The organism is Peribacillus sp. NJ11, assembly GCF_030348405.1.
Taxonomy (GTDB): domain Bacteria; phylum Bacillota; class Bacilli; order Bacillales; family DSM-1321; genus Peribacillus.
Genome location: NZ_JAUCFO010000001.1, coordinates 115,344 through 346,029 on the forward strand (window position 1 = coordinate 115,344; position 230,686 = coordinate 346,029).

Below are 230,686 nucleotides of genomic sequence, written 5' to 3' on the forward strand. Positions count from 1 at the left end.
TTTTAGGTTTCGGCGGCGGGCCATCAGTCATCCCGCTCATCCGCCACGAAGCCGTTTCCCGTTATCACTGGCTCGACGATGATGAATTCGGGGACACTTTAGCGATCGCCAATACACTCCCAGGACCGATTGCCACTAAGATGGCAGCATATCTTGGTTATAAATTAAAAGGCTGGCCGGGAGCCCTCGTAAGTGTGGCCGCTCACGTTTTACCTTCATGCTTTGCGATGGTTTTCTTAATTGCGTTCATTAATGTTTTAAGTAATTCAGCAATAATCAGCAATATGATCGCTGCTGTCATGCCAGTTGTTGCCGTCATGCTTGGCCAAATGGCTTACGAGTTTGGCGAAAAGGCTGTAAAAGGTTTAGGAAAGGTGCTCGGAATCACCTTTTTTGCGATTTCCTTTTTGCTTCTGCAGGTCATTTCCCTGCATCCGGGTATCGTCATAATGATTTTCCTTTTATATGGGGCGTTCCATTTTAAATTAAAAGATAGATTGAAAAATAAAAAGGTTGATAGGAAGGAGGAATCCGCTTAATGGGTCTTATAATCCCAATTGGAGTCGCTGTTTTTCTAGCGTTTTTCATAGCCAATATCCTTGGTTACGGCGGAGGCCCAGCCTCGATTCCGCTTATGTATGATCAAATCGTCACCCAGTACGGCTGGCTTGATAATACCGAGTTTTCACAAATGCTTGCGTTAGGGAATTCACTCCCAGGGCCGATTGCCACCAAAATAGCCGCATATGTCGGATATGATGTATATGGGTGGCCAGGATTTTTAGCTGCATTAGCAGGCACCGTCATCCCTTCAGCAGTGGCTTTGATATATTTATTAAAAATCCTGCGAAAATACAAGCAATCGCCTATCGTAAAAGGCATGTCCCTGCTTGTGCAGCCCGTGATTGCGATCATGATGTTATTGCTCACCTGGAATATGGCCGCTGATGCCGTCGGTTCCATCGGCTACATCCATTCAATCGTCATCGCTGGTTTGGCATTCTTGGCTTTAGGTAAATTCAAGATTCACCCCGCATTCGTAATCATTCTTGCTTTTGCGTATGGCGGCTTTATCATCCCGCTCACATAATAAAAAAAAAATCCACCTATAAAGGGGGATTTTTTCATTTAAAGCTTCATGCCCATCCGGCTTTTATAACGTTTAATGAGAATTTGGCAATCAACGCTGACAACACCTATTACCGCATACAGCTTCTCATTGAGAAAGCGTTCCATCTCCTGATTATCAGTAAAGATTCCGTGCATATGGAGTTTACTCGGACCAGTCATATGATATAAGCTCGTTACAGCCGGTTCACTTTCTAATTGCTGGGCGACCGATTCCAAATATTTAGGCTCAACCTCAACGTTAAAAAAAGCCGAGACATGGATGCCGACCTTAGCTGGATTTATGACCGCAGTGAATCTCTCAATCACGCCGTTTTCAACAAGATGATTAATTCTCATTTGAACCGCAACTCTGGAGAGTTCCACTATCTTCGCTAAGTCGGTATACGAAATTCGCGCATCTTCATGTAAAACCGATATGATTTTCTTATCGATCTCATCAACTTTCAAGCTGGGAATCTTAAAGTCCTCTGCCATCCTATGTAACTCCTTTTCGATTTCTTTATTCCATTATCGCAGAGAACACCACCGGATCACAACATTCTTCCTTTTTACTTTCAAATTTAACCTCCATTAAAGAAACGGCAGAATTTAAGCAATACCCAAACAAAATAAACCGATTGAGCAATGAATGAAGGCCTTCAAGTTTTGACAGCCCCTTTTCAATAAGCCCCCTCCAACTCTTCCTCTTGCACAGTAACCAGGAAATGAACATCCACGAAATTATATCCAGTCGTATAGCTATTTCCGTTAAAGGAGTGCTCAGGGATTATCTCCTCCCCTTCTTTATCATGAAAATTAGTGACCAACCGTATCGGGTCGTTAAAATCCGGGAAGTCATTCTGTCCATCTTCTGCCTGTAGTTTTACATACTGTTTCATAAGTTCCCGCCAATTGTCAGGAAACCTCGCGACTCCGTACGTTTTCCCCTTAAGCGCAATGCTGTGCATCATTTCTATACCTGGTTGATATGTGGCTATTCCATCCTCTACCAAAAAATCCCTATCAACCTTCATAAAAACCCCGATTTCGGATACGTCATCTTTTGTATTCATATTCCACATGATCAATGATTTTTCTTCTCCATTCCAAACCTGTGGCTGACCGCCCATGTTCACGGAAGCAGCTTTCCATTTGTTACCTTTCCAGACCCAAAAGCTCATCCCATATCCATTTTCTTCGCTGATAAAGGGGACAAACACATGTGTATCATCTAAAAAGATTTTATTCTGAATGGACTTTGGTTGTGCTTCAGGGAAGATTGAGTTTATTCGTTTAATGATTTGCTTTTCCGATAGAAAGGGTTCCGGCTCTTTTGGGAATAGAACAAATAAAAGAATCCCTCCTATCAAGATGGCAGCTGTAATTAAAACACTCATTTTTGCTTTTTTAGTCATTCTTCCAACACACCTCCGGTTAAAATGGACTCTTCTAACCTGAAGTAGACCTGGTGCCCCTTATTTGGTGTAATCAGCAGACCCTTGCCATCTTCTTCTATGAAAATGAGTGTTTCAAGACCACTTCCTTTTTTAGGAACTGACCCTGTCAGAATATAAGGGAACGTTTCTTTATACCCGCTCTCTTCATTGATCCCATAATACCAAGATTCGCTCTCGATCTTTTTTTGTTTCATCTTGTTCATTTGTCTTTGCAGTTCTTCTTTATTCAAAGTGACTTCTTTGGAATTCGAATGGGTCGCTATCAGCGAAGCCTTGTTAACGTCCATCATATATGTAGTTGTTTCAGACTTAGGATATATAATTCCATCCAGAGGCATGGCTAAAAGTGAAGCTGTCAAAAAGATGAAATTCGATAGGAATCCGAGCCAGGCAAATCGACGGAATCGCTGCCACCGCCCTTCATTTCCTTTCCTTCTCAATAACCATGATAAAAGAGCCACCCCTAAAGGGACAATGGGTACACTTACAACCTCATCTGATAGATTAAAAGTAAAATTAAAAGCGATCATTCCAAGTACCAAGACAACTGAAGCCTTCCATACCTTAGGTGAATCCTCTTGTCTTCTATAAATAATGGCAAAAGCTATCGCAATCAGCATGTAACTTAATGCTATAAGGATTAAAGAGGGTGCATGCATATATTTTTCTGCATCAAACAATCCAGTCATTCTATCTAATACTCTCCTTTTAACCGACTTTAACCTATATATATATGAATCCTCCTAGAATACCATATATCCCCTTCTTTGTAATTAAAGGGCACAAAAGAGTATTTATCAGACTTCAGTCCCCCCTCCTCATTCGGAAATTGAAGGTGGGGGTTTTACAGCCTGTTTAATGTAGGATAAAAGTTTATGAGTATCCAATGGACCCTTCCTCAATCCCTTGTTTGTAAAGTTTTCGCGATATTTTTATATTCCTCGTCATTGAGAATGCCCATTTTTTTGAATAATGCAGAATAAGCCATTATTTTTTTTTGGGTACGGTTTGTACAATTCATATGGATCAGCTCCTTTTTACATAGTATTCATTTGCAACAAAATGTTTCCTGCGAGCAAAACATTTTGTATAGACTAAAATAAAAAAACTGCCCATTTTCTCGGCAGTTTCATCTTGCTATACATGCTTAAAATAAGACCAGTCTATATAAATCAATGGGAAAATCATCTATTTTTTTAATAATAACGGGATGCAATCCGAAACATCTTGAAGTGGCTGGCAATTTTTATACGTTAATGAACGTGTAACAGCTCCCTCCAGCATTAAACTGATGACCTTCGCGAACTTATTTGCTTGTTCAGTTTGAAAACCGTTGTAATTTAACACTGAAAATAGCGACCCAGCCTTCGTATATTTGATTCAAGCCTGTTGCGTGCTAACCTTGCACCTGAAAAAGCCGTGTTGCCACGAAAAATGACAGTTCAGGTCCTTAAAAAAAATGTAGTCCTTCTTGCAACCAGTCATCATTCGGATTATCGTTGTTTAAGAAGATGCGAAGGAATTGAAAAAAAACTGCATACTTTCTTCATATTTTTTCGCTATACTGACTCCATTGAATAAGAAGGTGAATATTTTGAAAATCTCCTTTAAGCTGGGACTGTGTATATTTGTTTGCATTTTTTTGATGGAAACCGTTTCCATGGTTTACTTACATAATAAAGTGATCCACTCCCGTATCAATCAAGAATTGGAATCACTGAAGGCCCGGGGTAATAGTCATCGTGATGTGTTGGAAATCACTTATTCCGACTCAACACTTCAGCATATCGGCCTGATGGAATCACATACCGATACAGATGTCGTGATAACGAATACAAGAGGAGATATCCTGATATCTTCCGAAAAGGTTAATGGGGGAATGAAAAAAATCTTAGGAAAAAATCTTCCACAGGTATCCCGAAAAGGTCTGATCATCCAATCAAGTTGGAAGGATGAAAGGTATATAGCCACCGTTACACCATTTATCAGTGATAAAGAAAATGAAGGCTATGTCTACATGTTCAAAGATACCAGGGATGTTGAAGATTTAATCGCTCAATTGAATAGGCATTTCCTCTTTGCAACTGTATTGCTCCTTTTCTTCATGCTTATCACCATTTATTTCCTATCAAAAGCTTTGACTAGACCGCTTATTGCGATGAAAGAAGCGACCACCAAACTTAGCAAAGGGAATTTTTCAGTGGCTGTACCAGTACGATCACATGATGAACTTGGGGAACTTGCCCAATCCATTCAAAGCTTGGCTAATGAATTGAACTATTTAAAGAAGGAACGCAATGAATTTTTGGCAAGTATCTCTCATGAACTGCGCACGCCGCTAACTTATATCAAGGGATACGCTGATATAGCCCGCCGGAAAGATTTGAATGCATACGAAAGATCACGATACTTGGAGATCATCCATGATGAATCCCAACGATTAAACAGATTATTGGACGAACTATTCAATATGGCTAGAATGGATGTACATACATTCACCATATCAAAAGAAACCATTCAGCTCTCTTCATTCCTGCAAACCATTCATGAAAAAGTGCTACCAGCTTTTACAAATGAAAAAATTCAATTGAATCTGGAATGTAAGGATCATTTATTTATAGATTTAGATCCCACACGGTTTGAGCAGGTTATTCTTAACCTGCTGGATAATTCACTGAAGTACTCGAACGAACATACAGTCACCGCCATCAAAGCCACTGAATCACCTGACGGAATCTCAATCTCCATAATCGATCAAGGGGTGGGCATTCCAAGTGAAGATATCCCGCATATCTTTGATCGTTTATATCGTGTCGAGAAATCACGGGCTAGGGATACCGGTGGATTCGGATTGGGGCTGTCCATCGTCAGGCAATTAGTGGAGGTTCAAGGAGGAACCATTTCAGTTAAAAGCAAGTTGGAGCAAGGAACGTGCTTCACTATCACATTTAAGGAGATAAAAAATGAAGACAGTAGTTCTGGTTGATGATGAACAGAGAATGCTTGATCTTATAGAGCTATACCTTATACCTCACGGGTTTACATGCATGAAGATGAATTCTGGACATGAAGCCATACAGTTCTTAGAGCATAAACAAGCTGACATGGTCCTTCTTGATGTAATGATGCCTGAGATGGATGGGTGGGAAACGTGCGAAAGGATCCGGGCGTTTTCCAATATTCCCATAATCATGCTCACCGCACGGGATGCTGCAGAAGAAATGGTCAAAGGGCTGAAAAAGGGCGCCGACGATTATGTAACGAAACCCTTTAATGAAGATGTTTTACTAGCCAGAATCGAAGCGGTGACGCGGCGAATACATAATCATCAAGGTGTGATCTTTAGGGGAATAAAATTAAATGAATCCGCTTATGAAGCGCATTATGATTCCAATACCATCCCATTAACCCCAAAAGAGTTTTCCATGTTGTGCCTGTTTTTAAAATCACCAGATCAAGTGTATTCCAGAGATCACCTGCTTTCGACCATATGGGGATTAAAAACGGATACGGAAGATCGGACAATCGATTCCCATATTCGAAATATTAGAGAGAAATTACGTCATGCCGGTTTTCCAGTTGATCAACATTTGAAAACGGTATGGGGCATCGGATATAAATGGAGTTCTGTGGGTTGATATGAATTTCATTTCTGAGGCATTAGCATCCAGCGGACCTTTTTCCATTGCTATAAGTTTAGTATTGAACATATTGATTAGCGTGCTTGGTTTTATTCCAAGCGTATTCATCACGGCTGCCAATATCACCGTATTTGGATTTGAAAAGGGATTGATCCTTTCTTACTTGGGGGAAATTGCAGGAGCAGTAGTCAGCTTTTGGTTATATCGAAAGGGCATTCAAACATTCAAACCCAAATTCATGAGGAACCGATGGGTCATGCAGCTGCAAAAGTCACAAGGGTTTCATGCATTTTGGATGATCCTGATGCTTAGGCTCCTTCCTTTTATACCATCCGGCGTGATTAACCTTACAGCAGCATTAAGCAAGACGGGCGTGATGATATTCTTCTTCGCCACATCCATCGGAAAACTGCCTGCCCTCCTTGTCGAGGCATATTCGGTGACACAAGTATTGAAGGCATCAGACGATGTGAGGATTGTTTTGGTGCTGTTGATTCTGGTAATTGCAGTCATTTATTACTTTAAAAGAAACAAGAAAAAAGGAATGTAGAAAAAAAAGGCTTCTTTATTAAACTCGGCAGATACGACCTAAAAGAAAGTTAATTTGATATTACCTTGAAGGCATCCCCCGAGTCAGCAATACGGTTCAACACGTCCTGGTCGCTATCGGAAATTCCTCTCTTCGCTAATTAATCTATAACGATTAGAACTTTAACACGATTAACGAAGGGTAAATTGGTTCATTTCCACGAATGCTTCACCTATATAATGAGATAATGCCTATACTATCTTCCTGTTTTCTGGAAAAAAAGAATGAATATATTGTGTTTCTATGGGACATTCCTTTATAATGCGCATTAGATGATTTTTTTAGCACCGAATAAGAGAGGAGACTGAATATGAAGAAACTATTGTACCCAATCGTTATTGGATTATTGGCAGTTGTTCTAACAGCTTGTGGTTCGAACGATGAAGCTGATAAAAAAAATGACGAAAAAGAAACTAAAACAACTGAGGAAAAAGAAACGGCTAAAGCAACTGAGGAACAGCAAAAAAAGATGGAAGAAATGCAGAAGGAACTGGATAAACAAAAGGTAGATGAAAAGAAAACGGTGGCCATCGTCAATGACGAAAAAATTTCAGGTGCGGAATATAATACAGTGTTGTCCACGACACAAATGCAAATGCAGCAATTCGGACAAGATCCAACATCCAAAGAGGGAGCCAAACAAATTAAAGAGCAAACGCTTAACTCTTTAGTGGGACAAACATTGCTGCTTCAAGCTGCTGATAAAAAGGGCTACACAGCCACCAAGGCTGAAATCGAAAAGCAACTTGCCGAAATCAAAGACCAATATGAAAGTGAAGAGAAATTCAAGGAAGCGATGAAACAAGCAGGTCTGAATTCGGAAATGTTGAATACTCAGATTGCAGAGAATATTCCATATACTAAGTACGTTGAAAAAGAGATTAAAGTGGAAGAAGCAACTGATGAAGAAATTCAAAAGTACTACGACCAGGTTGCGGAGCAAGCTAAAACAAGCGGGCAACCGGTACAGAAACTCGAAGAAATGAAGCCGCAAATCAAGGAACAACTAGAGCAGCAAAAGAAACAAGAAAAGCTTGTGAAACATGTGGAAGAACTTCAGAAAAATGCTAAGGTCGATATTAAGATTTAAAGCATTTAAGAGCTGCCAAAATTGGCAGCTCTTTCTTTATGGTCTTTGGTTCGCCTACTAACTAAAACACATTACAACGTATTACACCCAGCATGTTCAAGGTCGCTCTGGAAATGCTAATTGGGAAACAGCCATGCAATTACTCAACAACAACTGTTGCCGCCTACTAATACCAATCCTGCACCATCTTGATTTTCCTCCTTGTCCAATGTTAATTCCTCGGTCGACGTTATTTGAGAATCCAATGCCACTTTAATCCCGTTAATGTTTTGGATAATATCCGATTCTTGCGGGGCATCCAAAGATAATGCCATTTGTGGTCCGCAACAACCTGCAACAGAATAAAGACGAATTCCTTCTGCACCATTTTCAATTAAAAAATTTTCCAATAGTTGTTTTGCTCCATCTGTAATCTTCATATTCATTCATCTCCGATTCTACCCTATTAGTTTGGAAATCTATTTTTTAATGCTTCCATCTTTACTGGTTTTACTTCAGCCGATGTAATCTCTCAGTTTTTCATATCCCAGCTTTTCCTCATGGATCCACGGGATGATTGCACATTTCTCAGATGTCTTTTCCTTAACTTCATGAATCCATTCTTTTTCTGCATTAGCTTTACCGCTTAATATAGGGTCTGCCGTTTTTGCAGAATAGAAGCTCTGATTAATTACCCACCACTGGGGGTTTATATTTGCCCGCCTTAAATCATTTTGTAGTCGGGATGCTTCTAATACGGGTGTAGCTTCGGCAAGGGTGACGATCACGACGGCAGTTTCTGATGCATTCCTTAGTTGAGGAAGCAATTTTGTAACACTGTCAGGAACTTCACCCGTTGACTTGGCAATCTCTTTACTATAAGACTGTGCAGCATCCAATAATAACAGCGTATGACCCGTTGGTGCCGTATCAATGACGACAATTTCATCTTTTGATTTAGCGACCACTTCAGCAAAAGCCTGGAATACGGCTATTTCTTCCGTACATGGTGAATTGAGATCTTCCGCTAAATAAGCGAGACCATCTTCATCTAAATCTTTGCCTGCCTTCTTCATGACATCTGCTTTATACTTCTCGACTTCTTCTTTTGGATTAATGCTGCTAATTGTTAAGTGTCCATTGACTGGATCACTTTCGAATTGGTAATTCAAGTGCCCCGCAGGATCCGTTGTTGTTAAGTGCACATGATGCCCCTTCTCAACTAAACCGACTGCAATGGCGGAAGCGACCGTTGTTTTCCCCACTCCGCCTTTGCCCATTGTGAAAATAAGCCTTTTATCGTTATTCGAGAAATCAGTGATCATTTCATTCAGGCTTGGAAGATTAATCGTTTCATCTTCCAATTTCACCATTTTCGATGGCATCGTGTAATGTTTAAATAAATATCTTAAATTCTCCACCCCAGTCAAGGAAAAAGATACAAGCGGAAAAGAATAAACGGCGGATTGTTTTAAACCTTCTGGAATGTGCTGCAATGCACCCTTTTGGCGAAGATAAAAGGCTGATGACACTGCGTCTTCTTCAAGGTGTGACTGAAGAAGACCATTAACGATAAGTACCTGGTTTTTCAAACCAATTTCCTTGAGTTCTTTTGATGCACGGTTCGCTTCCAAAAGGGATGGGACATCAGGTCTTGTTACAAGTATTAAAGTGGTTTTACTTGGATTGGAAAGGATATCCACTGTTTTAGAATAAAGATCTTTTTTGTCCGCTAACCCTGATAAAGGACCTAAGCATGACGCACCATGTGAGCTTTCTTCCAGGAATCCACTCCATGCCGTCGGAAGCTGTAAAAGTCTTAATGTATGCCCGGTTGGAGCGGTATCAAAGATAATATGGTCATACTGATCTACTATGTCAACATTCGTCAGTAAATTTGAAAATTCATCAAATGCGGCAATCTCCACTGTACATGCTCCTGATAATTGTTCTTCCATTGTGGCAAGAACGGAATCAGGAAGTTTTCCTTTATATGGACCAACCACTTTGTCACGATACGCTTTCGCTGAAGCTTCAGGGTCTAAATTACTGGCAAATAAATTTTCAACACCTGGGACTGCCCTGGGTGAATTGGTTAAACTTATTCCAAATACATCTTGCAAGTTGGAGGCTGGGTCCGTGCTGATGAGCAACACCTTTTTACCGTTATCAGCCAATGCAACTGCAGTGGCGCTGGCTGTCGATGTTTTCCCTACCCCGCCTTTTCCCGTTAAAAATAAAAAGGGTGTTTGAATTACACTCTTCGGATTGAAAGATTGAAACATGCCTTTTCCCTTCTTTCTTATTTCAGTTGATTTAAATCAATGGAAAGACGGACTTTCGGCTTTTCATTTAACTCTTCCGGTTTCACTTCGAACCATTCACCAAACTCTTCATTCGTTGGATAACTTCCTACTTTGGCTATCTGGTCATTGACCAAAATTACCGGCAAGGCATCCGGACCTTTTTCATGTAAAACTTGATTAATTTCATCATTGTTTGCAAACTTATCAGGATCATTGGTTAATTGATATCGTTGAATATCAAACCCTTTTTTCTCCAAAGTATAAACAGCAGAAGCCACCCTTGTTAATTCAGGATTAATACTTGGTCCACATACACCCGTCGAACAACACATCGCAGGATCAAAGATTTCAACTTTCATCATTTACTCTCTCCCTTAATATATAATCATTTACTTATACCACGGATAAAATGAAAGCCGGGAGATCGCTCACGGCTTTACATTTTTTATACGCCCGTTTTAGAGTAACGTTCGATTCTTTCTCCTATTTCATCACGAACACGTTGGAAGGTAGCCCATTTTTCTTCATCTGTTCCCTCAGCTTTTGCCGGGTCATCAAAGCCCCAGTGTTCGCGTTTAACATGTGGTGGTGTCATTGGACATTTGTCTGCCGCATCGCCACATAACGTAACGACAAAATCGGCATTATTCAATATGTCAGGGTCGATGATATCCGATGTTTGATTGGAGATGTCCAATCCAACCTCATTCATTGCTTGTACAGCTTTTGGATTTAACCCATGTGCTTCGATTCCTGCACTAAGCACTTGCCATTCGTCACCTAAATATTTCTTCCCCCAAGCCTCTGCCATTTGGCTTCTGCAAGAGTTACCAGTACATAAGAAGTATAATGTTTTTTTAGCCATGCTGTTTCTCCTTCATGAATAATGTAAGTGTTTAATGAATAATTTGTAACCATATATATAAGCCAACTAATGTGATGAACAATGTTGGGATGGTTAAGATGATTCCAGTTTTAAAATAGGTTCCCCATGAGATTTTCACGCCTTTTAATGATAGGACATGCAGCCACAATAACGTTGCCAAAGAACCAATCGGAGTGATTTTCGGTCCCAAGTCCGAACCAATGACATTTGCATATATAAGGGCCTCCCTGATTACGCCTGTAGTATTGGTATCGGAAATTGCAAGGGCATCAATCATCACGGTTGGCATGTTATTCATAAACGATGAAAGAATGGCGGCTATGAAGCCCATCCCCATCGTTGCTGTAAATAATCCTTGATCGGCTGTAACTTGGATTAAATCCGTCAATACATTCGTCAATCCAACATTCCGCAGGCTGTACACAACAACATACATGCCAATAGAGAAAAAGACGATTGCCCATGGTGCTCCTTTAATAACTGTTTTCGTATTGACTGCTGGACTCCTTCTAGCCATCATGAGGAAGAAAATAGCCACAATGCCTGCAATGATGGATACAGGCACTCCAATAAATTCACTTGCAAAATAACCTACCAGCAATATTCCTAATACTATCCAGGACAATCGGAACATTCTTTGGTCCCGAATGGCTTCCACTGGTTTTTTTAGTTGGGATACATCATAATTTTCCGGTATGCTTTTACGGAAAAACAGATATAAAACCAAGATGCTTGCTACCAATGCAAAAAGATCTGGTACGATCATTCTTGATGCAAACTCGGCAAAACTGATATTGAAAAAGTCTGCGGAAACAATGTTTACAAGATTACTCACCACTAAAGGCAATGAGGTTGTGTCCGCAATAAACCCACTGGCGATGATGAATGGGAAAATCATTTTATCATTAAACTTTAGGGCACGAACCATTGCTAATACAATCGGGGTAAGGATTAGAGCAGCTCCGTCATTTGCAAAAAAAGCAGCTACAAGAGCACCGAGGATACTTACATAAACAAACATCCTTACTCCATTTCCCTTGGCTGCCCTAGCCATATGCAGTGCTGCCCATTCAAAAAATCCTATCTCATCCAAAATAAGCGAGATGATGATGATGGCGATGAAGGCCAGTGTAGCGTTCCAGACTATGGATGTCACGTCTATGACATCAGTAAAATCCACCACACCAACAAGTAAGGCCAAAACCGCACCGCCACAAGCTGACCATCCGATCGACAATCCCTTTGGCTGCCAGATGACGAGAATGAGTGTTAATAAAAAGATGATAACTGCCAAAATAACTGATCCCACTGAAGTAGTACCTCCTAGTTAGTCACAACAAATCCGTTTTCCTTGTGCTGATAATTCTTCTAATTTAAAGTTTTGACTTGGCAAATCCTTGATGACCGTCTGAATAAATGAGTAATAGGAAGAAGACGGGTTTAACGAATAAAAAACCCATTGCCCCCTTCTCGATTCTTTCACGATTCCACTATCTTTCATCTTCCGTAAATGTTGGCTGATGGCAGGTTGGCTCATTTCGAACAGGTCCACAAATTCACAGACACAACATTCATGATCAGACATGATTTTAACCATGGTCAAACGAGTTTTATCACCTAGAAGTTTAAGAACGTTTGCAGTTCCTTCTATATCCAAAGCTTCATTCGTTTGCACTTAATCCCTCCTAGTCTAATCAAATAAATAATCATATGCTTATGTGGTTATTTATTATAATTGTATAAGTATATTCTTATTTAATCAATAATTAAATATTCAACTATATACTTTTTTAATTTTAGCCTGCTAATAGATGTTTCGAAATAACTCCGACTAAGGCAAACTCTGCCTACGCCCGCATTTCACTAGCATTGGGAAATCTTATCCAAAGGCTCGGTTAAAGGGGTTGTTGATTTTCTTATTGAACTACCATGAAAATAAGTTTCTTTAAAAATGAAAAATGACAATACTTAAGAAGACCCTGCTCAATCGTTTTAAAAAAAAGAGGAGAGCGTTAATTAATTAGTCTATAGATTAGGGTTGACTGGATTAAGGTCAGTATCAGTATTGACACTTCCTAACCATTTTCATTCTTTGTGGTGAATCGCCGATTTTTGCGATTCATGGATGGCTAACGGGACAGGATAGTTACATAAAGTTATAAAAAAGAATGCCATATTTTACTTCTTACTGTAAGCTTTAAAAACTAAGCATTCTTATTTTATAAACAATTACATTAATGTAGGGTTTTTTCATACTATATTATTGGGGTGAAAAAATGCCAAGAGTAAATTACCGAAGTTCAGACGTTGACTTAATGGCAAGGATGATGAGAGCAGAAGCTGAAGGTGAAGGATTACAAGGAATGTTATATGTTGGCAATGTAATTGTTAATCGTCTTAAAGCAAATTGTTTAGACTTTAAAGATTTAAGAACAATTCCACAAGTCGTTTATCAAGTACAAGGAGGAAATTTTTCTTTTGAAGCTGTTCAAAAAGGTAATGTATTTTATCAAAGAGCGAGAACTGCTGAAAAAAGATTAGCGAAACAGAATTTGGATTATTGGAGGCAACACCCAGGGAAATATGCTCTTTGGTATTTTAATCCATATGCTCCATGCCCACCAACATGGTACGATCAACCTTTTGCTGGACAATTTAAAAATCATTGTTATTATGAACCAAAACCTGGAACATGTGAAAGTGTTTACTCCGGTTAGGTTGTCTAGGAGCTCTTATTAATACTGGAGTTTTATTGTAATTTTTCTCTATTGGTTCAGCGAATACAAAATCTTTTAGTCGTAGGTGCTGATAGCCAATCACATTCATTCCATGCAACTCCTGTTGGTAATGTAACGGTTATCTGTTAAAGAAGCTTGAAACCCCAGCCTATTTTTTCAATCGTTGTTTTGGTGTATTTATAACTCACGAAATGAAAAGGGAACTTCCTGGTTAGCAGGTGTTCCCTTTTTTATATCAAACATTTAGTAATCGTTATCAAGAAAGCAAGATTGTGAAATATTGTACTTAAACTTAAAGGTGAGTTAGTTCCTTAGTGCCCGAGAGATTATGTTTACCAATGCCTATAAAAAGACCAGACTCGTCTTCTGTTTTATTTACAACAAGAATTATTTTTAATTTCCAACCTCGCTAGAACGGGGACGCCGCAGCAAGAACCATCCTTTGTTTCAGTTTCAGGAATATCAGAATCGCAGGAACTAGAAGCTATATTAACACTGCAGACTCCTGTTTCAGGTAGTTCCAAGTGTACTTCTTTTGCTCCCTCTACATCGCCAGTAAGATAAGCCACCACTGAACGTACTTGTTCGTAGCCTGTTGCCAATAAGAATGTAGGTGCTCTTCCATAACTCTTCATGCCAACAATGTAGAAGTTCTTTTCAGGGTGCCGTAATTCTTGTTCACCGTGCGGCCTCACCGTTCCACAGCTATGAATATTGGGATCAATTAATGGAGCAAGCTCGTCTATGCTTTCCACAGCTGAATCAAGGTTTATCCTTATTTCATTTAAAAAGGATGTATCTGGTCTGAAACCTGTACTCACAACGATTTCATCGATCTCACCGATTGTGGTTTCTTCTCCGTTTAGTTCTCCCACAACAGTTATTTTAGCGTTTGTTGGATACACTCCGTTAATATGAAAGGGAGTAAGAATATCGATTCTTCCAGACTCCACTATTTGCTGAATTCTTATGCCCAACTCTCCACGAGCGGCCAAGCTATCGTTTTCTTGCCCGCCGTACACTTCATTTATCTGTTTTTTACGAAGAACCCAGTAGATCTTTGTATCCGTAAATTTCTGCTGTAAGGTGGCCAGATCCAATAGAGCATTTATGGCAGAATGACCACTTCCAATCACCACGGTGGTTTTATTTTGATATCTGTTTTCTAATTGTTCGACGTTAGGAATGCCATAGTGGATTTGATTGTGTAATTGTCTCTCCGCATTCGTCCAAATTCCATTTGAAAGGATCGGGTTTGGATTGGTCCAAGTACCTGATGAATCAATGACAGCTTTTGCTTCAATGACTTTTGTGTCACCATTCACTTCTACATAGAGTTGAAAGGGAACAGTATCCCGTTTTCCTGTTTTTAATTTATCGTGAGCCTTTTTGGCAACACCGACTACTTTTGCCTGTAAGATGATCTGTTCTTTTATTTCTGGAAGGTTACTTAGCGGAAGAAGATACTCTTCTACCAGTTCGCGACCTGTTGGCAAAGCTTCTTCGTTTGGTGACGTCCATCCAGCGTTCTCCAGTAATTCCTTTGCTGCTTTATCGATGTTATATTGCCACGGAGAAAACATTCGAACGTGTCCCCACTCCAACATACTCGAACCAACGGAATCCCCCGCTTCCAATACGATAAACTTCTCCCCTTTTTTTAGTAAATGAGCGGCAGCGGCCAGCCCCACAGGACCTCCGCCTATAATTGCTACTGGTAATGTACTTTTCTCAAATTGAACCATCATTGTTCCCTCCTATAATTTTTACAGTTTATCTTCATAAATCTTCCACCCCGAAAAAGTTGTATTTTGCAAGTATTGTCGAAAAATTATACTACCCCCAAGGAGTAGTACAACATACAGAAGACTTCAACATTCGATCATTAAGCAATGTCAGAGAACGCACGACGGATTCCTTTTCAAACTCATTCATCGTCTTGAAGATCTCATTTAAGTAATCATTCATTTGTTGATCGATGGTTTGATTGACTTTCACGCCTTCATCGGTCAGAGAAAGAATAGAAATTCTCCGATCTTCCGCATCAGGGGTTTTTGTGACTAAATTCAATTTTATTAGGGATTGGATTTGTCGACTGAACGTCGTAATATCCGTTCCCAATGTTTCTGCAATTTGCTGGATGGAAGCCTTATTTTGTCGGTCTATTTCATACAGGATATGGCTTTGAACGAGGGATATCTCAATTCCATCAGCGCTGCAACAATTTTTATTTAATAATCCAAAACGTCTTGTTAAGAGTTGGAAGAGACCTCTAAGGTTTTCATTTTCCATTACTTTCACCTCACTTTATTTATACGCTAATTATTTGCATTTTGCAACTATCTGATTCAACTATTTTTTTATTGATCCTTCAGCTTGTTAAAAGCCGTCATGAAATTCAGGTGAGTTTGCTCGCCATAATAACACGCTTCGCCTTTAAAAAAGTTGGTTTCAATGAATTCTTTTGCCTTTTCCACCACAGGTTCACGAGAAGCTAAAACCAGCCTGAAATAGGCATCAAAATAACCAACAGACAATACGCTTGAATGGTTCACTGTCATAATCCTCCTACCCCCTAAATATTTAAAGTAATTTTTCCATGGCCATCACATCGACAAATTCCCCGTCTAAAATTCCCTGGTTCTTAAACACTCCTACTTCGCGATACCCCCGTTTTTTGTACAATCCTTGACCAATCTGGTTAAAGGGAAATGTGAATAACACAATTTTATTGAAGTCATTTTCTTTTGCGAGCTTTTCGATGGATTGCAGCAATAAACCGCCAATCCCTTTTCCTCGATGATCTCTTGAGATATAAACGGATAAATCAGCAACCCCTTTATAAGCATCGCGGCTGTTATATGGATTCAAGGAAGCCCATCCAACGATTTCCCCTTCCTGCTCGGCGACGATTACCTTATATCGTCCCATGTGCTTGGCAAACCAATCCTTCATGTAGGCTTGATCCTTCAGTTCCGTTTCTAACGTGGCAACTCTATCCTCAATTCCTTGATTGTAAATTTCTTTGACGGAATCTATGTCCGTTTCCATCGCTTCACGAATGATCATATCTTTCCCCTGCTCCTTTCGCTACCAAATGAGTTCATTCAAAATATTCTATATTAATTATATATAACAGCAATACTTGCAAATCGCAAGTATTGGATGAAACAAGAAAACTGCCGGGTGACCGGCAGTTTTCTTCCTCTTTATAAATATTTCCGGTGAATACCTTTTCCATCATAGGAAAACAGGACTTCTTTTCCTTCCATGACTGATTCCATATGCACGGAGCGTCCCCAAAGCTGATGGATATATGGCATGACTTTCTCGAGATATTTCAGATCCAGTTCAATATCTTCATACCAATGTTTCAGATAAAGTTCGCCATTACGCATGTAGTCTCCATCATTTACTGTGATATAGGGGAATCCACCGTTAACCCTCATACTGACGAGCTGGTCACGAACCTGTTCCCATGCTTTATCGACGATTTTATAATCCTTGCCCTGCTTTTGGAATAAATACATATCTTCACGCATGACCAGATCTTTCGTCAAATAATTGCGGAGAAAGGAAATGTCAGATTCGATTTCCCTGACTTCGAACATCTTTTCCCGTCCAGATCCGGGTATGACGCCAAGCCTGATCATTTCTTCGGTTGGATTATCATAGCGTTCTTCAATATCTTCAAACACTTTTAATCCAAGATAATAAGGGTTGATGCTGGTCTTTGATGGCTGAACGACACCTGCGTTCAGTTTAGCGAATTCAATCGCTTCCCCTGAGGATAAATCCAATTCACGGATTATGCGTTGATGCCAGTAGGATGCCCAGCCTTCATTCATGATTTTCGTTTCCAGCTGCGGCCAGAAATACAGCATCTCTTCCCTGATCATCGTCATGATATCCCGTTGCCAATCTGTTAGATCCCTGCTGTACTGTTCTATGAAAAGCATAATATCCTTTTCAGGCCTTGGCGGGAATTTTTTTCTTTTTTTCACGGTGGATTTCTTCGGTTTATCCTTATTTTCAAGATTCCATAAATCATCGTATTGTGTGGCTGTCGGTTTTATTTCCTCTTCTTCTTCCTCATCTTCCATCGTCCAGGCAAGCTTCGGTCTCATCAACGACGGATCGATATGTTCCTCAATGGCTAATAGTGCATCGAGGAAAGTTTCCACTTCCTTTTTGCCATGCAGGATTTCATATTCACGGATTCTTTCTGCCGTGGCCGACATACTTTCCACCATATCTCTCTTAGTATTATTAAAACGTATATTATTCTTAAAGAAATCACAATGCGCCAAAACGTGGGCAACAATCAATTTATTTTGTACAAGTGAATTGGAGTCCAACAGAAAAGCGTAACAAGGATTAGAGTTAATGACCAGTTCGTAGATCTTACTTAATCCAAAGTCATACTGCAGCTTCATTTTATGAAACTGCTTTCCAAAACTCCAATGAGAAAAACGGGTCGGCATCCCATAGGCACCAAATGTATAAATGATTTCTGAAGGGCAAATTTCATAACGCATCGGGTAAAAATCCAACCCGAACCCAGTTGCTATTTCTGTAATTTCACTAATGGCATATTCCAGAGCCTTTTGCTCCGCTCCATTCATCCGATATCCCCCTTGTCTTCCGCCTTTAAACTAATGTATGAAAAAAAGGAGGAAAAATGCCGTGATCATGAGTAAAGGTCATCGATAACAGAAAAAAAACACCTCCATGAAGAAGATGTCAGGTCAAAGATCCATGCAGTTCTAAACTCTAATCCTTAAATTTCCCTTCCCTATTATAATTTCGCGAGTTCCGTAGGCACGGCCCCTTTTTTCGCTTTTGAACGGATCCAGGATATGATAAGCGCTGCAATGATTACAAATCCTAAATATCCTGTGACTGGATATACTGTTCCAACCAATTTAATGAAGCCAACGAAACTTGCAAGGAATGCGAGGATTCCCACCATAATCACGGATAACTTAAAGCGTTTCGTGTCGGCAGGCACCATCCTGGCTGTAAATGCATACAGCATTCCGACCGAGGTATTATAAATCATCCCTAAAAGGATGATTGATAGGATATATCCCAACCATGGAGAAATCTGATTCGCTAAATGAAGGGTAGGCATCCCTGAGCCTTCTATGCCCTTCAAGTCGGACATCATCCCCATATTGATCAAGAATAGCAAGATCCCCAATCCAATACCTCCTAGAAGGCCTCCCATACCAGCCTCCTTCTTATTCTTAATGGTCCCTCCCATTACGGCTAGCATGGCAATTCCGGCCGTCATATTATATGAAACATAAAGTAAGGAACCCATCATCCAATTTCCGGTTGCAGCATTCCCCCTACTTGAAGAAGATATGATTTCATTGAAATTTAGATCGGAGGTGAAAAATGAATAACCTGAAATAATAATCATGATAACAAATAAAAATGGTGTGACGGCACTAATGATGGACATTATTTTATTAACATTAAGTAAAAGCGTACCTATTGTCAGCACTGTCATGAGGATTGCACCAACTATACTGGGTACCCCGAATTGTTCTTCAAAAATCGTTCCGGAACCAGCAATCATGATGACTGTAACTCCAAACAAAAAAAATGTGATAATAATATCGACCACCCTGCCTAAATAGCGGCCACAAATATGATCGATGATGTTTTTATGGGAGCGTGTTTGGAGGGTGCTCCCCAATTGTGTAACTTGCATGCCTAAAAACGAGAATAAAGCTGTCGCCACCACAATTCCCAATACACTGTAGATTCCAAAGCTCGTGAAGAATTGTAATACTTCTTGTCCTGAGGCGAAGCCTGCTCCAATGATGATTCCAATATATGCACCTGCAAGATTTACACTGTTTTTCATATCCGATTCCACCTTAAATTAAATGATTATTCTGACAATTTTAATTAAAAAAATATCTTCCTCTCATCACTGTTCCGTAATAGCTTCCCAGCTTCATTAATTTTAACGAGCCATCGCCCATGAAGCTGGGTAGAGTTACTATTCCAACCTTGTTATTTTATCAATTTGTATATCTTTTACTATAGGAAGTGAATTCATCGACCGCAGCGTAATCGACTTCATAGCCGATGCCTGCCGCCTTTGGAACAGTTATGACTCCATCTTTCACTGTAACCTCTGGTTTAATGATGTCCTTATGCCAATAATTCGCAGATGCCGCCGTATCACCAGGCATCGTGAAGTTATCAAGTGTTGTCAATGCGATATTATGAGCACGTCCCACACCTGATTCCAACATCCCCCCGCACCAAACCGGAACATTTCTTTCTTTACATAAATCATGTATTTTCTTCGCTTCCGTTAAACCGCCTACCCTGCCGATCTTGATATTAATGATTTTACAGCTTCCCAATTCAAGGGCTTTTCTTGCATCTTCCACGGAATGTATACTTTCATCCAAACAAATCGGTGTTTTGATTTCCGCTTGTAATGTGGCATGATCGACAATATCATCTGATGACAAAGGCTGCTCGATCATCATTAAATCAAATTGATCAAGTTGTTTCAGTAATTCGATGTCTTTCATCCGATAAGCGGAGTTTGCATCTGCCATGATCGGTACATCGGGATATCGATTGCGTACTTCCCTGATTACATCAACATCCCAACCTGGTTGAATCTTTATTTTGATTCTTTTATACCCATCCTTTAATCCATCTTCTATCTTCTTCAATAATTCGGGTACCGTTTTTTGGATGCCGATACTGATTCCAACATCAATTTTTTCCAGTTCCCCGCCTAAAGCCATACTTAATGGAACATTCTTTTCTTTTGCATATAAATCCCAGATGGCCCCCTCGATTGCCGATTTTGCCATATTATTTTTCCGAATGTGCGAGAACATATCCGATACATCACGAGGATGTTCTATATCTTTATCCAATACAAGCGGAATCAAGAAATCCTCCAGCATGGTCCAATTGGTTTTTATGGTTTCTTCGTTATACCAAGGTGCTGAAAACGCCACTGATTCAGCCCAACCTGAAAGCCCCTCTCCATTTTTCACTTCCACAAGTATGAATTCCTTATCTACAAATGTTCCAAAGCTTGTTGTAAATGGAGCTATCAAATCCATATTTAGATGGCGTAAACGCACTTCTTTTATTTTCATCTGGATTCCCCTTTTATTCTTGTTTTTTTAATAAGTAGTTTTGAATGTCTTCACCTTGTTCCCGAGCTATTCCGACTGCAACATACCCTTTGGCAAAAAGCGTTTTGAATAATTCACCCGTTATCGACCGCCAATCTATCGCAAGGCTGAGATCACCTTTTTTGATTTTTTGAATATCCGTCGGAATGGGAATGGCGACCACATCGGCATTGGTTTTCAAATGATAATCCTTGATGTAAGGAAAGCCTTGGTCATTCATTCCAGTGGTTACGATATGTGTGGCTTTATCAGGAAGTGGGGGCTCTTCATTTGCTTCCTGCCGTATATTCCATTCCACCATGAACCGATCAGTCGACAATCCTTCATTGAGGGCATCCTTCATTTCTCCATAACAATCTTCCATATATGTTGAACAAACCGCTTTTAGTTTACCGATATTCAAGTTTGCGTTCACACTTTCCAATGGATCATACGTCCATGTGATTAAGTCGTAGCCTTTTTTGAGTGCTTCTTCTTTTTGTGCCAGTTTAAGCAATCTGCCGTAGCCCTTCTTTTGATGATCCGGATGGATGGCTAACATATGTGAACAAAGAAACACCCTTCCATCCTTAAATCCTGGGAAACTGTATTGAAATCCCACTAACTGGCCATTGATGTAACCACCTAAAACGAGCCCTCCGTTTTTGACTGCGGTAATCGTCTGATGGGTAGGAACGCAATCCATGCCCCATACAAGGATTTCAAGTCGCTGCACTTCTTGTAAATCCTCTAGTGTCGATAGGGATTTAATGATTAATTCATCAGTCATGTAAGTGGACCCCCTCTCCATATTTCTCGAAAGTAAGAATGATGGCCTTGGTCAGGATTTCAATTCCCGATAACAAAGCATCTTTGTTGAACGTCATGTTCGGATGATGGAGCCCTGGTGTCAAATCACAGCCCAATCCAAGCATCGTCGCTTTGATTTCAGGTCTTTTCAACGTATAAAAATGAAAATCTTCTCCTCCTGTTGTAATGACAGGCGCTACCAGATTTTCTTCCCCAAGTGTATCGGCTATCGCTTCAGCCATTATTTCCTGGGCTTGATCGTTCACGGTTGCTGCAGCAACTTTAGTCCCCGGTTCGAGTTTCACATCAACTCCATGGACAATGGCCAAAGATTCTGCAACCTTTTCCACTTTTCGGGTGAGCTCTTCCATCACTGCATTATCCTGAGCCCGTAAATCCAATGAAAAAGTGGCTCGCCCCGGGATGATATTGGAACTTTCACCACCAGCAAAAAACTGCGTCATTTTTACTGAATAAGGGATGGATGGATTGAGATGGATCCCATTTAACAAAGTGATGAATGCCGCCCCTATCTCGATGGCATTTTGTCCTTGATGCGGTCTGGCTCCATGTGCATCCGTTCCCACTATTTCTCCTTTAATGAACCGGGCGGCTCCATGTACAATGGCTGGTGCAGCCTGCCCATCCTTCACTTCCTCGACTGGCCTTAAGTGCACCCCATAAAGGAAATCCACATCATCCAAAACTTTTTCTTCAATCATCTTCAAGGCACCTGTACCTTTTTCTTCAGCAGGTTGAAAAATGAATTTCAGCTTACCTTTTGGTCGAAAGTCCATTTCCTTCAATACCAGGAATACTCCAAGGGCCAAGGTCATATGCCCATCGTGTCCACAGGAATGATTGGCCTGAAACGTCCCATGTACCTCCTGCCAAAGGGCATCGATATCCGATCGTAACCCGACTGTGAAATTCCCATCCCCGATTTCCCCAATCACTCCTGTACAGTCTTCGAATGTTTTTACCGTAGACTGATTTTCCCTTAAAATATTTGAAATGAAAGCTGTCGTATTCACCTCATTCCAACTCGTTTCAGGATGTGCGTGTAAATGGTCGAAGATATCGATGATACGCGGCCTTAATTTTTCGATTGATTGTGTGATATCCATTTATGTCTCCCCCTTATATCCCGGTTAATCGGTTTGCATCTCGAACTGATGTTTATCTCAAAAGAAATAATCGTCTTGATTGAACGCGTCATATATAGCTTTTCTCTCTTTAAAACCCTGTTCATCTTTAATCGATACACCTGCTACTAAACTATTCAATAGTGAGAATAAAACCGGTGCCGTATCGATAGTGGAAGTCCTAGGTGTTGAAATGGGCAATAAAATGTCAGTGAAGTCAGCAATTGGAGCCAGTTCAGAATCCGTAACGCCAATAACAAATGCCCCGGCTTGTTTGGCCATTTCCGTGATTTTCACAGTCTCTTTCACATAACGGTGAAATGAAATGGCCACAAAAACGGAATTTTCAGTCATTTTATTCAACAATAAAAAAATATCATCTGTATCCGGCCTATATAAATGGACCTCTTCCCTTACTAGCCTAAGCGTAAAGGTTAACCAATGTGCTGCCGAAAATGATAACCGATGTCCTGATACCAATACATTGTCTGCTGCCGCCAATTTATCAATTGTTTTGGAGAAATCTTCATTTGATAAATTTTTGATTGTCTTTTCGATGCTGACGATATCCTGCCCCATCACTTGAGCCATGAAGTTTGGCTGATTCGCAGCTTCAAGTTTTGAAGAATGATATTCATTCAAACCGCTACTCTCGAATATCAACTGATTGCGAATAAGTTTTTGAAGTTCCGCAAATCCGCTTAACCCCAATGAATAACAAAAGCGGATGATGGTCGTTTCACTCACGCCTATATCTTTTCCGAGCTTTTGAGCTGAAGTGACTGCAAATGTATGTGAATGTACTAACAAGTATTTTGCTACCTTTTTTTGGCCAGTTGATAAATCTGGGAAAACCTCTTTAACTTTTTGCTGTAAATCCATAAAACATCCCCTCTGTTGCAAGAAATGAATCCAAAACTTTAAATATTCCAATATGAAGTTTTCGCTTCGTCAATAATAAAGAGTATTTTATCATGGGATTTTCAATAAAACAATAATATTCAGAATTTTTAATAAGAAGGTGGTTACTGTCCTTCAATCGCAAAAAAAAACACGAAGATGAACTCCGTGATTTCAGTTTGGCGACAAAATGGTGTTCGGAGTCCGAATAGTGAGGTGAAGGTCAAAAAAAATTCGTGAACGGTCGAATCTAGTGCTTCAACGACCGAATACAGTGCGTGAACGGCTGAATAAAGTGTGGTTTTGGTCGATAAACTGCGTCAACGGCCCAAGACAGTAAAGCGGGTCGAATACAGTGCTCCGGTCTTTATGGTTTTTTACTGTAATCCTCATTGGATTGAAGAAATTTGCGACACTCCTGCCGAATTACTGGCTAGCCGAGACACCAAAGGCGCTTGTGCCGAGGGGGCTTGGCAGACAGTCGGCGGAAAGGGAGCGGATTTCTGAAATCAACTGAACTTGTTAAATAAAAAACTGCAGGCAAACTGAGTTTTCATCAAGTTTGTCTACAGTCTGAAACCACGAAGATGGACTCCTTGGTTTTCCTTCATTTATTTTTTATGACGCTTTGCATAGCCACATCGTTTACATAATTCTTCAACTGCACATCTTCTTGAAAAGCCGTCATACATATTTTTAGCCCGTTCACCATTTAAAATGTCTTCAAGTGACGTTTCAAATATATTACCTAGTGGAATTTTCCCTTCACTATCCAAACAACAAGGTACGACTGTACCATCCACCAAGATGCCTAACTGATCTCTAAGAGCATAGCAGAAAATATTCTCATCGATAATGTCACGGTCCAATTCCGGCCACTCGAATTTTTCAGCCATGTTTATATATACACGGTCCTTCAACTTAATATTATTCTTTTGCTGAAGGGCTTCACTTAAGCGAACGTCCAATGAAAGCTTTTCTTCCAACATGCTGAGAATATCGTCGTTCAGGCCATTACTCGCTTTTAGTTCATCCGTATCCATATTCCATAAACGAATGGCACAAATCATTTCACTTTTTTCATTTGCTTCATTTATGAAATCGGCAATATTACTGACATATGAGTCAAGACTGTTGCTCGTATCGTTTGCCTCGAAGCTATGAAGTGAAATATTCACCTGACGAAGGGCTTTTTTGGAGAGCAGCTTATCTTTGACCTTTTGAATCAAAGTGCCGTTCGTTGTTATATTCACCTTCAGGTCATTTTCAGCACTGATATCCAGGAATGTACCCAAATTTTTATTTAAAAATGGTTCACCCATCAAATGAAAGTAAATATGATCGGTGTGTGGTTTGATTTTCTCGATTACACGCGTAAACCCTTCAGGATCCATGAATTTCAGCGTCCTTTGCAAGCTGGAGCTTGGACAGAAATTACACTTCAGGTTACATATATTAGTAATTTCCACATAAACTTTCTTAAACTTTCTCATTTTCTAATACCCCTACTATCAAGCTTATTGTTTCAATCTGATACTAACTATACTGGTTAGCTGCTCATAAATGCAATGAAAACTTCATGGCAGCATATATCAGGGAATGGATGGCTATCATTTCCCACTGGCAACTTATCCGATATCCACCATTTCCTGGACAATCTTCTAATCAAATCAGAAAAAAACATCTTCTCGATGTGAAGATGTTGGACAGGATACAAACCTTTGATTTTCCGTTTGTTCTTAAATCACTTTCCTTTTTGCTCGGTGACCTTTAAACTAAGTAATTTTTCATTTTTCAAATCATGTTGTACGGTCACGATTACAGTGAACTGATTTCCTTTATCCTCGACTAAAAATCTGAAATCGTCTTCGACAAGATTTTTCGCTACAGTTTTTCTCCCCTTATAGGCATAATCGGTAATCTCAACTTCAGGATAATCAGCCTGCACTACGGTGATCGCAATCTTTCCGTATTTTTCGTAATCGGGTTTTTGGGCTTGTGCTGAAATGGCCCCTGCTTGTATAATCAAAAAAATCCCCATTAACATCACGATGACTTTTTTCAAAATCTTTTCCTCCTCATACTTTCCTCTTGATATTATTATGTAAAATTGTTTATTTGTTATGCACATGCATCGCTTCTTTTACAAGCATGATCCCAACTAATCGATTCCTCTTCCATTCCTCAGGAAATACAGTCAATGGAGGATTGGTTTCATCCACTAAATAACTAAGTTCGATTGTCATTCCCGGGCGGCTGAATTCCGTTATGAACCAATCCGTAAATCCGCTTCCTACCGCTTCCTTTTCCGGAAAGGTCAGTTCATACCCAGTCAATTCCGAAGTTTTTTTGGCAATCCCATAATCCCTCGCCATATTTTCCCGTTTATTTTTGTAATGCCAAAAGATTTCCCTTCCTGAAGTATGATAGGAAACGGCAATAAGGGGATCGATTTCCCTTGTGAACTCCGCAAGCGCCTTCACTTCAGCTGCTTCAAGTGGTTGTTCGCCCTTATAAAATTGATAAGTTGGTTTTGTTTCATGACTCATGACTTCTTTCCATCCAGCCGGATACTGCCTATTTAAATCAATGCCTTTGGCATTAGCTTTCCATCGCGACCAATTCTTGCTATATCGATTCATTTTCCATACTGCTGCCTTTTCAAGTATATTTAAGTTTGATAAATCGCCTTGCTGGATGCTGACTCCATCTGGATTCAGCATCGGGATAAACCAGATGCTAACTTCATCCAATGATCTTGACGGATATCCTTCAACAGGTTTGCCCGCTCGATAGGCGGCTGCATAGTCTTCAAGCATGCTCATTAAAATTTTGGAGCTGAGCCATTCCCGACCATGATGTGATCCAACAAGCATAATCGTTTTTTTTCCTTTTCCTAACTTGACTGCCTTTATATTTTTCCCCTTTTCAGTTTGTCCGATAATTTGAACATCCAATTCATACTTGTTTTGAATTCCTTGCAGATCCATTTCCATCTGTTCAGGGGAATACACTTCTTGTGCCAGTGTGGTTTCAGGAAAAAAAAGCAGGACCAATATTCCAATTACCATTAGTTTTCGCATGTACTCACCTTTTATTTTTATTCAGGTAAAAAGCAACAACCGCGGTCCAAATACATCGCCACTTATTGTAAGGAAATATTCTGTCCGATCTGAACAAAATACAAATAGCTCCTTATTAAGGGGGAGAACTACATGAGGATTGCGGATTATGATCAGGCATTGTTTCACACACACCGTTCCGATTGGGACAGCTTGTTAGTATTGATGGTTCGAACGAAAGATCACTTTCTTTCGAAAAAAATAGAACATTTTTTGCACGCTTACCGGTTTGAGCATGATTATCAAATCGTTCAATCCCAGCTGTATGCTCTGCTTCGTTATCTGGATCATGCGGCAGAAAAAACAAGTGATTATTTAAGTGAACTTCCAAGCTAAAATCAACTATAGTTTTTGCTAAACGGGAAAATTTATACAAGAAGATTGATTTTCGGGGATTTAACTTTGGCTGGTGAAACCCTATAAAAACAAGGAAGGGTCAGGTATTAAATACCTGACCCTCATTTCATTATTTTTTCATTGTTGCATATGCAGTTGCATACATTTTAAGATCTTCAATTAAACCTTCAACAAGTACGGCAGATTCTTCAATTAAACCATCATTTTCATAATCGAAGCAATGTGGATCCAAAACCAGTTGTTTGGCAATCACATTTGCATACAGACTGCGGCCCACTGTCCTCATGGAATTCAAGGCGTTGATCCCGCCTTTTCCTCCGCCGGAGACGGCTAATAAAGCGACTGGTTTATGCGTGAATTGTTCATTGCTAAGAAAATCCAAGGCATTTTTCAAAGCTCCACTCATTAAACCGTGATATTCCGGAGTGGCCAGGATCACGCCATCCGCTTCCCCGATGCTTTTGCGAAGACCTTGAATCACGTCCAATTGATATTGCTCACCTTCACCTGAATATAAAGGGATCTCACTATTGCTTAAATCAATAAGTTCCGCTCCGTATTTCTTGGAAATGTAGCGTGAGGCTATACCTGTACGCCCTTGTTTACGTGGTGAACCATTAATGATTACTAATTTCATGAATATATACCTCCATTATTCCTATATGCTGTTCACTCTAAATACAATAATTAATCGATGTTTTCCGAGATCACTCGCCAATACAGTATACCAAAACTGAAACGGAAATTCCTAGAATTTTGATTATTCATGCTACTGGAAATTCCCAGAGTCAACTTTCATACACTTTACCCGAAAAAAAAAACGAAAGACCTAAGTCTTTCGTTTATCTTTTCATCCATTTAAACTAATGCTTCAATCTTGCTCATGAAATCTGTCATGACTCCCGATAACTTGGACTCAGCTTCCTGCATTGATTCACCTTGGACACCGAAATAGAATTTAATTTTTGGTTCAGTGCCTGAAGGACGGAGGCAAACCCATGTACCATCTTCAAGGAAATACTTCAATACGTTTGATTTCGGTAGCTCGATCTGTTCTTCACCATTTGAAAGTAATGTACGCTTTTTGCTACTTTGATAATCTTCTTCAACGACTACCGGGATGCCTGCTATTCGAGCAGGAGGATTTTGACGGAATTGATTCAATATTCCTTGAATCTGTTTCGCTCCCTCAATGCCCTTTAAAGTTAATGAACGCAATCCTTCCAAGTAGAAGCCGTACTTTTCAAACACATTCAGTAACCCCTCATATAGTGTCAATCCCTGTTTTTTATAATGGGCACAGACCTCGACAGCCAGCACTGCCGCTTGAATGGCATCCTTATCACGTGCAAAGTCTTTTATCAGATAACCGTAGCTTTCTTCATATCCGAACAGAAAGCTATTTTCCCCGCTTTCATCATATTGATTTATTTTCTCGGCGATGAACTTAAACCCGGTAAGTACATCAACCGTCTGCAAGCCATACGACTTCGCAATCGTCCGACCGATTTCTGATGTGACGATTGTTTTTAAGACGACTCCATTTTCAGGAATCTTCCCTTTTTCTTTTTTCTGGGACAGTAAATAATCCAGGAAAAGGGCACCTGTTTGATTTCCAGTCAGGACAACATATTGGCCCATCTCGTTTTTCACGGCAATCCCAAGTCGATCGGCATCCGGATCCGTTGCTATCAATAAGTCCGCTTCCACTTTGTTTCCAAGCTCTATCGCCATTTCAAATGCAGCCGGTTCCTCTGGATTTGGAGACTTGACAGTCGAAAAATCCGGATCTGGAAGTTCCTGTTCCCTAACGATATGCACATTTTGATACCCTAAGCTTTGCAGTGCCCTTCTGACGGATTTATTTGCCGTTCCATGAAGAGGAGTAAAGACGATTGACACATCAATTTCCTCGGCAAGCTGTGGGTTCTCGGGAACTGTAAGCAACTCCCGGTTATACGCTGCATCCAATTCCTCCCCAATCATTTCAATGAGGCCCCGGCCTTTAAGGACTTCTGCTTCTTCAATCTGAATTTCAAGCTCACTTTCAATAGCATTCACGTAGCCGATCACTTGATCCGCTCCTTCAGGTGGCAATTGGGCCCCATCTGGTCCATAAACCTTGTAACCATTATATTCAGGCGGATTGTGGCTTGCCGTGATGACGATTCCAGCAAAAGCATTAAGTTCGCGAACCGCAAATGATAATTCTGGTGTCGGTCGCAATTCATCGAATAAATAAGCCTTTACCCCGAATGTTGCCAAGGTTTTAGCTGCTTCGAGTGCAAACTCCGGGGACTTATGTCGTGAATCATAAGCAATCACGGCCCCTCTTCCTTTTGCCTCTTCCCCAAACGATGAGATAAATTGAGCCAACCCAACCGTTGCCTTCCTTACAGTATAAAGATTCATCCGGTTAGTTCCGACTCCAATTTCCCCACGCATTCCGCCTGTTCCAAATTCTAAATTCTTATAAAAGGCATCTTCGAGTTTTGCTTCATCCCGCTGCATTTCCTCAAGGAGGACACGTAATTCCCCATTTAAATTCTGGTACTCTGCCCAAGTGGTGTATAAAGATTTCCAGTTCATCTCCAACATCTCCTCCCAAACGCCTGATTTGTAATTATTATGTATCAGCTTACATATACAAAATTATCACATTTATTCCAATAAATGAAGCAAAGGCTCGTAATGAACAGAACCGCATCCAGCGTTCTTCACATCACGAGCCCTTTTTTCACTTTATTTTTCGCCTTTTTGATAATGCAGTTTGTATATATCATGGCGGCGATCTTTCAATTGCGTTACAGTACCGGACTGCCGCTCCCGGCGTAAGATTTCCAAATCAACATCGCCAATCAGGACCATCTCTAGGTTCGGACTGGTTTCCCCGACTATGCCGTCACGTGCAAATTCGAAATCCGATGGAGCGAAGATTCCGGATTGAGCATATTGGATATCCATATTTTCCGTTTGCGGAAGATTCCCGACCGTTCCGGAAATGACTGTATAGATTTGATTTTCCACAGCACGGGCCTGGGCACAATAACGAACGCGCAGATAGCCTTGCCTGTCTTCTGTACAAAATGGAGTGAATATGATTTTGGCTCCCATGTCGGTAGCAATCCGGGCAAGTTCCGGAAACTCAATATCATAACAAATTTGTATGGCAATCTTTCCACAGTCCGTATCAAAGACACGAACTCGGTCACCTGCGTTGATGCCCCACCATTTTCTTTCATTCGGTGTGATGTGAATTTTATATTGCTTTTCAATCGTCCCGTCACGACGGAATAAATAAGCGATATTATAGATGTTGTCATCATCTTCTTTTACGAAATGGGAGCCGCCGATGATATTTATGTTATACCTCACAGCTAAAGTGGTAAATAATTCAATGTACTGCTCCGTGAATTCGGACAGTTTCCTTACAGCCAAGCTTGGTGATCTTTCATTTAGGAAAGACATCAGCTGGGTGGTGAACAATTCAGGGAATACGGCAAAATCCGCATTAGCATCCGAAGCGACGTCGGTGAAATACTCGACTTGGTTAGCGAAGTCTTCGAATGAATCGATTTTACGCAGCATGTATTGCACGACGCAAATCCGTACCGGTTCAGATGTTTTATAATAACGTTTTGTTTTCGGCTGATAATCGACGTTATTCCACTCCATGAGCGTAGCATACTTATTGGATTGCAGATCATCCGGCAAATAATTCGGGTTGATCCTCATGAGCGTGAACCCATTTAAAAGCTGGAACGAAAGTACCGGATCATATATTTTATGCAATTGCACTTCTTTCACATATTCCCTTGGTAACAGTTCCTCCGCATGTTTATGGTAATTGGGGATCCTGCCTCCGATAATGATGCTTTTTAAATTCAATTGGGCAACAAGTTCTTTCCTAGAATCATATAGTCTTTGACCAATTTTCATCCTGCGGAATTTAGGATGGACCATGACCTCGATTCCATATAAATTATAACCGTCCGGATTATGGTTAGTGATGTACCCACCATCTGTTACATCGTCCCATGTATGGCGATCATCATATTCGTCAAAATTAATAATGAGGCTGGAACATGAGCCAATCACTTTTCCATCATATTCAGCTACAAACTGTCCTTCCGGAAAAATTTCCAGATGGCTCTCAAGCTGATCTCGCTTCCAAGGAACCATTCCAGGAAAGCAACTCGACTGCAAAGCAATTATTTCATCTATGTCTCCTAGCCTCATATTACGTATTTCCATTATTTTTTCATATTTATGCAGGTCCAAATTAGGCATTTTCCTCAGACTCCTTTGATCTCTTCCATAAGAATTATACCCCTTATTCAAAAATTAAAACACCTGAACCTGCCCAAGGCATTGATAAAATCCATTCTGATTGTCCCTTAAAAAGAATATATATTTTACAGACGCCGTCCATACATACTATACTTTTCATGAGAGCAAAAAGAGATGGGGAAGAGGAACCATGAACAATACAAAACGCAGTGTGGAAAACTTATTATTTGTAGCCTGGGCTGCTTCCATCATTGCTATGTTTGGAAGCTTATATTTTTCTGAAATCAAGCAATATGAACCATGTGCGCTCTGTTGGTATCAACGGATCATCATGTATCCTTTTACAATCATTTTAGGAATTGCAATCATTCGAAAAGATTATTGGATCAGCTTTTATACCATGATATTATCCGCTATCGGTGCATTCATTTCCACGTACCATTATTTGATACAAAAGGTTTCATTCTTTTCTGACCACACCCTTGCATGCGGAAGGGTTCCATGTACAGGACAATATATAAACATATTTGGTTTCATTACCATCCCGTTCCTAGCCTTGACTGCATTCATCATTATTTTCATATGCAGTTACATCATATGGACAAGATCCAAGGAGGTTGCAGCTTAATGAAGAAAATGGCTATATTTTTAGTGATAATCGTCGCGATATTTGTCCTGCTGGGCGTTTTTACAAACATGAAAAAGGAAGAAAAATCAAAAGGAAATCCATACGGCAAGGATAAGCTTCATCCCGCTACTGTCGATCAGCTGGATGATCCCAATTATCAAAACTTGATACTGCCGGAAGAATTGGAGCAGGACCTCCAGGATAATAAAGATATGACCGTTTATTTCTATAGTCCTACTTGCACGCACTGTCAAAAAACCACACCAATCGTTGCGCCTTTGGCAGAAAAGTTGGGAATCGACCTAGTTCAATACAACCTTAAGGAGTTTGAACAAGGATGGAGCGATTATGGCATCAAAAAGACTCCGACCATCGTTCACTATAAAAATGGACAAGAACAAGAACGGATCGTTGGCTTTAATGAAGAGGAAACCTTCGAGAAATGGTTCAAGGACCACGATCTTAATTAAGGATGGAAAAAATGAGCCGGCCCTAACGGAAATGCTTCTCCCGTTATAGCCGGCTCATTTTTTATCCCTTATACTAAATATTGATTCGCCACCTGCATATCCATCATCTGCATATCATTACTTAGTTCATGGTTTATACAGGAAAAATGGTCATAATAAAAAGGGAAGAATATTCCGTATTCATTCAATAGAGTGATGTTATGTTGGAACAATTCTTCAGATTCAGATTCCAACACAATAGAATCTGCTTTCTTCTGTTTGTCTAATATCGACATGAGGACTTGAAGACATGTCATTACTTGAAATGCATCTCTTAATGTTGCAAAGTAGGTAAAAGAACCTTGATTTGGCTCCAAAACGCCAATCTTGCGAAAATGAAGGATTTCACTTTCCGTAAAGTATTTCGGAAATACAGATTCGTAGAAACGAGAAACGAGGCTCGCTATTTCTTGTTCTTGCTCTTCCGTTGAAGAAAAGACTGTCTTCACTAAAAAAACCACCTTTTTTCAGATCCGTTAGACCTATCTAATATATGTATATTCTAGGACAAGCGATTTCTTTCCCCATAGAATAACATAAAAATTGTAAAAAATATGTGGTAATTTCCACCACATAAATCTTGACAATAGGTCCAAGATCACTTTTTTATGACTTATCTGTAATTATTATATATTTTTTTCATTTGACCACAACCAAATAAGTCGAAAGTAGGAATGAAATTGGAAGATTTCAAAATTACTAACCAACATTTAATAATAGAAGTTCTTCAAAGTTGGAATGGATTAACATTGGAAAAGCTTTTCAGGGAGCGGTGGAAAGCCCCAAAGAAGTTGGTCCATGAATGGAGGATGAGTAAAGAAGTGACAGTGAATGGCCATTCCGTCACATGGTCAACTGTCCTTACTGAAGGAGATACGATATGCATTCCCTTGCTTGATCACGTTGAAAATGAACCGGTTAAAGCGGCTGACTTAGGAATATCCATCTTATATGAAGATGACGTGTTGTTGATAGCCAATAAACCGGCTGGAATGGATACTCACCCTTCTCAACCCGGTGAAGCACACTCCCTCATCAATGGAGTGGCGCACCACCTTCGACAAACTGGCCAGAACTGTATGATCAAGCATATTCATAGGCTTGATAAAGATACCACCGGTGCGGTCCTTTTTGCCAAAAACCGTCTCATTGGGTCCATGCTGGACAGAATGTTGGAAGAAAGGGAAATCAAACGGACTTATCTTGCATTAGTTGAAGGAAACATTAAAAGGGATGAAGGCGAAATCAAAGAAAAAATTGGCAGGGACCGCCACCATGCCACGAGACGAAGGGTATCCCCTACAGGCCAGACGGCAGTTACCCATTATCAGGTGCTCAATCGTAATCCAAAGAAAAACTTGACGCTCGTTAGCTGCACCTTGGAAAGCGGCCGAACCCACCAGATCAGGGTGCATTTCAGCCATTTGAATCACCCCTTGGCTGGAGATACCCTGTATGGCGGAAGAAGGACATTTCCACGTCAAGCCCTGCATGCAAGGAAAATCGAATTCATCCACCCCATTTCCGAAGAAAAATTGATTATTGAAGCTCCTTTCCTGGATAAACCTGAAATATTCGATCTTCACATATAATTGAAAAACACCGTTCCATTTCGGAACGGTGTTTTTTAATGCACTAATGGACGGATTATTTGGTTCTGGGACGAATTATACTGCTCAGCGGACAGATTTTCCGCATCGCAGACAAATTCCATTCCGGTTCAGTATAAAAAAAAATAGCTGGCCACTTGGGCCAGCTTTATTTTTGTATTTATGAAGCTTTTCTCATGCCTTTTAAGATAAGGCTTAAGATGAAGACAAACACGATAGCACCAATCAATGCTGGAATAATAGCGAAATCTGCTACTGATGGTCCCCAGTTCCCAAGAATTAATGAACCTAACCATGCACCAACAAAACCAGCGATGATGTTACCGATAATTCCAAATGGTACGTCACGTCCAACGATCATACCTGCTAACCAACCGATGATACCTCCGATAATTAATGACCATAAAAATCCCATAATATATTTCCTCCTTCTAATTAGTTGATTTTTTACTATCTACAGCAGACTCCAAGAAATCTCATCACACTTCCATATTGTCATGCCTTCAGTTCTTTTAACTTTTACATCCAAATGGTATGATGCCGATTACGCACAATATCTAATGAATGTGAATGTTTTAGTTATTGGGTAGAGTTAGCTAGCTAGGGCCCCTGAGGAACTGATTTGACAATCCTCAATGTGTTAGTATGTTTTTCTTTTTGTTTGCCGCTGTACTCATTATTTTCCCCGTTTAACTAATCTAAAACCTAATTTTATTTAAAAATATTTGGCAACAGAAACAGGAGTATTAGACATAATAAACGGGTATAGCATATGTTTAACTCTGTCACATAGTTAGTATAAGCAATAACTGTGTCAAATATGTTCATAAAGAAAAAAGAAAAAGGATGCCCCTTTATCGGGACATCCTCTTATCATTTTCAACATTCTTATTTAGAACAAAAGTTCATCTGGATTGCTTCCGAACCGTTCATTTTTGTTCAAGGCATCTATTTGGTTCATTTCGTTAAGGCTTAATGAAAAATCAAATACCTGTGCATTTTCCTCGATACGGGACGGCGTAATCGATTTGGGTATTACTACGAGATCATGTTGAAGATGCCATCTAATTAACACTTGCGCTGAACTTTTCCCGTGCTTCTTAGCTATATGATTAATTGTTGGTTCTTCCAATAAGTTCCCCCTGCCTAGCGGGCTCCATGATGTCACCTTTATTTCATGTTTTGCACAGTAATCACGAATTTCGAGTTGAGTCAAAAGTGGATGCAATTCGATTTGATTTACGACCGGTTTCACTTCACTATTTGCAAGTAAATTTTCCAAATGATGAACATGGAAATTACTTACACCGATTGATTTCACTTTTCCATCCTTATAAAGCTTTTCCAGCGCCCTCCATGTTTCCAGATATTTATCTTTTCCAGGCCAGTGAATCAAGTATAAATCCAAATATTCCAAACCAAGGCGATTTAAACTATCATCAAATGCCTGAAGCGTGGTTTCGTATCCTTGCTCCGTATTCCATACTTTAGATGTTATGAACAATTCTTCACGAGGTACTCCGCACTCCCGAATCGCCTGTCCAACACCTTCTTCATTTTCATAAATGGCTGCCGTATCAATTGCACGATATCCTACTTGGATTGCTTTCTTAACGGATTCAACCGTTTCTTTGCCATTTTTCACTTTGAAAACACCGAAACCCAACTGTGGCATTTGAACTCCATTATGTAGAGTGATCGTTTCCGCAATATTTGAAATCATCCTTCATCCCCCTTACTTTTATTTACCAATTATACATCGCCCTAACTTCTATTTCTAACCATAAGCCTCGGGATTTAAAAAGCCCCATTATCCTTTTAATATAATAAAATGAATAATTTGTCATTAAATCCTTCACTAAGTTAAATATTTTGTAAAAAAATGACGAAACGTCTATCCTTATAGATATGAAATTCGTTACAATGAAATAGTTCGTTTTAAAACCAAGTAATAAAGAAGGTGCCATCTTTAAAAAATAATCAACCTTAAAAACTCCCATTTTATATAATGAGGGGTTGCAAACTGTCCTGTACTGCGCCCATTCATGGGCCACAATCCAAATTCACATTACATACTTGAAATCAAGGGAGTCTTCCATGTATGAATAGCATATTCATCTTAACGGCGCTAATTATTATATTTGCTTTGGTCTTTGATTTTATCAATGGTTTCCATGATACGGCTAACGCCATCGCTACAGCAGTATCAACCAAGGCGCTTAAACCACGTCATGCAATCATCATGGCTGCGGTCATGAATTTATTGGGAGCACTGACTTTTACCGGTGTAGCGCATACCATTACGAAGGATATCGTTGATCCTTTCACATTAAACAACGGCTCTTATGTAATCCTTGCTGCTCTGCTCTCTGCAATAACGTGGAATTTAATCACCTGGTATTTCGGCATTCCAAGCAGTTCTTCACATGCAATCATTGGGTCAATAGCAGGAGCGGCCATCGTGGCTAGTGGATTCGATGCAATAAAATGGAGTGGATTCACTAAAATTGTCCAGGCATTGATTCTATCTCCCATCCTTGCCTTTACGCTTGGATTCATTGTATACAGTATCTTCAAGGTAGTATTCAAAAATAATAATTTAGGAAAGACCAATAAGCGATTCAGGAGAATACAAATTCTTACGGCAGCCATCCAGTCTTATACACACGGAACGAATGACGCTCAAAAATCGATGGGTATCATCACGATGGCTTTAATCGCTAACGGATATGCCTCTACCTCGGAAGTTCCTTTCTGGGTACAATTATCCTGCGCAATAGCCATGGCGCTTGGTACATCAATCGGAGGGTGGAAAATCATCAAAACCGTTGGCGGTAAAATCATGAAAATACGGCCGGTTAATGGGGTGGCTGCAGATATGACTGGTGCAGCAATCATTTTCGGTGCCACATTCCTGCATATGCCGGTCAGTACTACACATGTCATTTCTTCTTCCATACTTGGTGTCGGTTCTGCACACCGCATCAAAGGCGTAAAATGGGGAACTGCTAAAAGCATGTTGATTACTTGGTTCATTACCTTGCCGATTTCCGCTTCATTAGCTGGAATTATTTATTATTTAATAGCTTTATTTTTATAGAACCTTCAGCCTTTCCACTTCGGGAAGGCTTTTTTCTACAAATATCGCCTTTGTAAGTGTAACTGTTTCCCATTTTTTACTTATCCTTGTTTTTGTTTGTAAAGTTTTATTAAGATTTTGTAAATTTTCGTCGAAAAACCTTCCCTGAAACTACATGAATTCGTTACAATCAATTTGTTAATACTAAACGTACGATAAAAGTGTGTAAAATTGCATGACTAATTGGGAGGCTTTAACATGGCTTTTAAATCAAAAAAAGACAAATTCGCAGTAATGCTTTTCAACATTGCTCAAAACCTTAAAGAAGGTGCTGACTATTTCGCGGATTATAAACTCAAAAACATCTCCGATCTAAAAGTATTTTCAGATACTATGAAAGATTATGAGCATAAAGGCGATTCAATGGTTCATAACGTGATTAAAGAGCTGAACAATGCCTTTATCACTCCTATCGAACGCGAGGATATCCTTGAACTAACCATGAGAATGGATGATGTCATAGACGGTTTGGAACACTGTGCCGCATTATTCGAAATGTACTCAATAGTCAATGCAGATGAGTATATGCTTAAGTTTGTGGATGCAATCAAGCAGTGTACGTATGAGATTGAAACAGCTGTCGATACACTATCCACGAAAAAATTACCAATGATTCGTGAAAATGCAATCAAAATTAAAGATCTTGAATCCGTTTGTGACGGGATCCAACGTCAATCAATCAAAAACTTGTTTACAGTTGAAAAAGATCCAATCAGGATCATTCAATATAAAGAAATTTACGAAAGCCTTGAAGAGATTGCCGATCACTGTCAAGCAGTGGCCAATACACTTGAAACAATCATAATGAAAAACGCCTAAGGAGTACCCCAATAAATGGATACTTTATTAATTTTAACAATATTAATCGTTTTCTTTGCTTTAGCATTTGACTTCATCAATGGTTTCCATGATACAGCCAATGCAATAGCCACTGCTGTTTCAACAAAGGCCATGAAGCCTCGGCATGCCATCATCATGGCAGCCATCATGAATTTCGTCGGAGCTATGACATTTACTGGAGTAGCGAAGACCATAACCAAAGATATCGTGGATCCGTTCACGCTTCCGAATGGTTCATATGTAATCTTGGCTGCTCTGCTTGCCGCGATCATATGGAACCTTCTTACCTGGTATTACGGAATACCAAGCAGTTCCTCCCACGCATTGATTGGTTCGATTGCAGGTGCCGCCATTGCTGCAGCTGGATTCGCCGGAATTAAATGGGAAGGATTCATGAAAATTCTTCAAGCTTTGATCTTCTCCCCGTTAATTGCTTTTGCAATCGGGTTTATCGTATACAGCATCTTTAAAGTGGTCTTTAAGAACAATAACCTGACAAAAACAAACCAAAAATTTCGTACTATACAGATTGCTACTGCAGCACTTCAATCGTATACCCACGGAACGAATGACGCTCAAAAAGCGATGGGTATCATCACGATGGCCCTTATTGCAAATGGTTATGCATCAAATGCCGATATCCCCTTCTGGGTTCAATTTTCCTGTGCGTTAGCAATGGGACTTGGAACTTCCGTAGGTGGATGGAAAATCATTAAAACCGTTGGCGGCAAAATTATGAAGATCCGTCCGGTCAATGGTGTTGCAGCGGATTTAACCGGAGCCTTTATCATCTTCGGCGCGACCGTAATACACATGCCAGTCAGTACTACCCATGTTATTTCCTCTTCAATCCTTGGAGTTGGAACCGCCCATCGTGTCAAAGGCGTAAAATGGGGAACGGCAAAAAGAATGATCATCACTTGGTTCATTACCATTCCCATCTCGGCAACATTAGCAGGTTTGATTTATCTTTTGATTAATTTCCTATTCTAAAATAAAAATCCCTTCCGATTTTCGTCGGCAGGGATTTTCTGTTTTATGAAGGATTTATCTATGCTTATTAATAGGAAATCGTTTAAAATTCAAGGAGAAGGAATTTTTTTAAGCGAGGGGCACAAAAAAATGAAGGAATTAGAAAAAAATAGAGATATTTTTAAAGGCCTTTATGGAGATATGATGGAGTTTGCCGATAGAATCAGTTCTGTTTTAGGTTGCCCCATTACAATCGAGGACGGTAATCACCGCTTACTTGCTTATAGCACACACGATGATACTACGGATCAGGCTCGTATCATGACCATAATCGGAAGACGCGTCCCTGAAAAGGTCATCAACAGTTTATGGAAAGATGGCTTCATCCCAGCTTTATTGAAAGAAGATGCCCCCATTAAGATCGGGGCCATCAATGATGTCGGTCTCGGTAACAGGGCTGCGGTGTCCATTCGGAAAAATAATGAAGTCCTTGGATTCATTTGGGCTTTGGAAGTAAATGAACCTTTCTCCGAAGAAGATATGGAATTTCTGCAATTCGCTGCCAAAGAGGCGAAAAACCAGTTACAGCAATTGCAATTGAAAAAGAAAAGGAAAGAAGCGGGTAATCAAGAGTTCCTTTGGCGCATGCTGACTGGACACTACCAAGAAGAATCGGAAATAATTGAAAATTTCACGAAATTCTCCTTACTTGTTCCGGTGGTTTTTTCCATATTGGTATTCGAATTTCCTGAAGAGATCAATCGCGAAGTGGAGCGATACATTTCATACATGTTAACGACTACGCAAAAGATAAACAGTTCCTTATTTGCGATTGACCATAACAGGCTCATTCTTTTTGCAGGAGTCAACCAGGAAAACAGCCCTTCTTTCACATCATCGATTTATGATTTCATCCCTTTTTTCATTTTGGAAATGAAACGGCGTTTCGGTGTTGAGCATATCCTTGGAACGGCTGGCCATATGTATAAAAACTTATTGGATGTTAAAACAAGTTACGATGAAGCTCAATACACTCTAAAAATGAAGACTATTTTCCCTGATGACATGAAGCTCATCTTACATTATGAGGAACTTGGCATGTTTCAAATGATTGAATCGCTCGCAAGCAACAAACAACGTCATGTTCATCCTTCCATCCTGAAGCTAAAAGCATATGACATGAAAAACCAGACGGAAATGCTGCAGACACTCACTGTCTATCTAGAAAAAGACTGCAACCCAAATGAAGCTTCAAGAAATCTTCATATCCATGTGAATACATTGAATTACCGATTAAAAAGGATTTCAGAAGTGGGAAATATCCGGTTAAAAGACCCGATTCAAAAAATGTCCCTCTTTCTTAACATTAAACTTGATCAATATGATAAATTTTTCAAGAAAAATTAATGATAAATTCCCTGATATGGAATACTAGAAATGTGGAAAGGCTGATCATATGAAATTTGAAACAAAAGAAGAACTTGAGAAGGAATTAATAATCATTGAAAAATGGGAGAAGAATCAGAAAGGGCTATGGTTTTGGGAACGGATTGGGCGAATCCCCTTCAAACTATTGGATAAGCTGACACCGGATTTCATTCAGAAAAAATTGGGTGTCATGCTTGATGAAATCGGCAGCTATGTTCAGAATGGCGGAAAATATTTAACGAAAGAAGCTCAAATTCTAAGTCAGCTACAGGCCAAGAATCCCGAATTGAAAATTACTTCCCTGGAAGATGTATCAAGCATTCCCCTCCATATCATGGATAGCGTGAGTCAAGATATTAAAAATTCAGGCAGCAAATTGGCAACGGTTCAAGGTGCCACTACCGGTATTGGCGGAATCTTCACCTTAGCCATCGACATCCCCCTTCTACTCGGCATGTCGATCAAAACACTTCAAGATATCGCCATCACATATGGGTTCGATCCCAGTGACCGTCAAGAGCGTATTTTCATCGTCAAATGTCTGCAATTCACAACATCGGATGTTGTAGGCAAAAAGGCACTATTAAATGAATTGTCGAAAATGCACCTGCCTGATTCCGAATCAAAAAGGGAAATAGCATCCGAGCTGCAAGGATGGCGAGAAGTCGTTTATACATACCGTGATCAGTTTGGCTGGAAAAAGCTTTTGCAAATGGTTCCTGTTGCTGGAATTATCTTTGGAGCCCTTACCAATCGATCGATGATTGCCGATATAGCCGATACCGGAATCATGCTTTATAAAAAAAGACGGATTTTAGAGCGCATTCAAGAACCTATTTCGAAAAATTAACTTCAGCGTTATATTTTCTAACGTTTATGATATGAATCAGGGTTCTTAATCCTGACAAGTCCATGTTTATTGATATTGCGTTTGTGGAATTCCACAAATACACCTTTTTCATTTTTCTGATTTCCACATACTAACTGTTTCTATTTCCAACTATACTTGTGATACAAATAGTAAAACATATTATTGGAGGGATTAAGATGAGAATAGGAATTCCAAAAGAGATTAAAAACAATGAAAACCGTGTAGCTATCACTCCAGCTGGGGTTGTAGCATTAGTCAATGCAGGGCATGAAGTATTAATCGAAATGAACGCAGGTCTAGGAAGCAGTTTTACAAATGAATCATATCAAGAAGCTGGTGCTGTAATAGTCGAGGACGCTGCTAGCGTTTGGGCAAGCACAGAAATGATCATGAAAGTAAAAGAACCTATCTCATCTGAATATAAATATTTCCGAAAAGATTTAATCCTTTTCACATATTTGCATCTTGCGGCTGAACCGGCACTAGCTCAGGCCCTAAAAGAAAGCGGTGTCTTGGCCATTGCTTATGAAACGGTTGCAGTGAACCGCACACTTCCTTTATTGACACCAATGAGTGAAGTTGCAGGACGCATGGCTGCACAAATCGGTGCTCAGTTCCTGGAAAAAAATAACGGTGGTAAAGGAATCCTCTTAAGCGGAGTTCCTGGAGTGAAACGTGGTAAAGTCGCTGTTGTCGGTGGAGGCATGGTTGGAACGAATGCAGCTAAAATCGCTATAGGATTAGGCGCAGATGTTACAATTCTTGACTTAAGCCCTGACCGCCTACGTCAACTTGATGATATTTTCGGAAATGAACTGACTACACTCATCTCCAATCCTTATAATATTGCAGAAGCAGTCAAAGATGCTGATTTAGTGATTGGTGCTGTGTTGATTCCAGGTGCTAAAGCTCCTAAGCTCGTTTCTGAAGAAATGGTTAAATCGATGTCTCCAGGTTCAGTCATTGTCGATGTTGCAATCGACCAAGGCGGTATCTTCGAAACAGTTGACCATATAACAACACATGATAACCCTACTTATGTTAAACATGGAGTAGTGCATTACGCAGTGGCAAATATGCCAGGTGCAGTGCCTCAAACCTCTACAGTTGCTTTAACTAACGTAACAGTGCCATTTGCACTGCAAATCGCAAACAAAGGCGCCATCAAAGCGATCCTTGAAAATGATGCACTTGCAAAAGGCGTCAATGTGGCGAACGGTGAAATCACGTTTGAAGCAGTTGCAACAGACCTAGGCTACAACTACGTAAGTGTTGAAAACGCCTTAAACCCAAATAACATTAACGCTTAATATAAAAATAAGACTCCAGACATCTGGAGTCTTATTTTTTTTGAAAGGGAATTGGGTAGATTTATTTGGATGAAAGATCGATTTATCACGCTCATCGGTCGATTTATTCCGATGAAGGTTGAATTATCTCGATATGGGTCGGTTTATCACCACGAACAGGCGATTTTTCTTTCCGATTATAGGTCAGTTTAAAGACGAAAATAAATTTTATCCGTTTATTTTTTAAAAATTACGTGATATGAAATTAGTGTTTGAATTGGTCCATATCTAGGCTATGATATGCCACTAACATTTTATATGGGATCAAGTCTGCCTTTTCACCAATTGATTATTGTACATTTTTTGGTTGTTAATACTCTACCATAATTAAACATTCCTCTTAATCTATGAAAATTTTCCCCGGATTCATTATTCCTTTCGGGTCCAATGCTTGTTTGATCGTTTTCATCACTTCGTAAGCTGCTCCATGTTCCCTTCGCTGATACTTCGATTTTCCAAGTCCTACCCCATGTTCACCTGTACATGTACCGCCTTTGGTTAAGGCAAATTCAACGATGTCTTCATTTAACCTCTTCGCTTCTTTCACTTCTTCAGGATTTTTCAGATCGATCATGAACAATACATGATAATTCCCGTCACCTACATGTCCTACAATCGCCCCCTCCACTTTTGATTGTTCGACTTTCTTTCTTGCATCCAATATGGCATTCGATAATTCATGAAGGGGCACACTTACGTCGGTCACCATCAGCTTCTTTCCCGGGGCACTGTGAATTAATGCGTACGCGAGATTATGGCGGGCTTCCCATAAAGCATTCCGTCCTTTTGAATCAGTTTCAAACTGGATATCCCCACAGCCAAAATCACTTACGATTTCCTTGGCAAATTTGACGTCCTGTTCAAGTCCGGCAAAGTTACCATGAAACTCCAGGAATAAAGTTGGTTTGACATCATAGGATTTGTCCATGAATTGATTAACTTTTTTTATGGACTCTGCATCAACCAATTCAATTCGTGCAATTGGGATTCCAGCAAGCATGATCCCATTAACCGCAGATACTGCCTGTTCGACGGTTGGAAATGAGGCTCTTCCTGCCATGGTGACCTCAGGAATGCCGTATACCTTTAATGTCAGTTCAGTAAATACACCTAGTGTACCTTCCGACCCGACAAACAAGCCATTCAAATGAATGCCTGAAGATGATTTTGTCGCTAAACTTCCGGAATGGATCACCTCACCGTTTGCTAAAACCACTTCCAAATCCCTGACTTGATCGCGCATTATCCCATATTTGACCGAGGTCGTCCCACTTGCATTCGTAGCTGCCATCCCTCCCAATGTAGCATCGGCACCCGGATCGACGGAAAAGAACAAACCATACCTTTTTAATTCTTTATTGAGTTGCGTCCTTGTCACACCTGGTTGGACCTTCACAAGGAAATCATTTTCCCTGATTTCCAATACTTGATTCATCAAGGACAAATCCAGTGAAATTCCCCCTTTGACTGGAACGACATGACCCTCCAAACTTGATCCCAATCCAAAAGGAATGACCGGTATTTCATGCTCATTCGCATAACGCATGACTGCGCTGACTTCCGCAGTATCCCTTGGATATATGACCATATCCGGTAAATGAGGAGTGTGATAGGATTCATCATGGCTGTGCTGTTCCAATAATGTTTCATTCACCGTTACTTGTTCTTCCGTCAGAATCTTCCTTAATTCTTCTATATAACCATTCATTATGCAGCCTCCTCTTTTTTTCACCAAACATTCTGAAAATGGTAAGCGGATGAGATCGCCCGCTAATAGGCAATCCATCTTTTTTCATTTACTGAAACCTTTCGTTTTATCCGTGCAGGCCTTCATTGCCTGTAGAATACTTGATCTAAGCTGGTTCTCTTCTAATGACGCTACCGCAGTTATCGTTGAACCACCCGGCGTGCAGACATCATCCTTTAAAGCAGCAGGATGTCTTTCCGTTTCTAGTACCATTTTAGCAGCGCCCATTACAGCTTGTGCTGCCATTCGGTATGCTTGTTTTCGTGGAATGCCATCACGGACCCCTCCATCAGCCAGCGCCTCGATGAACATGTATACATAAGCAGGCGACGAACCGCTGATGGCCGGTACTGCGTCCATCAGATCTTCATGCAGGATTTCCGTTTTACCGAAACTATTCAGCAGTGCAGTCACATCCTCTATATCAGCATCGGTAATTTCATCATTAATGCTCATTGCCGTCATGCCTTCACCTACAAGTGAAGGAGTGTTGGGCATCGTCCGGACAACTTTCACTCTTTTTCCGAAGCAGTTTTCAACTAGAGATACAGTGATCCCAGCAGCCATGGTAATGATCACAACGTCATCTTTCACATGATTCTTCACTTCTTCAAGCACTTGCTCATGCATGGCAGGTTGAATCCCTAGAAAAAGAAAATCGGCAAAACCGGCAACCTCTTTATTATCCAAAGTGCCTTTAACCTTATATTTCGTGGTGATTTTAGTTTTCGTTTCCACACTCGCTGAACTGACCATGATTCCATCAGGTGAAATGACCTCTGCATGCAACATGCCCTCAAGCATTGCCTCACCCATTTTACCGCATCCAATAAACCCAATTTTTTTATTCATTCCGTACACTTCCAATCATAAGTTCGTCTATATTCCTTCTTATTATAACTAATATGGTAAATGGAAACACGCTGGGGATATTAATCAGGAAGGATTTAGTGGTTTCTGGTCGAATTAATAAGTTTATATGAGATCTACCTTTCGAAAACATTCCTTCATGCAATTGAATTTTTTACAGAAAAAACGTTGACTAAATGGTCATTCCGGATTTATAATTTTGACCTATTAGTCACAAATCGAGTAAAGGAATAAAGTTCGAAGAATGGAGAAATGGTATGCAAATGGATAAAAAAGCGGTCAATACCAAGCTTGTCTTAACAGGATTGATCATTGGAATGTTTTTCAGTTCGTTGGAACAGACGATAGTCGGGACGGCAATGCCGACGATTATCGGGGAATTGAATGGCTTTACCATCTTTGCATGGGTAACGACTGCCTATTTAATAGCCTCAACTACTGTTGTACCGATTGTTGGAAAGCTATCTGATTTATATGGCAGACGCTCCCTATATCTGCTTGGTACGATCATTTTTACAATCGGCTCGTTTTTATGTGCTACTGCCACTTCGATGGAGCAATTGATCATCTACAGGGGGCTGCAGGGAATCGGCGGCGGAATGATCATGCCCTTATCCCAAACGATAATTGGCGATATATTCTCTGCAGAACAAAGGGCTAAATGGCAGGGTGTATTTGGAGCCCTTTTTGGTTTAAGTTCTGTCATTGGTCCTTTTCTGGGCGGCCTGATCGTTGACCATATCAGCTGGCATTGGATCTTCCTGATCAATGTACCGACGGGTTTACTATCCGCCATTTTGATTTATGTAGGGTTGAAACATGAAGCCATAAGAAAAACGGAGAAAGTGAATATTGATTATTTAGGGATTTTCACCTTGACTCCTGGTATTGTCCTGTTACTGCTGGGCTTGACCTTTGGTGGTGATAAGTTCGAATGGTTATCACTGGAATCTCTCTTGATTTTTGGCAGCACCCTTGTCTTCATTGCCCTTTTCATCATTTTTGAAAGAAAAGCAGTTGAACCGATCCTTGATTTATCCCTTTTTAAAAATAGGGTTTTTGCCACCACGAATATTTTGGGATTCTTGCTGGGCCTCGGAATGTTCGGGGCAATCATGTTCGTTCCGCTGTTCATGCAAGGCGTACTGGGAGTTTCACCAACAAAAGCGGGGTCGACCATGACTCCGATGATGATCGGTATGATTCTTTCCAGCGTCGTTGGCGGGCGGTTACTGTTGAAATTCCGTTTTCGTACCGTGCTTACCTTTGGCATGGCCTTTGCGACGCTCGGCTTTTTCCTAATGAGTACGATGGACGGCAGTACGACTATATTCACTGCGTACTCATTCATGGCCATCCTTGGAATAGGTATGGGTCTTGTCATGCCGACATTGATGATTGCCGTTCAAAACGAATTTCCAAAATCCCAGCTAGGGTCGGTTACAGCTGCTTCGACATTCTTCCGATCAATAGGGGGAACGATGGGCATCACGATTTTGAATGCCGTCATGAACCATAATCTCCAGCAAAATATGGATGACGCGGTTGTAAGCCAAAAGGACCCTATATTGCATGAGGCACTGAAAGCATTAGCCGATAAAACGGATGCGTTATTCAACATCATGCTTTATCCGGAAAACCTTAAAATGCCGGCAGAAGTCAGCAATGTCCTTGTAAAAACGATTGAAAATGCTTGGATCGATGCATTCTCCAGTGTTTTCATCACCGGTATCTTTTTTGTTTCCGCAGGGATACTAGTGGCACTTTCCGTGGGTTCGGGCCGAATCAAAAGAGATCAAGAAACGGAAAAAGAATTAGGCTAAAAATATGCTCGGGACCGGCTGATATAATCAGCCGGCCTTTTTAATCCCTTCATGTTTCTTTTTCATTGATAAGGGAATTTTACCTGTATGAGACTAAATGGAGTGATACTATGAACAAGATAAACCATTCAATTTTACCTGCGGATTTTTATCGGCAGCCCACGCTTGACCTGGCAAAATCCCTTCTTGGCTGCCTGATTGTAAAAGAAACAGCGGATGGAACCGCTTCTGGATTCATTGTTGAAACAGAGGCCTATATGGGACCTGGGGACAGGGCCGCACATAGTTTTGGAAATAGAAGGACAAAACGGACGGAAGTGATGTTCGGAAATTCCGGTTTGATATATACATACGTCATGCACACACATACACTGGTCAATGTCGTAAGCGGCGGACCTGAAAATCCGGAGGCCATTTTAATCCGGGCGATTGAACCCTATTCAGGGCTCGAGTTAATGCATGAAAGACGCGGAAATGCCGATATACGAAAATGGACCGATGGACCAGGGAAGCTAACCAAGGCACTAGGCATCACCATGGATGATTATGGTCGATCTTTTACGGTTCCTCCGCTTTACCTTGCTGCCGGAAAGCAGCCTGAACACATATCCAGCGGCCCCCGCGTCGGAATTGACAACTCCGGTGAAGCAAAAGATTATCCGTGGCGTTTTTGGGTTACCGGCAACCCGTTCATATCTCGCAAGAACCTAATTAATAAAGGGGGACCGAAAAAAACCGAGTGACCTTATCCCCTCTAAGTAAGCAGTATAAAAGGCTACAGGTAACAGGCCTCTTATTGCCTGTTGCCACAATGGACTCCAATAGCGTAGAAAAAAAAGGATTTCATTTCCCGGTGGTATGATGACTCGGATGAATATAGCCAGCATCAATTTCTGCAGCCGGATACAAGTCTTTATTATGGCAAGGATGACTATTTAACTCTAATGGATCACTCTCTCCAAAGCTTGGTTGAACGTGATAGTCTTCATTTAACCGATAAAAACTATCTTAATGATTTAGAAGCCATCTATTACTCTTCTGGAAAGTTCTCCGGCAAACAAATTACGTTAACCGGGTTTTCGTACAATATTAAAAAATTAATCATGAAAAGGTAAGGATATGTTATTCTTACCTTTCTTTTTTATTACCTCAAAACTTCCATTTTATGAAATGCTCTTTTAGACTAGTTATCTCTTTATGCGAAATTAAAGATATGGGCCTCTTACTCCCCACTTGAATCCACTAGATGTGACAGTTCTACAAAATAACCTGAAAAATGAAGAAAAAGTTGAATTTTATTTATATGGGTCATGTTTTTTATATGCCTTACCTTTATAATATAAATGCTACATATTTTTTTACCACATCAGGAGGAACTTTCCTAAATGAACAATTCGAAAAACTCTTTCATTCTTGCAGGAACTATTATAGGTACCCTTATCGCCGGCACCTCTGCTTATGCTGGTTCTTATCAAGTTAAATCAGGGGACACCCTTGATAAAATCTCTAAAGCTAATCATACAACTGTGCAACAATTAAAATCTCAAAACCATTTGACTAGTAACCTTATTTTTCCCGGCCAAGTCTTGAAGGTTAATACCCAGACTAAAAATATAGATAAAACCGAAAAATATGTGGTTAAACTGGGGGATTCTTTATCCAAAATTGCAAAAAAATATAACCTTTCCCTTAGTGCCCTGCTAAAGTTAAACACTAATATTTCTAATTCGGATCGCATTTATATTGGCCAATCCATCCGGGTTTCCGGACAAGCACCTGCATCCAGCTCTACGGCTAAAAACAGTCAATCTAATGCTACATATACAGTCAAATCCGGGGACACCCTGGACAAAATTGCCAGAGTCAATAATATGACTATCAAACAATTAAAGTCTAAAAACCATTTGACTGGCACTCTTATTTTTCCCGGTCAAGTCTTGAAGGTCAATACCCTTAACAATTATACGAGTACGAATAATAGTAAAAATAAAACAGATGTATATGTGGTTAAACTAGGGGATTCCTTATCGACTATCGCTAAACGATATAATCTTTCCCTTAGTGCCTTACTTAAAATTAACCCTAATATTTCCAATTCAGATCGTATTCGTATAGGCCAATCCATCCGTGTTTCTGGGAAAGCCTCGGCATCTGCAACTAAAAAACCGTCCAATTCGACTTATTCTTCCAAAGCGGATCAAGTTTTGGCAGCTGGCGCTAAATACATGGGAGCCAAGTATGTTTACGGTGCAAGCACTTCACGCACTGACGTATTTGATTGCTCTTCATTCACATTAAGGGCATTCCAAAGTGCAGGTGTTTCCTTACCTCGAAATTCAGTGGCACAATCACACGTTGGTACAGCTGTATCTTCGAAATCCCTCCAAAAAGGGGATTTAGTATTTTTTGATACCAATAATGATGGTGTAATCAATCATGTGGGAATTTATGCCGGTAATGGTCAAATGCTGAATGCTTCCACATCTAAAGGTGTGTCCTACGCTAACATTAACAATTCTTACTGGGGACCTAGCTTTGTAAAGGCAGTCCGAGTTCTTAACTAAATAACGATATGACAACAAACAATTTTTGGCTATAAAATTAACTAAAGAGCAAAAAAGCGTGTATTGATAAAATATCATACATGCTTTTTTGCGTATTATCATGTCAAATAGCCGCCAACTGGTGTTATGGCTTATACCCCTTCTCATTATCTTTTTTGAATCCATCATCACTCTCGCATTAACCTTTGCATCTCCATAATCGCATAATTAAGTTGTTTACTGATACGGACTCCTTCCAAGCTTGATAATTCCTTTACTTCAGCTATTTCATCCTTTTTTTTTCTATGATAGGCCATCGTTTGTTGTAATAACCAGGCTTTTCTTAATAACATTCTCATCACCTGCCTGTCTTGTTAGATGTTTTTCCTGCATTTCCACTTGCTTTTTTTGAACTTTTTCTTCAATAAGATCTATGAACAACTGATTATTGCTGAGATTTTCTTTATTTGACTCTATAAACCGCGCTAATGATACATTTTTACGCATTTTTGTGCCCCCTTATCTACAGAAATAGCCAGCTTTAAAAAGAATGGTTTTCTCTACTTAGGAAAAATATATTCCCTATTACTTCGTGACATTTTCATAATACTCTTAATTTAAAAATTCTTGGTTTCAATTTTGAAATGTCAGTGACCAATACTGGTATTATCATGACTGATATATTCTGTTTACTTTTTGAACTCGCCATTCTTGTCCTTGATAGGGCTAAACACGGGTAAATATAGTAAGCCCCAATACCTCCGGAGGAAATTCACTGACAATTCTCATTTATACTCGAAAAATTCAATTCTAAACACTTTCCAGTATCGACTTTCCCAACAAAAAAAGGCCTCCATCACAGAAGACCTTTCGGACTGTAGACTAATAAGAAGAGCAGGTTTGCCTACAGTTTTTTTCTTTTAAAAAAGTTCCAGCTGATTTCAGAAATCCGCTCCCTTTCCGCCGGCTGTCTTCCAAGCCCCCTCGCTGAAAGCGCCTGTGGGGTCTCGGCTAGCCAGTTTCCCCGCAGGAGTGTCGCAAATTTCTTCAATCTAGTGAGGTTTCATAAAACAGTAAAAACCCATAAAGTATAACCTAGTCTTAATCAGGTGTGGTGATACACTTACGAACCCATTTTGTCGGCAAACTGAAAAGCCTTCAATACAAAAGGCCTTTTGGCATTACTTTTGTTTCTCTTGCTTTTCAAGATACTGCCTTATTTTTTGCAAATAATCCGGTGCATCCATTTGATTTTTCACTACCAATTCTATAAGGCAAAGTTTCTCGGCGTTCATATCCTGAGCATTTGTGATGGCATCATCCAGTTCACCATTCGTCTCGACTCGTGCTGTGAATGCCTCCTGACCAAACGCTTCAGCCAGTTTTGTATAATCCCACTCTGGTATCTCGTTGTATTTCTGTTTTTCTATATCGACCTTTACGTTTAAGAATTTTTCTATCGTATAGCCGTTATTGTTGAGGATGAACACGATGGGCTTGCAGCCGTTCTCCAGCATCGAGCTTATTTCCTGTACTGTCAGCTGTATCGAGCCGTCACCGGTAAACAAAAGAACACGTCTGTTTTTATCCGCTATACAAGCCCCGAAAGCGGCGGGAGTCGCATATCCGATGCTCTGCCAGCCTCCCTGTGCAATATAGGTCGCCCCTTTCGGCAATCTGACCTGTGACATGCCATAAGAGAATGTTCCTGTTTCCGTGACCACAATGTCATTTTCCTTCAACATTTGCTGAATCCGTGGATAATAGGAAGCCGCTTCCAGTTGTGCTGATGGGTCTTCAACCATTGTGTCATACGGAAACGAGATGGTTCCAACAGATTCGTTCTGCCGGTAACCGATGTCCTGGAGGGCATTTAGAATTTCCTCAGCCCTGACATTCATATAACTGGCTTCTCCCACTTTTAATGTGTCAGGTTGAATTTCCACCATTTTCAGCGGGTTAAGCTTTGCTGTCCCTTTGGAAGTATTTACGTCTGACCAAACAGCACCAACGGCTATGATGAAATCCGCTTCTTCAACAGTCTGAGTTACAGCCTTACTTCCGAAAGCTCCGCCGTATACACCAATATACTGGGGATGACTCTCATCAAATCCGCCTTTCCCCTGCATTAACGAAGCAACTGGAACATTTAACCGCTCAGCGAGCTTCAGTACGGGTTTCTGCAGGTTATAACGAAGTGTTTTTACGTCGACAAGCAGAACCGCTTTGTTTACATGTTCTAACATTCCTTTTATATGCTCCATTGCTGACTGCAACGCACCGACATTCGTTTTGGCCATATTTTCTGAAGTCTCGCTGTGAGAAAGCAACGGTTTTGTTACGAGATCTATAGCCACTACCAAATAAACGGGCTTTTTCTTTTCTTTCGCGATTCTGATTGCAGCCGGTATCTCCCTAGCTGCGTTTTCTGGTGTAAGAATTGCCGTATAACTGGTGATATGCTCATAAACCTTACGGAAAACATCAAAATCTCCATCCATTAACGTATGATGGGCAAGCTCCTTCTCCTGTTGCATCATGGACTTTGGCGAGCCGACAATATGTATGAGCGGCACATTTTCACTGTACGCACCAGCGATTGCATTACATGCGCTCATTTCACCGACACCAAAAGTGGTGATCAGTGCCGACATGCCCTTCACCCGGGCATAGGCATCCGCTGCATAACCAGCATTGAGTTCATTTCGTCCATTAATGAACTCAATCCCATCGTAATCTTCCAAAGTATCTAGCAATGAGAAATTATAGTCTCCGGGCACACCAAAAATCTCTGTAATGCCCTCTGCTTTTAAGCAATTGTATAAAAATCGTCCCAAGGTTCTGTTCCCAGCCAAGTCAATCACTCCTCCAATCGATTCATCTCTACTACTTTATTTATACCCAAACATAAGTAGGTTAACCGTATAAAAAAAGAGCGGGCTTCGCTTATCTATTACTCTATTCAACACTTTGATTGAAGTTAGTGAAATCAACAAGGAATGGCGGTGACCACCCAAAGGGAAGAGGATGTTTTTAAAAGTGTTAAAGAAAATTTATGATTATCAACCATTCCAAAACAATCTACTACATCGGAGCGATTGTATACATTAAAATTGCCAATTTCTAAAAAATGATTCAATTCCAAATCAAAATGTCTGAAAATTCTTGATTTCACCACTATTTTTGATTTATATTTGAATCAATCGAAAAAACAAACAAGGGGGAAAATGATGAGTGATAACAATGTGAAAAGAGTTTTGGAAACGATCATCAGCACATCGAATAATAATATTACCGTGACCGATGAAAAAGGATTCATTTTATTTACGAATCCTAACCATTGGTGGATTTATGGAATTGAACCCGACCATTATCTTGGAAAATCCGTTTACCAGCTAGAAACGGAAGGAATTCTTTCACCTTCGATTTCCGCCATGGTATTGAAAGAGAAAACACCTGTCCAGATCATGCAGCATACGAAGACGGGAAAAATCGTCATGTCGACTGCCTATCCCATCTTTGATGATGATGGTGAATTGATTCGTGTCGTCAGTTATGCTCAAGATCAAACTGAAATCAGGAACCTCCAGGATCAGTACGGTCAATTGGAGAAAAAGATTCAAGAATATCAATCGGAGGTCGAGGAACTTAGGGAACAGGAAGAGCTGATCTATCGCAGCAAGGAAATGCGGCAAATCGCCAAAACGATACTCCGTGTTTCCAAAACGGATGCCACCGTCATGCTTCTTGGGGAATCGGGTGTGGGTAAGAGCGTCTTCGCCCGCCGGCTACATAATCAGAGTTACCGCAGCAAAGAGCCATTCATCGAAGTTAACTGCAGTACCATTCCAGAAAGTCTCTTTGAATCTGAAATGTTTGGATACGAGGCGGGATCCTTCACCGGTGCGCAAAAACATGGGAAGCAAGGGCTGATTGAACAGGCAGATAACGGAACCTTATTTCTGGATGAAATCGGGGAGCTACCCCTGGATATGCAAGTGAAATTATTAAATGTCCTGCAAGAGAAGACTTTTAAAAGAGTGGGAGGAAAAAAAGAGCATAAGATAGATTTCCGGCTTGTGACAGCAACCAATCAAAACCTTGAGGAAATGGTCGAAAAGGGAACTTTCAGGCTCGATTTGTATTACCGCTTAAATGTAATTCCCGTCCAAATACCGCCTTTACGAGAAAGAAAAGAAGATATTGCCATCTTGATCAATCATAATCTCGAAATCATCAACAAGAAATACAAGACAGATAAGAAATTGCACCCTTCCACTTACGAAATCCTTATTCAGCATAAATGGTCAGGGAACGTTCGTGAATTGGAAAATCTGATTGAACGGCTCATTTTGACCTCGGAAGACTCCATCATTTTCCCAGGCTTCCTCCCCTCCCATTTCCATGGACAAGAATCTTTGGAGAAAAAAGATGATACCCTAATGATCGAACATATGATGGTTGATGATCGTGATCTCAATACCGCTCTCGAACAAGTGGAGAAATGGATGATGATGAAAGCGAGTAAACAATGTAAATCCACATATGAAATGGCTAAATTCTTAGGTATCAGCCAGCCTTCCGTCGTTAGGAAAATGAAGAAATATAAAGGTCAACTACCCATTAAGTAAAAGAATATTTCACTGCAATCTCCCCTTTTGAGCATATAAGAAATAGGAGACCTTCACATGAAGGTCTCCTATTTCTTATTTATTTGACACGCCTGCGGATTCAAATGTTGCCATTTCTTTTACCACCAATGTCGCTGCCTTAAGGATGGGGTATGCCACTGCGGCCCCTGTTCCTTCTCCGATTCTCATTCCTAAATCAAGGATAGGCTCCTTACCAAGCAATTCTATGGCCGTTCTATGACCTGGTTCTGCAGATCGATGTCCAATGAACATATAATCGGCTGCACGTCCGGAAAAAAGGTTGGCCAATACAGCAGCTGTGGTTGTAATGAAACCATCAACAAGAATGGGGATACGGTCATTCGCTGCAGCAAGCATGGCCCCTGTCATACCTGCAATTTCGAATCCACCGATTTTCATCAAAATATTGATTGGGTCATCAGGATTAGGTTTTCTTAATGAAATGGCTTCTTCAATTATTCTTTGCTTATGTAAAATGCCTTCAGACTTCAATCCTGTTCCCTGTCCCACTAGCGACTCGACACTTTTTCCGCTTACGACGGAGATGATGGCAGAACTGGATGTCGTATTTCCGATTCCCATTTCACCAAGAATCAGGCAATTAACTCCACGGGCAATCATTTTCTGTGCACGGTCATATCCAATTTCAAGCGCTTGAATTACTTCTTCCTTTGTCATCGCATCTTCTTTATAAAAGTTTCTAGTTCCATTGCGGACTTTTCTCGAAGTTAACCCCGGTGCTTTGATATCTGAATCGATCCCAATATCGACAATGTCCAAGCAAGCATCTATCGCGCGGCTGAATACATTGATGGCTGCTCCGTCATTCAGGAAATTGAGCGCCATTTGTTCCGTCACTTCTTTTGGATAAGCCGAAACCCCTTCTTCAGTAATTCCATGATCGGCTGCAAACACGATCACCCCCGGTTTCGAAATGTCCGGAAAGGCCTCTCCTGTCATCTTGGCCAATTCGATTATCCATTCCTCAAGCCGTCCTAAGCTCCCCTGAGGAACAGTCAGCGAATCGACATGACCTTTTACCTGCCGTCCCATTTCTACATCCAGCATCGGGATGGAAATCGCGGCCAAACCCTTCGTCATATTAAAAACCTCCATTAATCAAAAATGAAAAACCTTAACCATCGGAAAAGGTTCTTATCAATCATCTGCTATAAATACAACTTAGTCCATATAATTATCCCCTAAGCTTTCTCTCACTCGGATTCATTTATCTCGGCACCCCTATTTCATTTAATGGGTAGATACGAAACTTCACTTTCCCCACAAGTGATTCCTCCGAAATAAAACCAAATCTCCTTCCATCCCAGCTGTTCCTTCGATTATCCCCCATGACAAATAAATGACCAACAGGTACTTTGGATTTCCCAAGTAAATCATTCAGGGTGAAATTCTCCGTCAGATTTTCTTCAGGTGGAATTTCCTCCTTTTTTGTTTTCAAATATGGTTCTGTATACTTTTTCCCATTGATAAATAGGACATCATCTTTCATTTCAACACTGTCACCCGGTAAACCGATCACCCTTTTTATATACTTCTCATCCGCGTCCGGAGCATAAAATACGACCATATCGAAGCGTTCCGGCATTCCGACTTTAGTTACCACGATCCGGTCATCATTTTCATAAGTCGGCTCCATTGATTCACCTTTGACTGTGACTGGCGTAAATAAAAACTGTTGGCAAATGAACACGATCAGTAAAGCGAATAAGATAGATTTCAACCACGAGAACACTTCACTTTTCACTTCATTCTTCATAAGGGCTCCCTCCCATCCATTGTGAACGGCTAATATTGGCACGCAGCGTCAAGACCAATTCTTTAGCTCTTTTAATCCCTTAATGCTGAGCGGTCGGTGATTTTAGAGGAGATATCCAAAAAGAAATATATGGAAAAATTGTAACATATCCATTAATCGCTTGCGAGAATTAATCATTTTTATTAACAGGAGCGCAGAGCAACTCTAATACAGAAAAAAGGATAGCGAATTTCAGCTATCCTGGCTCCAAAAACCTTATATTATGAACCTTAGTATTTATTCCAAGTCAATATAGAATCGAGTGTCAAACGGACTTTTTCAAATCCTGCTTTAGTCCCTTTCCCAATGGAGATTAACATGACGGGTTTGAAGTTTTCCGGTACATTGAATGCATCAACAAATTGGGCTTCATCGAACCCTCCCATTGGTACTGTATCGTAACCTTTTGCTTTTGCAGCTAACATGATCTGCATGGAAACCAAGCCACCGTCAATCATAGCTACACTTAAAGCCTTTTCAGCAGAAAAGTTACCGTAATTATGCATGATTGAGGCTACATATGGCTCTTTTATTTCATTCTTCATGATCCCCTTATTTACTAATTCACCATAAATGCGCTCTGCATTTTTGTAACCTTCTATATCAGCTAAAACGGCAATGACAGCAGAGGCATCAACAATTTGTTGTTGGTTATTTGCGATGGGCAGCAATTCTTGTTGGGTTTGCTTATCTTGAATCACAAGGAATCTCCATGGCTGCAAGTTGGAAGAAGACGGTGCTTGAATCGCAATATCCAGGATTTCACGAATTTCTTCTTCAGTCATCACGTATTCAGCATCGTATTGGCGAACAGATCTCCGTTCTTTTGCTACCGTAGTGAAGTCTGTATCAGTAAGGACCTTCGGCTTTTCAAGCGGTATATTCAATTCTTTCGATTTATTTAGGTACTCTTCTTTACTCATTGTATTTTTTGTCATTTGTAATGACCTCCATTTAACTGTGTTTACTACAGAAACAGTATATAACGCATACTGTTCTTTTGTCAAATACAGTTAAAAAAAAACGAAACCCTGTTAGTTTCGTTTTTCACATTAAGATTTTGTTAGTAAATCAGCAATCGTCTTCTTCTCCAAGCCCTGTATTATCCAGCTCTCCATCTCGTTTTTCAAACCGCATAAAGCTTCACGAGAAGATGGTTGAAAGCACTTTTTATCATTTACATCTAGGAAGCCTTTTGAAAAAGGTTCGGATTTAATTGCAGAGTATATATCCGCAAGTATGATTTGATCGGGATTTTTGGCAAGCGAATATCCTCCATCCCTGCCTTCCTTCGCTTGAATCAGCCCTGCCTTCACTAAATTACTTAATATTTTTCTAAGAAAACCCGACTCCGAATCAAGCTTATCGGCCAATTTAGTACTATTGCATAATCCATCATGATCAGCAAGTACAAGCAGAGATTGTACTGCAAGACTAAACCACATTATACTGGAAACCTTTTCTGACATTACTTTCACCTCACCTCTACTTTAAACTATTTTTCAATGAATATACAACGCTGCATCGAACAATCCTGCCTAATCTCCTTTTAATGAAGATTCATCTGAGAAAGCCTGCAGCTCTTTTTGGATCGATGGGAGTTCCAGCGCAGTGATAGTATATTAATAGGAACGAAGAATCTCCCACTAGACCTACCCTTCCAATAATGGTTTTCGCCATTCCAGGCAAAAATAAATAAACAAATTGTTTGTCTTACAATATATCTTTTTTGGAATATGGTAAACTTACTTAATAGAATTTTGCTTAGGAAGTGGATGAATGATGCTGAAGTTAATAAATGAACAAATGGATAAAATTATGCCTCTCATCACGCCGATAAGCGTGGTTATTGGCATCTTGTTGGCCGAACATCTAATGGATTACACCTTTCTTGTTCCATGGATATTTGCCTTCATTACATTTTCCGGAAGTTTAGGCTCCAACTTTAAATCTCTGCAACGGGCAGTCACCCACCCTTTTCCTGTATTCATCGTATTGATCATCCTCCACATACTTATGCCTATTTGGGCCTTTTGTCTCGGCCATTTAGTGTTTCATGGTGATGCTTTCACGATTACCGGCTTAGTGCTGGCTGTAGTGATTCCAACCGGTGTCACCAGTATGATTTGGGTATCGATGTATAAAGGGAATGCCGCACTTGCCCTAACCATCATCTTAATCGACACCCTTCTCTCACCATTCATCGTTCCTTACAGTGTTTCCCTCTTTGGAGGCGGTTCAATCGAAATGGATTCGGGGCCGATGGTGAAAGGATTGATCGGGATGGTCGTTCTTCCGTCCATTCTTGCCATGTTCTTGAATCAGATTACAAAAGGGAAGATACCATATATACTATCCCCCCGCTTAGCTCCATTTTCCAAGATAAGCGTTGGAATCGTAGTCATATTGAACAGTTCAAAAATTGCGCCCTATTTAACACATTTCGACAAGAAATTAATGATCATGTCCTTCTTGGTTTTGTTCATCGCTGCTTCAGGCTATGCCCTTTCTTGGATGGTCGGTGCATGTTTAAAATGGGAAAAGGGGGACATCATCACCTTGACATTTACAGGCGGTATGCGAAATATCAGTGCAGGAGCCGTTCTTGCAACCACCTATTTTCCTGCTGCCGTCGCGGTACCAGTTGTACTTGGCATGCTGTTTCAACAAATGCTTGCTTCCTTTTTTGGCTATGTAATGGAGAAGCATTACCATCACGGTGTGAATGAGGGGCGATCCGCCGAATGATTATTTCCTAAGCATCCTTTTTCCCTTTCATTTACATTCCAATTATAATAGGTAAGTGGAACATTTTTACATGATTATCCATTATCCATTACAAATTATAATTGGAGGTATTGAAGATGAAAGTTGTTGCAATAGTGGGAAGTATCCGTAAAGAATCTTACAACCTTAAGCTTGCCAAATATATTCAAACTAGATATCAAGATCGGTTTGAACTCGAAATCTTAAACATTCGGGATTTACCTTTTTATGATCAAGATATTGAAAATGATCCTCCATTAGTTGTAAAAGAATTTAAGAACAAAGTGGCCGAAGCAGATGCAGTCTTGTGGGTAACACCAGAATACAATGGTACGATTCCAGGTGTATTGGGCAATGCAATCGATTGGTTATCACGTGTCGATAAAGTCTTGATTGGCAAACCTTCATGGATCATGGGTGCATCAATGGGGCAATTAGGTACGGTTAAAGCTCAATTGCATTTGCGTGAAATATTATTCGCATTAGGCATCTCCTCTCCACTCCTTCCCGGGAATGAAGTATATGTTGGAGCCGTTCATGACAAAATCGATAACGAAGGCAGTCTTACACATGAGTCGACTGTCCAGTTTATAGATACTGTCGTCGATAACTTCATTAGCTGGTATAATCATCATACTCGTTAATGCTTTTTAACAAGAATCCCAGCAGGATTGACCCTGCTGGGATTCTTGCTGCATCATTTCATAAATGAGGGAATCAACTAGCAGTGTTCCTGCTAGATGTAATCCTGCTTTTTCCAAGCAGATACTTTCATCCTCTTCCCGCTTGGAATGAAGGGTATTTTGTCATACCACCGTCAGCGAATAGAGTGATGCCCGTTACATAACTGGATTCTGAAGATGCAAGCCATACAGCAACCGCGGCAATTTCCTCAGGCTTTCCGATATAACCCATCGGAATCATACTTTCCAGATCCTTTTTCTTTTCGGGATCTTCAAGCTTGTCGGCATTTATTGGCGTGGCGATAGCTCCAGGACCAATGCTGTTCACACGGATCCCTTTTGGTGCATATTCAAGAGCCAAGGTTTCCGTAAGCAACTTCACACCACCCTTGCTTGCCGCGTAGTGAACGAATAAAGGCCAGGGAATCATCTCATGTACACTGGACATGTTTATCACGTTCCCTTTAATATCGTTCTCTACAAAATACTTGATGGCTTCACGGCAGCCTAAGAAATTACCGGTTAAGTTTGTATCGATTACCCTATTCCAGTCGCTTAAAGGCATCTCGTGAGATGGAACAGGGTTTTCTATACCTGCATTATTGATGAATATATCGAGTTTCCCGAATTTCTTTATCGCTGATTGAACCAGGTTAATCACATCTTCTTCAACGGTGACATCGCCTTTCACTGCGATAACTTCCCCGCCATTGGTTTTGATCTCTTCCAATACACTATCCGCTTCCTCTGATTTTGTGCGATAGTTAACGACTACCTTTGCCTTTTCCTGAGCAAAGCGAATGGCCATCGCTTTTCCTAAACCAGTGGATGAACCGGTTATAACAACGACCTTCCCCTCTAAATCTGTATACATTTAATCACCCTCCAATTAACTTTTTGCCAATCCGAGCATAATCCCAGCTATGATAATCAAGATAATTCCAATGCCGATTCCAATTAGTTGGCGCTTCGTTTTCTTTTCACGTAAAATGACGATCCCGCCGATAGTTGATATGACAATGCCCATTTGAGAAAGGGAAAAACTCGTAGCCACTCCAACACGGGGCTGGGATATGAATAAAAACATGTTCCCTGCAGCCCATATCAGTCCCGGAATGATATTGCGAATCGTATACTTGTTAAACGGCTTATGTTTAAAGGTCAATAATAGACCGCCTATCACCATCCCGATCGCTTGAGGGAACAACGCTGACCAGCCATCAACATCAAAAAGACGGGCCACGACCACATAGACCAAATAACCGAATGTCGAGATGAGGAGAATGACAATTCCTTTCTTCAAGTTTCCCGATTTGCCTTCTTTTGATTCTTTATCTTCCAAGGAGGTCAAAACAATTCCTATAATAATGAAAACCAATGCCAAAACGCCTAAAATGACCGCTTTCATTGTAGACCATTCGTGAAAAACAATGACCCCGAATAAAGTGGTTGAAATGAGCTGCAATCCAGTTGATATCGGCATCGTTTTGGAAACACCCATTAAATCGATGCTCTTAAGCTGATTAGCTTGTCCCACGGCCCAAAACAATCCAGAAACGACCCCGACACCAAACACCAATAGGGATAACTTAATATCGGCAAAAATATAAACACCAATTGAGAAAATCAAGGCGCCAATCGTTGTACCTAATGTTTGACTGTAGGGTCCTCCCCCCAGTTTCACATTAAATAGAACGATGCTTCCCCAGAATAATGCCGGCAAGAGAGCTAATAATATATCCATCTTCAACCCCCATATATGTAAGTTCCAATCTATAGCGGAAATTTCATTTAGTCTTCTTTTAATATGTTCGCATTATTTGAATTGAACCTTGGTAATTTTATGAAGTGTTCAAAAACCACCCTTCCGTTCCAATGTCCAACTTACAGAACACTTGATTCTCTGTAAGTTTCTAGGGTGAAAAATAAAAAGAAGCAAACCCTATCAAGGTTTGCCCAGCTTGTCGACAAAAGGGAGTTCGGAATGGTCTCATCCCGAACCATGATTTAATAAAATGGTCTTTACTGTTTTATGAAACCCCCAATAGATTGAAGAAATTTGCGACACTCCTGCCGAATAACTGGCTAGACGGGACACCAGAGTCGCTTGCGTAGAGGTGGCTTGGCAGACAGTCGGCGGAAAGGGAGCGGATTTCTGAAAACAACTGGAACGTTTTTTAAAGAAAAAAACTGTAGGCAAATTCGCTTTCTTCGAATTTACCTACAGTCTGAGCAAACCTGATCAAGGTCTGCTTCTATTCTTAAATTACTTCTTCAAATGATATGGCACTGTCGTAATAACTACATTTCTTCTATAAAGTAAGTAGGCCCGGATCAGTAAACTTGATTGGTTATGAAGAATATTGTGCCAACCCTTCTTCGGAATGAATTGCGGGATGATCACTGTAACTTTATAGTTAGATTCACTCGCCTTATGTTCAACTGTATCCACAAACTTAGTTAATGGCTGAATGATGCTTCTGTAATAAGAGTTCAGTGTGACGAGTCTAACATCAGGCTGCCACTTTTTCCATTTTTCTTCGAATTTCTTTTCATCTTCTCTTTCAAAAGCAACATAAACGGCAATGATCTGATGTGCTGAAAGAGATTTAGCATAATTTAAGGAATTCTCAACCACATGAGTTATACCCGCCACAGGTACAAGAATGATATTCCCTTCTATTGGTAAGATGGGCTCACAAGTTGTAATCCTCAGTTGGTCACCAACTGCTTCATAATGCTTTCTAATTCGATGAAAAATTAAAATGATGATTGGTAAAAAAATCAAAACAGACCATACCTGAGTAAATTTGGTTAAAAAGAATATCATCGTGACGATCAGGCTAATAATGGCACCAATTGAATTAATTGTTAATTTAACCACCCAGCCTTTTGGCTTTTCGCGGAGCCATTTAACGATCATCCCGGTCTGGGACAGCGTAAATGGTATAAATACCCCTACAGCATAAAGTGGAATTAGATTTTCTGTATGTCCTTCAAATGCTACTATTAAGATGATGGACGCAAGCCCCAGTATGATAATTCCATTGGAATATCCTAATCGGTCCCCTCTAATCGTAAACGCCCTTGGTATGAATTTATCCTTTGCAAGATTTACCGCAAGCAGCGGGAATGCCGAATAGCCAGTATTTGCGGCCAGTATCAAGATCAAGGCAGTCGTACCTTGAATGAAGAAGTACATGAAATTCCGTCCAAAGATCTCTTCAGCAATCTGCGAGACGACCGTGACCTCTGCGCTGGGAACAATGCTTAAATAATAGGCTAAGAATACGATTCCCGAAAATAATACAGCTAGTAAGGACCCCATCGCTATTAAAGTTTTTGCAGCATTATTCGGGGCTGGATCTTTAAAGTTCGGGATCGCATTGGAAATCGCTTCGACTCCTGTCAATGCGGAGCTGCCTGATGCAAATGCTCTTAGCAGTATAAATAAACTGATACCCGCTACCGGGGTCCCGATTGGCGCGTGCAATTCCGGTGAAACTCCTCCTGTCAAGATCTTGTAAATTCCTACACCAATCAAGATGAACAATGCTAAAACGAATAGGTACACCGGATAGGCCAAAACAGAGGCCGACTCCGTAACCCCCCTAAGATTTAGGATGGTAAGTAGAATGACGAAAATGATGGCTATGCCGACATTATATGAATGCAGGCCTGGAAAAGCGGACGTGATGGCATCCGTTCCTGCAGAAACACTTACAGCGACAGTTAATATATAATCGACCAATAAGGATCCTCCAGCTATCAACCCTGGATTGATGCCTAAATTGTTTTTTGAAACCACATAGGCTCCCCCGCCATGGGGATAGGCAAAAATGATTTGTCTATAGGACAAGATCAAGGCCATTAACAGGATCAATACCCCGATTGCTATCGGGATTGAATACCAGAATGCCGCGGCACCGACCGTGATGAGAACGATCAATATTTGTTCCGGTCCATAAGCAACCGAAGACAATGCATCAGAAGATAGGATGGCTAAAGCCTTAGTTTTGTTTAGCTTTTGTTCGCCAAGTGCATTTGATTTTAAAGGTCTCCCTATCAAGAACCTCTTTATAGAAGATAACATCAAGTATTCACCACCATATTTTAGTTATAAATTTATGTTCCCCCAGTTATTGCAAAAAACAAGACGAAATAAAAAATGCCTACAAGTCATGGCTAAATAGACCTGTAGACATCATTTTTTTTGTCTGACAAGCTCCACCTTCCTTCTCATATAACGCTTACGAGGTTAGCTGTCGGATTCGGACCTAAGAGTAGCCCTACCTTTACCTTGAAAGGATTCACCCCTTGGATTGAAAAACAATCCCTATAACGGGTCCCCCGTACCATAAGGTTTAAGCGATTTAGAAATATGAAACTGTTGATTATCATACTCCCGTGAAATGGAAAAGTAAATGAAAATTTTACACGGAAAAAGAATAATTTATTGTTAGTGAGGTTTTGTTCATGACGTATATTACATAAGGCATCAAAACAAATGATTGAAGGAAGGAAAGAGGTGAATGACATGTCTAAAAAAGAAGGTTTCAGGTCAAAGCATTAACCAATCAATGAACAATATGGCGGTCCACAAAAGGAAAAATCATCAGCCACCATGGAGACAGCGAAGAACGAAACTGAATACCTATCTAATCAATCAACTAATTCGCCTTTCCCATTAAACAGTTCTGCCCCCGCTTGGATAGTCAACTTTAATTTCCATCCAATCAGAGGGCATTATTCATTATTCCCAATGATCCACTCTAATTAGTTCCTTCCTTCTTGAATTGGTCTCAAATTACTTTTCTTAAAGACAAAGTATTTCTGGCCAATATAGTTAAGTACTGTATAAAAGATTGTTCCAATCAGTACAGCCACATTTTGCTGCATGGATAAATGAACGGATCCTTCCATCGATTCTGCAATGGCTTGTCCTAAAGAATAAGCGGCGGCATAACAAATCAGGATGACGCAAAAGAAACGGGCAACTCCTCTCCGCAAGTCTATATCGCTTTTAAAGGTAAATGTCCTGTTCAACAGAAAACTCGTTACAGCTCCCGAACCATTGCCGAAAAAGGTGGAGATCCAGTAAGATAAATCAAGAACATTCATGAGAAAAAGCATGATGGAAAGTCCAACCGCTGTATTGACTATTCCAACCAATAAAAAGCGGATAAAGGAATTAGTGTGTTTTAGATAGTTTTTCAATACTGTTCCGTTCATTGTCTAGTTGCTCCCGTTTTGTTAAATCGAGCGGATTAAATAGATCCAGATCAACAATATATTTAGGCCGGCGTTTGGATTCATTATATATTTTACCGATATATTCCCCAATCAAGCCGACAGCAATCAACTGCAGTCCACCGATCAACCATATGGAGGTAATTAATGAGGTCCAGCCCGTTTCGGTCTGTCCATAAAACTTTAACCATAAAAAGTATGACCCAAAGAGTAAGCTAATGAAAAAGGAAAGACACCCTAGCCATAATACAAGCCGGATCGGCGTAACTGAAAAAGAAGTAATGCCATCAAGCGCAAAGGCAACCATCTTCTTTAATGGATACTTCGTTTCCCCAGCCAATCTTTCTTTTCTGTCATAATAAACAGTGTCCGTCTTGAACCCAATGAGCGGGACGATTCCCCGTAAAAAAAGATTCGTTTCTTCAAATTGTTCCAGCTCCACGATCGCCCTTTTGCTCATTAGCCGGAAATCGGCATGATTATAGATAAGGTTAACCCCCATCTTGTTCATCAATTTATAAAAACCAGTTGCAGATGTTCGTTTAAAAAATGAATCAAGGTCCCTTTTCTGGCGGACACCATATACAATTTCACAACCTTCATTGAATTTCCGAATGAATTCAGGGATGACTTGAATATCATCCTGCAAATCTGCATCAATGGAAATCACACAATCCGAGGCTTCCTTGGCTGTAAACATTCCTGCCAGAAGTGCATTTTGATGACCTGCATTCCGGGAAAGCTTTAGCCCACGAACAAATTCATTGTTTATCGTTTCTTTATAAATGATCTTCCATGTTTGATCTTTGCTTCCATCATCAACCAATAGAATTTTACTTTTATCGGATACAACGTTTTCTTCGACTAAACCCCTCACCAATCCACAAAGCTGGGAAATGGTATCCTGCAAAACGCTTTCTTCGTTATAACAAGGTACAACAATCGTTACTATCGGTGAATTCACAATATTCCCCCCTTTTCACATGACTCTGTATAAATGAATTTTCCAAACACTTCCTTTCTTTGTGAAAATCCTTTCCAGGACCAACCCGTTTTCCTTCGCATTGTTGATTGGTATAGCAGAAAATATATACTTGCCACCTAACCCTTTATACGCATCCACATTAAGTTCCAAATTTTCCAGCTCTTTCTTCGAGCCTTTCTTGAACATATAATGCTTCCCAAGCTCATCGGTAAATAGGTAACAACGCCCTCCCCATTCATCAAAGTAGATTCTGATGTTTTTATTCTTAGCCAATTCGTTTTCAATTATTTGACGAAATTGATGTTTGTAAGTAAGCGGATAGAAATTGTTATAGCTATCAAGCGTGTAAAACCCATTAAATTGGGCAATCGCAGGATGTAGGCCAATGCTCGCGACCCGATATTCTTCCTGTGGAAGGCCAATATGATCTCTTATTTCCTGAAAAAGGCTTTCTGCATAGAACTCTTTAAAAGATGGTTTTTTATTGTAAGTGATTTCTTCATTGAAACCCATTAAGATCATAATTTGAACGGCTATGAAGATTGAAAGGGTTTTCTTGGCATAATCGCTGTGCTCCCAGATGATTTTTATCGCGAGGGCAAACCCCAAGTAAATCACCATCGGCCTTAAAAAGTGAAATCTGGCAAAATTAAAGGTATCCAGAGTGTGAAACCTTTCCGTTAAAGGAAGCCAGCCTTTATAAAACCAAAATGCGTACCACGCGGAAAGCATAAAATTCAAGCCGAACAAAAAAACAAATATCTTTTCCTGTCTCCATAGCTTTTTGGTCAAAATGATATAAAGGGCAAAGACTGTAATCGGCAGGATGATAAGCGCATGTACAGTCATGACATGCGTATGTCCAAGGACGAAATTTTTGAAAGTAAGCTTGATGACCCACTCGAGCGGCAACCTTGCATGAAAATATTCATCTCTGCTGTTCGGCTCCGAATCAAAAATGAAGGAAGCGACCAGCCGATACTCGACCAGACCAAAAATGACCGTCATATACACGATTGAAAGTAGAAACCTTAAATTCCACCCTTTTCTCCTGATCACATCCGATATCCAAAGGAAGCCCATTGCAACAAGAAAAAAGAAAAAGCCAAGCACGATGCTTGAATAAAGCGGTAAAAGTGTAAGGACCAAATAATTCTTCCACGAATGGTCCTTGCTGCGGATATTCAAAAAAGCCCAAAGGGCTAGCGGCATCCCAAGGGTACTGAGCATTCCCGATGGCCAAAATGGGGTAAGGGCAAAGGCCAAGGATGTTCCAATCCTAATCCATCCTGATTGGCGCCCTGTAACCAAATGTTTTTTTAATAGGATATACATACCAAAGAAAGCAATGAATCTTGTTAATGCCTGGCTTATTGCATATGCAACCATTGTCGGGAAAAGTGCATACAGCCACACGATAATACTGAATTCACTGCCAAACGCATTTCTTGGCAGCCCATTCATAATCTGTGGAATTTTGGCGTCTATTGCACCGAATAATTCACCGCTCTCCGAAAGTACTTTATACCAGGCAAGGTTGGAATCCAAATTATCATGTACACGAATATGCGCATTTTCTCCAAGGATGAATAAAGGGGAAAGATATAAAACGATGACAAGTAAGGCAAAAAGGATTTGTTTTCTCTCTTGATTTTCAATTGGCAAAATATACACCTCTTGACCAAATTTCATATATCCATAATATTTGCTTCAATAGTAAATCTATTCTTTTTCAGGGATTTATTTTAACCTTTTTTGATATAGGTCAACCAATGAACACATAAAATGAACGGTAGAACGAAAAGCGAGATAAAAGAACCTTAAAAAGGGGCTGGGCTATGATAAAGAAAGCCGTGATTCCAGCAGCCGGTTTAGGAACACGATTTTTACCCGCTACGAAAGCTCAACCAAAGGAAATGCTGCCGATTGTCGATAAGCCGACCATTCAATATATTATCGAGGAAGCGGTACAATCAGGGATTACAGATATTATCATCGTTACAGGGAAAAACAAACGTGCCATCGAAGATCATTTCGATAAATCCATTGAGCTTGAAATGCTTTTACAAAAGAAAGGACAAAATGATCTGCTAAAAACCGTGGAGAACATTTCCAATATGGTGGATATTCACTATGTAAGACAAAAGGAACCATTGGGTCTGGGGCATGCAGTTTTATGTGCCAAAACGTTTATTGGAGACGAACCTTTTGCAGTCCTGTTAGGTGATGATATCGTGGATAGCCGGGTCCCAGCCTTGAAGCAGTTAATGGAACGGTATAACAAGGTTCAAGCGAGCATTATCGGGTGTAAGGAAGTGTTACCTGCCGATGTATCCAAGTACGGGATTGTAAATTTCCAAGAACAATATGAGGATTTATTTTTGGTAAAAAACTTAGTGGAAAAGCCAAAAGTCGAGGAGGCACCCTCAACACAGGCGATTATTGGCCGATATATTTTAACGCCTGCCATTTTTGAAATCCTCGAAACCGTAAAGCCAGATCCTAAGGGGGAAATCCAGCTTACCGAAGCTTTGGATCTTTTGCTAGAAAAGGAACCATTATATTCGTATATCATTGAGGGACATCGATATGACGTCGGGGATAAATTCGGCTTTCTTCAAGCGTCAATTGATTTCGCCATGAAACGACCTGAACTTCGTGATCAGCTAATAACATATTTAAGACAGTTGGTTCCTTAATGAAGTTAATATTGCTCATGCCCAGTTACCAAGAAGTGATTGGGCTATTTTCACATCTTCTTGAATTCCTGTGATATCACCGGTAAAAAAGACTTCTTCCACAAGCAGTCCTCTTAGATACCTTTGTCTAATTAGCTCCACCTCCCTCCTCATATACCGTTACGAGAGTAGCTGTCGGATCACCCCATTGATTGTAAAATGAACCCAAAAACATATCCCCCGTACCATAAGGTTTAAGCGATTTATGAATATGAATGGAAAAGCCCGTGAAAATTTGCACAGAAAAAGAATAATTCATTGTAACTGAGGTTATGTTGATAAGTATATTTCATAAGTGATCCAAACACATGATATCCAGAAAGGATTGTAGAGAATCACATGCACACAAAAACAAAAAATCCGATAATATCCGATGAATTTTTAGATCAAGTGGTTAAGGAAATCAATGAACAATTTGGTGGACCCATTAATGAAAAAAATGATCATTTCCAACATGGAAACGATGAAGAAAGAAGTTAAGCTCCCTATCAATACAAAAAGTTTACTCTGCCGAGAACCGTTTCCCACATCTTCTTAATCTAAAGCTCTCATAAAAAACTCTGGCGCTATTTTTCCAGAGTTTTTCTATGGTTTCTGCAAGTTTACTTCTTTTCATTTCTATATATAGCCATATTTATATTATCCGCCCTTTCTTTAACGACTTGTCCAAACCGATTTAGTTTATCCTCATAGAATGATTACATGGAATTATTTTAAAGAAAGGGGGAAAACAACTTGAGCCAAACTGATGGTGCCTTCCGTGATTCTCCAAAAGTTCCAAAAGGAAGGCTGATTTCCGGACATACAAAGGAATTTCAAACAGATCCCCTCGGCTTTCTTACCCGATTGGCCAAGGAATATGGGGAGGTTGCTAAATTCCGTTTAGGACCATTCCAAAATGTTTACCTTGTTTTAAATCCTGATCTAATAAAACAAATACTCGTAACAAAACAAAAATCCTTCGTCAAATCAAAGGACTTCAATGTATTGAAACCACTTATCGGTGAAGGTCTACTTACAAGCGAAAAGGACTTTCATATGCGTCAGAGAAGGCTTATTCAACCTTCCTTCAAAAAGACTCATATTAGCCATTACGCCACGGATATGATTGATACCACATTGGATTATATATCAACTTTTTGGAAACATAATGATGAACGGATTATCACGAAGGATATGTTGGACATCACTCTCGGGATAATCAGCAAGACCATGTTCAGCATGGAATTCAAAGATGGCTATGAAATTGTTGGGAAACCGCTGGAAACAGCTTTAAGAATCGCAGTCAAAAGGATGAGAAAGCTTTTCCGTATGCCATTATGGGTGCCAACTAAAATCAACCGTCAATATAAAAAGGCGATACAAAGACTTGATAAAGTGATTTATGGAATTATTGAAAAACGGAAGAACGATACAGGAAAACACGAAGACATGCTTAGAATCTTGATGGATGCCCGAGTTGCCGAAGACGGATTAGGAATGACAAACCATCAGGTACGTGATGAGTTAATGACTATTTTTCTTGCCGGTCATGAAACTACAGCAAATGCTCTTTCTTGGGCACTGTACGCACTTTCACAGCATCCTGAAGTTCAAACTAAACTCTTCTATGAAGTGGATAGCATAATTGGTGCCCGGAAACCCGAGCCTGACGATTTCATGAAATTACAATATACTCAAAAGATCATTCATGAAACACTTCGCATGTACCCGCCACTTTATATCTTATCCCGGGATGTGTCGGAGGATGTTGTAATAGGAGGATTTCACTTTAAAAAAGGCGATATGATCCTAATAAGTTCTTATTTGATGCAGCATAATCAAGAGTATTTTGATCAACCTGAATCTTTTATTCCTGAACGATTTGATAACAACTATTTGAAAAGCCTGCCTGCGTTCGCTTACTTTCCCTTTGGCGGAGGGCCGCGGGTTTGTATTGGCAATCATTTTGCCATGATGGAAGCGGTGCTTGTCCTGGCCTGCATTGCTCAACGATATAGGATTAAGATTGCACCTGACCATCATGAAGTAACCCCCCTTCCGTCCCTTACGCTCAGACCTAAGAGTGGGTTGCGCATGGTAGTAGAAGAAAGAAATGCAGAATCCTTCGAACCCGGAGCATCCTTCATCAAATGAATATGAATTATCCCCCATGGACAAGACATTCATATCAGTAAAGCCTAGGAATAACTCCTTTATGAGACTGGCCTTATTTGAAAGGAGGGATGAAAAAATGTATATGCTCCATTCACCAAGGATGGGTATCATCCACACTGAATTGCAATATTTAGGGATGGCCTCGCAGGTATATACCGGTTATTTGGAATTTCTAAGGGAAATTGGACCGGTACAAGAAACCGAAAACCTACAGCCGCTTCCTCTCCCCTTTTTATATGAGAACGGGTAGTCTCATTAGCTAGCCTGCTCCAACACCTTATATGTCATAGAAAAACCGACCTATCAAGGACGGTTTTTTGTATTCAGCAGTATGTTTCCATAACCCGTGCACCGCCGCCGCAAATGCTAACTCCAACAATCACTAAAAGGATAAACAAAACGACTATAAAGGCGAAATCTCCGCCAAATTGAAAACCGCAATCACAACCTTACATATATGAACATTTCCTAATTCGTTTTTATAGAAGGACTTGAACTGGTTAAAACATCTTATTCACCATCAAACAAAATGACAGTAATCATGCAATATAACGGAATTTTGTTTGCTCGTGGCACTTGTTTAATTCAATCATTTAACTTCCGATCATTTTTTATTAAATGCCTACATCTCTAAAAAAATCAACTATCAGGTTAATTTTTCATAAAATCCAAGTACTTTTAAGATAATAAAGGAAATTCTTTCTTTACTGTTACAAAATAATTTTCCGTTCCCCTGCTTAAATTGACATTTTCCCGAATCGTGATATATTAATATAGTACTTTAGTACGTAAAAGCGTTCATTGACAGAAGAACTTTTAATTTTACTGAAATTAACATTTTATTAAAATAGCGAAAGAAAGGCATGAATAAAATGGAAAAGACTCATCAAGATTTAAAAAAGGGTTTATTGCCTAGGCATGTCCAGTTTATTGCTTTAGCCGGAATGATAGGGACAGGGATTTTTAAGGGGAGTTCAGATACATTAAATATGGCAGGTCCAAGTGTCGTGATAGCCTATTTAATAGGGGGACTTTTGTTATTTATTGTAATGGCGGCACTAGGAGAGATGGCTACCGCTTTTCCTAATTTGAATGTACAGCATCTCATAAATAAAGCTTTTGGGTTTCAACTATCCTTCATTGCCGGATGGCTCTATTGGTTTAACTGGATTATCGTGATCATTGTAGAAATAGTCGCAGCCGGGAGCTTTCTACAATATTGGTTTCCTTCAATACCATTATGGCTGTTAAGTATACTTTGCGCTTCAGTAATAATAGGAATAAATTTGTTTCAAGTAAAATACTATGGTGAACTCGAGTTTTGGTTTGCAGGTATAAAAATAATAACTTTAATTGCTTTTATTATTTTAGGAGCTTTGATCATGTTAGGACTTTTTCCTAGTTCGGCTTCTTTTTCTAATTACACGGAACATGGGGGCTTTTTCCCCAATGGAATTGACGGAATGTTAAGTGCACTTTTGGTTGTAATGTTTTCATATGGGGGTGCAGAATTAATAGGTGTAGCCGTCACGGAAACAAAAGATAGTCAGCGAGTCATACCAAAAATCATTAAAGGAACTGTATGGCGGGTGATTCTTTTTTATGTCTTCCCAATATTTATTATTTGCGGGGTTATACCTTGGAACCAAGTAAGCACTGAAGTAAGTCCTTTCGTACAGGTTTTCAGCTTATCAGGTCTTCCCGGAGCAGCTGATATTATGAATTTCGTCCTTTTAACAGCTGTCTTATCAGCTGCAAATTCAGGGATATACGCTACCTCAAGGACACTGTTTACTCTTTCCCAGAACGGCGAAGCCCCTAAGGCATTTTTAAGGACAACTAAAAAGGGAATCCCGCTTAATGGTATATTTTTAACTACATTATGTATATTGGCTGGTGTGTTTTTATCATATTTGACACCTGATCTGATATTAAGCTACCTTATGGCCATCCCTGGCTTCACAGTTTTATTATTATGGATCAGTATTTGTTCCGCACAATTGAAGCTGCGTAAACAATACAAAGGCAAACCAGGTTTCCGGGTAAAATGGTACCCATATACGACCATATTAGCTATCACAGCCTTGAGCATCATCTTTTTAGCATTCATCTTTAATAAGCAAAACATAATCGGGACCACTGTATGTCTTGTAACTTTGGGAATATTTATCCTTCTCTCTTTTATTGTCAAACAAAAAAAATAGAAATATTATTAAAATCCCCGAATCTTATTATCTGGGATTTCAGACTGTAGGCAAACTCGAAAAAATCGAGTTTGCCTACAGTTTTTTTAAAGTTTGTACAATTTGGACGTTGATTGGAACTACAGGCACTCGCTTTCCGCGGGCTAGACGAGACCCTGCAAGCGCTTGCGTCGAGGAGGCTTGGCAGACAGACGGCGGATTTCTGAAATCAACTGGAACATTTTAGAAAAAACTGCAGGCTGGTCTCATCTCGAACCTTGATTAAGACTAGGTTATCCTTCATGGTTTTTAACTGTAATCCTTATTGGATTGAAGAAATTTGCGACACTCCTGCCGAATAACGGGCTAGACGAGACCCCGCAGGCGCTTGCGCTGAGGAGGCTTGGCAGACAGTCGGCGGAAAGGGAGCGGATTTCTGAAATCAACTGGAATTTTTTCTATTGTCCTAATAAGACCTTTTGCCCTTTAAGCAGCTAAAGTTAAGGATGGAAATAAAATTGGTTAAAAATACTCCCTATGCTCCATTTTCAACATACATATGTTAAAATAACCAATGAACCAATCATCCTACAAATTTGAGGTGTAAATATTGACCATATCTAAAACAAATCGCTTATCACTTGTAGAGCAAGTGGTTTCCCAAATTGAATCCTTAATCCAATCAGGCGAATGGCAAATTGGAAAGCAGATTCCACCTGAAATGGATTTGATCCAACAGTTCGATGTAAGCAGAAATACATTAAGAGAAGCTGTACGATCACTTGTTTATGCTGGTCTTTTAGTAACGAAACAAGGAAAGGGGACATTTGTAAGGTCATCAAGTACCTTGGGGGCTGCATTGCAAAGAAGGATTCAGCAGTCAAGTTTATTGGAAACATTAGAGGTCCGTCATGCCCTTGAAAGAGAGGGAGCCCAGTTAGCGGCATTAAGACGGAACCAAGAAGATATAGAACGATTGCGGTTTTATATAAAAGCATGCTGTGAAGCTGCTGAAGCAAAGGATATCAAGGCTTACGAAGAAGCGGATATACAGTTACATAAATCGATTATGGGTTCATCACATAATGATTTATTGATTGATTTATACGAACATATGGAAGACTCCCTGCATGATTCCATCCATCAGATAGTCGAGATGAGTTCTGATGCGAACCTTCATTTGAACATTCATTGTAACCTAGTAGATGCCATCATCGAACAAGATGTGAACCGGGCAATCGAAACAGTGAATGAATACATTGCACAATTCAAGAAATCTTTAGAGTAAGTAAGGAGGAGATTATGGGCATTCATCAAGCGGCAAATCAACTAGAACAAACCAAAATGGATATTAAACCCAGATTTGGACTACTCATCATCGGGATCATTCTCCTTGGGGCCAATCTAAGGGCTCCCTTAACATCGGTTGGCCCCCTTGTCACTTCGATCCGTGATAATTTGGGGATATCCAATACACTATCAGGTTCATTAACGACATTACCTTTGCTTTCTTTCGCATTACTATCTCCATTTGCACCTAGGATAGCACGGCGTTTTGGAATGGAGCTCACCCTTTTCCTATCTTTGATATTATTAACTATCGGGATTGGGATACGCTCCGTTGGCGGAGTGCAGACATTGTTCATAGGGACCATTTTAATCGGGTTAGCCATCGCAATCGGCAATGTATTGTTGCCCAGTCTGATTAAACATAACTTTGCCAGGAATATCGGTTTGATGACAGGGACTTATGCAGTGTCCATGAATTTATGTGGCGCAATAGGTTCCGGGATCAGCATTCCCATTGCTTCTTCATCAGGATTGGGATGGGCTGGTGCCCTTGGATGTTGGGGGATTTTATCTCTTATTACAATTTTCTTTTGGATGCCGCAATTAAGACGGCCATTCAAGTCAGGTAAGGATGTACAAACGGCTCAAAAGTTTAAAAAGATTAACTTATGGCGTTCTGGTTTAGCCTGGCAGATCACTTTTTTCATGGGATTGCAATCGTTTATCTTCTATACAGTCATTACCTGGATGCCGGAAATCCTGGAGCAAAAAGGCCTTAACGCTGATGAAGCTGGTTGGATGCTATCCATCATGCAACTTGCCGTCATTCCTATAACATTCATTGTGCCCATTTTAGCTGGCCGCTTACAAAGTCAGCGTCTGTTAGTGGTCCCACCTGTCATCTTCCTTATTACAGGGATATTCGGCATATTGTACGGCAGTACTCTATTCATCCCGGTATGCATGATATTGATCGGGATTGGAGTCGGTACCATATTCAGTTTATCCATGATGTTCTTTAGTCTTCGAACACAAAATACCCATGAAGCTACAGAATTATCAGGAATGGCTCAATCATTCGGGTACCTCTTATCTGCCATTGGACCAATATTATTCGGATTGCTTCATGACGTTACACACAGCTGGACAATTCCCTTATTAATGTTGGTAGTAATATCTGCACTTATATTTATTGTTGGAATGCGTGCAGGGAAAAATGAATATGTTACAACTCAATAAATTTCGTTAAAACAACCTTAAAAAAAGAGAACTGTCACACATTATTTGAACAGTATAAAAAGTTCCTAAAGGAAATGGCCCAGGTATTGTACCTGGGCCATTTCCTTTAGAAAGCCCCTGATAGCGACGGTGGTTCAAACTCTTTCCTCCGTTACAGCATTGCACTACAGGTTCATGATTTGCTGCCAAATCGTTAAAGTGACCACATCAATAAAGAGACCCAACCTTTCAACGGACACCCAGCATTTTGATCTAAAATTACACTTGTGGATGACCTTAGCAAATATGTTGGAAATATCACTAACCCATTTAGGTCCGAATATTTAATTAAAGAAGGAATGCAGCCTATAGTTGAGCTTATTTTACCATTTAACATCATTTCCAAAATTCAAGCTGGGAAGTAGGGAAATGTTTTCGATTCGTTCACTTTCTGATCTCAGATATCGCTTCCGTGATAAAGGTATCAAAGGGTATCCATTCGTGTTTTAAAATTTTGAAAATAAGAGAATGATCTGTGGTTTAAATTGGGAAGTGAATGTTTGGCGTTTTCGCTTTGGTCATTTGGTGCTCCCTTATCTATTGTAAATGATATCAACCCTTAAACTTCTGTCAGATAAGTAATGCTTTTAACCTTCCCCCTTTGGAGAAAAAAGAATGACCAAGGCTTAATGACGAGGTAGTTTATTAGCTGCATATTACTGTTCAGGGGTAAAAGGACATAGTGATGAAATTAAATGTTGAAGACTAACCTCAATCAATATCTTCTTCAAATGGATATAAGATATTAGGGTTTAAACCATACCTATCAATAAAATTCTTTCGAGTGAACATCTTAATTTCTTTTAATTCGGAAGGAGTTGGAAATGAAGAAACTTTATAAACAGGAATGTGCTCAATATTAATTAACTGCCCTAAATCCGTGGTTATTAAAATATCAAAACCATTTTTTCTGAAAAGTGAATCTATATCGGAAAAATCCATTACATAAATATTAAGCTGGTTCCCAAAATGATGTTTTAATACCTCACGAATATAATCTTTCTCTACATATGAACGACAAATTAATGCTGTCTCTATAACCATCTGGTTTTTTTTTCTTAAGATTGAGGCTTGGACCAACATGAATATTTCTAATATTTCTATATTTTCAAAAGAAATAGTAAATTCTTCCGAGATATATTTTGCTATTTCTTCAATAATTCCGAATAACGGGTTTTTTTCAAAATAAGGAACGAATTGTAAAATATTATTTATTCTAGTATCTGTTTTTAATTGAAAATCAAAGGAGATCCCACGAAGAGTTTGCGCAAATTCATACATGAAAATATCGTCCTGAGAAACATCCAACCCAATTTTTTTAGATAAATTACTTAGAAATTGACTTAAAGGCTTACCGCTATCCGAATTAAGTTTGGAACGAATGTACCGAAGCTCTTGGGTACGGTTTAAAGACATTTCTTCGCTCATTAGATATAAAGAAAGAAATAAAATTTCTCGAATCTGTTTCTCCCTATTTGGACACTTTTCCATGAACTTGAAAAGTTTCTTTGATATTTCAAATGCTTTGGATGTTTCATTTTCATCGATTACCACTTTTGGGAATGTCACAAAACTATTATGTGTTATGCGAATGTTAGAGATATGAAGGATTATCGCTAGCCTTTGTATTGCACCCATATGCAAAGAAGTTGAATGTTCCTTCAATAGCTCCAATAGAGTGTCTTGAAACTCCTTAAGATCAAAAGATGTAATAAAGTTATTCAAATTGCCCGACATATACTCTACATACTGCATGATGAATCGCCTAACCTTTTTTTCATCCCCAACAATTTTAAACGGACTATTCGATAATTGAACTTCGGCACTTTTTAATACTTCTTCTATTTTCTCTAACTGGCGGTACACTGTGGAGCGACTAATATGTACTTTTTGAGTAATGTATTTTATCGTTACTCCATTGTTAAAAAGAATTAATTCCAAGGTTTGAAAATAGGTATTTTCGCTTTTAAGATGAAACCAAAGTTCTTCCAAGGTGCCGTTTTTAGGTTTCAATAATCTTACGCCCTGAACTTCATTCTTTTCAATTTTCCATTCAGGTGGAAGATTGGAACTCATATGTAATATATCCCGCCATAAAGTGCTTTTCGAATAACCTGTTTTTTTTGATAGTTCGTTTAAACTACACCAGTTATCCTCATAAAATAAATGATACAGCAGTTTTGAATAACGGTCATTAAATCGATTCATACAATCACCTTTAACTTTATTGATTTTCATATATTCTTATTATAACTATCGATACATACAATGAGTATTAATACCTAATTTTTATAAACCCCACACATATTTTCAAAATAACAGAAAACACACACTACTTACTACCCAAATTTACCATAACTTTATTCCAGCGTCGTTTCATATACGGTACAGGAAAATCAATTTTTGAAACTTATCCGGGCTTGGAATCCCATATAGGTATCAGTAAAACACTCTTTCCAGTTGATAACCTGCTCGAAATTGACTCACTTTTAGATATTTTTGAGCAACAGCATGACCATCGAATACTATCCCAAGCTCTGTACAGTTAAGGAATTAGAAAGGTAATGAAAATATCCTATTACGAATAGTGGTTATATATAATTGGGATTAGTAATAAAATTCCAAACTAGCAATGAAGCATTTCATTTTAGAAACCATCTATTTTGCAAAATTTACATACAATGAATCTTTTTTAAAATATCTGTATGTTCTTGACAAAAAAACATCCTTCTTTTATCGAGGATTTGTAGAGAGAAACTATTAAAAGAAATGCAGTTCCTCCTGGTGGAAATTATTTTGAGGGAGAAGAATATGATTATGCACAGGTTAAATTCCCCATCAAGATTCAATAAAATATCGATAGAAACATAGTCTTTTTATGACCCTATAGTTGATGCGGTAAGTCATAACATTGGAATAAGCCTAATTAAAGCGGTGAATAGATAAAAAACAAAGGAAAGAAAAAGACTGTGGAGAGCTTCCCGACAGCCTGACCAACATCCGGAGTGGTGTGTCAATTTCTATTCTATTTTAGAAACAAGAAAATAAAATACAACCCTTACTCATCGATAGTCATAATGGGGCACTTTTTGTGAATTCTCTGCATAATCAGGATTTGTCTTCTTCAGATGAGATATATGTGCCAATTCGAATTTCCCATGCTTACAATCAAGTGAAAGAAGCTCGACTTTTAAATCATTTCTATAGATGTAAATAATTTTATATTCACTTGATTTATAATTCACTTTATCACCGATCTTCATAGGCACGCTCATTTCTATCATAGATTTAAACAGGCTTCCAAAAATGAAACCTTTTTTCCGAAGGAAAAGATAATATCAGGGACTATTTATCCAGAATCTTCATTATTGAAAACGATGGTATGAAGCTCTATGGCTTTTATATTTTCAACTAGTCTTTTTCTTGTTTTTTCAATCTCTCTGCAATTCAAACCATTTCGTTTATGTTTATTGGATAAACAAACTAACTTGTCGATATCTTGATAAATCTGTTTAAAGGTAATTCTCATATTTTGTTTGGCCTCCTTTTCATTGTAAGGAAGTTTAAATACTGTTAAAGCGGGCTTAGTTTATCTCAATGTAAAATGTATGTCACGGTCCTCTAATGATTTGACTCGTATGACACGACGAAAAATTCATCGAGCTATTTTGGACGGTTCAATTACTTCCTTTACGATTTTCACAACCCGCTCTTGATCTTCTAATGTCATGCTGGAACCGGATGGTAAACATAGACCTTGTTCAAATAACATAGTTGAAATGCTTTTATCGCCGCTTTCTGTAAAAAATGCTGCATCTTTAAAGATGGGCTGTAAATGTAATGGTTTCCAGACAGGCCTTGATTCAATATTTCTTGCTTCTAACGCATTAATCACATCACTGTAACGTACTCCAGTGATTTTGTCGTCTATTGTTAAGGCCGTCAGCCAGCGATTCCCCATCGTATCTTTTAGCTCTGGCATAAAGGTGATGCCAGCTATGTTTGCCAACGACTTTTTATACCGATCAAAGATTTTTCTCCGTGCTTTTACACGCTCATCCAATACATCCAATTGGGCACGACCAATTCCAGCTAGAATGTTACTTAAACGATAGTTATATCCAATTGCGCTATGCTGATAGTGAATGGCTGGGTCACGTGCTTGAGTAGATAGATAGAGAGCTTTATGCAAAAATTCTTCGTTATTTGAAACAAGCATACCCCCACCAGAAGTTGTAATGATTTTATTTCCATTCAACGAATAAATCCCTATATCACCAAACGCTCCTGTTTGCTTCCCCTTATACGTACTACCAAGGGATTCTGCGGCATCCTCAATCAAAGCAACTTTATATTTCCTGCAAATGTTCTTGATTTCATCCACCTTTGCACTCTGACCAAATAGATGCACTAAAATGACAGCCTTTGGAGTTTCCCGTTTTTTCCTAGCGTCTTCAAAAGCCATTTCCAATGCTTTAGGAGACATATTCCAAGTATCTGATTCAGAATCGATAAAGACAGGCTTCGCCCCTTGATATACGATAGGATTTGCACTGGCTATAAAAGTTAATGAAGAACAGAATACGGTATCACCACTGGTGACTCCCAATACTTGCAATGCCAAATGAATGGCTGCTGTCCCTGAACTTACTGCCAATGCCCCTTTAGTGCCTGCATATTTGGCAAATCCTTCTTCCAAAGCATTTACGTTCGGTCCTAGAGGCGCAATCCAATTTGTCTCGAACGCTTGGCTAACGTACATTTGTTCATTCCCACTCATATGAGGAGGCGAAAGATACAATCTTTTATACTCCATCCCACACACTCCTTATTTTATTATCCTTGCTGGGGACCCCACAGCGATAGATGCATGAGGAATGTCTTTAATAACGGTCGATCCGGCCCCAATCGTACACCATACACCTATCGTGATGTTTGGTATGACGGTGGATCCAGCTCCTATCATGGTTCCAGTTCCGATCCTGACAGCTCCAGTCAGGGTTGCACTAGGAGCTATATGGATAAAGTCATTAAGCTGAGTATCATGCTCAATGACAGAAGACGTATTAACGATGACGTGATTCCCCACTCTCGCGCCCGCGTTCAAGACGACATTCGGCATAATGACTGTTCCTTTTCCTATCGATACATTTTTACCCACTACAGCAGTGGGGTGAATGACTGTCTCATAATCCATTACATCCAAATTCAGCTCGTTTACGATTTTTAACCTTAAATCATTCCTGCCTATCGCAATAATTCCCTTACATTCAAAATGGATACACAAGCTTTTAAAGCATAAGATGGGGCCAAGATATATATTTCCCTTTTTTTTCAGCACTTCGTATTGGTCATCCAAAATAGCCATGAGCCGATACTCACCCGTTGCTTCAATCATATCTTGCACAACTTTTGAGTGCCCGCCTGCACCGATTATTACGATTTTCTTCAATTTAAATCACTTCTCACTTATCTAGTTTAGTGTTTCTTTAAGAAAAGTATCTATAGGAGTTAGAGGTTTACTGGTGTTCCCTCAAAGTTCAATACATTTGAATTATTTTGGTATATGGTCAATCAACTTCATTCATCCTATTATCCAACAAATTTTCGGGTTGTCACATGCCCTTCTTGGGTAATGGCTTCTTGTTTACATACCTTAATCAAGGTAAGATATATGATTTTCATATCCAATAAAAAGGATTTATTTTCTACGTACCAGACATCAAGCTCGAACTTTTTCTCCCACGAGATTGCATTGCGGCCATTCACTTGTGCCCAACCCGTCATTCCTGGACGGACATCATGCCTCCTTGCTTGTTCGGGAGTATATAATGGGAGATATTCCATTAATAATGGCCGAGGCCCTACAAAACTCACATCGCCTTTGATAACATTAATCAACTGAGGCAATTCATCTAAACTTAATTTTCTAAGTAATTTCCCAAAATCGGTTAATCTCTTCTCATCAGGAACCAAATCCCCTTTTTCATCTTTTTCATCTGTCATCGTTCTAAACTTATACAGATAAAATGATTTCCCATTAAGGCCTGGGCGCTCCTGCTTAAAAATGACAGGTGAACCTAATTTCAAACGGATGAGGATGACGATAAGCAGCATAAGAATTGAACTGGATATGAGCACCAGACAAGATATCAATAATTCAAAAGCCCGTTTCATTTTTTCCTCCTAAATCACCATTGTGGATCCTTAAAAGTAAACGAAGGAAATCCTCAGATAGTTTTACAGTATTTAATTGCTATTCTTATCGTATTTCCAATCGTTTTTTTCTATTATTCTTCATTTCTCTTCACTTCTATTGCATTCATTGGAATACAAGGTTGCTAGAATGTAAACACTCGCTTTACCTTCTCTAGGTTCGGGATATGAGTCATTGTCACGGAACGGGAATTTTGTTATTCGTCCTATAATTTGCTAAATTCAACACTCTTTCTTTTAACGTTTCTTCGCTCAAGACATCGTATGTTGTGATAATATCCTTTATTGCATTCCAATTTACCTCTCTTGGTTTCCCAATATGAATTTTTGGATAGATCTGATTTAAATAAACCTCATCTTCCCCAAGTAGTTCTTCGTATAATTTTTCACCTGGCCGAATTCCAGTATAGGTTATCCCAATGTCTTCAACGTTGTAACCTGACAGTTGGATGAGCTTTCTAGCAAAATCCACAATTTTTACAGGTTCACCCATATCAAGTACAAATACCTCTCCGCCTTTGGCCAGAACTCCTGCCTGAATGACTAATCTTGAAGCTTCCGGAATGGTCATGAAATAGCGAATCATGTCCGGATGAGTAATTGTCAAAGGTCCCCCTTTTTTTATTTGTTTTTTGAAGAGCGGGATGACGCTACCATTACTGCCAAGTACATTTCCAAATCGGACCGTTACAAATTTTGTATGACTCGACAAACTCTTATGCTGGATCATCATCTCTGCTAAACATTTAGAGGCACCCATTATACTTGTCGGATTTACGGCTTTATCCGAGGACACCATGACAAAAATATTCACCATGCCAGCCTCCGATGCCTCCGCAACATTCATCGTGCCTATGATGTTATTTTTCACCGCTTCTTTAGGGTTGGACTCCATAAGTGGGACATGTTTATGGGCGGCTGCATGATAGACGATGTTAGGACGATGTTGATCGATGACCTGAAACATCCTCCTGCGGTCCTGAATATCTGCAATTTCGGTCACAATCTCAATTGTACTTGCATAGGCCTCCAGCAACTCCAACTCAATCGCGTAAATGCTGTTTTCACCATGTCCAAGCAATATAATTTTAGCTGGACTATATTTCATGACTTGACGGCAGATTTCTGAGCCAATTGAACCGCCCGCACCTGTTACTAAAATAGTACTCTCAACAATCTTTTCCGAAATACCTTTATCATCAAGTTGAACGGGTGAGCGCCCCAATAAGTCCTCCATCTGGATATCTTGCAATTCATTAATAGGAACCTTTCCTTGAACAATCGCTTCAAGGCTAGGGACAATTTGAGTCTTTACACAAGTTTTGGTGCATTCTGTAAAAATTGAATCTAGTTCCTCCCTTTTCAAAGAAGGAATCGCAATGACGATATGCTCGATCTTATATTCCTCAACCACTTGAGAAATATGTTTTGTTACTGCTACTACTGGTATGTTGAAGATTTCTAAACTTAGCTTCGTTTTATCATCATCAACGAATGCAACAGGGACTAATTCTATATTGCTGGATTTTAACAACTGACTAGTCATCATCATCCCAGCAGATCCGGCTCCAACGATCAACGTTCTTTTTTTATTCGGCGATTGCTTAATGTATCTATCAAAATAGACTCTCCATGCCAAACGTGAGCACCCAATCATGGCCATATAAAGGATACATGTAATGAAAAGTTCTCTTATATATAGAAAGGTGGTAAAGTACAGCTGAAAGAAGGTAGTAATGGTAATAGCAAATGCAGTCACTTTGAATATATTGAACATTTCCCTGATACTGGCGTATTCCCAAGCCTTTTTATACTGTTTCAAATAAGCAGTAAAGAAATAATGACACACAAGCAAAATAAGCGTACTATTCAGTGCAAAAGCCGGTATTTCATCATATGGATGTAATAACCAATAACTTGAAAATACAGCTATCACAACAATCATGGCGTCCAGTATGACTAATGTGAAAAGCCGGTTATAATATGTCAAATCTACTTCTCCTCATATAAATATTTTTAATCAAACAAGAGTTCCTTGACTTTCATCCCGTACAAAACATTCTCGGCATTTTCATTAAAGGCATTCACTACTTCTTGTCCAAAATTCTTTTCAATCATCTTTTGTGCTTCCCTGATTTGAAAACCTCTGTTTCCAACATTATGAGCATCTGAAGCAATAAAATGAGTAAGACCCGAGTGAACTAAAAATTTGGAAAATCTTTTTGTTCTCCATCCGAATTTACCTGTGATGCTCCCTGCTGTTATTTGTGTATACGCCCCCTTCCAAATTAGTTCTTTTAGAAGTTGCGGATTTTTTATTATTTCCAAATTCCGCTCTGGATGAGCAATGATCGGTGTCATTCTTTTCATTTGAAGATCATAGATTAATCGTTCCGTATATCTTGGCACATGGTTTGAAGGAAGTTCGAGAAGGATGTACTGCGAACCATTCAAGCCCATGATTTTATTATTATCATAATCATCCATAAGTTCATCGGATATCCTGATTTCCTGCCCAGGCCATACTTTTAGCGGGATTTCCAGATCATCAAGTACTCGGTTTATTTTTCTAGTTTCCTCCAACACTTTTTCTTTATCATTTTCATATATCCCCCTATTATAATGAGGGGTTGCAATGATATTGGTGATTCCTTGTTCTACGGCTTTTCTCGCCATTTCTATACTTTCCTGGATATTTCCAGCCCCATCATCGATATCGGGTAAAATGTGACTATGAATATCAATCATTGGTATCCCCTCTTTGGCCTAACTACGAATGCTAAATCAAATTCCAAACTGCTTATTTTATTTACCATAGTAGTAGTATTCGTCAGGATGTTTTTGTTTTTTCTTATTTAGGATTGCGCCTAAAAGCTTTGCATTGGCATTTTCAAGTAATTCCTTCGCTTTTTTTGCTTGCTGTATTTCAGTACTTCCGCTGCTAACCACTAAAACGACTCCATCTGTCATATTCGCTAGTATTTGAGCATCTGTAACAGCATTAACAGGCGGCGTATCCAGAATAACCAAATCATAATTCATCTTTACTTCATCCAACAATGTCACCATTCCGTTTGACCCAAGCAACTCCGATGGGTTAGGAGGAATGGGTCCACTTGTCAACACATCTAAATTTGGGTATATGGAAGGTTGTACAGCATCATGTAATTTGTTTTGCTTTGATATGACATTCGTTAACCCCAGGTAGTTCTCCATGTTAAAGTTAGTATGAACACTGGGCTTTCTCAAATCCGCATCTATGATGAGGATACGTTTCCCTTGCTGTGCAAAAACTGCTGCGACATTAATTGAAGTGGTTGATTTTCCTTCACCTGCGTTTGCTGAGGTGAAAATCATGGATCTTATGTCTTTTTCCACAGCGGAAAATTGAAGATTCGTTCGGATCGTCCTATACTGCTCTACAACCGGAGATTTCGATTTCAACATAGAAATACTGCTCCTTTTCTTAATCTCCGTCTTTTTATGCCGTTCATTGCGTGTCAAGCTTTTCACCTCTTGAGGTTGTGATTATCAATCTATTTTTTTCGTTTTTTTTTATTTTCCATTAAATTAACGATGCCTAGCATCGGCATCTTTAAATGATCTTCAATATCAGATTCAACCTTGATTGTATTGTCTAAAAATTCGATCAAGAATGTAAGAACTAAACTTATAACCAACCCTGCAAAACATGCGAAGATCATATTCGTGATCGGATTCGGTTTTATGGGTGAGGAATTATCTCCTATAGTTGCATTGGATAAGACATTGACATTATCCACATTCATTAGCGCTTTTATTTCATCTTGGAAGATGTCCGTAATTGTACTGGCGACATTTACAGCAAGTTTAGGGTCCGTGCTTTCAACTTTAATGGTAAATATTTGTGAATTACCCTTACTTACGATTTCGATTTGTTCCGATAACGCTGAATTTGAAATGTCAAGATTCAGTCGATTTTTTACTTTTTCCAACATCATTGGACTTTTGATGATCTCTCCGTAAGTCTCAATCAATTGAATATTGGTTTGAATCTCACCTATATTGTAAAGTTCTGTACTTTCCTTGGATTGATTGACCAAGATTTGTGTAGAAGCTTGGTAAACAGGTGAAAGAATAAAAAAGCTAACGATACCCGTTATTGCCGTAATAAGGGTTGTGATGATAAAAATGAGTGCCATGCGCTTTTTTACCATTTGAAAAATATCGTTTATATTGAGTGTCCCACTCATTCAATCAACTCCAATCCATCCTTAAACCTTTTTCGTTTGTTCACATATTTTTTTGATGCCTATAATTTTGCAACCTTATCGGACAGCAGACCATTTTCCTCCATCACATTTTTGGAATCGAATATTAACGACGCATTATCATGGACACTTTTCCAGTCAAAACAATTGTGTGGTGTTCCAATGACAACAATATCGGCTCTTTGAATAATGGCAGCATCGTATTTTGCCACCGGTTGAATTTGATCATTGATCCGGATTTCCTTTGCATAGGGTTCGATGACAGTTAGATTCTGGACTTTATTTTGTAACCTTTCAAGTAAGCGAACGACCGGGCTTTCCCTTAAATCACCAATATCACTTTTATATGAAGCACCTAAAACCACAACATGTGAGTGTTTCATAAGCTTGTCTTTGGCTGCAAGCAGCTCAAGTATGCGGTTATATGAATAGTGAACCATCCCGTCATTAATATCCCCTGCCAATTCAATCATTTTTGTTCGATGACCATGTTCTTTTGCTTTATAGAGCAAGTAGTAGGGATCGACCGGTATACAGTGTCCCCCTACACCAATACCTGGGGTGAATTTCATAAACCCGTATGGTTTCGAGGAAGCTGCATTGATCGTGTCCCATATATCAATTTCCAATTCTTTGCACAGAACTGTCAATTCATTGACCAAAGCCATGTTAATCCACCGGAATGTGTTTTCAAAGATTTTGCTTAATTCTGCAACGCGGATCCCTTTAACACGATGGGCGTTCTTTCCGATAAACATGCATGCCAATTCTGTACAGTTTTCCGTTATCCCCCCGACAACCTTTGGGGTGTTGCTTAAGTTGAATTTCTTATTTCCTGGATCAATTCTTTCAGGCGAATAAGCTACAAAAAGGTTATCCCCAATCACATATCCTCTATCTGTTAATGGTGTACAGATATATTCTTCTGTCGTTCCTGGATATGTTGTACTTTCTAAAATAACCATTGTTCCTTCCTTCACATGTTCAGCTACAACTTGTCCTACACCTTTCACATACGAGATATCAGGTTCTTTCAAATTATTGACAGGGGTCGGGACACAAATCAAAAGAACATCCATCTCTCCAACCTGCTTCATATCCGTTGTCGCAGTAAATCGCTTTTGGTGTATCAATTCGTTAAGCTCGTCATTATCTACATCATTGATATAATTAATTCCGCTATTTAAACTTTCCACTTTTGACTCGGAGACATCGAATCCAGTCACCTTATATCCTTCAGCTGCATAATGACAAGCTGTTGGAAGACCAACATACCCCAATCCAATCACTCCGACTTTAGCCGTCTTGTTCTTTAATTCTCTCTGCAGATTAGATTTGTGCGAGTATTGAGCATTATATATTTGTTGTTTTCTTTCATGAGTTATCGCAGTTATCATGATTCAACTCCTCCATTTCATTTATAACTTAACGATTTATTAAAACTAACACGCCATAATGTCCATTCACGAACCAAACCATTACACCGAATAAACTGGCAAACTTCTAATATTAAAGATATAAGTCAGCAAAACCGACCAGATACAACCAATTTATTTTATGGTCGATACACATACTAGAAATTCTTGAACATTCGTTTTGTAAGTTTCGTTTCCCATTATATTTTTCGTTAGCATTAATAAATTATCATATTTACTTTTAATCCTAGTTCCAGATTTCGAATGAATCGTTCTGTTTTTGATTCATCTACCCTTTATAACCTGAATAACCATGTTTTTGGCATGATATATAAACTCATACCAACAGCAGGGTTATGCGAAAAGATTAAGAGTAGCCTGCCTTTGCCAACACGCATTTTAGCCGAGTACACTTCTACATTTAGAATAGGCATGCCCTTCCAAAAAAATGAAAATATATTAACAAGCAAGCAGATAGGAAACAATCAAAAACTTTCACTACTCCATTCTCTTGATCGTTTAAGGAAATACAAAAATTCCCCGATTAATTGGCCTTTATCACGGTGCCATTACTCGGGGGAATTCAAATATTTTAGCCAGGCTTATAATAACACTTCCTACTTTTCAGGAGCATCAGCTGTCATGTCAGTCACTTGGTTAATGATCCATTCCTGCTTATCTTTAGTGTCAGTATTTTCATACTGCACCTTAAACGGTCCCTTACCTTCTATCACATAGTACCCATTTCCTTTAACACTTTTGCCAGGTGACAGTTGTGTCCCCAAATTATCGCCCGGATAGATACTTAGTTTTTTATTTTCTTTATTCCATACCGACATTTCAAAAACGTCTACAAATCGTTCTTCTGCCGTTTTATTAGTTGCCTTCAGCTGTATCTGTAAAACTTCTTTTCCTTTTTGATCTGGATGTTCAAGCTTCAAAGCCTTTTCAATCCGAATGTTGACGCCAGATACGGCTTTCTCTTGTCCTGTTTCGTCCTTAGTGGAAGAGTTCGTTTGCTTTTGCATTACTTTCGGTTCATCCTTAGATTCCTTTTCTCCTGACATGCAGCCTGTCAAAAATATACTTAGTGTTAATATACAGATCCCAAAACTTCTGAATCTTCTCTTTAATAGCATAATGTCACCCCTTGAAAAATATCAAAATCCTTTTATAACAGAGAGATTCTTCTATATTTTATCCATATATTTCTCACTCTCTTCTTTACAAATAGGATCCTTTTTAGTTTGAAACGAAAACACATCATACACGAGGGGCTTTTCAAACATGTAAGAAAGACCCTCTTCCATATGGAGGCTTATTGACATGGATTATTTGACTATCGTTTTTGCTACCTCTCCTCCTACTACTAGTGCCCCATAGTCAACCTCAATGATATCTCCTGTATGCAGCCTCCGGCTATTTCCGATTTCATCGACGATAAACCGGCTGTAAAATTGGTAACTTCCATCTGGATTAATAAATCCGGCCCCAGTCTGAGTATGGGACACTGTTCTCTGCGCTATTCCATTCACTATCAAACGAATATTTTGAGTTCCTTCAGGTGCCTTACCCGTAACATAATCGGCATTAGGAGCAACTGGATTCACCTGCAGTTTCTCAACTTCCTTGACTACCGTAGTATTAGCTTGTAGGTTTTGGGGAGTCCGTATACCGTAGTCAACCGTTACGATATCACCTACTTGTAGGGTTTTATTATTTCCATTCTCGTCCACTCCTACGTACTTACTGTATATACTGAAAGTTCCATCTTCATTGACAGGCGCGGTACGTAGAGGTTCGCCATTTACAAGTAAGCGTACGATTGTTGCCCCTTCAGGTGCAGTTCCTGTTATAACCTCTGCATTTGGGTACACAGTATTGAGCTTAACAGGTTCACTCGGCATAAACTGTACTACCTTAACAGATGAACTTCCGCTGACATTTCCTGCCGCGTCGGTAAGGGTAACAGTGATAACCGCATTGACTGGTTGATTTGGAATCGCAATCTTGAATTTCCCATCTGGACCCACAACCCCGGTATATGTTTTCCCATTAATGGTGACGGTCACTTTAGTATCCGGCTCACCAGTTCCTGTTAGCTCTTTGCTTGCTGTATTAACAGAGTTCATTTTAGGTGCTGCAGGAGGCGTTATATCTTTATTCAATAATTCTTCTGCTTTGGTTACTAAATCTTGAAGTCGATCTTTTTCCGGGCCAGCTGGTAATTTGTCAACCGCTTTTTGTGCTTCGTCAATCGCTGCTTGATCCGTTGTGTCTTTCAATGTGTCGAATTTATCATCCGTGAACAAACCTTCCACTTTATTCTTCGCATCGTTCAAGTCTTTTTCTGCTTGTCCTTTCTTATTCAATAGATCTTGGGCTTTGTTCAGTAAATCTTCCAGGCGCTCTTTTTCAGGACCGGCTGGTAATTTGCTGACCGCATCTTTTGCTTCATCAATCGCTCCTTGATCTGTACTTCCTTTCAATGTGTCTAACTTGTCATCCGTGAATAGGTCTTCCACTTTGTTCTTCGCATCGGATAGGTCATTTTCTGCTTGTTCTTTCTTATTCAATAGATCTTGGGCTTTGTTCAGTAAATCTTCCAGGCGCTCTTTTTCAGGGCCGGCTGGTAATTTGCTGACCGCATCTTTTGCTTCATCAATCGCCCCTTGATCAGTCGTTCCTTTCAATGTATCGAACTTATCGTCCGTGAAAAGATCTTCCACTTTGTTCTTCGCATTGGCTAGGTCCTTTTCTGCTTGTTCTTTTTTGTTCAATAAATCTTTCGCATTGTTCAGTAAATCTTGCAGACGGCCTTTTTCTGCACCTTCAGGAAGCTTATTTACCGCTTCTTGGGCTTTGTCAATCGCCCCTTGATCAGTCGTTCCTTTCAATGTATCGAACTTATCGTCCGTGAAAAGATCTTCCACTTTGTTCTTCGCATTTGCTAGGTCTTTTTCTGCTTGTTCTTTTTTGTTCAATAAATCTTTTGCATTGTTCAGTAAATCTTGCAAACGGTCTTTTTCTGCACCTTCCGGAAGCTTATTTACCGCTTCTTGGGCTTTGTCAATCGCCCCTTGATCAGTTGTTCCTTTTAATGTGTCGAACTTATCGTCCGTGAACAGATCTTCTACTTTATTCTTCGCATCTGCTAGGTCCTTTTCTGCTTGCCCGCCATCATTTTTTCCTAATTCAATTTTTTTTGTTTTAGTAAATTCAATAATGAAATTCTCTGGATTACTACTACTAATTGATTGAGCTACGTTATAACGATACATAGCTTTCCAAGTAAGATTGCCACCGGATTTGCCCACATAGCTATTTGTAGGATCGCCTGTCGCACTTGTCCAAAACTTCGCCATACTAGTATCCATACTCATCGTTAGGGAGGTACTTAAATTATTTATCGCTTGTTTCTTAATTGAGGACAATACAACATTGTTTGGGTTATTAAAATCAATTGTGGATGGTTTATTTTCCACTTCCAAAGCGTGACCGTCTTCTGTAGTTACATGGAGTTTCGCTTGATTATTGATCTGTGCTGGCCCATAAAGGGAGATCATTGGGTATGAATCCGTACCCGATCTATTCATCTGTACATCTGCACCGGCATCCACGTTAAATGACTTCAACATTCCAGAGCCGGTAACCCCTTTTTTCCCATCAAATTCTACCTTTGCATTAGTTCCAATGGAAAAATCTCCATCACCGCCTGTTGCATAAAATATTCCATATCCGCTATTACGTGTATTAATTTTCACATTCGCATTTTGTGCGATCTTAAATTGAGGTTCTTTTGCAATCGACCAAATAAGAGCATGGCCACTATTATGGCTAATTTGAGTTTCACCATCAATTTCTACACTTCCGGTTTCTGCCATCTCGTGGGTTATTGATGAGCCTGGTACTGCATTATCCTGAATATAAATGTCGTTTATTCCTTTGAGAATTGCGTTCCCGTAACGGTTCCAGATTAATTGAGGTCCATTGTAATTTACATTTTCGAATATTTGCTCTACATTTTTTGTTACATCATGTATTGTAATGAAACCATAATAGTTCTTTCCAGAAATGTACAGGTTCTTAACATGGACACTGCTTAATATATTTCCGTTGGCATAGATACCACCTGATGCTCCTGTCGCTCCTGTCTCCGTAACTGTATGGTGATTTCCATCAATCACGATTTTTGATTTTGCCGGGTGAATTTTAATCGCTCCGCTTATGTCTATATCTCTACCTAGATGAATCGTCGTTATTCCGTTATCTGCCTCTAAAGCAACCTTTAACTCCTGAAAGTTGTTGACGACTGTTTCGTTTGCTGTCATTTTTGTAACGGCTTTACTCGGTGTTTGTGTTTCAGTTGTTTGTGTACGCGCTTCTTGAGTTTTCACCTCGGATGTTTGTGCATTCGAAATATCCTTATTCTTTGGTGTGGATAGTTCTTCCGCAAATCCTGCACTTGGCATTAATAGAGAACTTGCTAATAGAAATGATGTTGTCATAACGTTAATAGGTCTTAACATTTTACTTTTCTTCACTTGAAATGTTCCTCCTAGGAATATTAATTTTTGTCACAAGATTTATATTACTTTTTTTTGAGAAGCACTTCGTTCCAATAATGACCCATTAAAAATCATTTTAGGAACCATATTAGGGCATTAAACGTCAATTTTAATGTGATTATTTTCATTTAAGGTGATGGTGTGATCCTGCATTTTATAAAAGAATATCTTCTTATCAAATCCAGCGTTTAAATAACATAAAATCCAAAGCTACTTTTATGGGATACAATTCTTATGGTTACATAACTAAAAATGTGATAAGAGAAACCATTGGTTCCCTCTTATCACATTTTCCCTTGAAAGGATTTATCCTATTTGGTTATTATTTTCATTCCCTGAAGAGTTTCTTCTATTTATCTTGTATCTCATTTTCATAACGTTCCGTCTGCATACATGAACATATATATCATCCAGCGCACTTGGTACACGCCCATAGGCCTTTCCCCCGTATTCCTCTTACATACCACTTTTACTTTTATTCACCCCTTTTTTGTATGGGCACTTTTAAGAAAGAATAGTGACGTAATTAAAATGAGGGTGATTTTCAGCGTATTTATTTCTTGTTCATTTAATAAAAGATACATCAAAAATAGGACTAAAACGGCTTGAATAAAATAGATCCTGTATTTCAATAGGGTGGACCAAGTTTGTGATACCCATAGTAAAAAAAAGTTAAATTGCTTCGACATCATCTTTCTCCTTTATCATGATGTTGATATTATCTAGATTTATATTCTGGCATCATTATATACAAATAGGTGAGTGGCGGTATTTCATAAAGTAAAAATATTCGTTCAGAAAAGAGATGCAGTTCATTTTTCATTTATGGAACCTTGCTGTGTTGATTATAGATTTTGAAAATGTGGGTGCAGATTGGAGCTTCTGATTTTTCTTTTCTCACAGAAGCACTAAGTTTTGAATGAATTGGCATGGCATGGGGATATAAAAAGGAAGAGAGGGAATCGCAAATAAGGTCTAATAGCTTCTGGGGAACGGACCACCTAATATTCAATCTGCATGTATTAAAAGGATCAAAAAAAATATTATAAATTCAGGAGAAATTAAAAACAGCCTGCCCCTTGCAACAAAGGGAACAGGCAGCCTGAGTGTTTATCCAGGCACAATATTATGGATACGCTCAGAGAATTGGGCCTTCTTTTTACAATGGGGGTTTGGGGAAGTGGCCCTCACTGCTATTTCATTTTATAATATTTACAAAATCATATCGTTTCAAAAATGAAATGAGATAAATCATTTTTTATATTATTCCTCCCGTAAGAAATCATCATGGCAGGTGAAGAAGGATTGGAACGAAGTGGCATGAACGAAATTTTCACCAGACCCCGCCATCCACCTCCACTAAAGGGAAAGCGCAGCACCCCTCACGAACAAAAAAATCAGCAATCCAAAATGGAATGGATTGCTAATTCCTATCAATCACCTGACACTCTTACTGCTTGAAACCTTGTGTTTTCCCACACATTTTCTCAATAAGTCGATTCAAGATTAATAGAGCGATCGGGTTATGCTCGATATGACTGACAAGTTTCCAGGTAACCGTTATGATCGACCCTTCGCCCATGTCTTGTTTGATAACGGAGCCGCCATTTTGCCCGAGCCATCCTTGGAAGTAACCAGAAATGATATCTACACTCTCCGAAAGCAAGGGATTGCCAAACATGTTCACGGTCTGCACCTTTTTGTAATCCTTGAAAGGAATCACATAATCCGGAATTAATCGTTCGAATTCCCATCCGATTTCAGGTTGGATCGGTAACCCTCCTAACCAAGCAGTGTCCACATAATTCATTGAAGAAGCACGGGCCCAGCTTTCCCCAATATCCAGCTGACGAAAGGAATAATGGGCTTTATTCTTTACACCATCCCCCTCTTCCGCGAAGAAGATGACTTGACTGCCCTTCTTGGACTGAGCAAGGATCTCCTTATCAAGACTATTAGTAAGAATCAGATTCGCTTGAGTTATTTCTTCCACCAAAAGGACCGCAGACCTTTTACCACTCTGCTACACTTCCGTCTTTGTGTCTCCAAACCGGATTTCTCCAGTTATGACCAATCTCAGCCATTTTTCTTACGTGATCTTCGTTAATCTCAATACCCAGACCGACTCCGTCCGGAATTTTTACAAACCCATCCTCATATTTGAATACTTGGTTATCCACGATGTAATCTAGCAAATCACTACCTTGGTTATAATGAATACCTAGACTTTGTTCCTGGATAAATGCGTTATGACAAGTAGCATCGACTTGCAAGCAGGCAGCTAATGCTATCGGTCCCAATGGACAGTGAGGAGCAGCTGCCACATCGAAAGCCTCCGCCATGGATATGATTTTCTTACATTCGGTAATTCCACCAGCATGTGATAAGTCGGGTTGGATGATATCGGCATATCCGTCAGTCAATAACTTTTTGAAATCCCACTTGGAGAACATTCTTTCACCTGTCGCAATCGGGATCGCGGTATGATTGGCGATTTCACGCAATGATTCATTATTTTCCGGTAATACAGGCTCTTCAATGAACATCGGTCTGAAAACTTCCAATTCTTTTGCAAGAATTTTTGCCATTGGCTTATGCACTCTTCCATGAAAATCAATACCAATTCCTACATATGGTCCCACTGCCTCACGTACAGCTGAAACCCGAGCTAACACTTGATCAATTTTTTCATAGGAATCCACATATTGCAGTTCCTCGGTACCATTCATTTTCACTGCTGTAAATCCTTTAGAAACAACTTCCCTGGCAGCTTCGCCGACATCTGTCGGACGATCCCCGCCGATCCATGAATAAACTTTAATCGATTCCCTTGCTTTTCCTCCAAGAAGTTGATGGACCGGTGCATTATGATATTTCCCTTTAATATCCCAAAGTGCTTGATCAATTCCTGAGATTGCGCTCATTAAGATAGGACCGCCACGATAGAAGCCTGCTCTGTACATCACATTCCAATGATCTTCAATATTACGCGGGTCTTTTCCAATAAGGTTTTCCATTAATTCATCAACAGCGGATTTTACCGTTGCGGCTCTACCTTCAATTACCGGTTCTCCCCAACCAACGATTCCTTCATCTGTTTCGATTTTTAAAAATAACCAGCGTGGTGGTACTTGGAATAATTCATAGCTTGTGATTTTCATAGTGAATCTCTCCTTAAAAGTTTTATAGTTTTTTTAAGAACGAATGGCTGAGACAAATGCTTCTGCTTTACGGGTTAAGTCCTCTAAGTATTTCTCGTTGACTTCATGCTTTGTGTCGGCCAGCGCGCTTCCAATTCCGAAGCCGACCGCTCCAACTTTTTGGAATTCAGCGATATTTTCTAACGTAACGCCTCCTGTTGGCAACAGTGGGATATGTGATAAAGGACCAAGAATATCTTTTATATAACCCGGGCCGATGCTTGCTGGGAATACTTTGATGATATCGCCACCGTTTTCATAAGCCGTTAAGATCTCTGTTGGTGTAAAGGCACCGGGAATACTCACTGCCCCATATCGTTTGGTCATTTTGATCGTTTCCAAATTAACCGTTGGGGATAAGATAAACTTCGCACCAGCAAGGATCGCTGCCCGTGCCGTTTCCTGGTCCAGTACTGTACCGGCACCAACCACCATTTCTTCGCCAAACGCTTCCGAAACGAGTTCGATCGAATGTAAGGCGTTGGGAGAATTCAGCGTGATTTCTATTAATTTAACGCCACCGTTTCTTAAAGCTCCTGCAATTTTCACCGTATCCCCAGGCTTTGAGCCACGGACAATGGAAATAACCTTGTGTTCAAAAATAGTCGAAAGCGCATTCATCTTTTAACCCTCCTTCTTGCTGTTTAGCGGATGACGTCATCTTTGTCAATACGGTTCATATATTCTTCCAGTGCTTCTTTATCTGGAAGACCCTCGATATCCCCGCTGACCGTTGTGACGATTGCTCCGATGGCACAGCCTCTTTTCACCGCCTCTTGAATGGACCGTTCATCCAGTAAGCCCGACAGTACACCGGCAGCAAAACCATCTCCCGCCCCAATCGGGTCGAGCACAGTTTTGACCGGGTAGGCCTCCACATAACCAGAATCTTTGGGGGTTGAATAGTAAGCTCCTTTTTCACCAAGCTTCACGACCACCATTTCCGCTCCTAAGTGCTTACATTCTGCCGCGATTTGCTTACAATCCTTTGTTTGAAATAAATAGTCACCTTCCGAAATACCGGGTAAGATGATATCAGCCTTCGCGACTATTTCCAATAACATGTCTTTTCCTATTTTTTCATCTAGTAACGTTTTTCGTATGTTTGGATCAAAAACGATTTTCACTCCATTTTTTCTAGCAATCTCGATCGCATGAAAGACGGTTTCTTTGCATGAATCACTAAGCGCCGGGGTAATGCCTGTAATATATAAGATCTTCGCTTTCGCAATGTAGCTTTCTTCCATATCAGCAGGAGTCATTTTACTGGCAGCTGAAAATTTTCGGTAATAGAAAACATTTGAGCTATCGACAGTTGTTCGTTCTTTTAAAAACAGCCCGGTGGTAGCGCTTTCATCTTCTTTTACAAAAGAAGTATCCACTCCTTCACCACGCACACTTGCAATGATTCTTTTTCCAAGTTCGTCCTTACCAACTCTGCTCATCCAGCCTGTTTGATAACCAAGCTTCGCCAGGCCGATCAGTGTATTGGTTTCTGCCCCGGCTACCCTGGAAGAATAGTTTCGGTTATATCTTAATTGACCCGTTTCTTCAGGAGAAAATAAGATCATCGTTTCTCCTAAACTTACAACATCCATACCTGTCCCTCCTTCCATTAAGGTTGACCTTGACCTACCTTGTAGCCAATACTGGTGGACACTTCTTTTGAAGTGAGCAACAATTTTTCTACAATCGTTTCCCTTTGTTTGATCATTCTTTCTTTAGGTCCTGCCACACTGATCGCTGCTTGAATGGAATTATCCGCTCCATATATCGGAGCCGCCATACAAAATAACCCTTCTTCATTTTCCTCATCATCGATGGAATGACCCAACTGCTTAAAGATATCAAGCTGCTGTTCCAACTCTTGTCTATCGGTAATCGTGTGACCCGTAATAGGAAGTAATTCCGTGCTGTCCAGAATTTGATTTTTTTGTTGTTCGTTCATAAATGCCAAAAAGGCCTTTCCAAGTCCTGTACAATATAATGGTTTATGATTTCCCGGCTGTGCAGTGGTTCGAATGGAACGATTGTTATCAATCTTCGCCACATACACCAAGTCCTTCTCCGACAATAACGCCATAAATACAGTCTCTTGTACATCCTCCATCAACCTTTTTAAATAAGGTAACGCCTGTTTGGAGATATCTAACGACTCCAATGCAGCGCTTCCAATTTGGATCAACTTTGGTCCTAACTTATATTGGTTAAAAGAATCCAGAGAAAGATAACCTTCCTTAAATAACGTACCAATCAGACCAGATGTACTGCTCTGTGGAAATGATAACTTCTCGCTTATTTCCTTAATCGTTAAACCATCTCGATACTGGCTTAATAATTCAAAAACTCTCAAAACGCGTTCTGCCGATTTAACTGACATCTGTTGTTCACCTCTTTCACTAAATCACATATATGATTTTAAATCTTATATGTGATATGTATTTTCATACTATCATATTGAAAAACAAATGCCAACCAATTCAGTAATTATTTGGTTTTTTTGCATTTTCCAATTAAGGTTATATCGCCCTTGAGGGTTGGTATCATTGTTGGTTTACCAGGGAGTTTCCTGAAAATGGGCTTCGTATTATTTGTAAGGATCCTACCCAGTTGAACGTTCTACTTATTACCAACATGATGAAGAACTTTGGAAAGCGTTTGGACAGCGTGCTGTTGAAATGAAGAAACGAATGATCTATGTATAGTGGATTTGAAAAAGCCATTGCTCCTGTTGAGCAATGGCCTTTTTATATGTAATTCTAATTTATGAATCTTAATCAGTATATCTCTGATACTGAAGGAAACCGAATATTTTGAAAAAAAGACGCACAATGTAAATCGCACGCCTTTTTACCTTCAACTATATTGATTTAAAAAAACTCTCCACGTTTCCTTTTTCATGCATACTTCTTACTTTCCTCGTCTTTAAAAAAGCTCTTCATTGCGTGGAAAACGTCAGCCTTTTGCTTAAGGATAAAGTACCTGAATTTTTCATTATCGATATTCTTATACGCTGTCATCAATGTCGAATGACGATTATATTGATTGACTTCACCATACCCGAACATATTGGAAACCTTCATGAGTTCTTCAACAAGCTTAACGCATCGGACGTTGTCAGATGTGAGGTTATCACCGTCCGAAAAGTGAAACGGATAGATATTAAACTTCGCAGGGTCATATTTATGATCAATAAGTTCTAATGCTTTTCGGTATACGGACGAACAAATCGTACCGCCGCTTTCCCCTTTTGAAAAGAAATCCTCTTCCGGAACCACTTTCGCTTCGGTATGATGGGCAATGAACTCGATTTCTACCGTTTCATATTTTGTCCGCAAGAAACGGTTCATCCAAAAGAAAAAGCTTCGAGCCATATATTTTTCCCATAATCCCATACTACCGGATGTATCCATCATTGCCAGCACAACTGCTTTGGAATCAGGTTTCTGGATCTCATTCCAGGTTTTGAATTTAAAATCTTCCTTATAAATAGGGTGGAAACCCGGGTCCCCGCTTAAAGCGTTCCGTTTAAAAGCAGATATCATCGTTTTCTTTTTATCGATATTTCCCATTAAGCCTGTCTTGCGGATATCGTTGAATTCGATATGTTCAAGCGTATGCTCAGCCTGTTCTTTCTTCTGGAGATTAGGCAGTTCCAATTGGCTGAACAGGGCTTCCTCCAATTCCATCATTGACACTTCGGCTTCATAATAATCCTCACCAGCCTTGTCACCTGCACCTTGGCCCTTTCCGGAACCGGCGTCGGACGGCGAGCCATCCCTTGCAACCACATCCCCCACTTTACTGTCTCCATCGCCTTGCCCTACATGTTTGTTTTTATCATAGTTATAACGAATTTTGTATTCATCCAAGGAGCGAATGGGAATCTTGATAACATCCCGGCCATTGGACATTACGATGCTTTCTTCTGAAATTAAATCAGGTAAATTATTCCTGATGGCTTCCTGCACCTTTTCCTGATGGCGTTGTTGATCATCATAGCCTTTCCGATGGAGGGTCCAATTTTCCTGTGAGATAACATATTGTTGATTATTCTCTTCCGACATTCTCTTCCCCCCTTAAAAATGTTTGCACGCTTTTCATCATTCCTTCATATAATAAATTAGTGTGAGAAAGCCCACATCATTCCGGTTTTCCAATGAAAAAATACTGTACGAAAAAACGGATTAAAAGAAAAGTATTACTCTATCTTATGCAGCGGTGCAGGATAATTTACAACAAAATTCAAAATGGATGTTTGCCTACGAACTAGACAAGTCATGACATGTACATTAGAGGCCCTTTTAAGATTTTTTCTAAACGTTACTGCAAAATAGGTATTTCATCAAACCGAACAGACCTGATGTTTTTCAGTCTGTTCGGTTTCTTATATGCTTCATTTTTTGGATTGGCTAAGGTACATAATCTGCAAAGCAGAGACATAAAAGTACATTTCAAAAAAAGCAATGAAAAACAACAAAAGGGTGCTCCAGTAATTTTCTGGGCACCCCTTTTATATAGATAGATTGATTCTGGTTGTGGTATTCGTCAATCTTTATCTTCCTCTATTTCATGTTGAACTGTACCTGGGCGTTTATCCCACTTTTTCAATTCTTCATTCGTCCTTTGATTTTCCATCTGCTTCCCAAGTTCTTTCATTTCTTCATAATCCTTGGCCATGGAGCTATTTTCCGGAACATGCTCCTTTTTCAATTCTTCTTTACTCATTTTTATCACCTCTACTTATTGATACCCAATATTTCCAGATCCAAAACGTAACATATCTGATGGGAAGATGGGGTATAGATAAGACATTATGAGCAATCTAAGGAGGTGCAAGAAATATGCAAACAACTACTCTTTATGTAAAGGAAGCAACATCAGAAGGGCCGATATTAAATCTAGAGTCCATACTTTTAAAAACGGAAGGTGTGGAACGTGCGATCATTGATGTTGATGATGGGGAAATTAAAATTGATCATAGCGAAGAAAAACTTTCACCTGCCCAACTTATCACACTTATTGAACAGTACGGTTTGAATGTAACTAAATAGAAAACAAAAACTCCGGGCTCCCCTCCATTGAGAAGTGCCCGGCATTTTTTTGTCTTAGGCCCTGTTTAACTTGATTGTTGATTTTCTTCAATTAATAAGGCTTTCGAAATGAAAATCGAATACAAATTTTTCCGAATGGCGAATACGTAATATTCACCCCCTTTTCTTAACTTCGTTTGTTAATTATTGATCATTTTCATTAATAATTCCGTAATATACTAAATCCTCATATTTACTGTCTTTTATGACATGTTCCTTTAACATTCCCTCTTTTTTCATACCAATCTTCTCCATAACTTTTCCTGAAGCAAGGTTCGATAAAAAATATCGTGCAAACACTTTGTGCAGTTTCTTTTCTTCAAACGCAAATTGCAAAATTGATTGTGCTGCCTCTGTCGCATAGCCATTTCCCCAAAATGGCTCACCAATCCAATAGGCTATTTCTCCGTGGTTAAAAATTTTATTGTTCGATAACGCAATTGCTCCAAATAATTCGCCAGTTTCCTTGTCTGTTACCGCGAACTCGTAATTTTTATCAGCCATAAAATTATCGTAATGGTTCCCCATCCAGGATAACGCATCATTTAAACTATATGGATAAGGTAGGTACAATGTATTTTTGTAAATATTATAGTTATTGCAAAGGGTCGCAACCGCTGCCGCATCGGGTGTTTGAAATAATCTAAGGACGAGCCTTTCTGTCGTAATCATTAATTTTTCACGAACATAATCCATTCGATCGACTCCAAATCCTGCCCTTTTCTTAACTAAGGCAACTTGTTTTTCTTTGATTATAGATAACTATTCTACACATATTCCAGAAAATCTTGTTGCATTATCATTTTTCATAATGGAATCGTTGCGTTTGTTTCATTTGTTGGATATAAGTAACTTTCCGAAAAAGTAGGTAAACCCCTGCCCAATAGGGGGCAGGGGCAAAAAAGTATGGATTACCGATTTAACAAGCTGCCCACGTAGCGCAGCAAATCATTGGCTGAAGTGGAATTATATCCGTGCTCATCGATAAGTCTCGTGATGACTTCGTTCACTTTCTTCAGTTGCCTTTCGTCTGGTGTCTTAGTTGAAGTGGTGATCTTAACTACATCCTTCAAATCGGCAAATAGTTTTTTCTGGATCGCTTCCCGTAAACGATCATGTGAATTATAATCGAATCGCTTACCTTTACGCGCATATGCAGAAATTCGAATCAATATTTCTTCGCGGAATGCTTTTTTTGCATTCTCGGAAATTCCAATTTGCTCTTCAATCGAGCGCATCAATTTTTCATCCGGGTTAATTTCTTCCCCAGTCAAAGGATCGCGCAGTCTTGATTTATTGCAGTATGCTTCGACATTGTCCAGATAATTATCCATGAGGATTTTAGCCGACTCTTCATATGAATAGACAAACGCCTTTTGTACTTCATTTTTTGCAATGGCATCATATTCTTTACGTGCCAGTGAAATGAAATTCAGATACCGCTCCCGAAGTTCGTTCGTAATGGACGGATGTTGGTCAAGACCTGCTTTTAATGACATAAGTACATCCAATGCATTAATGGACGGATTTTCCTTACGAATGATCGTTGAGGAAATTCGGTTAATCACGTAACGTGGATCGATTCCGCTCATGCCTTCGTCCTGATATTCTTTTTTCAATTCATTGATGTCAGCGGAATTAAAGCCTTCCACGTTTTCCCCATCATAAAGCCTCATCTTTTTCACTAAATCGATATCACCCTTTTTGGGATCCTTCAGGCGGGTCATGATGCTGAAGATTGCAGCCACCCTTAATGTATGCGGGGCTATATGAACATCGGAAACATCACTTTCTTGAATCATTTTTTCATAAATCTTTTCTTCCTCTGTAACCTTCAGATTGTATGGAATCGGCATGACAATGATCCGGGAATGCAGTGCTTCATTTTTCTTGTTGGAAATGAAAGCTTTATATTCCGTTTCATTCGTATGTGCCACGATAAGTTCATCGGCACTGATCAATGCAAACCGTCCCGCTTTAAAATTTCCTTCCTGAGTCAGTGAAAGCAAATGCCATAAGAACTTCTCATCACATTTCAGCATCTCCTGGAACTCCATCATCCCGCGGTTCGCCTTGTTCAGCTCGCCATCAAAACGGTAGGCACGCGGATCCGATTCGGATCCATATTCGGCAATCGTCGAAAAATCGATGCTGCCCGTCAAATCAGCAATATCCTGTGACTTAGGGTCAGAAGGACTGAATGTTCCAATACCAACACGTTTATCCTCCGAAAGGAAAATACGCTCGACCAAAACATCTTCAATTCTGCTTCCATACTCCTGTTCTAACCTCATAACATTCAGCGGTGAAAGATTACCTTCAATTCGAATGCCATATTCCTCATAAAAATCCTGCCGTAAGTACTGTGGGATGAGATGCAGTGGATCTTCGTGCATCGGGCATCCCTTTATTGCATAAATGGCACCAGTATCTTTTAACGAATAATTTTCAAGTCCACGCTTCAGTAAAGAAACGAGCGTAGACTTCCCTCCTGAGACCGGACCCATCAAAAGCAAGATCCGTTTACGTACATCCAACCGCTTTGCCGCCGGATGAAAATATTCCTCGATGAGTCTTTCCAGTGAATCTTCAAGGCCAAACAACTGGCCGCTGAAAAAATTGTATTTCTTTGATCCATTTAATTCCTCTATCCCCGCATCTCTGATCATGTTGTATACACGTGAATGAGCAGATTGTGCAACCAATGGTGTTTCTTTCAAGATGTCTAAGTACTCTGCGAAGGTGCCTTCCCACTTAAGCTTCTGTTCATCTTCTCTAAATTTTTCGATTTTCTTTAAAATATCCATTTAAGGAACCTCCCCCTGTCACTTTCAGAGAATACTTAAATCTATGCACCAAGTCTGACAAACATGTCAGACTTTAAAAAGTCGCCGGGCATTGTTTCGAATCCCCCTTCACTCTTTTTGTATCTAAAAAGGCTTATTCTTTGAACAATTGATGACAAAACGGCTGACAAGAAAAATTGTGTGCACTCCTGCTAAAAATTAGGGTATACTAAGCCTATACTTAAGTGGGACAATATGGGTAAAGGGAGGTCACAACATGGGCACAGTTATTATCGTTGCAGTCGCTATTACATTTTTAGCCGCTATCTTCACTGCTGGGTATGACGATAAACCAGGTGTGAAATAAAGAATATAAAAGCCTTTCTTAAATTCCAAAAAGGGGACAGCAAATTAAAATTTGCCGTCCCCTTTTGCGTCCAGTCCATATAAATAGAAAAAAGCACTTTCATTATTAAATATCTTTTTAAAATGATCAAAAATAAAAACTGCCATTGATTTCTGCATATCGAAGCCTGAAATCAATGGCAGTGCCTTCATATTTTATACAGCGTTCTTTTTTTCCGTTTGAGATGTGATGTCGTTCTCCATTGATCTCAAGTCGTCGTTTACCTTTTGCCCTTGTTCCAAATATTCTGTTTGGAATCCACTCTTTATTGCCCAACTATAAAACACTAGTGATAAACATGTAATGATGACCATATCCCAACCAAATGGAATTACGTTCAGTCCGCCAAATTTTTCACTGCCTAAGTATGAAATGGTCATCATACAGAGTAAATAAACAACCATCCAAAGCCCTGCTGAAAAGTTTTGACGGAATCCCTTCCATTTTATTTTTGATTGATAATAGAAATAAACGGGAAGACCAATCATAATGATAAATAATACTTGTCCTGTTAGTGGCCATCTTGCCCAATATAGAACTAAAGAAGCAAAAACGAAGCCAAGTGGTGCAATAATACTTAATCCTTTTAAACGTAATGGTCTATACAAGTTCTGACCTGTGCGTCTTAATGTCATAACAGTAACTGGACCTGTAATATAAGAGACTAAAGTCGCAACCGAAATAACCTCTGCCAGTACACCCCAGCCTCTAAACATGAATAAAAATAAGAACGATACGCCTAGATTTAAAAACATGGCTTGACGTGGGATACCATAAAGAGGATGTAGTTTTCCAAACACGCTTGGTAAATATTTATTCTTTTCCATTCCATAAAGCATTCGTGACGTTGTCGCCGTGTATGTTATTCCCGTCCCGGAAGGAGAAATAAAAGCATCCACATATAGTAAAATAACTAACCAGTTTATGCCTAAAACAATAGCTAAGTCAGCAAACGGTGAATTGAAATTCAAATGTTGCCATCCGTTCACAATCATAGACGGATCAACGGCTCCAATAAACGCAACCTGTAATAAAACGTAGATGACCGTTGCAATTAATATGGAACCAATTACTGCAATTGGGATCGAACGTCCAGGATTCTTTGCCTCACCTGCCATATTAATCGGACTTTGAAAACCGTTAAATGCAAAGATAATACCAGAAGTTGCTACGGCAGTTAGTACACTTGCCCAACCATTAGGTGCTATACTTCCTGCAGACGTAAAATTGGATGCGTGAAAACCGGCAAATAAAAGTGATCCAATCGTAAGTCCAGGTATAATAACCTTAAAGACTGTAATAAATGAATTAGCTTTCGAAAACAAACTAACTGTCCAGTAATTTAATAAAAAGTAGACGATCAATAATGCAGAGGCAATTGCCAAGCCTCCCCCAGTAAGACTTCCATTTTCCACTAAACCATGTGTCCACTGTGCCCATTCCCATGGCCATGAGCTCATATATTGAACAGAAGCAATCGCTTCAACCGGAATTACGGAAACGATTGCAATCCAGTTTGCCCAACCTGCAAGAAACCCTAAAAACGAACCATGAGAGTACTGCGTATACTTTACCATTCCCCCAGCTTCAGGAAACATTGCCCCTAATTCACTGTAAGAAAGTGCGATAAATAAAATAACGACCATCCCAATAATCCAAGAGATAATGGCTGCTGGTCCTGCAATTTGTGCAGCTCTCCAGGCTCCGAATAACCAACCTGAGCCTATAATAGAGCCGAGTCCCACCATCGTTAACGAAAACGTTCCCATCTTTCGCTGCAAATTATTCATATGTTTATCACCATGCTTTCCAAAATTATTCTTTACGTTTAAAAGTAACAAGATTAATGATTTCTCTTACTGCATTACATCACCTCTTGTTATAGTTTAGTGAATTGATAGGGAAATCTTTAGGATGGTACCCTATATTGATTTTTTATAAGAACAAAATTTTCTTTACTTTCAGAAAATACTTAGATCCCATTCTTGTGCCATTTGTTTCAATAACAAACTACCTGTTACGCTATTCCCATATTCATCTATGGCCGGTCCATAAATACCAATACCGCATCCATCTTGAAAAGGCAGTCCGCTTCTGGCATTTGGAGGAACTAACGCCATAATCCCACCAGATACTCCACTTTTGGCTGGCACCCCAACAAAAGCCGCAAATTTCCCCGAGGCATTGTACATTCCACAAGTAAGCATTAATGCTTTGGCTAGTTTTGCCACTTTTTTAGGGAGAACTTGTTCTTTACGAATAGGATGGTATCCATCTTGTGCAAGAATCAATCCAAACAGGGCTATGTCTTCCGTGGTCACTTCTATGGAACATTGCTTCAGGTAAACTTCCAAAGCTTCCTCAACATCCGATTCTAAATAATTCGCCTCTTTTAAATAGTGAGCTAAAGCTCTATTTCTATGAGAGGTTTGCCACTCAGATTGATACACTTCCTCATTGATTGTCGGGCGCTTCCCTAACAAATTTTCAAATAATGCATAGAGAAATTCCAATTTTTTTTGTGAAGAATCCCCTGGAAGAAGCGACGCTATAGTAATCGCTCCAGCATTTATCATAGGATTAAACGGTTTTCCCGGCTTATGCATTTCTAAACGAATAATTGAATTGAAAGCATCCCCAGTTGGTTCCACATCGACCCTCTCTAAAACATAAGAAATGCCGCAACCCAAGCATGCGGCTATAAAGCTGAGAACTTTTGAAATACTTTGCAACGTGAAAGGGACTTCACAATCCCCTGACTTCATCATTGTTCCACCTGGCTCTAGTATGCAGATACCTAATTGCGATAAGCGTATATTGCTCAATGCCGGTATATAATTGGCGGTTTGTCCTTCTGTTGCATAGGATCTGTAGTGTGCCACCCATTCATCTAAGCAGGCTTGCTTTTGGCTATTAACGTGAATGTCATACTCTTTTGACAATTCTTCAATCACATTCTTCCACCTCATTAGTTGTTTGTGCTTACTTTATTGGATTTGATGAAAACACAATGTAAATCGTTAAGCGCTTTCAAAATATTTCTAACTACCTTTAATTTTAAAATGGGAACTACATAAACATACGAAAACCTACAAATTCTAAAAAATAAAAATCCACAAAAAAAACGTGATTAATTCACATCAATTGTTACCATTATTTGTTGATAGAAAAACAGATTGGTTTTGCCATAATTGGTACTAAGCCGTTTAATCAGGAACAAAGTAAGCGTTGTATTGAAGCCGATGAAACTGTATACTGATTTTTTAAACAAATTGGGAGGTGACGACTTGAATCTCAGTACGTTAATGAAAAAAGAGGTCAATATCCTTATTCTGATGTTGTTAACAGTACCATTAGCAGGCGAATTGAGTTTTTATCCTTTAAATGAAACGTTTCGAATAAGTTTTGGTCCGCCTGCACTTTTCTTCTTTTTACTATTATTACAGAAAACACCTGCCATTTTTTCAGGCATCTTGACAGGAACAATGGTTGTGGTATTTCGAATCTTAATAGACTTTTTCATGCAGGATAATTTTTCCTGGACTTCTTCTTTCCAAGTCCAATATCCTAGTTTTTTCTTTTATTTCACCTATTCCTTTCTTTTTTCTTTAGTGAAAATACACCGCTTTCAAAACCGATCTTTAGTTATTGGATTTATTGGTCTCATTATCGAAATATTGTCCGACTCTGTAGAATTATTCTTTCAATATATTGTATTAGAAACAACGATTACCTTAGGTTCACTAAATGAGATGATCGTGATCGCATTCGGACACAGTTTTATCGTTTTAAGCTTTTTTAATATGATGAAACTTTATGAAGCACAATCAAGAGAAAAGCAAATCAGAAAACAAAATGAACATATGCTGATGCTCATTTCAAATTTATATGAGGAAACGATTCATTTAAAAAAAACATTAAAAAATGCAGAGAATATTACAAAGAAATCGTATGATTTGTATCGTGATTTAAAAGAACTGGAAAAAAGGGAAAAGCAACCTGATGTTCCTGCACAGCAATATAGTCAAAAGGCTTTGCGTATCGCGGGTGAAATGCATGAAGTTAAGAAGGATAATCAACGAATTTTTGCTGGTCTATCTAAATTGATCTCCAATGAAAGTTTTAAAGATTATATGAATGCTGCTGAACTCTTTCATTTAATTATCCGAATTAATGAAAAATATGCCTTATCACTTGGAAAGGATATTCAATTTGAATACTCATTAGATGGAAATAACCATTCACATTATCATGTATATACCGTATTATCTCTTTTCAATAATTTAGTCGCTAATGCAGTGGAAGCAATTAAAGAAAAGGGAATCATTCGTTTAAGTTTGTGTGAAATTTGCGACAATGTAGAATTTAAAGTGGCTGATAATGGACCTGGTATCCCTCAAAAATATCAGACCGTTATATTTAAACCTGGATTCACTTCAAAATATGATCAATACGGAACACCTTCAACAGGGATTGGACTCTCATATGTTAATGAAGTCGTGAAAGAACTGGGGGGGGATATCCTATTTGAAAATAAGGTTAACGGGGCCCTTTTTTCAATAAAGTTACCAATTCATAAGTTGATTCAGAGAGGATGATTTCATGCGTTTTTTTATAACAGATGACGATTGTGCTATACGTTCAAACTTAAGCCAAATCATTGAGAACGAAGATTTAGGAGAAGTGGTGGAGGAAGCGGAAGATGGAAGTTTATTAGAAGGACATATTTTGAATTTAAAACAAATTGATATATTATTCATTGATTTATTAATGCCAATTCGAGATGGCATTGAGACACTCCGTCATATAAAAAATACATTTAACGGAAAAGTAATAATGATTTCACAGGTTGAATCCAAGGAGCTAATTGGTGAAGCATACTCGCTCGGAATTGATTATTATATTAATAAACCAATCAATCGTATTGAAATATTAACGGTCATTCGAAAAGTTATGGAACGTATCCATTTGGAAAGATCGATCACTAACATCCAAGCCTCTTTAAATAGTGTATTGAGTTTTGAACAGCCAAAAGTTGCTAAATCAAATAATTTCAATGAGAACAGTATAAAAGAAGTGGGCGAATTTCTTTTATCGGAATTAGGAATCGTTGGAGAAAATGGGGCAAAAGATTTAATGGAAATGCTTCAATATTTATTTATGTATGAACGGACTTTTACTTTTAAACAGCATTTCCCGACCCTTAAAGATATCTTTGTGGAAATCACAAAGAAAAAGCTCGGAACATCAGCTGTGCAGGCTGATATTAATCGTGAAATAAAAGCTGCCGAACAGCGAATACGCAGAACCATCAACCAATCGCTGAATCATTTTGCTTCGCTCGGTTTAACGGATTTTTCAAATCCAAAGTTTGAAAATTACGCTTCTAAATTTTTTGATTTCACAGTCGTTCGCCAAAAGATGAAAGAACTGCAAAATGATTCTACAATAGTTCTTACTCCTACCCGAGTAAATACAAAAAAGTTTATTCAAGTATTTTTTTTCGAAGCGAAACGCTTGAATCCAGATGAAATAATTAGATATAGATAACCCATGAATAATAACAAAAAACTACGGAAGTACTCAAAAAGCATAAAATCCCCTGAAAAATTTCAAGGGATTTTAGCTACGTTCTTATTTTTTCAGCAATAAATACATGAAATAAGGAGCACCGATCAATGCAACCATGATACCTGCAGGAATCCCTTCGGGTTCAATTATATTACGGCCTATCGTATCGGCAAGCAACAATAGCCATCCACCGATTAAAATGGCAACTGGAATGAATAATTGATTTCGAGGTCCTACCAATGATTTTGCTATATGCGGAGCCATGAGTCCAATGAATGCAATTCCGCCTGTAACGGAAACAGCAGCTGCGGCCAGTGCGACAGCAGTTATTAGCAATACAATCCGTTCCTTTTCAATCGATACACCCACTCCAATTGCGACCGGTTCACTTAAACCAAGCAGATTCAAACGATTTGCTTTATATAAAGTGAATGGGATAAGGACGATTAGCCATGGCAGAACTGCCCAAATGAAGGGCCAATCCGTGCCCCAAATATTCCCCGCCAACCATTTTGCGATGAAATCGACTTTTGCCCGTTCCGCCGATGAAATGAGGACAATCATCAGGCCTGAAAGCGCCATTGAAAAACCAACCCCAATCAGCACTAACCGAACGGGTTCAAGACCCACCCTTCTCTTAAATGAGAGTATATATATTAAACAGGCCGTCAGTAACGCGCCGATAAAAGCGACAAGTGGAATCATATAAACAAATGAACCTGCGTCAATCGGGAAAAACAGAAAGAAAGCGGCAATGGCTACACCAGCTCCTGAGTTGATTCCGATGATTCCGGGATCTGCTAAATCATTGCGTGTGATTCCCTGTAGAATAGCTCCCGACAGTGCAAGGGCCATACCTGCTAAAAGGGTAATGATGATTCTTGGTAATCGGACGGAAAATAATATGAATTCCTCTTTAAACGTCCCTTGCCCGAAAAGCGTTGGAATCAGTCGCCCAAAAGAAAGGTTCGAATATCCCGAACACGTCCCAATAATGATCGTAATGATAATGAGTGCGGATAATGCACCTAATATCCATCGCTGTTTTTTGACTAATGCTGACTGGATCATGAAAATGCTTTACCTCCTTTACGAACGATTAGGAGGAAGAAAGGTAAACCTATCATCGCAACAACCGCTACCACAGGCGTTTCATATGGAGAATTGATAGTACGTCCGATCGTATCGGCAAGCAACATGAAAGTGGCCCCTAAAATCGCGGACATAGGCAGGATGAATCGATAATCCGTACCCACGATAGCCCGAACCATATGGGGAACCATTAACCCGATGAATACCATATTCCCAACAAGCGCAACGGCAGCACCAGCCAGGAGAATGATGACTACGAAGAGTACCGCCTTTATTTGTGTTGTCTTTTGACCTAATCCTACCGCCACCTCTTCACTTAAGCTAAGTATGGTGAGCTGTCTGGAAAAGAGAAAGGAGATCAGGATGCCTATTAAAATGAACGGGACGATTACACGAAGCTGATCCCATGATGTTCCGATATTCCCGCCTGCAGTCCACATCGAAACATCTTTTGATACTTTGAAATAAATGCCGACACCTTCCGAAACGGCAAATAGGAATGCAGAGACTGCTGCACCAGCCAATACGATCCGTAAAGGAGAAAATCCTCCCTTTTTCATCGCACCTATCCCAAAAACCATGGTTGCCCCCACAGCGGAACCTATAAAACACGCAGTCATGATCCCTAAGTTATTAGCTGTTGGAATAAATGCCAAAGTAATGGCCAGACCCGCATTGGCTCCTGCCGTCAATCCAAGCAACCCCGGATCGGCAAGTGGATTCCTAGTCATCCCCTGCATGATGGCACCAGAAACGGCAAGTGCTGCACCAACAAAGATTGCCCCCACTTCACGAGGGAACCGGATTTCCCGAATGATTGAAATCTTTTCACCGGTAGCATTTGATGTCAGTGCTTGCCAGACATCTCTTACGGTAACATCAGCCGCACCAAATGCCATGGAAATAATGAACATGCCTATGAATACAGCAATCCCTATCATCAGTTTACATATAAATGGGATGAAACGTTGATTTTCATTAGTCATCTGTCTCTCTCATCTCTTTTTTTATAGAATAAAAGGAGAGGAATTGGAATCCCTCTCCCTCGCTGTATTATTTTCCAAGAAAACTTTTTGAAAAGAAGTCTAATTGGTATTCTAATGTTATTGGATCATTGAAGTAGAATTCTTTCGCATTAGCTTCAAAGAGTTGATTGTTTTTAACAGCAGGAATGTTTTTATACGTATCTGTTTGTTGGAATGAATTGTCCTCATCTTTATTATTACTCAAAATCACATAATCACCAGCATAGTCTGCCAGAACTTCTAAAGATAAAGCGAAGTAACCATCTTTCAACGCCGCTTCTTTTACTTTTTCAGGCATTGCCAATTTCATTTCCTGATAAAGGATTTCCGTTCCACGACCCCAATTATCGCCAAATACATAGAACTGTTTGTCAAACTTTTCGAATACCGAAACGGTAGTATCTTCACCGATTTTAGCTTTAATGTCTTCACCGGTCGCTTTTGCACGTTTTTTGAAATCATCCACCCAAGTTTGGGCTTCTTTTTCTTTATTCAAAAGCTTACCAATTTCTATGTGTTGTGTTAAATAGTCCACTTTTCCGTATGTATATGTTACGGTTGGAGCAATTTCCTTTAATTTATCAACATTTTTAATCGTTGATAAACCAATGATTAAATCCGGATTCAATTCGATGATTTTTTCCAGGTTTTCGTCTGTTACTTCCTCGACGTCTTTTAACTCTTTAAAATTCGGGTTCATTTTAGACCAGGAATCAACCCCTACAAGGTTAACATCCAAAGCCATTACATTACCAGCGAAAGTAGATAGTACTAAAACACGCTTAGGATCTGCCGGAACTTCAACAGGACCATTTTCAGATTGATAAGTGATGGTACCTGATTTTTCCTTTTTGGAAGTGGAGCCTTTTTCTTTTTCGGTTGACTCGTTACCACAAGCACTAATAATTAACACTAACAGCAGTATAAACGGGATCATTATCTTTTTCATTTGTTGTCAAATCTCCTTTTAATAAATTGTATGTGCTGCACATTGGTTTGTTCGTTCGTTGATCTCGTCCGATAACCGCATCAATATGGAATACTTCCTTAAGCACTTCATGTGTGATGACTTCTTCACAATCTCCCGCTTTGACTATTTCCCCGTCTTTTAAGGCAATGATATAGTCGGCAAAGCGAGCAGCTTGGTTTAAATCATGAAGAACCATGACAATCGTACGTTCCTGTTCTACATTCAGCCTCTGTAAGAGTTCTAAAACCTCTAGCTGATGCGCCATATCCAAATAGGTGGTCGGCTCATCAAGGAAGATGATTTCCGTTTCCTGGGCAAGGGCCATGGCAATCCAAACACGCTGGCGCTGACCTCCTGAGAGAGCATCCACCGGACGGAACTTAAAGTCTTTCGTGCCGGTCACTTCAAGTGCCCAATCAATCACATCATAGTCTTTTTGGGTTAGACGCCCAAAACCTTTTTGATAGGGAAAGCGCCCATATGATACGAGCTCGCCAACTGTCAATCCGCTTGCACTCTCGGGTGTCTGCGGAAGTATGGCCATTTTTCTTGCAAGGATCTTAGTGCTCTCTTTTGAGATATTCATCCCATCTAAAACAACCATACCTGATTGATTTGGAATGATCCGGGTGATCGCTTTCAAAAGTGTGGATTTCCCACATCCATTTGAACCGATGATCGTTGTGATTTTTTTATCTGGAATTTCCACACTGAGATCTTTTACAATCAAACGTTCACCATAACCAATATTTAAATTCTCTGTATATAGGCGAACCATTTTTTAACCTCCATTTATTGTAAAAAAGATAAGTAAAAAATCAAATGAAAATGATTATCATTATCCATTACTTAATTACTATAATTCTATCTAAATATATTGTCAATAGTTATTTCATGGGTATATAAGGAGTAATTCTGATAGGATTATTGAGCTGAACCGTTTCTTAGCGACAAATGAAAACAATAAAGATCCCGGAAATATTTCTGGGATCTTTATTGTTTAGCTCATGTTCAGGATTTTGGTAAATGTCCCTTATGGGAACGGTAAGAATATTACTAAAAGGTCATTTCATCGATTAATGTTTCTTAAATCCTTGCTTCTCCACATAATCTTTCATGTATAACCTGCTTTTCTTTCCAAGCATGGCAGCCATTTGCTCGGTCCAGGTGTCTTTTCGTTTACCTTTAGTCCGACGCTCGTAATAACTCGAGATCGTTTCATTGTACTCTTCAAGCTGTCCGATGAATTCCTGCTTATCCTCCTGATATCCATTTTCATGATAGATATTGGACTGCGGCAAACGCGGCTTTTTATCAGAACGGTTTTTCGGATATCCGACCACTAGGGCGAATAACGGAATGACCCGATGAGGTATATTCAAAATCTCTGACACTTCCGGGAGATTATTGCGGATCCCGCCGATATAGCAAATGCCAAGATCCATCGATTCTGCGGCCAGTGCTGCATTTTGAGCAGCTAGAGCAGCATCAATACAGGCAACCATGAATTTCTCCGTACTTTCAATCGATTCAGTCAGGTCCGTGTTTTCCATTTCGGAAACCATATCCTGACGATATAAATCAGCACAAAAGACGAATAGATGCCCATTCTTCTCTACATAAGATTGTGGTCCGGCAAGTTCAGCAAGCTTGGCTTTCTTTTCCGGATCGGATACCCCTATGATTGAATACGCTTGAATATAACTTGAAGTCGATGCAGCCTGGGCACATTCCACAATCGTACTGATTTGCTCCTCAGACAATAGCTTGTCCTCAAAAGAACGAATGGAACGGTGATCTAAAATCTTCTCAATAATATGATTCAAAGCTCCCACCCCTATTCAATATGTAAAGTGAAACAAAACAACCATCATCGGGGCTGAATCTACCGCGATGACAGTATGCAGTGATGAAACTCAATCTTTTGTTTTCAAATCCAATTCACGGTAATTTTGCTGTCTCAATGCTTCATAAACCAAGATGGCAGCCGTGTTCGAAAGATTAAGGGAACGTACTTTATCCGTCATTGGAATCCTTAGGCACCTATCCATATTTTCATGGATCAGCTCTTTCGGGAGACCTGTCGTTTCACGGCCAAAAATGAAGTATATCTCACTGTCTTGATCACTGTAATCGAAGCTGGAATGCGGCTGCTCCCCGAATTTCGTTAAGTAATAAAATTCACCGCCGGCATTCTTTTCATAGAACTCTTCCAACGAATCATAATAATGGATCTTTACATTCTCCCAATAATCGAGACCGGCCCTTTTGAGCTGTTTGTCATCCGTTGAGAAACCGAGCGGACGAATGAGATGTAAAGACGTATCCGTCCCTGCACACGTTCTTGCGATATTGCCTGTATTTGCTGGAATCTGTGGTTGATATAAAACTACATGTATTGACACTTCATTTTCACCTCTAGTTTAAACTTCACCTTAATTATAGCATTAAACAAAAAAGACTAAAAACCAATCACCTTCCATCCAAAATCGCAAAGAATTTATAAACGATATTCGGTGTATACCTAGTCGAATCCTCATACGTCCAATACCGGTGTCGGCTGTTCATCGTATGGGCATTCACAAGCGGCATCCCATCCTGATCCTTCGCCGTTACGATCAAGTTATGATCAAACCGCCCATCCCCTTCGAAATCTATACAGAGGATATCACCCAAATTCAATTCCTTGGCCGTCTTCACCTGCTTTGTCCTGATGGCATTCCCGGCTTTAAGCAGATGATATAAAGAATGGGCCGTCGTCCATGTGTAACTCCAGCTTTTCCCTCTTATCCACCAGCCCTTATTTTTGTTTGGCGCCCCCCACATCGGGATTCCTCCCGCATGTAAACATTGTGAAATGTAATTCGTACAATCATCAGTGAATTTATTATAAGCCGGATTGAATTCGTTCCACCAACGCTCGGCATATTGGACGGCCTTCATCCGATCGTACTTATATGCGAGACGATCTGCACCTGGATCAGATTCTGGCGGTACCTCTTCCGTTTCAATGGTGGGAAACAGCTCACGTTCATCCACTATATACCCATTTCGAAACCGAGCCTCCCGTTCTTCCATTTCTTCTTCTATATAAAATGAATCCTCCTGTTTCAATAAATATTGCAGGTGCACATGATAAGTCAGGACAGTCTCCATGTCTTCCTTTCTCTTCGAATGTACCTTGCCTGCAGCATTCACCCGAACAATTTCCGCAGCACGGTTCCTCATCAAATCCTTTTTCAGATGTAACTTCCTTTCACTCCGTTCCTGATTATCGGAAGTATAAAACTCCACTCTTTCTTGTAAAAGGCGTTGCAATTGATTCCTCAAGTTCATGCCCTCCTTCTTACCATCTATGCTAATGTGTATGTATGAGGGCATGGACAAAAACACAACTTCATAAAATGAGGGTTTCAACCCTTTCGAATCTTATAAATATATAGAAAGTTTCCTTGAAGGAACTCGGAATATCTTAAGCAAAAAAGCAGCCCCGTTAATATTAACGGGGCTGCTACGTCTTACATATCATTTTGTTTCCAAGGTAAACTGTAGTCCTTTTTCTATTTCCGCCAATACCTCTTCATCCGTTTCCTTCATTCGTGCTTCTTCCAGTATGGAAACGGCCTGCTCCCGACCAATTTTACCAACTGCCCAGGCTGCCGTTCCCCGTATGACGGGCCGCGGATCATCCTTCATGACCAGGATCAATTCAGGCAATGCCGTTTCATCTTTGAAGTGGGCCAATGCTAAAATGGCATTTCGTTGGATTGGTTTTTTACCGCGCCAAGAGCCAGATACATGGCCGTATGTCTCTTTGAATTCCCGATTTGAAATCGTAAGCAGAGGTTTCAACAGCGGTTTTGCTAACTCGGGGTCGGGTTCCATCTCTTCATGAAGATGAAAATCCATTCCTTTGTTTTTGGGGCATACGGTCTGACATGTATCACATCCATACAAACGATTGCCTATTTTCGTCCTGAACTCATCCGGTAGGAAACCCTTTGTCTGCGTTAAGAACGCAATGCAACGCTTGGAATTTAGCTGACCACCCTGAACGAGCGCACCTGTCGGGCAAACATCGACACATTTATTGCATGTCCCGCATTGATCTTCCATCGGTTGATCCGGTTCAAATGGCAGGTTGGTGATCATGTCTCCCAAGTAGACATAAGACCCGTATTCCGGAGTGATGATCATACTGTTTTTTGCACTCCAGCCAATTCCTGCCCGCTCAGCAACAGCCCGATCTGATAATTCGCCCGTATCAACCATTGACTTCGCCATTGCCCCTGGCACTTTATCTTTAATGAAATCCTCAAGTAACTGCAATTTATTCCGAAGGACGGCATGGTAATCCGTTCCCCACGAAGCCCGACAAAAAATCCCGCGTCGCTCACCTTTTGTACTTTGCGGAGCATCCTTCAATTTCGAAGGATACGCAAGCGCAATCGAAATGATGGATTGCGGTTTATCGAATATCAATTCAGGCCTGACCCTTTTTTCTATATCGGCTTCTTCAAACCCTGACTGATAATCCAGTTCCTGTTGACGTACCAGCCGACCTTTCAATTCGGTAAACGCCGTGGCCGATGTAAACCCGATTTTATCGATGCCGATCTCTTTACTATATAAAATCACTTCTTGCTTGAATGTATTCATATCCATATTAATCACCTACGTTCATTCAGTATTCCCATCGAAGCTTGTATTCATTTCAAACCATTGCTATCTATGATAAACTAATTCCAATCATTTTTGGAGGTGTAACGTCTTGGAAATTACCATATCGGCTAATCTTAGCAGCAAAATCCCTGAATTCAAAGTTGGGATCATTACATATGAAAACATCGAAGTAGGTCCCTCCCCGCAAATGGTGAAAGGAAGACTTCAATTATTTCAGGAGGCTCTTTTCTTCGACCTTGAAGAAAAGGAGTTGACCGACTTTTCCGGCATTAAAGAGTGGCGAGAGATTTTCAAGACCACAGGAACCAACCCGTCACGGTATCGCCCATCCGTGGAAGCCCTTTACCGCCGCGTTAAAAAACAGAATTACTTGACACCCATCCATTCAGCCATCGATTTGAATAACTTCTTCTCCCTTTTATATGAAGTTCCTATCGGCATTTATGATGCGGATAAATTAGCGGGTGACATCTCGATTAAGATTGGCGAGGGAACAGATGGTTATGACGGTTTGAACGGCCGCTTGAATTCCATGGAAAATATGATTACATCAGCCGATCATGATGGTGCTTTCGGAAGTCCATACGTTGATTCAGAACGAACGAAAGTCACCGAAGAGACGAAAAGGGCCATCCAAATCATTTATTTACAACCCAAGACTCCAATCACTGAAGCCCATCAGCTAACGAAATCTTTGATGGACATGTTCCTTGAAATACACGGTGGTGAAGGGACTTACTCGATTGTAGAAGGATAATCAAAATTGAACGGAAATAAACCCTTTCCACAATCGGAAGGGGTCTTTTCATAATTTCCAAGGAACTAGCTAGTATCCTTTTATTTACCCTCTCGTCCACCCCGATAAAGGAGTATAATGATTCCTGAATGGAAGAGCATATAAGAATGATTGAAATAGCAAGATTAGATTTGGACACAGTTAATGTAAGCCAACTACTTGAAATTAATTTCATACTTTTGTTAACCATTACTATAATAGTTTTTCATTACCTCTTTTGACCAATTGGGTTGTTTCACTTGGCCAATCGGGCCAAATTCAGACAAATAAGGTTTAATATCCAATACTGGAGTTCCATCAATGGCATCCAAAGCCCTCACAGTTATCTTTAGACCCTCTACTTTTAACAATTCACATCTGGATACACCAAGCTGATTTGGCCTTGCTTTGGCCCTTTGAGAAAAGATACCTACCTTTGGCCAATCAGTTCGATTTCTTGGATGCCTGGCATTGAACTGAATTTTGTCAGGGTCCACTTTATTCATATAAAATATGACTTCAATATGTGAAAATTGTTCTAATCCAAACAGGCAATCTTCTTTGAATTTGGATTCATCCATAATTATCTCGGAAATTACTTCTCCCCAATAATCATCTTCCAAATTAACTCTATTATTTTGGATTAAACCTATTGGTTCTAAAAGTAGTGACATTTTCGCTTCCCCCTCCATATTCACAATTCAAAATGGATCCATTGAACAAACTTCCCGAAATTCTCCTCTAACCATTAAAGGATCAGGATTTACGCGAAAACATGAAATATATTTACTCTCATTATCAATACTACAAGATTGGGTAGTCGCATTACAAATATTTCCTTCAATACCTTTTATTCAAAGAAGCAATCGCAACAATAAACGTTTGTTTGGACAAAAAAAGCACACCCTTGTTCAAACTGATTCTACTACCGTAGTTAATCAGTTTGAACATGAGTGTGCTGCATCAAAATAGCCACCCTCCTGGATGGTAATTTTGGACAATAAAAAAATTCCACTGTAAACAGTAGAATCCTAGTTATAATATTTAAACGCAAAGCTTCGTTCTCCAGGTAACGAAACCCTACGTTATGAGTATGTATTGGAGCGGGTGAAGGGAATCGAACCCTCATCATCAGCTTGGAAGGCTGAGGTTTTACCACTAAACTACACCCGCATAATCCTTGTAGAACTTTGTCGAATTACCAACAAAATTAATTATATAGTTTAATGTGAAAAAATGCAATAGTTCTTTTTAAAAAAATTTAAATTAATGGATTGTAACGATAATATATTCATTCACTTTAGTAAAGATGTTAAAAAGTCCCCTGATTCAGAGAACTTTTTCATCCTATATTATGTTATGACCATATGACTTCCATTAACCGCGGATAAACCTGCTGTGCCGTTTCAAGCAGCATGATTAACTTCCTGAACGCGAGATCCGGTACGATATCCCCCTCGATGGAGTATGAATACCTAATGGAAATCGTCCCATTTTCTTCATAAAGCTTTGAATACCTAAAATTAGCATTATATTCATTCAACAGTGTATGTACATCCTGTTTCTTTTCAGGATTCTTCAACTCGGCGACATTAAAGCAAAATAAGTCCGCCACATTTTCATCTTCATTGAATGCAAATACTAAAAGGACCTTCCACCCGTCCTTTAACTTTTGCTCAGCTCTAAAAAAGGTGGTGCCATCTTCATTCAACTCATTCATATAGATTTTCTCACTAGTTAAAAAATCACGAAATTTAGCAACGTTTGACATGGTTCATCACCTTTCTCTATGTATTTACATTTTATAATGAAAATTGGCATTTTTACAGAGTTTTTTACAAACATTCCAATTGCATCCTATTAACAGAGGCGAAGAAATCACTCGTTAAATGAATGGGAGCCAAATATGAACTCCCTTATTAGAATCAATAGATTGATTAGCCAGTTGCTTCTCCGCAAAACTGAAGCGCTTCTTGAAGGTCCAAAATTTCCCGGCGGATTTTTGAATATCCTTCAATTTCAGGCACTTCTTTACTAGTATGTGATCTACCTTTATCTGCCGCTATCGCCATGGTTTCGAAAACATACAGCAACTGAGCGAGCTTTCTCTCTGATAGTACTGGCCGTTCAGAGGATTTCAAGCTGGCATTTAGATAATAGCCCATCTGTTCTATCGAAAATATAACGGGCCAAAGAGATTCCAGTCTAGTCTTGTTTTTGTATATCTCACCAAGGGATGCATTGTAGACCGTTAATAGATTCACCATATTTGTTTGCATTTTGTTCCTTTCGCTGCTTTCATCAATTGCAAGGTCATTATCTTTTTCAGAGAACGCCATCAATAATAACTGCCCCTGGCTTCGAATCGTTTTGGCTATCAAATGATTGAGAAGACTGGATGCCGAACGACTTCCGAGCAACAGCGACCCAATAAGACCTATCAAGCTTCCAACGACGATATCGGTTATCCTTACAGTCGCAAAAAAACTGAAATCATAACTTTGAGATGAATATTCGGCCATGATCAATGCTGAAGGGGTAAAAAACATCGCCGCCAATCCATAATTCCGAACGATGAAAAGCTCTGTAATGAATGTCAAACATAAAATGATCAGAACGATGATGAACTCTTTATGAACGGCTGCTAGAATTAAACTTGCTATCAGGAGTCCGATGACCGTCCCGAAAGTCCTTTGGACCGCCCGATGGAATGTGGCGATGATGGTCGAACCCGACATAACGGCCGCACAGGATAAGGGAATCCAGTACGAACGGTTAAAATCGGCGGAATAGGCGATGATGGCAGCAATGGTAAGGATTGTTCCATATCGAACGGAAGAGAGGAAGACAATTGAATTCTTATCGAACGCCCCAAGAAAAATGGTTTTTAAAGAAGGCTTTGAGATGGTTGCTGCTTGATCGATTTTCTTGACAGGTTCATTCATGATGGCATCTGCATTATAAATCTTCATGAATAACTCTTCCACCTCTTCAGTCATTTGGTCAGGTTGAAGGATCTTTTTTTTATTCTTTGTTTTAGATGCAATTGAACCTGCCAGGGCATGAACGGATTGACCTAATTCTTGCGGCAGTACGATATTTTTGTTCAAGGAAATTTCCAGTGCCTTCAAGAATATGGCATTCGCATGTTCATTCAATAAGAACAACCGCTTTAACTCATCTGAACTTCGCCTGTTTGAAAACCCGGCTAACAGTGTATCTTCAGCGAGTTTCATCGCCATTACCGTTCCCTGTCTTGCTTTATTGAATTTCTCGGTTCCCATGGAATCAAAGAATGCCCCCAATTCTCTGTACACCTTTCCCACCGCAAGCGATTCTGGTCCATGAGGGTTGAAAAACCAGCCTAACATACAGATTATCCAAGATAGTGCCCCACCCATTAAAACGAGGCCCCCACGCAACGGGGCCAAACTTTGATCAACTGGCATACCTGTCGCAAGTGCAAAACTCAAGACGAAGAATACCGCCGAAGGACCGGTAATCTTTAATGCACCAAATAGAAAAAAAACACTTGCCCCGATGATTCCCATCATTATGGCTGTTCCCAATTGGTATGGAGCCAAAAGCGTCCCTAAAACAACAGATAAAGCAAGACCCACCATCACAAAGAAAATCTTTTTAGCTCTTTGGTGATACGGTTGGTTAAAAACGTATAAATAAGTGAAACCTCCTATCCCTGCCAGTAAACCGTAAGCTAAATTTCCGAGTAATAAACCAATGAAAACAGGTAAGGCAGCAGCTATGCCTGCACTTAGTGCTTTTATCCAAGGAAATGGATTCTTTTTTATTTCAAAAGCCTGTTTAAATGTCGTATGTATCGCATCTAATTTCAGAGATTCGGAAGAGGACCTGTGCTTATTTTCAACCATTTTCAATTTATCCTTTCATTAATGATTCTATTAACTCTGCAGTGAAAGCTATGTCTGATGAGGTGACTTCTAATAATTAATATCCTTCATATGGATAAAAAGATACAACTAAAGGTAATGAAGGATTATCAGTTTGTAGACAAAAGGGGTTCTATCTAAATTTTAAAACAAAGTAGATTGGAGCGGGTGTGCGAGACTCCTGCGGGAAAAGCGCGTCCAGAGGATACCCCGCAGGCGCAAAAGCGCCGAGGTCGGACCGCCCGCGGAAAGCGAGTGCCTGGAGGCAAAGTTCAAATTGTACAAACTCTTAAAAAAATGTAGGCAAACTCGATTTTCATCGAGTTTGTCTACATTCTGGGATTATATCTTTTTATAAAAAGGAAAACGGCCTTTCCCCGATTGAATATCGAAAAAAGGCCGCTTTTATTATAAGCTGCTTAAAAATCACAACAAAGGCCTGCCTCCGCCGTGTTTCCATAAAACTTATAGTTTAGCGAATTCAGGTTCCGCTACTTTTACAAGCTGTTTACCGAGGTTCGTTCCTTTAAACAAACCTAAAAATGCATCTGGTGTGTTCTCGAACCCTTCAATAATCGTTTCCTCATACTTCAGCTTTCCTTCTTGGAGCCATTTTCCTAAATCCGTCGCACCCTCTTGGAATCTATCGGCATAATTTCCAACTGTGAAACCTTTCATAAGTGCACTCGTTTTGATCATCGCCGATTGCAGACGCGGTCCTAGATCTTTTCCTTCTGCATTATACGAGGAGATCGCTCCGCATAATGGAATTCGGGCATTCGGATTCAAAAGTGTGAAAACAGCATCGGACACCTCGCCGCCGACATTATCGAAATAAACATCGACTCCATCAGGAACAGCATTAGCTAAATCTGCAGTAAAACTATCCTTTTTATAATTTACGGCACTATCAAATCCGAGCTCTTTCGTTAAGTACTCAAGTTTTTCATCTGAACCTGCGATGCCAACAACTTTCGCATCTTTAATCTTAGCGATTTGTCCAACTACTGAACCAACAGCACCAGCTGCCCCTGAAACCACTACAGTTTCACCTTCTTGTGGCTTACCGATATCAAGCAATCCAAAGTAAGCTGTTAAACCGGTCATTCCAAGAATCCCTAAATGAGTTGTGACCGGAGCCACCTTAGGATCAATCACGCGGATTTCCTTTTCAGTGACAACTGTATATTCTGCCCAGTCGATATTCCCAACAACGACATCCCCTTGTTTGAAGGAATTCGATTTGGACTCTACAACTTCAGCAACAACGCCACCCGTGATGACCTTATTCAATTCAAATGGAGCAATATATGATTTGGTCTCCTGCATTCTTCCACGCATGTATGGATCGACGGATAAATATAGCGTCCGTACTAATATCTCATTATCTTTTGGTTTGGGAACTTCACTCTCAACAAAGTTAAAATCCCCTTTCGAAGGCATACCTTTTGGACGGTTTGCCAGGGTGATTATTTGTTGTTTGGTTTGTGTCATCATTCGTTCCTCCTTGGTTTTGAATACGTAATTTCGAAAAGAAGCGTATCACCGATGAAGTTCGTAGGTCAAAGAATATGACTGCCCATTGCTTCCATAACACTCTTTATGTAGCCTTTACTGGAAATCCTAAACTTGCTATGACCTATTATGTCCCATGTTTTTCATTCATATAAAGGTCATGAGCATAATGGCTGAATGAACAAAGGCTTGGTTAATAACCTTTGAGCAAATAAAAAAACCGTTTATTTTGGTCTACATTATGAAACATACAATCCATATTTTAGAGTGACAGTAAAATGAAACAAGAATTAAGGAACAGTCAGGGATAAAAAATATATCCAAGAAACTTGGATGACATAGAGAGCGGCAAACTTATCATTTTTCTCGCATATGGAATCTACAATACATGGATCTCTTCCAAGAAAAATTCAACGGCCTTTCCCCTATTGAATACCGAGAAAAGGCCGCAGCTTGAAATACTCTTTTTTATTGTACACTCGACAGGGGTACTGCCCCTTCTTCTTATGAACTGGTTTAATAAACTAACTCGTGGATAGTCTACATCAATTTTGAAATGAACATTGTTGCAATTCCAAAGTAAATAAGTAACGAGAGTATGTCATTTAGTGTTGTAATTAATGGACCCGAAGCAACTGCAGGATCGATGTTGAATTTATATAATATCAGAGGAATAATGGTCCCAGCTAAAGTCCCAATAATCAGTGTCATGACTAATGAACTTCCAACCACTAATCCCAGAACGGGATTACCCTGCCAAACATAAGCTATGATGGAAATTAAAATTCCACAGGTAACACCTATTATCAATCCAACTTTAAGCTCTCGTATAATAAGTCTGGTAACCACTCCCTTATCCGTGTCACTAGTAATCAGGCCTCTTACAACAACAGCTAAAGATTGAGTACCTGTATTTCCAGTCATACCAGCAATCATCGGCATAAAGAAGGCAAGTGCAACAACTTTGGACAATGTTTCTTCAAAGCCGCTTATAATGGTTCCAGACACTAACCCGATAAATAAAAGTAAAATAAGCCAGGGTAGCCGACGATATGCGGCCACGTGCGCCTTCGTGTCAAAATCTATGGATTTACCAGATGCCGAGAGTTTTTCAATATCTTCATTCGCTTCCTTAATGACAACATCAATGATGTCATCAACGGTTACAATTCCTAATAACTCATTATTTTTTTCAACAACAGGAATCGCTAAAAAATCATAACGCTCAATAACACCGGCTACCTCTTCTTGATCTTCATAAGCAAATACGGAGATAACCCGGCTGTACATTATATCTTGAATTTTTTCAGATTCATCATTTATTATTAAATCCCGATATGAGACAACACCCACTAATTTTTTATCGTTATCTATTACATAAAGATAGTTAATCGTTTCCGAAAACTCCGCAAAGATTTTAAGCTTTTCAACTGATTCACGAACCGTATAATGTTGGGGGATCCATACAAAACGGTTCGTCATTATTCGTCCTGCCGTTTCCGGGGGATAATTCATGATATTTTGAACGATTTTAGATTCTTCTTGTTTCATACCTGAAAGAAGTTCTTCAATTTTTTCAGGGGATAGGTTCTCTAACAATGAAGCTAGATCATCATTATCCATTAAATCCATTACATGGCCGGATTTCTCAATTCCTAATTTACTAAGAATCTTTAATTGATGTACTTTTTCAAGTTCTTGAATCAGTTCAGCAATTTGTTCTGAATCAAGGAACAACAAGAAACGTGTATGATGTTTTTCTGGGAGTCCCTCGAATATTCGAGCAATGTCATATGGTTGGAGTTCTTCTAATATTGCTTGAAATTCTTTCTTTTTTCCTTCTTTTAAAACTTTTATGATTTGTAAAGTTATTTGGTCTTCTGTCAGGACTTTCATTTTTCCCTCAACTCCTTTTAGGGGAGTAAAAAAATATTATTATTCCCCTTCAAAATCTTTGTGTTCATTCAATTTTCATTAAGCTTGGAGTATATCGCCGTGAGTGGTGACCCACAATCCTAACCTCCAGGAAAAAATAAAAACACCTCCATTACAAATGAAGGTGTTAAATACGGTATATATGCGTACATTGCCTGGAAGACAAATACAAACAGCCGTAAATGGCTGAATGACAAATACATAGCATAAATCCAGTTCCTCCATTCGTAGAGCTTTAGCACTGTGTGGCATAGGACAAAGCCAGCTACATTAAAAACCACCTTATGTCGATGGTTTCTGTTGACCCATTGGCGTCTTTCGACATTTTTGGGCAGTAGCGTATCTCCTACACAGGAGCCTCACCTAACGAGGATATTTAATTTACACATCCACTCTAAAAGAGTTTCTATTAGATGTCAATGTTTGATTTATAAATCATTCTATATATTGACCTAATATCCCTACCTTTAAAAAGGTACCATGAAAACAACACCGACTTATACGCTCTCGATTAAGACGGTCTGATTTAATGTCTCTTCGATATTTTTTAATACATCCCTCTACACAGCCGCAATGGCCATCATATTTAAAAAGATACAGTGGAAAAACAAACGCCATATTAAGGGAAAATATTGGAATTATATATTAAAACTTACTTATAATGAAGACTGATATGAGTGACTGAAACAAAAAAACACGTTAAATGTTCTAATAAAATATCTTCTTATCTCTAATTATTTTAAGAAAGGAAGTTGCTCAAATGAAAAGACTTTTTTCGATTATATGTATTATAGTAAGTGCTTTTGTATTGATGGCAGGCTGCAGAACCAAGGACACGGAACAAGTGGATGAGAATTCGAAGGATGTGAGCTCGTTGAAAGCCATTGAAGGTAGGTGGGAAGGAGATATAAAGATTCCAAATCAACCGTTTCCAAAGCGTTACATAAGGAAAAAGGAGATTCTGAATTACTTATACTCGAAAAGATTAAAACCAAGAGAACTGAAGAATACACACTTTCGTCCCGAGCATTATTAATTTTTGGGAGCAACGCGCTTATCGCGACTTTCTACCTAGTTTTTCTCAATTGGTTTCCGATAGGTTGGGGAAATTGATATCGCTTTCGGTAAGGCGGTGATCACCGTAAATGGAACAGGACTCATGGACTGTAGTCGTGAGCTGTACAGACCGTTGTTATCAGGTCATTTAATGCCGAAGCTACACATCATTCCCAAAATGGCACGAAAAATATATTCTATCGAGGTAATGTTGCAAATATTGTCCACTTAAAATAGCCCTCCTTCATTTACATGATGCTATTCACCTTGGCGAACGATCCCTTTTCAACAAAATTCACTTCAAAAAAAACACTGTTAGGTAATCTAACAAAGTGGGAGATATTGTATAAAATCATTAGTATAATTGATGAAATTACATTAAGAAAGGAAAGATCATTATGCAAATGTTTATACATGCTTTAAAAAAGAACACTACATGTATCTTTGAAATCATTTATCTGTATATACTGTTCTTTTTTTCAGAACTACAAACTACTACTGCAAGCTTATTAAAAATAAAGTAGCGATTTATGTAATTAATACCTCTTGAATAAACTTATGATAAAAGATCCTCTAGTTCCGAACATTCCCTAACGATAATTTTATTTCATCTCCAAAGTCAAAACTTTCAACAGTCAAAACAGCCATTTTTCACACTTTGTATGTACGATCCCTCAAGGGCGAATTGACAATCTCTTTGCTGGATCCAGATCAATAAGCTTGGAAATCCGACTAGCGTTTTAATAAATTGACTCAGCCCCCTGTGACTCTAGTCTAAACAACCTGACTAGAAATGCAGCTGAGCCCCTTTTATCAACAGGTAATAATTCTATCCATCATCCCAATTGAACTACCGCTTACTGGCCGTGAAACAGTGTGGAAGAAGTGTGTATCCACACTGCATCTCACGGTTCATGTTTTCTTCTTGTTGTACTACATCTTTGAGTACGACCTGCAACGCTTACTAATAACTTAGAATTCCCCTGCTTCAGCTTACTACCCCTCTTTAGTAAAATTTTAGATACAAATTACATATCATTGAATGTCGCCACTCTGTTCAAATTCATCAACATAAACTATATGCCTATATCCTGGAGGGTAATTTTCGGTTTTTATCTTTGAAACAATGGTTTGAATATCGCTTGGATAAAGATGTACTTTTCAATTGAAAAACATAAGTTCATCAAAAAGGGACAAACTGTATTTGAAAAAAGAAAGGAGATGTGAGACATGACAAAAAAATTTAATAAAGGCAGCCGTAATCAAAATTCACCGCAATTACATGGACAAGCTCCTGTTAGTGGTGACAACAGTAAAGGAAATAAAAGAAATAAAGATCAGAGCTCTAAAACAGAGTAATTAAATGAAACAAACCGGCCATATTCTGACCGGTTTGTTTCATTTGTAGATAATCTTCTTTGTTATTGTTTAGAAAGCGATCTAAATGATCTATTTCCTTCAAGTTGATGATTAATTTGGTTCCCATGGATTCTCACCAAAAAGGGAGACTCGCTGAATTACCATGTGCACTGGACACCCTTTGATTTCAAAAAAAGTCCCATTCTGTATCAGTCTACATAATCAGCGTTATCCGAACTGTAAATATAGGACGGTCGGTTTTCATAAACTTATCTGATATGAATTACTCTGGAATAGTTAGTATTCATGTTGATTGGCTATTCGATTCATTTTGTATTAAAACCTTGTGCTATACTGTTTTTGTCTCCAAAACATCATTATCCTTATGAGTATAAGTAATGTTTTTTGTCATCAGACTAACCACCACTAATACTGCAATGTTAACAAATAGCGCGATAATTCCGACATTCAGGTCTTTAATTGCTTGAGGAAGATAAGGAAACAGTTGACCAATTTTTATGTTCCCTAGTTCCATAATAGAGACTAGCACGCCTCCTGTTATAATCCCGGCGAATGCTCCTTGTTTGGTTACAAAATTCTTTCTCATCAAACTTGCGAAAAAGGCAGGAGCAAGTTGTGTGATAAAATTATAGGCGATTAAAGCAAGACTAAAGAGGGAATTTCCACCTTTAAAGGTCAAGTAAATCCCTACGAGCGAAATTAGCGGAACCAAGTATTTAACCAGTTTTGCAATCTGATTTTCCGTTGCTGATGGAGTGAATACGCTATATACATTTTTTGCGAGCAATGTTGATATTGACATCAACAGCATAGAGCTTGGCACTAAAGCAGCTAACACGCCAGTTCCACCAATTAAGCCCACAAACCATGGATCAAAATCCTGTTTAGAAAGTTGCAGCAAGATAAGATCGGCTTCGCTGCCTTTTAATCCAGGCGTCTGTAAGATAGCTGCAAATCCGACAAAAAAGGCAAACAACAAAATCAATTGGTACATTGGCATTAGGATTGCATTTTTTCTTAAAGCTTTTTCGCTAGAGGCGGCATAAATAGGAGAAAACCCGTGCGGCCACATATAAAATCCAATCGAACTTAATATAACGGTTGATATATACCACGAAACGCTCATTCCTTTATCCGGAAGTATGGTAAAGTTCGGCTTTGCACTTTCAATGGCCTCATACATAGGTTGAATACCGCCATAATAATGAAGAGGGAAATAAACTCCTAAAAATACGACGATGCCAAGAATCAGAATGTCCTTCAAAATAGCTGTCCTGGCAGAACCGTTAATACCGGAGACCATTACAAAAATGGTTACACCAATTGCTCCAACCCAAATGGCAGCTGTAGAGGAGATTGCGCCATATGATGTTGCAGAAACGATATACCCTAACCCCTTCAATTGCAGGACTAAGTAGCAGGTACAAGCTATAACACCAATAACCGCAACAAGCACACCAAGATAAGGACTTTGATATTTTTTTACAAAAAAATCAGATTGGGAAACTAATCGGTGTTTCTTTGCATACCTCCAGATAGCAGGAAATGTCCAGTAGGAGATAACTGTTGCCAGGCAGCCGTATGATACGATACTAAAGATAGAACCCCCTTCCCCATAAGCCGAACCACTTGCCCCTAAAAAGGTAAAGGTAGTATACATTTCACCTGCGGACAAGAGGAAAATCAGTAGGGTTCCCATTCCGCGTCCTCCAACCGACCATTGCTCTAAGTTCATTTCTTTCCCTTTTTTAGCCTGAATACCAATCAAAACAGAAATGACGAAAAAAAACAGGATGAAAAACACGGCAATATTCATTTTGAATCTCCCTCCTGATTAGCAGGATCAAATAGATAGATAATCCCCATAATACCTGTGGTTAGCACAGACCAGAGTACAATCCAAAAGTGAAAAAATGGCATTCCAAGTACATAGGGAGTCACTTTATTTGTAAACAAAGCGCCTACAATAAAGCCAAGAAACGGGATAATTCCGAGCCAATATATTTTTTTCATACGCTCAACCCCCTAGTATGATAGATTTAACACTTTAAAAGTCCCGTGAACAAATAACTTCACCCCATATTGTAAAGCCTGTTCATCGAAAGTGAATTGGGGATGATGGTGAGGATGAATAATCCCTTTTTCTTCATTACGAGCTCCTATTACAATATAAGATCCCGGAACTACTTTTTGAAAAGCAGAGAAGTCTTCACTTCCCATAATTGGCTTTAAAATCTCTCGACTTTCTTCACCAAATACTTCACAGACCGTTTCATCCATCAATCGAGTTACGTCTTCATCATTAATGGTCGGAGCATAACCGAACTGATAATCGATTTCATAAGTAGCTCCATGTGCTTCAGTAATTCCTTTTACAATCCGTTCCATAAAGGTTGGAATCTTTTCCCTCAGTTCCGGATTAAAGCTTCGAACGGAACCTCCAATACTTACACTACTTGGAATAACATTAATCGCACTTCCCGCATGGAACTGAGTCACTGAAATAACAAGAGCGTCCTGTGCATCTTGATATCTCGAAACAATGTGCTGGAGATTTGATACCACCTGAGTTCCAATTGCTATGGGATCAATGGTTAGTTCGGGCTGTGAGGCGTGCCCCCCCTTACCCACCACGGTAATGTTAAAAGTATCGGCTCCAGCCATCATCGGACCGTAACTCAAACCAATTTTCCCTAATGGAAGAGTCGACAAGAGATGAGTGCCAATGATCATATCTACTCCATTAAGCACACCGACCTCCACCATCTCTCGGGCTCCACCCGGCGGCAGTTCCTCAGCATGTTGAAATAAAAAACGCACCTCCCCTTTAATTTGATCCTTTAACTGGGTAAGAATCTTTGCCGTGCCAAGCAGCATCGCCGTATGTCCGTCATGTCCGCAAGCATGCATCACTCCTGAATTCTGTGACACAAAGTCAAAATCATTCTCTTCTTCAATTGGAAGCGCATCCATATCTGCCCGCAGTGCAATAACCTTCCCAGGCTGCCGGCCAATCAAACGAGCCATTATACTCGTTTTTGTCGGACGTGAAATTTCCAATTCACCAAAAGTTTGTAGCGTTTCATAAACAAATTGTGCTGTTTTTCCCTCCTGAAAAGACAGCTCAGGATACTTATGTAAATACCTTCTCCAAGCAATCACTTCATCTTTAACAGACTCGATCAAATCATGAACCATTATAGTTTGAGACATCCACTACAACCCCTTTTTCATTCAATTTACATAACAACCTCTAATTTAGGATAGTTTAAGGAAAAAATTCCTTAAATAGAGTATAATCTCACTCGGTCTTTATTACAATTATTTTTTGAAAATTCCAAACTGTTTTTTTACACTGCAACTAATTGTAAAATTTTTTTAATGCGACATGAAGTGGAAATAAAAAAGCACCCAAATTATGGGTGCCTGTAATTTATAATAATTGATAAATTTTACTCGGTCTTCCTCGGGTGGCGTTAGCCTCTTCACCAACGCATTGTGCCAAATCAACTTCGCACATATCGGCAACAATACGCCGTACATTGCGCTCTGTCATCTCAAGATGTGTCGCTAATTCCTTTGTTGTAAACTCACTCCAGCCCATTCTTTGAACGAGAGCCGATATCTTTTTATACGTTTTAACACTGATATTCCCCTTTTTCAACTTTTCGATAAGGAGTTTATTGTGGGTCTTGGCAGCATATTGCAGTTCTTTCTTTTTGCCTGGTGATTCGATAATCTTACCATCATCTTGAATAATCACAATTTCACGCTTCTTCATCTTTTTTGAATGTTGAATAGCACGAAAAGCATTAATTTCCGCCGAATAGGCAGTTTCGCCGAAGCCAATACCAACGGCAACGGTTGTATCTGCTTCAAAAGCCAATCTTTGAATGGTATCTTCGAGCGTAATGATTTCTCGTTCAATTACGCCGCGAGAACTAAAGATCATGTATCTTCCATTCCCTTTCTCTGAAAAGGAACCATTTATTTTTTCACCAAGTTTAATTAACATCTCTTTTAGCCGAAGCTCCAAGTACTGTAAATGATAAGGAGTTTTCATTTCCTCTGCCACTTTGTCAAAGTGTTCAACTTCAATGATCTCCACTCCGATTTGTGTATCCTTAAAGTAGGCAGTCTTTACTTTTTCAGAAAGAATTCGAAGCGTTTGCCGCACTTCCATCTTACTCATCGACATACGGTAGGCTGGAATGCCATATTCCCTTAAAACTTCACACACAGACGGAAAACAAGAAAAAGCGCCTTCTGTCTTTCCCTCATTCCATAAATTCAAGTGAAAATGAACCAATTCATCCGTATCAGCATCTGTCTCAAACACTTTCGTATAAATCTTTTTGGTTTTTATATTCAACTGTGACAAAGCTTCTTCGCTAATATTATTTGAGGACATAGTGTCGATACTTAGATGCTCAATGATTTTCCCTTGTTCGTAGATCAACTCTAAAAAGGATTTATAAAAACCTGATTCCGTAGCAGGAACATGGACCATTATTTTATCTGTACCTAGTGTTTTTTTTGCAATTTCATAGGGCAGTGGACCAGAAAAAAGCCATGCATGTACGTGAGAATCATGTTCTTTTACAATATTATCCACCTCTTCGGTCTTTACATAAGGCAATGAGATGAATTCCAACTCATGTTTATATTCTTCTGCCAAAACTAAAATTTGTTCTATAGAAGTTTCTAGACCGACTAGTCCGATTTTATACATCCAGTAATCGACTTCCTTTATCATCTGTAATATATTCATTGTTCTTTGTAGAATATTCTAGTTTAACGTAAGTCATGTTAGTGTAATGCTAATTCTTCTGCTATCTAACTTTTGCTCAATTTATATTGATTCCTGTTTAATAGTTGTTTTGTTACTCTTGATCATATCAGAAGCAAAAAGAAAAGTATGATAGAAATGAAATATATAGCTGTATTCACACCGCCGACTTTTCCCTTTTATACCATTTTATCATGCAACATGAAGGAAAAATACGTTGTATACGCTATTCAAATGATCCACAACTACTTTTGAATTCCAGCACATATAATCCATTTTTACAAACAAGAGCCTCGATTTTCAACTGAAATCGAGGCCTTCCAATCAATAAATATAAATTCTAGACTAGGTCTTGTTAATCCTCGTTGGAAGAGAACGAAAACGTGGATGCTCGGCAAGGATAGAACCCCTCATCTGTTTGACGACAGGATGTTCTGACGAAAAAAACTGATTTTTAGAATCGTAAAGCTCGATTAATTCTCCTTTTTCCAGTACACCCAAAGTATCAGCGATTGAATAGGCCGCTTTAATATCATGTGTAATAAAAAGATAAGATAAGCCGAAGTCTTTTTTTAACTCACTTAATAATTCTAAAATTATAGTTTGATTAACCATATCCAGACTACTTACGGATTCGTCTAAGACGATTAGCCTTGGCTTAAGAGAGATTGCTCTAGCAATATTAATTCTTTGCAATTGTCCACCGCTAAATTGGTGTGGGTATTTTTTCAAATCCCTTTCACTTAGGCCTACTCTTTCCAATAACTCAATCACGGTTCTTTTTTGTTCGGCTACGGTTAGTTTTTCATAGTTTTCTAATGGCTCGCCTATAATATGCTCGGCTGTCATTCGTGGATTGACAGATGAATACGAATCTTGAAAGACGACTTGTAGATCTCGGCGTATCTTTTGTCGAATATGCTTATCAGCAGTATAAATATCATGCCCTTGAAACAGAACTTGTCCTTGCTGTGGACGTTCTAAGCCAAGAATCACTTTTCCTAATGTGCTTTTTCCAGCTCCACTCGACCCAAGTAGTCCTAAACATGTTCCTTCGTCAATAGAGAGGGAAATGTCAGTGAGTACTTTTTTTGAATGGTCTTTCCATTTAAAAAACGTATGAGAATTATAGCTATGAGTTACTGCTTTTACTTGTAATAAACTCATTTGTTCACCCCTCAAAAGAATGCAATCTATATATCACAACATATGGGTGATAGGTTCTTCATGATTTAAGATAAGGCGGGCATTTAGCAGTTTCTTTGTATACTCATGCTGTGGATTATCAAATAATTCAAATACATTTGCAGTTTCTACAATTCTGCCATGTTGCATAACGACTACATCATCTGCCATTTCAGAAATGACTCCCAGATCATGAGAAATGAGTAAAATGGATGTTCCATATTCAGAACGAATTTTATCCAAGTGGCGAAGTACTTGTAATTGGTTATGAACGTCGAGTGCAGTTGTCGGCTCATCAGCAATAATAACGGAAGGATTTAAACATGCTGCCACCGCAATCATCACGCGTTGAAGCATACCTCCACTTAATTGAAAAGGGTAGCTTTTTAATAGTTTCGCTGGATCTGGCAGGTTTACATTCTGCATCGCAGCGATGGCAAGCTCTTTTGCTTGTTTTTTATTCAATGAGGTATGAGTCCTAATCGTTTCGATAAATTGATTGCCGATTGTAAAAACAGGCGTAAATGAATTCATCGGATTTTGCATAATGAAGGCAATATCCTTGCCACGAATTTCACGTATTTCTTTATCGTCTAAACCATTCAATTCTCGTCCTTGGAGGGTAATGCTTCCTTCAATCGTCGTTGTTTTCCGATCAAGAAGCTGCAGAATGGACATACTCGTAACGGTTTTACCACTCCCACTTTCCCCAACAAGCCCCAGTACCTTCCCTTTTTCCAGTTCAAAATTAATATCCTGAACGAGGGTGGAAGCACCATCTTTTGTTTGTACCTGTACATGTAGATCGCTCACTTTTAATACATTCGACCGTTCTGTTCTCAATCTTCTCATTCCTTTTTATTAACGACGTTTGACTCCAAAACGTTCTGATAGCGCTTCGCCTAATAAATTGAAGGTGACGACAACGAGCATAATCATCAAACCTGGATATAGCATTAATTCTGGATTCGTCCGGATATACGATTTCCCCTCATGAATCATTGCTCCCCATTCTGGAGTAGGGGGTTGCACACCTAAACCTAGAAACGACATGGCGGATATATCCATGATGGCCCAACCCATTTCCAATGTACCCATAACAGCGAGCGGAGGGAGAACATTTGGAACAATATGTTTCTTTATTATCTTCCATTGTGAAGAACCGCTTATTTTAGCTGCCGCAATATAGTTTTGTTCTTTCAGACTCAGTACCATTCCTCGGAAAATTCTCGCATAATACACCCATTGCACAAGCATCAATGCTAAGATGACCTGTTTAAGGCCAGGTCCCAATATACCAACAAGTCCAAGAATGAGCAAAAGATTCGGAAATGCCATAACACCATCACAAAGTCTCATTAGCAGCTGGTCAACCCATCCACCTTTATAACCAGCAATGGTTCCAATAATCAAACCGATGCCTAAAGATGAAATAAAGATTAATGTGGCAAATCCTAACGAAATGCGAGCTCCATATAGGATGCGTGATAACGTGCATCTTCCTAAATGATCAGTTCCCAATGGATACTCAAAGGAAGAGGGCTGTAGTTTATTAGCTAAATTGACAGCAATGGGATCATTAGGTGCAATCCAAGGAGCCAAGATGGTGATGATAAATAGGAAACTCAATATTATCGAACAAAGGACAATCACTTTCTGACTTCTCATCATAATGCGAAGACTTGTTATCATTGACGTTGCCCTCCTTTTCTGGAGATGCGTGGGTCGATGCACATTTGAATAAGGTCAACAATCAAGTTGCTAAAAATGAATAGTCCCGCTGCTAAAAGCACATAGCATTGAATGACAGGAACATCCCGATTAAAAATAGCTTCAATAAAATAACGACCAAATCCTGGCCAGGAAAAGACCGCTTCGACGATAATGGTTCCAGTCAGTAGCTTTCCTAAATTCATCCCTAGTCCCGTAATCATAGGAGATATGGCTATTCTCAATACATGTTTTCCCATAATCACTTTTTCATGAATCCCTCTTGTACGAGCAAAAAGGATATAAGGTTCCTGTAAATTTTCAAGAACACTGGCACGTAACAATCGAGTATACAAGGCTATTAATGGCAAAGCTAAAGTAATGGAAGGGAGAACCAGATGTTGCCAAGTCCCGATTCCTTCAACAGGAAATAGGTCGAGTTTAACAGAAAAGAAAAAAATCAATAAATAACCAAGCCAAAAAGAAGGGATGGATGCCCCGAAAAAAGAGAGAAGTCGACTAAAATGGTCAATACCACTGTTTTTCTTTATGCCTGCCAAAAAACCAAGAGGGACACTGACCAGGACCGCTAATATGATGCTACCTAAAGCTAACTGAATGGTCGCTGGCATTCGATATGTAACCTCGTCCCAAACAGGTTTATTCGAAACATAAGATATGCCAAAATCAAATTGGCATATCTTAATGATAGAGTTTACATATTGAACATGGAGGGGTTGATCTAAGCCAAACTCATGTCTTTTCTGAGCCAATATCTCATCTGTAGGCTGGATATGTGCTGCAGATAAATATGCCTCAGCTGGGTCCACGGGTGAAAGGTGAATCATTCCAAACGTTAGAAGAGTGGCCAAAAGAAAGATGGGAATGATGGCCATAATTCGTTTCAAGATATAAGTTCCCATGAAAACCCTCCTGTATCTGACTACTCGATGCTAATTCCTGTGAATGGATGTTCATCTCGGTTAGCAGGGAATGTGAAATTTGATACATCTTTTTGATAAACAGCTATTTTCTTAATATAAGAAATAGGTACAATAGCTCCTTGGTCTTGCAGTGATTCCAAAATAGTCGAGTAAAGTTCTTGACGTTCTTTTTCATCTGTTGTTCCAGGAACATCAGCAATTTGTTTTAACAACTTATCTCTGTTCGGATAAGATGAAATGGCTTCGTTAAATCCAAATCCTTCTGAACCAACGATGTTTACGAAAGTATGAGGATCATAGGGTGCGCCATAGTTACTAAAGAAATTCAATTCAAATTCATTAGCTTTGAATCTTTGAATTTGTACCGTAAGCTCAACTCCAACGATATTTAATTTAACACCCAGTGCCGCCCACTCAGATTGTAATGTTTCGGCCATTGCTTTTTGAATCGATTCTGCAGAGTCGTACATTAACTCGATTTCAAGTGGTTTTCCGTCTTTTTCACGAACGTTTTTTCCTTTTGGCAGCTTCCATCCTGCTTCATCTAATAAAGCTTGTGCTTTTTCAACATTATAATCAATCGCTGTTACATCAATGTCTGAAGTATAAGGGAAGTTTGTCGGTAAAATAAAATCTGCCTTCTCTTCCAACCCAGAAGTAACTCCGTCAACCATTGCCTTTTTATTAAATCCATATTGTAACGCCTGACGAACACGTAAATCTGAAAGCTGTTCTTTCTTCGTATTCATAACTAGTTGTCTTGTCGCAACCGGATCAGAAACACTAGTCTCATAGGTACCTGTTGTTTCTAATTGTTTGAACGAATCTAGACTGATAACGCCTTCACCATAAATAAGGTCTAGGTCTCCTTTTTCAAAAGCAAGAACTCGGGTTTCAGCATCAGGAATGATCTTGACTTTGATTTTCTTTACTTTAGGGAGTTCACCCCAATAATTTTCATTGCGTTTGAAAATAGCATATTCATCTGCTTTATATTCTTCCAAAATCCATGGGCCTGTACCGACTGGTTTTGTAACGCCTTTTGAAGTGTCACCATCTTTAGGGAATCCAGCATCACCTAAGAAACGGACTGGACGAACGACGGCTAACTCTTGAATAGTAGGATAATATGGCTCCTTTAATGTTAGTTTAAACGTGTTTTGGTCAATTACTTCCGTTTGATCCACTTTCGGAATAAAGCCCAACCAACTATGTAAATCAACATTCTTCAATATAGCATCAAAGTTCTTTTTCACAATTTCAGCATTAAAGCTTGTGCCGTCAGAAAATTTCACATCTTGACGTAGGTTGAACGTATATTCCTTCCCATCCTTGGAAATTTCCCAAGATTCAGCTAAATGTGGTTTCAGCTCGCCTCCATCTTGGTAGCTAACCAAAGGTTCATATACCATCGATTGAGCGAATAATTGAGAAGGATTATAGACATGCGGATTCATTTCACCTATATCCCTAGGCCAAGCAAAAGTAAGCATGTCTTTACTGTCTTTATTTGAAGTTGAATTTTCTTTGGATTCATTTGTACATCCAAGTAAAAGCGTTGATAAAATTAAAACGATGGCAGATATAAATAACACTTGTTTACTGTTTCTTCTTTTTGACATAACATTGGTTCCTCCAGTACCATATTGAGAATCATTTTCAATTCTAAAGAGTAACTATATTATTGTCAATATAATGTCGAAACTCTAGAATAATATGTTTTGTTAGAAACATAGAACCTCAATATCCTTTTCATTTATGAATGATGATGATGCTGCTCCAAATAATATATATATGAATTCAATCTCGCTTTGGAGAGTCTTCATCCCTTGTTGAAGTTGTCCTTTTTTCAGCATATCCCCCCACCCTACCAAACCTTCTTGCAAAAGTTGATTTCCCGACACCCGCGGACACTCCGATAACCACGATACATTCCATTGATATACCAGCTTCCTCACCTTATTTATTAAAATGACCAGTAAGCTTACCAAATACATATAATCTTTTTAACATCCTTCTCCCTCTATTCACCACTTTATTTCCATAAGAAAAGGCGACCCTTCTTAATGAAGAATCGCATCAGTTATAGAAAAGGATGTATGGTTACTGCGGTGTCCTGTCATGAACAAGCCTGCTTATTATTTTCCTCTATTAAATCAGTTGCCCTAAATGTTTCTTTGCCTCGTAATCAACGAGTTTTTCATCCTGCTTAATTCGTGCCAGATAATCCGGATTGGCGATAAGCGGACGTCCGATTGCCGCAACATCAATGATGCCTTTTTCCAGTGCGGCTTCTGCTGTTTCAGGATCAAGCCCTCCCACACCAACTATAATTCCATCCCAGTGGCTGCGTACCAATTCATGCATGGTCAATCCTCTTGCAATCGGTTTGGTGAATTCCATCGTGGACGGGTGAATCATTTTGACTCCTGTTTCTTTAAACGCTTCAATAAATGTTAGAATCGCTGTTTCAGGATCTTCCCACATGTAAGACGGCTGGTCAATTTTCAAAGCCGAGAAACGAATAAGGGTACGGTTCACTCCAACCGCATCAATAACCGCTTTTAGCACTTCCTTCATAAAGGTCAGGCGCTGTTTTAAATCACCACCGTACCGATCGGTCCTTTTATTGGAGGTGTCGGAATTGAACTGGTCTATTAAGTAGCCGTGTGCACCATGAATTTCAACGCCGTCAAAGCCAGCATCCATCGCATTCTTAGCAGCTTGTTTATATTGGTTCACCACTTCTTCAATATCCGTCTCTGTCATTTCTTCAGGAGTACCAAAAGGTTTTCCGAATCGTGAAACCTTTCCTTCAGCAGCGATAGAAGAAGGAGCCTGCGGAGGAAGTCCTCCTGCAATTTCATGGTGGCTTGCACGGCCAACATGCCAGATTTGCGCTATGATCGTTCCGCCTTCAGCGTGTACAGCTTCCGTTACTTTTTTCCAACCGTTGATTTGCTCTTGTGTATATATTCCGGGAACTCCAGGATTGCCCTTTGCCCTTGGTGAAATCACTACACCTTCAGTAATGATAAGTCCGATTCCATCTTGAGCCCGTTTTCGGTAATATTCTACGGTCAGGTCATTTACAACACCGGTTTCGTTATCGGCAAACGACCGTGTCATAGGAGCCATTGCCGTTCTTGTTCTTAAGTTCCATGCACCTATTGTTACAGGTTCAAACATTTTGGTCTTTATTGTATTCATTTGAATTCCTCCTGTTAACCGTTTTATTGAGCTGACTTTTAGTAACTATTATTGTGTAAGATTATCCGATAAGTGGTTAATTTTCAAATAATTCACTCTGATCTTCATAGTTTTTGATAAAATATGGTAAAAAGGATCAGTAAAAAACATGGTATTCTTGTTAACTTTTAGATATTAAGGAACAGGATAGCACAAGAATGTTTAAAAGGACTGGACATAACCTTATTAAAAATTAAAAAGATGGGGTGTTTTTTATGTGGAAACGACAAATGGTTGAAACAAGCCGTGGAAAGTTCGAGGTCTTTGTCCAAGGAGAAGGTGAACCTGTTTGTATCACTCATTTATATAGCGAATTTAATGAACTTGGCTATTATTTTGCTGATAATTTTGTAAGTGATTTTAAAGTTTATCTTGTAAATTTAAAGGGAGCGGGAAACTCTTGTAATGCAGAGTCAGACGAAGAAATGAGTATGGTTCAATCAGTTATGGATCTGGAAGCTATTAGGGAAGCATTAGTATTGGAGCTATGGAGTTTTGCAGGACATTCAACTGGAGGAATGTTAGGGTTGGTCTATGTAACATCATTTCCTAATACCCTTTCAAAGTTAATGGTCGGAGGGGCTACTGCTACAAAAAAGTATATGGAACACGAAGGAAGTATGTATAGCCCCAGTAGTTCACTTAACAAGAGGTTGAAAGAGATATTCTCTATTTTGAAGTCTCCGGATACCACTATTGAGGAAAGAAGATCTGCCAATAGAGAATGGACAGATATGTCTTTATACAATATTGAAAAAAAAGCTGAATATTTCCAAAAACCTTCCAGTGGCAAAGTAGTACATAGAAGGTTAGATTACTTTTCTTTTAATGACCTACCTAATTTTGATTTACAAAAAGAACTATCAAATGTTAGAATTCCCACCATTGTTTATTGTGGACGACATGATGCACAATGCCCTTTAGTCTTCTCAGAAGAAATCAATGCTGGATTGATGGATTCGAAACTTTATATCTTTGAAGAGAGTAACCACTTCCCTTATTTAGAAGAAAATGCGAAGTTCCTTAATATGGTTTCGGACTTTCGAAGAATAGAATACAAAACAGTGTAACTAATGGGGCGTAAAAAATTATTAAATTCTTTAAAAACACCAATATCCTTTTTCGAACAAAAAAGCCAGACAGAGAAAATCTTTTCCCTGCTGGCTAATTTATCTTTTTTCATTAATATATCTTATCAGTCTCGTGCTGTTCTGATAAAAAACGACACGATCAAGCCAATGATTGCTAGGACAAGACCGAAAATGAAGGCATCTTGAACGCCTGCAGTCAATGAGCCGCTAATGGCAGATGGATCGAACGGATCTTCTGCATTTGCCATATAATTTTTTTGTGATGCTGACATGATGGTAATGGCAACGGTTGTACCGATGGCCCCCGATACTTGTTGCAATGTATTCATTAGAGCCGTTCCATCCGGATAAAGATTTTTCGGCAGTTGATTCAGCCCATTTGTTTGGGCAGGCATCATGACCATCGAAACACCGATCATAAGGAGAGTATGCATGACGATTACCATAATGATCGATGTTTCAGTCGTTACGTTCGTCAAAGTCCATAACATGGCAATCATGATAATGAAGCCTGGGATCACTAATCCCCTTGGTCCAAACTTATCAAAAATGCGCCCCGTAACCGGCGACATGATACCATTAAGCACTCCACCAGGTAAAAGTACGAGCCCAGCAGAAAACGCAGCTAATGCAAGCCCGGTTTGCAAGTATAACGGTAAGAGAATCATGGATGACATGATGATCATGAAGGTGATGAAGACGGTTATTAACCCTAACGTGAACATCGGATATTTAAAAACGCGCAAGTCAATCATCGGTTTATCCATGTTGAATTGTCTTACAGCAAACAGGAACAGCGCTATAAGGCCAACAATGATCGAGGATAGAACTATCGCATTACTCCACCCTTGCTCTCCAACAATACTAAAGCCATAAACAATTCCACCAAAACCAATGGTCGATAAAATAATGGATGGTACATCGATTTTAGGTTTTGTGATTGTTGAAACGTTTTGCATATACTTGAGACCGAATAGTAAAGCGATCACAAAGAACGGCAAAGACACCCAGAAAATGTAATTCCATTTTAGATTTTCAATAATCAAACCTGAAACTGTCGGACCGATTGCTGGGGCAAACATGATCACCAGCCCCATCAACCCCATCGTCGCTCCCCTTTTATGAATAGGGAAAATCAATAAAATGGTATTGAACATGAGAGGCAATAAAAGACCCGTTCCGATTGCCTGGACGACACGGGCTAGCATCAAGATGCCGAACCCAGGTGCAATTGCTGCAATGAGCGTCCCAATGATGGAGAACACCATTGATGCAATGAATAATTGACGAGTGTTGAACCACTGAATCAAGAGTCCCGAAACGGGAACCAATATCCCCAATGTCAATAAGTAACCCGTTGTCAGCCATTGCACGGTGGAAGGACTGACATTGAATTCCTGTATTAAATCCCCCAACGCCATGTTTAATGCCGTCTCGCTGAATAACCCAATGAACCCCGCAATTAAAAAAGCAATTAAAATGGGGGTCGTTCTAATGACTGGGTTTTGTTGCTGTGTTGCATCTGTAGACATAAAATGATTCCTCCAATTACTAACTGTTCGACCTAAGCTTAAAATAATTTTTCCGTATGACTTATTTATTTATCAGCAATAATGGTATCTGTTCCGCAATGGCTTGGAGAGGTTCCCCGTTTTTCGCCGTTAAGGCTAAAAGGATACCGCCTTCAATTAAAGCATTAATTACGATACTCAATTCTTTTGCCCGTTTCTCACTGAATTCCGCCTCGAGTAATTTCTTCACATATATGGATTGCCAATCTTCTATCGCTTCTTGACAAGCCTTTCTTATCTGCTCACTCGTCGTATATGTTTCCGCTGCAATCGTCCCGATTGGCAGTCCTAATAGATTTTCACTATCACCAAAAACCTCGGATAAATGAAAAATATGAGCCTGAATGGCTTTGATAGGGTCTTCAATTTCATCAAATCCCCGTTTAATTTCATCTATCACGAATTCTTTTGTATGAATAATCGCCTCGATTGCCAATTCTTCTTTGCCTTTCGGAAAATAATGATACAGCGAACCTTTTGGGATACCACTTTCCTCAATAATGTCCTTAAGCCCTACACCATAATATCCACGTATTCGAAAAAGCCGGGAAGCAGCTTCAATAAGAATGTCTTTCGAGTTTCGTTTTTCTGCCATAGCTGGATCACTCCTTGAAATTATATCAACCGGTCTATTAGAGACTATACTTGTATATCATTGTTTTGTCAAAGATGACAGCCTTTGAGTGGATGGGATTTACTAATGAACCCATTTGAAATACTTTTACAACAAAAAGAACACCTCATATTGGTGTTCTCTGCAAGTTTAAAGAATCGAGGAAATCAATACCTTCTATATTGTACCCAGTATTTATTAAACGCTTCCAAATATCAAACACATCGGCCTATCTTTTCATAACATATTCGGTATCTTTAAGGATTCTTGTCATGATTTTTGAAATCAAGAATAGCAATTACAAACATGCCAAAGCTTAGCATCAGGGAAATAACTTCGAAAGTACCCATTCACATCGCCTCCTTACATCCAGCTTTTCCTGATCGGAGATTGTCCTATACAAGGAAAAACATGAATCAGAAACTTTTAATCAAAAAAAGAGTAAACCCAATCAGGGTCTACCCTCCTACTTCAGTCATATCATTTAAATATCTAAAGTTCCCATTCTTGAGAACTTCCTTTTCAAATAAACCATTCCTGTTAATAACCCAGTCTTTTTTCCACAACGTTCATTAGTGGTTCACCTTCAGAAAAAAGTTTTAAATTTTTCAGGAATAACTCCATCACACGATCTAAGTGTTTGGAAGAGTTGTAAGCATTATGTGGGGAAACCATGACATTTTCCAGCTGCCAGAAAGGGTGATCCTTAGGTAAAGGTTCTACTTCAAACACATCGAGAGCCGCTCCTGCTATGTGCCCATTGCTTAAGGAATGAATTAAATCTTCATCCACAATCGTATTACCCCGGCCGACATTTAATACATAGCTGCCTTTTTTCATTTTATTTAAGCGTTCTTTATTAAAAAAGTATGAGGTATCTTTCGTAAACGGAAGTGCCAAGACGACAAAATCGGACCTAGAAAGGACTTCATCCACTTGATCCATGCCCATTATCAAATCAGCAGGTTCATATTCGTCGTTCCTCTTGGCGGGATTCCGGCGGCACCCAATAACGGTCATACCTAGTGCTTTACATCTCTTTGCTATCTCATAGCCTATATCACCATACCCAATAATCCCCACAGTAGAATTCTCAAGGTCTTTCACAGGAATTTCAACCCAAGTTTTGTTTATTTGATTTCTGATCATTGCCGGCACACCTCTTGCTAACGAAGATAGCATCGCAATTGTATGCTCGGCTATCGGAACGGATGTGCAGCCTTTGACATTGGTGATGATGACATCGCTGTTTTGTATATCTTCAGTCAGCATGGCCTCCACTCCAGCACTGTCTGAATGGACCCATTTAATCTTTGGAGCTTTTTTTATAATGTTAAGATTATCATGAAGCCCTAGCGTATAAAGGACATCAAACTTCGATAGATCAACCGTTGGCTGTGGTTCAGGTTCGCCGAATTCCCATGGCTCGACAACAACTTCTGAACAAATCTCCTTAAACTCGTTGATGTATTTTTCCGGTATATCGACCCTTATATAAAGTGAAGGTGATTTTTTCTTGGAAGCGGACATTATAAAACCTCCTCAAGAACCTATGTTAAATGTGAATGCAATCATACCATACATTGCTTTATGATCACTTCAAGAAATCTGGTTGCTCTTTTCTGATTCTGTCCCAAAGAGGCTGAAAACTCAGCCATCCCTCATATTCCGTTCCCGTTTGTTCTGCCGTTAGCTTTGCATACTCTTCTTCAATAAAAATGGGCTTACCTACAGATTCAGCCATTATCTGTGCTTGACATGAACGCTCCATCGTTATGAACCACCAAGCAGCTGAATCTACAGATTGACCCACCGTTAACAATCCATGGTTGCGAAGGATGACAGCTTTGTATTGACCTAGAGCCCTGGCAATGCGTTTCCCTTCTTCAGATGCATAAACCACACCAGTAAAATCATCAAATAATGCATGATCATTGTAAAATTGGCAGGCATCTTGCGTAATCGGATCTAACAGTCTCCCTAAAGAAGACCATGTCTTTCCATATACCGAATGAGCATGTGCCGCTGCAATAGCATCCGGTCGTGCTTTATGAATTTCCGAATGAATGGCAAAGGCAGCACCATTTACTGAATGTTCACCCTCTACAATTTCACCTTTATGATTTACCAATATCAGATCTGAAACGGAAATTTGACTAAAGTGCATCCCAAACGGATTGACCCAGAAATGGTCTGTATATTTAGGATCACGGACCGTAATGTGGCCAGCTATCCCTTCATCGAATCCAAACTTTGAAAAAAGACGGAATGAAGCTGCCAACCGTTCTTTCCGGTGATTGCGTTCTTCTTCCATAGTATTGAATGTTGCGGGTTGCAGGGAAATTGTCTTTGTCATCTTTCTTTCCTCCTCGATTCTTTTTCCTTTTTTTGCTGACCAATCAATTAGCCATGGTATCCATGTCAGCTTTACCCTTTCCATCTTGCTTGACTTCACTTTTGTTCTCGTTATTTTTATTGGAACTTAGGAAAGTAAGTACAGTAATGACGACAAAACTAGTAGCAAGCCCGTACAGAATTGGTTGTGTGGAGGAAGGTCCATTAATCACCAATCCCACAATAATAACGACCATACTTGCCAGAATGGAGTAAAATGCAGCCGTAGCCGTGACCCTCTTCCAAAAGAAGCCAAGGATGATCGGAAAGAACACAGCACCGGATAAAATTGCGTAAGCTACATCCAATGCAACTAAAATATCTTGAATCCATATTGAAACGATTATGGTCAATACACCAATCGTTAAAGTTGTAATCCGGGATGTTTTTAAAAATTGTCGTTCACTCATTCCGGGACCGATATATTTTTTTATGATGTCATTAACAACTAGAGTGGAAGAAGCAAGCAACGTTCCTGAAGCTGTAGACATAAGGGCAGATACCACACTCGCAATGACAACCCCCAATAGACCAGCAGGTAAAGTTTCCATCGCTATACTAGTAAATGCATTTTGTGGATCTCCTAAATTAGGAAGGATAATAAAAGCGCACATTCCAATTATACTGATTGCAATCGCATAAAAAACACTATATATTCCTGCTCCAACCGTTCCGCCACGAGATATCGCTTTGGTTCGTGCGGTAAAAAGACGCTGCCAAATATCTTGTCCAACAACAACCCCTAGAGTAAATAATAAGAAGTATTGAAAAATTGTCTCTCCGCCAATATTTCCTAACTCGAAATGTGATGCAGGGAGATTTTCCTTAAGCGAGCCCCACCCTCCTGCCTTAGAGACGCTCATTGGAAGCATGATAAAGAAAATACCGATCGTCATGATGACAAATTGCACGACATCAGTCATGGTGACGGACCACATACCTCCTAATATTGTATAAAATAAAACGATTCCGCCCCCGACTATCATGGAAACCGTTAAATTCCAGCCAGCCAAAACATGTAATATCGTCCCCATCCCAATCACTTGCGTTACAGTCAGCATGAATGTATAGATGACAGAGACCAGGGCACTGATCAATCTTGTTTGAGAATTGTAACGCTTCTCAAGCATCTCACTGATCGTCAGCACTTTTAAATCAAATATCTTATTTGTTAAAAACAACCCGATAGCGATAATGCCGAGACCGATCATCACCACTAGCCAAATACCGGATATCCCAAACTGATAACCTAACTTTGCTGTTCCTAGAGTAGAAGCACCCCCTAATATCACAGCAGCTAAACAGGATAAATACATAAAATGACCCAGATTACGCCCTGCTACAATGAAATCATCTGCTGTTTTTGCCCGTTTGGACCCGATTACTCCCACAATGATTAAAACAGAAAAATATAGAGTCATGATCGATATATCCAAAATATGCATTTACACATCTCCTTTTGGGGTTGTTTTGTTTTTATCGCTTTATAGAGGGAGGGAAGGAGGAAGTATACCATTCCTTCCTTCCACTTAAATGAAGAAACTAGTTGTTAAGCTGCGTTTCCAAATCTCCAACTCTCTCTTTTTTCTCCAGTTTCCCTTTTTTTGCGAGAGCGATGAGTGTGATGAATTCATAGACAATATTAGCCGCTGCGGCAGCCGTGACTTGTCCGTGATCGTATGATGGTAAAACCTCAACGAGATCGAATCCTACAAAATCTATATTCGTCAAACCTCTCACAAAGGCTAAAGCATCATCAATGCTGGCCCCTGAAACTTCCGGGGTCCCTGTTCCAGGTGCATAAACGGGATCTAAAAAATCAATGTCAAAAGATAAAAACACCGGACCCTCCGCGACACGCTCATGAATGACACCTAGCATCTTTTCAACCCCGATACGTTTATAATCGTTCGTCGTATAAACGCCCAACCCTAAATCCCGGGCATCCTGAAGATCTTCCGGTCCGTACAGACCACCCCTCATACCAATTTGAAGAGAACGTGATACATCGATGAGGCCCTCTTCTATTGCTCGACGAAAAACGGTTCCGTGATTATACTTTTGTTCAAAATAACTATCCCAAGTATCGGAGTGAGCATCGAATTGAAGCAGGGCAACTGGTCCATGTTTTTTTACGATTGCACGTAACTCCCCGAGAGTAATAGAATGATCGCCTCCTAATGAAATGGGAATGATCCCTTTTTCAATGATGGGGGTAAGCTCTTCTTCAATCTTTTTATAAGTCTCAGAAATATAGCCAGGAATGATCGGAATATCTCCATAATCAATTCCTGATATATAATCAAAAATATTAATATCCTGTTCTGGATTATAAGGACGTAAAAGGATTGAAAAATCGCGAATGGCTTCTGGTCCGAATCTCGCACCCGTCCTAAATGATTGCCCGGAATCAAAAGGAATTCCCGTAATGACAAAATCCATATGTTCATCTACCTGTTCAACAAATGGAAGCCGCATAAACGTACGTACTCCGCAAAAACGGGGTGATTTGAATGAGTCTTTCGGTTGATACTTCATCATGTAACATCCTCCTAAATTTTCACTATTATTTTTCACTCCATGGCATTGCACGATGCCATATAAACTTCCACCTTTTTATTCATTAATAGAAGAATAGAATTGTATAACACCCTTGTTTTAAAATTATCTTCTTACCTTTTACATAAGCAAGATTCACGCCAACTATTTAGCTGCGTTTTATAAGGCTTTTCGTTATTTCTGTTTCATCAAATGATTAATAACTTAATCATTTTCTTATTTATTGATTTAATTTTTGATTATTTCGACTTTTTGATTTATATTTTAATTAAAAGCATCCCAAAACCCAAAGGAGCGGAACCCATGTACGACGATATGCTGGAGGAAGAACTAAATAAGATTATTGAAACATCGAATAATAACATTCTCATTACCGATCAAGATGGAATCATTTTATATTCCAACCCAAAGCTTTGGGAGATTTATGGTATGGAAAGTGACTCTTATATCGGTACCTCCGTCTATCAATTAGAAAGTGAGGGCCTTCTCACACCTTCCATCAATGCGATTGTTTTAAAAGAAAAGAAAGCGAAGCGGATAATGCAAAAAACAAAAACCGGTCATGTTGTCATGTCGACTGGCTATCCCATTTTTAATAAGGAAGGACTTCTCGTTAGGGTAATCAGCTATGGTCAGGATCAAACCGAGATCCTGCAATTGCAGGATCAATTTGAGCAATTACAACGAAAAGTAAAAGGCTATCAAACGGAAGTCGAGGATTTAAGAGAAAAGGAACTTGATTACCATTATTTGATTGCTAGAAGTAATGAAACGAAGCATATTTTAAAAACGATCCATAATGTTGCAAAAACCGATGCCACGATACTCTTATTAGGACCTTCCGGGGTAGGGAAAAGCACTTTTGCCCGTGCTGTTCATGACCAAAGCAACCGAAAGAAAGAACCTTTTATCGAAGTGAATTGCAGCACGATACCTGATAGTTTGTTTGAATCAGAAATATTCGGCTATGAGCCGGGATCATTTACAGGGGCAAGTAAACAAGGGAGGCAAGGCCTGATTGAGCAGGCTGACAGCGGAACTCTTTTCTTGGATGAAATCGGGGAACTCCCACTGGCCATGCAAGCGAAATTACTGAAAGTATTACAGGAAAAAAAGATAAAGCGCATCGGTGGAAAAAAAGAAAACCACATTAACTTCCGCCTGGTTACAGCAACTAATCAAGATTTGAAGGAGATGGTAAGTCAAGGTAAGTTTAGATTGGACTTATTTTATCGTTTGAATGTGATTCCCATCCAAATTCCGGCACTACATGAACGTAAAGAAGATATACCTCTCTTAATACAGCATTACTTACAGAAAACCAATGAAAAATACCAGAAATTCAAAAAAATCCATCCATCGACTTATGAAGTTTTGACCCATTATCATTGGCCCGGAAATATACGAGAATTAGAAAACTTAATTGAACGGTTAATCCTGACCATTGAAGAGCCAAATATATTTCCAGAACACCTTCCCCAATCCATCACAGGGCAAATAGAACAGCCGGAAGATTCCACCTTCTTGGCCATCGAACAGGAATTTGAAGAGAATTTCGATTTAAAGAAGACACTGGAAAAGGTTGAAAGGCAACTGATTGCAAAAGCATGGAAAAAATGTAAAACCACATACGAAATGGCAGAACATATGGGCATCAGCCAGCCAACAGTCATCTATAAATTAAAGAAATACAAAAAGTACTTGTAAATTCATCTGGATTAAAACCCGTTTGCAACCATGAATGGTCCTTAGCCTTTAGTAATGGATGCCGTTCAAGCTAAGGGCGCTTTTGAAACTATATATGCAAGCACCAAAAATGATCAATTCGAAATGAAACCAATGATGATTATCGACAATAAGTCCAATAAAAAAATCCATAATACAATCAATCAATAAAAAAAATCCACATTCAAGATGAATGGGATTCACAAATATCATTTACGTTCCATATTTAATGTTAAAGATTTGTGGACTTAGATTAACTCAAACGAATGATGGTCAGTGAAGCTCCTGCAGATCCTTCCCCCATTAAGACAACGGTGGCAATTAAACCAAAAATCTGAAGAGAGATCGTATCACCTGCTGATAAATTTACAATCACATCATTATTATAATTAGAAATCGCGACAGCCGACGATATTATGGAGCTAGGAATAGGCGTGGCACCATTTAAAATCAACCTCGAACCAGCAAGAAGTCCAGCGGTTGTATTTATTTGATACGTCAAATAATAACGACCAATAACAGGAACGGTAAACACAGTATTAGCTCCATTAACAGTAAATGAATCTAAATTTTGGTTGCTCGGAAGCGGAACGTTGGTACCTCCCAGTACGATAGAACCGTGCTCCCAGCTGTATTAGAAGCAAACATGGAATTAGACGTCACACTCGTTCCCGTAGGACCTGTTGATCAGATTTATGGGATGGAATCAAATGTGTTGAGTGAATGAAGCAGGTTCTTAATTATTTTCAAAATGCAAAAAGGCTCCCATAAAAGGAAGCCACTCAATACTAACATAGCAATCTTGCCAAACATTTTTACGCATTCAAACTTTTTTCCAAATTGGAACCGCAAGATTCGCGGATGATCAACTCATCCTTCAGGACGAATTTTTTCTTTTCAACGGTTCCGCCTTTCATTAAGGTCAGCAATAAGTTTGTTGCTTTTTTCCCTATTTCGTACTTAGGCTGGTCAATGGTCGTAATATGAGGATGAAAAATGGATGCTATTTTCAAATTATCAAAACCTACGACAGCAATATCCTTGGGAACGCTCAACCCATGATCCTGGATCGCTTTTACTGCTCCCAGCGCCATTTCATCATTAAAAACAAACACTGCTTCAGGCCTTTTTTCCAGCGATAATAATTTCATCATCTGGTCATACCCTGAGTCAATGCCATAATCCCCCCCTTCCTGGATTAATTCCTGGTTGACTTTCAAGTGATGATTCTTCATTGCCTGCTGGAACCCCCCTAAGCGATCCCGGCTAAGGATGATATTCATGGGGCCTGTTATATGAGCAATTCGTGTATGTCCAAGCTTGATTAAATGTTCCGTTACTTTTCTGGCACTGCTTACATTGTCGATCGATACAGTTGGAATGTCCAGTCCGTCCACGTATTCACATGCCAGTACAATCGGGAATTGATTTGAGAGATTTTCCAGGCTTTCTCTGTTCATTCTAGCGGTAAGGAGTACCGCTCCATCCGCCTGCTTTTTGTATAGCAAATCGATGTATTCCTTTTCCCGTTCAATGTCATTCTCGGTATCTCCCAATATAACCTGATAGCCATTTTCTACAGCAGTATGCTCAATGCCCCGAAGCACTTCGGAAAAAAAGGGTCTTGTTATATCCGGTACGACGACCAGAATGATCTTTGTCTCTTTCGTCCTGAACTGACTGGCAATCATGTGAGGCTTGTAATTCATCTCTTCAATCACCTGCAGCACCTTTTGTTTGGTATCTTCACTTACTAAATCCGGCTGTCTGAGCACTCTTGAAACGGTTGCGGGAGATACGTTGGCCAATTTCGCCACATCGCTCATTTTCATTCTATTATCTCCACCTGCCTATTTTCTATTTTGTCATTTTCATTAAGTCCATTATAAAGTAATTTAGACTTCATGTTAAAATATCGAATTCCCTAGGCAACGTTTCTTCCAAAACATTCATGGATTTTTTCACGCCTGTTAATGGTGCCATTGTTAAATCTTCCATTTCGAGAACGATCGGTCCTTCATAACCTATCATTTTAACGATAGTAAAAAACTCTTTCCACCAGCCACTGTCGTGACCATATCCAAGGGCAACGTAATTCCATGATCTTCCTGCGTATTGGTTCATTGGTTTTACATCAATCAATCCCTGGACATCATATATCCCTCTTTCTAACCGGACATCTTTTGCGTGAATATGATAAACTGCGCTTCCTAATGTCCTTAAAGCCGCGATGGGGTCACCGCCCATCCAAAATAAATGACTCGGGTCAAAATTCATGCCGACCATATCACCGACTTCTTGCCTTAATTTAAAGAGTGTTTCAGGATTGTAAACTAAATTGCAGCCCAGATTTTCGATGGCAACCTTTCGAACTCCGTGTTCTTTTGCCGTTGTCACCGCTTTTTCCCAATAAGGGAATGCCACCTCATTCCACTGCCAATCAAGCATCTCAAAATGCGAGGGCAAAATGGGATGTGTCAGCCAATTGGGCGTCCTGTCACTTGGTCCGCCGCCAGGGCATCCCGACATCATGACAACCGTTTCGACACCCAAAAGCCCTGCTAGCTGAAAGGTCTTATCCACAACGGATTTATGTATGGTTCCTTCTTCTGATGGGTCAAGCTGATTGCCAGAACAATTCAACGCTGCAATGCTCATCCCCCTTATATTTATTTCATTTAAAAACCGCTTTCGTTTTGTGGGACTTCCAAGAAGTTCATCCAAATCGAGATGTGGCGCCCCCGACCAATTGCCGCATCCAAGCTCGAGTGTCTCTATTCCCAGATCAATACACGTATCCAGCATCTCTTCAAATGGCATGTAACCTAAAATATCAGTAACTAAACCAACCTTCATAAAGTTTTCCTCCTCTATTTAAACTAGACATCCCGTACATGCCGCTCAGTCAATTCTCTGTTCGGTTTCTTTCCTTTATGGCGGCTCCATAAAATCATAAAGAACACAGCAGTTGCACCAAGTGAACCCGAAAAATAAAATCCTGCAGAAATACCTAAATGTGAAATCAATACTCCCGCAATAAAAGGTCCCGCAAACATACCAATCGCGTAAATTGCTTGATATGCACCCATGGCCGTTGCCCTTTTTTCAAGGGGAATCGACTCCACCGCCATCCCTAAAAATAATGGGAAAAGAGTGCCTAATGAGAATCCATTCAATCCTTGAATCAGAAAAAGCATCCCTTTTGTATCTATTAATGGCGTACATGTTGTGAAAATGGCCGTTAGTCCGAAAGCTAGTTTCAGTAACCTCCATTGTCCGAATAATGGTACGAATATCTTTCCGCTAAGCATGGTGGCAATGGCATGAGGAATCATGAATGAAAAGATGACCATGCTGATCTCATCTGTCTGGAGACCAAGCTTTAAAGCAAATGTCGGAGTGAAGCCGAACATTGTCGTGAAGATGATGCCATGTGCGAGAATGGATAGAAATGATACTTTTAAAAGCGCCGGTTCAAGCATAACTGATACGAGTTCTTTCAATTTAATAGGCTCTTTCAGAAAATCTTCGTTCGATTCGTAAATAAAAAGTGAAAGGACGATACCAACGAAACCGATAATCCCTCCCATCCAAAAAGGTGCTTGCCATCCCCATTGATCGACAATGTATCCGCTGACCACCATTCCAAGCAGCTGTGCCAGAACCACAGCTAACGAGATACTGCCCATCGCTCGGTGAAGATCACGTTCTGAAAAATAGCTGGAAAATAAAATGGTGAACGCTACCCAAGTTGCGGCGGCAACTCCAGCTAACGAGCGGGCCAAAAGGATCCAGCCTAAACTATCGGCCCATGCAAAAGTCACGCAACTCAACGTACTCACGACCATTCCAAAGATAATAAAAGGTTTTCTTACTTTTATGAGGTCGGAAAAAATTCCGAACGGAAGCCTGAAGAGAAATTGCATCAGCCCATAACTGCCTAATACCATGCCGATAAATGTATAATCCCCTCCCATCGTCTCAAGGTAAGGAGACAAAATGGGTATATAAATGAAATTTGAAAACCAAAAAATAAATGAGAGCACTAAAAATAGAAATCTATTTCGTGCGGTATGTAACAAAGTCATTGCAACACTTCCTCTGACCAGCGAACTATTTTTCAGCAAGGGCACCTCATTCAAAAAGTGAATATACAAAAAGGTGCCCGCAACGTAATTGGGAACACCTTTACATACTTAAGCCTTTCCAATTGTATTGAACTCTGCCATTTTTCTCTTCACGACGGAGATGATAGCTTCTTTCGCTGGTGTGATGATGGCGCGAGGCTCATATACTTTTCCTTCAACGGCCAATACTTCCCGAATCGTTTTTGCCCACACTTGTATGCTTTCGGTATTGACATTTATTTTAGCGTGTCCAAGTTCAATTGCTTTTTTGATTTGGTACAGCGGAATACCAGAGCCTCCATGTAAGACAAGAGGCACATTCGTCATGTTCGAAATTAATTCCATTTCCTCAAAACCGAGTTTAGGTTCTCCTTGATATGGACCATGAACGGAACCCAAAGCAGCCGCTAGTGCATCAATTTCCGTTTCTTTTACCATCCTCGTGCATTCATGGGGATTTGCATATTGAATACCTCCGACGAGGCCATCCTCCGTCCCACCGACTGTCCCCACTTCCGCCTCAACGGAAACGCCGTTCTTTTGGGCATAGTCGACAACCATTTTGGTGATTTCAATATTTACATCTATTGAATGATGGGAGCCATCGATCATGACCGATGTAAAACCCGCATCGATCGCTTTCTTGCAGCGTTCCACATCCATTCCATGATCAAGATGAAGGGCAACCGGAACCGTAATGTCCATTTCTTCCATAAGGCTTTTTACCATAGCCGCAATCGTTTTAAATCCGCCAAGATAATCAACGAGCCTGTCCGATGCCGCAAGTATGATCGGCGCTCGTTCCTCATTGGCAGCCTGTAAAAAAGACTGGGCGAATGCCAAACCATTAATATTATATTGACCCACAGCATAACTTCCTGCTTTTGCTTTCAAAAGCATCTCTCTCATTGGTACTAAAGGCATAATTCCATCACCCCCCATTTCCCGAGATTACCATGTTTACTCACACATTCTGGAGTACAAAGTATTTCGAGATAGCTTGAATTGTCGTTTCTTTTGCAGTCTTAATGGCTTCTTCAGCATCGAGTTCATAATATTCAGGACGGAACAATTCAACAGATACAACGTCAGAATAACCAATTCCCTTCAAGATGAATAATATGCTGTCTAAATCTATGGCACCATGCCCAGGCCACACCCGGTCTTCATCCGTCAAAAAGCCGATTGGAAAATCCTCTGTATCATCAATGTGTAAAATGAAGATTTTCGACCCATCCGCTTTCTTCAAGTCCTCCAAACTGGAACCCATAGCATGGAAGTGAAAACAGTCCAGCACCAAGCCAACATTATCACGATTGACTGTTTCTACAATATCGTATGCCTGACCGAATGTATTCACAGTACATTGTGGATGCCCGACAAATTCGACAGCAATTTTAACGCCAAACGGTTCAGCGATTTCGGAAAGCTCCGTCAATACTTCCACACAGCTGTTTTTAATATCTTCTTTCAATATTTTCGCTTCCGTTACAAGTGGAACTGCCACCACATATTTCACACCCAATTTCTTCGCCATGATCATCATGTTTTTAAATTCGGCTATTATCGCCTTATGGCCGTCTTCATCTCGGTTATTAAAGAATACGAGCGCGTTGAAGGCAAGTGGTTTAATATGATTTGCGTTAAAAAATTCTGCTAAATCTTCAATAGAGTGCTCTTCCAAATACTCAGGCAATTTATCCATGGTACGGATTTCGATATAATCGTAACCATGTTTTTCACAGTGTTTGAGATCTTTGACCAAGTTGGAATTTTCAAGTGTTGTCGCTTGGTTGAAACAAAGTTTCATTCTGTCAGCCTCCAATTCTTTCTGCTAAACCCAATCCGTCTCTCATTTTTTGAAGCATAAGCTTACTTGACCAGTCTGCTTTGTCGATCCAAGCAAATACTGCATTTGTCGCGATGCCGTCAAAATTCATTTCTTTCAGTTTTTTGAAGATCGTATCAAAGTCAACTTCCGCTTCGCCGATGTTCAAATGCTGGTGGACGGTTGCCTCGACACCTGGAGGATTGACGATATAACGGAGTCCGTTGGATGCTTTATGATTGAATGTATCTGCAAACAAGACATGTTGCAGGCGATCCCCGGCAGAATCGAACATAGGGGCAATATCGCCTTTGCCATCATCATAGAAAAATGTATGTGCCGTTGAATACACAAGGTTGATCCATGGACGGTCAAGGGCACGGATCATATCCATCGCTCCCTCATGCGTTTCGATGAAATCGAATGGGTGTGCCTGCAAATTCAGTTTAACGCCTTCCCTTTCAAACACCGGGAGGAGCTCATCCATTGATTTAATGAATTTCTCTTCACAGATAACTTCATTGAATTTAGATCCGTTAAATTCACTATTCATCAAGTCAACATCCAATTCCACTGCCACTTCAATGGCACGTTTCCAATTACGGACTGCGGCCTGGCGCCGTTCCTCATCAGGACCGGCCCAGTAGTAAAGCGGAAGCAAGGATGATATCTTCACACCTGCGTCGCTACACCAGCGTTTCAAATTCTTAATCTGTTCCTTATCCACTTTAGGGTATTTATAGAATGGACAAAAATCTTCCCTCGGTGACAGTTCGATATATTCATAGCCTAGTTCCGCTGTTTTATCGACCATTTCTTTTAATGATAAATTGGCATACATCGTAGGATCCAAAGCTAGTTTCATTGGTCTTTCCCCCTATAATTCATTTTTCGTTTCAATGCATGGTACGTTCACTGTACAGTGATTTTCCCTGTATAAAAAACGGGCTTCTCTTCTAAATCAACGGATTCTTTCTGTCCGGACTCTTGTGCTTTTACACAAGCATCAGCTGTTACAGCAGCAATGTATCCGTCCCATGAAGTCGGACCATTCGGCTGACCTGTCTTTATAATGGAATCTATGAAATCCTGTAATTCTATGTCATATGCATCCATAAAACGATCTTTCCAATCTACCAAGATATCCGTGCTCCGTTTTGCGCTTTTCCTTGTCACGATGCTCGCTGGTTCAGGAAGATATGCAACACCGTCCTCACCAATGACTTCACATTGGATATCATAGCCATATTTACAATTCACGAATACTTCAGCTTGAATGACAATCCCGCTCTTCGTTTCCATTATGATGAGTTGGGGATCTTTTAAATTAGCATGCGCGCGGCTTGCTTTCTTCGGGTAAATGACTTGAACTGATTTGTAATCATCGCTGATTAACCAATGCAATACATCAATTTCATGAATCAATGTATCAACGACTGCCATTTCCGTCGTATATTTTTCATCCACTTCTGGATTGCGGTGTACGCAGCGGACCATGAGCGGCTCGCCAATTTCATTTCTATCAATGGCTTCTTTCAGTTGTACGTAACCGCTATCATAACGTCGCATAAAACCAACTTGCACCAAACGCTTCCCGTGTTTCATTTCCGCTTCGGCTATTCTCCTGCAGCCTTCCGCCGTTGTTGCCAGTGGCTTTTCACAGAATACATATTTGCCAGCCTCAATCGCATTCAATACGTTTTGCTCATGTGCAGGGCCCCAACTCGTAACAAGCACAGCATCCACATTTTCGGAGTTTACCAGTGATTGGTCATCCGGATATACAAGTGCCTCAAGTCCGTATTGATTCACGACCTGCTTTGCCGCCTCTTGATTCACATCGGTTACAGCCACAATTCTCCCTCCGGATAATTTGTTTGCAATTCTTTTAATATGCTCCCGGCCGATGGCACCCGTTCCTATTACGCCAAAATTTAATGTCATGATCATATTCCTCCTATTATACGTATCTATATTTTCTCTCTGTAACTCTTATATTATTTTTGTCATTTCCTTAATAGGTTCTTTTCCATGATTGCGGAAGTTTTGTTCAAGCTGTTCAAGTGTAAGTCCTCTTGTTTCCGGTAGACATTTTTTCACAAAGATGATAGCCAAAATGCCTAACGCGAAAAAGAAATAGAATGTTGTGGACAATCCGACTTTATCAAGTAAAACAGGAAATGTTAAGCCAATCAGAAAGTTCACGACCCATAGAAAAAATACGGTGACACCCATACCGAGCCCACGTACTTGAAGCGGGAAGATCTCTGAAAGCATCAACCAGGTAACCGGTGAAATGGCTCCCTGCTGAAAGGCAAGGAAAGTGACTGTCAAGGACAAAACGATATAAGGAAGGGCAGCCGTCCCTTCAAGAAGGGAAGATAGGACGCCAATCAGCAGCAATGTGGTCGTAGTCCCGATCAAACCGGTTAAGAGCATTGGACGGCGCCCGATTTTACCAAGCAGCCAAATACCTAAAAACGTTGCCAAAACAGAAATGATACCGTTTGCAATATTCCCGATCAAAGCAGCTTTTGTCTCAAACCCTGCATCCTTTAAAATTTGGGTACCATAGTACATGATAGAATTAACGCCCGTTATTTGCTGAACGATGGCAATCCCGATACCAAGAAAGACGATTCTCCGTATCCATGGGACGGTCAAATCTTTATATGTAGCTTTTTTAACATGGTTCTCCTCATCGAATGTCGCTTTGATTCCCTGAAATTCCGATTCTGCCTCATCCATTTTACGTATTCTTTTCAAAACCTTCAGGGCCTCTTCATTTTTGTTCTTGGACACAAGCCACCTTGGACTTTCAGGCAACCTTATCATGCCAAAGAAAAGAAGTATGGCTGGAAGTGATGCTATTGCCAGCATGTAACGCCAAACATGTGAACTGTCACCCATCGTTGTCCCTAGAATGGCATTGAAAATGAATGCAAGCAGCTGTCCGCTAACAATCATCAATTCATTTTGGGTGACGATCCGGCCGCGTCGATCAGCAGGAGACATTTCCGCCAAATAAGTAGGAACGGTTACTGACGCCCCGCCTACCGCTAGGCCGAGTAAAAAACGGCAAGCAATCATGACCGTAACATTCGGTGCAAACGTGCATCCAAGGGTGGAAAAGAAAAAAAGTACCGAAAGAAAAAGAATGTTTTTTCTGCGGCCCGCATAATCCGAAAGCCTACCTCCCAGAAACGCTCCAAGTGCCGCGCCTAAAAGAAGTGAACTGGCAACAAGTCCTTGCGTAAGTGAATTGAGGTTAAGTTGATCCGCTTCGGACATGAACGGCAAGGCACCATTAATGACACCTGTATCATATCCGAACAAAAGACCGCCTAACGTCGAGAAGATAATAATCTTGCGTAAGAATGCCATTTGATTTCCATCATTACTCAAATTAATCACTTCTTTCCGGTTTTTAATCTTGAACGAGGAGCAGCCTTTCATTTATATACTTGCGAGCGATTAATGCGTATTCCAATGGATGGGCAACGGACGGATCTTGTTCCGCTTCTACTACAATCCAGCCTTTATAATGATTTTCCAGTAATGTATGGTAAGCTTCCACAAAGTCAATGCAGCCGTCACCAGGCACTGTGAACATGCCGGCTAAAAAAGATTCTTGAAATGATTTCCCCTCTTTCCGGCACTGCTCCAGCACGTTATGCCTCACATCCTTGAAATGAACGTGCCCAATGCGGTCGATATGCTTTTGCAGAAGGGACATGCAATCGCCATCCGATACATAAATATGTCCAGTATCATATAACAGATGCACCTTCTTGTCGGTATTTTCCATAAGGCGGTCAATTTCACTCAGTGTCTGGACCCCTGTCCCCATGTGGTGGTGATACACCAATTTTAAGTTGTAAAGTCCAGCAATATCCCCGAGACGGTTCAGGCCCGTACACAATATTCCCCATTCTTCTTCAGTAAAGTGGGGCTTTTCCTTAAATACATCGTACCTTCCGCCTTGGATACTGTAGGTCTGTTCGGATACTACCGCTACATCGCCATCGACAGCCTGTAAATATTTGCAATGTTCATGGAAATCCCGTTCTGCTTTTTCGATTCCATCACGAACGATGAAACTGCTGAACCACTGACCGGCTATTTTTAAGTTCCGAAGCCGCAGCTCTTTATTCAGGACCGCCGGTTCCGGGAAGAAACCGCCTACTTCGGTCCCCTGAAATCCTGCCACGACAATATCGCTTAAAAGGTGGGATAAGGTGTTTTCAGCTCCTATTTCCGGTATGTCATCATTACGCCAGCCAATTGGGGCAATCCCCCACGAAATCTCCTGCATTTTCCGACTTCCCCCTTTTAATATTGTTTGGCCTTTTTTAATTTCTCTTGTCTCGCTTCATATGCCCTTTGTATACTTTTCCGTTCCGAGACCTCTGCCACGCCAACATTCCACCAGGAGTCATAACCATCCGTCATCGTTTTCGGCAGAACCTTCATTTCTATTAATGTAGATGCCGATTGTTTCTTTGCATCCTCCAATGCAGCTTTTAGCTCATCGACAGTATTGGCCCTGTAAGTTTTGGCTCCGTACCCTTCCGCCACTTTTGCGTAATCTATATTCATGACTTGGTTATCATGTGTTCTGAACTCACAGCAATATGTTCCGCTGCCATTCTCCATTTGCAGATTGTTGATGCAGCCAAAGCCTGAATTATCAAACAATAATATGTTGATTTTATGATTATATTGGATGGCTGTGATCAATTCCGAATGAAGCATCAGAAAACTGCCGTCCCCTACCATTGCATAGACTTCCCGGTCTGGATGGGCAAGCTTAGCTCCTAATGTTCCTGCAATTTCGTAGCCCATGCAGGAGAATCCATATTCAAGATGGTACGTGTTTGGCACGTTTGAATGCCAGAGTCGCTGCAAGTCACCCGGAAGTGATCCGGCTGAACCGACCACCACACTTTCCTGATCGACCGTATCGTTTATTGCGATCATCGCAGTGGATTGGGCCAATTCAGTTTTCAATGCATCCGAGTATTCATTCAAGACTTGCTGTGAAAACTGGCTTTTGATTTCAGGCATGAAATTTTCACGGCTGAAAGTGACTTGACTTAAACGGGTCCGTTCGGAAAGCCACTCCGCCTTCCATTCTCCAAGCATTTCCCCATATTCGGTTTCATAGCCCACTAGTAACGCTTCAAGGTTCTCGAGCGCCACTTTTGCATCGGCGACGACTTGAAATCCATCTAATTTATAGGTTTGAAGGCGGCTGACGTTAATGTTCAAAAACTTTGTCCTTTCAAAATCAAATGCAGTTTTGGAAGAAGTCGTAAAGTCCGTATAGCGGGTCCCGACACCAATTACGAGATCTGCCTGGCGGGCAGCCTTATTGGCAGCCATCGTACCGAGAATGCCGACTCCGCCCAAATTCTTAGGAAAAGATGATTCCACCGTCGATTTACCTGCCTGTGTTTCCACAAGTGGAATGTTATGCTTTTCCGCCAGCTTCATCAATATATCCCGAGCTCCGGAATATCTTGCTCCGCCACCGACGATGATGATCGGCTTCTTACTTGCTCTAATTCTATCGGCCGCTCCTTGCAGTTCCCGATCAACCGGAGCTTTCCGATCTAAATAATGGACGCGTTTTTCAAAAAAATGTTCATCGAAATCGAATGCTTCCCCTTCTACATCCTGTGAGATGCATATCGTCGCTGGCCCGGCTTTCCCGGGATCGGTCATCACCTCGAAGGCCCGGATCAGACTGGACATGAGCTGCTCAGGGCGAGTGACGCGATCCCAATATCTTGATACTGCAAGAAAAGCGTCATTTGTGGTGATGGCCGTACTATGCTCATGCTCAAGTTGCTGAAGAACCGGATCCGGCTGACGTGTCGCAAATGTATCAGCAGGAAGTAAGAGGACAGGAATATTGTTGGCAAGTGCAGTCCCCGCCGCAGCTATCAAGTTTGCCGAGCCTGGCCCGGCAGATGTAGTGACTGCATAAATTTTCCTTCGCAGCATTTCCCGGCTGTAGGCGATTGCTGCGTGTGCCATCCCTTGCTCATTCTTTCCTTGAATCACTTTCAAGTGGCCAGCGTCCTGTTCGAGTGCCTGACCAATACCAACGACATTCCCATGTCCGAATACATTAAATATACCTTCTACAAATGGAGACTCCTCACCATCAACATGAATGTACTGCTGATTTAAAAACTTGATTAATGCCTGGGCTGTAGTCAACCTCACTGTTCCCATCTTCAGTTCACCCCTCTATGTAGATAAATTCCTTACACGCGTTCGGCAATCAAACCTTCGATTTCTTCTGCAACGGGCATCGCCTCGGATGAGCTGTGCTTGCTTACTACTATGGAAGCGGAAGCACTGCCAAACTTCAAAGCGCTTTCAATCCCTTTGCCGCTCACTAACGCATATAAGAAAGCGGAAGCATATGAATCCCCTGCGCCGAATGTTTTCAATACTTTCGTTTTATAGGACTTCGCTTTAAAAACTTCGCCTGATTTGGTATAGGCATATGAACCCTCGACGCCATGTTTGATGACCACCAGGTCTGCGGAATGTTTAAACAAGTAACGGACGGTTTCTTCATTTGTACCTTTTTCGGTATTTTCCATTACATCATATTCATCACGCGTGCCAATCAAAATGTCTGATTGCTCTGCGACCAACGAATAGTAAACGGAGGTTTCTTCAATGGAACTCCATGTATAAGGACGGTAATCCAATTCAAATACGACTTTTACATCATTTCTTTTCGCAAGGCTGACGGCTTTTAAAACTGCCTCACGTGATGGGCTTTTTGCTAAAGCCGTCCCTGAAACCAATAGGATCTTTGATTTTTTGATATATTCTTCATCCACTTCCGAAGGTGCTAAATGAAGGTCGGCTACATTATCCCGATACATCAGGATACTGCATTCTTCAGGACTTTTAATTTCCGTGAAGGCGAGTCCCGTTTTATGCCCTTCTTGATCGATTACCATATTCGATGTATCAACACCTGCCTCACGCATATAACGCTCGATGAAACGGCCGTGCTGATCATCTGCAAGCTTACCGATGAATCCGACTTCCAAGCCTAATTTTGCACTTCCGATGGCAACATTGGCAGGTGAACCGCCCACGTATTTTGTGAATGTCATGGTCTCTTCCATCGGACGGTTATATTCATTGGCATTCAAGTCGATGCAGGCACGGCCTATGGCAATCAAGTCAAATTCCTTATCGATATTAAAAGTATAGTTCATCCGGTTAACAGCTCCTTTTCCTTTAACGATTCAGTATCCACTCATGATCGGGATCATTGTAGAATTTCCATGTCCTTGTCGGACCGGCCATGACATTCAAGTAATAAGATTCATAACCGTCAGGCACCCCTACCGGATGATAACCGGCCGGTACAAGTACGACATCACCGTTTTCGACGGACATGGTCTCATCGATCGAACGGTCATCTGTATATACTCGCTGAAATACGAATCCCTGAGGCGGGTTCATTTCATGATAATAGGACTCTTCCAATAATGACTCATTTGGTAAGTTATCCCGATCATGTTTATGCGGAGGATAGCTCGACCAGTTTCCGCTTTCTGTATATACTTCAACCACCAGAAGGCTATTCGCATACGGAGCTGAATCCGGTAATATATTATGCACCATCCGCTTATTGTTCAAAATGCCCCTATGTTCCACGTCAACATCTCCCGCTTTAATCCATTTAGTCGGAAGCTGCTTATCAGAAGGTGAATAACACAGCGCCACTCTGGCCTTGGTTATCGCTTCCAATTCAAAACCTCTATCATTTGACACGTAAATGCTATCGGTCGGCACTTTATCAAAAACACTATCGCGTGTGCCCAAATCATGGTATACATCTTCGCCTACAGCCACATTGATTTTTCCCGTAAGAGCGACAATGCAGCATTCTTTCTTGATTAGTAATTCTGAATATTCAGCACCCGGAGTCAACTCCACTATTTTAAATTCAACAAATTCTAAAGGGGAATTTCCTTTCGTAACCGCTTGAACGACTGTAACACCTTCAGCGACCTCTTGTTTTTCCGGTTTTTGAAGCAGTTTACTCATATGTACCTCCTTGTTTTTCAAAAAATCCGGCCCGTATCCAAACGGGCCATCTTGCAATGTCTTTTTCGTTCACTTATTTCACGTAGCGTGCAGTCACCATTTTTTTACGTGTATAGAACTCCACACCATCGGTTCCATTTGCATGCAGATCACCATAAAATGAATCTTTGTATCCAGAGAATGGGAAGAATGCCATGGGTGCAGGAACACCTACGTTAATGCCCAACATCCCGGCATGAATCGTTTCACGGAATTGGCGTACATCGGCAGCACTGTCCGTATAAAGGCAAGCCCCGTTTGCCAATGCTGAAGCATTGGCAATCTCAACGGCTTCCGTTAAATCTTTGGCGCGGACAACGGAGAGCACTGGTGCAAAAATTTCATCTTGCCAGATTTTCATTTCCTGCGTCACATGATCAAAAATCGTAGCCCCGAGGTAATATCCATTACCGCTTGCTGCCTCGTCTTTACGACCATCGCGCACAAGGGTCGCACCTTGAGCTATTCCTGATTCGATGTAATCGATGGTCCTCTTCTTAGCCCCTTCCCGGATTACCGGTCCAAGAAAAACACCGTCATCCAGACCATTACCGATCGTAATGGCATCAGCTGCCTGTTTCAATTTTTCAACTAACTCGTCCGCTACACTTTCTTCTACAACAACAACCGCAGCGGCCATGCAACGCTCACCGGCCGAGCCAAAAGCCGCACTTGTTATTTCCTTGGCCGTCATACCAAGATTGGCATCTTTCAAGACAATCGAGTGATTCTTCGCTCCCGCAAGAGCCTGGACGCGCTTCAAGTTAGCCGTGCCTGTTTTATACACATATTCTGCCACTGGCTGTGAACCGACGAAGGAGATAGCTTTCACATCTTTATGCTCCAGAAGTCCATTAACCACGTCATGTGCTCCATTAACAATGTTCAGTACTCCTTTAGGAAGACCTGCTTCCTCAAACAGTTCAACAATGCGTGCAGCAAGCAAAGGTGTACGTTCAGATGGCTTTAACACGAATGTATTGCCACATGCGATCGCAAGAGGGAACATCCAGCAAGGGACCATCATCGGAAAGTTAAATGGGGTGATACCGCCGATTACACCAATTGGGTAGCGGTACATACCCGATTCAATGTTTGTCGCGATATCCGGAAGCTGTTTGCCCATCATCAGCGTAGGTGCACCAGCCGCAAACTCGACACACTCGATGCCCCGCTGAACTTCACCAATCGATTCCGATAAGCTTTTACCATTTTCGATAGTGACCAGTTTAGCAAGTTCTTCCCAATTATCCACAAGGAGCTGCTGATATTTGAACAATACCCGTGCCCGTTTCGGGACGGCAACCTGCGACCATTTTTTAAACGCCTCATTCGCCACTTGAACCGCACGATTCACATCTTCCCTAGTTGAAAGTGGCACCTCGGCAATCGCCTCACCAGTTGCAGGGTTAAACACGATTTCCGTTTCCTTTGAAGTGGATTCAATCCACTCACCATTTATATAATTTTTTAATTTTTTCACCTCATGTGTTACTGATGACATGTCTTTTCCTCCTTAAAATAAAGTAATTTGTTTAATCATTAAGCCATTTCTAAAAAGTATAGGTATCGACGCCAATGAAATCGATTTCATTTGACTTTTAAAGAAAATCCATCCAGGTTTCTTTCTAGGATCAATCAGTTTTTCTAGCTCAATCCCAATATTAAATCCATCAATGAAATCGATTTCATTTCTCATTCTGGAGTTCCACCTGAAGGAAAAAGGTAAAGACCAATCCAGGATAACGAATATCTAATCATCCTTAAACATGAAATAGTTCATCACTATTCGCATCAATTTCTGAATAAAGCTTGGATAATCGCGTTCCGGGATGAAATCGATTTCATTTACTTTATAAGGAAATACTACAATGAAATTTTTTCCCTGTAAACACTTTTTTTGATTTTTTATAATATTCTTTCTTCTTTGCACTTCAATACATTGATGGCTATGGAAATGGGCTTCAATATTTAGTTAAAAGCATTTCCTGGGAGAATACCTCTTCGTCGTAATTGACATCCCAGCTAAGGCCGGTCTTGCTCCTATTTAAATTAACCACTACTTTAATGGTATTTTTAAATATTATTATTTATAAATCTAATTGACTTTACCATAGGAAATCCAGCTATCCTTAGAACTACATCCCTTATAAATTCATATATATAAACATAATAAACAACCTTCCTGCTCTCCCCTTTTCTTCACATTTCCGTCAATGTCCCATTCTAAAAAAACAAAAGATATTTTACTATATCAACAGAATAGGAATATATAACCTAATCCGTGATGAGTTCATCAACAAAAAAAGGCACCCATAATGGGAGCCTGAATTTTAGTGAAGGTAAGCTATTGTATGTGAACGGCAACCATTCCGCATCCCTATGCGCCTCGATAGTTGAGAAATGGGATATTCCACCCAGTAACTTAAGAAATATCTTTTCCATTGTACGGAAATTAAAACAGGATAGCTTATAGTCTGTTATTTCACTGCCTTTTTAATAGCTTTCACTTCATATAATGATCCTTCCGAACTGACGATATATTCAGGTTTTGGCTTCCCAAGGTTTGCTTTATGGCCTGCGATATGGGCTTCACTCTTTTCCCATTGCTTCCAATGCGCCTCCGACTCCCAATTGATCATACGATGACCTCTTTATCCCCGCGTCTCACTTTTTTCACCATTACACTTAAATCGATGAACCCTTCCTGCTTTTCTATGATCCCTTCCCCACCGAACCGTTTTACCACTTGTTCTGCATTACCTTCCTTAACCACCGTTTTTCTCATTTGAACGAACAATATGAACACAATTCCAATCGATATACTTATAGTTCAATCATTTTAGTCGATAACGATTCTCATTGTCAATTATTGAGACTTTGACTTAAGGGCGCTACTTAAAACTCTAAATCCCAAAAACAAAATAAAAAATGAATCAGGAAGTTATGCAGATCTTCCTGATCCATTTTTTATTGTCATTTACCTTTTATCTTTAAGACTTTTGGGAACATAGTCATTCAGTTTGTTAAATAAAGAAGTAATGTAGGAGCTGAGTTCGAATCGATCCTCCTGAACAAATTCAACTAACGACACTCCATTCTTTTTCATATCTTTTCCCCCTTTTATTTTTTAATCCCGGTGCATAAATTTTCAGCCACTAATACTTGTGAATCCCGCCATTAGCGTACTTAATAACTTCTCTCCATCGGTTTCTTTATTTGATTATACAAGAAAGCGCTTACAATGTGAAATATTATAATACCATAGATTGCTATTTACTTAGAATGTTCCAGATAAATAAAGTTTCATCTTCATCATATTTATATTATCAAGCTGTGCTGGCTTTTAGGTGTACTTTCTATATCATAACTACTTGTCTTGTTCACAGTGTATAAAATCTCAGGAAATGCCCTTCAATATTTCAGTTAAACGTATGAACTCTTCCTTATCCCGATTCTTTAACGAGTCATCGATTTCTTTTTCGATTTGTGCTTTCCGGTAATCACTAAGGGCCTTTTTCAAAACCATTTCAGCCATCTCTTCAGGTTCAAGCGATGTTCCTGGCAATTGCTTCTCCATACGAAACCAACTCCTTAACCTTTTTTCTATTATACTAAATAACTTGGAGATTATTATTATTTATTAAAAACTTATCCTTTCCTCTTTTTTATTTCCTTATCCACATGATTTCCACTTTGCCACTCTTCTATACATAAAAAATAGTTAAAACTTTTCCATTTCATTTCGCTTAAGTCATTTTATCCGAGATGGTCGAATCGCTTATTTCCATTACTTTAGAATTAATTATATTCCAATACAGGTGATGGAAGCTAAGATATTCGCTTCATTTTTTCAGAAAAGTCAGAAATACATTGACCGATATGGATAAGCTCTCTAAAATAATCTAAATAATCCAGTTTTTTACTTATATTCATTAACCATCATTTTTGTTCATTTCGTCTTTATTTATTGTTGAAAACAATTTTGATGAAAAACTATGCATTAAAGGAGCATTTTCCATGAAAAAAAGTCGAGTTCTTTTCGCTAGTTTAGCTGGTTCCGTTATTGAGTGGTATGATTTCTATTTATACGGTACAGCAACGGGCCTAGTTTTTACAACTCTATTCTTCCCAAATCATGATCCTGCCATTTCACTTCTTCTCGCCTTTGTCACTTTCGGGGCTGGTTACGCAGCCCGTCCAATCGGAAGTATCCTATTCGGTCATATGGGTGATCGCATCGGACGGAAGGCTGCACTCATGTTCACCCTTATTGGTATGGGAGGGAGTTCAATGCTTATCGGTGTTCTGCCCACATATGCCCAGGTTGGGTTGGCCGCCCCAGCCATCTTGGTGGTGCTGAGGTTGATTCAAGGAATTTCCTTGGGAGGTGAATGGGGTGGAGCCATCCTATTGGCAACGGAATCTGCTCCAAAGGGTGTCCGTGGGTTATATGGATCCATTCCCCAACTAGGGGTCCCCATCGGTTTGGTTGCCGGTTCGTTCAGCCTAACCCTTATAAGTTCCTTGACAACCGATGCCCAATTTTTATCTTGGGGTTGGCGGATTCCATTCCTTTTAAGCGGTGTACTGATCGCATTGGCAATCTGGGTAAGGAGTGGCATTGAAGAAACGCCTGAATTCCAGCAGCAGAAAGATAGCGGTGATCTTGCGAAAGTTCCCATTATTGAAACCTTGAAACACGATTGGAGAAGTGTGCTGCAAGTGATCGGACTAAAAATTGGCGACGGGTTCTTCAATGTATTCATCATGTCCTATGTTCTCGTCTTTACTACAATGTATTTTGGTTATTCACAAGATTCAGCCCTTACCGGGTTAACGATTGGCTGTGCTACAATGCTAATTACCATTCCTGTCATTGGTTACATTTCTGATTTTATCGATCGAAAAATCATCTATTTTGGAGGACTGATTCTCCTTTTCGTCTTTGCCATCCCATATTTCACAATGATTGGGCAAGGGGTCGGCTGGTTCTACTTTATGCAGGCAGTTGTGCTCGGCGTCATCTGGGGAGCCATTTTTTCTACACAAGGAACATTATTTTCGGAGCTCTTTCCAGCAAAGGTCCGTTATACTGGATTATCCGTCGGTTATCAGGTCGCAGCAGCCATTGCAGGTTTCGGTCCGCTCATCTGGACCACCATGGCTGAATCATATGGCCCATCCCCTTTGGTATTTGGCGGATTCATGATGGCAGGTCTCGCAATTTCCCTGGCGCTTTGTATATTATCACCTTATTTCAGCAGAAGGATCGTAAAGGATCAAACACTCAAACCACAAGATCTGGATTTGAACTAATTCTAAATCCCTAGCTAAAATAATAACAGAGGCTGCACGTCCTATCACTTGGACAAGCTGCCTCTGTTTTTTAGAATGTGGATAACTCTCTAAACTTCCTTACTTCCAACAATCTCCAAAAGATCAGTCAGCTTCCGGATTTCATAGGTGGGCTTGATTCCCAGATTATTACCCTTTTGCTGGGGATTGTACCAGCAGGTATCCATTCCATAATTCAATCCGCCCTGTATATCTGATGTCAAGGAGTCACCCACTATCAACGCTTTCGATTTATCTGTAATCTTTAATTTGGAAAATGCATAATCAAAAATCCCTCTATCAGGCTTCTGAAACCCAGCCTCTTGGGAAACTATCAAAGTTTCAAAAGTATTGCAAAGGGGTGACCCCCCGATTCTTGCTGTCTGCACTGTCGTGAAGCCATTTGTTATAATAGCCAGCCGGCATCCTCCAAGCTTCTCGCAAACCTCTACAGCACCGGGCATTAGGTGTATTTCCTTTCCCAAATGTCCCAGATACGTACGGCTGAACACATCCGCATCGATATCAAGCCCATGCTTGAGGAACAACCGCTTGAACCTTTCCACTCCCAGATTTGATAAATCTATAAGCCCCTGTTCCAAATCTCTCCATAATACCTCACTGATTTCTTGATAGCAACCCGCATAATCCTTCACCCCTGTGGGCAAACCGAACTCTAAAAAGACTTCATGCAGTGCCTTTTTTTCCGATATTCCAAAGTCTAGCAATGTATCATCAACATCAAATAAGATAATCTCGTATTTCATCGCTGCCTCCATAATCATAATGAACATCATCTGTATTACTATTAATAGTATCATTAGAATCGGAATGAAGATCCACTTCTTAATGAACACTTGTTATTAATGACCATTATTCGAACAATTGAGACAATCCCTTTTGTAAAGCTCCTTTTTAGGAAGGGGCTCTTTTTGTTCAGGATCTTTATTTTGTTTTCCCATCGTTAGACCTATTTCGGCTTGAAGACCTTCATACGCAGAACTTCCCCTTTGCAGGAAAATCTCTTATTTTTATGATCCAACTATTTTTTCGCCTCTCGGCTTTGTACTATTTGAATCCGGTTCTCTTGTGATGCCAATTTGATTGAATTGATCATTAATGGACAGTTTGTAAGTCAACGATCCTGTGCCGGTTTCATCAGGCTTGAAAGTTCCTGCATTTGTCCGTTTTCCATCTTTCAGCAACCATACCTGATACACCTCGGACTCTTTAAGGCTAGGCAAATTCTGAATCTGAACGATTAACCTCCTATCTTCACCTTGCTGCAAAATGTATGCTTCTCCATCCGTATTCATCTTTACAGCCGTCTTATCAGCGGGCTGCAAAGATAGTGACGTTTTAACCTCCATTGGCAGATTGATGGCCGCAAGTTCTTTTTTTAGTTGAATATTGGAATACAGCAGCACAAACGCCAAAACTAGTGTTGCCAGCAAGAGACCCGAAGTTACAGGGGTAAACTGCCTAAAGAAAAAACTGCTCCAATTCTTTTCCTTGCGCACCGGAACTTGATCATTAGGTTCAAAAACAAAATTCATAACCTCTGATTTCAGGGAAGAAGAAGGTTCCATTTCTTCGAAATCCCATTTCAATGAATTCCAGGCTTCCGTCATTTGTTCATAATCCTTAGTGCATTCAGAGCATTGAATTAAGTGTTCCGCGAATGCCTTTTTTTCTTTTTCTCCCAGTTCACCAGATAAAAATGAAAGCAGGTTAGCGCACTCTGTATTCATTTACAAACCACCTACTTCCAAGTACTTTTTCAACTGTTTGAGCGACTGATGAAGCCTGCTCTTGATGGTACCTATCGGTTCGTTTTCAATTTTGGCGATTTCCGTTAGCGAATACCCTTTCCAATACAGTAAATCAATCAGTCTTTTTTGCGGCTTGCTTAACTTACTTTTTGCATTGGCAATTTCACTGGATAACAGCCCATTTTCTATATCATTATTCGGATCTTCCATGTCAATTGGATGGTTCATGTCCATTTGTTTGTTATTACGAATATGTACACTGTCTTTACGGACATAATCCACACACACATTCCTTGTAACGGTCAAAAGCCAGCTTATAAAGTGCCCCTTTTCGGAATTATAAGTGCTTTTTGTGGTCCAGAGCTTTAAAAAGACCAACTGCACAATCTCTTTTGTTTTTTCAGCATTTCCATTTGTGAATTTAAAAATAAAACCATAGATTAATTTAATATGCCGGTCATAAAGTTCTTCCAGAGCAGGACGGTGCTTTTTCATTACTAATGCCATCAATTCCTTATCAGGTTTTTCTTTCAATCGCACCTACAACTCCTCACCAAGTAAATTTGGAAAACGAATAACAGGAACGACCCCCAGTGGTCGTTCCCTTTTTTCTTATTTTGGAAAAGCCGTCTCATTATTTACAATATACCAAACATTTTTCACACCTTCACCATTGACATCTCCCGCTACCTTATCATTCACGAAATAGTAGAGTGGAAATCCTTTGTACGTTACCTGCTCTTCCCCTGTATCTTCCCTTTTAATGGTTCCAAAGTCTTTTTTCTCAAATCCTTTAGGGACAGCAAAATCGCTTTCCATGAACGGCGGCCATTTTTCCAGACATTCACCCATGCAATTACTTTTTTTAGATTTATCATTTTTGAAAAAATAGAGTGTCATTCCCTTGGAATCAGCCAAGTATTCGCCTGTTTTTTCACTTTCCAATAATTTTAGGGTTACTGCCTTTTCATCAGCAGTTCCACTAACCACTTGATCATTTTGTGTTGAGTCATTAGCTTCATTTCCACATGCCGCCAAAACTAGGACCATCATAAAAACTGAAAATACCATCCACTTTTTCATATACTCTCACTCCTCGTAATTTTACTTCCATCCCCATTTTTGAAATACTTGATGGGATTCTTCCGTTTTAAGATAATCAATGAATTGTTTTGCCTTTTTCTTGTTTTCACTCTTACTTGTTATGCTTACTGGGGTTCCTCTATAGAGCTTGTCTTCCTCAGGGAGTTGAACCAGGTCCGTCACATCCGCCAGACGGTAATGCCAGGATTCATAGGTAATCCATGCATCTAATTTAGAATTTGCCTTCCATAGATCAATAGCTTCTGCACTGGACTTCACTGAAATGTCAATATTCCTGCTAATTCCAGGAATAAGTCCTTTTCTTCCAGCCAAATCTTCCCATAGCCCCAGTTGCCCGGCTCCATTAACATCTACAATCTTTACGCCCTTCTTCGTTAAATCCTCCAATGACTGTATATTCTTTGGGTTTCCTTTTCTAACCAGAATTCCAGCTGACCGTGTATACAATTCTGTACGATTTTTTTCATCGAGGACCTCCGGATGATCATGCATAAATTCTGTTAGCATATATTCGGACCCTCCGTAAATGATATCCGCATCCTGTTTGGCTTGATCAATCCATTTTTCTTCGGGTCCCGCTGTTACTTCGACTTTTATCCCCGTTTCTTTGGTGAATTGTTCCGCAACTTCCTTAATAGGTCCAAGAGGTCCACCTGGTCCATATACTTTTACGACGTCGTTGACAGCTTGCCCCCGATTCGAACCCATTTCCGGTGAAAATCCTAACAGGACTGCCATCAATGATATCCACCCAACAAAAATGACCTTTTTCACGTCTTTCTTCTCTCCCTTCTAAAAAAACCTTTGTACTATAGATAACGGGACATACCCCAAAACGGTTTGAAAAAATTTTTAATTATTTTTATCCTGCTGCCAAAAACATTTGATGATCTTCAGCTTTTCTCTTTTTTCTCAACAAAAACACCCCATTCTAAAAAGTATCTTTTTTCGAATGGGGCATGGCATTAATTAATTACTTGGAAAAGTAAAATTTGTTTTATTTTCGGTTCTTTGGATTCAGGCCAACTAGGGTAAGACAAGACAAACATACTCTTTCAATTCTCTTAAACCAAGTGACAGAAAAGGTTAGTTTGAATTGCTTCCCTTTCTCTGTCTATTTCTTTTACCAACAGCTATCACCAACAATAACAGAGGAATAATCGTTTGCATCAAAATTCCATGAAATGGGAAGGCGATGATATCATATCGACTGACATCCATAGAGCTAGGATACGACCAAAAGCTGAATTCTACAATCAAAATCCCTATCGGCCATACAACAGGACGATAGTCAGAGAGATTCAGCCACTGCGCGGTACCTAAAGCAGACACATAATAAAACACAGAAATTTTGACAAACGCTCCTACTATCCATACGGCCATGATGGCGGACTCCAAATGTTCAAAAAAGTCGGCCAAACTGATGTACCGAGATACATTCATCACGGGATAAATCTTTGTGGCTGTTGTTGACCCGAGTACAAAAAGAACCATAAGATTCACCACAATTAACGTCATCATCACGGCAAAAACAGACATCATCCCGGATTTCATCCCTTTTTTCATATCGGTTAAAAAAGGGAGGAGAAAAATCATCAGAAAAAACTCGCTGAACCATCCACCCGGTACAATCGAACCCTTGATTGGAGGCATAATTCCATTTCCCAATATCGGTAATATGTTCTTAAATTCAAGATCAGGGCCCAGTAAGACAATTAAAAGGAGGATTGGAAGGATAAAAACAGGAACCAACAATTGGGCAGCTCTCCCCAACCCCTCTATCCCTCCGCGTACGATAAAGGCACAGAGGAGTACCATCGATGCCATGATCACGCTAATCGGGGTTTTGACCAGAAAAGAGTCGACAATAAATTCTCCGTAACTTCTTAGGATTTGCCCTGTGATCGGGATATAAAAAAACAAGAATAAAAAACCGAGAATTTTCCCCGGAATCCGACCGATGATCTGTTCACTGAATTGGATAACCGTTTGTTTCGGATAAAGTTTGTGCAGTTTATAAGTGATATACACCGTCGCATACCCGATGAGAGACGCCAAAATGGGGGACAGCCATAAATCATTTTTTGCATATTTCGCTGTGATGCTCGGAACACCGAGAACAGCCGTTGCCACAATCGTTGGATACATCATGAATGCCATCTGTAGAGATGAAATTTTACCTTTCTCCACCATCTTCCTCCTTTCTGTGATAGTATGTAAATTTGAAATCACGCAGCGCACTGATAGATTTACTTCTTCATAAACTCTTCAAACGGCTAAAAAAAGAGATGCAATCCATTCAGTTGGTCCTGCCCTCTGCGCGAGTACGAACATAGATAGCACCTTTTCGATAGGATATTTAGCATAAAAAATACCCAGTCAGCTGGTTTCGGTTCCTTTACGATTTCTTTTCCTTACAACAGCAATCACCAACAATAACAGAGGAATAATCGTTTGCATCAAAATTCCTTGTAAAGGGAAGACGTTGGTATCATTACGACTGACATCCACAGAACTAGGCAACGACCACAAACTGAATATGACAATCAAAATCCCTATCGGCCATACAACAGGACGATAGTCGGAGAGATTCAACCACTGCGCTGTACCTAAAGCAGATGCATAATAAAAAACGGAAATTTTCACAAACGCCCCTACGATCCATACCGCCATGACGGCGGACTCTACATGTTCAAAAAAGTCTGCCAAACTGATGTATCGAGATACATGCATCAGGGGGTAAAGTTTTGTGGATGTGGTTGACCCGAGTACAAATAGAACCATAAGATTCACCACAATTAACGTCATCATCACGGCAAACACAGACATCATCACGGATTTCATCCCTTTTTTCATATCCGCCAAAAAAGGAAGAAGAAAAATGATCAGGAAAAACTCGCTGAACCATCCACCCGGTACAATCGCACCCTTGATTGGGGGCATTATACCATCCGCCAATACCGGGAATATATTCTTAAATTCGAGATCAGGAATCAGCAAAAGGATTAAGATAAAGATTGGAAAAATAAAAACAGGTACAAACAATTCAGCAGCTCGCCCCAACACTTCTATTCCCCCGCGTACGATGAACGCACACAGAAGCACCATCGATAACATGATCACACTAATCGGGGTACGTACCAGAAAAGAGCCGACAACAAATTCTCCGTAGGCTCTAAGGATTAGCCCCGTGTTCTGGATATAAAAAAACAAGAGTAAAAAACCGAAAATTTTCCCCGGGATCCGACCAATGATCTTTTCAGTGAATTGGATCACCGTTTGTTTTGGATAAAGTTTGTGCAGTTTATAAGCGATATACACCGTCAGATACCCTATGAGCGCAGCAAAAATGGGAGACAGCCATAAATCAGTTTTGGCATATTTCGCTGTGATGCTGGGAACCCCGAGAATAGCCGTTGCCACAATCGTCGGATACATCATGAATGCCATCTGTAATGATGAAATTTTCCCTTTCTCCATCTGCTTCCTCCTTTCTGTGATAGTATGGATTTGAAATCACGCAATCTACTGATAGATTCACTTTTCCATAAACTCTCCAAATGGCCTGAAAAGAGTTTCTATCCATTCCGTGGGTCCTGACATCTGTGGGAGATTGAACATGGACAGAACCAAGCCAGTGAGGAGCAGTGTAAGAAATGCCACTTTATCTTTTTTAGGATTTTTTTTCATTTTCGGCCATTCATACAAAATGATTAGAGTTACAATCGCGGTTGTACACAAAAAAGCCCCCCATCTCACTTGTCCTTCACCTCATTTTCAGACAAACCCGCCGGTTTGTTTATATAACCCTGTCTTCGAATATGGGCCGCAACATCGATTTCCACTTCCATTTCCGCGAATATATCATCCCAGTGGTTTTCGACCTTATTAAACTGTTTAGGATATTTCCTATAGAAATCTTTACCCAACCCTAAAATGTCCGCTTTCTTATCCTGAGTATGCAGAAAAGCCATCTCGATGCGTTTTTCTATATCTTTTTGATATGCTCGTTCTGCAGCTTTTAAAGATTTTGGACTTGAAAGGTCTAAATTCGTTCCATTTTGTATAACAGCTCCTTCTGTATTCACCTTCACCACTATTTTCCATTTGTTATTACGAATTTGCGGAATCTTCTTGATTTTGGCCGTCACTGGATTTAAAGAAATTTCCCCTTTCACACCTTTGGGTTGTAAGGTCACGGTGTATGATTCCATTTCATCTCTTAACCACAATAGTCCTCTAGTTTCCTTTTCAGTCATCGTTCCAGTCATTTTATCTTTTTTGAACACGGCTGTCCCGACAATGTAAGGAATTCCCTGTAATTTCGTTTGCCCTTTCGCCGGCGGCAATATTTTAACGACTGGAAGTGCGGCAGCTCGAGGTTTACCCGTTAACATTTCATCTAAATCCTGTAGTGTGACCAGCATCCCAATATGTAAATCAGATAGTTCTCTAAGCACTTCCCCTGAATAGTTTTCTAGAGGTGGCAAAGATTCAAGAATAGGCTTCGCTTTCCCTTTGCTGACATACACATTTGCTTTCTCTCTTGGCTGCGGATGGCGCAGCAAAAAATCCAGCTGCTCTTGAATTCCTTCCTTCGCTAACTTTTCACCGAATACAAATACTTTACAATGTCCCCAAAATACTTTTCGCGGAAGCTTGCTTTGAAGCTTGGACAATGCATCTGAAATATTGGAGCCTTTTTCAGATCTCACCAAAGTCGTAACTGCACCCCCTCCTTGACTGGGCCCTCCTTGACCGCCTCCACTACTTATTGAACTTGGAATAAAGACTTGGACGGATAATTCAATTTGATTATTGCCCTTCTTATCGATGGCGGCTGCTGTGACAATCGCCAAATCAGTGATTTCTGTTCGGTCCCAACAACCGCTTAGAAAAGGGGTCGCTCCACAAATACCGAGCAAAAGAAGGACACATTTCATTAAATGACGCCTCTTTACTTTCACCAATTTCCTTGTTCGCCTCCAGCCATTATTCACTCCGTTTCACTTCCCCTTTTTGGATTTGGTCTCTGTTCCGGGGCTTGACGGTATACATTAGAATCCCCTGTGAGACGCGGGCGTGTATCCATCATCCACCAAGGAGCTCTCCACAGCACATCTTTCAGCTCTTTACCTTTTAACGGTGCCAGTGGCGCTAAGTAGGGAACGCCGAAGGAACGCAAGCTGCATAAGTGAATGACTATGGCGATAATCCCCATCATGATGCCAAGCAGTCCTAAGGTACCGGCAAGCAGCATCATTGGAAAACGAAGCATCCGGAAAGTAATTCCGGCAATATAACGAGGCATCATAAAAGAAGCGATTCCCGTAATCGCAACCACGATGACCATAGGCGCTGAAACCAAGCCCGCTTGTACGGAAGCTTGACCAATCACTAGCGCTCCAACAATGCTGACGGCAGAACCTACCTGCTTCGGCAATCGAACCCCTGCCTCTCTTAGTGCTTCAAACGTAATTTCCATAGCCAATGCCTCTACTATTGCAGGAAAAGGGACCGATTCCCGGGATGCTGCTACGCTTAGCAGGAGTGCGGTTGGGACCGCCTCATGATGGAACGTTAAAATAGCAACATAAAGTGAAGGAAGCAAAAGGGATAATCCCATAAAGAAATATCGTAACCAACGGATAAAAGTGCCTGCCATAAAACGTTGAGCATAATCCTCTTGTGATTGAATCAAAGAAAAGAAGGATATTGGTGCAATTAAAGTAAAAGGGGTTCCTTCTACAAGAATGACAGCTCGTCCCTCCAGCAAGCTGGCACAGGCTACATCCGGCCGTTCTGTCGACATGATCTGAGGGAATGGTGAAAACGGATTGTCCTCGATCATTTCCTCGATGTACTCGCTTTCTAAAATTCCGTCTATTTTAATTCGTTCCAACCGAGTTGTAATCTCTTCAATCAGTGTTTTATCCGCAAGTCCATCAATATAAGCAATTGAAACATTCGTCCTGGTAAGAGTACCAATCTTCATCGATTGTATTTTAAGGGCAGGACTTTTGATAATACGTCGCAATTGGGATGTATTTACTTCTAGAGATTCAATAAATCCCTCTCGTGACCCCCTAACTCCCCCCTCTGCCACAGGTTCTTCAATCGCCCGCTTTTCCCATTTGGACAATCCTAGAGAAAATCCATCGCTTTCCCCTTCATATAGAAGGATCGGGTTTCCAGAGGAAATCGATTCAATGCAATCCGCCAACATATTCACTTTTACCACTTTAGGAACGGGCATTTTATGTTCAATAAACTCATTTAATGGTTGTGGTTCTTTTGATGACTCTTGCATGAGTGGAGATAGCACATATTGCTCTATCGCCTCGATGTCTGAGAGTCCCGCAATATAAATGAGCATCGCTCGCGTCTTTCCGAAAAGTAAGAACGAACGGAACATGACATCCGAGCAATTATCATAAACAGAACGAAGTGTTTCTACATTTTGACTAAAATTCACATCCAGTGCATCTGCAGGCTTAGAATCTTGGTAATCATTTTGTATCAAGGATTTTTTTTCTTTCGTTTTTCTTAACAATTTGCCCACATTACGAATCAAGCTGGTTACCCCCATTTTTTTGCAGGTCGCTCTAACTCCATTTTTCTATGTTTCTTCATTAAGGGTATTTTATACAGAAAATCCTGAGCTTAACATGAACTTATTTTTCATTTAAGCAGTATAAAAGGGGAATACAAAAGAGGCTATGTTAAAGGTTGATATTGAATAAACCATATTCATATGTGATATCCTGTTTGTAATTAATGACAAAGGGGTATATCAAAGACCGAGGCTGCACATTGGCGGATAGTACATGTAATTGTACAGATACACGCACGACGTGCAATAAGAGGGTTTCTAAAAAATTCAAAAGAATGGGTAATCGATTTAAATACCTCTGCTTTTTTATCTTTTTATTTAGGTTTCATGGGCAATCAGACTAAAACATTAGAAGATAAGGAGATTCTATGTCATTCTTAATCACATTGCTCGGATTATTGGTGTCCACAATAATCGCTACAATATTAAATTCCATATGGCCTCGTATTCCACTTCCGATTTATCAGATATCCATGGGAGCAGTGCTTTCATTATTACCATTTCACTTATTGTTCGATTTTCATTCAGAATTATTTATGATTTGTGTTATTGCTCCGTTACTCTTTACAGAAGGAAAAAATACGTCCCGTAAAGAAATGCTTGAATTGCGTAAGCCTATTCTGTTATTGGCCTTTGGGTTAGTATTTGTGACCGTTTTTGCAGGAGGTTTTTTCATCCACTGGTTAATACCTGATATGCCGATGGCTGTTGCTTTTGCTTTAGCGGCTACAATTACCCCTACGGATGCTGTAGCGGTACAATCGATTACAAAAGGATTGAAATTACCCGGAAATATGATGCCTATCCTTGAGGGTGAATCACTTTTCAATGATGCTGCTGGAATCGTTGCTTTTAAAGTTGCCCTGGCAGCTGCCTTAACAGGAGTATTTTCTATAAAAGATGCTTCGCTTAATTTTATATTTGTAGCTTTAGGCGGTATCTTCATAGGTATCCTATTGGGCTACTTGATCGTTAAATTACGATTAATTTTACGGGTTCATGGACTTGAAGAAATCTCCATGTCTATTGTTATTGAGCTGATCACGCCTTTTGTCATTTATATGGTGGCTGAAGAATTCCATGTTTCCGGAATCTTAGCAGTCGTTGCCGCAGGTGTGATTCATGGCATCGAGCGGGATCGCCTTCAGAGTTCCACAACTAAATTGCAAATTGTATCAACTAATACTTGGTCTGTATTAGGTTATGTTTTGAATGGACTTGTATTTGCTTTGTTAGGATTTATGTTGCCGAGTGTTTATCAGGAAATTGAGTCCAACTTAAATAGGGGTAATCTTTTTGGGATAAGTGTTTTGATTGTTCTTTTATTATTGGTGATCCGTTTTATTTGGGTATACATTCTGCATGATACTTTTACGAAAAACAGAGTGAATCCATTAGAGCAATTCATTATGTCCAGAGTTCACCCAGAAGATAGCAAAGACATCGATGATGAGAATGTTTCAAGATCACGATTTGCATTTTTGACATCCGTTTGCGGCATTCATGGAACCATTACATTAGCTACAGCTTTATCCATACCATATTTTATGCCTGATGACACTTTATTCCCGATGCGTAATACAGTCTTGTTTATCGCAGCTTGCGTTATATTGTTAAGCGTCACATTGGCTACGGTTCTCTTGCCATTACTGGTAAAGACACCGATTGAATTCAAAGATGAACACCTCACCTCTGAGGAGGCTTATAAAATTGTTTTAAATAAAACGATCAATCAGCTGAGCAAAGAAGCAACCATGGATAATCAGAAAGCTGCCCATCAAGTAATGGAAGATTTGAATGAACAACTGATAGATTTGGAACGGGGAATAACGAATAGACCGGATAATCAGACAATACGCGATTTAATGGAGCTAGGGGCCAATAAGGAATTGGAGGTCGTTTCCGGATTAGTCGAAAAAGGGAATATATCTGAAACAGCCTTTGAACTTTATAAAGTATATATTTCAAGAACCTTAAACTATATGCAAAAATCTTCGCTGAAAAGGGCTTGGATCAATTTGCAGGCCATTCTTTTCAAGAAAAAGATCAATGTCAAATGGGATAAGAAATGGGAAGCAAAATTAGAGAACTCCATCGTTAAAAATGCGGACCTGATCCGGGAGTTCCGTAAAGCACAAAAAGAAGCTTCAAAGGAAGCCATTTCATTGATCAAACAACAAACTACACCTGAAAACCGTCATGAAGTCATGCTTGTCATTCAGAGATATAATCGTTATTTGAATCCATTCGGAACATTAAGTGAAAAAGAAGCAAATCGCTTTGAAGAGATGGTGAGTCATTTTCAGTTGAATGCGATGCAAATCGAACGTGATATCATTCAGCAGATGGTTGAAGAGGAGCAAATATCCATGCAAACGGCAACTGAGCTTAGACAAAACTTAATCTATGATGAAATGCTCATGATACAAAATTGATTAAATATAATATAAAGAGACACCGTTCAAATAGGGAGCGGTGTCGTTTAAGTAAATGAACATTTAAATCGAACTGATCAATCCCTTGTACACCCCATCAATTCCCTCGCTTATCTAATCCATCATTCAATATCTTCACTTGATAGCGGAAATAAAGATAGAAAATAACCCAGATAATCACATAGAATGGAATGAATATCCCAATGCCTATCGCTAACCCTTTTAAGCTGAATGGAATCCAGCCAACAAAAAAAGATAATAGGAAGTAAAGTATGCTGACAGTCAGGAAGTGCATAATGGTTTGAGATAATAAACTCCATTTTTCCATTTCAAATAAGATGGTCGCCGTGCTGAAGAACCAGCCACATAATAAGCAGCCAATCGCGTTTTTCACAAATATTTCACTGTCTAATGCAGTGGCCTCCCCAAATCCGATTACTCCAAAACACGTCAGCACCATCACTAGTGCTCCAAAGCAAATCCCAACAAAGCTACGGAATAATAGTGTTTTCATCATAATCCCTTCCTTTTCCATTGAAATGCTTTCTTGATTCCTTGAACATAGTGCCGAGAAACATATTCTTTTTCCCCTGATCGGAAATACACACATAAGGTACCGTTGAAAGATGCTTCGAATCTGCTTAACTCATTTAAATTGGCAATCACTGACTTTGACAATCGCACAAACTGATTACCTGGAAGATCCATTTCCAGTTCATATAATCTTTCTTTCATTTCGAAAGTCCCCTGTTTCGTCCGCACCATTATGGAATCTTGCTCTGTGAACAAACAGATAATTTCTTCTGCGCGGAAGACATGCTGCATTTCTCCTTTCCTGCCAACAAAATACGGTCTTTTCCTCTCTTTCAAGCGCTCCATCAGTTCCTGCACTTCCTCATTCCATTCATGATTGCGGATAAGCACCTCTATCGCCTTTACCTCCTCATCTATCTCTACGTTTATTTTCATCTCTGTGGCCTCCCTTTGCTTATAGTGTAAGTATATTGATATTTTTGACAATTCGCTTGTGATTTCCGGCTACATGTAACTTTATAGTGATAACATGCTTGAAATGGATACTCAGATACACTAAATAACCGTCCAAATAATTGGACGGCCCTTTGATACACAAAATCTACTTTTGAATGCGTTTACAGTAATTAAGATCACTCTTTGCTTGTAAAAGTACTTGGCATCACTACAGCGATTACCTCTCCACGGGCGCAAAGTTTATCGATAGCAAATACTTCTGTTTCGATTCTCCATTTCTTAGGATGAACCTCATGAATCGTCCCAACGGCTATTAATGGCACATCATTAGGGGTTGGCTTAACGAACTCAACTTTCAGTGAAGCTGTCACAAACCTTGGAGGCTCCACTCCATCCCCAACTTCATGCCCATTTTTACGATGTAAGGCCAATGAAGCCGAACCTGTTCCATGACAATCAATTAATGATGCAATCAAGCCGCCATAAACAAAGCCTGGAATCGCGATATGTTCTGGGCTTGGTGTATAAATTGTCCTTGTGTGCGCTCCTTGCCAACCTGTTCGAAAATGATGACCATCTTTATTTAAACGACCACAACCATAACACCATGCAAATGCATCTGGATAATCATCTTGAATCGCTTTTAGCACTTTCTCCTCCATCGTATCTCCTCCATCTTTTTCAGAATATTATAACACTATCAAAGGATAATGGGTCTATTTGGATAATAGCCGAAATGTTAGTTTTTTTTTTATTTCCCTGATTCTTTATTGAGTTCACGTCCATGTTTTAATTTTTTAATGATAGACTGTGAAAATGCTGCTCCTTTTCTACGATTTAAATGACAAAAGCCCCCGTACGCTAGATAGCGTTCAGGGGCTTTCATTTGACTAAGTATCGATCGGATGTATTTTTTTGTCTACTAATTCAATTGCAGGAAAGCCTTTCCCTTCTTTTTAAAAGTTAAGCCTTTTTCTTAAATCCCAATACTTGAATGTCATTTTACCCATTTTCGACTTCGAAAGTGAATCGTATTTACGTCCAAGTGCCAGGTTTTGTTTTTCTAACTTAGTAATTTGTTTAAGTTGAATGGCGTTCAGTTTTTTTAATTGCTTTACTTCTTTAACAAGTTCTTTATTTTTCCCTTTCATATCATATTTTTCTTTTTCAACAATTACCCGTTCTATCATTGGAATTTCCAGGTTCTTTGGTTTTAATTTAGGAGTGCCATTGGTTTCAGATCCTATGGTTTTTAAATATGGCATGTTATTTTGAAAATTCCGTTCAAAGTTTCCATAACTTTTATGGATGTGGAGGAAGGTAAAACAACCTTCCTTTTCTGCTTGAATGATTTGACCGAATTCAGACAGTTTAAAAATTTTTCCGACCCGTTTTAATTCTTCAGGTGTGTTTTTGACAATATAGGTGAAAACTTCTTCAACATTAAAATCTGCAGGTAATTTTTTCACCTGATTTGATGGTGCATGCTTATTCAGTTCATCAAAGTCATCTTCATCAATATAAAAATGCCTATTTCCACTTTGATTCATATAATCCGTTATACGTCCGCTCCATAATAGCCCTTGCAATTTTTTTAATGCTTCAGTAAACAAAAACTGCCTGCTGACTTGATACATCCGTTTTGCCGCAAACTCATATATATCCTTATTACATAGTGCTAATTTGACTGCGTCACGGAAATCCTTCTCTGTAACAGCATATAAGGGGTAATCTTCGCCAAAAAGCTTAATATGCATTTTGGTTGGATTCATTATTACAGCCTTCCTTAAAATTCCGTACTCCAATAGCTTTGTGGACAGTTCCAGACTGCTGTCCATTGCCTCACTTCTCCAAGTTATCCCAATATCACTGTTCACGATTAATTGTTGGGCATTCTCCCTTGTCATTGCCCCGTACCATGTAAGTCCTTCCGTATTTTTAAGGAGGTATGCCGCTTCTTCCTTAAACTGAGAATCATCTTTAACCCATTTGAATTTATCGCCCGCAATATCAAGTGTTAGATTCGGAATCTCGCGTTTTAATTCTTTAAAAGCAGTAATGATCGGAATGGTCTTCCAATCGGGGTCGAATTTGCCTGTATATACAAGTTTGTTTTTTAACCGGGTCTCCCCTCCCGCTGATTCAACGTTTGGTATCATCGGAGTAAGCAGGGAAACTTTGTTTTTTTCTTTATTGAGATTAAGAATCTCAATTACAAATTCACACATCTCTTCTGTTTGACATAAGAAATACGCACACTGATCATATATATTTTTGATGCTCTCAAATTTTTCTTCATTAACATCCTGCCCTATGTGAGTCAAGCCTGTAGCATAAACTAATGTATTATTTATGATATGTTTATGCCTTGCTATTTTTTCCACAGTCTCTATGCTTCTGACAAATAGCCAATCATATTCATTTTGACTCCAGTAATGAGAAATGAGCATTTCAGCAATATCAAAATTAATGACACCCTTTTTTACCCATTCATCATCGGTGGCATTAAAAAAAGGATCAACAAAAGGATTGAGAATGGTTATATTATTAAATTTCTCAAGAGGTTGAATTAAGATATCGCGTTTTACCGGGCTAGCTAAAAGTAAATCAACCTCGATGTTAGGGTCTAACGCAATAGTCGATGCTAAGGAAGATAAAAATACTGCAGATCCATCCATTGAATTCATGTCAATAAAGCCAAATAGAAGTACCTTCATTTTTCTGTTTTCTGCTAGTTCATGTGAATTCAAAGTTTTCACTCCAATGACTGAAATCTGATATGAATTTTTATTTTTTTATTTGTTCCTTAATTGATGATTTAAGTGCAAGATATTTTAACGTGATTTTCCCAACATATGTAACATTGAATTTGTGTTCCAATAACTTAAGTCTTCGTATCTCTTTGTTTAGCTTAATATTTTCTTGTTGGGCTCCCTTACTTTTTTCTAATTCTTCTCGCAATATATTATTTTCTTTTGTAACCTTCTCGATAATGTTTTGTTTTTCAGTGCTATTGCCCTCTATGAGCTCCAATGTCATGGACATCATGTCTTTCATTTGTAATTCAAGTTCCTCATACATAGTTTTCCAATATTCGTTTCGTTCGTCCATATTGAAAAAACTCCCCTCTATTAACCTTGGATAATCTCCAATTCTCTTTTAATGACAACATCTACGGCGCATTTATCCCGAATCGACTGCGATGCTTGTTTTGACACTCTCAAGAATACGTCCGAGTTGTAATATAAGCGCTCTATTGCATCGGCGATTTCAATAGGAGACTCAGGTTTTGTAAGAAGACCAGAAACGTCGTGTTTAACGAATTCCGGGATGGCCGTGATATCTGTTGAAATCGGCACTAGCCCACTGGACATTGCCTCACACATAGAAACGCCTTGAGAATCCAAACGGGTCGGGCAAAGGAAAATTCCATACTCCTTATGTAATGAAGCTATTTGCTCCTGAGAGAGGAAACCTTTATGAATCGTAACATTCTCAAAATTCCGGATTGGCTCAACTGTTTGATCGAACAATTTTCCATCTCCATGAAATGCAAATTCCAATTTATCGAAATATGGTCTCTTCGATAGTTCCAGCACTGCTTTCACCGATAAATCATTTGCGTATTTTCGTGAAGCGTACGGCCTGATTGAAAGTACTTTTGTCCGCATCTCAACTGGCTTCTCAATAAAGGTAAACAGGTTGTCATCGATTACATTAGGAATGATTACTGAATTTTTAGATTCTGCTCTCGCATCACATTCCGCGATATGTTCTTTGAACCATTTGGAAATATGGACAAAAGTTGTATCCAATTCATTCGTTTGATAAAACCAATTCATAAAAGAAAGCTGTGCTTCATAATAGTCGTCCGACATTTCGAGTATCTTCCGTAAGCTTTCAGGGCTTTCAAGAAAATTAAACCATCTTCTATGCCATGCCTCCGTTTCAAATCCATGTATCCAGGTGATAATCGGTAAATCGGTATTTGTTTCTTTAATCGCTTGCACCATTTTTGGATTAACAAAATGAATGAGCGCTTTTTTATGTACTTTATGATTTAAGAAAATGCGTAGATGCTGTTCAGTTCCTCGATAAACAGGCACATCTTCATACGTATACTTTTCTGCTTTTTTATAGGCAGGATGCAAAACAAAGACATCAACCTTCAAACCCTCATCCAGATAAGCCTTTACTCTTCGGTGAATGAACCCATTCCGATATAACTGATCTTCATGTGGATAAGCATTCGTAATGATTACATATCTATCTTTTTCACTAAATGTAAGCTCATATAGATTTATAGATTCCTCCATTTTTGTTCACTCCTACTATTCAGTCATCTTAAATCAGCCTGCTACTTATCTGTAAATGAAGGATTTTTAGAAGACCCTTTCCAATCACTTTTAAAACCGTCAATCGATTATAACAAACATGTATTACTGAATATTGACATCAATATGAGAATTCTGTAAATAAAAGTAAAGTTTTCATGAACTTTATATGATTTTGTAAAGGTCCAGTAATGACATAACTGAAAGCATCAGTATTGGCATGAAGAAAGGGCATATAAACAAGCAAAATAAAGAAGGACGATCCATTTACCGGCATCGCCCTCTTATTTATACACTTTAATATTTTTTGATTAGTTACCAAATCATCAGTATCACTGTCTTTATCAACTTGATCTGTCAGTAAACTTTTTTCTACCTTCAAGAATTCTTCAAGCATGTTTTTGTAAGAAAAGAATAAAATCGAAACAAGACCAATTTGCTGAAGAGAGTGATATAAATGAAACCAATTACCTTTAAAGCATTTGCAATCACTAATGAAATTGATTTAAACAAAATCGCCATTCATTGCGGCATTCCTAAAAAATTCACCTGGGAAGAGCCTTTAATCCTTAAAGGCGATATTCTAAATTCGATCCTTAATAAGAATGTAAACGATTCTCAACAGGTACTGGTTTTTTCCTTTGGCAGCATTGTCTTCATTAATTATTCACACGTGGATGAGATTAAGGAATTTGCTGCCTATATCCGTTCTTTCGAGCCAGACATTGATCTCGTCAATGTAGATAGATACACAGACGATTACAGTCTTCACTTCAGTGAAACTGAAAACATCAAGTTGACAGACGAATATATAGTTGTGCCTAAATATGAATTTTTCTACCCTGAATTAATTTCCACTGTTCTCGCAAAATCGGTGGCACTCGAAAAAACTGAGGAGCAACTCGGGAAAATCCACGACAAGCTCGAAGCCATGATAGACCGACTGGAAAAGGGCAAGCTGAGAATCGGCAACAAGGAACTAGCGAGGACGACCGCAAAAATCGTACGTCACGAGTATAATACCCTAGCGTATATCATGATTCTGGATAAACCTGATATTACATGGACAAGCAGCATTGCCGGCGAATTTTATGACAGCATGCTGGATTTTTTTGAATTGAATGATCGGTATAAAATCTTGAAAAGTAAAACGGAAATTTTATATAACATTATGGATGGATTTTCTAACATCAGCCATTCGATCAGGGGCCTCTTCGTTGAATGGATCATTGTGATTCTCATTGTCTTTGAGATTGTCCTGACGATTTTAGAAATTGTGGGATGGATACCATGAATTCTGAATTATACCCTATCCATATCATGAATTATTAAGAAAATTTTCCTGCATGATAGGTATGTATGGAATATATTTCAAAAAATAAGCATCGTTAAGATGCTTATTTTGCGTTTAACCCCTCTTTCATTTTTAAGGTGACTGCTTACGGAGGTTTAATTAAATTCCTTTCATATCGGGGCCAAGGTACCATGGGAGATTCCCGTTTCCTTAGCATTCCGGAAGTTACCTAAAGTTCCCTTAATCCAATCCAAGGTGGAAAATTAATTCCTCCCCGTCTTCCCCGTTAAATCTGTATCCCTTATCAACGAATTCAGCTTTTTTATATAAATTTATCGCTGGAATATTTGAATGATGCACCGTTAGAATAATTTCATCTTTATCAGGATGGCTTAGTTTGATTATTTCAGGCAACACTTTTAAGGCCTTAAAAGCTAACCCTTTTTTCTGATGGCGTGAATCCAAGGAGAATGATTTTAGAAGAATGGCATTCTCATTACTTGTATATTGATTTCCCGCTTTATCCGTATATAAGGCAAAACAACCAATCAAATCCTCATTTAAATATATAACCATGGGAAGGTTAGAGTTATCCTTCCTGAAGTCTTCGATAACTTTCAAAGGTAAAGAAGTATAGATTGCTTGTTCTATAGGTAAACAATAGTTGCTCAGCGCCTCATAGTCATTCTCCATAAAAGGTCTAATAGTTAGTCCAGTCACCATACCCGCACCCCATTTTTATATTTCTGATAAATCCATATTAACAGATACTGAAGTTTTACAATCCAATACAACAAAAAAAGGAATGGCTTGTTTGCCATTCCTTTTTTCTTCTTCGATTTGCAAATCATGATGCTAAATCATTCAGACTCTGATAATTCACTTTCCGTTACCCATTTATGGTTCTTCACTTTTTCTCCTCCCGTAGTCGGAGTGAAATCGACCATATAAACAGTCGTTTTTTCAGCAGATTCAATTTCAGCGGCTGCTTCGTTCATTCCTTCCATATGAGAGGCGTTTACTGTAACCTCCGCTCCGGGTTCATACGTTTTCTCATCCGCATCTTTGATTTCTTCGTGAATGATCCATTTATGATTTTCCACTTTTTCTCCGCCAGTTGCAGGCGTATACGAAATAGCATAGACAGTCGTATCATAGGCACCCACTATAGTTGCTTTCGTCCCCTTCATACCTTCCATATGACCTGATTCGATAATCGCTTGGCTTCCAACTTGATAGGTTGGATTTTCAGCAGTTTTTAATCCTTTAGGAACTTCTCCTGAACTAGAATGGTTCATGTCCATTCCACTATGTTCCTTTTCTTCTTTATTTTCTTTGTTTCGATCATCGCTGTTGGAGCATGCGCCGAGGGCTAAAAACAGGGCTACCAATAATGATGAAATGATTGGCATTTTTGTTCTTTTTTTCAACATAGAAAAACCTCCTTAAGATTTACATCCATCTTACCAATCAAATATGCAGAAATTGTGGAGTACACTGAATGATCAAAGAATGGGGCTTATAATGCAAAATCCTGCCCTTATTATGAATGTACCTGACAGCACCCCACCTAATGTCCTATAAGATAATTAAAGGTATGTAAAGTTGACGAACTTTTCTGCCGCAGATAGAAAAAATCGTCATTCTTTTAGTTAAGCCAATCATTTAATAACAAGGAATAAAAGTGAATGCCATATCACCGATTGTAGTTCTAGCGGAGAAAAAGAGAAGGTTTATTGAAAGAGGTCTGTCGGGGATTAATTGAAAATCAAGCAAGAAGGACTTGGCCAAAAGTCCTTCTTTTTCTTTGTCTACTTGCCAAAATGACAGCCACCATTTTATAAGCACCTATTCCGTGGCTTTTGATTGTTCTATTTTTTGGATGATATGTGAAAGGTTCATGGAAGTATGTTCTTTATAATCCCTGCCGATAGATTTGAATAACCCTTTCGCTATACCTCTTAACATGATTTTGGTATGTGCATCCGCAATAATGGATTTATTAGGGAGACTTGATTCTGCTTGCGCCCCACCAATCTTATTAGCTGTTTCCTTAATAAAATCAATGATTTTAATTTCATGGATTTTTCCTTCGATATTGGTTTTATAGATAATTTGATTTCTCCAAAGCTTTAACTCGATCCTCTGCTTAGTGTAATCGAAAATGACTTCGGGAATATCAACATTGCTCAATTGAATTGAGTCTTTAATGGGATACAATTTCGGATTAGGATTGATTTTCTTTATTAAGGAATGATCAATGGTGACCTTTTCCCGCTTTATACGCGTATTTTTCGTTTCACATAGAATCAGCTTTAACTGGCCGGCAATTATATTATTGAATTCTTCTAATTCAAAAAATTCGACAAGCATTAAGCTATATTCCAAAATGGTGATTGCTTCATCGAATTTTCGTTTAGTACCAGCATTCGATCTGGTAAAAACCAACCGATTCTTCCTCTCCATATTCTTTTCACCCCTCTTAATTCGAATCTATTGATGAATAGGAAAAAACATCCATAATGGATGTTTTTACTTATTAGGTCTGAACTTGATTGAATCCGGTTTAAGATTACTTTTTTCTCCTGTATATTCAATACTAATTACATTAGCCAAATTGATATGTTTGCCACCGGCTTGCAGCCACGTCGCATTTTGGATTAATTGCAATTTCAGGATACTATTCGCTTCATCAGAATATTGTTCATTCGTCTCTAACTCTTCTGTCTCACCATTCACATAATAAAATTTATATTTTGCATTACTCATTTTCATCAGCCTCTTTTCAACTACTTAATTCGACAAGGAATGACAATTGTCCTGCTTTCAGAAAAATTAGATCGTCTCATATATCAATGAGGTCCCTTGAAAGTGAACATACTACTCATAAAATACTGTCCAGCACGCCTTTGATATTCAGGCCTATTCACTTATCTATCGAAGTGTTTTTTCAATAACTCTTTAAATCGTGCGCCATCTAGTTCTTCTTTCGTCATTTTCCCCTCGTCCCACTGTGTAAAGGATGTATCAGTTAAAGTGATGTTCCCGCTGTTTGTCAGACGGGTGATTAATGGATGCTTATTAAATGGCGATTGGGGATTTTCCCTGATGATCGTTTGGATCTCATTAAGTTCCGCTACATTTCCTACGGGTTTTGACGAATCGAATGCATACCCTATTTTCCAATCGGGATCTTTATGTTTCAGCTTTAATTCAAGGATATGATCTCCATGGTCGGTACTTTCTTTTTTCATCCTGAATTCACCATTTGGTGAAACGACCGTTTTTCCATTTAACGGAACTGGTTTTAATGGCAGATTCCCACCAAATCCCGTATCGACTAAATAGGTTTGGCCCTCATGGTTCAAAAGAATGGTGACATGTGTCCTTCCTATGGTCATCCAACCCTCCTTATAGATGACACCCCGAACCAAGAATACATCAAAGTCATTTTCCATCAGGAAATAGTAAAGTGCTGTATTCAATTCATAGCATAATCCCCCCTCATTCCTCACGAGGACTTTTTTCTTGATATTCTCTTTGTTGATATCACTCAGATGGGATGCCATGATTGATAAGTTTTCAAAAGGAATGGTTTGCGCTGTCTTTTCAAGAATTTCATCTAATTTATCAAAAGTCAGTTTCACATCTTCCTGGAACCCTATTCTTTTCCTGAATAATGCATTCAGTTCATTCATCACGATTCCCCCCCCTTAAGTCCATTACCGATGAAGAGTATCTAAACCTCTATTTATATTCATTATACTTTGCCCATATTTCATTCATCAACCAATCGCCATTAACAAAAACCGACATTACGCCTTCCTCATAAAAAGAGGTCGCCCAATAATGTAGTATTTCTGGGCAACCTCTTCCATTTATGCACCAAAGAAGCTTTCTTTAATCATTCATTTACCTGTAAGATGATTTTACCTAAGTTCTTATTGGCTTCCATATGTTCATGCGCCCTTTTTACTTCTTCAAAAGGGAAGACACGATCCACGATTGCCCTGATTTCATTTTGGAGGAATAACGGCATCGACTTTGCAACGAATTCTTCCGTTAACTCTTTTTTATATTCATCACTCCGAGGAGTTAATAGAGTGCCTTTTAATTGAACTCTTTTTAATAGAAGTTCCATCAAGTTCACCTTCTCGACTACAGTTCCTCCTAGAATGCCTATAAGTACCCATCTTCCATCAGTCTTTATACTTTTAAGGTTTTTCTCCCAGTAAGAAGCACCAATGAAATCCAGAATAACATCCGCTCCTTGATTATTTGTAGCTTTCAGTACTTCCTCATCGAAAGATTGTTCTTTATAGTTGATACAGATATCCGCTCCTAGAGAGTGACAGAAATCCAATTTTTCCTTTGAGCCGGCTGTCGTGATGATTTTCGCTTTTGTCAATTTTTTTGCCAGTTGGATGGCTGCAGTGCCTACACCGCTTCCGCCAGCATGAATCAATACCGTATCATGATCTGTCAATTCACCTAACCAAAATAAGGTTTGATACGCAGTCAAGAAAACTTCAGGAATCGCTGCTGCTTCTTCAAATGACAGGTTATCCGGTATCTTCATCGCTCTATCAGCTGGCATCACGGCATATTCAGCATAACCGCCGCCATTTACAAGGCCCATCACCCTTGTCCCTAATTCTATATTCGCACCTTCCCCTGTTTCCACCACTTCCCCAGAAACTTCAATCCCTAATATTGGATTGGTCATATAACCGGATTTTCCTTCTCGTGAAACAATATCCGTTCTATTTATTGCAGAGGCTTTCACCTTAATTAAAATTTCCCCTTTTCCCAGCATGGGCTTGGAAAAATCCTTAAATAGTAATTGTTCAGCACCACCCGGTTCTTTAACCACTACTGCTTTCATTTGTCCCACTCCTTACAAATTATATTAGTGACCGCCCTTTAAAATGGTTTGTCTTGAAGATGGAAACTATGCTACTCCAATAAATATCCATAAGCAAATAATTAGGTTTTGATCATATAGAAGGATAGTGATAAATGCGGGAAACCTAGTGGAATAAAAAAAGCCGATGTCCCTTTTGGGTCCATCGAGCTTTTCTTTAAGAGTACTATCTCTTTACCTTTTATTAAGTGCTTGATTTCTATCGAGGTCATGATGCAACTCTGCTGCCGGAACCTTAGGGTTAGGAATCTGCCCTTTTGCAACTGGTTCTGCTACATAAACAAAATCTCCTGTTCCATCTGGGGCTCTTCCTGTTGCCCACAGGCCGTCTCCTGATTCATTACCTTCCGACAAGTTCCAGAATTCGTACGCTTCAGGTTGAGATTCCATTTCCGCTTCCGGTGGAAATGACGCAGGAACGACCACGCCGTTTTTCTCTTCAAGTTCCGCAATTGCTGCCATCCACTGATATTGGTGGTAACGGTCACGGGCTAACATTTGACATATTCATGAAAGTGGAGCTGGCATTGAGCCGATTTTATGGATTCTATTCGCGCTTGTTATAATAATGTATATCGCAGCTGGCGTAGTTTCGAACCGTCGCTATAAAAAATGGCCCTTATACCGTACGTTCTTTTGGATTCTTGGCATCATCTGTGCCGCTTTTGCAATCATTGGTCCAATGGCCAATCGCGCTCATTTGGACTTCACGGCACATATGGTCGGTCATTTACTGCTTGGAATGATTGCACCCATCCTACTGGTGCTTGCTGCTCCCATTTCTCTTGCACTTCGAACACTGGATGTGCAATCTGCACGACGTCTTTCAAAGGTGTTGAAAAGTTGGCCGTTGCGCATATTAAGCAATCCAATCCTTGCCTCCGCACTTAATATTGGGGGGCTTTGGATACTATATACGACTGAGTTATATGGGGTGATGCAACAGAATGTCCTTCTGCATGCATTAGTTCATTTTCACGTGTTCATTGCGGGTTATCTATTCACAGCCTCGATGATTTATATGGACCCGACACCCCATCGGTTCAGCTTCATGTTTCGAGCTATCGTATTTGCCATTTCACTGGCAGGCCATGATATCCTTTCTAAATATATTTATGCCCATCCGCCAAGCGGAGTCACTAAGGAACAAGCGGAAAGTGGAGGCATATTAATGTACTATGCCGGTGATGCCATTGACCTTGTACTTATCTGCATCCTTTTCTATCAATGGTTCAAAGCCACCCGCCCTAAGGAATCACTTGCCTTGTAACAGGAACGGTTAAATGGTTACTTCAGTAAACTCCTGTGTTTCTGTTTAATCGTTCAACATTTAGCTCATACTAATTTTTGATGAAAAAAATTTAGGATGGAGCTGAATGGAAAATGGAATTTGAAGCTAACAATTCTACTGAAAATGCTCTTCGTGATTATAAAGCTGGAATCGGTTCCTTTACGCATAAAATGCCAGACCTCGCTGAGAAATTCAATGCCTTTACGGAGGAGTGCTTCAAAGAAGGGCAATTATCCAAGAAAGAAAAACAGCTTATCGCACTAGGAATAAGCTTATATTCACAAGATGAATACTGTATTATCTATCATACAAAAGGATGTCTTGATCAAGGCTGTGCGGAACAAGAAATTCTGGAAGCCATTGGAGTGACCGCAGCATTTGGCGGAGGAGCAACCATGAGTCAGGCTGTAACTCTTGTCCAGGAATGCATCCAGGAAATCAATCAGATGAAACAGTAATAAAGAAGGGATAGGACATTTAGTCCTACCCCTTCTTTATGTTCTTGACTAAGAAATCCAGTTATATAGCCGTTTTCAGTTCCTCATTGCAAAAATAACTGTCACATATAGCTTTTAATGACTTATGTTGTTATTTCTTTGTGCAGGTGCATATGAATTCATCATCTGTTGCATATCCTGCTGTGCAAGCTGTGGAACTTGGTAGTAATGATGTTTGTTTTGATATAACGAAATCTCGTATGCCATTTCAATGCAGTTCGGAACGGAATCTGCAAATACGCGGCGAACCACCGGATTCGTTATTTCAAGAGCAGCCATCGCTTTCAAGGATGCTGCAGACTTAACAGCTCCAAGCATCATACCTGAAATACATTCATCCGTAATTTCCGAGACGGATTGCAAAGGTTTCTTTGGCTGTGTTGGAGTCAATCCATATATAAAATCGTTACCTTGATTCATTTTGTAGCTCTGGGTCGGTTTAGAAGGATCCTGGCCCGTTTGGAAGCACTCCAATGTAATATTATATTCATCTTGGATGAACTGATATTGACGATCCAAAATGTCCAGCAATTCCTGATCCTGTACATGCTGACGCAAAAGCATATAAGTGTTTAATGTACCAATCGTTCCCGATAACACTTCATGTACATCGAATACTTCGTGACCTCCGTGATTCATTTGTGGAGGAATAGCACCCGTTTGCATGTTCTGGTGTACTTGACCTTGTTGAAATTGATTTTGCATTGTATTTCCCTCCTCGTTTTATCAATCATGCGAACAAGTTTAGTATGTTAAACCCCAACAGGATTATTCAACCTAAACTCTTCCATGAAGACCAATTAAGCTACCTCCATCATGTTGTCTGTATAAAAAAACCGAGACGTTTTAAACTATAAACACCTTTAATAGTATGGGAGGATTTCTAATGACACATAAATGCTTCTATTGTACTGACGACACAGAAGAAAAAAAAATCCATGTTGTAACGTTTCAAGTTACTGACACGGATAGAAATGAAATGCTCTGTGATGAATGTTATCAAGAATGGCTGCAAGGAATAAAAGGTTAGTATAAAAAGCCCTCAAATAATCTCAAAAATGATTAAGTATAGGGTAACTTAAATTCGTTTCACTCAGTACAAATATATAATGATTATGGGGATTTTAAGCGGAAATCCAAAAGAAGAGCCTATGCATTATGGTGAGGTATTTGGAACATGGGCATTTCTAACAACAACAAAAGGGTTGATTGCATTTCATCAAACCATTCTTAATCATACTGGTGATAAGGACCTACATAAATTACTTGTAGAAGTGATCAATCAAGGTAAACAGGAAAATGACCAAATTGAATTATTATTAAAAGAAAATAACGTAGGGCTGCCTCCATCACCACCTGAAAGGCCTAAAGCTAATTTAGAGGATATTCCCGTGGGGGCACGTCTTCAAGATCCTGAAATCTCCACTTCAGTATCCATTGATATTGGTGCAGGATTAGTTGCTTGCAGCCAGATCATGGGTCAATGCATCCGCGAAGATATTGCGGAAATGTTTGCACAATTCCATACAAAAAAAGCGGCATTGAGTGCTGATTTCCTAAGATTAAATAAGGAAAAAGGATGGTTGAATCCCTCCTCCTCTTCATATTAATAAAACAAGTTTGTAAAACATTGATGAAATATCCCCTTAAACATGTTGGCTGAATCTCCAACATGATTAAGGGGTTGATTTCCGTTGAAAGGACGATTAATGAATCACTACCATTGCAGACTTTCGATTAAGTGGCACTTTGTGCATTCTTGACTATAATCATTTTTTACAAATTCATGATTACAATTCTCCCGAAAAATGTTCAGCTCTCTTTTCAGCTGTTCCAATTGAGTTTCCAACTGTTTCATTTCAACTTTTATCTGGATTACCCGATTCATCGAATTCTCCCTCTCGTCCGAATCATTGATAGATTTTTCCGTCCGTTTTCCTAAATTCATTGGCTTTTTCTTTAAGCCCTTCATCGATTACCGACTCAAAACCCAGACCCTTTTCTTTCGCCAAATCACGGATGTCCTGTGAGATTCTCATACTACAGAATTTAGGTCCGCACATTGAACAGAAATGGGCTGTTTTGGCACCTTCAGCTGGTAGAGTTTCATCGTGATATTCAACCGCCCTTTCAGGGTCGAGAGAAAGATTGAACTGATCTCTCCAACGAAATTCGAATCTAGCCTTAGAAAGGGCATCATCCCGTTTTTGTGCATGCGGATGGCCTTTTGCAAGGTCAGCTGCGTGTGCTGCAATTTTATAGGTAATGACCCCTACTCGAACATCCTCTTTATTCGGAAGTCCCAGATGCTCTTTCGGTGTCACATAACAAAGCATGGCAGTTCCAAACCATCCAATCATGGCAGCACCAATTGCAGAAGTAATATGATCGTATCCAGGTGCTATATCCGTTGTTAATGGTCCTAGAGTATAGAATGGTGCTTCTTGACATACTTCCAGCTGCTTATCCATATTTTCTTTAATCAAATGCATAGGTACGTGACCGGGTCCCTCAACCATGACTTGAACATCGTGCTTCCATGCAATCTTCGTCAGTTCCCCCAATGTTTCCAATTCAGCAAATTGAGCCTCATCGTTTGCATCTGCAATGGATCCAGGCCGGAGGCCGTCGCCTAATGAGAAAGAGACATCATATGCCTTCATGATTTCACAAATCTCTTCAAAGTGAGTATAGAGAAAGCTTTCTTGGTGGTGGGCCAAGCACCATTGTGCCATGATGGAGCCCCCTCGGGAAACAATTCCCGTAACTCGCTTTGCTGTTAAAGGGATATATCGCAAAAGCACACCAGCGTGTATGGTAAAGTAATCGACACCTTGCTCGGCCTGCTCGATTAATGTATCCCTAAAAACTTCCCAATTTAAATCTTCCGCGACTCCATTCACTTTTTCCAATGCTTGATATATCGGAACAGTTCCAACTGGCACAGGTGAATTCCTGATAATCCATTCCCGGGTCGTGTGAATATTCTTTCCGGTGGAAAGATCCATTATGTTGTCGGCTCCCCAACGTGTAGCCCAAGTCATTTTTTCCACTTCATCTTCAATCGATGAACTAACAGCTGAATTTCCGATATTCGCATTTATTTTCACATGAAAATTCCGTCCGATGATCATGGGCTCACTTTCAGGATGGTTAATATTTGCCGGAATGATCGCCCGTCCGCTAGCTACCTCTTCTCTTACAAACTCAGGGGCAACATTTTCCCTGATCGAAATGAATTCCATTTCTGGGGTAACGATACCTTTACGGGCATAATGGAGCTGCGTTACGTTTTGCCCTTCCATCGCACGCAATGGTTTTCTTTTCAATCCCGGAAATATTTCGACTTTGGATTGTGAATCCACTTTTCTATACCCATTATCTTCTGGTTTTATTTCACGTCCTTCATACTCTTCAACGTCTTCCCGTTCCATGACCCAGTTGCGTCTAATCGGGGCAAGACCTTTATGAATATCAATGGGATATTCTGAATCCGTATAGAAACCGCTTGTGTCATAAACTCGTAAAGGCGGATTCTCCTCTTCCCCGAATGCCCCTGTAGTCGGACTTAGCTTAATTTCACGCATAGGTACTTTAATATCAGGTCTAGATCCCTCAACATACACTTTTTTACTCCCAGCAAAACTGGACATAATTGAAACGTTCATGTCATTTACTGAATTACTCATGATTTCATTTCTCCTTTTTAAGTTCATTTAAAAAGGACAAAATCCAATCCATTTCGCACGAAAAAGCCAGGTCTCATATTTAAGACCCGGCTAACGTTAGTATGACTACAGAAATGACCAATTGAAATGGTCATTGTTTAGTAGATTCTAACTTCCCCACGCTGGTATGAACCAGATCAGGTCCTGAGGGTTAAGAAGCTTAAGCGCTTCTCTCTCAGCCCAACTTTTATTGGACACCCCTAGTCTAAATAAATTAATTGATTACAGGGTAACTATATATCACCCTTTTCATTCTGTATATAATTTGAAAGACCTAATATTTTATTCAAACTCTCCAAAATTCGTTACTTGAAGAGTAATTTTACAGGCTCTCAAGGATTGGGAAAAGCTCCTCTAAATGCTTGATTTCATAGGTTGGAAGCACCTCATTCCGTTCCTTATCATGGCGATTTATCCAAACGGACTTTATGCCTACCCGTGACGCTCCAAGGATATCCGTCATTAAATTATCGCCCACCATCAATACTTCATCCTTATCCAGCTCCATGATTTCCAAAGCATGCTCAAAAATGGAGGCATCCGGTTTACCTCTTCCAAACGCACCTGAAATGACGATTTGGTCGAAATAAGGAACTAGTTCAGGCGTAATTTCAAGTTTGGTATTTTGCAGTTCAGGAGACCCGTTCGTAAGCAATAGCAATTTGTACTTCCCTTTTAATTCATCTAACACACGGAATGATTCTTCATAAATAAATGGCTTTTTACGTCTCTCGGCCGGGAAACGTTCTGCCAGTTCAAGCCCAAATTCCGGGTCATCGATCCCTAATGCCTTCAAGCCTCTCGTCCAAGCTTCTTTCCGATAAGCCGGTGCAATCCCGGCCATCTTCCGGAATTCATCATGATCATCCTGAAAATTTCCCCATAGCCCCTCAAATGGGTTGATACCGATCATTTGAGTAAATGCATATGTGTCGTAAGAAGAATAAAGCTCACGCGCTTCCTTCCGCACAGCTTCTTCAAACTCGTCGACATTCAAATCATATTTCTCCTTAGCCACTTCGCATGTAGAAACAAAAGCCTCTTTTACACTTTTCTGATCCCATAGTAATGTATCATCTAAATCAAAAAAAACTGCCTTCACCAAAATGTCCACCCTCTTTCCCTATTATTGAATTCGTAAAAATTACACTATTACAATAATAAACCACAACCAATGGAAAAAGAATAATTATTCGGAAAATCCCTGCATCTTTCTTAAAATCAGCAAAATGTATGATGGACATCAGACTTACCTTTTCTGATGGAAAACCCTATATTTCTTCACTTATCATCTTTCGAATACATACAGCTTTCCATTACTTGCAATCTTGAATTTTGGACCGGTGAACCCCCGTCGGATCAACTCTTTCCTCATATATATCATGAGGGCGGCATGACTCACGATCAGAACATCCCTATCCCCCTTTGTAAAGATTTCATCCAATACTTTATTGATCCTTTGTTCAGCGATCTTAATTTCCGCCCTTGTCTGCCTGTTGAACATCGAGCAGCATCGAATCCAGATGGCCCAAAGGATGAACGGCAGCTTCACTTTTCCTTTAAGAGGGGGAGAAGGTATTTCCCGCAGCTCCTCCATCCGATGAACCTTACCTGGATAGATATGTTCCGCTGTCTTGACAGCTCTCGACATATCACTGCAATAACATTCCTGCCATTCCTCCACGCCAAATAAAGTCGTTCCATAAATAATATCCGCTGCATCATAGTCCTCAAACCATTGCTTCATATCATCCGCCGTCACAGATTTCCCAGTAGGGAATTCATGTGCAACCTTAAAATGCCGTACCAAACCAATTTTCATATATTCTCCTTTTTATCTTTTTAAATATAAGTTTCTTTTTGGCTTATCAATAGTTATGTAAAATTATACAAAAACAGGTATGTGAAAACCATGAACCATACTGAATTGCACTTGCGAGTATGTGTTTTTAACAATCTTACAGATTCGATCACTGCTGAAAATGGTCCTGCAGAAGTGGTCCCGTCACATGCTATAACCAAGCGTTTATCCCTATGCTTTTTTAATACCCTTTCTTCACTTTAACTAACAAACGTAAAAAACAAGAAACGACTTTCCCTTACGAGTTCATGGAAGATGTGACAGGAGTAGTAGCAATTATTAAAGGGAAAAATATCATGGCCAGACTCTATCTGAAATTATCAAAAAAGAGAAAGCATTTTGCCTTCTCCATATGTCGTTACCCTATGAATTGAAGTTCTGTTATCGTACATCTCTTCCTGAATTTATATTTCCCGCTCAAATCACTGAATTGATAATCATTGAGGGATTTTCCCAATTGTTCCTTTAGCTTATCCAAAGTGATGGATTCCTCCACTGTCTCTTTCCAATTTTCATTTCCGATTAACTCATCGAACGGAATGGTAGTCAGGACTTCATCATAAATCTGAATGCTTTGATCGATACCGAAGCTGCCATAGATACTGCCATTTTCTTCAGCAAAGATATGCTCCGATTCAAGTTCTTCCACCAATACTTCTAGATATTCCTTTGACTTAACGGGCTTGATGGCAATCTCTGCTTCCGCCTTTACAGGTCCCAATCTCTTATCTATGATCTCTATCATCATTTTAACGTGAACGGGCGGATACCCAAACCCTTCACAAAGTTCCGCTGCCGAATTATATACCATCTGAACATCCTCCTTTTGTCATTATCATTATATAATATAAATCCTTCATTTCCTTACCAAAAACCCTTAGTCAAGATCACTTGGCATCGGAGTTCATTTTGAATGCCAACTCTTCTTTTTCCTAAACGAGCCTAACAAAGAAATCCAATGCAGCTCCATGCATTGGATTTCGCCAACTTCTTATTATGGTTTTAGCACGACTTTAATACATTCATCTTCGTGATCATTAAAGATTTGATATGCTTCATTCGCTTTTTCGAGAGGAACTCTATGGGATATGATTTCCGTCGGGTCGAACTCTCCAGCTGTGATTTTATCAAAAAGCTTTGGCATATAGTGTATGACCGGTGCTTGTCCCATTTTTATGTTAATGTTCCTTTCAAATAAATTGCCTAACGGGAACATATTATATTTGGAACCATATACGCCAGTCAGTTGGATCGTGCCGAATTTACGCACGGCGTTAATGGCAATTTCGATCGCACTTAACGTTCCACCCTGAAGTTTCAACTTTTGCTCAATCGCCTCAATCGTCGATTTCTTGCCATCCATTCCCACACAATCAATGATGACATCCGCCCCGCCTGAAGTGATTTCCTTAATATAGCCGCCCATATCGTTATACTCATCGAAGTTATACGCTTCAACCCTATTCATCTGTTTTGCCTTATTGAGCCGATAAGGAAGATTGTCGATGGCAATGACCCTTTTTGCGCCCTTCATCCAAGCGAACTTCTGGGCCATCAAGCCAATTGGCCCACAGCCCAGTACCGCTACCGTATCATCTTCCTTGACGCCTGCGTTCTCTACACTCCAATAAGTGGTTGGCAGCACATCGGACATGAACAGAAGCGCCTCATCTTCAAGTTCACATGACTCTGGGATGACAAACGGCATGAAGTTCCCATAAGGGACCCTTTAATATTCCGCCTGTCCTCCTGGATAGTTCCCATATCGTTCCGTAAAACCAAAGTATCCTCCAGTATCGACCGCTTCATTGGGGTTGGAATTGTCACATTGACTCTCCATATCATGTTCACAATAATAACAATGTCCACAAGAAATGTTGAAAGGCAGGACAGCCCTGTCCCCTTTTTTCACTTTCGATACTTCAGGACACACTTCTTCAACGATTCCCATCGGTTCATGACCAATGACATAATCTTTATGCGTAGGCAAAGCGCCCTGATATATATGGAGATCGGATCCGCAAATCGCCGTTGAAGTCACTCGGACGATGATATCATCCTTTTGCTGAAGTTTCGGATCTTCAACTTGTTTTACCTGAATATCTTTTGCACCTTGGAAAGTTACAGCCTTCATAATCAACCTCCTAAAATATTCTTAATACAATTGATATACCCGCCAAAAAAAGACTACTAAGCTAGCAACACCTGATTTTCCCAAGAAATAAATAACCTTCTTAAGTTGAATCCGGATCATACAAAAAAAGCCCCGGAAAACCGGGACTCATCTATGAAACACTTATTTAGTAACCTTATAAATTTCCATTTTTATTATGCTTATACTCTCTTAGTACCTCGTTAAATACATCGGGATAATTCGTAAACAACCCAGTTGCACCCCATTCAAGAGCCTTTTTCATATCCGCTCTTTCATTTACTGTATATGGATGGAATTGGAGGTCATGGTTGCGAACCATCTTCACATATTGTCCGTCAACCTTACTGAAGTTCGGGCCAACTCCAATGGCATATTCCTTAATGGATTCCAATTCTTCATCGGAAATGGTTGCTTGGTTCTTATAAGAAAAAAGTTGCACAAGCGGTAACTTTTGATTCATTTCATGAACCTTCATAAGGCTTTCTTTACTGAACGATTGTATAAGTACATTTTTGGTACGGCCCTTTGAATCTACCATTTTATAATCTTTCAAAACCTTCAGAAGTTCTTCTTCCATTCCTGGATATACATCAGGGGACTTTGTTTCAATGTAGTAATTGGCCTGCCTGCCGAATTTCTTAAAGACTTCTTCAAGAGTGGGTACCGTTAACCCTTCATATTTCTTTTTTGCCAATTGCGGATATTTTTCATTGAACCATGTACCGGCATCCAGTTTTTTGACTTCTGCCAGAGTTAAATCCTTCACCAGACCTGTACCATTCGTTGTGCGATCAACCTTTTCATCATGCATCGCTATCAATCTTCCATCCTTGGTCATCTGAAGATCGATTTCTATGTAGTCGCCTTCCATTTGTTCTCCCAATTGATAAGCGGGAATGGTATGTTCAGGTGCATGACCGGAAGCTCCTCGATGCGCGATATTCACGATTTTCTTCTCATAAATAGATGAATTCGAATGATTTTCATTTGCTGCTGCTGATGCCCCCATGGAAGTAGCCTGCAATATAAAGGCCGCACTCATCATACATAAACCGAATTTCTTTATATTCGTTTTCATTTTCCTTCTCCCCCTCCTATTGTTACCATCATTTTAGAAGGGGAATGTGAATCTACAGCAAATATAGTGTAAAGAAATAATAAATTGGTATAATTGGGTAAAATAACCTATCTAATAAATTACCCACCGGGCATTCATTTAGTTTGTTGTACCTAACCAAAAAGCATGAACCAGTTCCATTCGTCTCCCCATCATGCATTTTCTTCACTCTAGTTGAAAGGCTTTTAACATATATTTTTTTAAATACAAGAAAGTCCCGTGAAGAGAGTCGGAGTGGGAACCCACTAAAGGCCTCTTATACTGAAAAAATTATAAATAAAAAATGTGCTAAACATGGATGCTGGTAATCCAATAAGAAAATATAAAAAGTTTCTTGGCATGTAGATATTGAAATAGTATAAAAAAACAGTAACCCAAATACTAATGACTAAATATTTCCATATTCTCTTCATTACTAAACTCCTTACTTCGCTGTTTGAACGCCAAAGCTATCAATTTTGAGTTTGTGGATATTGAAGCTGAATCCTCAAAAAAAGAATTGATTCAGAATCATAGTTTTTTCTGTTTTTTCTTCACTAGTCATTTCCTAAGGATTGATTATTAGCGACTTCTTCTAAATCGAATTCATTAGATAATAAAAATTATCCAATTCAATTTCAGATGCCAATTTTTCAGTTTTTTTTGTAATTTTAACATCCTCAAGATTATCGAAGGACGTTTCTTCTGCTTTTTCAAGTGATGTTACATCTGTAATTTCTTTATTTATCTCATGAGTCGACTTAGATTTCGCAGAACTTGGACCAATAGAACTAATGATCAGTACAAGTGCAGTTAAAATGAACATAAACTTGGCTAGTTTCATAATCGATCATCCTTTCTCTACAATTTAATAGTTTTCCAAATCCATAATAAACTAAATCTATAGCTTACAAATTCCAGATATGAGATCATGTGTGTCAATGTTGACATACCAAGAGGGCCTGGACATAGTTGGTATTACCGGCACATTTGACGGCTTTTAGAATCCACTTCTATGCGCTTTTAATAAAGAAAAATACTAAAACACCTTTTAAAAGCAAATATGAAGCTGAGAGCCCTAGCCTAACCAGGGTGAAGACTTTTTGAAAGATTTTCTCAAATTCCAACTGAACCATTCGTAGAGAACAGCCCTTTTTAGATATAGAAAGAGAGACTATCGAAGACAAAATCTATCTTTTTCTGATTTACAAAAAACTAGTATCATATTACTATTAAGCAAACAGAATATTAATTTTAAGGGGAATTATGTTAAAAAATTATCAATATTATCAAAACAAACACCGATTTATACTGAAGGCATTCATGGCAATGATATCCTTTTTACTATTGGTTGGGATTTCTGTATCACCTATAAGTTGGAAAGATAATCCTTACGAGATGACATTACAGGTCATTTTAATATCGGGGATGATAATTTCTCTGTTATTTTTCTTAAAAACAGAAGTCAATTTCTATAAAACCCTATTCATTTTCTTAATTACTGTTTATTCATATAGCAAATTCTGGATATTCCCAGACACTGCAATCATGCTGGCTTTATTTGCTCTAGCACCCTTGATCCCCATTTTTCTCTTTGATAAAATCGGATTTTATATTGTCGCCACTTTAAATATCATATTAGGTCCTGCTTCCATTTTGACCATATCGCAAACGGACCTTCAATACACTTATGAATATGTCGCTTTGGATGGTTTCGGCAATACGCTTAATTTCATAGCTATACAAATCATATTGGTATTCGTGTTCATAGGAACCAATAATAGGATGGAATCGACTAATGCATTCCATAAGGAAATTCAGCAGGCCAAGCAATTGAACTCAGTCGGACAGCTCGCTGCCACCATTGCACATGAGATACGGAATCCCATTACAGTCGTAAAAGGGTTTGCCCAGTTATTAGATCAAGAGAAGGAACTTAATGAAACGGAAAAGTTTTATGTACAGACCATGCTTACAGAACTTGAATATACACAAGTGATCATCAATGACTATTTGTCTTTGGCAAAACCGCAAACGGATAATATACAGGTCATTCCTTTAAATTATGAAATCCAAAAGATTTCCGATCTATTAACCAGTTTCGCCAATAATCGCAACATAGGCTTTATCCTGGATTTCCGTGACGACCTACATATAAATATGAATCCCATCGAGCTTAAACAAATACTGGTCAATATCATGAAAAATGGAATTGAGTCAATGAACAACCCTGGATTCATCAAGGTGGAAACAGAGCAGGAACGCACTATGGCAAAAATACGAATAACGGATACAGGAATAGGTCTTTCCAAAGACCAGCTTGAAATACTCGGCACTCCATTTTATTCGCTTAAGGATAGGGGAACTGGTATCGGCCTGACCGTTTGTTATTCCATCGTTCAAAAATACAAAGGGAAAATCGTGGTGCAGAGCGAATTGAACAAAGGAACATCTTTCACCATTTATTTGCCCTTATTTAAAGAAATAGAATAAAAACACCTTTCAAACAAGAAAAAGGATGACCTTCCATCACCGGGCGGTCATCCTTTTAAATTAGGCTTTAAAACTATCTTGCCATTTCAGCAAATGGTTTTCTAAAAAGCGGACAAACGAGTCGGAGATTTTACCAGCGAGGGCAAAAATGATGATGCCTACGAATACGACGTCCGTTTGCATGAATGAACGGGCATCCTGGATCATGAAGCCCACCCCTCTATCCGCACCCAGCAATTCAGCGACGACTAAGCACATCCAAGCCGCACTTAAGGCTAAACGGATACCAAGTAATATGTTTGGTAAAGCTGCCGGAATCATGAGCTTCGTTATTTGTTCCCGACGGCTGAACTCTAAGATCAGGGCAACATCGTATAGTTTTTTATCCACATTCCGAAGGCCCAAAAATGTTTGTAAATATAGAGGAAAAAAAGCACCTAATGCAATAAGCAGCACTTTTGATAGTTCACCAAATCCGAACCACATAATGAATAAAGGGGTAATCGCAAGTAAAGGAACTGTTCGTAACATTTGAATGCTTGGGTTTAGATATTCTTCGGATTTTTTTTGCATGCCCACGATGACACCCATCATTAAGCCTAAAAAACCACCTAATGCAAAACCAAGAAGAGCCCGCGTTAAACTGATTTGTAAATGCATGCCCATTTCCCCTGACTTGACGAGATCAATGAAAGTTGTGACGATCAATAAAGGTGATGAGAATAATTGGGCAGGCAGGATTCCTGTTGAACCTAGTGATTGCCATGCAATCAACACGACAACGGGAAGGACCGAACCCCGCATTGCTGATTTGGCAATCTTGGATTGTTTTGTCGTTTCCCTCATGACAAGCGGCTTGTTTTGAGCAACGGTCTGTGTAGACATTTTAATCATCCTTCCTTTTTAAAAAAATTCATCTAAATGCTCCAATCTTCCCTTTCTTCAGGAAGATGATCCAGTTGGGTTAATATGACGGACCTGAATTCCTGAAATGCTTTGCTTGTTCGTGTTCTTGGATATGGTAAATCGATTGGAACGATAGCTTTAATTCGTCCTGGCTTTGCATCCATGACGACCACCTTCCTCGATAAAAAGATGGATTCATCAATATCATGGGTGACAAGCACCATCGTTGTCTTATTCCTCACCCATATTTCAAGTAAAGCCTCTTGAAGATGCGTTCGAGTGAAAGCATCCAAGGCGCCGAATGGCTCATCAAGCAATAAAACTTCAGGGTTACGCAATAAGGCTCTGGCAATGGCAACACGCTGAGACATTCCACCTGATAATTGACGTGGATATGCCCTTTCAAATCCGTTTAGTTTAACAAGGGAAATCAAATCATCCACCCTTTTTCGAATGTCCGGTTTCTTTAATGGAAGGTTACCTGCAATATTCTTCTCCACGTTTAGCCATGGAAATAAGCGATGCTCCTGGAAAATGAAACCTCGGTCTTTAGAAGGGCCGCTAACCGGATGAACTCCTGCGATGATCGAGCCTTCAAAGTCTAAATCAAGCCCTGCGATCAACTTTAATAATGTGCTTTTCCCGCAGCCGCTTGGACCAATGATGGTAACGAACTCACCATTGTTGACGGTCAGATTTAACTTATCCAAAACATGGACACTTTCATTATCATTTTTAAATGTTTTGCTTACGTGATTAATTTCCAACGTCGCTACCAATATCCTCACCCTTTCTCGAATAAAAAAATAGAGATTCAGCAAAAAGGCACCTATGGTCCCTTTGCTGAATCTCTAGTTAACTAGTCGATTCAATATTTCATTTTATATTAACTTATCGATTATTTATAATCAACATCTAATACCAATTTATTTTATCGGATTAATAACAATAATAATTGACAGATTATTCTGATAGCTGTTAAGATGCATTCATACACCACTCCGCTTCACAAAGGAGCCAATTAAATAACGGTCATGTGAATCAACTGGACTACCGGAGATTCAATGAAGAGTAACCCTGCATACTCTTCGTTGAATCTCTTTTTGTCATTAATCTGACTATCCAGAGGTGTAAGTGTAATAAAGAGGGAGGGAATTCATGAAAAAGTATCTTAACCATTTAACCGCAGTACTACTTGCCATCATTAGCATCGCTGTATTAACAGGCTGTAATTCCGATGCCGGCAAAGCTTCTGGGAAAAGTGATCCACTTAAAGTGCATATTGCCTTAAATGGCAAGATGGGGCCATTGGTCATTGCAAAGGAAAAGGGATTGTTCAACGAAGAGTTTTCTAAACTGGATGCCCAAATCGAGTGGAGTGAATTCCCGAGTGGTCCCCCGCTTTTGGAATCCCTTGCTTCCAATCGGGTTGACCTGTCCTTTTTAGGGGATGGTGCACTGATCGCCGGCATTGATAAGAATCTGCCATTCGAAGTGATTGCACAAACAGGTCGAGGTGAGTCATCTGTACGGATCCTGGCTCAAGCAGAAGGTAACATAAAGCAGATTGAAGACTTAAAGGGAAAAACGGTCGGTGTTGCCTCGGGGACAACCGGTCATGTGTATTTAATCAAGGCATTGAAAGCACATGGTTTAACGACTGATGATATTAAACTCATCAATTTACAACCAGATGATGCTCAAGCCGCTTTTGAAACCAAACAATTGGACGCCTGGGCGATATGGAACCCTTATTACCTTAATAATATTGAAAAAGGGAATGCTGTCGCACTTAAAGTAAAAGGAAAAATATTAGCTCCTGGTGCAATCATTGCACGTACGGGGTTTGCCGAAGAGCATCCTGAAATTGTAGAGGCCTATTTAAAGGTTTATAAAAAAGCTGCTGACTGGCAAATTGAAAATCCGGATGAAGCATCTGAAATTTATTCTAAAGAAACTAAATTGCCTGTAGGAACAGTCAAGACAATAATAACGGCCGAAGAACCAAATATCTTCTATACCGAAGATGCCATCAAAGCACAACAAGAATCAATCGATACTCTAGCCGATGTGGGTTATATCAAGAAATCGTTTAATTTTAAAAACCAGATCCACAATGAATACATTGATGAAGCCTTTAAAAAATAAAAAAATATATCATACAGGAGGAGATCGATTATGACGGAAACTAAAACACAACAAATAAAAGTGGTACCCGTAGCAGGAAGGATTGGAGCGGAAATTCAAGGAGTCCAATTAAGCGGTGACTTGGATTTAGCTATTTTCAATGAAATCAAACAAGCGCTAAACGAGCATAAAGTCGTATTCTTCAAAGGTCAAAACCATTTGGACGATGCCAGTCAAGAAGCATTTGCCAAACTATTGGGTGAGCCTTATGTACATCCTACAGTACCGGTCAAAGACCATACAAACTATATTTTTGAACTGGATTCCGAACAAGGTGCTAAAGCAAACCATTGGCATACCGATGTCACTTTCGTTCCAGAAGTTCCAAAATACTCTGTTTTAAGGGGTGTAACCATCCCTAATGTTGGCGGGGATACAGTGTTTGCAAATACGAATGAAGCATATGAGGACCTGCCGGATGGATTGAAGAAATTAGCGGACGGACTATGGGCGATCCATACAAATGAATATGATTATGCTCAATTTAAACCAACCGAAAACATCGATGATGAGGTTAAAAGGAAATATCGGGATGTATTTGAATCGACAATTTATAAAACAAGGCATCCAGTCGTTCACGTTCACGCCGAAACCGGAAAAAAGCATTTGTTATTAGGTGGCTTTGCAGGAAGAGTGGAAGGATATACAACAAGTGAATCTGAAAGATTATTAAGTATCTTCGATTCATACGTTACCCGCTTAGAAAATACCGTGCGTTGGCAATGGAGTGAAGGGGACGTGGTCATCTGGGATAACTTAGCTACGCAGCATTACGCTATTGCCGATTACGGAAACCAGCACCGTGTCGTTCGCCGGGTCACAGTAGGAAAAGACGTTCCCGTAAACAGGGAGAACGAGTCCAGCAGTCTGGTTATTAAGAAATAAATCTCCTGGTATGGAGTTCCACTGCTTGTCTGACCATAAGCGAATACTTTAGTGGAATACCATCGAAAATACTTAAAAACCTCCTGAGTACTGGTTATTGCAGGAGGTTTAAGTGTTTTCCTTTTTGAACAGGTCTTGCCCACTCTTCCTTTGGCATTTTCAAAGTTCATCGTTCCCTGCAAATGTCCTCATTTAAAATTCACTTCGATGAATTCAATCTCTTCTGCCGTACTTAATGTTCCATGGGCTTTTCCCACGGTACCTTCTTTGTCTTCCCAAAAGAAGTTATGATCCTGAACGATCGTACTAAAATTAAAATCTTTCCATCTGGCAGCAATGCCTAGCAATCTATCTCTATGCTTAAAATCACTTGTATTGATTATATTATAAACTTCTTCAATAATCTTAGGGGACATTGGTATAGCTCCCCATTTATCTTGCGATCGAACCTTTTGATGAGTCATTTTATGCATGACATCCATGACTTCCATTTCGGTCGATTCTTCATCAAGTCCTGTCACAAATTCAATCCCATCATATATCGCTGTTTTCGATTCAAGCTCATCCGCTTTAGCTTTTGCTTCCCTTTGGGCTTTGATTTTTACATCCTCTCTTTCCCTTTCAATTTGTTCCTTGGTTTCCCTTGCTTCGATTACCAGCTGGGCTTTTTCGTACTCATTTGCGTTTTCCATGATTTTAAAGGAAGCAATTCCTAACCCGGATAATGCAACAACAGAGATTCCACTTATAAGTAAAACCTTTTGCTTTTTTTTCATAAAGACTTCCCCCAAGATATTGATATGTTAGATAATACTTATTTTAACATACCATCTGGATGGACTATCCAGAAAAGGAATATGTTCAAATTCCTCCGGCTCATCCATATTCAAAACAATTTTTGTAGTTTCGGATTTTCACAATCACCTCAAAATATTGTACTATTAAAAAATAATGGTTCGTTTTTTGGAGGGAGTCTTGAGTGAAGAAATTCAGTATCGCTGCGACAAGTATTCTTGTAATTCTAGTCGTTACATATGGAGTGGCAGGAAACTTTTTTTACAATATCGCCTTAAACCCGAATAAGGAAAAAGACTTTTTAAGCAATAACCCCCATCTTGCCCAATCTGAAGCCGTTTCTGTTGAAGTCGCTGAATCCAGTAAATTGGCTGATGCGGAATTTGCCAAAGAGCATCAACCGGATGAGATGGGCATTGTTTCTTCAGACCAACTAAAACTAAGTGCTAAACTTTATGAAAATAATAACCAAGACCATAAATGGGCTATTGTCGTTCACGGTTATACCGGCAATAATACACAAATGATTCGGTGGATACGCAATTTTCACGAAAATGGATACAATGTGTTGGCACCCGATCTTCGCGGACATGGAAAAAGCGAAGGAGAATACATTGGAATGGGCTGGGACGATCGGAAAGATATGCTTTTATGGATCAAGCAAATTACCGACAAAGATCCACAGGCAGACATTGCATTATTCGGGATATCCATGGGAGGGGCAACCGTCATGATGACCTCTGGGGAAAAGCTGCCTACCAATGTTAAAGTTATCGTAGAGGATTGCGGTTATTCATCAGTAATGGACGTATTCACCTATCAACTTGATGATTTGTTTGGATTGCCAAAATTCCCAGTAATGAATGCAGCCAACACGGTGACCCAGCTCCGTGCAGGCTATGATTTAAATGAAGCATCAGCTGTCAAACAAGTGCTCAAAAGTAAAACACCAATGTTATTCATCCATGGGGAAGATGATACATTCGTCCCTTATTCCATGCTGGATGACGTATACAATGCAGCGAACGTAGACAAAGATAAATTGATAATACCGGGGGCCGGGCATGGTGAAGCTGAACTAGTGGATCCGGAAAAGTATTGGAACAAAGTATGGGGTTTTGTGGATAAATATATGGAGTAATGTTGAATTATCATGAAAGAGGGTAAAAAAAAGAAACTGCCGATATACTAATATCGATAGTTTCTTTTCGTTTTCATTTAGCTTATTTTTTGCTTTTAGATGACGCTTTTATCCAGTTAATTAACCTGAAGGATTATTTCATCGATTATACCGTATTCCTTCGCCTCACTTGCGCTTAAGAAGTAATCACGATCTGTATCCTTCGCCACCTTTTCGATAGGCTGCCCAGTTCTTTCCGAGATGATCTGATTGATATGATCCTTTAGCTTCAAAATCCTTCGGGCAGAAATTTCAATTTCCGTTGCTTGCCCCCTTGCCCCACCAAGCGGTTGATGAAGCATGATTTCACTATTTGGCAATGCGCACCTTTTCCCTTTGGTACCTGCCAATAAAAGCATGGCACCGAATGATGCAGCCATCCCCGTACATACAGTCCGGATATCAGGCTTAATATAATGCATCGTATCATAAATGGCGAAACCGGCACTAGTCGATCCCCCCGGACTATTTATGAAGATGGTAATTTCTTTATCAGGTGCATCTGCTGCCAAGAATAACAATTGAGCAACCACACTATTGGCTAAATGATCGGTGACCTCTTCCCCAATCATGATGATTCGGTCCTTTAGAAGTCTGGAATAAATATCGTATGAGCGTTCACCCTTACTGGATTGCTCAATTACATATGGAATGGTAGTCATATCTTCTTCCTCCTAACAATATTATTGGCTATGCAGCCATTGAGAGTGTGTTTGAAGGAGTGAAGCATGCTTTTGAATGTATCGAACGATTCATCAGTTTAGGAATCATCGATTCACTGTTCAGGGATTTGAAAGATGGAATGCTTCTAATGAGGATATCAGGATCTTGGGCTTTTAAAGCCTCTGTCATCAGGGACATGAGCCTCTGTTCCTCATCGTCTTGCCAATCTTCCACGCAGGACAACTTACGCTCTTCAACGCCATTGTCAAAACGCTTTTTCACACGGTTCAAGATGGCCTTTACCGCCGTTTCCGTCGTGTTCAGATAATCTGAGATTTCTTTGGAGCGATAGAGGAATCCTTCCTTTAATATGAACACTACAGCTTGTTTCGGGGTAAGGGATTTTATAATATATTCAACCGTTTCAAAGGCATTTTCCCCAATTGATCCCTGCTGCTCGGTATCCAGCAGATCTTCTAAAGATTCCTTTTTTCTTTTTCGAATCGTATCAATCCAGGAATGGCGGGCTATCGTCTTCAATAAAGCCGATGTTATCTCCGTTTTCTTCCCATAGCCCTGCATTGCCTTCAATATCGTTTCCTGTGCCAAATCATCCCCATCCCAATTATTTTGAGTCAGGAATCGGCAAAAACGAAGCAATTCAGGATAGACTTCACGCAAAACCTTGCCGTTATCCTTCCCTTCAGAAATATCTTCCCTCAACTTATTTATCATTTTTCTCACTCCTTCAACACCCTCTATCCTATAAACGTTTCAGAAAGAGAAAAAGATATGGGGGTGAAATTTTTTTCCTTATTCTCCATATTCTATTCCATTTTTTCCATTAGATTTCCTTTCATACTAAAAACCTGTTTGGTTATGATCCAAACAGGCTAATTTCAAGGTTCTGTATGCAACAAATAGACTTTTCCTCAGCCAACCCCGATTCGTCACAAATCATTTCAGCGAGACCCTTATTTTCTAAAACACTTAAAACCCTCCGTGCATTCCGCTCCGTTCCATTAAGCCAACCAGACAAATCTTTGGATGTGACGTCCCTGATGTCCTTGTTGTGAATCCTGAATTCCCATAGGAACTTAGCTTCTATTCCAAGTGTTCAATGCATTCAACCGTGTATTCACTGGGTTCCATCACGTCGGATTCAATACCGACCCAACTGGAGTTGCGACTCTCATTAGCCCTATCTTTACAATAGTTCACTAAAGAACCGGCAGGCATCTCTTCTGATTCTTGATCGCTCATCTCTTCAAAATTCACTGATCGCTCGTAATGCCGTTCGCTGTTAGATATCCTTTCATTCTCCAGGTCTGCGAACATGAACATGCAGTAAAAGACCGCAATCATAATTGCCATTGTAATCAACCTTGACTTTGCAGGCATTAACTTATTTTTCAATATGGCTAAAAATCTCTTCATGGTGGTTTCCCCAATCCTAAAAGCATAATAAATATCAAAAAACCATTCTTTTGGAATGACCCTAACCGTTTTCTTTTGATTGACCTATCCAAATATCCAATAATAACACTAGTTTAGAAAAATATTACTATTGATTCATTATATCAAGTTTCAGGAGTTTTGATAGCTATCCACACTTAAAATTCAGCCTTAATACGAATAGACAATGCCATTCATGACTATATCGAAGAACTCTATACCATCTTCATTAAATCTAGGGAATGCTCTATGAATAATGAAGTTTGCACTTACCTAAAAACGCGGCCCTTTCCTTAAGAGGAGACCGCGTTTTTTTCATCTCAATTCGTCCCGATATCTTAACCTCCCCCTACACCACCGAATACATTGCCATCAATATACTCCTCACATTGACTTCCATCCTTTTTCAGTGTTACTCTTAAATTAATAAAAAAGTATACATTCAAAACACTGATTCCATTAGCGTGAAATAAGGGTGATCACATTTGCCAAAAGAACATTTAATTGACGTCCAACCAATCAGATCATTGGAAAAATTAGATGATATGAAATGGTCATTGAAAAGACATTGCAGCGAGAGAGACTACATATTGTTCTTGTTAGGCATCAATACCGGCATGCGTGTGTCTGATCTATTATCGTTGAAGATAAAGGATATTAAAGGCAAGATGGAGGTCACCATCAAGGAAGGCAAAACAAAGAAACCAAGAATCATACAGCTTAATACTGTATGCAATGAATTGGCCGCCTATATAGCCACCATTGATGGTGAATGGCTATTCCCCTCACGCAAGGGCGATAAGCCTATAAGTAAGATACAAGCCTACAGGCAACTTAATAAAGCAGCAGACATGGTAGACATCGAGAACGTCGGTACCCATACCATGCGGAAAACATTCGGGTACTGGTTCTATAAACGAAGTAAGGACCTTACTGATTTACAAATGATCCTTAACCATTCACACCCTGAAATTACACTTAAGTACATTGGGATTGCTAATGAAGGAACAGATGACAGCTTAAATGACTTTGTACTATGGGAGGACGGAAGAAATGTCACTGACTGAATACAATGCAAAATATGAATATATCATTCGCAGCAATATTTCCGACAGACAGAAGGCATTGAAATTAGCTGATTTAATGACAGATATGGAAGGCCAGCTAAGAAATGAAATCGGGGAACATCGAAATAAAGAGGTAAATGCTTTATATAAAAAAGTATCTCTTTTCTCCAACTTGTTATAATCAGCTTAAGACCTTGCCCTTATGTGCAGAGGTCTTTTTTTTGCCGTGAAAGTATATGCTTTGTTTCTGTAAGGATCTAGACTGAATCTCACTGAAAAATGCCACTGTTCCAATCGCATCTGGCAGGCATTTTCCTTTCCTGAAATCCTGAAAGACCCCTACATAACGAAAAAGCTCTATTCCAAGCTTCATTCTCTCTCTTCTCAGACTCTCATAAGCCGTATGATAACGAAACAATCTTTAACTCCAGACACTTTCGTATAAAAATAAATTGATTAATATCATCCGACTCATCGGTAATAGTGTCAATGTTTACAGATTAAACATACTTAAGGAATACTTTTTCGCCATCATTTCCAAGATTTTTATCCCGGCAACGCTATTCCCCTTCTCATCCAGCGCTGCACCATAAATCCCAATTCCACATTTTCCCGGTACGGCCCCCATGATTCCTCCTGACACACCGCTTTTAGCCGGTATGCCAACATTAATGGCAAATTCACCTGATGCGTTATACATGCCGCAAGTAACCATGAATGTCTTACAAATACGGGCAACGTCCCCGGGGATGATTTGCTTTCCCGTCAGCAAATCTTTCCCATTCATGGCCAGCACACAGCCTATCCTCGCCAAATCCTGACTGTCCATTTCAATGGCACACTGCTTCGAATACAACTCGATTAAGTCCTCCACATCCCCATTTATTACATTATGCTGCTTTAAAAAATAGCTTAACGACCTATTTAAATCTGCTGTATTGTATTCTGACCGGGCAACTTCTTCATTAAACCCGATAGTAGGATTTTGCGTCAACTCCCGGATAAAATGTAAAATACGCTGAAATCGCTCATTTACACTGTCACCTGCAACCATGTGGGTTACAGTCAATGCTCCTGCATTGATCATCGGGTTTAACGGCTTGGATGGCTTGTTTGTCTCTAACTTGGCAATCGAATTAAATGGGTCGCCGGTGGGTTCTTTTCCTATATAGGAAAAGACATATTCCTCCCCTTTTTCCATTAATACCAGAGCAAGTGTCAAAACTTTCGATATGCTTTGCAGGGTCATTTTACCACTTACATCCCCCGCACAATATCCTTTTCCGTCAGGATAGTAAATAGCAACCGATAAATCCCCAGGGTTAGCCTTTTCAAGAGCCGGTATATAGTCTGCCACTGTTCCCTTATTTGTATATTTTTTTGCCTCATAAACCAGTTGCTGTAATTCTTCATTGGACCTGCATTGACATCCCTTATTGTTCACAATTTGCCGCCCCTTAGAAAATTTGTCATGTGTAGTGTTCTTAGCTAGTGGTTTTATTATTTATTACCATATTTTATCGATATTATTTATAAAACTACGAAGCAGGTAAGGTTACAAGAGCTGCTTTCCTTGGCCTTAGATTTCTTAAATAACTTTCTCTAAATTTTCAAATGCTTTCTTCATCTATCATTTTCGTTTACTGATTTTAATTCATCCTTTGTAAGGTCACAACGTCTTACCATACTTCCCTAATCTAGAGGCACACGGTTCTGAATTACTTTTGTCGTGTTAAAGACAAAGAAAAAGACATATAAACGGCAACGGTCAAGCCGTAAGACGGGTAAGCTAACTCCTTTTAAAGAATCAGGAGAAACTTCACTTTTCTTAAAAGAAGATTTAATTGAAAAAAAGAAGGAAATAAAAGCACTCAGACGGAAATATAGACTATACGGATATTATCGCATAAGCTTTCATATGTATTTCACACTTGATGGAAAGTAGGAAAAGCCATGGAAAAAGCGAAGAGTTTACAAGAAATCTATAACGCCAACCGGCCAGAAAATAATGAACTTTTCCAATCGATACAACAGCATCTACAATTGAAGCATCCAGACAAACGAATGACAGCAACGAGAACCTTGCAGATAATTGTGGCTGATAGTGTTTCATCTGGAGAGCTACGTAATGTGGAAGCCCGACTTCTTCACAGTTACTAAGGATTTGCTGTATCATAAGCTCTTTGAAATTACCGAACACAGAAAGGATCTCATCAATGAAAGAATTTATAAAGAAATCTAAAACATTCGACTTTATCGTGTCACTTGTGGCACTGGCTTTTTTCTCGATTTTTAAAAAAAGACAGCTCAAAATCGAGTTGTCTTTTTTAGTATTTATGCTCCTCTAAATATTTTATTTATCGGTATTCTTCTTTACTCATGCCTTGCCAAACTTTTGGCCCATGGTCGACCATTCCCATTTGTAAAATAAAGTAATTGGAAGGAAGTAATAACATGTATCTCTTCTATCCAACTTGTTATGATCGAGCCTGAGACCCTTTCCTTCAGGTCGTTTTTTGTATGTAGCCGAGCAATCGAACTTGAATCAACATGTCCCATGTAATTTGATTCACTTCGTAAACTCAGCAACATACATTTGCTTACTTCGTACTCATCGGTGAAATGTTTTTTACCTTTGGTAATGTCGCCTATTTTCTATTTACCCAATTTGAGTACAGATGTACTTTCATCTAGTGAGTAAAATTGCTCAAAAGATAAAGATTGACAACATTTTAATCGTGACTCATACTTATAGTGACTTAAATGACAGAATATTGAGAATAACGGAGGGATAATTATGAATAAGATTTTCGTTCCTAACGCAATCGCTACTTTAACAAGACTTTTCTACAGTTCAACTACACTGAATGAGTATTTAGCGATGAGGACCGCTCAATTCTACATTGAAGACCTGAAGTTACTACAAGACGTGGAAGCTGTTGCTCTGGCAATTGAAAATCAAAATGCTTTCGCATTAATGTCTAAATTTAAATTATTTGATTATAAGGCTGCTGAAGAAATTGAAATTGCACTTTCCTCTGCTGGCTATACGGAAGCAGAGCTAACTGCTATGAATATTGAAATCTGAAATCATTGTTTTCGGAACGAATGGTAGAGCTAGTGCTCTTTGACCCATTCGTTTTTTTTTCGTAAGAGCAACGGTTCTTTAAACTATATCTTTTATGACTCTCTGCAATATCTGTGGCAAATAAATTTACATTCACCATTGGATCATTTTTATGTTTTTGATCTGTGGAGAAAATAAAAGAAACTCCTTATCACTCGCAGTCTTGAATTAATGGTCGTTACTTTTAATCCACTTTCCTGCATATTCATTGCACAACTACCACTATTCAAATTATTTGTACATATTTTATAGTGCTGATAAACACAAAAAAGCTTCACACAATTAAGTGTGAAGCTTAATGTAATAGCGATCCTTCGCTATTGGTGATACCGGTGGCCAGGGTCGAACCGGCACTCCAGAGGAACACGATTTTGAGTCGTGCGGAAAGTATCCACGTTAAATATATCCGTTAAAACGCCGTCACCATTGGCGTTAGATTGTTCGGCAAATCAGACGGATTCCACCGTCGCGTACGACTGTATCAGATTAACGATAGTATACTGGGAAATGTCGAAATATGCAAATGAGTGTCGTCGCACTATATAATAGAAGAAAGGCGACCAATTGAATTGCGGTCGCTTTTTCTACTTACACGGACGTATCGCCTGTTCATATAGTCAACAGTAGTCTCAGGATACTCTGTATTGGTTTCAATAAAAAATTATATTTCTATATATGGTTACTTAATAGTTTAAGATTATTTATTAATATTTTATGTTAATATCATAATGGTTAGCTTATCCATAAAAGGATGCAACTGAAATGAGTGAATAATCGAACTATGACTCGGAGGAACTTATCATGAATAAATTTAGATGGTCAATGGTTTCAATGATAGTTGCTGCAGCAGTTCTTGCAGTGGTAATAACAATACAGCAGAATGCTAAAAAGTATGAAGCAACGCATAATGAACCAAATACCGATATTGCTGTTATGGATGTTACGGGGAAAATTAAGAAAGATAAAGATTTGGAAGAACAAACTTCAGAAAATGAACAAGTTCTATATGAACTAGGTCTTGGCCCAGCTTCAACTGCAGAAGACGTTATGAAAACTATGCATAGTATGACTCATCAAAAAGTAGTTTCTGAAGAAAAATGGTACAACCTTGAGATGACTCCTAAAAACATCAATGCAGTTTATGAATTTATTAAAGACAGCGACATCGGCTTCACACTTAAAAGAGAATTGCTGAGAATCGCAGGAAACTGGAAAGAAGGAAACTTCGACAATATAGTGGAGGACCACAATTACCTTTGGGGTGCTCAAAATGGAAATGTTGGTAAAGCTACCGGAGTTCTTACTCCTGAACAAGAAGCAGAATTTGTAAAAGAAAACTTTCAATAGTCATTAAAAATCGAGCCCATCGAGTATTTTATTAATCAAAACAATAGGGACTATTTTCGCCAACCCCCAAAGTAAAAATTTGATTCGCGGATTTTTAGTACAGCTAAATAGATGAACACAAAGAAGAGGACGGCCAATGACGGCTGTCCTCTTTTTTATTTAGCTCTTAGAGTAGTGCAAAGCTACTCTTAAAAAAACTGTGTCATTTACCTATGTGGAACATAACTTAAATGTAAGTAACCCCTTAAAACTTATTAGGAGTAATTGGCTCCTTTTATTGGCGATTGTGGGGATTTTTGGCCGGGGTTTTTTATTAAAAATGACTATACCTATTCAAGGTAAGCAATATTGCAAGAAAATGTATTACAAAAAAACCTTGAACATAAGTTTTAATTTGAACTTTTCTAACATTGTCGAATGAGGGGAGCAATTGTATGAATAACACCTATTCAAAGTCAGAACAAAATGAAACAAAGTCAGAACAAAATGAACAATCGCCAATAAGTCCTAGTCTCAGACTTGGGCTAACAGCTGCTATTCTTACCACTATTGCAGACGGTCTTGCAACATTAGCAATTTTAACTTCTATGGATGAGGCAATCATTGATTCAGAAAAAGAAAAACAAGATCAAAAAGAATTAGATGAGAAGCTTGAAAAAATGCAACAGCAAATTGACAAATTAACAAATGTATTAACAAAAAGAGAGGTGAGAACAAAGTAAATTATCATTGTGTATATTCTTCTTCAAATGTAAAAATTACGACAGTTCAACACAGCCAAAATTTCCTTGATTTAAACTGCGTAGTTACTTCAATAAGAAAAGGCTTAACTCTTTAATCAAGTTAAGCCTAACGAAACTGTATAAGTATAGCCCCCAATAAAAATTCATTCTATTTCATTAATGTACTCAGCTTCAATTTCTTCAAAGAGGAAACCTATTGTTGAATCGTGTCCTAAGAAGGTTAAAATTTTTTTCCGTGAATCTAAAAAAAATCATTGAAGAAACGAATCAAGATAGAAATTTACCATATTAAATCTTTTATGGGCATCCAGTAATGGGTTATTTTTGTTTTGTTGAAATTAAGAACATTATCCATAGTAACTATAATACGGATCGTAATAACCATATCCACTATAATATGGATAATAAACGAAACCATTCAAATGATAGTGTGGGATTTGTGTCGGACCAAGTTCACTTAAGAATCCAATAATAGCATGACGCTGAGGTCTTCTTACATTTATATTATACATTTGAGCAACTCCTTTTTATTTAGATTGTTCTGTTTATGATATGCCCTTTTCAAAAAAAATGTATAGACACCCCTAAACTTAGATAAGTTTTGTTGAAATAATGTAACATTTTGGTATAATTTCAAACTTTCCAGTAATTTATGATTAGTCTGTAGTTAATTTGGGAGGTGTTGAAAATGGGATTTATGTTAGAAATGCTTGATTATCACTCCAAAGAAACACTATTCATAGCGTGTAACTCTGACCAAGATATGATTGAACAAGTGATTGCAGAATATGCTAAAACTGATCCACGTATGTTAAGTATGACGTGTGGAAAATGGATGGTACAGTAACGTATAGGGTCTATTTGAAGGCATTCAAAAAGGTGAGCTTAAAGGGATGAACTTTTTAGGAGCGATTTGAAAAAGTCGTTCTTCTTATGCCACTATCCTGCCCGTTAGTGGCATAAGAAATCAAGATTACTCCTTTACTCGGCCTTTTTATAACAAAACCATAAGTAAAACAGACAATGGATTATTAACCTAATGTTACTAGAAAGGGCAGCATTCGTGTAATAAATGAAGTGAAAAAGGACAAGTTTGTGAAGAGATACACTTAAACTAACGGGTGCGTTAGTTCATTAAGGATGTACTAGAGAAGACCACTTATAGGTGGTCTTTTTTATTTGTTCAAAAATCAACATTAATCTTTAACAAAGCCTTTAAAAAAATTCCGCAACTGTTAAGCCGCCAGTGATTAAAGTGTTAACCTTGCTTGCTCCCTCCTTTCATTCCATTCTGGTAAAGGCATCCAGAGAGCATTTGTAACGAGTTATTAAATCGAATTATCGATTGCCTTCACCACATAGAAGCAGCAAGGATACTCATTACTAACAACTTAACAACTACTTACTAACGAGTTATCACTTCCCCCCCTATCCTGGATAGCAAGTTTAAAAAGTTCATCGTAAAACAGATTGTTAAATTTCTTGTCTAAGATTCCATAGAAATAACCGAAAGCATCCCGTACCCTTGAACGTTTCATTTTTCCGATTAGCTGCTTAAAGCTAACAATAGCAACGTCTAATACTTGATCCGCATTCTGTTCACAGCTATTCCGCCAAGCTGCTATTTGTACCCTGTTCCAGTATGATTCAATTGTATTAGCATCGTCAAAGAAACACTTTGCAAGGTTCTTGAATGTTTTAGGAACAGATTCATTTGTAAATGTTGAATCAATCTGCTCAATACGTTTATTTATATCATGGTTGTTAGTTTTAGAAAGAATAGTAGTTTTTATTGCTCCTTCAGTATTCTCAGGATTAACTACTTCATTTAAATACGATTCTTTTATTTCCTCTTCTTTTGAAGGATAAGGCAAGAATGTATATACGTTGTGGCCCTGAAAGTTACCACGCTTTGTATTTTGAATTTTAACTATTCCCAGTTTCTTTGCTTTGCGTAACATTCGTTCAAACGTGCTTCTTGAAATGCCGATAGTGTCCTTATGAGTAGCGGCTACTATTGTTTGTATCTTAGCATTCGATACACCAGCAAACTTGCAAGCATAGCGAATAAGACGTTTCAAAGCGACTAGTTCCGACTTGGTAAACTGGTCTTTAATATCGATCATCCATTGTTCTATATGATTATTAAAATCTTTTGTATCACGAAATTTTGATAAATGCTTAAAATCTTCAATTCTTCCTGACTTCATGCCTATTCTCTCCTTATAAGAACGTTTGAACAGATTGAAAGGCACAGAGAAATAAGCATGGGATGTTTGATTTTTTACGAAAAATCCCATACAATTACAATAGGTTGAGGCTTATTGCATTCTCTGTGCAATTTGCAACAGGCTGCCGGTATGTCGAGTACCAGCAGTCTTTTTTTTTGTTTAATTATTGATTCTTTATCACCTTTTTATTTAGATTCTCAATTGGTGAAAATTCTTTATGTTTTTTACAACGTCATCAGAAAACAAATTAACATAATGCTTAACCATTTCCATTGAGGTATGTCCTAAAACTGCCTGTAGTTCAAATATGCCAGCTCCACCCTCTACAGATAAACGAGCGAAAGTATGCCTGAATTTGTGACATGTTGCTCTCACATTAAAAGCCCGTCCATATTTTAATATTTGTGATTGCATCTGTCTTTTCGTTAATGGATCATTGTCTATATTTACAAACAGATAATCGTGTTCCAACAATCCTCTAATTGTAAGGAATCGTTGAAGTTGATTTTTCATCTTGTCTTGAATTGGTACAAAACGTTGTTTATATCCTTTAGTGTTTTGAATCAATAATCTGGATCTTGAAAAATCAATGTCTTTGATATTAATTCCTATACATTCAGATGCCCTTATACCTGTTTCAAGCAGTAGCATCATGATTGTTAAGTCTCTGATGCCAGTAAATTTCTTTTGATTAGGTTGTTTAAAGAGAAGGTTAAGTTCATCGTTTGTATATGTAGGAACAGCGTACTTCCTATCCTTAAGTAATTTTACTTCACTCATAGGATTTTGTTTTTTCGTTATTAGCCGTTCCCTAACAAGGAAATTGAAGAATGCTCTTATCGCTCTTAATCGCGTATTTATGGTTACTGTTTTACAGTTTTTCCTTTTCATATAACGAATGACATTTTGTTTTATATGATCTGATACTAAGCCTTTTAGATTGACCTCAATATCTTGTTCTCTAAGGATTTTATAGAAAACTGCCAACTCATTTTTATAATATTGGATGGTTTGTGAACGACAATTCCTTATTTCACAGTCATCAAGGAAGCGTTCTAGAGCGGTTTTGAAGTCTATTGCATCAGACTTTCTATTCACATGGATTTTAGCAATTTCAACAGGGGTTAAATCGTTGGTACGCCTCATCAAATATTGATTCTCCTTTGACAGGTCGCACGATTATATGAATCAGATTATTTCGGAGAAAATCGTATGTAGACAACGAAAAAAGGACTCCTACATTTTCTGTAAGAATCCTTTTAACTCAACGTTCATTAACGTTTTTCATGATACCGGTGGCCGGGGTCGAACCGGCACTCCAGAGGAACACGATTTTGAGTCGTGCGCGTCTGCCAATTCCGCCACACCGGCATGTATGTTGGAGGCGGCAACCGGAATCGAACCGGTGGTAAAGGTTTTGCAGACCTCTGCCTTACCGCTTGGCTATGCCGCCAACGTTTTTGGAGCGAAAGACGGGATTCGAACCCGCGACCCCAACCTTGGCAAGGTTGTATTCTACCACTGAACTACTTTCGCATATGGCTGGGCTAGAAGGGATCGAACCTTCGCATGACGGAATCAAAATCCGTTGCCTTACCGCTTGGCTATAGCCCATTAACGTTGTATTCATTATACCATGATTTAATAAAAAATGGGGCGACTGATGGGAATCGAACCCACGAATGCCTGAACCACAATCAGGTGCGTTAACCACTTCGCCACAACCGCCATTATAGGATTTAAATTGGCAGGGGTAGTAGGACTCGAACCCACACTGGAGGTTTTGGAGACCTCTGTTCTACCTTTAAACTATACCCCTGTTAGAAAGATGGTGGAGGGGGGCAGATTCGAACTGCCGAACCCGAAGGAGCGGATTTACAGTCCGCCGCGTTTAGCCACTTCGCTACCCCTCCGCATATGGATGAAACATGGTGCCGGCAAGAGGACTTGAACCCCCAACCTACTGATTACAAGTCAGTTGCTCTACCAGTTGAGCTACACCGGCACTACTATGGTGGCTCAGGACGGAATCGAACCGCCGACACAAGGATTTTCAGTCCTTTGCTCTACCGACTGAGCTACTGAGCCAAACAATAAAAATGGCGGTCCCGACGGGAATCGAACCCGCGATCTCCTGCGTGACAGGCAGGCATGTTAACCGCTACACCACGGGACCATAGATTGCGGGGACAGGATTTGAACCTGCGACCTTCGGGTTATGAGCCCGACGAGCTACCGGACTGCTCCACCCCGCGACGTTAATAATGTTGCTATTATGCATCAGATTTTCGTGTTGAACGTTTCAATGCAGAAACAATCTGATCTTTATTGAAAATGGTGGAGGATGACGGGATCGAACCGCCGACCCTCTGCTTGTAAGGCAGATGCTCTCCCAGCTGAGCTAATCCTCCAATATGTTATCTAAATGGTGACCCGTACGGGATTCGAACCCGTGTTACCGCCGTGAAAGGGCGGTGTCTTAACCGCTTGACCAACGGGCCAGGTATAAAATGGCGGAGAGCAAGGGATTTGAACCCTTGAGACAGGGTTACCCGTCTACACGATTTCCAATCGTGCTCCTTCGGCCACTCGGACAGCTCTCCAATAATGGCTCCGCAGGTAGGACTCGAACCTACGACCGTTCGGTTAACAGCCGAATGCTCTACCACTGAGCTACTGCGGAACAATATAAGCTTGGCGACGTCCTACTCTCACAGGGGGAAACCCCCAACTACCATCGGCGCTGAAGAGCTTAACTGCCGTGTTCGGAATGGGAACGGGTGTGACCTCTTCGCTATCGTCACCAAACAATGTTAACATTTTTTCAAGACATATATTATTATAACATCTTTTCGAAAAAATGCAAGAAGAAATTTTCATTCCTTCAAAACTAGATAATAAGAAGGTATTTCATTTTTTAAAAAGCGTTGGTTAAGTCCTCGATCTATTAGTATCAGTCAGCTCCACATGTCGCCACGCTTCCACCTCTGACCTATCAACCTGATCATCTTTCAGGGATCTTACTAGCTTGCGCCATGGGAAATCTCATCTTGAGGGGGGCTTCATGCTTAGATGCTTTCAGCACTTATCCCGTCCGCACGTAGCTACCCAGCTATGCCTTTGGCAAGACAACTGGTACACCAGCGGTGCGTCCATCCCGGTCCTCTCGTACTAAGGACAGCTCCTCTCAAATTTCCTGCGCCCGCGACGGATAGGGACCGAACTGTCTCACGACGTTCTGAACCCAGCTCGCGTACCGCTTTAATGGGCGAACAGCCCAACCCTTGGGACCGACTACAGCCCCAGGATGCGATGAGCCGACATCGAGGTGCCAAACCTCCCCGTCGATGTGGACTCTTGGGGGAGATAAGCCTGTTATCCCCGGGGTAGCTTTTATCCGTTGAGCGATGGCCCTTCCATGCGGAACCACCGGATCACTAAGCCCGACTTTCGTCCCTGCTCGACTTGTAGGTCTCGCAGTCAAGCTCCCTTGTGCCTTTACACTCTACGAATGATTTCCAACCATTCTGAGGGAACCTTTGGGCGCCTCCGTTACTCTTTAGGAGGCGACCGCCCCAGTCAAACTGCCCACCTGACACTGTCTCCCACCCCGATAAGGGGCGCGGGTTAGAATTTCAATACAGCCAGGGTAGTATCCCACCAACGCCTCCACCGAAGCTAGCGCTCCGGCTTCTCAGGCTCCTACCTATCCTGTACAAGCTGTACCAAAATTCAATATCAGGCTGCAGTAAAGCTCCACGGGGTCTTTCCGTCCTGTCGCGGGTAACCTGCATCTTCACAGGTACTATAATTTCACCGAGTCTCTCGTTGAGACAGTGCCCAGATCGTTACACCTTTCGTGCGGGTCGGAACTTACCCGACAAGGAATTTCGCTACCTTAGGACCGTTATAGTTACGGCCGCCGTTTACTGGGGCTTCGGTTCAAAGCTTCGCTTGCGCTAACCTCTCCCCTTAACCTTCCAGCACCGGGCAGGTGTCAGCCCCTATACTTCGCCTTGCGGCTTCGCAGAGACCTGTGTTTTTGCTAAACAGTCGCCTGGGCCTATTCACTGCGGCTTTTCCGGGCTATTCACCCTAAAAAGCACCCCTTCTCCCGAAGTTACGGGGTCATTTTGCCGAGTTCCTTAACGAGAGTTCTCTCGCACACCTTAGGATTCTCTCCTCGCCTACCTGTGTCGGTTTGCGGTACGGGCACCTTACATCTCACTAGAGGCTTTTCTTGGCAGCGTGGAATCAGGAACTTCGGTACTATATTTCCCTCGCCATCACAGCTCCGCCTTAATGGAAACGGGATTTGCCTCGTTTCCGGCCTAACTGCTTGGACGCGCATATCCAACAGCGCGCTTACCCTATCCTTCTGCGTCCCCCCATCGTTCAAACGATGTATAGGTGGTACAGGAATATCAACCTGTTGTCCATCGCCTACGCCTTTCGGCCTCGGCTTAGGTCCCGACTAACCCTGAGCGGACGAGCCTTCCTCAGGAAACCTTAGGCATTCGGTGGAAGGGATTCTCACCCTTCTTTCGCTACTCATACCGGCATTCTCACTTCTAAGCGCTCCACCAGTCCTTCCGGTCTGACTTCAACGCCCTTAGAACGCTCTCCTACCATCGACACCTAATGGTGTCAATCCACAGCTTCGGTGATACGTTTAGCCCCGGTACATTTTCGGCGCGGAGTCACTCGACCAGTGAGCTATTACGCACTCTTTAAATGGTGGCTGCTTCTGAGCCAACATCCTGGTTGTCTAAGCAACTCCACATCCTTTTCCACTTAACGTATACTTTGGGACCTTAGCTGGTGGTCTGGGCTGTTTCCCTTTCGACTACGGATCTTATCACTCGCAGTCTGACTCCCAAGAATAAGTATTTGGCATTCGGAGTTTGACTGAATTCGGTAACCCGTTGGGGGCCCCTAGTCCAATCAGTGCTCTACCTCCAATACTCTCATCTTGAGGCTAGCCCTAAAGCTATTTCGGAGAGAACCAGCTATCTCCAGGTTCGATTGGAATTTCTCCGCTACCCACACCTCATCCCCGCACTTTTCAACGTGCGTGGGTTCGGGCCTCCATTCAGTGTTACCTGAACTTCACCCTGGACATGGGTAGATCACCTGGTTTCGGGTCTACGACCTCATACTCATTCGCCCTATTCAGACTCGCTTTCGCTGCGGCTCCGTCTTATCAACTTAACCTCGCATGAAATCGTAACTCGCCGGTTCATTCTACAAAAGGCACGCCATTACCCATTAACGGGCTTTGACTACTTGTAGGCACACGGTTTCAGGATCTATTTCACTCCCCTTCCGGGGTGCTTTTCACCTTTCCCTCACGGTACTGGTTCACTATCGGTCACTAGGGAGTATTTAGCCTTGGGAGATGGTCCTCCCTGCTTCCGACGGGATTTCTCGTGTCCCGCCGTACTCAGGATCCACTCAGGAGGGAACGAAGTTTCAACTACAGGGTTTTTACCTTCTTTGACGGACCTTTCCAGATCACTTCATTTACCCCGTTCCTTTGTAACTCCATGTTGAGTGTCCTACAACCCCAAGAGGCAAGCCTCTTGGTTTGGGCTAATTCCGTTTCGCTCGCCGCTACTCAGGAAATCGCATTTGCTTTCTCTTCCTCCGGGTACTTAGATGTTTCAGTTCCCCGGGTCTGCCTTCAGTACCCTATGTATTCAGGTAAAGATACTGTTCCATTACGAACAGTGGGTTTCCCCATTCGGAAATCTCCGGATCAAAGCTTACTTACAGCTCCCCGAAGCATATCGGTGTTAGTCCCGTCCTTCATCGGCTCCTAGTGCCAAGGCATCCACCGTGCGCCCTTTCTAACTTAACCGTTAAAAAGATCTTACAGATGCTTTGAAAAAAATTAATTGCCTTCTATCTATTATCTAGTTTTCAAGGAACAAAGCAGAAAGAATCCATCACATCGTGATGTTTTTCTTCCCTATCTGAATGAATTACTCATTCAAAACTGAACAAAACAAAAGCGCTCTCGTAATTATCCTTAGAAAGGAGGTGATCCAGCCGCACCTTCCGATACGGCTACCTTGTTACGACTTCACCCCAATCATCTGTCCCACCTTAGGCGGCTGGCTCCATGAAGGTTACCTCACCGACTTCGGGTGTTACAAACTCTCGTGGTGTGACGGGCGGTGTGTACAAGGCCCGGGAACGTATTCACCGCGGCATGCTGATCCGCGATTACTAGCGATTCCGGCTTCATGTAGGCGAGTTGCAGCCTACAATCCGAACTGAGAATGGCTTTATGGGATTCGCTTACCTTCGCAGGTTTGCAGCCCTTTGTACCATCCATTGTAGCACGTGTGTAGCCCAGGTCATAAGGGGCATGATGATTTGACGTCATCCCCACCTTCCTCCGGTTTGTCACCGGCAGTCACCTTAGAGTGCCCAACTGAATGCTGGCAACTAAGATCAAGGGTTGCGCTCGTTGCGGGACTTAACCCAACATCTCACGACACGAGCTGACGACAACCATGCACCACCTGTCACTCTGTCCCCCGAAGGGGAAAGCCCTATCTCTAGGGTTGTCAGAGGATGTCAAGACCTGGTAAGGTTCTTCGCGTTGCTTCGAATTAAACCACATGCTCCACCGCTTGTGCGGGCCCCCGTCAATTCCTTTGAGTTTCAGCCTTGCGGCCGTACTCCCCAGGCGGAGTGCTTAATGCGTTAGCTGCAGCACTAAAGGGCGGAAACCCTCTAACACTTAGCACTCATCGTTTACGGCGTGGACTACCAGGGTATCTAATCCTGTTTGCTCCCCACGCTTTCGCGCCTCAGTGTCAGTTACAGACCAGAAAGTCGCCTTCGCCACTGGTGTTCCTCCAAATCTCTACGCATTTCACCGCTACACTTGGAATTCCACTTTCCTCTTCTGTACTCAAGTTCCCCAGTTTCCAATGACCCTCCACGGTTGAGCCGTGGGCTTTCACATCAGACTTAAGGAACCACCTGCGCGCGCTTTACGCCCAATAATTCCGGACAACGCTTGCCACCTACGTATTACCGCGGCTGCTGGCACGTAGTTAGCCGTGGCTTTCTGGTTAGGTACCGTCAAGGTACCAGCAGTTACTCTGGTACTTGTTCTTCCCTAACAACAGAACTTTACGACCCGAAGGCCTTCTTCGTTCACGCGGCGTTGCTCCGTCAGACTTTCGTCCATTGCGGAAGATTCCCTACTGCTGCCTCCCGTAGGAGTCTGGGCCGTGTCTCAGTCCCAGTGTGGCCGATCACCCTCTCAGGTCGGCTACGCATCGTCGCCTTGGTGAGCCATTACCTCACCAACTAGCTAATGCGCCGCGGGCCCATCTATAAGTGACAGCCGAAACCGTCTTTCCATCTTCTCTCATGCGAGAAAAGAACGTATCCGGTATTAGCTCCGGTTTCCCGAAGTTATCCCAGTCTTATAGGCAGGTTGCCCACGTGTTACTCACCCGTCCGCCGCTAATCTCAGGGAGCAAGCTCCCATCGATTCGCTCGACTTGCATGTATTAGGCACGCCGCCAGCGTTCGTCCTGAGCCAGGATCAAACTCTCCGAAGAAATGTTTGACTTGCTCATTTTGCTTTTTTGATAGTGTGTGCTCACTTAAAATTTAACGTTGGCGCTTTGTTTTGTTCAGTTTTCAAAGAGCAATTTCGTTGTCGTTTACTTCGTAAGCGACTTTTACATCTTATCATGTTATCAACTATGTTGTCAACATGTTTTTTTATTTTCTTTGTTTTGATGAAGCTGCGAAAGCTGATGTCCCGCAGCGACATGTATTAATATAACACCTATATTATTATTGGTCAACAATAAAAACACATTTTTTTAAAAGTTTTTTGAAACTCGATAAAACCGATGATAAACCTCGTGTCCCTTTGTCTCCGCTTTGATGACATCGATTACCTTCTTCTCTATCAAATATTCCAACAGAACACCTAGGTCGACTGAATAAAACTTGACTTCCGGATGCTCCATAAGCTCCGCAATCGTCCACGGATCTTCTTTCGTCCCCATTATTTCTACCAAATGCTGTGAACCTGCATTCGTCCTCGAATAAATAAGAAATTCACTCGCAAGAAATAGAAGCTCCAATCTTTTTTCAAGAGTTTCCTCACTGCTGATCAATTCTTTATACAACTTGTAGATCTCAGGTTCCATTTGCTTCACTTGGTTCCAGACCGTAACCTCCGGATAAAAGCCTTGTTCTATTATTTCCAAACGTGCCAAGTGATGTAAGGAATGAACGATATGGTTGTATGCCTCAAGATAATGCCCTTTTTCAAAAAAGCTTTTCCCATCCATGTACCTGCGAATTAACTTCGCGAACTCCATCCCCATCTTTAACTTCCTTCCATAGAAGGGGAACTCGCGGATTTCGGTTTTCAAACGGTCCAAATATTCATTCCGGTCAAAAAGGACCTTCCCATTATAGATCCAGTCAACCACTTTGCGGTTCGTCCCTAATAGGAGCCATTCTTTTAACTGGTCTTCCTTTACGATATGTAAGGCTGCCTTTTTATCCTGATAAGTGTAGTGTTTTAAAAACACGGACTCTTGGGCTTCGTCTGCAATCACAAATAGGATGTAGTCAAATGTATCGGTAATCGGGCTATTATCTTCTCTTTTTTCTATTAACAAGATTCCAAGTGTAGATTTTAAACTTGCTCGCTCTT

At 39.8% G+C, this 230,686-nt stretch carries 210 protein-coding genes, 16 tRNA genes, 3 rRNA genes, 7 pseudogenes and 3 riboswitches (2 of these 239 only partly in view); of the genes and pseudogenes, 58 read left to right on the top strand and 178 right to left on the bottom strand.

What is annotated here, in order from left to right; translation table 11 throughout:
- Positions 1-539 carry the 3' portion of a chromate efflux transporter ChrB gene (gene chrB, locus QUF86_RS00570; protein WP_289317691.1) on the top strand. 49 nt of this gene lie to the left of the window's left edge, so 539 of the gene's 588 nt are visible here — the last part of the coding sequence; its start codon lies off the left edge, out of view; the stop codon is at positions 537-539.
- Entirely contained in the window at positions 539-1,090 is a 552-nt protein-coding gene (gene chrA / locus QUF86_RS00575; RefSeq protein ID WP_289333299.1) for a chromate efflux transporter ChrA, read from the top strand. The genes chrB and chrA overlap by 1 nt, the downstream gene beginning before the upstream one ends.
- Positions 1,091-1,128: 38 nt before the next feature.
- On the opposite strand, the gene chrS is transcribed toward chrA, so the two are convergent.
- From chrS to QUF86_RS28870, 4 genes are all read right to left on the bottom strand, one after another.
- Positions 1,129-1,605: a chromate efflux transcriptional regulator ChrS gene (gene chrS, locus QUF86_RS00580; protein WP_289317693.1), complete on the bottom strand. Its 477-nt coding sequence runs from the start codon at positions 1,603-1,605 to the stop codon at positions 1,129-1,131.
- 185 nt (positions 1,606-1,790) lie between these two features.
- Positions 1,791-2,525 carry a hypothetical protein gene (locus QUF86_RS00585; RefSeq protein WP_289317694.1) on the bottom strand — a complete coding sequence of 245 codons (735 nt, stop codon included), beginning with the start codon at positions 2,523-2,525 and terminating at the stop codon, positions 1,791-1,793.
- Complete coding sequence (locus QUF86_RS00590; protein ID WP_289333300.1) at positions 2,522-3,256, bottom strand: hypothetical protein; 735 nt, start codon at positions 3,254-3,256, stop codon at positions 2,522-2,524. The genes QUF86_RS00585 and QUF86_RS00590 overlap by 4 nt, the downstream gene beginning before the upstream one ends.
- Before the next feature lie 499 nt (positions 3,257-3,755).
- Positions 3,756-3,914 carry an LmrA/YxaF family transcription factor gene (locus QUF86_RS28870; RefSeq protein WP_421154668.1) on the bottom strand — a complete coding sequence of 53 codons (159 nt, stop codon included), beginning with the start codon at positions 3,912-3,914 and terminating at the stop codon, positions 3,756-3,758.
- Positions 3,915-4,152: 238 nt separating this feature from the next.
- On the opposite strand from QUF86_RS28870, the gene QUF86_RS00595 reads away from it, so the two are divergent.
- The 4 genes from QUF86_RS00595 to QUF86_RS00610 all read left to right on the top strand — a co-directional run bounded on the left by QUF86_RS00595 (position 4,153) and on the right by QUF86_RS00610 (position 7,887).
- A complete protein-coding gene (locus tag QUF86_RS00595; RefSeq protein ID WP_289336174.1) occupies positions 4,153-5,553 on the top strand; it encodes a sensor histidine kinase in 1,401 nt (466 codons plus the stop codon).
- On the top strand, positions 5,531-6,205 hold the full coding sequence (locus tag QUF86_RS00600; protein WP_289317697.1) for a response regulator transcription factor: 675 nt from the start codon (positions 5,531-5,533) through the stop codon (positions 6,203-6,205). The genes QUF86_RS00595 and QUF86_RS00600 overlap by 23 nt, the downstream gene beginning before the upstream one ends.
- Before the next feature lies 1 nt (position 6,206).
- Positions 6,207-6,758: a TVP38/TMEM64 family protein gene (locus tag QUF86_RS00605; RefSeq protein WP_289333301.1), complete on the top strand. Its 552-nt coding sequence runs from the start codon at positions 6,207-6,209 to the stop codon at positions 6,756-6,758.
- A 349-nt stretch (positions 6,759-7,107) separates the two neighbouring features.
- Positions 7,108-7,887: a SurA N-terminal domain-containing protein gene (locus QUF86_RS00610; RefSeq protein WP_289317699.1), complete on the top strand. Its 780-nt coding sequence runs from the start codon at positions 7,108-7,110 to the stop codon at positions 7,885-7,887.
- Between the two features lie 143 nt (positions 7,888-8,030).
- Here QUF86_RS00610 and QUF86_RS00615 read toward each other — a convergent pair whose 3' ends face one another.
- The 6 genes from QUF86_RS00615 to QUF86_RS00640 all read right to left on the bottom strand — a co-directional run bounded on the left by QUF86_RS00615 (position 8,031) and on the right by QUF86_RS00640 (position 12,733).
- Positions 8,031-8,306: an adhesin gene (locus QUF86_RS00615; protein ID WP_289333302.1), complete on the bottom strand. Its 276-nt coding sequence runs from the start codon at positions 8,304-8,306 to the stop codon at positions 8,031-8,033.
- 75 nt (positions 8,307-8,381) lie between these two features.
- On the bottom strand, positions 8,382-10,151 hold the full coding sequence (gene arsA, locus QUF86_RS00620) for an arsenical pump-driving ATPase (RefSeq protein ID WP_289333303.1): 1,770 nt from the start codon (positions 10,149-10,151) through the stop codon (positions 8,382-8,384).
- A gap of 17 nt (positions 10,152-10,168) precedes the next feature.
- Positions 10,169-10,534, bottom strand: a complete 366-nt coding sequence (arsD, locus tag QUF86_RS00625; protein ID WP_289317702.1) for an arsenite efflux transporter metallochaperone ArsD — start codon at positions 10,532-10,534, stop codon at positions 10,169-10,171.
- An 83-nt stretch (positions 10,535-10,617) separates the two neighbouring features.
- A complete protein-coding gene (arsC, locus tag QUF86_RS00630) occupies positions 10,618-11,037 on the bottom strand; it encodes an arsenate reductase (thioredoxin) (protein ID WP_289317703.1) in 420 nt (139 codons plus the stop codon).
- Positions 11,038-11,068: 31 nt separating this feature from the next.
- Positions 11,069-12,367 carry an arsenic transporter gene (locus QUF86_RS00635; RefSeq protein ID WP_289317704.1) on the bottom strand — a complete coding sequence of 433 codons (1,299 nt, stop codon included), beginning with the start codon at positions 12,365-12,367 and terminating at the stop codon, positions 11,069-11,071.
- A gap of 18 nt (positions 12,368-12,385) precedes the next feature.
- A complete protein-coding gene (locus QUF86_RS00640; RefSeq protein WP_289333304.1) occupies positions 12,386-12,733 on the bottom strand; it encodes an ArsR/SmtB family transcription factor in 348 nt (115 codons plus the stop codon).
- Positions 12,734-13,334: 601 nt separating this feature from the next.
- Here QUF86_RS00640 and QUF86_RS00645 point away from each other — a divergent pair.
- Positions 13,335-13,775: a cell wall hydrolase gene (locus tag QUF86_RS00645; RefSeq protein WP_289317706.1), complete on the top strand. Its 441-nt coding sequence runs from the start codon at positions 13,335-13,337 to the stop codon at positions 13,773-13,775.
- 392 nt (positions 13,776-14,167) lie between these two features.
- On the opposite strand, the gene QUF86_RS00650 is transcribed toward QUF86_RS00645, so the two are convergent.
- From QUF86_RS00650 to QUF86_RS00695, 10 genes are all read right to left on the bottom strand, one after another.
- Positions 14,168-15,541: an FAD-dependent oxidoreductase gene (locus QUF86_RS00650; protein WP_483313941.1), complete on the bottom strand. Its 1,374-nt coding sequence runs from the start codon at positions 15,539-15,541 to the stop codon at positions 14,168-14,170.
- Between the two features lie 91 nt (positions 15,542-15,632).
- Complete coding sequence (locus tag QUF86_RS00655; RefSeq protein ID WP_289333306.1) at positions 15,633-16,088, bottom strand: MarR family winged helix-turn-helix transcriptional regulator; 456 nt, start codon at positions 16,086-16,088, stop codon at positions 15,633-15,635.
- 68 nt (positions 16,089-16,156) lie between these two features.
- Positions 16,157-16,357 carry a hypothetical protein gene (locus QUF86_RS00660; protein WP_289333307.1) on the bottom strand — a complete coding sequence of 67 codons (201 nt, stop codon included), beginning with the start codon at positions 16,355-16,357 and terminating at the stop codon, positions 16,157-16,159.
- A 22-nt stretch (positions 16,358-16,379) separates the two neighbouring features.
- Positions 16,380-16,865, bottom strand: coding sequence for an arsinothricin resistance N-acetyltransferase ArsN1 family A (locus QUF86_RS00665; RefSeq protein WP_289333308.1), 486 nt, complete (start codon positions 16,863-16,865; stop codon positions 16,380-16,382).
- Positions 16,866-17,005: 140 nt separating this feature from the next.
- Positions 17,006-18,421, bottom strand: coding sequence for a SpoVR family protein (locus QUF86_RS00670; protein WP_289317711.1), 1,416 nt, complete (start codon positions 18,419-18,421; stop codon positions 17,006-17,008).
- 173 nt (positions 18,422-18,594) lie between these two features.
- A complete protein-coding gene (locus QUF86_RS00675) occupies positions 18,595-19,674 on the bottom strand; it encodes a YkvI family membrane protein (protein WP_289333309.1) in 1,080 nt (359 codons plus the stop codon).
- A 160-nt stretch (positions 19,675-19,834) separates the two neighbouring features.
- Positions 19,835-20,944, bottom strand: a complete 1,110-nt coding sequence (gene menC / locus QUF86_RS00680) for an o-succinylbenzoate synthase (RefSeq protein ID WP_289323921.1) — start codon at positions 20,942-20,944, stop codon at positions 19,835-19,837.
- Positions 20,945-20,957: 13 nt separating this feature from the next.
- Positions 20,958-21,752 (bottom strand): GNAT family N-acetyltransferase, encoded by a 795-nt coding sequence (locus QUF86_RS00685; RefSeq protein WP_289333310.1) that lies wholly within the window; start codon positions 21,750-21,752, stop codon positions 20,958-20,960.
- On the bottom strand, positions 21,745-22,899 hold the full coding sequence (locus QUF86_RS00690; protein WP_289333311.1) for a M20 peptidase aminoacylase family protein: 1,155 nt from the start codon (positions 22,897-22,899) through the stop codon (positions 21,745-21,747). The genes QUF86_RS00685 and QUF86_RS00690 overlap by 8 nt, the downstream gene beginning before the upstream one ends.
- Positions 22,900-22,956: 57 nt before the next feature.
- Positions 22,957-23,799 carry a MurR/RpiR family transcriptional regulator gene (locus QUF86_RS00695; protein WP_289333312.1) on the bottom strand — a complete coding sequence of 281 codons (843 nt, stop codon included), beginning with the start codon at positions 23,797-23,799 and terminating at the stop codon, positions 22,957-22,959.
- Positions 23,800-24,172: 373 nt separating this feature from the next.
- Here QUF86_RS00695 and QUF86_RS00700 point away from each other — a divergent pair, with 373 nt between their 5' ends.
- Positions 24,173-24,334, top strand: a complete 162-nt coding sequence (locus QUF86_RS00700) for a hypothetical protein (RefSeq protein WP_289333313.1) — start codon at positions 24,173-24,175, stop codon at positions 24,332-24,334.
- 94 nt (positions 24,335-24,428) lie between these two features.
- On the opposite strand, the gene QUF86_RS00705 is transcribed toward QUF86_RS00700, so the two are convergent.
- The 3 genes from QUF86_RS00705 to QUF86_RS00715 all read right to left on the bottom strand — a co-directional run bounded on the left by QUF86_RS00705 (position 24,429) and on the right by QUF86_RS00715 (position 26,900).
- Positions 24,429-25,310, bottom strand: a complete 882-nt coding sequence (locus QUF86_RS00705) for a radical SAM/SPASM domain-containing protein (protein WP_289333314.1) — start codon at positions 25,308-25,310, stop codon at positions 24,429-24,431.
- 251 nt (positions 25,311-25,561) lie between these two features.
- Positions 25,562-25,882 carry a DUF3889 domain-containing protein gene (locus QUF86_RS00710; RefSeq protein ID WP_289333315.1) on the bottom strand — a complete coding sequence of 107 codons (321 nt, stop codon included), beginning with the start codon at positions 25,880-25,882 and terminating at the stop codon, positions 25,562-25,564.
- Positions 25,883-25,931: 49 nt separating this feature from the next.
- Positions 25,932-26,900, bottom strand: coding sequence for a M14 family zinc carboxypeptidase (locus tag QUF86_RS00715; protein WP_289333316.1), 969 nt, complete (start codon positions 26,898-26,900; stop codon positions 25,932-25,934).
- 132 nt (positions 26,901-27,032) lie between these two features.
- Here QUF86_RS00715 and QUF86_RS00720 point away from each other — a divergent pair, with 132 nt between their 5' ends.
- On the top strand, positions 27,033-27,275 hold the full coding sequence (locus tag QUF86_RS00720) for a YhdB family protein (protein ID WP_048689737.1): 243 nt from the start codon (positions 27,033-27,035) through the stop codon (positions 27,273-27,275).
- 130 nt (positions 27,276-27,405) lie between these two features.
- On the opposite strand, the gene QUF86_RS00725 is transcribed toward QUF86_RS00720, so the two are convergent.
- From QUF86_RS00725 to QUF86_RS00735, 3 genes are all read right to left on the bottom strand, one after another.
- Positions 27,406-27,933, bottom strand: coding sequence for an NADPH-dependent FMN reductase (locus QUF86_RS00725; RefSeq protein ID WP_289317721.1), 528 nt, complete (start codon positions 27,931-27,933; stop codon positions 27,406-27,408).
- Positions 27,934-28,154: 221 nt separating this feature from the next.
- The gene (locus QUF86_RS00730; protein WP_289333317.1) at positions 28,155-29,885 is read right to left on the bottom strand and encodes a phospho-sugar mutase; all 1,731 of its coding nucleotides are present in this window, start codon (positions 29,883-29,885) and stop codon (positions 28,155-28,157) included.
- A 153-nt stretch (positions 29,886-30,038) separates the two neighbouring features.
- Complete coding sequence (locus tag QUF86_RS00735; RefSeq protein ID WP_289333318.1) at positions 30,039-31,586, bottom strand: bifunctional GNAT family N-acetyltransferase/carbon-nitrogen hydrolase family protein; 1,548 nt, start codon at positions 31,584-31,586, stop codon at positions 30,039-30,041.
- Between the two features lie 190 nt (positions 31,587-31,776).
- Between QUF86_RS00735 and QUF86_RS00740 the strand changes: the two genes are divergently transcribed.
- Positions 31,777-32,214: a disulfide oxidoreductase gene (locus tag QUF86_RS00740; RefSeq protein ID WP_289317724.1), complete on the top strand. Its 438-nt coding sequence runs from the start codon at positions 31,777-31,779 to the stop codon at positions 32,212-32,214.
- The gene (locus QUF86_RS00745; protein WP_289317725.1) at positions 32,214-32,684 is read left to right on the top strand and encodes a thioredoxin family protein; all 471 of its coding nucleotides are present in this window, start codon (positions 32,214-32,216) and stop codon (positions 32,682-32,684) included. Before QUF86_RS00740 ends, QUF86_RS00745 begins: the two co-directional genes overlap by 1 nt.
- Positions 32,685-32,752: 68 nt before the next feature.
- On the opposite strand, the gene QUF86_RS00750 is transcribed toward QUF86_RS00745, so the two are convergent.
- On the bottom strand, positions 32,753-33,172 hold the full coding sequence (locus QUF86_RS00750) for a DUF5365 family protein (RefSeq protein ID WP_289317726.1): 420 nt from the start codon (positions 33,170-33,172) through the stop codon (positions 32,753-32,755).
- 231 nt (positions 33,173-33,403) lie between these two features.
- Between QUF86_RS00750 and QUF86_RS00755 the strand changes: the two genes are divergently transcribed.
- Positions 33,404-34,315, top strand: a complete 912-nt coding sequence (locus tag QUF86_RS00755; RefSeq protein ID WP_289333320.1) for an RluA family pseudouridine synthase — start codon at positions 33,404-33,406, stop codon at positions 34,313-34,315.
- Between the two features lie 178 nt (positions 34,316-34,493).
- Here the strand turns inward: QUF86_RS00755 and QUF86_RS00760 are convergent, their stop codons facing one another.
- On the bottom strand, positions 34,494-34,748 hold the full coding sequence (locus QUF86_RS00760) for a GlsB/YeaQ/YmgE family stress response membrane protein (protein WP_170946860.1): 255 nt from the start codon (positions 34,746-34,748) through the stop codon (positions 34,494-34,496).
- A 477-nt stretch (positions 34,749-35,225) separates the two neighbouring features.
- Positions 35,226-36,056 (bottom strand): aldo/keto reductase, encoded by an 831-nt coding sequence (locus QUF86_RS00765; protein ID WP_289317728.1) that lies wholly within the window; start codon positions 36,054-36,056, stop codon positions 35,226-35,228.
- Between the two features lie 378 nt (positions 36,057-36,434).
- Here QUF86_RS00765 and QUF86_RS00770 point away from each other — a divergent pair, with 378 nt between their 5' ends.
- The 6 genes from QUF86_RS00770 to ald all read left to right on the top strand — a co-directional run bounded on the left by QUF86_RS00770 (position 36,435) and on the right by ald (position 42,893).
- A complete protein-coding gene (locus QUF86_RS00770; protein WP_289317729.1) occupies positions 36,435-37,433 on the top strand; it encodes an inorganic phosphate transporter in 999 nt (332 codons plus the stop codon).
- Positions 37,434-37,670: 237 nt separating this feature from the next.
- Positions 37,671-38,291 carry a DUF47 domain-containing protein gene (locus QUF86_RS00775; protein WP_289317730.1) on the top strand — a complete coding sequence of 207 codons (621 nt, stop codon included), beginning with the start codon at positions 37,671-37,673 and terminating at the stop codon, positions 38,289-38,291.
- A 15-nt stretch (positions 38,292-38,306) separates the two neighbouring features.
- Entirely contained in the window at positions 38,307-39,305 is a 999-nt protein-coding gene (locus QUF86_RS00780; RefSeq protein ID WP_289317731.1) for an inorganic phosphate transporter, read from the top strand.
- 129 nt (positions 39,306-39,434) lie between these two features.
- Positions 39,435-40,691, top strand: a complete 1,257-nt coding sequence (locus QUF86_RS00785; protein WP_289333322.1) for a PucR family transcriptional regulator — start codon at positions 39,435-39,437, stop codon at positions 40,689-40,691.
- A gap of 49 nt (positions 40,692-40,740) precedes the next feature.
- The gene (locus tag QUF86_RS00790; RefSeq protein WP_289333323.1) at positions 40,741-41,562 is read left to right on the top strand and encodes an EcsC family protein; all 822 of its coding nucleotides are present in this window, start codon (positions 40,741-40,743) and stop codon (positions 41,560-41,562) included.
- A gap of 197 nt (positions 41,563-41,759) precedes the next feature.
- A complete protein-coding gene (gene ald, locus QUF86_RS00795) occupies positions 41,760-42,893 on the top strand; it encodes an alanine dehydrogenase (protein ID WP_289333324.1) in 1,134 nt (377 codons plus the stop codon).
- Between the two features lie 379 nt (positions 42,894-43,272).
- Here the strand turns inward: ald and QUF86_RS00800 are convergent, their stop codons facing one another.
- Complete coding sequence (locus tag QUF86_RS00800; RefSeq protein ID WP_289333325.1) at positions 43,273-44,640, bottom strand: FAD-binding oxidoreductase; 1,368 nt, start codon at positions 44,638-44,640, stop codon at positions 43,273-43,275.
- 84 nt (positions 44,641-44,724) lie between these two features.
- Entirely contained in the window at positions 44,725-45,531 is an 807-nt protein-coding gene (gene proC, locus QUF86_RS00805) for a pyrroline-5-carboxylate reductase (RefSeq protein ID WP_289333326.1), read from the bottom strand.
- Positions 45,532-45,806: 275 nt separating this feature from the next.
- Between proC and QUF86_RS00810 the strand changes: the two genes are divergently transcribed.
- The 4 genes from QUF86_RS00810 to QUF86_RS00820 all read left to right on the top strand — a co-directional run bounded on the left by QUF86_RS00810 (position 45,807) and on the right by QUF86_RS00820 (position 49,936).
- The gene (locus QUF86_RS00810; RefSeq protein ID WP_289323901.1) at positions 45,807-47,372 is read left to right on the top strand and encodes an MDR family MFS transporter; all 1,566 of its coding nucleotides are present in this window, start codon (positions 45,807-45,809) and stop codon (positions 47,370-47,372) included.
- 110 nt (positions 47,373-47,482) lie between these two features.
- On the top strand, positions 47,483-48,115 hold the full coding sequence (locus tag QUF86_RS00815; RefSeq protein WP_289333327.1) for a DNA-3-methyladenine glycosylase: 633 nt from the start codon (positions 47,483-47,485) through the stop codon (positions 48,113-48,115).
- A 150-nt stretch (positions 48,116-48,265) separates the two neighbouring features.
- The gene (locus QUF86_RS28565; protein ID WP_353957689.1) at positions 48,266-48,487 is read left to right on the top strand and encodes a TIGR03943 family putative permease subunit; all 222 of its coding nucleotides are present in this window, start codon (positions 48,266-48,268) and stop codon (positions 48,485-48,487) included.
- 270 nt (positions 48,488-48,757) lie between these two features.
- Positions 48,758-49,936, top strand: a complete 1,179-nt coding sequence (locus QUF86_RS00820) for a C40 family peptidase (protein WP_289333328.1) — start codon at positions 48,758-48,760, stop codon at positions 49,934-49,936.
- Positions 49,937-50,218: 282 nt separating this feature from the next.
- On the opposite strand, the gene QUF86_RS00825 is transcribed toward QUF86_RS00820, so the two are convergent.
- Both QUF86_RS00825 and QUF86_RS00830 read right to left on the bottom strand, forming a co-directional pair.
- Positions 50,219-50,422 (bottom strand): hypothetical protein, encoded by a 204-nt coding sequence (locus QUF86_RS00825; protein ID WP_289317740.1) that lies wholly within the window; start codon positions 50,420-50,422, stop codon positions 50,219-50,221.
- A 674-nt stretch (positions 50,423-51,096) separates the two neighbouring features.
- Positions 51,097-52,770, bottom strand: a complete 1,674-nt coding sequence (locus tag QUF86_RS00830) for an alpha-keto acid decarboxylase family protein (RefSeq protein WP_289333329.1) — start codon at positions 52,768-52,770, stop codon at positions 51,097-51,099.
- 372 nt (positions 52,771-53,142) lie between these two features.
- Here QUF86_RS00830 and QUF86_RS00835 point away from each other — a divergent pair, with 372 nt between their 5' ends.
- On the top strand, positions 53,143-54,546 hold the full coding sequence (locus tag QUF86_RS00835) for a sigma-54 interaction domain-containing protein (RefSeq protein WP_289318470.1): 1,404 nt from the start codon (positions 53,143-53,145) through the stop codon (positions 54,544-54,546).
- Positions 54,547-54,621: 75 nt separating this feature from the next.
- Here the strand turns inward: QUF86_RS00835 and cobT are convergent, their stop codons facing one another.
- The 4 genes from cobT to QUF86_RS00855 form a co-directional block, all read right to left on the bottom strand.
- Positions 54,622-55,668, bottom strand: coding sequence for a nicotinate-nucleotide--dimethylbenzimidazole phosphoribosyltransferase (cobT, locus tag QUF86_RS00840; protein ID WP_289333330.1), 1,047 nt, complete (start codon positions 55,666-55,668; stop codon positions 54,622-54,624).
- Between the two features lie 127 nt (positions 55,669-55,795).
- Positions 55,796-56,344, bottom strand: a complete 549-nt coding sequence (gene lepB / locus QUF86_RS00845) for a signal peptidase I (protein ID WP_289317743.1) — start codon at positions 56,342-56,344, stop codon at positions 55,796-55,798.
- A 269-nt stretch (positions 56,345-56,613) separates the two neighbouring features.
- On the bottom strand, positions 56,614-57,321 hold the full coding sequence (locus QUF86_RS00850) for a nitroreductase family protein (RefSeq protein WP_289333331.1): 708 nt from the start codon (positions 57,319-57,321) through the stop codon (positions 56,614-56,616).
- 114 nt (positions 57,322-57,435) lie between these two features.
- On the bottom strand, positions 57,436-57,852 hold the full coding sequence (locus QUF86_RS00855) for an RrF2 family transcriptional regulator (RefSeq protein ID WP_289317745.1): 417 nt from the start codon (positions 57,850-57,852) through the stop codon (positions 57,436-57,438).
- 313 nt (positions 57,853-58,165) lie between these two features.
- Between QUF86_RS00855 and QUF86_RS00860 the strand changes: the two genes are divergently transcribed.
- On the top strand, positions 58,166-59,131 hold the full coding sequence (locus QUF86_RS00860) for a bile acid:sodium symporter family protein (protein ID WP_289318471.1): 966 nt from the start codon (positions 58,166-58,168) through the stop codon (positions 59,129-59,131).
- A 116-nt stretch (positions 59,132-59,247) separates the two neighbouring features.
- Positions 59,248-59,793: an NADPH-dependent FMN reductase gene (locus QUF86_RS00865; protein ID WP_289333332.1), complete on the top strand. Its 546-nt coding sequence runs from the start codon at positions 59,248-59,250 to the stop codon at positions 59,791-59,793.
- A gap of 127 nt (positions 59,794-59,920) precedes the next feature.
- Here the strand turns inward: QUF86_RS00865 and QUF86_RS00870 are convergent, their stop codons facing one another.
- The 6 genes from QUF86_RS00870 to QUF86_RS00895 form a co-directional block, all read right to left on the bottom strand.
- A complete protein-coding gene (locus tag QUF86_RS00870) occupies positions 59,921-60,706 on the bottom strand; it encodes a glucose 1-dehydrogenase (RefSeq protein ID WP_289317747.1) in 786 nt (261 codons plus the stop codon).
- 15 nt (positions 60,707-60,721) lie between these two features.
- Positions 60,722-61,576, bottom strand: a complete 855-nt coding sequence (locus QUF86_RS00875; RefSeq protein WP_289317748.1) for a RhaT/GlcU family sugar-proton symporter — start codon at positions 61,574-61,576, stop codon at positions 60,722-60,724.
- A gap of 522 nt (positions 61,577-62,098) precedes the next feature.
- A complete protein-coding gene (locus QUF86_RS00880; RefSeq protein WP_289336175.1) occupies positions 62,099-63,925 on the bottom strand; it encodes an APC family permease in 1,827 nt (608 codons plus the stop codon).
- Positions 63,926-64,063: 138 nt separating this feature from the next.
- Positions 64,064-64,213: riboswitch (cyclic di-AMP (ydaO/yuaA leader) on the bottom strand.
- A gap of 395 nt (positions 64,214-64,608) precedes the next feature.
- On the bottom strand, positions 64,609-65,064 hold the full coding sequence (locus tag QUF86_RS00885) for a GtrA family protein (protein ID WP_289333333.1): 456 nt from the start codon (positions 65,062-65,064) through the stop codon (positions 64,609-64,611).
- A complete protein-coding gene (locus QUF86_RS00890; protein ID WP_289333334.1) occupies positions 65,024-66,046 on the bottom strand; it encodes a glycosyltransferase family 2 protein in 1,023 nt (340 codons plus the stop codon). The genes QUF86_RS00885 and QUF86_RS00890 overlap by 41 nt, the downstream gene beginning before the upstream one ends.
- Before the next feature lie 15 nt (positions 66,047-66,061).
- Entirely contained in the window at positions 66,062-67,726 is a 1,665-nt protein-coding gene (locus tag QUF86_RS00895) for a DUF6044 family protein (RefSeq protein ID WP_483313942.1), read from the bottom strand.
- A 179-nt stretch (positions 67,727-67,905) separates the two neighbouring features.
- Here QUF86_RS00895 and galU point away from each other — a divergent pair, with 179 nt between their 5' ends.
- The gene (gene galU / locus QUF86_RS00900) at positions 67,906-68,766 is read left to right on the top strand and encodes a UTP--glucose-1-phosphate uridylyltransferase GalU (RefSeq protein ID WP_289333336.1); all 861 of its coding nucleotides are present in this window, start codon (positions 67,906-67,908) and stop codon (positions 68,764-68,766) included.
- Positions 68,767-68,781: 15 nt separating this feature from the next.
- Here the strand turns inward: galU and QUF86_RS00905 are convergent, their stop codons facing one another.
- Positions 68,782-68,907 (bottom strand): hypothetical protein, encoded by a 126-nt coding sequence (locus QUF86_RS00905; RefSeq protein WP_289333337.1) that lies wholly within the window; start codon positions 68,905-68,907, stop codon positions 68,782-68,784.
- A gap of 237 nt (positions 68,908-69,144) precedes the next feature.
- Here QUF86_RS00905 and QUF86_RS00910 point away from each other — a divergent pair, with 237 nt between their 5' ends.
- The 3 genes from QUF86_RS00910 (at position 69,145) to QUF86_RS00920 (ending at position 71,212) form a co-directional block, all read left to right on the top strand.
- A complete protein-coding gene (locus tag QUF86_RS00910) occupies positions 69,145-69,285 on the top strand; it encodes a bacitracin ABC transporter ATP-binding protein (RefSeq protein ID WP_289317754.1) in 141 nt (46 codons plus the stop codon).
- 255 nt (positions 69,286-69,540) lie between these two features.
- A complete protein-coding gene (locus QUF86_RS00915; RefSeq protein WP_289333338.1) occupies positions 69,541-70,941 on the top strand; it encodes a cytochrome P450 in 1,401 nt (466 codons plus the stop codon).
- A 97-nt stretch (positions 70,942-71,038) separates the two neighbouring features.
- Entirely contained in the window at positions 71,039-71,212 is a 174-nt protein-coding gene (locus QUF86_RS00920; protein WP_289333339.1) for a hypothetical protein, read from the top strand.
- Between the two features lie 73 nt (positions 71,213-71,285).
- Here QUF86_RS00920 and QUF86_RS00925 read toward each other — a convergent pair.
- Positions 71,286-71,408: pseudogene (locus QUF86_RS00925) on the bottom strand (YjcZ family sporulation protein); the annotation flags it as partial.
- Positions 71,409-71,834: 426 nt separating this feature from the next.
- Between QUF86_RS00925 and QUF86_RS00930 the strand changes: the two are divergent.
- The 3 genes from QUF86_RS00930 to QUF86_RS00940 all read left to right on the top strand — a co-directional run bounded on the left by QUF86_RS00930 (position 71,835) and on the right by QUF86_RS00940 (position 75,674).
- A complete protein-coding gene (locus QUF86_RS00930) occupies positions 71,835-73,166 on the top strand; it encodes an amino acid permease (protein WP_289333340.1) in 1,332 nt (443 codons plus the stop codon).
- A 589-nt stretch (positions 73,167-73,755) separates the two neighbouring features.
- Positions 73,756-74,433, top strand: coding sequence for a FadR/GntR family transcriptional regulator (locus tag QUF86_RS00935; RefSeq protein WP_289317758.1), 678 nt, complete (start codon positions 73,756-73,758; stop codon positions 74,431-74,433).
- Positions 74,434-74,489: 56 nt separating this feature from the next.
- The gene (locus tag QUF86_RS00940; RefSeq protein ID WP_289318473.1) at positions 74,490-75,674 is read left to right on the top strand and encodes a CynX/NimT family MFS transporter; all 1,185 of its coding nucleotides are present in this window, start codon (positions 74,490-74,492) and stop codon (positions 75,672-75,674) included.
- A 750-nt stretch (positions 75,675-76,424) separates the two neighbouring features.
- On the opposite strand, the gene QUF86_RS00945 is transcribed toward QUF86_RS00940, so the two are convergent.
- The 20 genes from QUF86_RS00945 to QUF86_RS01040 form a co-directional block, all read right to left on the bottom strand.
- The gene (locus QUF86_RS00945) at positions 76,425-77,921 is read right to left on the bottom strand and encodes a BglG family transcription antiterminator (protein ID WP_289333342.1); all 1,497 of its coding nucleotides are present in this window, start codon (positions 77,919-77,921) and stop codon (positions 76,425-76,427) included.
- Between the two features lie 854 nt (positions 77,922-78,775).
- Positions 78,776-78,976: a hypothetical protein gene (locus QUF86_RS00950; protein WP_289333343.1), complete on the bottom strand. Its 201-nt coding sequence runs from the start codon at positions 78,974-78,976 to the stop codon at positions 78,776-78,778.
- Between the two features lie 86 nt (positions 78,977-79,062).
- A complete protein-coding gene (locus QUF86_RS00955) occupies positions 79,063-79,242 on the bottom strand; it encodes a hypothetical protein (RefSeq protein ID WP_289317761.1) in 180 nt (59 codons plus the stop codon).
- 126 nt (positions 79,243-79,368) lie between these two features.
- Positions 79,369-80,529 carry a DegT/DnrJ/EryC1/StrS family aminotransferase gene (locus QUF86_RS00960; protein ID WP_289317762.1) on the bottom strand — a complete coding sequence of 387 codons (1,161 nt, stop codon included), beginning with the start codon at positions 80,527-80,529 and terminating at the stop codon, positions 79,369-79,371.
- 12 nt (positions 80,530-80,541) lie between these two features.
- On the bottom strand, positions 80,542-81,165 hold the full coding sequence (locus tag QUF86_RS00965) for an acetyltransferase (protein WP_289333345.1): 624 nt from the start codon (positions 81,163-81,165) through the stop codon (positions 80,542-80,544).
- A gap of 140 nt (positions 81,166-81,305) precedes the next feature.
- Positions 81,306-81,890: a sugar transferase gene (locus tag QUF86_RS00970; protein ID WP_289333346.1), complete on the bottom strand. Its 585-nt coding sequence runs from the start codon at positions 81,888-81,890 to the stop codon at positions 81,306-81,308.
- A gap of 217 nt (positions 81,891-82,107) precedes the next feature.
- Positions 82,108-83,919 (bottom strand): polysaccharide biosynthesis protein, encoded by a 1,812-nt coding sequence (locus QUF86_RS00975; protein ID WP_289333347.1) that lies wholly within the window; start codon positions 83,917-83,919, stop codon positions 82,108-82,110.
- A 26-nt stretch (positions 83,920-83,945) separates the two neighbouring features.
- Positions 83,946-84,677 carry a tyrosine-protein phosphatase gene (locus QUF86_RS00980; RefSeq protein WP_289333348.1) on the bottom strand — a complete coding sequence of 244 codons (732 nt, stop codon included), beginning with the start codon at positions 84,675-84,677 and terminating at the stop codon, positions 83,946-83,948.
- 57 nt (positions 84,678-84,734) lie between these two features.
- The gene (locus QUF86_RS00985) at positions 84,735-85,376 is read right to left on the bottom strand and encodes a CpsD/CapB family tyrosine-protein kinase (RefSeq protein ID WP_289323874.1); all 642 of its coding nucleotides are present in this window, start codon (positions 85,374-85,376) and stop codon (positions 84,735-84,737) included.
- A gap of 89 nt (positions 85,377-85,465) precedes the next feature.
- Positions 85,466-86,161 (bottom strand): YveK family protein, encoded by a 696-nt coding sequence (locus QUF86_RS00990; protein ID WP_289333349.1) that lies wholly within the window; start codon positions 86,159-86,161, stop codon positions 85,466-85,468.
- Positions 86,162-86,220: 59 nt separating this feature from the next.
- Complete coding sequence (locus QUF86_RS00995; protein WP_289333350.1) at positions 86,221-87,576, bottom strand: nucleotide sugar dehydrogenase; 1,356 nt, start codon at positions 87,574-87,576, stop codon at positions 86,221-86,223.
- Between the two features lie 635 nt (positions 87,577-88,211).
- A complete protein-coding gene (locus QUF86_RS01000) occupies positions 88,212-88,733 on the bottom strand; it encodes a DUF4352 domain-containing protein (RefSeq protein ID WP_289333352.1) in 522 nt (173 codons plus the stop codon).
- 192 nt (positions 88,734-88,925) lie between these two features.
- A complete protein-coding gene (locus QUF86_RS01005) occupies positions 88,926-92,138 on the bottom strand; it encodes a toxin Cry1Ac domain D-VI-related protein (RefSeq protein ID WP_289333353.1) in 3,213 nt (1,070 codons plus the stop codon).
- A 1,474-nt stretch (positions 92,139-93,612) separates the two neighbouring features.
- Positions 93,613-94,155 (bottom strand): hypothetical protein, encoded by a 543-nt coding sequence (locus QUF86_RS01010; protein WP_289333354.1) that lies wholly within the window; start codon positions 94,153-94,155, stop codon positions 93,613-93,615.
- A gap of 19 nt (positions 94,156-94,174) precedes the next feature.
- Positions 94,175-95,323: a galactonate dehydratase gene (gene dgoD, locus QUF86_RS01015; RefSeq protein ID WP_289317773.1), complete on the bottom strand. Its 1,149-nt coding sequence runs from the start codon at positions 95,321-95,323 to the stop codon at positions 94,175-94,177.
- 33 nt (positions 95,324-95,356) lie between these two features.
- Entirely contained in the window at positions 95,357-95,983 is a 627-nt protein-coding gene (locus QUF86_RS01020) for a bifunctional 4-hydroxy-2-oxoglutarate aldolase/2-dehydro-3-deoxy-phosphogluconate aldolase (protein WP_289333355.1), read from the bottom strand.
- A gap of 23 nt (positions 95,984-96,006) precedes the next feature.
- Positions 96,007-96,960: a sugar kinase gene (locus tag QUF86_RS01025; protein WP_289333357.1), complete on the bottom strand. Its 954-nt coding sequence runs from the start codon at positions 96,958-96,960 to the stop codon at positions 96,007-96,009.
- A 17-nt stretch (positions 96,961-96,977) separates the two neighbouring features.
- On the bottom strand, positions 96,978-97,742 hold the full coding sequence (locus QUF86_RS01030; RefSeq protein WP_289317776.1) for an IclR family transcriptional regulator: 765 nt from the start codon (positions 97,740-97,742) through the stop codon (positions 96,978-96,980).
- Between the two features lie 517 nt (positions 97,743-98,259).
- Positions 98,260-99,429: a sporulation protein YhbH gene (gene yhbH / locus QUF86_RS01035; RefSeq protein ID WP_289333358.1), complete on the bottom strand. Its 1,170-nt coding sequence runs from the start codon at positions 99,427-99,429 to the stop codon at positions 98,260-98,262.
- Positions 99,430-99,910: 481 nt separating this feature from the next.
- Positions 99,911-100,090, bottom strand: coding sequence for a hypothetical protein (locus QUF86_RS01040; RefSeq protein WP_289317778.1), 180 nt, complete (start codon positions 100,088-100,090; stop codon positions 99,911-99,913).
- Between the two features lie 116 nt (positions 100,091-100,206).
- Between QUF86_RS01040 and QUF86_RS01045 the strand changes: the two genes are divergently transcribed.
- Entirely contained in the window at positions 100,207-100,416 is a 210-nt protein-coding gene (locus QUF86_RS01045) for a hypothetical protein (RefSeq protein ID WP_289333359.1), read from the top strand.
- Between the two features lie 183 nt (positions 100,417-100,599).
- On the opposite strand, the gene QUF86_RS01050 is transcribed toward QUF86_RS01045, so the two are convergent.
- The 4 genes from QUF86_RS01050 to QUF86_RS01065 form a co-directional block, all read right to left on the bottom strand.
- Positions 100,600-101,151 carry a GNAT family N-acetyltransferase gene (locus tag QUF86_RS01050; protein WP_289333361.1) on the bottom strand — a complete coding sequence of 184 codons (552 nt, stop codon included), beginning with the start codon at positions 101,149-101,151 and terminating at the stop codon, positions 100,600-100,602.
- Positions 101,152-101,366: 215 nt separating this feature from the next.
- The gene (locus tag QUF86_RS01055; RefSeq protein WP_289317781.1) at positions 101,367-103,262 is read right to left on the bottom strand and encodes a PrkA family serine protein kinase; all 1,896 of its coding nucleotides are present in this window, start codon (positions 103,260-103,262) and stop codon (positions 101,367-101,369) included.
- 540 nt (positions 103,263-103,802) lie between these two features.
- Positions 103,803-105,437, bottom strand: a complete 1,635-nt coding sequence (locus QUF86_RS01060; protein WP_289333362.1) for a glutamate/serine transporter AimA — start codon at positions 105,435-105,437, stop codon at positions 103,803-103,805.
- Between the two features lie 171 nt (positions 105,438-105,608).
- On the bottom strand, positions 105,609-106,598 hold the full coding sequence (locus tag QUF86_RS01065) for a glutaminase (protein WP_289336176.1): 990 nt from the start codon (positions 106,596-106,598) through the stop codon (positions 105,609-105,611).
- Between the two features lie 384 nt (positions 106,599-106,982).
- On the opposite strand from QUF86_RS01065, the gene QUF86_RS01070 reads away from it, so the two are divergent.
- Both QUF86_RS01070 and QUF86_RS01075 read left to right on the top strand, forming a co-directional pair.
- The gene (locus tag QUF86_RS01070) at positions 106,983-108,245 is read left to right on the top strand and encodes a sensor histidine kinase (RefSeq protein WP_289336177.1); all 1,263 of its coding nucleotides are present in this window, start codon (positions 106,983-106,985) and stop codon (positions 108,243-108,245) included.
- A 4-nt stretch (positions 108,246-108,249) separates the two neighbouring features.
- Entirely contained in the window at positions 108,250-109,197 is a 948-nt protein-coding gene (locus QUF86_RS01075; RefSeq protein ID WP_289317783.1) for a response regulator, read from the top strand.
- 84 nt (positions 109,198-109,281) lie between these two features.
- On the opposite strand, the gene QUF86_RS01080 is transcribed toward QUF86_RS01075, so the two are convergent.
- The 8 genes from QUF86_RS01080 to queG form a co-directional block, all read right to left on the bottom strand.
- The gene (locus QUF86_RS01080; protein WP_353957690.1) at positions 109,282-110,229 is read right to left on the bottom strand and encodes a FecCD family ABC transporter permease; all 948 of its coding nucleotides are present in this window, start codon (positions 110,227-110,229) and stop codon (positions 109,282-109,284) included.
- Positions 110,230-110,285: 56 nt separating this feature from the next.
- Positions 110,286-111,296 carry a FecCD family ABC transporter permease gene (locus tag QUF86_RS01085; protein WP_289333363.1) on the bottom strand — a complete coding sequence of 337 codons (1,011 nt, stop codon included), beginning with the start codon at positions 111,294-111,296 and terminating at the stop codon, positions 110,286-110,288.
- Between the two features lie 67 nt (positions 111,297-111,363).
- Positions 111,364-112,284, bottom strand: a complete 921-nt coding sequence (locus QUF86_RS01090; RefSeq protein WP_289333364.1) for an iron-hydroxamate ABC transporter substrate-binding protein — start codon at positions 112,282-112,284, stop codon at positions 111,364-111,366.
- A complete protein-coding gene (locus QUF86_RS01095) occupies positions 112,235-113,083 on the bottom strand; it encodes an ABC transporter ATP-binding protein (RefSeq protein ID WP_289317787.1) in 849 nt (282 codons plus the stop codon). The genes QUF86_RS01090 and QUF86_RS01095 overlap by 50 nt, the downstream gene beginning before the upstream one ends.
- A 298-nt stretch (positions 113,084-113,381) precedes the next feature.
- The gene (gene nfsA / locus QUF86_RS01100; RefSeq protein WP_289333365.1) at positions 113,382-114,131 is read right to left on the bottom strand and encodes an oxygen-insensitive NADPH nitroreductase; all 750 of its coding nucleotides are present in this window, start codon (positions 114,129-114,131) and stop codon (positions 113,382-113,384) included.
- A gap of 90 nt (positions 114,132-114,221) precedes the next feature.
- The gene (gene trmL / locus QUF86_RS01105; protein WP_289317789.1) at positions 114,222-114,710 is read right to left on the bottom strand and encodes a tRNA (uridine(34)/cytosine(34)/5-carboxymethylaminomethyluridine(34)-2'-O)-methyltransferase TrmL; all 489 of its coding nucleotides are present in this window, start codon (positions 114,708-114,710) and stop codon (positions 114,222-114,224) included.
- 67 nt (positions 114,711-114,777) lie between these two features.
- Entirely contained in the window at positions 114,778-115,635 is an 858-nt protein-coding gene (locus tag QUF86_RS01110; protein ID WP_289333366.1) for an amidase domain-containing protein, read from the bottom strand.
- A 195-nt stretch (positions 115,636-115,830) separates the two neighbouring features.
- Complete coding sequence (gene queG, locus QUF86_RS01115) at positions 115,831-116,970, bottom strand: tRNA epoxyqueuosine(34) reductase QueG (RefSeq protein ID WP_289333367.1); 1,140 nt, start codon at positions 116,968-116,970, stop codon at positions 115,831-115,833.
- Between the two features lie 106 nt (positions 116,971-117,076).
- Here queG and QUF86_RS01120 point away from each other — a divergent pair, with 106 nt between their 5' ends.
- Complete coding sequence (locus tag QUF86_RS01120; RefSeq protein WP_289317792.1) at positions 117,077-117,745, top strand: B3/B4 domain-containing protein; 669 nt, start codon at positions 117,077-117,079, stop codon at positions 117,743-117,745.
- A 221-nt stretch (positions 117,746-117,966) separates the two neighbouring features.
- On the opposite strand, the gene tsaA is transcribed toward QUF86_RS01120, so the two are convergent.
- From tsaA to mgtE, 6 genes are all read right to left on the bottom strand, one after another.
- On the bottom strand, positions 117,967-118,437 hold the full coding sequence (gene tsaA / locus QUF86_RS01125; RefSeq protein WP_289333368.1) for a tRNA (N6-threonylcarbamoyladenosine(37)-N6)-methyltransferase TrmO: 471 nt from the start codon (positions 118,435-118,437) through the stop codon (positions 117,967-117,969).
- Positions 118,438-118,862: 425 nt separating this feature from the next.
- A tRNA-Gly gene (locus QUF86_RS01130) sits at positions 118,863-118,936 on the bottom strand.
- A 184-nt stretch (positions 118,937-119,120) separates the two neighbouring features.
- On the bottom strand, positions 119,121-119,534 hold the full coding sequence (locus QUF86_RS01135; protein ID WP_289317794.1) for a YbjN domain-containing protein: 414 nt from the start codon (positions 119,532-119,534) through the stop codon (positions 119,121-119,123).
- A gap of 166 nt (positions 119,535-119,700) precedes the next feature.
- Positions 119,701-121,653 carry an FUSC family protein gene (locus tag QUF86_RS01140; protein ID WP_289333369.1) on the bottom strand — a complete coding sequence of 651 codons (1,953 nt, stop codon included), beginning with the start codon at positions 121,651-121,653 and terminating at the stop codon, positions 119,701-119,703.
- A 483-nt stretch (positions 121,654-122,136) separates the two neighbouring features.
- On the bottom strand, positions 122,137-123,165 hold the full coding sequence (locus QUF86_RS01145; RefSeq protein WP_289333370.1) for an NADP-dependent oxidoreductase: 1,029 nt from the start codon (positions 123,163-123,165) through the stop codon (positions 122,137-122,139).
- A 561-nt stretch (positions 123,166-123,726) separates the two neighbouring features.
- On the bottom strand, positions 123,727-125,082 hold the full coding sequence (gene mgtE, locus QUF86_RS01150; protein WP_289317797.1) for a magnesium transporter: 1,356 nt from the start codon (positions 125,080-125,082) through the stop codon (positions 123,727-123,729).
- 251 nt (positions 125,083-125,333) lie between these two features.
- A riboswitch (M-box (ykoK) riboswitch) is annotated at positions 125,334-125,499 on the bottom strand.
- A gap of 382 nt (positions 125,500-125,881) precedes the next feature.
- On the opposite strand from mgtE, the gene QUF86_RS01155 reads away from it, so the two are divergent.
- Positions 125,882-126,157 (top strand): hypothetical protein, encoded by a 276-nt coding sequence (locus QUF86_RS01155; RefSeq protein WP_289333371.1) that lies wholly within the window; start codon positions 125,882-125,884, stop codon positions 126,155-126,157.
- A 1,250-nt stretch (positions 126,158-127,407) separates the two neighbouring features.
- Complete coding sequence (locus tag QUF86_RS01160; RefSeq protein WP_255256698.1) at positions 127,408-127,536, top strand: hypothetical protein; 129 nt, start codon at positions 127,408-127,410, stop codon at positions 127,534-127,536.
- On the opposite strand, the gene QUF86_RS01165 is transcribed toward QUF86_RS01160, so the two are convergent.
- The 11 genes from QUF86_RS01165 to QUF86_RS01215 form a co-directional block, all read right to left on the bottom strand.
- Complete coding sequence (locus QUF86_RS01165; protein WP_289317798.1) at positions 127,523-127,663, bottom strand: hypothetical protein; 141 nt, start codon at positions 127,661-127,663, stop codon at positions 127,523-127,525. The genes QUF86_RS01160 and QUF86_RS01165 overlap by 14 nt on opposite strands.
- Before the next feature lie 222 nt (positions 127,664-127,885).
- The gene (locus QUF86_RS01170) at positions 127,886-129,373 is read right to left on the bottom strand and encodes a sodium:solute symporter family protein (protein ID WP_289317799.1); all 1,488 of its coding nucleotides are present in this window, start codon (positions 129,371-129,373) and stop codon (positions 127,886-127,888) included.
- The gene (locus tag QUF86_RS01175) at positions 129,370-129,570 is read right to left on the bottom strand and encodes a DUF3311 domain-containing protein (RefSeq protein WP_289317800.1); all 201 of its coding nucleotides are present in this window, start codon (positions 129,568-129,570) and stop codon (positions 129,370-129,372) included. The genes QUF86_RS01170 and QUF86_RS01175 overlap by 4 nt, the downstream gene beginning before the upstream one ends.
- A 12-nt stretch (positions 129,571-129,582) precedes the next feature.
- On the bottom strand, positions 129,583-130,770 hold the full coding sequence (locus QUF86_RS01180) for a M20 family metallopeptidase (protein ID WP_289333372.1): 1,188 nt from the start codon (positions 130,768-130,770) through the stop codon (positions 129,583-129,585).
- Between the two features lie 220 nt (positions 130,771-130,990).
- The gene (locus QUF86_RS01185) at positions 130,991-132,289 is read right to left on the bottom strand and encodes a helix-turn-helix domain-containing protein (protein WP_289333373.1); all 1,299 of its coding nucleotides are present in this window, start codon (positions 132,287-132,289) and stop codon (positions 130,991-130,993) included.
- 402 nt (positions 132,290-132,691) lie between these two features.
- Positions 132,692-133,513, bottom strand: a complete 822-nt coding sequence (gene nikE / locus QUF86_RS01190; RefSeq protein WP_289317802.1) for a nickel import ATP-binding protein NikE — start codon at positions 133,511-133,513, stop codon at positions 132,692-132,694.
- Between the two features lie 33 nt (positions 133,514-133,546).
- Positions 133,547-134,374 (bottom strand): nickel import ATP-binding protein NikD, encoded by an 828-nt coding sequence (gene nikD, locus QUF86_RS01195; protein ID WP_289333374.1) that lies wholly within the window; start codon positions 134,372-134,374, stop codon positions 133,547-133,549.
- An 18-nt stretch (positions 134,375-134,392) separates the two neighbouring features.
- Entirely contained in the window at positions 134,393-135,223 is an 831-nt protein-coding gene (nikC, locus tag QUF86_RS01200; RefSeq protein WP_289333375.1) for a nickel ABC transporter permease subunit NikC, read from the bottom strand.
- Positions 135,220-136,164 (bottom strand): nickel ABC transporter permease subunit NikB, encoded by a 945-nt coding sequence (gene nikB, locus QUF86_RS01205; RefSeq protein ID WP_289333376.1) that lies wholly within the window; start codon positions 136,162-136,164, stop codon positions 135,220-135,222. The genes nikC and nikB overlap by 4 nt, the downstream gene beginning before the upstream one ends.
- Positions 136,165-136,184: 20 nt before the next feature.
- On the bottom strand, positions 136,185-137,807 hold the full coding sequence (gene nikA, locus QUF86_RS01210; RefSeq protein WP_289333377.1) for a nickel ABC transporter substrate-binding protein: 1,623 nt from the start codon (positions 137,805-137,807) through the stop codon (positions 136,185-136,187).
- Positions 137,808-138,336: 529 nt separating this feature from the next.
- Positions 138,337-139,395: an alkene reductase gene (locus QUF86_RS01215; protein WP_483313901.1), complete on the bottom strand. Its 1,059-nt coding sequence runs from the start codon at positions 139,393-139,395 to the stop codon at positions 138,337-138,339.
- A gap of 254 nt (positions 139,396-139,649) precedes the next feature.
- Here QUF86_RS01215 and QUF86_RS01220 point away from each other — a divergent pair, with 254 nt between their 5' ends.
- Positions 139,650-140,504 (top strand): alpha/beta fold hydrolase, encoded by an 855-nt coding sequence (locus QUF86_RS01220; protein ID WP_289333378.1) that lies wholly within the window; start codon positions 139,650-139,652, stop codon positions 140,502-140,504.
- A 125-nt stretch (positions 140,505-140,629) separates the two neighbouring features.
- Here QUF86_RS01220 and QUF86_RS01225 read toward each other — a convergent pair whose 3' ends face one another.
- From QUF86_RS01225 to speB, 7 genes are all read right to left on the bottom strand, one after another.
- Positions 140,630-142,057 carry an MDR family MFS transporter gene (locus QUF86_RS01225; protein WP_289317809.1) on the bottom strand — a complete coding sequence of 476 codons (1,428 nt, stop codon included), beginning with the start codon at positions 142,055-142,057 and terminating at the stop codon, positions 140,630-140,632.
- 61 nt (positions 142,058-142,118) lie between these two features.
- Positions 142,119-142,691 carry a TetR/AcrR family transcriptional regulator gene (locus QUF86_RS01230; protein ID WP_289333379.1) on the bottom strand — a complete coding sequence of 191 codons (573 nt, stop codon included), beginning with the start codon at positions 142,689-142,691 and terminating at the stop codon, positions 142,119-142,121.
- A gap of 275 nt (positions 142,692-142,966) precedes the next feature.
- The gene (locus QUF86_RS01235; RefSeq protein ID WP_220126990.1) at positions 142,967-143,059 is read right to left on the bottom strand and encodes a putative holin-like toxin; all 93 of its coding nucleotides are present in this window, start codon (positions 143,057-143,059) and stop codon (positions 142,967-142,969) included.
- A gap of 190 nt (positions 143,060-143,249) precedes the next feature.
- Positions 143,250-144,239 carry a D-2-hydroxyacid dehydrogenase gene (locus QUF86_RS01240; protein WP_289317819.1) on the bottom strand — a complete coding sequence of 330 codons (990 nt, stop codon included), beginning with the start codon at positions 144,237-144,239 and terminating at the stop codon, positions 143,250-143,252.
- 64 nt (positions 144,240-144,303) lie between these two features.
- On the bottom strand, positions 144,304-145,149 hold the full coding sequence (locus tag QUF86_RS01245; RefSeq protein ID WP_289317820.1) for a class II aldolase/adducin family protein: 846 nt from the start codon (positions 145,147-145,149) through the stop codon (positions 144,304-144,306).
- Positions 145,109-146,548: a sodium:solute symporter family protein gene (locus QUF86_RS01250; protein WP_289323833.1), complete on the bottom strand. Its 1,440-nt coding sequence runs from the start codon at positions 146,546-146,548 to the stop codon at positions 145,109-145,111. Before QUF86_RS01250 ends, QUF86_RS01245 begins: the two co-directional genes overlap by 41 nt.
- Positions 146,549-146,645: 97 nt before the next feature.
- Positions 146,646-147,644: an agmatinase gene (speB, locus tag QUF86_RS01255; protein ID WP_289333380.1), complete on the bottom strand. Its 999-nt coding sequence runs from the start codon at positions 147,642-147,644 to the stop codon at positions 146,646-146,648.
- A gap of 321 nt (positions 147,645-147,965) precedes the next feature.
- Here speB and QUF86_RS01260 point away from each other — a divergent pair, with 321 nt between their 5' ends.
- Positions 147,966-149,369 (top strand): sigma-54 interaction domain-containing protein, encoded by a 1,404-nt coding sequence (locus tag QUF86_RS01260; protein WP_289333381.1) that lies wholly within the window; start codon positions 147,966-147,968, stop codon positions 149,367-149,369.
- A gap of 271 nt (positions 149,370-149,640) precedes the next feature.
- On the opposite strand, the pseudogene QUF86_RS01265 reads toward QUF86_RS01260, so the two are convergent.
- The 18 genes and pseudogenes from QUF86_RS01265 to QUF86_RS01350 form a co-directional block, all read right to left on the bottom strand.
- Positions 149,641-150,074 (bottom strand): annotated as a pseudogene (locus QUF86_RS01265) (BclA C-terminal domain-containing protein); the annotation flags it as partial.
- A gap of 128 nt (positions 150,075-150,202) precedes the next feature.
- Positions 150,203-151,219: a LacI family DNA-binding transcriptional regulator gene (locus QUF86_RS01270; protein WP_289333382.1), complete on the bottom strand. Its 1,017-nt coding sequence runs from the start codon at positions 151,217-151,219 to the stop codon at positions 150,203-150,205.
- Between the two features lie 70 nt (positions 151,220-151,289).
- Positions 151,290-152,243: a sugar phosphate isomerase/epimerase family protein gene (locus QUF86_RS01275; RefSeq protein WP_289333383.1), complete on the bottom strand. Its 954-nt coding sequence runs from the start codon at positions 152,241-152,243 to the stop codon at positions 151,290-151,292.
- Between the two features lie 23 nt (positions 152,244-152,266).
- The gene (locus QUF86_RS01280) at positions 152,267-153,475 is read right to left on the bottom strand and encodes an MFS transporter (RefSeq protein WP_289333384.1); all 1,209 of its coding nucleotides are present in this window, start codon (positions 153,473-153,475) and stop codon (positions 152,267-152,269) included.
- A gap of 108 nt (positions 153,476-153,583) precedes the next feature.
- Complete coding sequence (gene fba, locus QUF86_RS01285; protein ID WP_289317827.1) at positions 153,584-154,438, bottom strand: class II fructose-1,6-bisphosphate aldolase; 855 nt, start codon at positions 154,436-154,438, stop codon at positions 153,584-153,586.
- A gap of 40 nt (positions 154,439-154,478) precedes the next feature.
- A complete protein-coding gene (gene iolI, locus QUF86_RS01290; RefSeq protein ID WP_289317828.1) occupies positions 154,479-155,324 on the bottom strand; it encodes a 2-keto-myo-inositol isomerase in 846 nt (281 codons plus the stop codon).
- 4 nt (positions 155,325-155,328) lie between these two features.
- Positions 155,329-156,207: a sugar phosphate isomerase/epimerase family protein gene (locus QUF86_RS01295; protein WP_053533868.1), complete on the bottom strand. Its 879-nt coding sequence runs from the start codon at positions 156,205-156,207 to the stop codon at positions 155,329-155,331.
- A 47-nt stretch (positions 156,208-156,254) separates the two neighbouring features.
- On the bottom strand, positions 156,255-157,286 hold the full coding sequence (gene iolG, locus QUF86_RS01300) for a bifunctional inositol 2-dehydrogenase/D-chiro-inositol 1-dehydrogenase (protein WP_289333385.1): 1,032 nt from the start codon (positions 157,284-157,286) through the stop codon (positions 156,255-156,257).
- A gap of 48 nt (positions 157,287-157,334) precedes the next feature.
- The gene (locus tag QUF86_RS01305) at positions 157,335-158,747 is read right to left on the bottom strand and encodes a sugar porter family MFS transporter (protein ID WP_483313902.1); all 1,413 of its coding nucleotides are present in this window, start codon (positions 158,745-158,747) and stop codon (positions 157,335-157,337) included.
- Between the two features lie 22 nt (positions 158,748-158,769).
- On the bottom strand, positions 158,770-159,657 hold the full coding sequence (iolE, locus tag QUF86_RS01310; protein ID WP_289317831.1) for a myo-inosose-2 dehydratase: 888 nt from the start codon (positions 159,655-159,657) through the stop codon (positions 158,770-158,772).
- A 17-nt stretch (positions 159,658-159,674) separates the two neighbouring features.
- Positions 159,675-161,585, bottom strand: coding sequence for a 3D-(3,5/4)-trihydroxycyclohexane-1,2-dione acylhydrolase (decyclizing) (iolD, locus tag QUF86_RS01315; RefSeq protein ID WP_289317832.1), 1,911 nt, complete (start codon positions 161,583-161,585; stop codon positions 159,675-159,677).
- Positions 161,586-161,617: 32 nt separating this feature from the next.
- Entirely contained in the window at positions 161,618-162,595 is a 978-nt protein-coding gene (gene iolC / locus QUF86_RS01320; RefSeq protein WP_289317833.1) for a 5-dehydro-2-deoxygluconokinase, read from the bottom strand.
- A 22-nt stretch (positions 162,596-162,617) separates the two neighbouring features.
- Entirely contained in the window at positions 162,618-163,433 is an 816-nt protein-coding gene (gene iolB / locus QUF86_RS01325; protein ID WP_289333387.1) for a 5-deoxy-glucuronate isomerase, read from the bottom strand.
- Between the two features lie 73 nt (positions 163,434-163,506).
- Positions 163,507-164,976 (bottom strand): CoA-acylating methylmalonate-semialdehyde dehydrogenase, encoded by a 1,470-nt coding sequence (locus QUF86_RS01330; RefSeq protein WP_289333388.1) that lies wholly within the window; start codon positions 164,974-164,976, stop codon positions 163,507-163,509.
- Positions 164,977-164,988: 12 nt separating this feature from the next.
- Complete coding sequence (locus QUF86_RS01335; RefSeq protein WP_289333390.1) at positions 164,989-165,171, bottom strand: hypothetical protein; 183 nt, start codon at positions 165,169-165,171, stop codon at positions 164,989-164,991.
- A 781-nt stretch (positions 165,172-165,952) separates the two neighbouring features.
- Positions 165,953-166,260 (bottom strand): annotated as a pseudogene (locus QUF86_RS01340) (antibiotic biosynthesis monooxygenase).
- A gap of 192 nt (positions 166,261-166,452) precedes the next feature.
- The gene (locus tag QUF86_RS01345; protein ID WP_260359184.1) at positions 166,453-166,581 is read right to left on the bottom strand and encodes a hypothetical protein; all 129 of its coding nucleotides are present in this window, start codon (positions 166,579-166,581) and stop codon (positions 166,453-166,455) included.
- 291 nt (positions 166,582-166,872) lie between these two features.
- Positions 166,873-167,052, bottom strand: a complete 180-nt coding sequence (locus QUF86_RS01350) for an IDEAL domain-containing protein (protein WP_289317836.1) — start codon at positions 167,050-167,052, stop codon at positions 166,873-166,875.
- A gap of 440 nt (positions 167,053-167,492) precedes the next feature.
- Here QUF86_RS01350 and QUF86_RS01355 point away from each other — a divergent pair, with 440 nt between their 5' ends.
- The gene (locus tag QUF86_RS01355; RefSeq protein ID WP_289333391.1) at positions 167,493-168,791 is read left to right on the top strand and encodes an MFS transporter; all 1,299 of its coding nucleotides are present in this window, start codon (positions 167,493-167,495) and stop codon (positions 168,789-168,791) included.
- A gap of 89 nt (positions 168,792-168,880) precedes the next feature.
- On the opposite strand, the gene QUF86_RS01360 is transcribed toward QUF86_RS01355, so the two are convergent.
- The 9 genes from QUF86_RS01360 to QUF86_RS01400 all read right to left on the bottom strand — a co-directional run bounded on the left by QUF86_RS01360 (position 168,881) and on the right by QUF86_RS01400 (position 178,274).
- Positions 168,881-169,576: a YjjG family noncanonical pyrimidine nucleotidase gene (locus QUF86_RS01360; protein ID WP_289333392.1), complete on the bottom strand. Its 696-nt coding sequence runs from the start codon at positions 169,574-169,576 to the stop codon at positions 168,881-168,883.
- Positions 169,577-169,840: 264 nt separating this feature from the next.
- A complete protein-coding gene (locus QUF86_RS01365; protein WP_289333393.1) occupies positions 169,841-170,560 on the bottom strand; it encodes an anti-sigma factor in 720 nt (239 codons plus the stop codon).
- Positions 170,561-171,115: an RNA polymerase sigma factor gene (locus QUF86_RS01370; protein WP_289318478.1), complete on the bottom strand. Its 555-nt coding sequence runs from the start codon at positions 171,113-171,115 to the stop codon at positions 170,561-170,563.
- A gap of 78 nt (positions 171,116-171,193) precedes the next feature.
- Positions 171,194-171,664, bottom strand: a complete 471-nt coding sequence (locus QUF86_RS01375) for a COG4315 family predicted lipoprotein (RefSeq protein WP_289333394.1) — start codon at positions 171,662-171,664, stop codon at positions 171,194-171,196.
- A gap of 21 nt (positions 171,665-171,685) precedes the next feature.
- A complete protein-coding gene (locus QUF86_RS01380; RefSeq protein ID WP_483313943.1) occupies positions 171,686-172,423 on the bottom strand; it encodes an extracellular solute-binding protein in 738 nt (245 codons plus the stop codon).
- Between the two features lie 348 nt (positions 172,424-172,771).
- The gene (locus QUF86_RS01385; RefSeq protein ID WP_289333396.1) at positions 172,772-173,878 is read right to left on the bottom strand and encodes a GerAB/ArcD/ProY family transporter; all 1,107 of its coding nucleotides are present in this window, start codon (positions 173,876-173,878) and stop codon (positions 172,772-172,774) included.
- A gap of 186 nt (positions 173,879-174,064) precedes the next feature.
- Entirely contained in the window at positions 174,065-175,165 is a 1,101-nt protein-coding gene (locus QUF86_RS01390; protein WP_289333397.1) for a GerAB/ArcD/ProY family transporter, read from the bottom strand.
- Positions 175,166-175,440: 275 nt separating this feature from the next.
- A complete protein-coding gene (locus tag QUF86_RS01395) occupies positions 175,441-176,628 on the bottom strand; it encodes a Ger(x)C family spore germination protein (protein WP_289333399.1) in 1,188 nt (395 codons plus the stop codon).
- A 53-nt stretch (positions 176,629-176,681) separates the two neighbouring features.
- A complete protein-coding gene (locus tag QUF86_RS01400) occupies positions 176,682-178,274 on the bottom strand; it encodes a spore germination protein (RefSeq protein WP_483313903.1) in 1,593 nt (530 codons plus the stop codon).
- A 392-nt stretch (positions 178,275-178,666) separates the two neighbouring features.
- Between QUF86_RS01400 and QUF86_RS01405 the strand changes: the two genes are divergently transcribed.
- Entirely contained in the window at positions 178,667-180,733 is a 2,067-nt protein-coding gene (locus QUF86_RS01405; RefSeq protein WP_289333401.1) for a Na+/H+ antiporter, read from the top strand.
- A 97-nt stretch (positions 180,734-180,830) separates the two neighbouring features.
- Here the strand turns inward: QUF86_RS01405 and QUF86_RS01410 are convergent, their stop codons facing one another.
- The 6 genes from QUF86_RS01410 to QUF86_RS01435 form a co-directional block, all read right to left on the bottom strand.
- Positions 180,831-181,247, bottom strand: a complete 417-nt coding sequence (locus QUF86_RS01410) for a DUF3021 domain-containing protein (RefSeq protein ID WP_289317848.1) — start codon at positions 181,245-181,247, stop codon at positions 180,831-180,833.
- A complete protein-coding gene (locus QUF86_RS01415) occupies positions 181,247-181,702 on the bottom strand; it encodes a LytTR family DNA-binding domain-containing protein (RefSeq protein ID WP_289333402.1) in 456 nt (151 codons plus the stop codon). The genes QUF86_RS01410 and QUF86_RS01415 overlap by 1 nt, the downstream gene beginning before the upstream one ends.
- A gap of 197 nt (positions 181,703-181,899) precedes the next feature.
- A complete protein-coding gene (locus tag QUF86_RS01420; RefSeq protein ID WP_289317850.1) occupies positions 181,900-182,385 on the bottom strand; it encodes a PaaI family thioesterase in 486 nt (161 codons plus the stop codon).
- Positions 182,386-182,679: 294 nt separating this feature from the next.
- Positions 182,680-184,473: a glycosyltransferase family protein gene (locus tag QUF86_RS01425; RefSeq protein WP_289333403.1), complete on the bottom strand. Its 1,794-nt coding sequence runs from the start codon at positions 184,471-184,473 to the stop codon at positions 182,680-182,682.
- A 37-nt stretch (positions 184,474-184,510) separates the two neighbouring features.
- Positions 184,511-184,834 carry a hypothetical protein gene (locus tag QUF86_RS01430; RefSeq protein ID WP_289333405.1) on the bottom strand — a complete coding sequence of 108 codons (324 nt, stop codon included), beginning with the start codon at positions 184,832-184,834 and terminating at the stop codon, positions 184,511-184,513.
- Positions 184,835-184,854: 20 nt separating this feature from the next.
- Positions 184,855-186,039 carry a glycosyltransferase family 4 protein gene (locus tag QUF86_RS01435; RefSeq protein ID WP_289317853.1) on the bottom strand — a complete coding sequence of 395 codons (1,185 nt, stop codon included), beginning with the start codon at positions 186,037-186,039 and terminating at the stop codon, positions 184,855-184,857.
- Positions 186,040-186,514: 475 nt separating this feature from the next.
- Between QUF86_RS01435 and QUF86_RS01440 the strand changes: the two genes are divergently transcribed.
- Entirely contained in the window at positions 186,515-187,351 is an 837-nt protein-coding gene (locus QUF86_RS01440; protein WP_289333406.1) for an RMD1 family protein, read from the top strand.
- A gap of 240 nt (positions 187,352-187,591) precedes the next feature.
- On the opposite strand, the gene QUF86_RS01445 is transcribed toward QUF86_RS01440, so the two are convergent.
- The 7 genes and pseudogenes from QUF86_RS01445 to QUF86_RS01475 form a co-directional block, all read right to left on the bottom strand.
- Positions 187,592-188,074: a GNAT family N-acetyltransferase gene (locus QUF86_RS01445; RefSeq protein ID WP_289333407.1), complete on the bottom strand. Its 483-nt coding sequence runs from the start codon at positions 188,072-188,074 to the stop codon at positions 187,592-187,594.
- 137 nt (positions 188,075-188,211) lie between these two features.
- Positions 188,212-188,784: a YdhK family protein gene (locus QUF86_RS01450; protein WP_289333408.1), complete on the bottom strand. Its 573-nt coding sequence runs from the start codon at positions 188,782-188,784 to the stop codon at positions 188,212-188,214.
- A gap of 415 nt (positions 188,785-189,199) precedes the next feature.
- The gene (locus tag QUF86_RS01455) at positions 189,200-189,817 is read right to left on the bottom strand and encodes a hypothetical protein (protein ID WP_289317857.1); all 618 of its coding nucleotides are present in this window, start codon (positions 189,815-189,817) and stop codon (positions 189,200-189,202) included.
- A gap of 66 nt (positions 189,818-189,883) precedes the next feature.
- Positions 189,884-190,120: a hypothetical protein gene (locus QUF86_RS01460; RefSeq protein WP_289317858.1), complete on the bottom strand. Its 237-nt coding sequence runs from the start codon at positions 190,118-190,120 to the stop codon at positions 189,884-189,886.
- A 161-nt stretch (positions 190,121-190,281) separates the two neighbouring features.
- Positions 190,282-191,049 (bottom strand): arylamine N-acetyltransferase family protein, encoded by a 768-nt coding sequence (locus QUF86_RS01465; RefSeq protein WP_289333409.1) that lies wholly within the window; start codon positions 191,047-191,049, stop codon positions 190,282-190,284.
- Positions 191,050-191,255: 206 nt separating this feature from the next.
- A complete protein-coding gene (locus tag QUF86_RS01470; RefSeq protein WP_289317860.1) occupies positions 191,256-192,236 on the bottom strand; it encodes an NAD(P)H-quinone oxidoreductase in 981 nt (326 codons plus the stop codon).
- Positions 192,237-192,449: 213 nt separating this feature from the next.
- Positions 192,450-192,776, bottom strand: a pseudogene (locus QUF86_RS01475) (manganese catalase family protein); the annotation flags it as partial.
- Between the two features lie 67 nt (positions 192,777-192,843).
- Between QUF86_RS01475 and QUF86_RS01480 the strand changes: the two are divergent.
- Both QUF86_RS01480 and QUF86_RS01485 read left to right on the top strand, forming a co-directional pair.
- Positions 192,844-193,545 (top strand): cytochrome c oxidase assembly protein, encoded by a 702-nt coding sequence (locus QUF86_RS01480; protein WP_289333410.1) that lies wholly within the window; start codon positions 192,844-192,846, stop codon positions 193,543-193,545.
- A gap of 113 nt (positions 193,546-193,658) precedes the next feature.
- Positions 193,659-194,024, top strand: coding sequence for a carboxymuconolactone decarboxylase family protein (locus tag QUF86_RS01485; protein WP_289317862.1), 366 nt, complete (start codon positions 193,659-193,661; stop codon positions 194,022-194,024).
- Positions 194,025-194,138: 114 nt separating this feature from the next.
- Here QUF86_RS01485 and QUF86_RS01490 read toward each other — a convergent pair whose 3' ends face one another.
- The gene (locus QUF86_RS01490) at positions 194,139-194,768 is read right to left on the bottom strand and encodes a spore coat protein (protein ID WP_289333412.1); all 630 of its coding nucleotides are present in this window, start codon (positions 194,766-194,768) and stop codon (positions 194,139-194,141) included.
- Positions 194,769-194,949: 181 nt separating this feature from the next.
- Here QUF86_RS01490 and QUF86_RS01495 point away from each other — a divergent pair, with 181 nt between their 5' ends.
- Both QUF86_RS01495 and QUF86_RS01500 read left to right on the top strand, forming a co-directional pair.
- Positions 194,950-195,093 (top strand): hypothetical protein, encoded by a 144-nt coding sequence (locus tag QUF86_RS01495; protein ID WP_167555965.1) that lies wholly within the window; start codon positions 194,950-194,952, stop codon positions 195,091-195,093.
- An 85-nt stretch (positions 195,094-195,178) separates the two neighbouring features.
- Positions 195,179-195,689: pseudogene (locus tag QUF86_RS01500) on the top strand (DUF3231 family protein).
- 284 nt (positions 195,690-195,973) lie between these two features.
- Here the strand turns inward: QUF86_RS01500 and thiC are convergent.
- The 7 genes and pseudogenes from thiC to QUF86_RS01535 all read right to left on the bottom strand — a co-directional run bounded on the left by thiC (position 195,974) and on the right by QUF86_RS01535 (position 203,747).
- Positions 195,974-197,755: a phosphomethylpyrimidine synthase ThiC gene (thiC, locus tag QUF86_RS01505; RefSeq protein ID WP_289336178.1), complete on the bottom strand. Its 1,782-nt coding sequence runs from the start codon at positions 197,753-197,755 to the stop codon at positions 195,974-195,976.
- 133 nt (positions 197,756-197,888) lie between these two features.
- Positions 197,889-198,003, bottom strand: a riboswitch (TPP riboswitch).
- A 110-nt stretch (positions 198,004-198,113) separates the two neighbouring features.
- A complete protein-coding gene (locus QUF86_RS01510; RefSeq protein WP_289317864.1) occupies positions 198,114-198,896 on the bottom strand; it encodes an HAD family hydrolase in 783 nt (260 codons plus the stop codon).
- 183 nt (positions 198,897-199,079) lie between these two features.
- On the bottom strand, positions 199,080-199,613 hold the full coding sequence (locus QUF86_RS01515; RefSeq protein WP_289317865.1) for a histidine phosphatase family protein: 534 nt from the start codon (positions 199,611-199,613) through the stop codon (positions 199,080-199,082).
- Positions 199,614-200,010: 397 nt separating this feature from the next.
- On the bottom strand, positions 200,011-200,463 hold the full coding sequence (locus QUF86_RS01520; protein WP_289317866.1) for a hypothetical protein: 453 nt from the start codon (positions 200,461-200,463) through the stop codon (positions 200,011-200,013).
- 183 nt (positions 200,464-200,646) lie between these two features.
- A pseudogene (locus QUF86_RS01525) lies at positions 200,647-201,786 on the bottom strand (zinc-dependent alcohol dehydrogenase).
- Positions 201,787-201,961: 175 nt separating this feature from the next.
- Positions 201,962-202,885, bottom strand: a complete 924-nt coding sequence (locus QUF86_RS01530) for a glycerophosphodiester phosphodiesterase (RefSeq protein WP_289333413.1) — start codon at positions 202,883-202,885, stop codon at positions 201,962-201,964.
- 613 nt (positions 202,886-203,498) lie between these two features.
- A complete protein-coding gene (locus tag QUF86_RS01535; protein WP_289333414.1) occupies positions 203,499-203,747 on the bottom strand; it encodes a hypothetical protein in 249 nt (82 codons plus the stop codon).
- A gap of 422 nt (positions 203,748-204,169) precedes the next feature.
- Here QUF86_RS01535 and QUF86_RS01540 point away from each other — a divergent pair, with 422 nt between their 5' ends.
- Positions 204,170-205,396: an ATP-binding protein gene (locus tag QUF86_RS01540; RefSeq protein WP_289333415.1), complete on the top strand. Its 1,227-nt coding sequence runs from the start codon at positions 204,170-204,172 to the stop codon at positions 205,394-205,396.
- Positions 205,397-205,456: 60 nt separating this feature from the next.
- On the opposite strand, the gene QUF86_RS01545 is transcribed toward QUF86_RS01540, so the two are convergent.
- Both QUF86_RS01545 and QUF86_RS01550 read right to left on the bottom strand, forming a co-directional pair.
- Positions 205,457-206,281 carry an ABC transporter permease gene (locus QUF86_RS01545; RefSeq protein WP_483313904.1) on the bottom strand — a complete coding sequence of 275 codons (825 nt, stop codon included), beginning with the start codon at positions 206,279-206,281 and terminating at the stop codon, positions 205,457-205,459.
- A gap of 32 nt (positions 206,282-206,313) precedes the next feature.
- On the bottom strand, positions 206,314-207,084 hold the full coding sequence (locus QUF86_RS01550) for an ABC transporter ATP-binding protein (RefSeq protein WP_430102281.1): 771 nt from the start codon (positions 207,082-207,084) through the stop codon (positions 206,314-206,316).
- Positions 207,085-207,460: 376 nt separating this feature from the next.
- On the opposite strand from QUF86_RS01550, the gene QUF86_RS01555 reads away from it, so the two are divergent.
- The gene (locus QUF86_RS01555) at positions 207,461-208,450 is read left to right on the top strand and encodes an ABC transporter substrate-binding protein (RefSeq protein WP_289317872.1); all 990 of its coding nucleotides are present in this window, start codon (positions 207,461-207,463) and stop codon (positions 208,448-208,450) included.
- A 30-nt stretch (positions 208,451-208,480) separates the two neighbouring features.
- A complete protein-coding gene (locus QUF86_RS01560; RefSeq protein ID WP_289333417.1) occupies positions 208,481-209,374 on the top strand; it encodes a TauD/TfdA dioxygenase family protein in 894 nt (297 codons plus the stop codon).
- 188 nt (positions 209,375-209,562) lie between these two features.
- Here QUF86_RS01560 and QUF86_RS01565 read toward each other — a convergent pair whose 3' ends face one another.
- Positions 209,563-210,150 (bottom strand): DUF6241 domain-containing protein, encoded by a 588-nt coding sequence (locus QUF86_RS01565; protein ID WP_289333418.1) that lies wholly within the window; start codon positions 210,148-210,150, stop codon positions 209,563-209,565.
- 203 nt (positions 210,151-210,353) lie between these two features.
- Between QUF86_RS01565 and QUF86_RS01570 the strand changes: the two genes are divergently transcribed.
- The gene (locus QUF86_RS01570; RefSeq protein ID WP_289333419.1) at positions 210,354-211,310 is read left to right on the top strand and encodes an alpha/beta hydrolase; all 957 of its coding nucleotides are present in this window, start codon (positions 210,354-210,356) and stop codon (positions 211,308-211,310) included.
- Positions 211,311-211,426: 116 nt separating this feature from the next.
- On the opposite strand, the gene clpP is transcribed toward QUF86_RS01570, so the two are convergent.
- The 3 genes from clpP to QUF86_RS01585 form a co-directional block, all read right to left on the bottom strand.
- The gene (gene clpP / locus QUF86_RS01575) at positions 211,427-212,011 is read right to left on the bottom strand and encodes an ATP-dependent Clp endopeptidase proteolytic subunit ClpP (RefSeq protein ID WP_289317876.1); all 585 of its coding nucleotides are present in this window, start codon (positions 212,009-212,011) and stop codon (positions 211,427-211,429) included.
- 28 nt (positions 212,012-212,039) lie between these two features.
- The gene (locus tag QUF86_RS01580) at positions 212,040-212,747 is read right to left on the bottom strand and encodes a sigma-70 family RNA polymerase sigma factor (protein WP_289333420.1); all 708 of its coding nucleotides are present in this window, start codon (positions 212,745-212,747) and stop codon (positions 212,040-212,042) included.
- Positions 212,748-213,116: 369 nt separating this feature from the next.
- Entirely contained in the window at positions 213,117-213,449 is a 333-nt protein-coding gene (locus QUF86_RS01585) for a hypothetical protein (protein ID WP_289317878.1), read from the bottom strand.
- Positions 213,450-214,012: 563 nt separating this feature from the next.
- On the opposite strand from QUF86_RS01585, the gene QUF86_RS01590 reads away from it, so the two are divergent.
- The gene (locus QUF86_RS01590; protein ID WP_289318480.1) at positions 214,013-214,534 is read left to right on the top strand and encodes a tyrosine-type recombinase/integrase; all 522 of its coding nucleotides are present in this window, start codon (positions 214,013-214,015) and stop codon (positions 214,532-214,534) included.
- Entirely contained in the window at positions 214,521-214,715 is a 195-nt protein-coding gene (locus QUF86_RS01595) for a hypothetical protein (protein ID WP_063235353.1), read from the top strand. The genes QUF86_RS01590 and QUF86_RS01595 overlap by 14 nt, the downstream gene beginning before the upstream one ends.
- Positions 214,716-215,027: 312 nt before the next feature.
- Here the strand turns inward: QUF86_RS01595 and glsA are convergent, their stop codons facing one another.
- Complete coding sequence (glsA, locus tag QUF86_RS01600; RefSeq protein WP_289333421.1) at positions 215,028-215,978, bottom strand: glutaminase A; 951 nt, start codon at positions 215,976-215,978, stop codon at positions 215,028-215,030.
- Positions 215,979-216,251: 273 nt separating this feature from the next.
- On the opposite strand from glsA, the gene QUF86_RS28875 reads away from it, so the two are divergent.
- On the top strand, positions 216,252-216,479 hold the full coding sequence (locus tag QUF86_RS28875; protein WP_483313944.1) for a hypothetical protein: 228 nt from the start codon (positions 216,252-216,254) through the stop codon (positions 216,477-216,479).
- Here the strand turns inward: QUF86_RS28875 and QUF86_RS01605 are convergent.
- The gene (locus QUF86_RS01605; RefSeq protein WP_289333422.1) at positions 216,423-216,734 is read right to left on the bottom strand and encodes a hypothetical protein; all 312 of its coding nucleotides are present in this window, start codon (positions 216,732-216,734) and stop codon (positions 216,423-216,425) included. The two genes, QUF86_RS28875 and QUF86_RS01605, sit on opposite strands and share 57 nt — an antisense overlap.
- Positions 216,735-217,331: 597 nt before the next feature.
- On the opposite strand from QUF86_RS01605, the gene QUF86_RS01610 reads away from it, so the two are divergent.
- The 4 genes from QUF86_RS01610 (at position 217,332) to QUF86_RS01625 (ending at position 220,598) form a co-directional block, all read left to right on the top strand.
- Complete coding sequence (locus QUF86_RS01610; RefSeq protein ID WP_289317884.1) at positions 217,332-217,622, top strand: hypothetical protein; 291 nt, start codon at positions 217,332-217,334, stop codon at positions 217,620-217,622.
- An 840-nt stretch (positions 217,623-218,462) separates the two neighbouring features.
- Positions 218,463-219,008: a DUF6241 domain-containing protein gene (locus tag QUF86_RS01615; RefSeq protein WP_289333423.1), complete on the top strand. Its 546-nt coding sequence runs from the start codon at positions 218,463-218,465 to the stop codon at positions 219,006-219,008.
- A gap of 434 nt (positions 219,009-219,442) precedes the next feature.
- Positions 219,443-219,730: a hypothetical protein gene (locus tag QUF86_RS01620; protein ID WP_289333424.1), complete on the top strand. Its 288-nt coding sequence runs from the start codon at positions 219,443-219,445 to the stop codon at positions 219,728-219,730.
- A gap of 709 nt (positions 219,731-220,439) precedes the next feature.
- Positions 220,440-220,598, top strand: a complete 159-nt coding sequence (locus QUF86_RS01625; RefSeq protein ID WP_289333425.1) for a hypothetical protein — start codon at positions 220,440-220,442, stop codon at positions 220,596-220,598.
- A gap of 544 nt (positions 220,599-221,142) precedes the next feature.
- Here QUF86_RS01625 and QUF86_RS01630 read toward each other — a convergent pair.
- The 21 genes and pseudogenes from QUF86_RS01630 to QUF86_RS01730 all read right to left on the bottom strand — a co-directional run.
- Positions 221,143-221,961: a hypothetical protein gene (locus QUF86_RS01630; RefSeq protein ID WP_289333426.1), complete on the bottom strand. Its 819-nt coding sequence runs from the start codon at positions 221,959-221,961 to the stop codon at positions 221,143-221,145.
- Positions 221,962-222,145: 184 nt separating this feature from the next.
- Positions 222,146-223,131 (bottom strand): annotated as a pseudogene (locus tag QUF86_RS01635) (tyrosine-type recombinase/integrase).
- 141 nt (positions 223,132-223,272) lie between these two features.
- Positions 223,273-223,353, bottom strand: a tRNA-Leu gene (locus QUF86_RS01640).
- 8 nt (positions 223,354-223,361) lie between these two features.
- Positions 223,362-223,435 (bottom strand) — tRNA-Cys (locus QUF86_RS01645).
- Between the two features lie 8 nt (positions 223,436-223,443).
- Positions 223,444-223,518 (bottom strand) — tRNA-Gly (locus QUF86_RS01650).
- Between the two features lie 3 nt (positions 223,519-223,521).
- Positions 223,522-223,596, bottom strand: a tRNA-Gln gene (locus QUF86_RS01655).
- Positions 223,597-223,634: 38 nt separating this feature from the next.
- A tRNA-His gene (locus tag QUF86_RS01660) sits at positions 223,635-223,710 on the bottom strand.
- A gap of 17 nt (positions 223,711-223,727) precedes the next feature.
- A tRNA-Trp gene (locus tag QUF86_RS01665) sits at positions 223,728-223,801 on the bottom strand.
- 10 nt (positions 223,802-223,811) lie between these two features.
- A tRNA-Tyr gene (locus tag QUF86_RS01670) sits at positions 223,812-223,895 on the bottom strand.
- Between the two features lie 16 nt (positions 223,896-223,911).
- Positions 223,912-223,987 (bottom strand) — tRNA-Thr (locus QUF86_RS01675).
- A 7-nt stretch (positions 223,988-223,994) separates the two neighbouring features.
- A tRNA-Phe gene (locus QUF86_RS01680) sits at positions 223,995-224,070 on the bottom strand.
- A gap of 12 nt (positions 224,071-224,082) precedes the next feature.
- Positions 224,083-224,158: transfer RNA gene (locus QUF86_RS01685), tRNA-Asp, on the bottom strand.
- Between the two features lie 5 nt (positions 224,159-224,163).
- A tRNA-Met gene (locus tag QUF86_RS01690) sits at positions 224,164-224,237 on the bottom strand.
- Between the two features lie 80 nt (positions 224,238-224,317).
- Positions 224,318-224,393 (bottom strand) — tRNA-Val (locus tag QUF86_RS01695).
- A gap of 15 nt (positions 224,394-224,408) precedes the next feature.
- Positions 224,409-224,483, bottom strand: a tRNA-Glu gene (locus tag QUF86_RS01700).
- Positions 224,484-224,493: 10 nt separating this feature from the next.
- Positions 224,494-224,585, bottom strand: a tRNA-Ser gene (locus QUF86_RS01705).
- 5 nt (positions 224,586-224,590) lie between these two features.
- Positions 224,591-224,665 (bottom strand) — tRNA-Asn (locus tag QUF86_RS01710).
- Positions 224,666-224,674: 9 nt separating this feature from the next.
- A 5S ribosomal RNA gene (rrf, locus tag QUF86_RS01715) occupies positions 224,675-224,790 on the bottom strand.
- A 119-nt stretch (positions 224,791-224,909) separates the two neighbouring features.
- Positions 224,910-227,842 (bottom strand): 23S ribosomal RNA (locus QUF86_RS01720).
- Positions 227,843-228,017: 175 nt separating this feature from the next.
- Positions 228,018-229,568 (bottom strand): 16S ribosomal RNA (locus QUF86_RS01725).
- The 16S, 23S and 5S rRNA genes sit together here with 15 tRNA genes alongside, the layout of an rRNA operon.
- 270 nt (positions 229,569-229,838) lie before the next feature.
- A protein-coding gene (locus QUF86_RS01730) for a nucleotidyltransferase-like protein (RefSeq protein WP_289318481.1) crosses the window boundary here: on the bottom strand, positions 229,839-230,686 show its 3' portion. The gene runs 28 nt beyond the window's last position; only the last 848 of its 876 coding nucleotides appear in the window; its start codon lies off the right edge, out of view; its stop codon occupies positions 229,839-229,841.

Bases quoted from the DNA above. Each gene is read 5' to 3' on its own strand.
- chrA (WP_289333299.1), top strand. From the start codon at position 539: ATGGGTCTTATAATCCCAATTGGAGTCGCTGTTTTTCTAGCGTTTTTC.
- chrS (WP_289317693.1), bottom strand. From the start codon at position 1,605: ATGGCAGAGGACTTTAAGATTCCCAGCTTGAAAGTTGATGAGATCGAT.
- QUF86_RS00585 (WP_289317694.1), bottom strand. From the start codon at position 2,525: ATGACTAAAAAAGCAAAAATGAGTGTTTTAATTACAGCTGCCATCTTG.
- QUF86_RS00590 (WP_289333300.1), bottom strand. From the start codon at position 3,256: ATGACTGGATTGTTTGATGCAGAAAAATATATGCATGCACCCTCTTTA.
- QUF86_RS00600 (WP_289317697.1), top strand. From the start codon at position 5,531: ATGAAGACAGTAGTTCTGGTTGATGATGAACAGAGAATGCTTGATCTT.
- QUF86_RS00605 (WP_289333301.1), top strand. From the start codon at position 6,207: ATGAATTTCATTTCTGAGGCATTAGCATCCAGCGGACCTTTTTCCATT.
- QUF86_RS00610 (WP_289317699.1), top strand. From the start codon at position 7,108: ATGAAGAAACTATTGTACCCAATCGTTATTGGATTATTGGCAGTTGTT.
- QUF86_RS00615 (WP_289333302.1), bottom strand. From the start codon at position 8,306: ATGAAGATTACAGATGGAGCAAAACAACTATTGGAAAATTTTTTAATT.
- arsA (WP_289333303.1), bottom strand. From the start codon at position 10,151: ATGTTTCAATCTTTCAATCCGAAGAGTGTAATTCAAACACCCTTTTTA.
- arsD (WP_289317702.1), bottom strand. From the start codon at position 10,534: ATGATGAAAGTTGAAATCTTTGATCCTGCGATGTGTTGTTCGACGGGT.
- arsC (WP_289317703.1), bottom strand. From the start codon at position 11,037: ATGGCTAAAAAAACATTATACTTCTTATGTACTGGTAACTCTTGCAGA.
- QUF86_RS00645 (WP_289317706.1), top strand. From the start codon at position 13,335: ATGCCAAGAGTAAATTACCGAAGTTCAGACGTTGACTTAATGGCAAGG.
- QUF86_RS00650 (WP_483313941.1), bottom strand. From the start codon at position 15,541: ATGGTTCAATTTGAGAAAAGTACATTACCAGTAGCAATTATAGGCGGA.
- QUF86_RS00655 (WP_289333306.1), bottom strand. From the start codon at position 16,088: ATGGAAAATGAAAACCTTAGAGGTCTCTTCCAACTCTTAACAAGACGT.
- QUF86_RS00660 (WP_289333307.1), bottom strand. From the start codon at position 16,357: ATGACAGTGAACCATTCAAGCGTATTGTCTGTTGGTTATTTTGATGCC.
- QUF86_RS00665 (WP_289333308.1), bottom strand. From the start codon at position 16,865: ATGATCATTCGTGAAGCGATGGAAACGGACATAGATTCCGTCAAAGAA.
- QUF86_RS00670 (WP_289317711.1), bottom strand. From the start codon at position 18,421: ATGAATGGAGCGGAGCAAAAGGCTCTGGAATATGCCATTAGTGAAATT.
- QUF86_RS00675 (WP_289333309.1), bottom strand. From the start codon at position 19,674: ATGAAAAACAGTGTAAATCTTGCAGGTGCATATATTGGAATCATCATT.
- menC (WP_289323921.1), bottom strand. From the start codon at position 20,944: ATGAAAATAAAAGAAGTGCGTTTACGCCATCTAAATATGGATTTGATA.
- QUF86_RS00685 (WP_289333310.1), bottom strand. From the start codon at position 21,752: ATGACTGATGAATTAATCATTAAATCCCTATCGACACTAGAGGATTTA.
- QUF86_RS00690 (WP_289333311.1), bottom strand. From the start codon at position 22,899: ATGGATATCACACAATCAATCGAAAAATTAAGGCCGCGTATCATCGAT.
- QUF86_RS00695 (WP_289333312.1), bottom strand. From the start codon at position 23,799: ATGGATTTACAGCAAAAAGTTAAAGAGGTTTTCCCAGATTTATCAACT.
- QUF86_RS00705 (WP_289333314.1), bottom strand. From the start codon at position 25,310: ATGAGAAAGTTTAAGAAAGTTTATGTGGAAATTACTAATATATGTAAC.
- QUF86_RS00715 (WP_289333316.1), bottom strand. From the start codon at position 26,900: ATGCGAAAACTAATGGTAATTGGAATATTGGTCCTGCTTTTTTTTCCT.
- QUF86_RS00720 (WP_048689737.1), top strand. From the start codon at position 27,033: ATGAGGATTGCGGATTATGATCAGGCATTGTTTCACACACACCGTTCC.
- QUF86_RS00725 (WP_289317721.1), bottom strand. From the start codon at position 27,933: ATGAAATTAGTAATCATTAATGGTTCACCACGTAAACAAGGGCGTACA.
- QUF86_RS00730 (WP_289333317.1), bottom strand. From the start codon at position 29,885: ATGAACTGGAAATCTTTATACACCACTTGGGCAGAGTACCAGAATTTA.
- QUF86_RS00735 (WP_289333318.1), bottom strand. From the start codon at position 31,586: ATGCCTAATTTGGACCTGCATAAATATGAAAAAATAATGGAAATACGT.
- QUF86_RS00740 (WP_289317724.1), top strand. From the start codon at position 31,777: ATGAACAATACAAAACGCAGTGTGGAAAACTTATTATTTGTAGCCTGG.
- QUF86_RS00745 (WP_289317725.1), top strand. From the start codon at position 32,214: ATGAAGAAAATGGCTATATTTTTAGTGATAATCGTCGCGATATTTGTC.
- QUF86_RS00760 (WP_170946860.1), bottom strand. From the start codon at position 34,748: ATGGGATTTTTATGGTCATTAATTATCGGAGGTATCATCGGTTGGTTA.
- QUF86_RS00765 (WP_289317728.1), bottom strand. From the start codon at position 36,056: ATGATTTCAAATATTGCGGAAACGATCACTCTACATAATGGAGTTCAA.
- QUF86_RS00770 (WP_289317729.1), top strand. From the start codon at position 36,435: ATGAATAGCATATTCATCTTAACGGCGCTAATTATTATATTTGCTTTG.
- QUF86_RS00775 (WP_289317730.1), top strand. From the start codon at position 37,671: ATGGCTTTTAAATCAAAAAAAGACAAATTCGCAGTAATGCTTTTCAAC.
- QUF86_RS00780 (WP_289317731.1), top strand. From the start codon at position 38,307: ATGGATACTTTATTAATTTTAACAATATTAATCGTTTTCTTTGCTTTA.
- QUF86_RS00785 (WP_289333322.1), top strand. From the start codon at position 39,435: ATGAAGGAATTAGAAAAAAATAGAGATATTTTTAAAGGCCTTTATGGA.
- QUF86_RS00790 (WP_289333323.1), top strand. From the start codon at position 40,741: ATGAAATTTGAAACAAAAGAAGAACTTGAGAAGGAATTAATAATCATT.
- ald (WP_289333324.1), top strand. From the start codon at position 41,760: ATGAGAATAGGAATTCCAAAAGAGATTAAAAACAATGAAAACCGTGTA.
- QUF86_RS00800 (WP_289333325.1), bottom strand. From the start codon at position 44,640: ATGAATGGTTATATAGAAGAATTAAGGAAGATTCTGACGGAAGAACAA.
- proC (WP_289333326.1), bottom strand. From the start codon at position 45,531: ATGAATAAAAAAATTGGGTTTATTGGATGCGGTAAAATGGGTGAGGCA.
- QUF86_RS00810 (WP_289323901.1), top strand. From the start codon at position 45,807: ATGCAAATGGATAAAAAAGCGGTCAATACCAAGCTTGTCTTAACAGGA.
- QUF86_RS00815 (WP_289333327.1), top strand. From the start codon at position 47,483: ATGAACAAGATAAACCATTCAATTTTACCTGCGGATTTTTATCGGCAG.
- QUF86_RS00820 (WP_289333328.1), top strand. From the start codon at position 48,758: ATGAACAATTCGAAAAACTCTTTCATTCTTGCAGGAACTATTATAGGT.
- QUF86_RS00825 (WP_289317740.1), bottom strand. From the start codon at position 50,422: ATGCGTAAAAATGTATCATTAGCGCGGTTTATAGAGTCAAATAAAGAA.
- QUF86_RS00835 (WP_289318470.1), top strand. From the start codon at position 53,143: ATGATGAGTGATAACAATGTGAAAAGAGTTTTGGAAACGATCATCAGC.
- cobT (WP_289333330.1), bottom strand. From the start codon at position 55,668: ATGACGAAGGGTTTGGCCGCGATTTCCATCCCGATGCTGGATGTAGAA.
- lepB (WP_289317743.1), bottom strand. From the start codon at position 56,344: ATGAAGAATGAAGTGAAAAGTGAAGTGTTCTCGTGGTTGAAATCTATC.
- QUF86_RS00850 (WP_289333331.1), bottom strand. From the start codon at position 57,321: ATGACAAAAAATACAATGAGTAAAGAAGAGTACCTAAATAAATCGAAA.
- QUF86_RS00855 (WP_289317745.1), bottom strand. From the start codon at position 57,852: ATGTCAGAAAAGGTTTCCAGTATAATGTGGTTTAGTCTTGCAGTACAA.
- QUF86_RS00860 (WP_289318471.1), top strand. From the start codon at position 58,166: ATGCTGAAGTTAATAAATGAACAAATGGATAAAATTATGCCTCTCATC.
- QUF86_RS00865 (WP_289333332.1), top strand. From the start codon at position 59,248: ATGAAAGTTGTTGCAATAGTGGGAAGTATCCGTAAAGAATCTTACAAC.
- QUF86_RS00870 (WP_289317747.1), bottom strand. From the start codon at position 60,706: ATGTATACAGATTTAGAGGGGAAGGTCGTTGTTATAACCGGTTCATCC.
- QUF86_RS00875 (WP_289317748.1), bottom strand. From the start codon at position 61,576: ATGGATATATTATTAGCTCTCTTGCCGGCATTATTCTGGGGAAGCATC.
- QUF86_RS00880 (WP_289336175.1), bottom strand. From the start codon at position 63,925: ATGTTATCTTCTATAAAGAGGTTCTTGATAGGGAGACCTTTAAAATCA.
- QUF86_RS00885 (WP_289333333.1), bottom strand. From the start codon at position 65,064: ATGAACGGAACAGTATTGAAAAACTATCTAAAACACACTAATTCCTTT.
- galU (WP_289333336.1), top strand. From the start codon at position 67,906: ATGATAAAGAAAGCCGTGATTCCAGCAGCCGGTTTAGGAACACGATTT.
- QUF86_RS00910 (WP_289317754.1), top strand. From the start codon at position 69,145: ATGCACACAAAAACAAAAAATCCGATAATATCCGATGAATTTTTAGAT.
- QUF86_RS00920 (WP_289333339.1), top strand. From the start codon at position 71,039: ATGTATATGCTCCATTCACCAAGGATGGGTATCATCCACACTGAATTG.
- QUF86_RS00930 (WP_289333340.1), top strand. From the start codon at position 71,835: ATGGAAAAGACTCATCAAGATTTAAAAAAGGGTTTATTGCCTAGGCAT.
- QUF86_RS00940 (WP_289318473.1), top strand. From the start codon at position 74,490: ATGGATATTAAACCCAGATTTGGACTACTCATCATCGGGATCATTCTC.
- QUF86_RS00945 (WP_289333342.1), bottom strand. From the start codon at position 77,921: ATGAATCGATTTAATGACCGTTATTCAAAACTGCTGTATCATTTATTT.
- QUF86_RS00950 (WP_289333343.1), bottom strand. From the start codon at position 78,976: ATGAAGATCGGTGATAAAGTGAATTATAAATCAAGTGAATATAAAATT.
- QUF86_RS00955 (WP_289317761.1), bottom strand. From the start codon at position 79,242: ATGAGAATTACCTTTAAACAGATTTATCAAGATATCGACAAGTTAGTT.
- QUF86_RS00960 (WP_289317762.1), bottom strand. From the start codon at position 80,529: ATGGAGTATAAAAGATTGTATCTTTCGCCTCCTCATATGAGTGGGAAT.
- QUF86_RS00970 (WP_289333346.1), bottom strand. From the start codon at position 81,890: ATGAAACGGGCTTTTGAATTATTGATATCTTGTCTGGTGCTCATATCC.
- QUF86_RS00980 (WP_289333348.1), bottom strand. From the start codon at position 84,677: ATGATTGATATTCATAGTCACATTTTACCCGATATCGATGATGGGGCT.
- QUF86_RS00985 (WP_289323874.1), bottom strand. From the start codon at position 85,376: ATGTTGAAATCGAAATCTCCGGTTGTAGAGCAGTATAGGACGATCCGA.
- QUF86_RS00990 (WP_289333349.1), bottom strand. From the start codon at position 86,161: ATGAGTGGGACACTCAATATAAACGATATTTTTCAAATGGTAAAAAAG.
- QUF86_RS00995 (WP_289333350.1), bottom strand. From the start codon at position 87,576: ATGATAACTGCGATAACTCATGAAAGAAAACAACAAATATATAATGCT.
- QUF86_RS01000 (WP_289333352.1), bottom strand. From the start codon at position 88,733: ATGCTATTAAAGAGAAGATTCAGAAGTTTTGGGATCTGTATATTAACA.
- dgoD (WP_289317773.1), bottom strand. From the start codon at position 95,323: ATGAAAATCACAAGCTATGAATTATTCCAAGTACCACCACGCTGGTTA.
- QUF86_RS01020 (WP_289333355.1), bottom strand. From the start codon at position 95,983: ATGAATGCGCTTTCGACTATTTTTGAACACAAGGTTATTTCCATTGTC.
- QUF86_RS01025 (WP_289333357.1), bottom strand. From the start codon at position 96,960: ATGGATGTTGTAAGTTTAGGAGAAACGATGATCTTATTTTCTCCTGAA.
- QUF86_RS01030 (WP_289317776.1), bottom strand. From the start codon at position 97,742: ATGTCAGTTAAATCGGCAGAACGCGTTTTGAGAGTTTTTGAATTATTA.
- yhbH (WP_289333358.1), bottom strand. From the start codon at position 99,429: ATGTCGGAAGAGAATAATCAACAATATGTTATCTCACAGGAAAATTGG.
- QUF86_RS01040 (WP_289317778.1), bottom strand. From the start codon at position 100,090: ATGAGTAAAGAAGAATTGAAAAAGGAGCATGTTCCGGAAAATAGCTCC.
- QUF86_RS01045 (WP_289333359.1), top strand. From the start codon at position 100,207: ATGCAAACAACTACTCTTTATGTAAAGGAAGCAACATCAGAAGGGCCG.
- QUF86_RS01050 (WP_289333361.1), bottom strand. From the start codon at position 101,151: ATGGATTATGTTCGTGAAAAATTAATGATTACGACAGAAAGGCTCGTC.
- QUF86_RS01055 (WP_289317781.1), bottom strand. From the start codon at position 103,262: ATGGATATTTTAAAGAAAATCGAAAAATTTAGAGAAGATGAACAGAAG.
- QUF86_RS01060 (WP_289333362.1), bottom strand. From the start codon at position 105,437: ATGAATAATTTGCAGCGAAAGATGGGAACGTTTTCGTTAACGATGGTG.
- QUF86_RS01070 (WP_289336177.1), top strand. From the start codon at position 106,983: ATGTTGTTAACAGTACCATTAGCAGGCGAATTGAGTTTTTATCCTTTA.
- QUF86_RS01075 (WP_289317783.1), top strand. From the start codon at position 108,250: ATGCGTTTTTTTATAACAGATGACGATTGTGCTATACGTTCAAACTTA.
- QUF86_RS01085 (WP_289333363.1), bottom strand. From the start codon at position 111,296: ATGACTAATGAAAATCAACGTTTCATCCCATTTATATGTAAACTGATG.
- QUF86_RS01090 (WP_289333364.1), bottom strand. From the start codon at position 112,284: ATGAAAAAGATAATGATCCCGTTTATACTGCTGTTAGTGTTAATTATT.
- QUF86_RS01095 (WP_289317787.1), bottom strand. From the start codon at position 113,083: ATGGTTCGCCTATATACAGAGAATTTAAATATTGGTTATGGTGAACGT.
- queG (WP_289333367.1), bottom strand. From the start codon at position 116,970: ATGGATATGAATACATTCAAGCAAGAAGTGATTTTATATAGTAAAGAG.
- tsaA (WP_289333368.1), bottom strand. From the start codon at position 118,437: ATGTCACTACTTTTAGAACCAATAGGTTTAATCCAAAATAATAGAGTT.
- QUF86_RS01135 (WP_289317794.1), bottom strand. From the start codon at position 119,534: ATGTCAAACGTTGCTAAATTTCGTGATTTTTTAACTAGTGAGAAAATC.
- QUF86_RS01140 (WP_289333369.1), bottom strand. From the start codon at position 121,653: ATGGTTGAAAATAAGCACAGGTCCTCTTCCGAATCTCTGAAATTAGAT.
- QUF86_RS01145 (WP_289333370.1), bottom strand. From the start codon at position 123,165: ATGACACAAACCAAACAACAAATAATCACCCTGGCAAACCGTCCAAAA.
- mgtE (WP_289317797.1), bottom strand. From the start codon at position 125,082: ATGAAAGTCCTGACAGAAGACCAAATAACTTTACAAATCATAAAAGTT.
- QUF86_RS01155 (WP_289333371.1), top strand. From the start codon at position 125,882: ATGAAAAGACTTTTTTCGATTATATGTATTATAGTAAGTGCTTTTGTA.
- QUF86_RS01160 (WP_255256698.1), top strand. From the start codon at position 127,408: ATGACAAAAAAATTTAATAAAGGCAGCCGTAATCAAAATTCACCGCAA.
- QUF86_RS01165 (WP_289317798.1), bottom strand. From the start codon at position 127,663: ATGGGAACCAAATTAATCATCAACTTGAAGGAAATAGATCATTTAGAT.
- QUF86_RS01170 (WP_289317799.1), bottom strand. From the start codon at position 129,373: ATGAATATTGCCGTGTTTTTCATCCTGTTTTTTTTCGTCATTTCTGTT.
- QUF86_RS01175 (WP_289317800.1), bottom strand. From the start codon at position 129,570: ATGAAAAAAATATATTGGCTCGGAATTATCCCGTTTCTTGGCTTTATT.
- QUF86_RS01180 (WP_289333372.1), bottom strand. From the start codon at position 130,770: ATGTCTCAAACTATAATGGTTCATGATTTGATCGAGTCTGTTAAAGAT.
- QUF86_RS01185 (WP_289333373.1), bottom strand. From the start codon at position 132,289: ATGTATAAAATCGGACTAGTCGGTCTAGAAACTTCTATAGAACAAATT.
- nikE (WP_289317802.1), bottom strand. From the start codon at position 133,513: ATGAGTTTATTACAAGTAAAAGCAGTAACTCATAGCTATAATTCTCAT.
- nikC (WP_289333375.1), bottom strand. From the start codon at position 135,223: ATGATAACAAGTCTTCGCATTATGATGAGAAGTCAGAAAGTGATTGTC.
- nikB (WP_289333376.1), bottom strand. From the start codon at position 136,164: ATGGGAACTTATATCTTGAAACGAATTATGGCCATCATTCCCATCTTT.
- nikA (WP_289333377.1), bottom strand. From the start codon at position 137,807: ATGTCAAAAAGAAGAAACAGTAAACAAGTGTTATTTATATCTGCCATC.
- QUF86_RS01215 (WP_483313901.1), bottom strand. From the start codon at position 139,395: ATGAATACAATAAAGACCAAAATGTTTGAACCTGTAACAATAGGTGCA.
- QUF86_RS01220 (WP_289333378.1), top strand. From the start codon at position 139,650: ATGTGGAAACGACAAATGGTTGAAACAAGCCGTGGAAAGTTCGAGGTC.
- QUF86_RS01225 (WP_289317809.1), bottom strand. From the start codon at position 142,057: ATGTCTACAGATGCAACACAGCAACAAAACCCAGTCATTAGAACGACC.
- QUF86_RS01230 (WP_289333379.1), bottom strand. From the start codon at position 142,691: ATGGCAGAAAAACGAAACTCGAAAGACATTCTTATTGAAGCTGCTTCC.
- QUF86_RS01235 (WP_220126990.1), bottom strand. From the start codon at position 143,059: ATGGGTACTTTCGAAGTTATTTCCCTGATGCTAAGCTTTGGCATGTTT.
- QUF86_RS01240 (WP_289317819.1), bottom strand. From the start codon at position 144,239: ATGTCCGCTTCCAAGAAAAAATCACCTTCACTTTATATAAGGGTCGAT.
- QUF86_RS01245 (WP_289317820.1), bottom strand. From the start codon at position 145,149: ATGGAAAGGGTAAAGCTGACATGGATACCATGGCTAATTGATTGGTCA.
- QUF86_RS01250 (WP_289323833.1), bottom strand. From the start codon at position 146,548: ATGCATATTTTGGATATATCGATCATGACTCTATATTTTTCTGTTTTA.
- speB (WP_289333380.1), bottom strand. From the start codon at position 147,644: ATGATGAAGTATCAACCGAAAGACTCATTCAAATCACCCCGTTTTTGC.
- QUF86_RS01260 (WP_289333381.1), top strand. From the start codon at position 147,966: ATGTACGACGATATGCTGGAGGAAGAACTAAATAAGATTATTGAAACA.
- QUF86_RS01270 (WP_289333382.1), bottom strand. From the start codon at position 151,219: ATGAAAATGAGCGATGTGGCGAAATTGGCCAACGTATCTCCCGCAACC.
- QUF86_RS01275 (WP_289333383.1), bottom strand. From the start codon at position 152,243: ATGAAGGTTGGTTTAGTTACTGATATTTTAGGTTACATGCCATTTGAA.
- QUF86_RS01280 (WP_289333384.1), bottom strand. From the start codon at position 153,475: ATGACTTTGTTACATACCGCACGAAATAGATTTCTATTTTTAGTGCTC.
- fba (WP_289317827.1), bottom strand. From the start codon at position 154,438: ATGCCTTTAGTACCAATGAGAGAGATGCTTTTGAAAGCAAAAGCAGGA.
- iolI (WP_289317828.1), bottom strand. From the start codon at position 155,324: ATGAAACTTTGTTTCAACCAAGCGACAACACTTGAAAATTCCAACTTG.
- QUF86_RS01295 (WP_053533868.1), bottom strand. From the start codon at position 156,207: ATGAAACTAGCTTTGGATCCTACGATGTATGCCAATTTATCATTAAAA.
- iolG (WP_289333385.1), bottom strand. From the start codon at position 157,286: ATGACATTAAATTTTGGCGTAATAGGAACGGGTGCCATCGGCCGGGAG.
- iolE (WP_289317831.1), bottom strand. From the start codon at position 159,657: ATGCAGGAGATTTCGTGGGGGATTGCCCCAATTGGCTGGCGTAATGAT.
- iolD (WP_289317832.1), bottom strand. From the start codon at position 161,585: ATGGGAACAGTGAGGTTGACTACAGCCCAGGCATTAATCAAGTTTTTA.
- iolC (WP_289317833.1), bottom strand. From the start codon at position 162,595: ATGAACTATACTTTTAATATCGATAAGGAATTTGACTTGATTGCCATA.
- iolB (WP_289333387.1), bottom strand. From the start codon at position 163,433: ATGAGTAAACTGCTTCAAAAACCGGAAAAACAAGAGGTCGCTGAAGGT.
- QUF86_RS01330 (WP_289333388.1), bottom strand. From the start codon at position 164,976: ATGTCATCAGTAACACATGAGGTGAAAAAATTAAAAAATTATATAAAT.
- QUF86_RS01335 (WP_289333390.1), bottom strand. From the start codon at position 165,171: ATGAGAAATGAAATCGATTTCATTGATGGATTTAATATTGGGATTGAG.
- QUF86_RS01345 (WP_260359184.1), bottom strand. From the start codon at position 166,581: ATGAAAAAGAATGGAGTGTCGTTAGTTGAATTTGTTCAGGAGGATCGA.
- QUF86_RS01350 (WP_289317836.1), bottom strand. From the start codon at position 167,052: ATGGAGAAGCAATTGCCAGGAACATCGCTTGAACCTGAAGAGATGGCT.
- QUF86_RS01355 (WP_289333391.1), top strand. From the start codon at position 167,493: ATGAAAAAAAGTCGAGTTCTTTTCGCTAGTTTAGCTGGTTCCGTTATT.
- QUF86_RS01360 (WP_289333392.1), bottom strand. From the start codon at position 169,576: ATGAAATACGAGATTATCTTATTTGATGTTGATGATACATTGCTAGAC.
- QUF86_RS01365 (WP_289333393.1), bottom strand. From the start codon at position 170,560: ATGAATACAGAGTGCGCTAACCTGCTTTCATTTTTATCTGGTGAACTG.
- QUF86_RS01375 (WP_289333394.1), bottom strand. From the start codon at position 171,664: ATGAAAAAGTGGATGGTATTTTCAGTTTTTATGATGGTCCTAGTTTTG.
- QUF86_RS01380 (WP_483313943.1), bottom strand. From the start codon at position 172,423: ATGGCAGTCCTGTTAGGATTTTCACCGGAAATGGGTTCGAATCGGGGG.
- QUF86_RS01385 (WP_289333396.1), bottom strand. From the start codon at position 173,878: ATGGTGGAGAAAGGTAAAATTTCATCTCTACAGATGGCATTCATGATG.
- QUF86_RS01390 (WP_289333397.1), bottom strand. From the start codon at position 175,165: ATGGAGAAAGGGAAAATTTCATCATTACAGATGGCATTCATGATGTAT.
- QUF86_RS01395 (WP_289333399.1), bottom strand. From the start codon at position 176,628: ATGAAATGTGTCCTTCTTTTGCTCGGTATTTGTGGAGCGACCCCTTTT.
- QUF86_RS01400 (WP_483313903.1), bottom strand. From the start codon at position 178,274: ATGGGGGTAACCAGCTTGATTCGTAATGTGGGCAAATTGTTAAGAAAA.
- QUF86_RS01405 (WP_289333401.1), top strand. From the start codon at position 178,667: ATGTCATTCTTAATCACATTGCTCGGATTATTGGTGTCCACAATAATC.
- QUF86_RS01410 (WP_289317848.1), bottom strand. From the start codon at position 181,247: ATGAAAACACTATTATTCCGTAGCTTTGTTGGGATTTGCTTTGGAGCA.
- QUF86_RS01415 (WP_289333402.1), bottom strand. From the start codon at position 181,702: ATGAAAATAAACGTAGAGATAGATGAGGAGGTAAAGGCGATAGAGGTG.
- QUF86_RS01420 (WP_289317850.1), bottom strand. From the start codon at position 182,385: ATGGAGGAGAAAGTGCTAAAAGCGATTCAAGATGATTATCCAGATGCA.
- QUF86_RS01430 (WP_289333405.1), bottom strand. From the start codon at position 184,834: ATGGACGAACGAAACGAATATTGGAAAACTATGTATGAGGAACTTGAA.
- QUF86_RS01435 (WP_289317853.1), bottom strand. From the start codon at position 186,039: ATGGAGGAATCTATAAATCTATATGAGCTTACATTTAGTGAAAAAGAT.
- QUF86_RS01440 (WP_289333406.1), top strand. From the start codon at position 186,515: ATGAAACCAATTACCTTTAAAGCATTTGCAATCACTAATGAAATTGAT.
- QUF86_RS01445 (WP_289333407.1), bottom strand. From the start codon at position 188,074: ATGGTGACTGGACTAACTATTAGACCTTTTATGGAGAATGACTATGAG.
- QUF86_RS01450 (WP_289333408.1), bottom strand. From the start codon at position 188,784: ATGTTGAAAAAAAGAACAAAAATGCCAATCATTTCATCATTATTGGTA.
- QUF86_RS01455 (WP_289317857.1), bottom strand. From the start codon at position 189,817: ATGGAGAGGAAGAATCGGTTGGTTTTTACCAGATCGAATGCTGGTACT.
- QUF86_RS01460 (WP_289317858.1), bottom strand. From the start codon at position 190,120: ATGAGTAATGCAAAATATAAATTTTATTATGTGAATGGTGAGACAGAA.
- QUF86_RS01465 (WP_289333409.1), bottom strand. From the start codon at position 191,049: ATGAATGAACTGAATGCATTATTCAGGAAAAGAATAGGGTTCCAGGAA.
- QUF86_RS01470 (WP_289317860.1), bottom strand. From the start codon at position 192,236: ATGAAAGCAGTAGTGGTTAAAGAACCGGGTGGTGCTGAACAATTACTA.
- QUF86_RS01480 (WP_289333410.1), top strand. From the start codon at position 192,844: ATGTATATCGCAGCTGGCGTAGTTTCGAACCGTCGCTATAAAAAATGG.
- QUF86_RS01485 (WP_289317862.1), top strand. From the start codon at position 193,659: ATGGAATTTGAAGCTAACAATTCTACTGAAAATGCTCTTCGTGATTAT.
- QUF86_RS01490 (WP_289333412.1), bottom strand. From the start codon at position 194,768: ATGCAAAATCAATTTCAACAAGGTCAAGTACACCAGAACATGCAAACG.
- QUF86_RS01495 (WP_167555965.1), top strand. From the start codon at position 194,950: ATGACACATAAATGCTTCTATTGTACTGACGACACAGAAGAAAAAAAA.
- QUF86_RS01515 (WP_289317865.1), bottom strand. From the start codon at position 199,613: ATGAAAATTGGTTTGGTACGGCATTTTAAGGTTGCACATGAATTCCCT.
- QUF86_RS01520 (WP_289317866.1), bottom strand. From the start codon at position 200,463: ATGGTATATAATTCGGCAGCGGAACTTTGTGAAGGGTTTGGGTATCCG.
- QUF86_RS01530 (WP_289333413.1), bottom strand. From the start codon at position 202,885: ATGAAAACGAATATAAAGAAATTCGGTTTATGTATGATGAGTGCGGCC.
- QUF86_RS01535 (WP_289333414.1), bottom strand. From the start codon at position 203,747: ATGAAACTAGCCAAGTTTATGTTCATTTTAACTGCACTTGTACTGATC.
- QUF86_RS01540 (WP_289333415.1), top strand. From the start codon at position 204,170: ATGTTAAAAAATTATCAATATTATCAAAACAAACACCGATTTATACTG.
- QUF86_RS01545 (WP_483313904.1), bottom strand. From the start codon at position 206,281: ATGTCTACACAGACCGTTGCTCAAAACAAGCCGCTTGTCATGAGGGAA.
- QUF86_RS01555 (WP_289317872.1), top strand. From the start codon at position 207,461: ATGAAAAAGTATCTTAACCATTTAACCGCAGTACTACTTGCCATCATT.
- QUF86_RS01560 (WP_289333417.1), top strand. From the start codon at position 208,481: ATGACGGAAACTAAAACACAACAAATAAAAGTGGTACCCGTAGCAGGA.
- QUF86_RS01565 (WP_289333418.1), bottom strand. From the start codon at position 210,150: ATGAAAAAAAAGCAAAAGGTTTTACTTATAAGTGGAATCTCTGTTGTT.
- clpP (WP_289317876.1), bottom strand. From the start codon at position 212,011: ATGACTACCATTCCATATGTAATTGAGCAATCCAGTAAGGGTGAACGC.
- QUF86_RS01580 (WP_289333420.1), bottom strand. From the start codon at position 212,747: ATGATAAATAAGTTGAGGGAAGATATTTCTGAAGGGAAGGATAACGGC.
- QUF86_RS01585 (WP_289317878.1), bottom strand. From the start codon at position 213,449: ATGAAGAGATTTTTAGCCATATTGAAAAATAAGTTAATGCCTGCAAAG.
- QUF86_RS01590 (WP_289318480.1), top strand. From the start codon at position 214,013: ATGAAATGGTCATTGAAAAGACATTGCAGCGAGAGAGACTACATATTG.
- QUF86_RS01595 (WP_063235353.1), top strand. From the start codon at position 214,521: ATGTCACTGACTGAATACAATGCAAAATATGAATATATCATTCGCAGC.
- QUF86_RS01610 (WP_289317884.1), top strand. From the start codon at position 217,332: ATGAATAAGATTTTCGTTCCTAACGCAATCGCTACTTTAACAAGACTT.
- QUF86_RS01615 (WP_289333423.1), top strand. From the start codon at position 218,463: ATGAATAAATTTAGATGGTCAATGGTTTCAATGATAGTTGCTGCAGCA.
- QUF86_RS01620 (WP_289333424.1), top strand. From the start codon at position 219,443: ATGAATAACACCTATTCAAAGTCAGAACAAAATGAAACAAAGTCAGAA.
- QUF86_RS01625 (WP_289333425.1), top strand. From the start codon at position 220,440: ATGGGATTTATGTTAGAAATGCTTGATTATCACTCCAAAGAAACACTA.
- QUF86_RS01630 (WP_289333426.1), bottom strand. From the start codon at position 221,961: ATGAAGTCAGGAAGAATTGAAGATTTTAAGCATTTATCAAAATTTCGT.